This is a genomic window from Deefgea piscis (assembly GCF_013284055.1).
Lineage (GTDB): Bacteria > Pseudomonadota > Gammaproteobacteria > Burkholderiales > Chitinibacteraceae > Deefgea > Deefgea piscis.
The window spans coordinates 226,458-457,143 of sequence record NZ_CP054143.1 but is presented as its reverse complement, the minus strand read 5'-3'; the positions used below and the strand labels follow the sequence as shown (position 1 = coordinate 457,143).

Below are 230,686 nucleotides of genomic sequence, written 5' to 3'. Positions count from 1 at the left end.
ACCTTCCATAAAAATCCAAGTCATCAATCGAGTTTGTTGGCTAATTTAACCAGTACCTATGTTTCACAAATTACCGTGGCAGGCAAAACATTTAAATTAGTCGCAAGTCCAGTGTTTGCTAAAGACGGCGTGACACGATTAGGCTCGGTTGTTGAATGGATTGATCGTACGCAAGAAGTTGCGGTTGAGCTTGAGGTGGGTAGCTTGGTTGACGCAGCGGTGAATGGTGATTTCACACGGCGTATTGATCCTGCTGGCAAAGAAGGCTTTATGCTGAAATTGGCCGAAGGGATGAATCAGTTAGTTGAATCTAATGAGGCGGGTTTAAGCGATGTAGCGCGCGTCTTGGGGGCTTTAGCCCAGGGCGATTTAACGCAAAAAATTACCGCTGAATATCGTGGCTTATTAGGACAGTTGAAAGAAGACTGCAACACCACCAGTGAGCGTTTGGCTGAAATTGTGGCCAATATCAAAGAGGCGGCTTCCACCATTAATGTGGCATCGCAAGAAATCGCCGCAGGGAATAGCAATTTGTCGAGCCGGACTGAGCAACAGGCCGCAAGCTTGGAGGAAACGGCCTCGAGTATGGAAGAGCTGACAAGCACTGTTAAACAGAATGCTGAAAATGCCCGTCAAGCGAATCAATTGGCCATCGGTGCTTCTGATATTGCAGTGAAAGGCGGCGATGTGGTTGGCCAAGTGGTGTCAACCATGGCGGATATTAATGATTCGGCGAAAAAGATTGTCGACATTATTTCGGTGATTGATGGCATTGCGTTCCAAACCAATATTTTGGCACTGAATGCCGCAGTTGAGGCCGCGCGAGCTGGCGAGCAAGGGCGTGGTTTTGCGGTGGTTGCCTCCGAAGTGCGTAATCTGGCTCAGCGCTCGGCTGGTGCTGCCAAAGAAATTAAAACTTTGATTGGCGACTCGGTACTTAAGGTAGAAGCGGGCTCTAAATTGGTGGATCAAGCTGGGCATACGATGCAAGATGTGGTCGGTGCGGTGCGTCGCGTGACAGATATTATGAGTGAAATCTCGGCAGCTTCTAGCGAGCAAAGTGCGGGTATTGAGCAGGTCAACCAAGCTATTACGCATATGGATGAAAATACCCAGCAAAATGCCGCTTTAGTTGAAGAGGCAGCCGCTGCGGCAGAAAGTCTTGAAGAGCAGGCAAGTAACTTAACGCAAACCGTGGCTATTTTTAAGTTAGGTGCTGAGCAAATGTCTCATCGTCCTGCTGCGGTTCGATCTCCTAAAGTCGTTCATTCCGCACCATCAGCACCCATGGTGAAACCAAGTAGTAAGGCGCCTGTGCGTACTGTACCGTCTCAGTTGGGAGGAGACGATGGCAATTGGGAAGAGTTTTAATTAAGTAAAAATGACGGAGCAAGCCAAAGAGGATTCACTTCTTTGGCTTGACGTCGATTTCAGGCCTTAGTAATCGAGGGCTGATTGTCTCTTGTATTTAGTGTGCCCAGAGTGATGTACCGCAATGGTTCAGAATGATTCTTACTACTTTCTATTATTCATTTTGTCTAGAATATTTTGATGGTATTTACGTCTAGGCATTGATTCTCAATGGCTTTGATCATATACGTAGGTTTAATTATGGTTTCAAATTCGCCGCTTAGTGATCCCCATGAATTTAGTTATTCCACTGCAGACTTTAACAAAGTCGTACAGTTGATTTATCAGCGTGCTGGTATTCGGCTTAATGATAGTAAGCAGCAGATGGTGTATAGCCGTCTAGCTCGGCGCTTACGCGCGTTGAATATGACTTCATTTTCTCAGTATTTAACTCAATTAGAAAAAGATGCTGATTCAGAAGAATGGCAGCAATTTACTAATTCTCTGACGACGAATTTAACTTCGTTTTTTCGAGAATCTTATCATTTTGATATGCTGGCCCAGCAAATGAAAAAAAGCGCAGCAAAGCCATTTCGTATTTGGTGTTCTGCCGCGTCGACTGGAGAAGAGCCTTATTCTTTGGCGATGACTGCGATTGAGGCCTATCAAAGCAATCACCCAAACGTTGAAATTGTCGCTTCGGATTTAGATACGCAAGTTTTAGCCACAGGGGCCACAGGGATTTATACCTTAGATAAATTAGAAAAATTATCCATGGAGCGAAAACGAGCCTTTTTTTTAAAAGGTAAAGGTAGCGACTCAGGCAAGGTCAGAGCCAAAAAAATATTGCGTGAATTACTCGAATTTCAGCAAATTAATTTGTTAAATGACAGCTGGCCATTGCAAGGGCGTTTTGATGCAATTTTTTGTCGAAATGTGATGATTTATTTTGACCGGCCAACGCAAAAAGTCATTCTAGAAAAAATGGGGCATTTGTTAAAACCAGAAGGTCATCTATATGTTGGCCATTCTGAAAATCTACAATTTTTATCTGATTATTATGCTTCTTGTGGAAAAACAACGTATCGCTTAACAGAGCATGCGATTTCACAATGGGGACACCGCTAATGTCAACTCACCTTTATGAAGAGGTTTTGGCACCCACACTGTATTTTGATAAAAATTTTGATATTGAAGCGGCCAAGATATTACCCGGTGAATATTATGTTACTGGCCGTGATATGTTGCTGGTGACAGTGCTGGGGTCTTGTGTTGCCGCTTGTATTCGTGATCCGGTAACGGGGATTGGCGGCATGAATCATTTTATGCTGCCAGAGTCGGCCGAGTCGATGGCGACGGTGAATGGTTTATCCACTCGTTACGGCACGTATGCCATGGAAGTATTAATCAATCAATTGCTCAAACAAGGCGCAAAGAAAACGCGCTTAGAAGCAAAGGTGTTTGGCGGTGGTAATGTGTTACGTGGCTTTACTGTTTCTAATGTGGGGCTGAAAAACTCAGAGTTTGTAAAAAGCTTTTTATCGTTAGAGCGAATTCCAATTGTTGCTGAAGATTTGTTGGATATCTATCCGCGCAAAGTTTATTTTTTTGCGCAAACTGGACGCGTTTTAATTCGGAAATTAAAAGAAGTTCATAACAATACGATTGTTGAGCGAGAAAAAAGCTATGGCGCTCGTTTGACGCATATTGATGAGGGTGGCGATATTGAGTTGTTTACTTAAGCCTTAAATCATTATTTTTCTTGCATCGTTGTCTCGCATCCAAGTACTTTATGCGCTTGCTGGTTACTTGAGCGCATAGCATAAAACTTGTACGAGTACTGAACTCAATGCGCTAGGGAGGCCGTAATGGGGCAAAAAATCAAAGTAATTGTCGTTGATGATTCTGCATTGATGCGAAGTCTACTGAAAGAAGTGATTGATACTGCGCCAGATATGGAATGTGTTGCAGCAGCTCCTGATCCACTGATTGCCCGAGAAAAAATTAGGGAACTCAATCCAGATGTTATTACACTGGACGTAGAAATGCCGAAAATGGATGGTTTAGATTTTTTGGCTCGTTTAATGCGCTTAAAACCAACGCCGGTACTGATGATTTCTTCATTGACTGAAAAGGGCTCTGAAGTGGCATTACGGGCACTTGAGTTAGGTGCTGTTGATATTATCGCCAAGCCAAAATTAAATATTGCGCAGGGTATTCAAGATTACGCAGAAGAAATTAGAGAGAAAATTCGCATGGCCGCAAAGGCGAAAGTAAGTGCATTATCTCAGCCGCATATGGCGGTGAATTACACTGCAGATGCGGTCTTGCCCAAGACGGTAAGGCCGCTGATGAAGTCAGAAAAATTAATTATTGTTGGCGCTTCAACCGGTGGAACGGAAGCATTAAAAGAGTTTCTCGTGCCGATGCCACCTGATGCGCCGGGGATCTTGATTGCACAGCATATGCCTGAGATGTTTACCAAGTCTTTTGCCAATCGTTTAGACACGCTGTGCCGAATTACGGTAAAAGAAGCGGAGCATGGCGAACGTATTTTGCCGGGGCATGCCTATATTGCGCCAGGGCACTCGCATCTTTTGCTTGGCATATCCGGCGCAAATTATGTCTGTGAGCTGTCTCAAGCGCCGCCGGTGAATCGGCATCGACCTTCGGTAGACGTATTATTTAGATCTGCCGCGAATGTTGCTGGGCGGAATTCAATCGGCGTTATTTTGACCGGAATGGGTAAAGATGGTGCGGTTGGTATGTTAGAAATGCGGGAAGCTGGCGCGCATAACTTTGCTCAAGATGAAGCCAGTTGCGTGGTCTTTGGCATGCCCAAAGAAGCCATTGCCGTGGGCGGTGTGAATGAAATTGTTAGTTTGAAAGATATGGCGCAAAAAGTATTGTCATGGTTGGCGAGCAATGGTGGCAGAGCGCTTAGGATTTAAAAAGGAAGGACATGGCTTTACCGGTATTAATTGTAGAAGATGATGATGCCCTGCGAGAGGCATTGCTTGATACGCTTGAATTGGGAGGATATCCAGCATTGGCTGCCGAAGATGGTTTGGCGGCTTTAGAGTTATTAAAAATACATCGGGTCGGTATGGTCATTTCCGACGTGCAAATGCAGCCGATGGATGGCGATACCCTTCTGAAAGAAATCAAAGCGCAATATCCTTGGTTACCTGTGATGTTGATGACGGCTTACGGCGTCATCGATCGTGCAGTCTCTGCGCTGCATGCCGGCGCTTGCCATTACTTACCCAAGCCCTTTGAACCGGATTTATTGTTGGCGCAAGTGGAAAAATATCGCCTGCCTGATATGGAAGGGGATGATGTGTTGGCCGATGCGCCAGCGATGCGCCAGTTAATGGCCATTGCACGGCGAGCGGCGATGGCCGATGCCTCGATTATGTTGACCGGGGAATCGGGTGTCGGTAAAGAAGTCATGGCGCGGTATATTCATCGCCACAGCCCTCGGGCGAATAAACCATTTGTGGCGATTAATTGCGCCGCAATTCCAGAGCAATTACTTGAATCAACCTTGTTTGGTCATGAAAAGGGCGCTTTTACTGGGGCAGCAAGTCATCACATTGGTAAGTTCGAGCAGGCGCAAGGCGGCACTTTATTACTCGACGAAGTGACAGAGATGCCGTTGGCATTGCAGGCCAAATTACTGCGGGTGTTGCAAGAGCGAGAATTGGAGCGAGTTGGTGGCGTGAAATCGATTAGTTTGAATATTCGTATCTTGGCAACCAGCAATCGTGATTTAAGCCTGGAGGTCAAAGCTGGGCGTTTTCGCGAAGATTTATTCTATCGTTTGAATGTATTTCCTTTGCGTATTCCAGCGCTACGCGAGCGCTTGGAAGACTTAATCCCTTTGGCACGATCTATGCTTTCTACGTATTCAGTTGCCTACCAGCGCCGCTTGCCTAATTTGACGCCAGCTGCAGAGCAAGCGCTTAAAGCACATCGCTGGTTAGGGAATATTCGTGAGTTAGATAATGTGATTCAGCGTGCTTTAATTTTAGCGCCAGGGGATGAAATTGCCGTCGAGCATTTGTATTTGCCATCGGATGCGGCAAATTCTGCCGCTAGTTTGAGCGATTGCCAAACTGTCGAAGTCAATGCTGCCTCTGGCAATATTAAAGACATGGAAAAAAATCTAATTCTTGAAGCATTGAAGTCAACGCAAGGGGTGAGGAAAGCCGCTGCAGAGAAACTGGGGATGAGCGAGCGAACTTTGCGCTATAAATTGGCACAATACCGTGAACAAGACGGAAATTTACCGATTTGATGCGACAAGGCGCAGTATTTGCTTGCCGCCATCGCCATGCGCCCCTACAATTTTGCCAAGAAGGATAGGTAGTTATGAGCGTGCAAGGAATAGATCAGGTTCTCGGCGAATTAAGGTCGATGTCTGCTTTAGCATCTGGTCAGCCAGTAGCGAAGGCAACTGAAGCAGGGGCGCCTGATTTTGCCGAGTTACTAAAACAATCCATCGACCAAGTGAACCAAGTCTCGCAAGGCGCACAAGCTCAACAAGCGGCTTTTCAGTCGGGCGATTCGGACGCGAATTTACAAGATGTGATGGTTTCATTGCAAAAAGCCAGTTTGAGTTTTCAAACCATGGTGCAAGTGCGCAATAAGTTAGTGACTGCCTATCAAGAAGTGATGAATATGCAGGTATAAACCTGACACCTTGAAAATCGGTAAGGTATGGCAGAAGCGGGCGTCGCGACAGATAACACCATAGTTAGGGCAGGAAATTTCGGTGGGCTGCGTCAGCGCTTCAGCGAGATGCCTGCTGGGCGTAAAATGTTGGCCATGGTGATGGTGGCCATTATTGTTGCGGCAGTTGTGGGGTCGTTGCTTTGGTCACGCGAACCAGCTTATCGCATCTTATTTACCAATTTGCCGGATAAAGACGGTGGCGCAGTCATCCAGTCTTTGCAGCAGCTCAATATTCCCTACAAACTCGATGCTGGAATGATTTCAGTTCCCGCAGAAAAAATCTACGATGTCCGGCTTAAACTCGCCGCACAAGGCCTGCCTAAAGCAGCCAATACTGGTTTTGAGTTAATCGACAATCAGAAATTTGGTGTTTCTCAGTTTACCGAGCAAGTCAATTATCAACGAGCGATCGAAGGTGAGTTAGTTCGCTCGATTGAGAGTATTTCTTCAGTTGAAAAAGCCCGTGTGCATTTGGCAACGCCAAAGCAAACGGTATTTTTGCGCGACCAGCAAAAGCCATCGGCATCGATTGTGCTCACTTTGCATCCTGGCCGCGTGCTCGATGGCGGCCAAGTCGCCGGCATTATCCATTTAGTGTCATCGAGTATTCCCGGTATGCCGGTGACCAATGTGACGGTGGTCGATCAAGACGGCAATTTATTATCGCGTTCCGCAGACCTGAATAAGGGCACCTTAGATCAGCGTCAGCTGCAGTATGTGAATACCGTTGAAAGAGGTTTTGTTGAGCGGTTGGAAACGATTTTGGCGCCGATTGTCGGTAAAGGGAATGTTCGTGCCGAGGTAACGGCGCAGCTCGACTTCTCTGAAATCGAACAAACCTCAGAAACGTATCGCCCGAACTCACCGCCCAATGCCGCCGCAATTCGTAGCTTGCAATCTTTGGAGCAAGCCGGTAAATCGAGCGAAGAGATGGCGATGGGCGTACCGGGGGCATTGTCTAATCAGCCGCCAGGCGCTGCATTAGCGCCGATTACGGCGCCGATTGCCTCTGGTGCCAGCGCGATATTGCCAGCAACGCAAAGTAATTCGCGCAAAGAGGCGACCACTAATTTTGAAGTGGATAAAACCATCCAACATGTGAAGCAGTCGGTTGGCTCGATTAAGCGACTTTCTGCTGCTGTGGTGCTCAATTACAAGGCAGGCAAAGATAAAGACGGCAAGTTGTCGTATGTGCCGTTCACACCGCAAGAAATGCTGCAGATTAATAATCTAGTGCGAGAAGCGATTGGGTATAACAAAGAGCGTGGTGACTCGGTGAATGTGGTGAATGCCGCTTTTGCTGAATCCATTCCTTTGGAAGAAAAACCATTGCAAGATCGCGCTTTAAGCTATGTGCAAAGCAATGGCCCAGACGTCTTAAAAGCGGTTGTGATTTTAGTGGCCGTTATTTATTTACTCTTCTTTATCGTTCGACCGCTGATGAAAGACATCACGCGTTCTCGCGAAGAGGCCCGCATCACCGAGCTTGATTTGGGGGATATGCCTGTCGGTGAGCACTTCTCGCCAGACTCGAAAGGGCAGGGTAGTGAGAGCGAAGACGATCAGCAGAAAATGTCTGCCTTTGCTGACCTACTGCAACAAGCCAAAGAATTGGCCAAAAATGATCCGCGAATGGTGGCAACGATTTTGCGTGAATGGATGGCGGTTAATACCGATAAATCTGATCCGAATAAAATGACTTAGGGGTGCATCTAGATGGCAGCCAATATGAATGAAGACGGCGTTAATCGTGGTGCCTTATTACTGATGTCTTTAGGTGAGGATTGTGCGGTTGAAATCTTTAAGTTTTTAGGGCCTAAAGAAGTCCAAAAACTCGGTTTTGCCATGGCCAATATGAACGCGGTAAAGCGCGAAGATATGGACAAAGTGTTGGGGGATTTCATTGCCTCAACGCAAAACCGCGCTAATTTGGGCGCTGCCGACGAATATATTCGTTCGGTATTAACCAAGGCGCTCGGCACCGACAAAGCGGCCAATTTGCTCGACCGTATCTTGCAAGGCAATGACAATAACGGCATTGAATCTTTAAAATGGATGGATGCGGTTGCGGTTGCTGAGTTGATTAAAAACGAGCACCCACAGATTATTGCCACCATTATGGTGCACCTAGAGCCAGATCAGTCCTCTGAAATTATGGGGCATTTTGTTGAGCGTTTACGCAATGATGTTTTACTGCGGATTGCTACCTTAGAGGGCGTACAGCCTGCCGCATTAAAAGAACTCAATGATGTCTTAACGCAGCTGTTGTCTGGCTCAGACAAGCTGAAAAAAAGCGCCATGGGCGGCGTGCAAATGGCGGCCGATATGCTCAACTTTATGGGCAGCGCAGTCGAAACCTCGGCGGTTGCCAATATTCGCGAATACGATCCTGAACTGGCACAAAAAATCCAAGATAAAATGTTTACCTTCGATAATGTATTGGATATTGATGACCGCGGTATCCAGCTCTTGATGCGTGAAATTCAGTCTGATTCTTTGGTGGTCGCGCTCAAAGGCACCAGCCAAGCATTACGCGAAAAAATATTTAAAAATATGTCGCAACGTGCGGCAGAAATGTTGCGTGAAGATCTGGAAGCAAAAGGGCCGGTTAAGCTCTCTGAGGTTGAAGGCGAGCAAAAAGAAATTCTTAAAATCGTACGTCGTCTGGCCGATGAAGGACAAATTGTATTGGGCGGCGGCGGTGGCGAGGGCTTAGTTGAATAAGGAACACCATGTCAGGACCCCATCGTCGCGTGATTCCACGCGAAGAGCTATCTGAGTTTCAGCGCTGGCAATTTAATTCACTCCTTGATACGCCAAAGGCCGTTCCTCCCCTTCTTGCTGTTGAAACTCCCGAGGTCATTGATGAGCCGACACCGGAGCAGGATGCCGCGCCGGAATTAGCGCCGGAGCCTGTCTTACCGCTTGAGCCGAGCTTGCCGCTACCGACCGCCGAAGAAATTGAAGCCATTCAGCAGCAAGCTCAGCATGAAGGATTTCAAGCGGGCTTAGAGGCCGGCCGTTTGGCGGCCGAGGCTGAAACGCAGCAATTGCTGACTCTATTAGGGCATATCACCGAAACCTTGGCGCAGGGCGAAGCGCAATTGGCCGAATCGGTCCTTGATTTGGCTTTGCTGGCGGCAAGACAAATGATTTGTGACGAATTACAAAATCACCCCAAGCAACTATTGGCGCCAATCCGTGAGGCTTTGGCGATGATGCCAACGGCGACCAATCCATCGCGCTTATTTTTGTCGCCCGAAGACTTTGAACTACTGCACTCATCGCTACAAATCGAATTGCCTGACGACGTTTGGCGTTTGGTCGCAGATCCTAGTTTATTGAGTGGCAGCTGTAAAATTGAAACGCCGGCTACCCAGTTGTCTTTTTCTTTGGCATCACGCTGGGAAAATATTTTGAGGGTATTAAGACGTAGCGATCGAGCTGATTTAGCTTGGGGGCAATACCCCGCAGAAGAAACACAGGCGGCACCTGCAACCTTGCATGTCGAAACGCCATCGCCAGTTACAACGGATGTTGAATCCGCCGCGGTCATCGATGCATTGTCTCCGCCATCGCCATCGCCGCCGTTGGCGCCTGCAGCCGACGCTGAGCGCGCTTAGTCTATGAGTGCGCCAATTCAATTAATTCAAAGCTATCTCAATGATTGTGGTTCGGCCATTACTGCGATTCGGCCATGGCAGCCGCGCGGGCGTTTAACGCGCGTTTCGGGCATGGTGCTAGAAGCGGTCGGCTTACGGCTGCCCATTGGCGCGTCGTGCCAAGTGATGACGCCCAATGGCCATTCAGTGGAAGCGGTGGTGGTGGGCTTTCAAGAAAGCCGGCTGTTTTTAATGCCGATTGCTGAAGTGTATGGTGTTGAGCCGGGTGCGGCAGTGATTCCACTGGAGGATTTTTCTGCGTGGGAGCCCGAATTTGGCAAGCCCAGAGCGGCGCAGCGGCGCGTTGAAGATCATGGTCGGCAAGTGCCTGTGGGGTGGGGATTACTCAATCGAATTTTAGATGGTTTGGGGCGGCCACTCGATGGCAAGGGCCCGCTGCAGTTTGATAGCTATCAGCCCTTATTTGCCCGCCCGTATAACCCTATGGATAGAGAGCCGGTCAAGCAAGTGATGGATGTTGGCGTACGCGCCATCAATGCCATGCTGACGGTTGGGCGTGGACAACGCTTGGGTTTATTTGCCGGTTCTGGGGTGGGTAAATCGGTGCTGCTCGGCATGATGGCGCGTTACACCAAGGCCGATGTGGTGGTGGTGGGCTTAATTGGCGAGCGTGGCCGAGAAGTTAAAGATTTTATTGAAAACATTTTGGGCGACGAAGGCCGTGCGCGCAGTGTGGTGGTCGCCGCGCCTGCCGATACGCCGCCGCTGCTGCGTTTGTATGGCGCCGCCTACGCGACCAGCATTGCCGAGTATTTTCGCGATCAAGGGCAAAATGTGCTGTTGATTATGGATTCTTTAACGCGCTATGCGATGGCGCAGCGGGAAATCGCCTTGGCCATTGGCGAGCCACCCGCCACCAAAGGTTATCCACCTTCGGTATTTGCGCGTTTACCGCAATTGGTGGAGCGGGCTGGTAATGGTCGGGAGGGCGGCGGCTCAATTACGGCTTTTTATACCGTCTTGTCAGAAGGCGATGATCAGCAAGATCCCATCGCTGACAATGCCCGCGCGATTTTAGATGGTCACTTTGTTTTATCACGGCAATTGGCAGAGTCTGGTCACTACCCGGCCATTGATATCGAGGCCTCTATTTCACGGGTAATGCACGATATTATTAGCCAGCCTGAATTTGACTTAGTGCGTAAATTTAAGCACTTGTATGCACGCTATCAGCGTAGCCGCGATTTAATCAGTGTTGGTGCGTATGTGCCGGGGTCCGACCCGGTGCTCGATGAGGCGATACGCCGGCATCCCGGTTTTGAAGCTTTTTTGCAACAAGGGATTCATGAACAAGAAAGCTACGAAGGCGCTAGAGTGAAGTTGGCGCAATTGTTTGGGATGTAATTGAGTGGCTCAATTTCGTTTTGCATTTTTATTGCAGCTGGCAATCGATCAGCGTGAAGACGCGGCACGCTTAATGCAAGCGGCGCAAGCGGCGTGGTTATTGGCGCGCAGTAAGCTCGAACAAGTGGATGGCTTTCGAAATGAATACCGCGCTCGCTTGGCCAATAGCGCGCAAACTGGCATGTCGATTGGGCAGTGGCGAGATTATCAATTATTTTTAGCCAAATTGGATGGCGCAGCCGATCAGCAAATCTTTGAAGTAGAGCGTTTAGCGCTGGAATATGAACGGCATAAAAATGACTGGCAAAGCTGCGAGCGCAAAGTAAAAGCATTTGAGGCTTTACGCGATCGGCACAATCAAGCTGAACTCCGCAAAGAAGGGCAGCAAGAGCAAAAACTGCTCGATGAATTTAATAGTCGTTTAGGACGATATTAGCCGCGCGGCATTAACAGAAATAACAAAGCCCCACATTGGGGCTTTTGTCATTGCTGGTGTCCTCGACAGGAATCGAACCTGTATCTAGCGCTTAGGAGGCACTGGTACTATCCGTTGTACTACGAGGACTACGGCGGCGATTGTACCGCAAGGGCGGTGCTTCTGCCAGCAGTGATCGGAGGCTGGATATTGGGTTTGAATCGATCAAGCCAATGGCAACCGACCGGAGCCGATCTGACTCGTAGGTTGTGATGCTGTTGCCACGGCTGTGGCTAAATAATTGACTACCTTGCTGCAAAATGACATTAATCAACGCTACGGGGAGATTGTTGCCCTAGGCTATACGTCAATAGTGCCAGCGCATTCGTTCAGGAGAAATTCATGTCACGCAGTACAAAAATTGTCGCAACCTTAGGCCCATCGTCCAATGATGTCACGATCTTGGAAAAACTGATCGTGGCTGGAGTGAATATGGTCCGATTGAATTTCTCGCATGGCACAGCACAAGATCATTTAGATCGTGCTGCCTTAGTGCGTGAAATCGCCAAAAAACTCAATCGCCCGATTGCCATTATGGTGGATTTGCAAGGCCCTAAAATTCGTGTCGGTAAGTTTGAAAAAAATAAAATTGAATTAAAAAATGGTGCCAAATTTATCCTTGATGCGGAATGCGCGCTGGGCAATCAAAACACCGTTGGCTTAGATTATAAAGAGCTGCCAAACGATGTGGAAAGCGGGGTGGTCTTGCTGCTTGATGACGGCAAAGTCAAACTGCAAGTGGATCATGTCGAAGGCGCAAAGGTATTCACTACCGTACTCGTCGGTGGCACGCTCTCGAACAATAAAGGCATTAATCGTCAAGGCGGTGGTTTAACCGCACCAGCGTTAACTGCCAAAGATATGGAAGACATTAAAGTTGCGGCTAAGTTACACGCCGATTATGTCGCGGTTTCCTTCCCAAAAAGTGGTGCCGATATGTATATGGCCCGCACCTTACTTAAAGCCGCGGGCAGTAAGGCATTGCTGATTGCTAAAATTGAACGCACTGAAGCCATTGGCAATTTAGAAGACATTTTGACTGCGTCGGACGGCATTATGGTGGCGCGTGGTGATTTGGCGGTTGAAGTGGGGGATGCGGCAGTTCCTGCACTACAAAAACGCATGATTAAAGCCGCCCGCGCGATGAATAAGCTCACCATTACGGCAACGCAAATGATGGAGTCGATGATTTCTAGCCCAGTGCCAACGCGCGCCGAAGTGTCTGACGTGGCCAATGCGGTATTAGATGGCACCGATGCGGTGATGTTGTCGGCCGAAACGGCGTCGGGTAGTTATCCGGTAGAAACCGTTGAGTCGATGGCTCGGGTGTGTGTTGAGGCCGAAAAATCACAAGATTATAAAGTCAGCAATGCGGCCATTTTGGATGGTGAGTACTCTCGAGTTGACCAAACTATTTCAATGGCGGCTTTATTTGCGTCCAATCATTTGAATGTCAAAGTCATTGCCGCTTTGACGCAATCTGGTTCGTCAGCATTGTGGATGTCACGCGTGATTAGTGGTGTGCCAATTTATGCCTTAACGCCAGAAGCCGAAACCTACAATCGCTTGTCATTGTTCCGTGATGTAGAGCCGGTGATGCTGTCGCATGACAATACCGATCGTGAATCTTTATTGGTGCGCGCCGAGGTAGAAATGCTACGCCGTGGCATTGTGCAAATCGGTGATTTGATTGCGTTTACTTTTGGTGATGTGGTCGGTATGGGCGGTGGCACCAACTGCCTAAAAATCGTTAAAGCCGGTGAAATTAAGCATCGCTAACTGCTGTAGTCTGCAATCGTGATGGTCAGAGGCGCACCGAGGTGCGCCTCTTTTTATTGATTTTATTGTCTTGAAACGCGAATCACGCCCGGGACATCCTTTAGCCGCACAAAGACTTTTTGTAGTTGCTCGTTGTCGCGGATTTCAATCGTAAATCGCATTTGTGAGCGGGCATCTTTGTTTTGCGTATGTACCGCCGTCACATTGATTTTGTCTCTAACCATCACGTCGGATAAGTCGCGCAACATACTCGCTCGCTCCAGCGTTTCAACCAAAATATCCACTGAAAACACATGCCCCGCTGATTGCCCCCAATCGGCTTTAATCAGTCGCTCTGGCGCTTCAGTCGCTAGCCGTTTGAGTGCACTGCAATCGGTACGATGAATCGAAATCCCACGCCCCTTGGTCACAAAGCCCATCACATGATCGGGCGGTACCGGTTTGCAGCAACGCGCCAGCATCGTCATTAATTTATCGATGCCTTCGATTAAAATACCTTCGCCACTTTGATTGGCGCGGGCGGTTTTAACCATCAGCTCAGGCGTTTGGTCGGCGACTTCTTGCGGTGCCAGTGACTCGGTAAAGGCCATCGCTAATGCGCGCAAAGAGCATTCACCTTGGCCTAGCGCGGCAAACACATCCTCGATTTGCTTATAACCGAGTTTTTGGGCGATCAGCTCTTGGCTAATATTACTTGCCCCAGCGCGAGACGCCTCTTTATCAAATAAAGTATGTCCGGCTTCGATGGCAATATCCAGATGCTGCTGCCGTATCCAGTGCCGAATTTTTTGGCTGGCACGATGGCTTTTCACATAACCTTGATGCAACCAATCTAAGCTTGGCCCACCTTCTTTGGCGGCTAGAATCTCCACGCGTTGGCCATTTTCCAGCGGCGTGCCCAGCGGCACAATCGCGCCATTGACTTTGGCACCACGGCAGCGATGGCCTAAATCGGTATGCAAATGATATGCAAAGTCGACCGCCGTACTGCCTTTAGGCAGTGAAATAACGCGACCCGCTGGCGTAAGGACATAAATCGTATCGTCGAATAATTCTGCCTTAAACGCATCCGAAAAATCACTTTCATTGGCTAAATCTTCGCGCCAATCGAGCAATTGGCGTAGCCAAGCAATTTTTTCTTCATAGCGTGAATCGCCTTTGCCGCCTTCTTTGTAACGCCAGTGCGCCGCAACGCCAAATTCCGCGTGTTCGTGCATATCGAAGGTGCGAATTTGCACCTCAACCGCTTTATCTGCAGGGCCAATTACCGCGGTATGTAAAGAGCGATAAAAATTGCCTTTGGGCTGGGCGATATAGTCGTCAAACTCACCGGGAATCGGCTGCCATAGATTATGCACAATGCCGAGTACCGTATAACAATCTTTAACATCATCTACCAGTACGCGAACGGCGCGAATATCATACAGCTCAGAAAAATCGAGCTTTTTCTTTTGCATCTTTTTCCAGATGCTGTAGATGTGTTTTGGCCGCCCCATTAAGTCAACATGCGTTACACCTGCGAGTGCCAATTCGCTCCGCAGTTTACTGATCACGTCGCCAATAAAATGCTCACGATCAACCCGGCGCTCATCGAGTAATTTGGCGATTTTTTTATAGGTATCAGTATGCAAATAGCGGAAACCTAAATCTTCGAGCTCCCATTTAATTTGCCAAACGCCTAAGCGATTGGCCAATGGTGCGAATAAATCTAAGGTTTCGCGGGCAATAATTCGGCGTTGTTCTTCGTTTACATTGGCCAAGCTATGCATGGTTTGCGTGCGCCAAGCGAGCTTAATTAGCACTGCGCGAATGTCTTCGACCATCGCTAGTAGCATTTTGCGCTGCGCTTCAACTTGCTGCGCGTAGTCCGCGGCCTTGCCGTGTTGTGGCTGCGCCAATTGGCGCAATTGCCTGACCTTGATAATCCCTTCCACCAAGGCGGTGACGATGCTGCCAAAGCGCTTATTAATTTGCTCGGTGGCGTTGCTAAGTTTATCGGGCGCACAAAATAGCAACGCGGCGATGACCGCATTGGCATCCATGCGTAAATCGGCAACGATGGACGCGCTGGCCACGGCATGAATAAACAAAGAAGTTTGTGTATCCGGATTGACTGAGCCTTGATACAGTTCAGCCGCCCAGTCTAATGCTTCACGTAAACGGATAATATCCTGCGGTGGAAAACGCTCAGAAAGTGCAATTAACCAACGGTCGGGATCGGCAGCTTCGGCAATCGATTGGGCTAGAGGACGAGTAACGGCAACCATAATTTTCTACAACGTAAACGAATCATTGAATTTTGCGGCAATAATACAGTCTGTCATAGCTAAATCATTGGAAAAATAACCGAATGCCTCGAAAATACCTCCGCCGCTGGCTTCCTGACCATGCGGCGATGCTAGACAATCGCTTTTTACGGCGTTTTGCCCCTTGGTTTGAGCATCCCAATTTATTCCATCTGAATCGAAAATCTGTCGCTGGCGGCTTAGCCATCGGCATGATTGGTGGCCTGATTCCAGGGCCATTGCAAGTGATTACCTCGTCAATGCTGGCCCTGTTCTTTCGAGTGAATTTGCCGGTGGCGATTTTGGGCACGTTTTATACCAATCCACTGACGATAGGGCCGCTGTATTGGTTGGCCTATCGCTTGGGGATTTGGGTGACCGGCGGTACGAGTGTGCTGAAAATGGCCGCAATGCCATCATGGAGTGCACTGTCTTGGAGTGATTGGCTGCCTGCGATGTGGACTTGGGTGCAAGCCTTGGGCACGCCACTTTTGATTGGCCTACCGTTGTTGGCGGCGATCTTGGCATTGTGCTGCTATGTCGGGGTGCATCTGTTGTGGCGGTTATGGATTTATTGGAGCTTGCATCAGCGGCGTAAGCAGCGTTTGAAATAAAGCGTTGGCGGTGAGGTTTGGGTATATTTCTGTGGGCTTTATTGGGTAAAGCCCACAGATGAATACCTCAATATTTACTGGCAGCGGCTGCGCTGAGTTCGTCTTGCAGACGTTGCAAAAAGTTTAAACGCTCTTGTGAAATTGTGCCTTCGGCAATCGCGGCATGAATGGCACAGCCGGGCTCTTGGCGGTGGCGACAATTGTGAAAGCGGCACTGTCCAAGGTGGCGCGCCATGTCGGGCATTAAGCGGGGTAAGTCTTCCACCCCAATATGTGCCAAACCAAAAGATTGCAAACCGGGTGAGTCGATGAGCTCAGAAGTGGCATTCAGTTTATACAGCTGAGCGTGCGTGGTGGTGTGTTTACCCGAATCGAGCGCGGTGGAGATTTCTTTTACGCGGGCATTGGCTTCTGGAATCAAGGCATTGGTAATGGTGGATTTCCCCATCCCCGATTGCCCCACCAGTACTGATACTTGACCTTCTAGCCAAGGCGTCAGCGGGCTTAAATCTTGTTTGGCGGAAATCTCAACCACGGGGTAGCCCAAGCCCGTGTAATACGCCAAACGTTCTCTGGCGGCATCAGCCACTGGCAAATCGCACTTATTCAGGCAAATTACTGGGCGTATGCCTTCGGCTTCGGCGGCAATGAGGGCGCGGCTAATCAGCTCATCGGAAAAGCTCGGCTCAGTGGCGACAACAATCACAATCTGCGTCACATTGGCGGCAATCATTTTGCTGCGCCAAGCATCAGAGCGATAGAGCAGGGTTTTACGCTGCAAGGCTTTATTGATCACGGCTTGCTCGAGATTGAGCACGTCGATATCAACTTGATCACCACAGGCATAATCGGTTTTTTTGCCTCGGGTTGAGGCGGAAAGACGGCGGCCATCGGCAAGTTCTACGATGTAAACCTTGCCGTAGCTAGTCACAATGCGGGCTGTTTCGGTCATGAGGCCTTTGGAAGTGCATCTACGCTCGCGGCGCAGATAAAATCATTACGAGTTAAGCCGTTGGCTGAATGGGTATTCCATATCAGTTTACAACGGCTAAAACTCAGTTGGATATCGGGGTGATGGTTATGCTGGTGGGCAATAAACGCCACCGCATTGGTAAACGCCATCGTTTCATAAAAACTGCGAAAGCGAAACGTTTTTTCAAGGCTGTCATTCACGACAAACCAATCGTCTAGCTCGGTACACAGCATTTCAACGGCCAGCGCATCAAGTTTGGGCGCAGCTTGAATACAAGATTCGGTATTTAACGACATCGCAGAGCTCCAGTGTTGGTTTTCTCTGTTGTAGTCCAAGCCATTGCATAAGCCCAAACCTAATTACACTGCCAGTCGTTGCAAGGCAGCAATACGTAAACTGGCTGGCGGATGGCTGTCATAAAACAAGCTATGCCAAGGATCTGGTGTCAGTGTTGCGGCATTGTCGCGATACAATTTAACCAAGGCATTGACTAAATCTGCGCTTGAGCTTTGACTGGCCGCAAAGGCATCTGCTTCATATTCATGCCGGCGCGACATCATCGAGCTCAGCGGTGAAAACAAAAAAGTAAACACCGGCAGCACCATAAAAAACAGCAATAAAGCCGCCGCAGTGGATGGCGTGGCTACACCCAAACCTTGGTAAAACCACAACTGGGTTTTGAGCTGACCCAACAGCCATAAAAAGCCCAGCATCAGTGCAAAAGTCCAGACGATGCGTTTCACAATATGGCGATGCTTAAAGTGACCTAATTCATGCGCCAAAACGGCTTCGATTTCTGACGGCGATAAATGCTTCAGTAGCGTATCAAAAAACACGATGCGTTTGGATTTACCCAAGCCAGTAAAGTAGGCGTTGCCATGCGATGAGCGCTTGCTGCCATCCATCACAAATAAGCCATTCGATTGAAAGCCGCAGCGCGTGAGTAGGGCAGTGATCCGCGCTTTCACTTCGCCGTCTTCCATCGGAATGAATTTATTAAATAGCGGCGCGATAAAGGTTGGAAACACCCACATCAGCGTCAGCGAAAATCCCAACCAGGTTATCCAAACCCACAGCCACCAATATTCACCCATCGCGCCCATCAGCCACAAGACCGCCGCAATTAATGGCAGGCCAATCACGGCACCGATCAGCGTGGTTTTGGCCAGGTCGGTGATAAACAGCTTGGCGCTCATTTGGTTAAAACCAAAGCGCGATTCGATGACAAAGGTCGAGACCAAAGAAAACGGCAACGACAAGATGCTACTGACCACCGCTAAACTAGCAATCAGCGCAATGCCGTGGCCGAGGCTATCGGGAGTAAACCACTGTGCGGTGAGATTGGATAACCACGCAATACCGCCGCCCAAAGTAAACGCTGCCAAGATCATGGCATCAAAAATAGTGGTGAGCATGCCAAACCGAGTTTTAGCGATGGTATACGCCGCCGCTCTTTGATGTGAGGCGAGGGTAATTTGCTCGGCGAATTCAGTAGGCACCACCTTGCTATGTCGTTTTACATGGTTGACATGACGCAGTGCTAACCAAAGCTGTAATAAAACACTCGCCATCAGGGCAAACAAGAAAAGTAGTGAAAATTGTGTAGCGCTAAAAAGGTCAGTCATGAAGTAAAATGATGTTTTTTCTCGGGAATTGCTCAGTATGCCACAAGACCAGAACCGACTCATCTGGGTCGACATGGAAATGACGGGTTTGGAGCCTGAAACCGACCGTGTCATCGAAATTGCCGTGGTCATTACCGACAATGATTTAAATATCGTCGCCGAAGGCCCTGTTTTTGTGATTCACCAAGACGACGCCTTGCTCGACTCAATGGATGAATGGTGTGTTAAAACCCACGGTAATTCGGGATTAACCGCCAAAGTAAAAGCATCAACCACCACCGAAGCGCAAGCTGAAGCGCAATTGATTGAATTTATTTCGCAATACGTGCCCAAAGGTGTATCGCCATTGTGTGGTAACTCAGTGCATCAAGATCGGCGCTTTTTGGTGAAATACCTGCCGCAATTAGAAAGCTGGTTCCATTATCGCAATCTAGATGTTTCGACACTGAAAGAGCTCTGCAAACGTTGGCAACCGCAAATTGCCAAAGGCTTTAAAAAGCGTGGCGCGCATACCGCTTTGGCCGATATTGTCGAATCGATTGATGAGTTGAAATATTACCGCGAGCATTTTATTCAAGCGCCAGCAGTAGAAGAAGTGTCTTAATGGGCTGTGGGCAAAACATCGCTCAGCACTTAGCGCCAGTACACGCTGGCATTCACCATGGGCTATAGGCCTATTTTTGAAGACTCGATTGGGCCCGCATCATGTTTAGTTCTGAAATTGAAACTTTGGCGAGCGAATTAGGGCAATTACTCTTGGCGCGTGGTGAAACGGTAGCAACGGCCGAATCGTGCACCGGTGGTTTGATTGCGGGCGCGATGACCGAAATTGCCGGATCAAGTGCCTGGTTTGAGCGCGGCTATATTACCTATGCCAATCAAGCCAAAGTCAGCCTGCTTGATGTGCCAGCAGCGTTTATTGATGGGCTCGGTGCGGTGAGTGAGCCGGTGGTGGCGGCGATGGCGCAAGGCGCTGCTGATGGTGCGGCGGCGCGTTGGGCGGTGGCCGTTTCTGGGGTGGCAGGGCCAACCGGTGGCAGTGTTGACAAACCCGTTGGCACCGTTTGGTTTGCCTTTGCAACGCCAGAAGGGATTCATACCGAAAAGCAGGTATTTGCTGGTAACCGTTCAGCAGTAAGGATGGCAACGGTATACCATGCTTTATTGCGTTTAGTTGCCTTAGTAAAACAAGCCACATAAAGCGAGTGCAGCATTAGTTTTAGCAGGAGAGCTGACAATGACGACCATTGTTGTAGTAAAAAAAGACGGGCATTGCGCCATTGCCGCTGATAGCCAGTCGACTTTTGGTGACACGCGTTTAGCCGCGATGGACGATGCGCGCTGGAATAAGATTTTTCAATATGACGATAATTATTTCGCCATTTGCGGTAGCGCCGCACACGATTTGGTTTTGCAATCGGCATTAAAAAAAATCAAAAAGCTTGATTTTTCTAATCGCGCCGCCATTTTTGAATCATTCCGCAAATTACATCGCAAATTAAAAGACGATTTTTTTCTAAAAACCGACGAAGAAGACGACGACGCGTATGAATCGAGCCAGATGACGGTGTTGATTGTGAATCGATACGGTATTTTTGGCGTGTATAGCTTGCGCGAAGTGTATGAATTTGAGCGTTTTTGGGCCAGCGGCAGTGGCCGAGATTATGCCATTGGCGCAATGCACGCGGTGTATTCGCAACTGAGCGCCAGTGAAATCGCCAAAGTGGGCGTTGAAACGGGCTGTATGTTTGACGTGGCCTCGAGCTTGCCAATGACGCTGTACTCGGTCGAAATGAAGGCCTAACAGCCAGATAGACAACCGTGGCCAGGCAGAAATACGCTCTAGTGCACAGACGATGTGCAGACGTTGTTGTGAGGCGTTGCTATTGTCGTTACGGCGCATTCGCATGAAATCGTGAGGGCAGTTGGCTCCCACTGGTTTTTTCAAGCCTGTTGCTTGGCAATCGCGTTGATCGCCTGTGGTGTTGATTGTTGGCCTTTACCTTATGAATGAATAAAGAGAATCGAATGAAAGATATTTTAGAGCGTTTCCTGTTTGATAAAGCCCCAGTACGCGGTGAATTAGTGCAACTTGATGCCACCTACAAAGAAGTGCTCGCGCGGCATCAATACCCGCTGGTGCTGCAACGAATTATTGGTGAATTGATGGCGGCCAGCGCCTTGCTGTCGGCGATGCTCAAATTTGACGGCACTTTGATTATGCAAATGCATGGTACTGGTGCCGTGCAATTGATCGTGATTGAATTCACATCCGATCGCACCATGCGTGCTACTGCACGCTGGGACGCTGACAAAATCCAAACTTTTGGTCCAGGCACTTCCTTGGCTGAATTACTCGGACGGGGTCGCTTTATGATTACGCTCGATCCAACCGTGGGCGAGGCGTATCAAGGCGTGGTGGGTATGGAGCGTGGCCAGTCTGTGGCGCAAATTATCGAGCACTATATGAGCGCGTCTGAGCAGCTAGAAACGCGGTTGTGGTTGGCGTGCAGCGATGCCAAAAGCGACAACAAAATGGCCGCAGGCATGATGCTGCAAAAAATGCCGGCGGAAGCGGACGAAACCCAATCGTATGAACATTTGGTGACGCTGGCAGAAACCGTTAAGCCAGAAGAGCTGCTGGAACTACCGGCGCGTGAAGTGCTGTATCGTTTATTTCATGAAGACAGCGTGCGCGTATTTGAACCCACTACGCCTCGTTTTGCCTGCTCTTGCTCGCGTCACCGCGTTGCCGGCATGATTAAATTGATGGAACGCGATGAAGTGGATGAAGTCTTAGCCGAGCGCGGTAATGTGCATATCGTGTGTGATTTCTGCGGTAAAGAATACGAGTTTGACGCCGTGGATATCGGTGCACTCTATGCCGATAGCCCAGCTACCGGCTCCGTGCAATAAGGGTATTGCTCGCAGAACTTGGTTGATTATGGTCTAGCGGTGAATACCACTGGTTTTTTGGGTTAGGTAGGGTTGGTTTTAAGTGCCTGCGGCACGGTTTTTTACAGTCGCAGTCCGCGACGGGGACCCTCTTTCTTTGACTCGCCAAAGAAAGAGGGGGAAAGAAAGGCGACCCGAGCGCGCCCAGCTCCGCTGTGCCCTCGATCGATCGTGAGCCAAACGATAAAACTGTTTGTCTCCCTCCTCACTCGGTGCGCTTGAACGGGTTTTTAAGCCCCAGACCGACGAGCGCGGCACAGCATCAACACCAAAACAACGCCTGCATTTTGCTGTTTAAATGGCTGGCGATATGGCGGGTTTTACCATCGTATCAATGAATAAGCCCAAGCGATGCTGCTGCATCACTTGGGCTTTTTGTTGGGGCGAGAGTACGGCTTTTAAACCACGCTCACCTTAGCTGCTCCCACTTGCAAGGAGCCAATCACTGCCGCTTGAGCAAAGCCTTGTGCTTGAAATAAAGCCATGACTGCGTCGGCCGCGTCGGCGGAGCAGGCCACTAATAAGCCACCGGAGGTTTGTGCATCGGCCATGATGCGCTGCTGCCAATCGGCAACGCTGGCGGCAAATTCAGCATCGGGGCCAAAGCTGGCTAAATTGCGCTCAATGGCGCCAGGGCCGATGCCTTGCTGGGCAAAACCAACGGCCGCCGACAATAGCGGTAAATCATCGGCACAAATTTGCGCGGTGAGTTGAGCGCCACGGCAAACTTCTAATACATGGCCGAGTAGACCAAAGCCGGTGACGTCGGTTAGCGCGTGCACACCAGCAAGTTTGGCTAAATCACTGCCGACTTTATTCAGCTGAGTCGTGGTATCAATCAGCTGTTGATAGCCCGCAGCATCGAGCAGCCCTTTTTTCATGGCGGTCCCCAAAATACCGATGCCCAAGGGCTTGCCTAAAATCAGCACATCGCCAGCTTGGGCGTCACTGTTTTTTTTCAGCTGTTTGGGGTGTACCAAGCCCATGGCGACCAAACCATAAATCGGCTCTGGCGCATCAATCGAGTGTCCGCCAGCAATCGGGATGCCAGCAGCGGCGCAAACGGCAGCGCCGCCGGCCAAGATTTGTTGGATATCTTCAATCGGCAACACATTAACCGGCATGCCGACAATCGCTAACGCCATAATCGGCGTGCCGCCCATGGCATAAATATCCGAGATGGCATTGGTGGCGGCGATACGGCCAAAATCAAAAGCATCATCCACAATCGGCATAAAAAAATCCGTGGTTGCGACTAATGCTTGCTCGTCGTTGAGCCAATACACTGCGGCATCATCGGCGGTTTCGGTGCCGACCAACAGTTTGGGAAACATCGCCGCAGTGGGGAGTTTTGACAGCATTTCAGATAATACCGCCGGCGCAATTTTGCAGCCGCAACCACCACCGTGCGATAAAGTTGTTAATTTTGTGCTCATTACCACCCCTAAATCAGAAACCAATGGCCCAAGATAGCAGCCCTGTCGTGCTTTGGCGAGAGGGCATCGGGATGAATTTAGCCACGGCTGCCGTGTAGGTGGGATAATCCACCGATTGAGTGGATAAGGTGAAAAGACGTGAAAAAAATGTTATCGACCTTGGCCGATCTAAACCATTTTGACGAAGTGATCGACGTTCGCACGCCGCTAGAGTTTGCCATCGACCATATTCCCGGCGCAATTAATGCGCCTGTGCTGAGTAATGAAGAGCGGGTGATTGTAGGTACGCTGTATAAGCAAGACCCATTTGCGGCGACCAAACTCGGCGCGGGTCTGGTCGCCAGTAATATTGGTCTGCACCTTGCCACCACGTTTAAAGACAAGCCCAGAAACTGGAAGCCATTGATTTATTGCTGGCGCGGCGGCAAACGCTCGGGGTCTATGGCGACGTGTTTAAATTTAATCGGCTGGAAAGCCGGCCAATTGCAAGGCGGTTATAAAACCTATCGCACGGATGTGTTGCTCAAACTGGCGGCGCTGCCTGCCGCATCGCGCTTTATCGTTTTGGCTGGGCGTACCGGTTGCGGCAAAACGCGGCTTTTAACGGCCTTAGCCCAAGCGGGCGCGCAGACGCTGGATTTGGAAGGGCTGGCTCAGCATCGTGGCTCAGTGCTCGGCGCGAGCCCAAGCAGCGCGCAGCCGTCACAAAAATTGTTTGATAGCCTATTAACGCGCCAGCTGGCGCAGTTTGATCCGAGTCGTCCGGTGTTTGTTGAGGCGGAAAGCAAACGCATTGGCTTAGTCCATTTGCCTGCCAGCTTGATGTTGGCGATTCGCGCTGCCGATTGCATTCAGATTGAAGCGAGCGATGACGATCGAATTCGATTCTTGTGCGACGACTACCGCCATTTGTTTAACGACCCTGCCAACTTTAAAAGCAAACTCGCCCGATTGGTCGAAATGCACGGCAAAGCTGTTTTGGCGCATTGGAATGCGCTGATCGACGCAGGGAAAGACATCGAGCTATCTAGCGAACTGATTCATAAACATTACGACCCTGCGTATAAACGCAGTAGCCAACATAATTACCTCAGAATGGACCAAGCTCGCACATTAACCATTGACCCATCAGGCGATTTAAGCCACAGCGCCCAACAATTGCTGCACGAGCTTGGCGAGTGCCATTGAGCGTTATTTGCGCTGATGCAAGTGCGGTTCCAACTCACTGGCGCGGTTAGGCGGGGATTTAAGCCTTACAAAAAAGCGGCAATCCCAGCCTGAACATCGCTTCATTCAAGGAAATGCCACACTGTCGTGTGGCTTTTTTATGGTTTACTTGTTATTACAGTGACATTTGCCGCTATGATTGATTTTTTATTGAACTTGGCGCGAGCGATGCGAGTTTTACTGGCTTTAGGTTTGGCATTATTGAATGCTGCTGCGCTCGCTGCGACGCCTGCGGTGCAGCAGGCTAAGTCCGCAGCGCCAGCTTATCAATTGAGAGCCGAGCAGCTGGGTCTGGTGGTGAATAAAAACGATCCGCTGTCTCTGGAGATTGCCGACTATTACGCTACTCAGCATCATTTAGCACCAGAGCAAATTCTCGAAATCAGCCTGCCGACAGATCGGGTGTGGATTACGGAGGGCGAACTAGAGCAAGTTAAAGCGCAAATCGACGCTTATTTTTCGCCAAAAATTCAAGCGCTGGCGCTGGCGTGGAGCAAGCCGTATCGTGTGAACTGCATCGGGATGACCTATGGGATTACGCTGGGCTACGTTGAAGGCATATGCAGTAATCTGGGCAAGCCAACGCCAGAATCACCGTATTTTAATCATCCCAGCACGCAACCTTTTACCGATTTGGGCATCCGCCCCAGCATGATGCTGGCGGCAAACGATTTGTCGAGTGCTAAAAAATTGATTGAGCGTGGGGTGCAAGCTTGGGGTAATCAGCCTAAAGCGACGGCGTATTTTTTAACGACAACGGATCAAGCCCGCAGCTCGCGCGCGGCCTTGTTTCCACCGAGTCAAATCATTAAAAAACCTGCCATTAAAATCGAAAATATCAAGGCCAATACGCTGAAAGATAAAAGCGATATTTTGATTTACCAAACGGGTTTGGCGAATGTGGCAGATTTAGAAACACTGCGTTTTGTTCCCGGCGCGCTGGCCGATCATTTAACATCCTACGGCGGCATGCTGACCGATAGCGGGCAAATGAGTAGTATGAAATGGCTAGAAAGCGGGGCAACAGCCAGCTACGGCACGGTGAGCGAGCCGTATAGCTACCCACAAAAATTCCCGCATCCGCAAGTTTTGTTGGGACATTATTTATTCGGTGCCACGGCAGTCGAAGCCTACTGGAAAAGCGTTGCATGGCCCGCGCAAGGGGTGTTTATTGGCGATCCACTGGCCGCGCCGTATCGGAGTTTGAGCCCGTTTAAGTAATGGATTCTGTGCTGATTTTATGCGGTATTTCCCGCTAAGCCTTGGCAGTAAATAGCCAGAGGCTAATACCTAAGTTTTTTAGGCAGTATTCAGATTTGGTGTTGATGCTGTGCCGCGCTCGTCGAGTTGGGGCTTAAAATCCCGTTTAAGCGCACCGAGTGAGGAGGGAGACAAACAGTTTTATCGTTTGGCTCACGACAATCGAGGGCACAGCGGAGCTGGGCGCGCTCGGGTCGCCTTCTTTTGCTTACTTTTCTTGGCGAAGCAAGAAAAGTGAGTCCCCGTCGCGGACTGCGACTGTAAAACAAGGTGCCGCAGGCACTTAAAAAACGATCAACACGTAATCTGAACATCGCCGTTTTTTAGCGCACAAGCTCGTAGGAGTTTGCGCGCCATCAGCGATGGATTGTCCGCGCATCGAAGCATTGATCAATCCATCTCAGGCCCGTTTAAACACGACTAACTGAGCGGCTTGATCGACATAATCGCCAAAAATGTTGCAGGGCCATTGTCGGTGGAAGAGGGCGCTTTGTAGCAGCCCAATGCGCCGAGAAAATGCACCGCCATCGCAGTCAGCTCCCACGCCATCGCTTCATCGCCAATTTCAAACACATGATCCAAACCAAACAGCGCAATGCCCGTTAGGTCTTCGAGCTCTTTGAGTTTGGCGGCGCGCTCACGCAGTGCCGGCAAGACGGTTTCATTACTCCACGCCCATTTCCATGAATTGCCTTGGGCGGAATAACTGCCAATGTTAATCACGTCGGCTTCGGCCTCAAGTTGATCAGCCGCGTCAAAAAACTGCAGTTTTCCTGTTGCCTGATCAAACCACCAGCGCCCAGCGCCATTACCTAAGCCATAGCTTTCACTCAATGCCACTTGCTTTTGCTCGAGCTCGGCAAAGGTGCTGTCCATAAAGGCGTAAAACTCATCATCGGTCATGCTCACTACGATTTTCCTTATTCAGTTTGAATGCGCATTTTACTGTGCTTTCAAGCCAAGGTCGCGTTCATGCTGCGTTGTTCTCATTTGCGGCTCGCTAGCGGATTAAATCCAGTGACGAGGGCTGTGCCGAGCAAAATGATTAGCGCGCCAATTAGCGTGTTGCTACCGATGTGTTCACCCAAAAACAGCGTGCCCCACAAGATGCCAAAGACTGGAATTAAAAAGGTGACCGTTAGCGTTGATGCTGCGCCAATTTCACGTACGAGGCGAAAATACAGTAAGTACGCCGCACCGGTACACAAGATCGCCAGCCCGGCGATGGCCAACCAAACTACAGGTGTGGGCGTGCTGATGGGCTGGCTAGTGGCAAACAATGGCAACAAAAATAAACTTGCGCCCCACATACTGCCGTGGGCCACTTGAAACGAAGGAATATGGCTGGCTTTGAGTTTGGTATACGCGCTGGCGATGCCGTAGCACAAGGTCGCAGATAAACACGTTGCAATGCCCAGCGCGGCCCCCGTTTGGCTGACAACCCGATCAAATCCCACCAATATGGCCACGCCCAAAATACCAATCAACAGCCCTAAGCACACTTTGAAAGTCGGCATTTTTCGGATGATCAACGCCATGATCACCGCCCCCCAGATTGGCGCAGTGGCATTGAGGATCGACATCATCGAGGCATTGAGCGTGCGGGCGGCAAAACCGTAGGCTAAAAACGGCAAGGCGGTATTAAAAATGCCCAAAATCAGATATTCGCGCCAGTGTTGCCACGCAAACCCTTGCTTGAGTGCTTGCGCTACCAAGGCTAAAAACACCGCGGCCAAGCCAATGCGCGCACTAATGGTCCAAATTGGACCGAGGCTGGGCACGGCTAAACGCAAAAACAAAAAAGACGCACCCCAAATCGCGGCGAGTAAAGTCAAACGGCAGGCGTTGGCAAAATTCATTTTCAGCTCGAATAAAGTCGAGATGCCATTGTGCATCGCCGCCCTGATGCTTGGCTAGAGAAAGAAATTATCGGTGATGCTTTTGATTTCGCGGCGCTAATTGGCGTTACGCTATTTGCCTTGTGTGTTGAGGTGGGGATTGTTTTTTAGTTTAAATAGGGCGGCATTGATGTCAATTTCACTCTCTGAAAAACAATACGCGGTATTTTGATGGGTTTGGATATGGAGATATTTTTTCTGTGTGAGCTTGCTGTTTTTTCGCGATAGATATTGGCTAATTAAACTAGCAAATAGCACCGCAAAAAAACCGCCAAGGTAGTGGTTTTCTTGGTAGTGATTTTTGATGGCTTTTTCTTGGGTTGATTCAGCATCAATCCAGTATTTATTGATCTCTCGGTTGTTAAAATGAATGCCACCAATTTCAATTGTTTCTTCATTCATGCTGACACGCCTTGGCTTGGTTTTTGAAAAATGCAACTTGCTGTTTTATTTTTATGCCAGCTTAGTCGTATCACGGTGAATTAAACATCATGTTTTCTCGATGGGTATATCAGTTTTTGCAGAAGCCTGGCTGTTGGTGAGAATTTAGGGTTTGGGCTGCAATGTCGAGTGCAACATGGCAATAATCTTTTTGTCTTTGTCTTCAAAATTCCCGCAAGCCGCAACTTGGGATGGTCCTGCATCGGAGAATGCCATCATGACTCGCTCTGCCCAGCCGCCACGAAATGCAAACCAATCCATTGAGGCGAGGACTTGGCCAGTTAATTTATCGCTGATGGTGGTGCGAGTTTGGTAAAAATATGCCGAATCCTGCCTTGGGCCTTCGAGTAGCAAGTAGCGTGCTTTGGGGCTTATTTTCTCAATCACTTGCACCTGACCGGATACGGGATCAATTTCTGCGCGCTGAAACATCCAAGGTGCATCAGTGTAGGCGTAGCCGCCTTCGACATACTGATAGCCATAATAAGACGGGGAGCTTTCCAATACACTGCGTGCGATACCGATTCCCTCTACATCGGCAATGGACTTCAAGACCACCACGTCACCTTGCTGATTGCACTTTGCTTTCAAAATGATGCGGCCAGCAATCGCATCAATGAATGGCAGAGTCACTAAGAGTAGGAGAAGCGCCAGCGCGGCCATACGTGGCAAGTGATGATAGGCCCATTTAATGGCCACTTTTGCCAGCCAAATATAGCCAATCAGCAAGATTAATAAACCAAGACCACCCATAAAATCCCCCAATCAAATCGCTCGGTAAGTGCAATAAACATAGCGTAATCGCATTAGGGTAGCCTTGGGTGATGCAAATGGCCGTGAGTATTTAACTGTAGTTCAATTTGGGATTGCGCTGCAGTTAAATACCCTGAGTCTTAATTATGCAGTGCGATGCTTAGGTGTGGTGCGCGGTGATTGATGTGGTATCCGCGTGCGCAAACCCTACGGATTTGCACACCCTACATCGAAGCACGTAGGGGGCTGATGAGCGAAGCGAATCGCACCGTGGTTGCGGCGACTTCGGCTTCTTCGGCGTAATTCGCTGCGCTCATTGGGGCCCTACGGGAGTGAGGTTTACGAGTTAATTGTCATGCCGACAATGGTTGAGGTTTATTTAATGCGGGTGCAAAATTTTGTAATGCTTTGACATTTTAATGAGAAAGGGTGCAAGGCAATATTATTTCGAGGAATCCATAGAAATCTGAATTCATTTTGATTTGAATACGGATCACGTGGTTTTATAAAGCCTATTGGCCCTGGAACTGGTTGTAATCCAGTGTAATGCCTATCTTTGTACTGAATTAGTCCAATTGCACCTTCGCGAATGGATTTATACTTATTTAATTCTAATGAAACTAACCTGAAAAAAATCATAGGATTTGAAATTTTTACGCAATATTTTCCAAATGTGTCGGATAAATTTTCTGGTTGAAAAGACTTTGTAGTGCAAATAACGTAGGCATCAGATAATTTTTGAGTATTGTTACAATTGCTTATTGTTATGTTTGAGCATCCTTCTCCGATAGATATTCCACTACGTGAGGCCATCTCAATAAATGCTAGGTCATTGCTGCCGCCAGCTATATGACCAGATTGGTATGTTTGAGTTGCTTCATGTGAGTCACCTTGTGATGGATCTTCATATTTACGACAGCTTTCAAGAGTGCTTATCCAAATGTTTCCATTGCATAATTCATCAGCCTGCCATTCTTCTGGAAAAAAACGGTAAACAGCACCATTAAAATTATCAAGCGAAATTAACCTATCTATTGGATTTTGATTGTCAGTCGCATTTGGATGGGATCTACGCTCTTTTTTTAATCTACTTTTTTTGCCCATTTATCTTCCATTTTATTTGCAGGTTGTGTCGAAATATTCTACCTAGGCTTTTGAACATCACTGCACGAAGGAAGATTTGAGCACAGCGATACCCATCAATTCAAAGCGATGGGTATCGCCAAAATACGGCTCAACCCATCCTTTACCCCAACGCCTTCGTCACAATCTCAAACGTATCACTCGACAATCCTTGCGTTCCGCGAATCCGTTCTAGCTCTTGCTGCATTAACTCGCGGCGGCCGGCGTCGACTTTGGTCCAGCGATTAAAGCAGCTGGCAAGGCGGGCGGCGATTTGTGGGTTGATGGCGTCCAATTGGATAATGTGGTCGGCAGCAAAGGCGTAGCCGTAGCCATCCGCAGCGTGAAAGTGCGGTGGGTTGGCCAGACAAAAGGCGGTAATGAGTGAGCGCACTTTGTTCGGGTTTTTGATTGAAAACGCTGGATGCTCAGTGAGCTGCTGCACGCGCGAAAGCGCGCCGGGGCGGCGGCTGGTGGCTTGTAGCGTAAACCATTTGTCCATCACCAGCGCATCGGTGCTCCAGTGTGCGGCAAAGTCAGCCAGCTGGGCGTCACCGCCGTCGCGATTGACTAGCGCTTTGAGTGCCGCAAGGCGATCGGTCATATTGTCGGCGCGCTGGTATTGGCGGGCGAGTACCGACGCAATCATCGGCTCATCGAGTTCAGCCAGATAATCCAAGCAGATATTTTTTAAGCTGCGCCCTGCGACTTGTTCGCCTTCGTAAACGTAAGGCGTGGCGTCGTTCAGCCGTTGGTAGACGGCGAGCAGTTCTTGGCGTAATTCACGGGCGATTTGTTGTTTGATGCTGCGGCAAACGTCGTATAACCGCACCGGGTCAACGTCGGACAATTGCTCAAACAAATAGTTTTCGCGTGGCAATTCCAGCATTAAGGCCACCAGTGCTGGGTCGAGTTTATCGCTGGTGAGTAGTTTTTGGTAGGCGGCAATAAAGGCCGCTGGTGCTGCGACTTTTTCGCCTTGGCCGGCGGCAGCGTATTGCGCTTTGAGTAGTTGCACGGCAAAGGTGTTGGCCGCTTCCCAGCGCGCAAAGGCATCGCTGTCATTGGCCATTAAAAACACCAAATCGTCATCGCTATAGGCAAAATTCAAATGCACTGGCGCTGAAAAATCGCGCAATAACGACGGTACCGGCAGGCACGGCACGTTGATAAAGGTAAAGCTTTGCAGCGCTTCGCGGATTTCTAACACGCGGGTGGTGTTGCCAGCGACCGCTTCGCCTTGCAATTGCAGCGGTAGATCTTGGCCACGGCGATCAATTAAGCCAACGGCCAACGGCAAATGAAACGGCAGTTTGTGTTCTTGCCCGGGCGTGGCTGGGCAATGCTGCGCTACGGTGAGCGTATAGGTTTGTGCGGCGGCGTCGTAATCGGCGTTCACCGACAAGATTGGCGTTCCGGCTTGGCTATACCAGCGCTCGAATTGATCAAGGTTCACGCCATTGGCGTCGCTCATTGCTCGGCGGAAATCGTCGCAAGTAACGGCTTGGCCATCATGGCGTTTAAAATACAAATCCATGCCACGGCGAAATCCGGCCGTGCCGAGCAAGGTGGCGTACATGCGTACCACTTCGCTGCCTTTTTCGTAAATCGTCCACGTATAAAAATTATTAATTTCTAGGTATTCATCGGGGCGAATTGGGTGCGCTTGCGGGCCAGCATCTTCAGCAAATTGCGTTTCCCGCAGTGCGCGCACATTGGAAATACGCTGCACGGCACGGCTACCGATATCGCTAGAGAATTCTTGATCGCGATATACGGTGAGGCCTTCTTTAAGGCTGAGCTGAAACCAGTCGCGGCAGGTCACGCGATTGCCGGTCCAGTTGTGGAAATATTCATGCGCCACTACTGAATCAATACCGTCAAAATCAATATCAGTGGCGGTGTCGGGCTTGGCCAAAACGAACTTGGTATTAAAGATATTCAAGCCCTTGTTTTCCATCGCGCCCATATTAAAGTCGCTGACGGCGACAATCATATAGGTATCGAGATCGTATTCCAGCCCAAAGCGCGCTTCATCCCACGCCATGGCTTTTTGCGCGGCGGCCAGCGCGTGGTGGCATTTATCTAAATTGCCCGGTTCTACATAAATTTCGATTTGAATCGTGCGCTGACTCGGCGTGGTATGGCTGCCCGACAGCGACACCAATTTGCCGGCGACCAAGGCAAATAAATACGCTGGCTTTTTAAATGGATCGACCCATTTCACCCAATGGCGATTTTTGTCTAAAGCACCGCTGCCCACGCGATTACCGTTTGATAGCAACACCGGAAACTTGGTTTTATCGGCAATGATGGTGGTGGTGAATTTCGCCATTACGTCAGGGCGATCTAAGTAATAAGTGATTTTGCGAAAGCCTTCGGCCTCGCATTGGGTAAAGAAATTACCGTTGGATTGATATAAACCCATCAGGCTGGTGTTGTCGCTAGGTAGCAAACGCGTCACGATTTCTAAAATGCCATCATCCGGCATTTGGGGAATGCTGAGGCTGCAATCGTCGAGCTGATAATCGCTCGCAGTGAGCGGAACGCCATCGAGTTTGATGCTCTCGAGTGTCAGTGCTTCACCATCCAAAACCAGCGGCGTATCGGCGCTCACACCCTGATTGCGTTTAATAATCAGGCGAGATGTTACTTTGGCATGGGTATCGCTCAGCTCAAAAGTTAAATCAACGCGGTCAATTAAATAGCTCGGGGGGGTATAGTCGAGACGACGAATCGCTTGGCGGCTGCTCATAGTGGGCGGCTCTTTTTGGGGATGGCAGAAAGTCGCAAGCTTAAACCGAGATTGCTCTGCAAACAATCGGCAATAGTGCGGTTGTGCGAGTTCGCCTCATTGGGCGTCGGTAGCAAAAGCGATGTCAGGTAAAGCTGACAAGTTGCTGATCTTAGGTATATTCCGAAAAAGTTCGATCTTAGACAAAAACAGTCATTCAGCTTATAAGTGCCGACTGGTATTATGACCAAATATTTTGCCGTCATTACGGAATCACACCACGATGTATATTTACGACGAATACGACCAGCAGATTGTGGACCAGCGCGTAGCGCAGTATCGCGATCAAACGCAACGCTTCTTAGCCGGTGAGCTAACCGAAGAGCAATTTCGCCCATTGCGCTTGCAAAACGGCCTTTATATTCAAAGGCATGCGCCGATGTTACGCGTGGCCATTCCTTATGGTCATGTGACTAGCCGCCAAGTTCGCAAGCTGGCAGAAATCGCCCGTAAATATGATAAAGATTATGCGCATTTCACCACACGCCAAAACATCCAATACAACTGGCCTGCGCTGGAAAACGTGCCGGACATCTTGGCTGAACTGGCTACAGTGCAAATGCACGCGATTCAAACTTCGGGCAACTGTATCCGAAATACCACGACCGATCAGTTTGCCGGTGTGGCGCATGATGAGATTGTTGACCCACGCCCTTGGTGTGAAATCATCCGTCAATGGTCGACGTTTCACCCTGAATTTGCCCACTTACCGCGTAAATTTAAAATCGCCGTCAATGGTTCAGTCGAAGATCGCGCCGCCGTGTTGGTACACGATGTGGGTATCAATGTGGTGAAAAACGCCGCTGGCGAGGTCGGATTTGAGATCTACGTTGGTGGTGGTTTAGGCCGCACGCCGATCGTCGGTAGCTTGATTAAGCCTTGGCTTGAGCCAGAACATTTGCTGTCGTATTTGGATGCCGTCTTGCGCGTATATAACCGCTACGGTCGCCGCGATAATAAATACAAAGCGCGGATTAAGATTTTGGTGAAAGCGATGACACCAGAAGCATTTGGCGCCAAAGTCGATCAAGAATGGGCATTTACCAAAAACGGCCCAATGACATTAACGCCGGACGAAATCGCGCGTAATCACAAGTTCTTTACTGCGCCAGCATACATTGCCTTTAGTGGTGACGATGCCGCATTCACCCAGCAAAAACTCGACAGCAAAGGCTTTAGCCGTTGGGTTGAGCGCAATGTGTTTGCCCATAAACAAGCGGGCTACGCCGCCGTGACCTTGAGTTTGAAACCCAATGGCGTAGCGCCAGGGGATGCGACCTCCGCGCAGCTGGCTGCCGTTGCTGATTTGGCCGACCAATATAGCTTTGGTGAATTGCGTGTGTCGCATCAGCAAAACTTGATCTTGGCCGATGTGAAGCAGTCTGATTTGTTTGCCTTGTGGGAAGCGGCCAAAGCGATTGGTTTTGCCACGCCAAATATTGGTTTGTTAACCGACGTGATTTGCTGCCCGGGTGGCGATTTCTGTTCATTGGCGAACGCCAAGTCGATCCCGATTGCGCTAGCGATTCAAGATCGGTTTGATAACCTCGATTATCTGCATGATTTGGGCGAAATCGACATGAATATGTCGGGCTGTATGAACGCTTGCGGTCATCACCATATCGGCAATATCGGCATTTTGGGCGTCGATAAAAACGGTTCGGAATGGTACCAAGTTTCGCTTGGTGGCCGTCAAGGCAAGGATGCCAGCTTGGCCAAGGTGCTTGGCCCATCGTTTGCGCAAGATGAAATGCCGGATGTAATCGAAAAAATCATCAATGTGTTTGTCGCCAATCGCAATGGCGAAGAGTCGTTTATCGACTTGTTTGATCGCATTGGCGCTGAGCCATTTAAAGCCAAAGTGTATGAAGGCAAACCCAATCGTCGGGAGAAAGCAGATGCTTGATCAAAATCCTCAAGTCATTATTGACCGTGAAGTGGTTGCAAATCGTTGGGTTCGCGTTGTTGCCAATGAAGAGGGCGTGGTATCTGTCCCTAGCGAAGGCGCGGTGCTGCTTCCATACCAATACTGGCTATCTAAGCAAGAAGAACTCACATTGCGTGCTGCTGCTGGTCATGCGGTGGCCGTGTGTTTTGCACCCGATGACGAGCCAGAAAGCCTGCCAGTTGATGCCAATCATTTTGCGATGATTGCGTGTGATTTTCCGGCGTTTACCGATGGCCGTGGTTTTTCGATTGGCCGTCTGCTGCGCGAGCGGCATGGCTTTACCGGAGAATTGCGCGCAGTGGGTGATGTGTTTAAAGATACCATCAATTATTTGTCGCGCTGTGGCTTTACCGCGTTTGACGTGCGTAGCGACAAAGACATTGTCGATGCTGCCAAGGGTTTGGATGATTTTACTGAGTCTTATCAATCCAGCGTGGCGCAACCCTTACCGCTATTTCGCCGCCGAGCTGTCGCCGCTTAAAAAATTGGTGTAAATCGAAACGGATATAAACATACCCCAAGGCAAAACCTTGGGGTATTTTGTTTTAGGGTAGATAAAAAATAGCCTAGCTGAATATACCTAGTGTGGATGGCCGACTACTGATTTCATAAAACCGTCATCAAACTGGCGTGATGTTGTCATATTTAGACTTTAAAGTAGCGCTTTTTTTACCACTAAGGCGATTGCAGCGAATGTCTAAGTCTAATAATTTTAATGATGAAAACTCTAATACGTCAGAGAACCCAACATTTGATTCGGTGCTTGAACAGCGATTGATCAATCGCCGTCGTTTTTTGGGCATGAGCTTATCGGGCGCAGCGGCTTTAGGCGGGATGGGCTTAGGTTTGGTTGGCTGCTCTTCAGGTGAAATTTTGCCGCCGCCAGTATCGCCTAGCACAACCCCAAGTGGCAGCCCTGTGCCGAGCCCAACGCCAACGGCCACACCGCCAGTGGCAGTCAATCCGATTATGGCCAGCTTGGGCTTTACCGCCGTTGGCAAAAGCTTATTAGATAAAGTGGTGATTCCAGCGGGGTATAGCTACCAAGTGATTTATGCCTTGGGCGACCCGCTGACGGCCAGCACCCCGGCGTATAAAAATGATGGTAGCGATAGCGATTATGAAAATCGTGCCGGTGATCATCACGATGGAATGGAGTATTTTGGTTTAGATGCGGCCGGCAAACCGTCGAGCTCTGGCATTGAGCGCGGCCTGTTGGCGATGAACCATGAAGCCACCACCGATGAAAAAGGGTCGTCGTTCTTTTTGCATGCCAATGGCGGCACCGGCGCTTTGCCACGCCCAGCGGCCGAAGTGGATAAAGAAGTGGCGATTCACGGCTTGTCAGTGGTTGAAGTGAAAGCAAGCAATAAAAAATGGGCGACAGTGCCAAGTTCGGCATTTAATCGCCGCGTGACGCCGCTCACTGAAGTTGAAATGAGCGGCCCTGCGCGCGGCAGTGCTTTATTGAAAACCAAGTATTCGACAACTGGGACTAAAACTCGCGGCACCATTAATAATTGCGGTACCGGCAAAACCCCGTGGGGAACGTATTTGTCGGGCGAAGAAAACTGGTCAGGTTATTTCTTCCGTGTTGCAGCCGATGATACCAATCGCAATAATGATAAGAGCGTAACGTCATTAAAACGGTATGGCCGTAAAGCGGGTGATCCATCACGTCATGGCTGGGAAACTGCAGGTAGCGATGATCAATATGCGCGTTGGAATATCAGTAAAATCGGCGGCTCCGCCGATGGTTCAGACGACTATCGCAATGAGATGAATGGTCAAGGCTACATCATTGAGATGGACGCGTACGACAAAACCAAACCACTGAAAAAACGCAGCGCTTTAGGTCGCTTTGCCCATGAAAGCGCGGCGTTTGGCCTGCCAGTTGCCGGTAAGCCGCTGACGGTGTATTTGGGTGACGATTCGCGTAACGAATACATGTATAAGTTTGTCTCCAAAGCACTGTGGGTAGCCGCGGATGCCAATCCTGCCGATCGGATGGCGACCGGTGATAAATACCTGAATGAGGGCACTTTGTATGTGGCCAAATTTAATGCTGATGGTTCGGGTCAATGGATTGAGCTATCGATGAGTAATGCGGCGATCGCCGGCTTTGCGACGTACTCATTTGCTGATTTGGCCGATATTTGTGTTAATACCCGTTTGGCCGGTGATGCCGTGGGCGCCACCAAAATGGATCGACCTGAGTGGGGCGGTGTTAACCCGGTGACGGGCGAGTACTACCAAACACTGACTAATAATAGCAATCGCCGTATCGATCCAGCATCAAGCTCGCAATTGACCCCTGATAGCGCTAATCCACGTTATTACGAAGATAACGATGGCAATAAAGGCAAGGGCAATCCAAATGGCCACATTTTGCGTATGAAAGAAGGCGCAGCTGTTGGTAGTTTTGTTTGGGATGTGTACTTATTTGGCGCAGAAGCCGATGCCGATAAAGCGATGGTGAATTTATCGAACCTGACCGATGACCAAGACTTTTCATCGCCTGATGGTTTGGCATTTAGCCAAAACACCGGTATTTGCTGGATTCAAACCGATGATGGCGCCTACACCGACGTGAGTAATTGCATGATGTTGGCGGCGATTGCCGGTAAGGTGGGCGATGGCGCAGCGAAAACATTGAGCTACACCAAGGCTGATACCAGCGTAATGAATGTGGTCACGCAAGTCGGCGCCAAACCAGCTGCGGATAAACTCAAACGCTTCTTGGTTGGCCCGAAAGATTGCGAAATCACTGGTTTATGCGAAACCCCCGATGGCAAGGCGATTTTTATTAATATCCAACACCCAGGTGAAGGCACCAAGATGGCCGATGTGGCTGACCCAACGAAGTACACCAGTCAATGGCCAAGCAATGCCGGCTACGGCGCGGGTAAACGCCCACGTTCGGCAACGATTGTGATTACCAAAGACGATGGTGGTCGCATCGGTTCGTAACATGGCCGAATTGATCAATTGATCATGAGTTCTTAAACTCGCTAAAAACAATACCCCAAGGCGATCTTGGGGTATTGTCTTTTGTGGCTTTAAGGTAGTGAGTAAGCGGTCTATACCCTGTGTATATAACCGTATTTAGAGTGTAGCTTGAGGCGCGACGACTAAGCTTTTACTCATTGCCAGCACGCGAACAGCAAAGCCCAGCTCTTGATACAGAGCGATGGCTTGCTGATTGAATTCAAATACATTCAGACGAATTTCAGCGCAGTGCTGCGCTGTTGCCCACTGCTCAACGTGATGCATTAATTGCGTGCCAATACCGCGCCCACGATAGACTTCGCTGACACAGACTGTCGCGATACGACAAAACGATTGCGGTTGCAGCATGCTGGCTGTTTCTTGGCCGATTTGTGCGCTGATAAAACCAATAATGCTCGATTCATGCTCGAGTTCGGCCACAAAGCAAGCGCCTTCGGCAATTGCGGCATGCCAATGCGCGGCATCACGATCAAGCTCATTCACGGCGGCAAATAGTTGTGGGAAGCGCGCATGGTGCAGCTGATTAATCTCATTGCCCAGTTGGCAGATGCAGATTAAGTCGGCTGGCGTTGCGCGGCGATAAATGAGGTGGTTGTGCATGGCAATGTCACGCTGAGCAAGGTCGGCCATGATTATGTCATGGCCGTATCTGGCTTAAGTGGGGTTTGTGTTTTTTGTCAGTAAATTAACGAAATTTTGTCAATTTATGCGTGGGGTGTCTCAGTGAGTGGCAGCGGCAAATTTAAATTTACTCAGGCATGTGCCCAGCTTATGGGTGAGCCGCTGCAGATCTTCGCTGACGGATTTACTGGCGTTAACGCGGTCAATACTGTCTTCAAGCGTGGCGAATAGATTGTGCAAATTTTGCTGTTGTTGGCTGAGCATTTCAATTTGCTGGCTGATTTGTTCGGTAATTTGATGGGTCGCTGTGCTGGTTTGATCGGCGCTATGTGAAATATTCTGGATCATGCTGGTGCTGGTTTGCATTAAGCTTAATCCGGTTTTTGAGCTATTTAAGATGCCCATCATCGCTGAACTACTATCGTCAATTAACACCGCAAGACTTTGAATGATGCTGCTAATTTCGGTTGTGGCATCACTGGTGCGATAGGCTAATTTTCTGACTTCATCAGCGACCACTGCAAATCCGCGTCCTTGTTCACCGGCTCTGGCCGCTTCAATCGCAGCATTTAGCGCCAATAAATTGGTTTGATCTGAAATCTCGCGAATGACGCCAATAATGGTTTGAATTTGCTGCCCAGCTTGGCCAAGCTGGCTTACTTTATTGTCGGCTTCTTGGGCTTTGTTGGTAATAGACTCCATTTCTTGCTGGCTACTGAGTACGGCGGCTAAGCCTTGCGTGGCTAAAGTACTGGTTTGGTCAACTTGGCCTAAAATGTCGCGGGATAAAGTTTGTACTTGAATGGAGGTTGCGCTCAGTTGTTGAGTGACCTCTGTGACTTCTGCCGCTCGCGTTGAGCGGGTTTGATTGGCGAGCAGAATATTGTCGCTCAGTGTGGTGATTTCTTGGGATGATTGGGTGATTTTTTGGCTGACGTGCTGAATGTCACGCAGTAATTCGGTTAATCGATCCGCTAAATTATTCAGATTGGCCAGCACACTGTTCGCTAATTTACCGGACCAAGTTTGTCGCTGTGGGATGTTTAAATTCCCCTCAGACATCGCTTGCGTGAGTAGCATTGCCGCGCCGGGCTCGCCGCCAATACGGTTTTTCATTTCTTGCATCAGCCAAGCGAGCACTGCAAACATGACGATGAGGCCGATCATACCTAAAGCTAATACGGTCGTTGTGGCTTGTTGAGAGCCAGATAATAGGGCTTGTGCTGTTTGCGTGGCATAAGCATTGCCTTGTAGTACGACAGAATCAATTGCTTGGCGATGTGCTTCGTAGGCGGGCTTGAGTGCTTGCAATGCAGTCCCCGTCGCGGCATTGTCTGAGGATTTAGCCGCCGGAATTAATTGTTGCTCGATGATATTCCAGAAATGCTCGCCGCTTGATTTGGCTTTGCCGAGTAAGTTATTTTTTAATTCGGCATCGAGATCGCTGTTTTGCCAGTATTCATTTCTGGCATCGTAATCGGCTTTGAGTTTATTTAATAATTGAATAATGGCTGGCCGTTCAGTGGCGGTGGCTTGTACTAGTTGATAGCTGGCTAATTGTGCTTCAACGACATACAGCGGGGGCGGTAAAATATCGGCAATGAGATCTTTCCCTTGCCCCATTTTTGCTGAGTCGTTGGCGATGGTATTGAGCGATAAATAAGCTTGAATGCTTAATGCAATGACAATGCAAAGCGACAAAGATAAAATTAGCAATAAGAATTTACGTAAACTTAGCATTTTAATCATGTCATATTTCCAAAAATTGTATTCAGAATGTGGCTCTAATTAAGCTGTATATTATTGTGTTTAAAAACGCTCAATAATTTGTTTTAAAACATCTTCTTGGTAGGGGTGTAATTCGCTGGCGTCTTCCATTTCGGCTAATAAAACCGGGTTGTTAAATTTTGTTCGCGCTTCTTCGTAATAGGGGATTTGTACTCGGCGATAAAAATCAACAAATTCATCAAAATCCAGTACATGGCAGTAATTGCGATAGCGGCCACGTGCTTTGATTTTGCCAAGGCTAATAAAAGACAATAAATACGTACTGCCCTTGGTGCCAAGGAACTCAGTGAGCGGCGTTGATGATGGATAGTTCGGGGGCTCGCAAACAAATTTATGAATGATTTTAAAATCAAAGTCTCGCTGATCAGCATCGTGGCGCCAGATGACATAGCCTGCATCCGCGTGTGGGATGATTTTTCCACAGCAGTCACAAATCCATTCTTGTAGCGGTTTGAGCATGGTGTGCCCCAGTGTTGTTTTGCTACAAGTTTAGTTAAATTTAATAGGAAGGCTAGATGAGGAGATGCTTTCTTTAAACGAAAGGCAACAAAAAACCCACTTCATTGCTGAAGTGGGTTCTGTGTTTGGTGCCCGGGGCCGGACTCGAACCGGCACACCTTTCGGCGGGGGATTTTGAGTCCCCTGCGTCTACCAATTCCGCCACCCGGGCAGGTGTCTGGTAACGAGCCGACATAATAGCCAAGCTTTTTAAGTTTGGCAAGCGTTTTAGTGGTTTTTTATTCTTGTTCGGCTTTTTTTAGTGCTAAAGCGCGTTCGTAGAGCGCATTTCTTGGTGCGCCGGTAATGGCTTGTGCCAGGGCAACTGCTTGTTTTACCGGTAATTCTGCAACCAATGGCACCAAAACTTGGTCATGCGCTGCGGCTTCGTCTTTTTCGGCTGGCGGTGCCGCATTCACGACGACGACAGATTCTCCTTTTTGCTGATTGGGATCGTTTTTTATCCACTCGGCCAGTTCTGCGAGTGGCCCGCGACGAATTGTTTCAAACGTTTTGGTTAATTCACGACATAATACGGCCTCGCGCTCAGCACCGAAGATGCTGCTCATATCGGCGACACATTCAGCGATGCGATGCGGGGCTTCATAAAATACGGTGATATACGGTGAATCTTTCAGCCGTGTTAATTCATCACAGCGTTGTTTGGTTTTGGGTGGTAAAAAGCCATAAAACAAACTGTGCGCACAGCTAAAACCACTGGCCGATAGGGCGGTGGTTAAGGCCGATGCACCAGGAATAGGGATGACTTTAAAGCCTGCTGCATGCACACTGGCGGCCAATACCGCGCCAGGGTCAGATACCGCTGGCGTACCTGCATCAGAAACTTGCGCTACGATTTCACCGGCAGCCAAGCGCGCAATGAGTTTTTCGGCCATGGCCCGCTCATTGTGTTCACGCACCGAAATCATCGGTGTAGTAATGCCATATTGTTTCAGTAGTTGACCCGTGACTCGGGTATCTTCGGCTGCAATCACATCGGCAGCGTTTAAAACCGCGATGGCCCGGGCTGTCATATCACCCCAGTTTCCGATTGGGGTGGCAACCACATATAATGAAGACTTACTGACATGGATATCAGGGTTATGCACGCCAAATTTCTCCTTGCCCATTTAAAGGCGGCTGTGTCGTGGTTTCGCGATACTGCGATCTTAGGGCTCATACTATACGGGGCGCTGGCCTTTACGACCACTACCATCCAAGCACAAGAAACGGATTTTACTGCCGAGCCGGTGCAGTCAACAGGCTTTATTGCGCTGATTTTGCCTAGCAAAGCCAAACCATTTAAGTCGGTCAGCGATACGATTCGTGCCGGCGTGTTGGCGGCTGAGCGGGTGCATGGCGGCGCAGAGATTCCTTTGGTGCGTGCTTATCCAACGGACGAGAAAGAAGAAAACGTCGTTTTGGCTTATTTACAGGCTCAACAAGATGGCGCACAAGCGGTGATTGGTCCTTTAACCAAATCGGCGATTAATTATTTGTCCGATAGCACTTTGCTCACCGTTCCGGTATTGGCGCTTAATAGTTTTGATGAAACGACGTTGCAGCAGCCCAATTTATATAGCTTTAGTTTGTCGGTTGAGGCTGAGGCAGCGCAAGTGGCGCAGTTGATTCAAAAAAATCAATTAATGCGGCCAGTGGTATTGCAAGTGGGAGACGCCTTAAGTCAAAGAATGGCGCAAGGCTTTATCCAAGAATGGAAAAAAGCCACTGGCAATGAGGTGCAGCTGATTACCGTTGCCGATGCTCGCCATGATGGCGCGCAGTTGCGTGAGCAAATTTCGCAGCTGGGTGCGGATGTGATTTTTTTGGCGATGGATGGCAAGTCGGCGCGATATATTCGCCCCTATCTGGGCAACGATATGGCGATCTATGCCACCAGCCAAGTGGATTCGGGTCGCCTAGGACGTACTGCGCTGGTAGACTTGATTGGAATTCGTTACGTCGACATGCCCTGGTTGGGTATGCCGCAGCGTGAAGGCTATGATCTATATAACCGAACCCGTTCCAATGCGTATGATTTAGAACGTTTATTTGCTTTTGGCGTTGATGCTTGGCGTATTGCCAGTGTTTTAGCCAAAGATACGCAGCCAACATTCAATATCGATGGGGTGACAGGCCAGCTCACGATGAGCCCCGATCGCGTGGTGGTGCGCGACATGATGTTGCGTACGATGACGCTAGAAAAACAATGAATTCTCTCGGGCAAGCGGCTGAACAAACCGCGCTTGAGTATTTACAGCAGCAGGGTTTACGGCTGATTGCACGCAATTGGTCGTGTAAACTCGGAGAGATTGATTTAATTATGCAAGACGGGCGAACCTTGGTTTTTATTGAAGTTCGCTCGCGACGTAATTCCCGTTTTGGTGGTGCGGCTGGCAGTATTAATTCAGCCAAGCAAGGCAAATTACTGCGAGCGGCACAATGCTATTTACAGTCGATGGCATCGTTGCCTATCTGTCGTTTTGATGCCATCTGTATTGATAACGAACACTTGCAATGGCTAAAAGATTGTATCCAAGCGGATTAGCCCCATATTGTCCCCAACCACGTGATAACACGTGAGCCCTTGAGTGGCACGTTTAAAAAAGGAAACCTCATGGATTTGATCCAGCGTGTGCAGCAACACTTTGTAGAAAGTATCGAAGCCAAACAATTATCAATGGGCGCTTTGTCGCCAGCGATTGCGATTGCCGCCGAGAAAATCGTGCAATCATTGATTGCCGACGGCAAAATTTTGGCCTGCGGTAATGGTGGATCAGCCGCCGATGCTCAGCATTTCGCTGCCGAAATGGTCGGCCGTTTTGAGCGTGAGCGTCCTGGTTTGCCGGCGATTGCCTTGACGACCGATTCATCGGCGCTGACGGCCATTGCCAATGACTATGATTTTGATTTGGTTTTTTCTAAACAAGTGCATGCGCTTGGCCGTGCTGGTGATATTTTGCTGGCGATTTCGACCTCGGGTAATTCAGCCAATGTGATCTCGGCGATTCATGCCGCGCATGATCGCAATATGGTGGTCTTGGCCTTTACCGGCCGCGATGGTGGGCAGATTGCCGATTTATTGACAGGTGATGATGTGCATTTATGTGTGCCTCACCCACGCACTGCGCGGATTCAAGAAGTCCATATCACGGCGATTCACGCCTTGTGTGATGCCGTTGACTTTATGCTCTTAGGGGGCGATTAATGAAAGGGCGCATCACGGCCGCGATTTTGGTCGCTAGTTTGGGTTTGTCGGCATGCGTGCCTTTGGTCGTCGTGAGTGGGATTGCAGTTGGCGCTTGGATTGGCTCAGACCCGCGTAAAACGGTGATGATTAAAGACGATGCAGATTTATCGGCTAATATCAGTGCCAAAATCATTGATCGCTGGAAAGAGCTCGCGCATGTGAATGTCGACACCTTTAATGGTGCGGTATTGCTCGTTGGGGAGTTGCCAAGTGCCGCGGCGCAGCAAGAAGCCACGACGATCGCTAAAAGCTTTCCTAAAACGCGTAAAGTCTATAACGAAACCGTGGTTGCGCCACCATCGAGCGCGATGGATCGCTTAAATGATAGCCAGCTCACCGCTAGGGTAAAAAGTGCTGTGATGTTGCAAGTGCCGGATGGTGCGAGCGTACATGTGCAAATTGTCACAGAACGCAAAGTGGTTTATTTATTGGGCTTGGCATCACCGCAAATTGCCAACCAAATCGCCAATATTGCCGCTTCGGTTTCAGGGGTGGCGCAGGTGGTGAAATTAATCGAGCCTAGCTTAGGCACAACGCCATAAATTGATTGATGGTTTTGCTTAAATCAACAGCGCTCACATGAGCGCTGTTTTTGTTTGAATTATTTAAATAAAGCCGCTTGTTGCTTGAGTAAATCTTGCAGCACCCCTTGCATAATCAGCTGTTGTGCTGGCGCGGTGGGGTGTAATTGATCGGCTTGAAATAGCGCATTATTGTTAATAATCGGCGCTAATAAAAAAGGCGTGAAACTCAGCTGAAACTCTTTAGCGAGTTTTTGATAACTCGCCGTAAACGCACTGGTATATTGTGGGCCAAAATTCGGTGGAATTTGCATGCCCACCAAATGCACCGCAGTGCCCTTGCTTTGTGCGCTGCGAATGATTTTAGCTAGATTATTTTGCATGGTTTGCGTGGGTAGACCGCGTAAACCATCGTTCGCGCCAAGGGCCAAAATCAGTAATTGCGCAGGGTATTGATTTTGGATCGCAGCAAAGCGCGTTAGCCCACCAGCCGTGGTTTCTCCTGATACACTGGCGTTGATAATCTGAACGCTTTTACCGCGCCGCTGTAATTCGGTTTGCAGCAACCGTGGCCAAGCTTGTTCGGCTTTTAGGCCATATCCGGCAGAAAGACTATCACCAAAGACCAAAATAGTTGGCGTCTTGGCGGCAAATACCCCTGGGCTGGCGATGAAGAAGGCAGCAAGTAGCCAGCGGTATGGCTTGGCCTTGCAAGATTTGGCACTGCACTTTGTGAGCATGGCGCATGCTTGACTGATTAACCATTTCAAACGGATTACTAGATTCATGACGATTCCTTTGCCTGTCGATACATCGGCGATCTTGCAAGTACAGCAATTGACTAAAACCGTTGCCAGTGGCAAATCGACGCTGACTATTTTGCACGATTTAAGCTTGAGTGTCGCTCATGGCGCTAGTTTAGCCATTGTCGGCAGCTCGGGCTCTGGCAAATCGACTTTATTGGGCTTGCTGGCGGGTTTAGATGTGGCCAGTTCAGGGGAAATCTACTTGGCCGGCAACGCTTTAAGTAGCTTGAGTGAAGATGGTCGGGCCTTATTACGCGCTAAAACGGCGGGGTTTGTGTTTCAGTCTTTTCAGCTTTTGCCGGATTTAACCGCCTTAGAAAATGTCATGTTGCCGCTTGAGCTCAGTGATCGGGCGGATGCGCGTTCGGTTGCTGAGCAATGGCTGACTAAAGTCGGTTTAAGCGAGCGTATGCAGCATACGCCGCGGCAACTCTCGGGTGGCGAGCAGCAGCGTGTGGCGCTGGCGCGGGCTTTTGCCCCGGGGCCCGCGATTTTATTTGCCGATGAGCCCACCGGCAGTTTGGATTCGGCCACGGGGCTGGTGATTGCCGATTTATTATTTACGCTCAATCGCGAAGCGGGCACCACGCTGGTGCTGGTGACGCATGATGAAACATTGGCCGCGCGCTGCCAATCTCAGCTGCGTTTAGCCGCTGGCCGAGTGGTCATTGCCGAAGGTTTAGCAGCATGAAGTGGTCGATGAATTGGATTTTATTTCGCCGCAGTTTAGCCGCTGGCGAGTTTCGAACTTTGCTATTGGCGCTCACCATCGCCATCGCCGCTTTAAGTAGTGTGGGATCAATCACTGAGCGGGTGCAGCATTTATTGCTGGGGCAAGCGAACGAGACTTTGGGCGCTGATTTGGTGTTGCGCTCAGACCATGAGATTGCCGCGCCACTGAGTAATGCCGCGCAAGTTCAGGGTTTGCGTGTGGCCAAGACCGCTACCTTTCCTTCTATGGTCGGCGTTCATCAGCAGGACAGCGCGCCGCTTGTCAGCGGTGACCAACATGCCGCCGCATCGTCAATTGCGGCCGAAACCGAGCCGGCAGCGCTGACTTTGGCCTCGGTGAAGGCCGTTAGTGATTTATATCCTTTACGTGGCGATTTGCGTTTACAAGATGGCACGCGTACCACTGCGCCGCAGCTTGGGCAGGCGCTGATTGATCAACGTCTACAGTCCATGCTGGGTATTGAAGTCGGCGCCATATTAGATGTGGGTTTGCTGCAGTTACGGGTGGTCGGTATCTTGGGGCAAGAGCCGGATGCGGCATTTGATTTCTCGAGTTTACAACCACGCTTGATGATGAATGACGCCGATTTAGCGGCCAGTGGTTTATTGGGTTTTGGCAGTCGGGTGAAATACCGCTTAATGCTGGCTGGCGATGCCCCGGCGTTGGCTGAGTGGCGTTTGCAAGCCATGCCCCAATTAGAGCGTGGGCAAAAGCTAGAAAGCGTCAGCGACGCCCGGCCCGAGCTGAAAGACGCCTTAGATCGAGCCAGTCGATTTTTAAAATTAGCCGCGTTATTAGCGGCTTGTTTGGCGGCGGTGGCGATGATTTTGGCTGCCCGCCGCTTTGCATTACGCCATTACGATATGGTGGCTTTGCTGCGCACCTTTGGCGCAACGCGTCGCCAAGTGCAGCAGATTTTATTGGTGCAATTGGCTTTAGTCGCGGCAATGGCCGCGCTGGTGGGCGGCGTATTGGGCTGGTTGTCGCAAAGCGCTTTAGTGGCCTTATTAAAGTCGAGTTTACCCGCGCCTTTGCCCGCAGGCAGTAGTTTGCCGTGGTTATTGGCGAGTGTGTTGGGTTTGGTGTTATTGATCGGTTGTGCTGGGCCGATGTTAATGGCGCTGGCGCAAACGCCGCCGCTGCGCGTATTACGCCGCGAGATTGAGCCCAGTGCCCGTGTTGGTCTGCAATGGCTGGTGACGGCTGGTTTGATGCTGGGCTTACTGTATTGGATTGCCAATGACATTCAGCTGGCGCTCATGGTCGGGGCAGGCGTGGTCGTGGCGCTGGCTTTGGCAGGGGGGTTAGGGCTGCTATTGCTACGTGGTTTACAGCGGATATTGCCAGGCGCAACGGTGAAAATTGCTTTGCGCCAATTGCAGCGCCAACGTGTGTTGGTGGCAGCCCAATTGGGGGCTTTATCGCTGGGCTTGATGGGGATTGCGCTATTAACCGTGGTGCAAAGTGATTTATTAAGCGCTTGGCAGCGGCAAATTCCAGCTAATGCGCCAAACCATTTTGCGATCAATATTCAGCCTGAACAAGCCAGCGCCGTGGCCCAGCAATTTACCGAGCAAGGTTTAGCTGCGCCGACTTTATTGCCGATGATCCGTGGGCGTTGGGTGGCGCTCAATCAGCAAGCGGTAGAGCCTGAGCGTTAAAGCGAAGCGCGTGCGCAGCGTTTGGCCGAGCGTGAATTTAATCTAAGCGTGGCGCCAAGCTCGGTGCGCGAACAAGGCAAAATTGTGGCTGGTCAGCCGTTACAAGCGAATATTCCGGCGTGGTCAGTTGAGGAAGGTTTAGCAAAAACCTTGGGTATTGCCGTCGGCGATACGCTCACCTTTGATATTGGCGGTATACCCATTAGTGCACCTGTTGCTAATTTACGTCAGGTAGCTTGGGAATCGTTCCAAGTGAATTTTTTTGTTATGGGCAGTGCCAGCTTACTGCAAGCGCAGACTGGCAGCTGGATTAGTAGTTTTTATTTGCCGCCCAATCAAACGCAATGGATCGCCAACTGGGTGCGTGCCATGCCTAATATCACCGTGATTGATGTGGGGCAGGTGCTCAATGAAGTGCAAAGAGTCATTACCCTAGCCAGTTCAGTACTGCGATTGGTGTTGATTTTATGCGTGTTGGCGGGCTTAACCGTGTTGATTGCCGCCTTAGACACCACAGAGAGCGAACGGCGGCGTGAAGCGGCGATTATGCGTGCTTTAGGGGCAACGTCAAAGCGGCTCGCCGCCGTGTGGTGGGTGGAAAGTCTATTGCTCGGCGCCGTGGCCGGCTTGATTGCGGGCGTGTGCGCCAGTGTGCTGGGTTGGAGTTTGGCCACGCAACTACTGAATATCCCGATGGCGCTTAATCTGTTATTGCCGTTATATACCTTACTACTGGGCATGCTTTTGGCAGCATTAACCGTGTGGCGACGCTTGCGCCTTTTTGCGCAAACCACACCGATGATGTTACTTAAAGATTAAACCGCTGCATTGTTTGCGCCAACGCAAAACCGTGTAAGTTTGAGTGGTGCATGCTGTGATGAAATAGGGTATTGAAATGAGGTGGGGTAATGCTGATTTTGGATCAAGGACCCGTGGTTCGGCTGTGCCAAACTTATCTGGGTGGCACACCGCATCAGGTTGAAAAAGTCACCGGCTTTTATGCCGATGTGTATATGGTCACCGTAGGGTCAGTACGGTCCGTATTGAAGTATTACCGTTTGCCGGGGCAGGCGCAGCTAGAAGCCGCCGGCTTGGATTTTTTGCGGCAGTATAGCCATGGGATCAAGATTCCAGAGGTGATTGCGCTGCATACCCCGGGTGATATCGGTGAAGCACTGATTATGACCTATGTTTCTGGGATTCCAGCCAGTCATGCGCTTGAATCGCCCGTGATGATTGATCGCTTTGCCGATGAATGCACTGATTTATTACTGAGCTGGCATTCAGTTACTCGGCCGACTGGTTTTAGCGGTCTAGATGGTTATCAGTACGCTGATTTTGCCAGCAGCTATCAAGCCTTTTTGCAGCAGCGGATTCATTGGCTGAAAAGCAACTGGGCCGCGCAGCGTTTGGGCGTGCATTTGCGCGAAAGGCTGATTGCGCTGGCGGAGCAATTTGACGCCTTACCGCCGGCCGCGATCGGTTTACCCACGTTGATTCACGATGATTGCCATGCGGCTAATTTTTTAGTGGATCCGGAAACCCACCGTTTATGCGGCGTAATCGATCCGTGTCATGCGCGATTTGCGCATAAAGAATTGGATTTATTTCACTTGTCGGATGTGCGGCCGGATTTTAAATTATTGCCAACCTATCTCGCCAAATCACCACAAGATGCGGGCTTACGCACCCGATTGGCGTATTTCAGTTTATTTGACGACATCAAACATGCCGCAGCAACGCATTGGGATGATGAAGAATGGCTATGGCGCAAAGTGGATAAACTCGACGTTTTGATGACACAAATTCCGCATTTAGTTTGAGCGAGTGGATTGAAATAAAAAAGGCCGGTTCACGATGAACCGGCCTTTTTTATGCTTATTTCAAATCGAAAAATCGTTTTTAATTACTTAGAAAGCAAACGTCAACAGCCCCTAATAATTCATTGCAATTATTGCGATTTATTCGTCATCGTCCTCATTTAAACGCACCAATAAAACCGGAATCGTCGTGCGGTGTAATAAGCTTTCGGCCATGCTGCCAAAGATTAAATGCATAAATCCCGAGTAGCCATGCGTACCCATCACAATCAAATCGGCATGCACCAGCGCCGCCGCTTTAAGTAGCGCATCAGCAGCATTGCCGCCGCGTTGCTCAATCAGGCGATTGCTACACGCAATGCCTTGGTTTTGCGCTTGCAGGCTTAGGCGATCGAGCATGGCTTGAATTTCGCCTTCAACGCGATCGCGTTGCTCGTCATAGCTAGGCAAATCAAGGCCGGGCATCACGCTGCTGGCAATGGTGGCGCGCGAAATATCGCTCACATGCAGCAAAATTAGTTCGCTTTTTGCCAGTTGGGCCAAGGCTAAAGCATGATCAAATGCCGCGGCAGCGGTGTCGCTATTGTCAATGGGAACCACAATTTTTTGATACATATCGCGCTCCAAAAAATGCTAAATGGGCCAGCAAAAAGGGCTGGCATGGTCGTTTTATTTTGCCAGAAAACGGGTGCAGCAAACCAACTGCGTCAGCGCTGCTTGATGCGATTCATTGTACAGAGAATGCCCGCTCACAGCGATAAAACCCGCAGGGCTGGCTTATGGATAAGGAGCGTTTAAGACCGCCAAAAATTCATCGCCATATTTGTCGAGTTTACGATCGCCAACACCCGAAATGCGCGATAGCTCGTAATGATCGCGTGGATGTAATCGAATCATTTCTTTGAGCGTAGCGTCACCAAACACCACATATGCTGGCACGTCTTGATCGTCGGCGAGTTGTTTTCTGAGTCGGCGCAATGCTTGCCAGAGCGCCAATTCTTGCGGATTGGCAAAGTCGCTGTCTTTGTCGGTGTAATTAAATTTCTCGGTGCGGGCGCGTAAATACAGCGCGGTTTCGCCTTTTAAATACGGCCGAGCAAGATCAGTCAGTTGCAAGCCGCCGTGACCTTCGGGCGCCAGTTGTAATGCGCCGCGCACGATGAGTTGGCGAAACACAGCGCGCCAGCTCGATTCGTCTACGTCTTTGCCAATGCCAAAGGTGCTGAGTTTATCGTGCAAAAATTCTTTAACCTTGGGCGTGGTTTTACCGCGTAATACATCGACCAAATGGGCCACACCAAAGCGATTGCCAGTGCGATACACGCAAGACAGGGCTTTTTGCGCCGCCGCGCTCATTTCGACTAATTTAGGTGGATTTAAACAATTATCGCAATTACCGCATGGGGTAATGGTTTCGCCAAAATAGGCGAGCAAGGTTTGCCGTCGGCAATCGGTGGATTCAACCAGGCCGAGCATGGCGTCGAGTTTACGGCGCTCGATGTGTTTTTGTTCATCGCTGCTACCGCCTTGCTCTATCATTTGCGCTAGCAAAATAACGTCGTTTAAGCCATACGCCAGCCAAGTATTGGCGGGTAAGCCATCGCGGCCGGCACGGCCGGTTTCTTGGTAGTAGTTTTCTATGCTTTTAGGCATATCCAAATGCGCGACAAAGCGCACATCGGGCTTATTAATCCCCATCCCAAAAGCGATGGTAGCCACCATAACCACGCCTTCTTCACGTAGAAAGATCTGTTGATTTTTGGCGCGCACACTGGCGTCGAGCCCGGCGTGATACGGCAGCGCGCGGATTTCTTTTTCTCGAAGCCAAGCGGCAGTGTCTTCGACTTTTTTGCGCGATAGACAATACACAATGCCAGAATCTCGCTCGTGTTCCCGACGCAAAAAAGTCAGCAATTGATCGCGGGCGGTTTTTTTCTCGACAATGGCATAGCGCAAATTGGGGCGATCAAAGCTGGAAATATATTGCGCCGCGCCTTCAAGGCGTAAGCGCATGACCATCTCGGTTCGCGTGGCATGATCGGCCGTAGCCGTCAGTGCAATGCGTGGCACTTGCGGAAAGTCATCGGCCAACACCGATAAGGCCAGATACTCGGGGCGGAAATCATGGCCCCACTGCGAAACGCAATGCGCTTCATCAATCGCAAATAGGGCGATATGCGCTTGGCGCAGCAAAGATTGAAAGCGGATCGTCGTGAGTCGCTCCGGCGCAACATACAGCAGCTTGAGCTCGCCCGCGACAAAAGCGCGCTCAACTTCACGTGCCGCATTGGCATCCAGTGTTGAGTTTAAAAAAGCCGCCGCCACGCCCAATTCTTTGAGCGCATCGACTTGGTCTTGCATCAGCGCAATCAGCGGCGAGACCACCACCGCGCAACCGTCTCGTACTAAGGCGGGGATTTGATAGCACAGCGATTTACCGCCCCCCGTGGGCATGAGGACGAGCGCATCACCACCGGCGCAAATATGGTCGACGACTTCACCCTGTTGGCCACGAAAAGCGTGATAACCAAAGGTGTGTTCAAGAATGTGCAGCGGAGTATTAGGCATATGGGCGTGAATTGTACTCTTTTCTCTCGTAATAGATGGTTTTTACCCCCTGAGTGCTGGGCTGCTTTGGCTGAGTTGCGTAACATTTACATTATTAGGAAATGCTCATAAAGCAAATCGCTTATAAAAAGTCCAAAAGACTTCGAGGAGGTAATATGCCGCAACGGCTAGTTCGTCTTTTACGCCGCATTATGGTGGCTTTAATGTTGCTGAGCGTGGTGTTGCTTATGTGGCAACATTGGGGGATGACGCGCGTTATTCGCTTTGATGCCGAGAACGATGCGGGGATTTTTTTCCCGATTGATGACCGTCCGCTTGGCGGTAAAACGGTGTCTAGCGTGACACGGCAGGGCGACGCAATGCTGCTCTCTTGTGCGCTTGATGCTCAAGCCTATGCTTGGCCGTTTTGTGAGGCCAGCGTGCGGATTGCGATTGCGCCAGATGGCATAGATTTATCTGGGCTGGATGAAATGCATCTTGATTTAGGGCTGAGCTCGCCCAAAGGGCGAAAAATCAGGATTTATTTACGTAATTACGAGCCTGAATTTTCTACTTTAAGCGAGCCATTGTCGCTCAAGGTGAATGAGGTTGAAGTCGATGTACCGGAAAATGGGCAATTAACCATTCCATTGCGCTATTTCCGTGTGGCGTCATGGTGGTTGGTGGATCAAAAAATCCCTTTTGTGCATAGCGATATGAAATTAAATAATGTCTCGCATCTGGAGATTATTACCCCCAATGCCGTGGTGACAGGGGAGTATAAAATTGCGATCAAGGCGATTGAGTTTCGCGGTAAATGGCTGAATTTAACCCAGCTATTGGCCGGTATTGTGATCGTTTGGCTGGTGTTTGGCATGGCATGGTTGTTTTTGGAGTTGGTTATTTATCGTCAGCAAATTCATGCCAAACGTTTGCAAATGACTGAATTAAAAAACATTAATCGTGCATTAGAAATCCAAGCTGAAACCTTGAGTTATCAAGTTCGTTTTGATTCGCTGACAGGCGCACTCAATCGCGAAGGCTTGCGCGATTTTCTATTGCAGCAATGGCAGGGCGACAGCCCAAATGAAGCGGGAATGAGCTTGTTATTTGCCGATTTAGATTTCTTTAAACGCATCAATGATGATTTTGGCCATGCGATGGGTGACGCCGTATTGCAGCAATTTACGCAAGTGCTGCGTCAAGAAATTCGGCAAAGCGACGCATTGGTGCGCTGGGGTGGCGAAGAATTTTTAATCGTTTGCCCACGTACACCACTCGATGCGGCTGCACGGTTGGCGGATAAATTAAGGCAAAGTATTGCGCAAGTGGCGTGGCCCAATGGCATTCAACTGACGTGCTCTTGCGGTGTCGCAACGCGCAATGAGGGCGAAGCATTTAGTGCTTTGATTGAGCGTGCGGATGCGGCTTTATATCGAGCAAAAGCAGCAGGGCGTAATCGTGTTGAAGTCGGGTGAGATTGATTGATGGGTGTGTCGATCTAGGTTTTATAAAAAATTTCCTAGATCGATCTACCCAGTTTGATTACTTGTTGATCAGATTGGGTATTGATGGTTTTAAGTGCCTGCGGCAAAGCATCAACACCAAATCCGTACATTGCCTTTAATTAATGGGTATATCGACCTAAGTTTTATAAATAATGACCTAGATTGATATACCCTTATTGATTACAAGCCTGCTTCAACTAACATTTCCCGCGTGAGCAAGAAGACAAAGCCGTCACCGGATTCGGTGCTTAACCATACAAATGGCAGCGTTGGGAATTGCGCTTCGAGCTCGTCGCGGTTATGACCGATTTCAACAACTAATACACCGCGTGGATTTAAGTGCTTGGTCGCTTGAGCTAAGATTTCGCGAGTGATATCGAGGCCATCTTCACCGCTACCTAAGGCCATTTCTGGCTCGTGCAGATATTCTGGTGGCAATTCGGCCACGCTATGCGCGTCGACATACGGTGGATTGGAGATAATCAAGTCGTAGCGTTCATCTGGGATCGCTTCGAATAAATTTGAGTCGAGCAAATCAACCCGATCACCCAAGCCGTATTCAAGGACGTTGATTTCAGCGACATCGAGCGCATCAGGCGAGAGATCAATCGCATCAATGGCCGCATCAGGGAAGGCGTGCGCCATTAAGATCGCCAAGCAAGCCGAGCCGGTGCACAAATCAAGCGCGCGGTGAACTAATTCTGGGTGCTCGACATAGGGCTCTAAGCCATCGTTAAATAAAATCTCGGCGATAAATGAGCGCGGCACAATCACGCGTTCATCAACATAAAATTTAAACTCGCCCAAATACGCTTCTTTGGTTAAATACGCTGCGGGCTTACGCGTAACCACGCGTTCTTGAATCACATCGAGCACTTGCGCGATTTCTTCTGGCAATAAATGCGCGTCAAACACCGGCTCGAGACGGTCAACCGGTAATTTGAGCGTGGCTAAAATCAAATAAGCTGCTTCGTCCCACGCTTCAGTGGTGCCGTGACCATAAAATAACTCAGCGGTATTAAAACGGCTGACGGCAAAGCGGTGCAGATCACGCACGGTGCGTAAATGTTCACGGGCGATATCGTACATACGTTGGGCTCCAAAGTGGGGTAGTGACAGTGTGCTAGGGTCTGTTGGCATTTGGTTTTCCGCCGCGCTGGAGCGATTTTCGCGGCGAATCAAGGCGTAGTAAGCGATGCATAGTCATTCTATGTGAGCTTGCTACAACGCAGAGTCACCGCGAAAAGCGCCCAGCCCGCAGGGTTTGGCGGATTTTGGCCTGATGTTGCGTTACAAAGCGCTGGCGTAGAATGACTACGCTGCGCGCTTCGTGCCTTGCCTCAGGCCAAAATCCGCATAAACGCGGCTGGCAAACCAAGCGTCAACAGACCCTAGTTTACTGTGATTGGCTTAGCTTGCCGTCATTTCAACAGAATAATTTGATCTAGCCCGTATTCGCGCAATGATTGCGCGTGCGCGATTGGTGTGCCTTGGCTGGCCGACGATGAATGGAAATCAGCGTTAAATGCTTGGTTTTATGCTGGATTTTATTGCTGATCGGCGCCATTGGCTGCAGACGAAGGTAGGCATATGGGCTCGCTTGGTGTAAAGTGCTGCCTTTAGTTTTGTCGCGTGTATTGGAGTGTAATGAGTATCACATTTGCATCATTAGGCTTGGCGCCTGAAGTATTAAAGGCGGTCGTTGCACAAGGCTATGAAACTCCCACTGCGATTCAAGCTGAAGCGATCCCGGTTATTTTGGCCGGTAAAGACGTGTTAGGTGCCGCGCAAACCGGTACCGGTAAAACGGCCGCGTTTACTTTGCCCATTTTGACGCGAATTATCCGTCACGCCAATCACAGTGCTTCTCCGGCACGGCACCCGATCCGCGCTTTGATTCTCACGCCAACGCGTGAGTTGGCCGATCAGGTCTACGCCAATGTGGCCACTTACAGCAAGGGCACGGGTTTGCGTAGCCATGTGGTGTATGGCGGTGTGGATGTGAAGGCGCAACAACCGGCGCTGCGTGAAGGGATCGAAGTCTTGGTCGCCACGCCCGGTCGTTTGCTCGATCATATCCAGCAAAAATCAATTAATTTATCGCAAGTTGAAATTTTGGTCCTAGACGAAGCCGATCGCATGCTCGATATGGGTTTCATTTTGGATATTCAAAATATTTTCAATTTGTGTACCAATCGCAAGCAAACGCTGTTGTTCTCGGCGACTTTTGCGCCAGAAATTATCAAGCTGTCTAAGCAATTTATGCATGAGCCAGTGAAAATTGAAATTTCACGCCAAAACTCAGCCAATGAATCGGTCAAACAAGAATTGCATCCGGTTGAAACTGGCCGCAAACGTGCTTTGTTGGCGCATTTGATTCGTGTGCATCAAATGACGCAAGTGATTGTGTTTTGCCGTACCAAAATCGGTGCCGATCAAGTGGCACGTGATTTGAAACGCGCTGGCTTTAATTGCGAAGCGATTCATGGCGATCGCGATCAACGCGCGCGCACTGAAGCGCTGACTAAATTTAAAGCCGGTGAAACACAAGTGCTCGTTGCCACCGACGTGGCCGCGCGCGGTTTGGATATTTCTGATTTGCCGTATGTGGTGAATTACGAATTGCCGACCAACGCCGAAGATTACGTGCATCGTATTGGCCGTACCGGTCGTGCTGGTGCCACTGGTGTGGCGATTTCACTGGTTGCGCCCGAAGAAGGCAAGGCTTACGAAGGCATCAAAAAGCTACTCAATCGCGAAATGCCGTTGATTCCAGTGCATGGCTTCTCGCCAGGTACGATTCAAGTGATCGACGAGCGTCCAGCGCGGGCAGAGCGCCGTCATCATGTTGATCCAACCACCGATAAGGGCGTAAAAGAATATCAACGCATGCCATCGCGCGCGCAGCGTGATGCCAGCGAAGTGCCCGCTTTCCCGAGTAATTTGCCTAAATTACCCAAGCGTGCACCACAAGTTGCAGCGTTGTTCTTGCCGAAAAAACACGGTTAATTACCGATTAAATGCGAAAGGGCCGAAAGGCCCTTTTTTTTGCTCGCAATCGGCTGATTTAACACTGGCTTACCAGATATAACCCAGCCCCACTCCGGCATAAAACTCACCGCGATGTTGCACAATCGGGCTGTTTTGGATGTTTTTATCGTACAGCTCGTAATTGACTGCGGCCATGCCGATCCAGCTTTTATTAAATCGGTAGCTGCTAATGATGGCCAGCATCGGAGAGACGGTACTGCCAGTATCCCAGCTTGGGCGGCTACTACTCGCTTCTTGCACCGAAACGCCACCAAAATAATAATTGGCCATCTTGCTACTGCGCACCATGACACCCATACCGGGCATGATGAGTAGATTGTCACGAACAATTGGGAAATCTGTCCAAAATAGCGCTTCTTGCCCCTTACTATTGCCAGTGATATCGCTCGATACGCGCATACTCAGTAGCGCAAAGGGCAGGGCGTAATTGAGGCCTACACCGGCTTCAAGCTGGCCTTTACGTTTGAGCATGCCAGCGAATGCAGCATTGTCTTTTGGGTCTAGATTGCCAAAACGAACCCGACCATAGGCGTACAGCCCAAGCTTATTTTCTTTATAAAAATAATAGCGGGCTCGATCACCCAGATACATGAGCTGTTCACCAAAATAAATCAGCCCTGGTATCGCATACCCTGCTGCATCTTGTGCTTGATAGCGTGCTTGTCCACCGAGCACTACGCCGCCGACAATCAGTCCGCTGGGAATCGGGCTCTGTGGATTGTCACTGGCTAAAAAATCCAAAGAACCAAAGTCAATTTCAGCTTGAGCAGGTATTGCGCTCAAAGCCATTACTGATAATGCTAAGCGGGCAATACATCGGTTTAATGTAGCACAGGGCATAAGATACTCAGGGCGATAGTGATTCGGTTTAAGCGGCAATAAGGCGAACAGCTAAAGGCTGGCCACCTTCGGCAATGGGGAATAGACGATCGATGTTGGGGTGTTTCCCGGGAAAAGCCTGTGCATCGGCGGTATGTTCGGCATAGAGGCGTAGGCCTTTTTGCGCGGCAATATCGCTGATGGCGCCAAATTCTTGATACAAGGCATGGTACAACCGCACGCTACCGGCTTGGCCGGGGCGATTTTCAATGCGGGCGATCACGGTTTCACCATCGAGTAACTCAATGGCCGATAAGTGATCAATGCTTGGCATTAAGGCCAGTTGTTCAGCAAAAGTCATTTTTTTTATCCTAGTCGTCAACCGAATTGAAGATTGCGACGTTATATCACACAGAACATGCTGCATAGTGCAGTTTGCTGGTTTGGAGAAATAAAATGCATACCTCAATGAAAGCTTTGTTATTAGCTGCGACTGTTTTTGCCACTTCGATGGCTTTCGCTGCCACGCCAACTTGCCCACAAATGCCAAAAGGCGATATCACTAAGGCTGAGCATCAAAAAATGTCGGATGCCCGCTTTGAGCAAATGGATGCCAATAAAGATGGTATCGTGACCGTGGCTGAACGCCGTACCGCACGTGAAGCGATGCGCGCCAATTGTTCAAGTAACAAAGGTCACCGCGGAATGGCGCATGGCTCGATGCCAGCTCATGCGTCGATGCCAGCACACGCTTCGATGCCAATGCATCACCATTAAGCGCATCATTCACGCGCAAAAAACGCCAAGTTCAGCTTGGCGTTTTTTTATGGGCTTTGTAAAAAACGGCGGGTTAACTTTGCGCGTCAGGCCCCCAAATTTGGCTGAGCGGCATGGCGCCAGCGATAATGCGGCTATCAATGACTTTTAGAATTCTAAATTCAGCCAGTTGACCATTACGGCGGATGGCTTGCGGATAGAGCTGATCATCACGATCAAACAGCGCCAGTATTTGCGGTGCGGCGGCACCAATCGCTTGCTCAATCACTACGCCACATTCGCCATTGTTGAGCAACACCACTGAGCCCGGTGGATAGCTACCGATCGTTTGGCTAAATAAATTCACCAATTTTTGGTCCAGACTACCGCCAGCACTATTGAGCGAGGTTTGTAAGGCTACGTCGGCCGATTGACTGGTGCGATAGGTGCTATTCGAAAGTAGCGCGCAATAGCGATCGGCCAGACCAATCAAACGGGCAGCGAATAACACCGCATCACCTGCGAGCTGCTGCGGATAGCCCGAGCCATCAGGCGCTTCATGGTGCTGTAAGACGCAATCGAGCCACATCGAGTCGGCCACGCCTAAGTTGCGTAGCGCTTCGCGACCTTGCGCTGGGTGCAGTTTGATTTGGCTGAGCTGTTCAGGCGTTAGGGCGCTGCTTTGCTGGGATAATTCATTTTGCAGTGCATACATGCCGATATTCATCGTCAGCGCTGCGGCGATAAAATGCCAGCGTTCAGTCTCGCTATGCCCCAAGTTTTTAAGCGCTAAATTGACAACAATGGCAACATTGATCGGATGGCGCACGGTATAAGGGCCATTCAGATCAAGCTGTATCATGGCTAACGCCACATTGCTATTTTGTTCGCAAGCGGCCAATAGATGCGTGATCACTGCGTTGATTTGCGCAATAAAACTCGCTTGATTGGGCGTTTGCGCTAAACATGGCGCAAGCAGCTGACGTGCAGTCAAGATATGCTGCGCGGTAGAAAGTAAGGCAGAGGTCATACACCATCATCAATTAGGACAATGGTGTTAGTTTAGCTGATTCTATTCTTGCAAGATAGTTTAAGCTTGATGAAAGTGTTGGTGGTTTACTCTGCTTCGTCGATCCACGTCATTTGAATCGCCTCAAGGATTTTTTCGCCACAATGCTGCGGATCATCGTTAAAGCCATCCAGTGCCAGCACCCAGTCGCGTAAATCAGTGAAACGAATGGTGCTTGGATCGGTATCAGGGAATTTTTCGCTCAATTGAATTGCGATTTCGCGGCTATCGGTCCATTTCATAATTTGCTCCTTGGGTATGGCTGGCTAGGCTTTTATTTTAGATGGCTAGATGGTGATACCCTGGCCGATTAGTGATGCTCACGCGCATGGTTGATGGTGTATTTAGGCAATTCAACCACCAATTCAGTCTCTGCTACTTCGGCTTGGCACGACAAGCGTGAGCAAGATTCTAAGCCCCAGGCTTTATCCAGTTGGTCTTCTTCGAGCTCATCGGCTTCGTTCAGGCTATTAAAACCTTCGCGAATTAACACGTGGCAAGTGGTACAGGCGCAGGATTTTTCGCAAGCGTGTTCGATTTCGATATCGTTCGCCAGTAGTGCATCACAAATCGTGGTGCCGGGCTCGACTTCGAGTACCGCCCCTTCCGGGCAAAGCGTCGGGTGGGGTAAAACAACGATTTGAGTCATGGTCAATCCTTCATTAAAACAGCGCAATCCTTGCGGCTGGTTTTGGCAATAGCAAAAACGATTATTGAGCGCAGCGCGCTGTGTCGTTAAATATCAGTAATTTTGTGGCCGCTTAAGCCGCGTTTCACTGCCGCATTCATGCGGCGGCTGGCAAACTCATCGCTGGCGGCATTCAGTTGCTCGGTGCCGGCAATTAAGGCGTTGGCATCGTCGCCAGCAATCAGCGTTTGTAAGTGGGCCAGTGCTGCATCAATCGGCGCACGCTCACTTGAATTGAGTAAATGACCATCAGTTTCAAGTGCAATCAATACCGCGGCGACAATGCTGCTGGCTTCAACACGCGCTTCGGCGAGCTTTCTGGCTTGTAAATCCACATTGGCATGCGTCATTGATTCGGTGAGCATGCGGCTGATTTCATTGTCGGTCAGACCGTAAGAAGGTTTGACTGCGATACTCGCTTCAATGCCGCTCGATTGCTCACGCGCAGACACCGACAGCAAACCATCGGCATCCACTTGGAAAGTCACGCGAATGCGCGCCGCACCGGCAACCATCGCTGGAATGCCGCGCAGCTCAAACCGCGCCAAGCTACGGCAATCGCTCACCAATTCGCGCTCGCCTTGCAATACATGAATCGCCATCGCAGTTTGGCCGTCTTTAAAGGTGGTGAATTCTTGTGCGCGGGCGGTTGGAATGGTGCTATTGCGCGGAATGATTTTTTCGACCAAACCACCCATGGTTTCTAGCCCCAAAGACAGTGGAATCACATCCAGCAGCAACCAATCGTCATCCCCTTTATTGCCCGCCAAGACATCGGCTTGAATTGCCGCGCCAATGGCAACGACTTTATCTGGGTCCAGATTGGTCAGTGGCTCTTGGCCAAATAAATCACGCACCGCTTTGCGTACATGCGGCATCCGCGTTGCGCCGCCGACTAACACCACGCCTTTTACGCTGGCAAAATCGAGCTTGGCGTCGCGCAGGGCTTTCTTTACCGGCAACAGCGTTTTGCTGATTTGGTGGGCGGTCATTTTATGAAATAGTTCAGCGCTCAGCGTTAAATCCACCACCTGCCCATCGGATAAAACGGCGGTAATTTGAGTGCTGGTGTGATCAGTCAGCGCTTCTTTGGCTTCGCGGGCGCGCGTCAGCAGCAGGCGGGTATCGTGTGGATTGGGGCCGTGAATGCCGGCTTGCTCTAAAATCCAGCAATAAATTCGGTGGTCAAAATCGTCGCCACCAAGTTGCGAATCGCCCGAAGTGGCGCGCACTTCAAACACGCCGCGCGTGAGTTCGAGCACCGACACGTCAAATGTGCCGCCACCCAAATCGTAAATCACATAGGTGCCTTCAGACGCATTGTCCAAGCCATAGGCAATTGCCGCGGCGGTAGGTTCATTTAAGAGCCGCAAAACATTGATGCCAGCAAGGGTCGCGGCGTCTTTGGTCGCTTGGCGCTGCGCGTCATCAAAATACGCTGGAACAGTAATTACTGCGCCGACGAGTTCGCCGCCGAGGCTCTCAGTTGCGCGCGCTTTGAGGTTTTTGAGGATTTCACTCGACACTTCCACCGGGCTTTTAATGCCCGCGCGAGTGACGATTTTCAACATGCCTGGCTCGTCAACAAAGCGATACGGCGTGGCTAAATCGGCGATGTCATTGATGCCACGGCCCATAAAGCGTTTTACCGACAGCAGCGTATTGCTGGGGTCGACATTTTGCTGCGCTTGCGCCGCATGGCCAACCAGTATTTGCCCAGATTGGCTGTAATGCACCACCGACGGTAGTAGCGTGCGACCATCATGATCGGGCAGGCAGACCGCGCTGCCGCTTTTAACTGTTGCGACTAATGAATTGGTCGTACCCAAGTCGATGCCCACCGCAAGACGGTGTTGATGCGGCGCGGCTGAAAGGCCGGGTTCGGAGATTTGCAACAAAGCCATTGGCTTAAATCCTAAAAATCTAATCGATTAACATGCTTTAAGGTATATGCCTGAAGCTATTTATATGTAATGGCTTCAGGAATATACCCTGATGTAGGGCGGGTCATACCCCGCTAAACTGGCTGAAAATAAATTGAGCGCTAGCGTGTGGCTGGTAATGCCAGCAAGCTCGCCTAGCGATTAATACAAAATCGCTTCAATCGCATCGCCAATTTCTTGGTCGAGCTTTTCCATAAAGCGTAATTTTCTCACGCTCAGCGCAGCGTGGATATAGTCTTTTTGCCCATCGATTTGCATGGCCAATTTGTCTTCAAGGGCTTGCATTTCGGCACGCATCTCGCTGGCTAGGTTTTCCAGTGCGCTTAAATTTTGGCTGGCTTTAGCCTCCGCAATGCTTTCACGCCATTCCATTTGCGCCATCAGAAAATCCATCGGCATCGCAGTATTGGTTTCTTCTTGCGTATCGATGTCGGCCAATTTGAGTAAATAGCGCGCTCGAGCCAGGCCTGATTTCAAGGTCTGATAGGCTTCGTTGATGTGCGTGGTCGCTTGCAAACTTTGGCGGCGTTCTGTATCGCTAGCCGTTGCAAAACGATCCGGATGAAACTGAGCTACGGCTTCGCGATAACGGGTATCGAGCAGTTTGGTGTCGATTGCAAAGGCAACGGGCAGATCAAACAGGGCGAAATGGGATTGATTGAAGTTAATCATTGGGGATATAGGGAGTTGGGAGTGGGGAAGGGTAAAAACGTACTTTGTTGCGGATACGCTTGATCAGTATGTTAATAAGAATGGGAGGGGGTTTACGACTCCCCACTCGCCAGTCCCCAATCTCTGGTTCTTTGCTTATACACCAAAGCTTTCGCCACAGCCGCACTCGTTTTTAACGTTGGGATTATTAAATTTAAACCCTTCGTTCAGTCCTTCCTTGGTGTAATCCAATTCAGTACCGTCTAGATAAGCGAGTGATTTGGCGTCGGTGTAAATCTTGGCGCCATGGCTTTCAAAGACCAAATCCGTATCGCTTTCAGCGTCAACAAATTCGAGCTTATAGGCCATGCCTGAACAGCCCGAGGTTTTGACTGCCAGACGAATCCCAAGGCCTTTACCGCGTTTTTTAATAAAGTTTGCGACGTGATTTGCAGCCGCTTCGCTCAATGTCAGTGCCATGATTTGCTCCATATTGGGAGTTGGGCGTGGTGATTAGGCCTTGCTACTGCCCTAATCTAATTCCCGACTCACAGATGTTTTTGCTTGTAGTCTTCTACTGCGGCCTTGATTGCGTCTTCAGCCAAGATCGAGCAATGGATTTTAACTGGAGGCAAAGCCAACTCTTCAGCGATTTGGGTATTTTTGATCGCCAAGGCTTGGTCTAGCGTTTTGCCTTTAACCCATTCAGTCACCAGTGACGATGATGCAATGGCTGAGCCACAGCCGTAGGTTTTGAATTTTGCGTCTTCAATCAGGCCATCGGCACCGACTTTGATCTGCAACTTCATCACATCGCCACACGCTGGCGCGCCGACCATACCGGTACCAACAGTGTCGTCGCCTTTTTCAAAAGCGCCCACATTGCGTGGATTTTCGTAATGATCGAGTACTTGTTCGCTGTATGCCATTTTATGTGCCTCTTTGCTAAATCAAAAATTCCCCAGCTGCGTTACTTAGGCTTGCCGTACTCAATGTACTGTCTGCGCCTGAAGTGCCTTGCTGGAAAATTTTTGAATATTTAAATAATTTCCAGAATCAAACCACCTTTTTCGGGCGGATCGGTTGTTATGTCTGCTCAATTTATCCGTGCAAATTGGCGTGGATCGTTGTGCCAGACAAGGCGCGATGTCGCGCCGTTTACTTCTGTAAACAAGCGGCAGCGCAACGCAGTTTGGCGCAACGAGCCGCAGTCAATTTTTAGTGGGCGGCCCATTCGATGGTCGAAATATCGATGCCTTCTTTATACATATCCCACAATGGCGACAACGCACGCAGCTTGTCGATCTTGCCTTTGATCAATTCAATCGCAAAGTCGATTTCAGCTTCGGTGGTGAAGCGGCCAATGGTGAAGCGAATCGAGCTGTGCGCCAATTCGTCCGAGCGGCCCAAGGCGCGCAAGACGTACGATGGCTCAAGCGAAGCAGAGGTACAGGCCGAGCCTGATGATACCGCCAAGTCTTTGAGCGCCATAATCAGTGATTCGCCTTCGACATAATTGAAACTCACGTTCAAGTTATGCGGTACGCGTTGATTCATGTCGCCATTCAAATGCGTTTCTTCAATTTCTTTGAGGCCATTCCACAAACGATCACGCAGTGCGCCGATGCGTTGGTTTTCTGTCGCCATGTCTTCCCGCGCAATGCGGAATGCTTCACCCATGCCAACGATTTGATGCGTTGCCAAGGTGCCTGAGCGGAAACCGCGTTCATGGCCGCCACCGTGCATTTGTGCTTCTAGACGAATACGCGGTTTACGGCGAACGTAGAGTGCACCCATGCCTTTCGGGCCGTAGGTTTTGTGCGCCGAGAAGCTCATCAAATCGACTTTCAAAGTCGATAAATCAAGGTCGATTTTACCGGTAGCTTGGGCGCTATCGACGTGAAAGACGATACCGCGTTCGCGGCAGATTTCGCCAATGGTCGCGATGTCTTGAATCACACCGATTTCGTTATTGACTGACATCACCGAAATCAAAATCGTATCTGGGCGGATCGCAGCTTTGAGCGCGTCTAAATCGAGTAGACCGTTGTCTTGTACGTCGAGATAAGTCGCTTCAAAACCTTCGCGCTCAAGTTCACGCACTGTGTCTAGCGTGGCTTTGTGTTCGGTTTTTACTGTGATGATGTGTTGACCCTTGGCTTTATAAAAGTGCGCTGCACCTTTAAGTGCCAAGTTAATCGATTCTGTCGCACCGGAGGTCCAAACGATTTCTTTGGGATCGCAATTGACCAAAGCCGCTACTTGTTCCCGCGCTTCTTCGACGGCGGCTTCAGCTTCCCAGCCAAAGGGATGCGAGCGACTTGCTGGGTTGCCAAACATTTCGGTCAGATAAGGAATCATCTTTGCCGCAACGCGTGGATCAACTGGCGTTGTCGCCGAGTAATCAAGATAGATCGGATGTGACAGATTCATAGGTCTTGCTCCAATTTCAAAATCGATGGGGTTGGCCCCGTGTAGTCTTTGTCCGCTCAGTGGCTAGCGGTATTGCTGGCGCGCTTGTCTTGTAAAACACCGGTTTTATCACTGCAGCGCTTTAATTTGTCGTTTTGTTTCTCGATTAAATCACCCAAGGTCACCCCAGATAAATAATCGTAAATGGTGCTGCTTAAATCGCTCCACAAATCGTGGGTCATACAGCGGCCTTCGTCGCGACAGTTTTCTTTGCCACCGCATTGTGTGGCATCGATCGGCTCGTCAACGGCTTGAATGATCTCGGCGACATTGATTTTGGCGGCTGGACGAGCAAGGCAATAACCGCCACCCGGACCACGCACGCTCTCAACCAATTCGCGGCGACGTAATTTACCGAATAATTGTTCTAAATAAGACAGTGAGATATGTTGCCGTTCGCTAATTCCAGCGAGCGTAACAGGACCACCGGCTTGGCGTAGTGCCAGATCAAGCATCGCGGTAACGGCGAAGCGGCCTTTGGTGGTCAAGCGCATGAGGTTTCTCTGCTGATTTATCTTGTTTTGATGGTATCAAATCCCGACTATTTTAGTCAAGTAAAAGCCCGACTAAAATAGTCGGGATTAAACTTGACTTTCGAGCGCATTTTATTGCCTGTTAGCAGGTCTTTGATTTCACTTGAAAAATACGCTTTAGCCGTGTTTTTGTCGTTAAATCGAGCCACTTAATCTGTATTTAATCGACAATTTGATTCAGATGCTTGGGATCAAATTGATCCACGCTGGCTCTTTCTTGGCTGCAGTCTACGCCGAGTTGTTCTAAGCGCTGTAACACCATTTCTAGGCGTTGATCGGTGGTGACTGAATGATCAAGTAGTGCATGAATCGCTTTGACCATCGGATCATTCATATCACTGCCGACACCGTAAGCTGAAAACCCCAATTGTTCGGCTTTTTCGGCGCGTTGTTGATCCAGCGATTTGTCGACCATGCGCGCTAAATTGGCCACCATCGTCGCGCCCGCTGGCACGTCTTTAATCACCACGGCATTGGGGCCGATTTTGGCATCGTCGCCGATTTCAATTGGGCCAATGATTTTGGCGCCGGCGCCAATCACCACGCCTTTACCGAGCGTCGGGTGGCGTTTACCGGGTTTGGAGGCCAAACCTAAACCGCCTAAGGTAATCCCTTGGTAGAGCGAGCAATCATCGCCAATGATGGCGTGCTCGCCAATCACCGTGCCCATGCCGTGATCGATAAAGACCCGACGACCAATGGTTGCGCCCGGATGGATCTCGATACCCGTCAAAAAGCGTGAAGTGTGCGACACGATACGCCCAAGCAGTTTCCAATCGCGACGCCATAAGCTATTGGCGATTAAATGCAAAGTGAGCGCATGAAATCCCGGGTAACACGTAATCACTTCGAGTGTTGAACGGGCAGCAGGATCGCGGTCAAAAACCACGCGGATATTTTCACGCAAACGCTCAAGCATGGGATTGATTTCAATGGGAGCTGAAAAGCTGACTATTTTACTCGGTTTTATACCCTACAGCGAGTGCTCTACAGCCCTTATTGCCAATCGCTGTCGATTGCTGCTTTGTGGAGTAGGGCACGGCAGGACGCGGGATTGAGTTTTTAATGCGGCACGGCTTGAGCTTGGTTAGCTAAGATTGAGCGACACTGAATGAAGTCGCTGAGTGACTTGTGATTTTGAATTGGATGAATCCGTAATCTGTGTATTTTCGATGCTGAATACAGCAGACCCCGTTCAGATTAAATATTTGCTGTCACCTAATGAAAAAATAAATTAAGTTTTTGAAATTATTTCCGATAGCTTTTGTACCGATTGGGCATGATTTGGGCGCTAATTAAGGTGTAGGGCAGCTTTCAGCTTTGGGTGCCGCGCACACAAAAGGATAATGATTATGATTTCGAGAACGGCCGTAATATTTGAGTCGATTGAGGTTCCCAGATATACAGGTGATGGCTCACAAAAATCAAAAGAAATTTTAGCTTTATTAGATGCGAATGGGCAATTCACCCTTGGCCCTCGCCAAATCAACCCTGAACCAATCGTCCCTGCTGATGTGCAGCAAGCCAATCAGCAGCTGTATGACGGAGCAGAAACGATGAAGCGCGCCTTAGAGCGCGTCGATTACGATATGCGTAAACAAAGGCCCGACATAATGACCGATGTGGGGTTTCATTACGGTGGCTACGTGCTTCCACTGCCCGAGTTTTATTCTGCAACGCACGCAGATGGCACAACCTATTTAACCGACAAGCGCATTGTTGACAAAGGTTATGAAGCGCGCGGCTATGATTTTGCGACTAGCTCGGCTTGGGATTTTACCGTAGAAAACGGCAAGTTTCACGCGTTTAGCAAATCAGTCACGAAGGGGCAATACGATTTTGTCACGCAAGGTGATTCGGGAGGTGGAACGAGTGGCTGGGGTGGCTCAGGCATGGTGCAGGCAGTGAGCCAAGAACAATTGGCAGTGATTGAAAAAACGCTGAATGAAAATAAAGAGCTGCTCAAGGGTGTCACCGAACTACTTAACGGCATACAGGGCAGCCATGATGACGTGCCAAATGCACCCCAACTGTCATTGAAAGAATTGATTAGAAAAGCGGAACTATTCGCCGGACAAGCAGCTGGACAAATTCCGTTCAAAGCTTCTACAGACTTTAATCGAGCAGAAAAATCTGTCTTTTATCGGCGAGCAGCTCACGAAATGGACGCTAGCTTACAAACAGCCCAAAACATAAATACACGTGCATGACTATTTTCATGTTTTTACGTAAAAATTTTTATTATGCTCTTCTCATCTTATATAAATGCGTACCTCTGCTTTAAAAACTGCAGTGATAATCGCCATCTTTTTTTCGAGCACAGCACACGCCGTTACAATTTATAAATTAGACAATAACAACAACGGAACACGTGAATCGCGGGCAACGGGTATTAAAAATGCCAATCAAGTCGTGGGCTACCCAATATACCAACGAAGCTTCTATTTCACCCGCCAATCATGGTATATGCCGCTAGCTGTTATTTAATGGCAGCTACCAGCATATACATTTACATCTTTGCTTCGGTGCTGATTCGGTGTGGATGGTTTTAAGTGCGAGTGGCACCGCATCAACACCAAATCGGCGCACGATCATCTTATTCAATTTTGCCAAAATAACCGCCCCAAGCTTGCAGCACGATGTATTGCTTGACGATGGCGCCGCCCATTAAGCCGTGGCCATCCATGGTGGCGATGTTTTGCCATTGTTTGGGCAGTTTGATGCGGTGTTCGTTAGCGCTGAGGTTAAACGCGATTAACATTTTTTCGCCATTGCCGCTGCGCTCAAACAGCAAAATCGGTTCAGGCGCGGGCAAAAAGGTGATGTCGCCGAGTACTAATAATCGATTTTTCCGTCGCCAAGCAAAAAACCGCCGAGTGAAATTTAAAATTGAATCGCGCGGTTTATCCTGCACATCAACACTGAGCGCTTGTTGCTCAGGCGAGATTGGCAACCACGGCGTAGTGCCGCTAAAGCCAGCAAATGGCGCGTCAATATGCCAAGGCATTGGGGTGCGGCAACCATCGCGACCTTTAAACTCGGGCCAAAATGTTTTGCCATATGGATCTTGCAATAATTCAAATGGAATGTCGCCCTCGGGCAGACCCAGCTCGTCGCCTTGATATAAGCACACCGAACCGCGCAAGCTGCCTTGCAAGGCAATCATCAGTTTAGAAAAGGGCGCGCCGGCGCGGCCTTTGCCCCAGCGCGTCGCCACGCGGGGTACATCGTGATTGCCCAGTGACCAACACGTCCAGCCGGGGTTGGCCAGTGCGGCAAATTGGCTTTCCATGATTTCTACGCGCTGGCGAATATGCGCGGCGCTAAAGGTTTCGGTGAGTAAATCAAAGCTATACGCTTGATGGAATTTGTCACCGCCCTCGGTATATTCAGCAATGCGTTTGGGCGAATCATCGTCACCAATCTCCCCGATGCTGGTGGCGCGATAGCGATTGAGTCGTTTGCGGATTTTTTTTAAAAAAGCCAGATTTTCCGGTTGCGATTTATCGTATAAATGCTGCTGCATGCCATAAGGATTGCTCGCCGCAACGCTGGTGGTGTCGGCAACCCGCGCCGGCGGGTTGTTTCGTAGTTGCGCATCATGAAAATGAAAAATACATGCATCAAAACGAAAACCATCTACGCCGCGTAGCAACCAAAATTCCAGCTCAGCGAGCAGTGCTTTTTGTACCGCTTTGCAATGAAAATTCAAATCCGGCTGGCTGCTTAAAAAATTGTGCAAATAATATTGGCAGCGACGGCTGTCCCATTGCCAAGCGCTGCCACCAAACACCGACAACCAATTATTCGGCGGCGTGCCGTCCGGTTGTGGATCAGCCCAAACATACCAATCGGCTTTGGCATTGTTTCGTGAACTGCGACTCTCAATAAACCAAGCATGTTGATCAGAGGTATGCGATAGCACTTGGTCGATGATGATTTTAAGCTTGGCTTTGTGCGCGGCTTTAATCAGCGCATCAAAATCGGCTAAGTCGCCAAATAGCGGATCAACCGCGCAATAATCGCTGACATCGTAGCCAAAATCGGCCATTGGCGATTTAAAAAACGGCGAGATCCACAAGGCATCGACATTGAGTGATTGTAAATACGGTAAGCGCTGCAAAATGCCGCGTAAATCACCAACGCCATCATTATTGCTATCCATAAAGCTACGTGGATAGATTTGATAAATCACCGCACCGCGCCACCAATCAGATTTTTTCATCACAGGTATTCCTTACTGGGGTCAATGTGTCGGCAATATAGGACTATGTTTCTTTTCGTCTTGCGTAAGTTATTAGCAAACACATAAGATCGATAGGCCCTGCTAACTCAGCAGTTAGTCTTAGGTTTGACTATAAACAATCATTGCGCAAGCTACCGCCGATCGAGGTTTCGATGATTTCAGTTGATTTAGCCCGCGTTGCTGCCGTTTGTTCTGGTCAGGATGCTGATCCATTTTCTTTCTTGGGTATGCATCTGGTTGACGGTACGGTGCAAGTGAGAGCTTGGCTACCAACGGCGAGGCATTGTAGTTTAATCGAAAGTAAAACCGGTAAAAAGCTGGCCGATTTTGACTGTATCGATGAGCGCGGTTTTTTTGCCGTGGTGGTGCCACGCCGAGTGCATTGCTTTGCTTATCATTTGCGCGTGCAATGGCAAGAAGGCCCGCTCGAGATTGAAGACCCATATCGCTTTGCGCCGATTTTAGGCGAAATGGATCTGTGGTTATTGGCCGAAGGCAATCAATTGCGTCCTTACGAGCGATTGGGAACGCATTTTTGTTCGCAAGATGGCGTTGCTGGCGTGAGTTTTGCGGTGTGGGCGCCCAATGCGCGGCGGGTGGCGGTGGTAGGCGATTTTAATTGCTGGGATGGTCGGCGCCATGCCATGCGCTTACGCAAAGAATGCGGCGTTTGGGAGATTTTCTTGCCGCAAGTCACCGCAGGGCAAGCTTATAAATATCAAATTACCGATCAGCAAGATCAGCTTGAGTGTAAGGCCGACCCGTATGCTTTTTCTGCGGAATTACGCCCAGCCACAGCATCGCGAGTGGCGCAATTGCCGGCATGGATTGAAGGTACGGCAAGCCGTAAAGCCGCCAATGCACTCAATGCCCCGATCTCAATTTATGAAGTGCATTTGGGCTCTTGGCGGCGCCGCCCAGAAGACAACAATCGCTGGCTCACTTATCGTGAACTGGCGACTGAATTACTCGCCTATGTGCTCGATATGGGCTTTACCCATATTGAACTATTGCCGATTAGCGAGCATCCATTTGATGGTTCATGGGGGTATCAGCCGCTAGGTCTTTATGCGCCAACCTCCCGATATGGTACCCCTGATGATTTTCGCTTTATGGTGGCCACATTCCAAGCCGCTGGCATTGGGGTGATTTTAGATTGGGTGCCGGGGCATTTTCCGGCGGATGCACATGGTTTGGCACAATTTGATGGCACGCCGTTGTACGAGCACAGCGATCCGCGGGAGGGCTTTCATCCGGATTGGAATACGCTGATTTACAATTTTGGCCGCAATGAAGTACGCAATTTTTTGATTGGTAATGCGCTGTATTGGCTGGAACGCTATGGCATTGATGGGCTGCGGGTGGATGCGGTGGCCTCGATGCTGTACCGCGATTATTCGCGTAAAGACGGTGAATGGATTCCCAATCAATTTGGTGGCCGAGAAAACCTTGAAGCGATTGATTTTATCCGCCGGATGAATGAAGTCGTTGGCGTTGAGCGCCCGTCTGCCGTGACTTTGGCCGAGGAATCAACGTCATTTCCTGCGGTATCGCGCCCGCCAGCGATGGGCGGTTTGGGTTTTCATTACAAATGGAATATGGGTTGGATGAACGACACGCTGTCGTACATGCAAGAAGACCCAATTAACCGCCAATATCATCATCACAAAATGACTTTTGGTTTGGTATACGCCTTTTCGGAAAACTTTGTCTTGCCTTTGTCACACGACGAAGTGGTGCATGGCAAGGGCTCGCTATTGAGCAAAATGCCCGGGGATGACAGGCAAAAATTTGCCAACCTGCGCGCGTATTACGCTTTTATGTGGGGCCATCCGGGCAAAAAATTACTGTTTATGGGTTGCGAGCTGGCGCAAGTGGCCGAGTGGCAACACGAAACCAGTTTGGATTGGCATTTGCTCGACGCCGAACACGGCCATCATCGCGGCGTGCAGCAATTGGTGAAGGATTTAAACCGCACTTATCGCAGCCAAGCTGCTTTGTATCAGCTCGATTTTGAACCGCGCGGCTTTGAGTGGATTGCGCATGATGAGGGCGAGCAGTCGATTTTTAGCTTTATTCGCCACGGCGATGTGGCCGATGAATTTGTGGTGGTGGTGAGTAATTTCACGCCAGTGCCTAGACATGGCTATCGGCTCGGTGTGCCCAAAGCGGGCTTTTATCAAGAAATACTCAATAGCGATTCCTATTTTTATGGTGGTAGTAATCTGGGAAATGTCTTGCTACTGAGTGAGGGTATTTCAGCGCACGGCAGGGCAAATTCGGTTTGTATGACCATACCCCCACTAGCAACGCTATATTTACGCTGGAGTGAAACCGCATGCTAAGCAAGGGGACGCCCTATCCCTTGGGGGCGACATTTGATGGTGATGGGGTTAATTTTGCCTTGTTTAGCGAAAACGCCAGCGCGGTGAGCTTGTGTTTATTTGATGACACCGGACTCGTTGAAACCGCCAGTTTGCCCATTGAGCATTGCAGTCATGGTATTTGGCATGGTTATTTGCCCGATGCTCAACCTGGATTGGTGTATGGCTATCGCGTGAGCGGTCCTTATCGCCCAGCCGAAGGGCAGCGGTTTAATCCACATAAAGTGCTGCTTGATCCCTATGCCAAAGACATCGTCGGTCAATGGGCTGATAGTCCTTTGTACTTTGGGTATCAGCCTGCTCACCCTGAATTAGCGAGCGTTGATGACAATACCGCCGTGGCTTTGAAGGGGAGAGTGATTCATGAGGCCTATGATTGGGGCGACGATGAAGCACCCAATACCGATTGGTCAAAAACAATCATTTACGAAGCGCATGTGCGCGGTTTGACGCAATTGCACCCAGAGATTCCGGCCGAGATTCGCGGCTCATACGCCGCCATTGGCCATCCAGCGATGCTGGCGCATTTTAAACAGCTCGGCATTAGCGCGATTGAATTGCTGCCGGTGCATTGGCATTTGGATGAGCCGCGCTTGATGCAGCTCGGTCTGCAAAATTACTGGGGTTATAACAGCATTAATTTTTTTAGCCCTGAGGCCAGTTATTGGTCGCAGCGCGCAGGCACCACGCCATTGTCGGAATTTCGCGATATGGTCAAAGCCTTGCATTCAGCGGGCATCGAAGTGATTTTAGACGTGGTGTTTAATCATACCGCCGAGCAAGACCATATGGGCCCCACGCTGTCTTTTCGCGGCATTGATAACGCCAATTACTACGTGCTCAACCGTAGCAACGCCGCGCATTACGAAAACTGGAGCGGTTGCGGCAATGTGCTGAATGTCTCGCATCCACGGGTATTGCAATTGGTGATGGATAGCCTGCGCTACTGGGTGAACGAATGCCATGTTGATGGTTTTCGTTTTGATTTAGCGCCGATTATGGGGCGATTAGACGGGCACTTTACGGCTAATGCGCCATTTTTTGCCGCCATTGCCCAAGATCCGCAATTATCCACGGTAAAAATGATTGCCGAACCTTGGGATATTGGGCCGGGCGGTTATCAAGTGGGGCATTTTCCGCAAGGATGGGCCGAATGGAATGATCAATACCGTGATGCCATGCGTAAGTTTTGGCTGCATGATGGGGTGAACCGTGCTTTGTTTGCGCGGCGTTTTGCGGCATCGAGCGATCTCTTTCATAAGCAGCGCCGTAGTCCTAAATCATCGATTAACTTTGTTAGCGCGCATGATGGTTTTAATTTACGCGACTTGGTGTCGTATAACCACAAGCATAATTTGGCCAATAAAGAACATAACCGCGATGGCCATAGCCACAATTACAGCTGGAATTGCGGTTTGGAAGGCCCTAGCGAAGATCCGGGGATTTTGTTACTCAGGATGCGGGCAACCAAGGCGATTTTAGCCACTTTATTACTCAGCCAAGGCACGCCGATGCTGCTCGCCGGGGACGAAATCGGCCACACTCAGCAGGGCAATAATAATGCGTATTGTCAAAATAACGCGATTTCTTGGTTAGATTGGTCGCAAGCCGATCACAAACTGACAGATTATGTCGCCGAACTGATTAAAATTCGTCGAGAATGCTCGGTGTTGCAAAATAGCCGTTGGTGGACGGGTCAGCCCGATGAAGATGATATTCAAGATGTGGTTTGGCTCAATCCATCAGGGCAACCGTTGCAAGCGCATGATTGGGAAGACGCAGCAGGGCGCGCGTTGATGGTGTGTTTAGCCAAAAATCTATTGGTGTTGATGAATGCGTCAGCGCATCAGATTCATTTTCATTTGCCGGTCGGCATTTGGAGTATGCGATTGGCGAGTACTGGTGATCCACAATCAGATTTTAGCGGCAAAGACTGCCGCGTTGCGGCGCGTAGCGTCACGATTTTACAAAGAGATTTAAGCCGTAATCAAGGCGATTAAAGAGGATCGAATGAGTGTTTTAACCGTAGCAAGCCAGCCTTATGCTGGTCAACGTCCTGGTACTTCAGGTTTACGTAAAAAAGTAACGGTATTTCAGCAAGCGCATTACTTAGAAAACTTCGTACAAGCGATCTTTGATGTGGTGCCCGAATTAAACGGCGCCACGCTGGTGCTGGGCGGCGATGGTCGTTTTTATAATCGCGTTGCAGTGCAGACCATTTTAAAAATGGCCGCCGCCAATGGCGTTGCCAAGGTGTTGGTGGGGCAAGCAGGTTTGCTCTCAACGCCAGCAGTGAGCTGCATTATTCGCAAATATGCTGCAGTTGGCGGCATCGTTTTATCGGCTTCGCACAATCCAGGCGGGCCCGATGGCGATTTTGGTATCAAATACAACGTCAATAATGGCGGGCCAGCACCCGAAAAAATCACCGAAGCAATTTATACCCGCACGACAACCATCAACCAATACAAGACGTATACAGCTGCAGATCTTGATATTGATGTAGTTGGTGAATATACCCTTGGCAATATGCAGGTGGTAGTGCTCGATTCCGTTGCCGATTACGCCGAATTGATGGCCGATTTGTTTGATTTTGACGCGATTCGCGCTTGGTTTGCTGCTGGACATCAGATGCGATTTGACGCGATGTCCGCCGCGTCTGGCCCGTACGCCAAACGCATTCTTGAGGATTTGCTCGGCGCACCGCAAGGCACCGTGGTGAATGGCATTCCGCTTCCCGATTTTGGTGGTTTACATCCGGACCCCAATCCAGTGTATGCCGATGATTTGGTGGCGCATTTATTTGGCGAGCGCGGTAGCGTTGTGTCTGATTTTGGCGCCGCCAGTGATGGCGATGCTGATCGCAATATGATTTTAGGCCGGCATTTTATTGTCACCCCGTCCGATAGTTTGGCGGTGATGGCGGCCAATGCCGAGAAAATTAAAGGCTATACGCGGGGTATTGCCGGCGTAGCGCGCTCAATGCCTACGTCGTGCGCGGTGGATGCCGTCGCTAAAAAACGCGGTATTGCTTGCTTTGAAACACCAACTGGCTGGAAGTTTTTTGGCAATTTGCTTGATGCTGGCCAAGTGACTTTGTGCGGCGAAGAAAGCTATGGCACGGGCTCAGATCATGTGCGCGAAAAAGACGGCGTGTGGGCGGTGCTGTTTTGGCTCAATTTGCTCGCCGTGACTGGGCAGTCGGTTCAAACCATTGTGCAGCAGCATTGGCAAGAATATGGCCGGCATTTTTATTCGCGGCATGATTACGAAGCGCTCGATACGCTAGCAGCGAACGACTTGATGGCGCATTTACGCCGTCAGTTGCCGACTTTGGCGGGGCAAACCCTTGGTGAATTTACGGTGCAGCTGGCCGATGATTTTGCTTATGACGACCCGATTGATGGTTCACGCAGCGAGCAGCAAGGCATTCGCGTGGTGATGACCGATGGCAGCCGTGTGGTGTTTCGCTTGTCGGGCACCGGCACGGATGGCGCAACGCTACGTGTTTACCTCGAAAAATTCGTCTCCGATCCTGCTGGGCATACCGTGCCAACGCAAACCGCTTTGGCGGGATTAATTGCCATTGCCGAGCAATTGGCGCAAATCAAAGCGCGCACAGGCCGCGAGGCGGCAACCGTTGTGACTTAAACGGACTCGTTTTACGGACTGATGCTTCAAGTGCCTGCAATGGCAGGTACTTGAAACTGCGCAGCGCCTCAATAACACGGAGCAAGACCCATGGAAATGCAATTGATAGATAAAGCCACTTTAGCGCGTCAATTACCTAGCCGTGCGGTGGCGCTGGTGTTGGCGGGCGGGCGCGGTTCTCGGCTTAAGCAATTGACCGATCATCGCGCCAAGCCCGGGGTGTATTTTGGCGGTAAGTTTCGCATTATTGATTTTGCTTTATCTAATTGCATTAATTCGGGCGTGCGCCGAATTGGCGTGATTACGCAATATAAATCGCATTCTTTAATGCGACATTTACAGCGCGGCTGGTCTTTTTTACGCAATGAAATGAATGAATTTGTTGATGTGCTGCCCGCGCAGCAGCGGGTGGACGAAGCGCATTGGTATCGTGGAACGGCTGATGCGATTTATCAAAACTTAGATATTTTGCGCACCTATCGTTCCGAATACGTGGTGATTTTGGCGGGTGATCACATTTATAAAATGGATTACTCACGGATGCTGGTCGACCATGTATTGCTTGGCGCTGAAGTCACCGTCGCTTGTATCGAAGTGCCACGCGCCGAGGCAAGTGCGTTTGGCGTGATGGCGGTTGATGAGTCGCGAAAAATCATCGATTTTATCGAAAAACCCGAATCGCCACCCGCCATGCCGGGTAATGACAATGTCTCTTTGGCCTCAATGGGCGTGTATATCTTTAATACCCGTTATTTAGAGCGCTTACTTGAAGAAGATATTGTTTTGGCTGGTTCTAGCCATGATTTTGGCAAAGATTTAATTCCCAAAAGTGTTTTAGAGGGCAAGGCTTTTGCGCATCCGTTTAGTTTGTCGTGCGTGATGACCGAGTCCAGCGGTGAGCCGTACTGGCGCGATGTCGGTACCGTGGATGCGTATTGGGCGGCCAATTTAGATTTGGCCTCCGTCACGCCAGAACTCGATGTGTATGACACCGATTGGCCAATCTGGACGCTGCAAGAGCAATTGCCGCCCGCCAAATTTGTGCAAGATCGCAATGGTAGCCACGGCATGACGCTCAATTCTTTGGTTTCGGGCGGTTGTATTGTTTCGGGCTCGCTGGTGATTAATTCGGTGCTGTTTTCACAAGTGCGAATTCATTCATTTTGCACCATTGATTCAACGGTGATTTTGCCGCAAGTGGTGATCGGCCGCGGTTCGCGCATTCGGCGCTGCATTATTGACCGTGCATGCGAAATTCCCGAAAACACCATTATTGGTGAAAACGCCGAAGACGATGAGCGCCGCTTTCATCGCACCGAAACCGGCGTTGTTTTGGTGACGCGGGATATGCTGGTCAAGTTGGCATCATCCGCAGCGCAACAATCATAAGGATGAGCGAAATGCGAGTACTCCACGTCTGTGCCGAAATGTTTCCATTACTCAAAACCGGTGGTTTGGCGGATGTCTCGGGGGCATTGCCATTGGCTTTAGCGCCTTTGGCTTGCGATGTTCGCGTTTTATTGCCGGGTTTCCCTTCGATATTGGCCGGATTAACGGCAGTGAGTGATGTCGCCACATTGGAGACGTTTGCTGGCAAGATCGGTTTGAAATTTGGCCGCACGCCAGATGATATTGGCGTGTATGTCATCGATGCACCGCATTTATACGCGCGCGGTGGTAATCCATATCAAGATGGCAACCATCATCCATATGCCGATAATCATCTGCGGTTTGCGCTCTTGGGTTGGGTGGCGACGCGTATTGCTGAAGGCATCGATACCTATTGGCGACCGGCCATTGTGCACGCGCATGACTGGCACGCCGGTTTAGTGCCGGCGTATTTGGCCGCAGCTGGGCGTCCGGCTACGAGCGTATTTACGATTCATAATTTAGCCTATCAGGGGATTTTTCCGGCTCATCAATTTGCGCAGCTTGAATTACCCGCGCATTTTTTTGCATTAAATGGGCTGGAATTTCATGGACAAATTTCGTTTATGAAAGCGGGGATTTATTACGCCGACCGAATCACCACGGTATCGCCAACGTATGCCCAAGAAATTAGCACGCCTGAGCAAGGTTGTGGCTTAGATGGCTTATTGCGTGCGCGGCAAGACGTATTGTCGGGCATTTTAAATGGCGTTGATGAAGCCGTGTGGCACCCAGAGAGCGACGCCTTGATTGCCGCGAACTATAGCGTGGATAAATTAACCGGCAAAGCCAAATGTAAAGCGGCATTACAAGCGCTGATGGGTTTAGAGCACGCCACAGAAAAACCGTTATTTGCCGTCGTTAGCCGTTTAACCGAGCAAAAAGGTTTGCACTTGGTGTTGGCCGCGCTCAAGGAAATCACCGATCGCGGCGGTCAGTTTGTGTTGCTGGGTAGTGGCGACGCTGCAATGGAAGCGGCTTTTGTCGCTGCTGCCGCCGACAATCCCCAGCAAGTGGCGGTAAAAATCGGCTACGACGAAGCGTTTTCGCATCAAATCATGGCCGGTAGTGATGTGATGATGGTGCCTAGTCGCTTTGAGCCTTGTGGTTTAACGCAGCTCTACGGCTTGAAATATGGCGCGCTACCTTTGGTGCGCCGTGTGGGTGGCTTGAGCGACACGGTGATTGATTGTTCTTTAGAAAACCTACAAGACGGTATTGCCACCGGCGCGGTATTTAATGGCTTCTCTAAAGAAGAACTCACCCAGGGTATTCGGCGTATTTTTGCTTTGTGGGCCAGACCTAAAGATTGGAAGGCGGTGCGGCAAGAAGCAATGCGCACTGACTTTGGCTGGCATAGTGCAGCCATGCAATACCATGATTTATACCGTAGCTTAGGCGCTTAGCTGGCGCGCAATCGCTGATTATTTGTGCGCTTAAGGCGATATTGAAATCGTTTTCGTTTGGGAGTTCGACCATGAGTTTGCCTTTCCAATATGACTCGACGGCTTTGTATGATGCCGAAAGCATGAAAAAAGCCATTGCCAATAAATTAATGTACTCCATTGGCAAAGACCCGCGTGCCGCGCAGCCCAAAGACTGGATGGAGGCAACGTTTTTAGCGGTGCGCGATCAAATGGTCGAGCGCTGGATGGAAACGACCCGAGCGCAATATTCGCAAGACTTAAAGCGGGTGTATTACTTATCGATGGAGTTTTTGATTGGTCGCGCCTTATCTAATGCCTTATTGGCGCTGGATATGGAAGACGTGGTGCGCACTGCGCTCGATGATATGGGCGTTGATTACGATGAATTAGTCGGTTTAGAGCCCGATGCGGCGTTGGGCAATGGTGGTTTAGGGCGTTTGGCGGCGTGTTTTTTAGATTCGATGGCGACCTTGGGTATTCCGGGTATGGGCTACGGCATACGCTATCAATTTGGTATGTTTAAGCAGCGCATTATTGAAGGCCGCCAAGTTGAAGTACCGGATACTTGGTTGGGATCGGTCAATATTGTCGATTTCCCTCGTGATGAAGTGTGTTACCGCGTGCGTTTTGGTGGTCGACTCGAGCAAGAAGGTAGCAGTGTGCGCTGGCTTGATAGCCAGCACGATGTTTTGGCGGTGGCGCACGATATTATTATTCCGGGGTTTGCCACTAAATCGACCAATACTTTGCGGCTGTGGACGGCGCGCTCTACGCGTGAAATTAATTTATCTAAGTTTAATCAGGGCGATTATTTCTCGGCGGTGGAAGAAAAAAATCTCTCTGAAAACGTCTCACGAGTGTTATATCCCGATGATTCTACCTTGGTCGGTAAAGAATTGCGTTTACGGCAAGAGTATTTTTTTGTTGCGGCGAGTTTGCAAGATATTATTCATCGCTATTTAAGCACCCATGAAAATTTGGATCATTTAGCTGATAAAGTCGCGATTCATTTAAATGATACTCATCCGGTGTTGGCGATTCCGGAGTTAATGCGCTTATTAATTGATGATTATCATTATGAATGGCGTGAAGCATGGGCGATTACCGGTAAAGTATTTAGCTATACCAATCACACTTTAATGTCTGAGGCGTTAGAGACTTGGGATGTGAATATGCTGGGGCGATTATTGCCTCGGCATTTAAAAATTATTTTTGATTTAAATGAGGCTTTTTTAAAAGAAGTCGCTTTAATGATCCCGAATGATTTTGACTTTTTACGTCGCGTGTCGTTAATCGACGAGCATGGCGAGAGAAAAGTCAGGATGGCGTATTTGGCGGTGATTGCCAGCCATCAAGTGAATGGTGTGTCGGCATTGCACTCCGCGCTGATGGTTGAATCGATTTTTGCTGATTTTGCGCGCTTGTATCCAGATCGATTTACCAATGTGACCAATGGCGTGACACCGCGCCGTTGGCTGGCTTTGGCCAACCCTGAATTATCGCATTTAATCGATAAAGCCATAGGCCAAACTTGGCGCGCTAATTTAAATGAATTAGTTGAGCTCAAAACACACGCTGATTTTCCTCTGTTTGTGGCTGAGTTTCGCGCGGCTAAATTAGCCAATAAAAAACGTTTAGCCATGTATGTGGCGCGTACTTTAGGCGGTGTGATTAATCCAAACGCTTTATTTGATGTACAAGTAAAACGAATCCATGAATACAAGCGGCAATTACTCAATGTATTGCATGTGATTACGCGATATAACCAAATCTTGGCTGAGCCAGATAAAAAATGGCAACCGCGCGTGGTGATTTTTGCTGGTAAAGCAGCGTCGGCCTACCATATGGCCAAATTGATCATTCAACTCATTAATGATGTTGGGATTAAAATTAATAATGATGAGCGCATTGGTGATCGATTAAAGGTGGTGTTTTTACCCAATTACAGCGTGAGTTTGGCCGAAATTATTATTCCTGCCGCCGATTTATCTGAGCAAATCTCCACCGCCGGTACCGAAGCTTCTGGCACTGGCAATATGAAATTTGCCCTTAATGGTGCATTAACCATTGGTACATTGGATGGTGCCAATGTGGAAATGCAAGAGGCGATTGGCGGCGATAATATGTTTATTTTTGGCAATACCAGCGAAGAAGTCAGCGCATTACGCCGTGATGGCTACAATCCGCGCAGTATTTATGAAAACAATAAAGCGCTACGCGATACGCTTAATATGTTGGCGTCGGGATTTTTTAGCCCGAGCGAGCCAGAGCGCTATCGGGTGATTTTTGATACCTTGGTCAATTGGGGCGATCATTATCAATTATTGGCTGATTTTGAAGCCTATGTCGCCATGCAGGCCAAAGTGGATGCGCTATTTGCGAAACCCGATCTTTGGGCGCGAAAAGCCATTTTAAATGTGGCGGCAATGGGGCATTTCTCATCGGATCGAACGATTCAAGAATACGCCGATCGGATTTGGCATACGCAGGCGGTCAAGCTTTAAGCACTCATAAGCTGTTTTATGACAAAGTCAGGTAAGGCTGACAGCCAACTTTTGCTTTATGCCTTACAAAACGCGTTAAACTGGGCGGCCGCAAGGTCGCCTTTTTTATGGATCAATATCATGTCAGTAGATCGCCATTTAATCGAAGAAACGCTCTCTAGCCAGCCCTTATTTAAAGGCAAATTGCTCAACGCTTTTTGCGATACCGTGCGTTTGCCCGATGGCAGCACGGCAACGCGTGAATATATTAAGCACCCAGGCGCGGTGATGGTGATTCCACAGCTAGCCGATGGCCGATTATTGCTTGAGCGGCAATTTCGTTATCCATTAGATCGGGTGTTTATCGAGTTTCCGGCCGGTAAACTCGACGCTGGCGAAGATCCTTTGGCTTGCGCGCAGCGCGAATTATTCGAAGAAACCGGTTATAGCGCCGCGTCTTGGGAATATCTGGGGGTGATTCACCCAATTATTTCGTATACCGACGAAGAAATTAAATTGTATTTGGCGCGAGACTTAACCGCCGGAGAGCGTCAGCTCGATGATGGTGAATTTTTAGAAAGCATTACGATGAGTATGCCTGAGCTGATCGCTGGCGTACTCGATGGCAGCATTACCGATGCTAAAACCATTGCTGGCGTATTTTGGGCGCAGCAAAAAGGTTTGGTATAGGGGTATTTCTCTGTGGCTTATTTTTGATAAAGTCTAAACAGGTATACCCGTTAATAAAGTTTCAATTGCTTGTTGCTGGTTTGAAATGCCTGCGGCACGGTTGTCACATCAGCTTGCAGCAGTGCCAATGCGATTAGCAATGCCTATGTATACGCTGAGTCTAGGTTGATCGAGTCATTCGCTTGATAAAAAAAACGCCGTTCACAATTTCAGTGAACGGCGTTTTTTGTGGGTATTACTGCGTTGCTGATTGCTTATTTGCTGTTGTCGATGACGATTTGGCCATTAAATTTCACTTGGCCACGGAAGAAGTAATCAACGCAGGCTTGATAATCACCCGGATTGGCCAGGCTAAACGGCGTTTGGTAAGTGGCTAATTGGCATGACCATGCTACGCCGCCCGGATTATTCGGGTTGTAATTCCAGCCTTTATCCAAATAAGTTTTGGTGGCTGCTGCCGAGCCATCGGTAAAGCCTTTTGAATTGCCACACGTGAGCTGCTCACCGGTAATGTCGATGCCAAGTTCTTTGGTGAACTCTTTATACGCCGCAATCCGATTGAGCGATTGCGAGACTTCGCTGCCTTTACCGCATTCAATGCCACCGTTAATGATGTAGGTGGTGGCACCAAAGCCCGGTTTCATATTGTTGGCTGCGTCCACTTGATTGGGCACCCAAGTGCCGTCAATCACCCAAGTCATCGGTGGTTTTGGTGACTGTGGATACACCGCAAACCAAATCGCTGAGGCAAAATTGAGCGAAGTATCGGCAACCAATTCGGGTTTATCGAGTAAAACATTCACATCGCCATACAGTGATTTACTGAATGGGCCGTAGTTGTAATTCCACGAGAGTTGCTTGGAGCCACGACCAAAATAGCTCAGGTTTTGGCCTTGGGCATTTTTGCTGCAAGGGTAGAAAATCGAGAAAATCGAGCTACCGGCACCGTTAAAGCAGTCTTGATAACCGCCTGTGCCGTTGCCTTCGACCATGCCTTGCTCACGCAAGAACCATAAACCTTGGCGGAAGGTCGGGATCGCGACGTTTTGCTCGAGTGTGGCTAACACGGCATTATTTTGCTCAGGATAACCGCGCGCAACGGCAGGCGTGAGTGAAGGCCAGTTGGCGCCAGTTTCTTGTGCAAAGTGAGCAAACGAGGTGGCCAGCAGTTTTTTACAAATCAAATCAGAATCACGGCCATCGGTATACGTTGCGCAATAGGCTGGGAATTTAGCCACGCCTTTGAGCAGGCTATCGTAGGTGTATTTCACATTGCGAACGGGGAAGAAATAATCAAATTTCGCCAAGCTCAATACCCGTTCAACGCGTTTAACGTTGTCCGGATTGCTCGCTGCGCCTGGGCTAACAGCATTCACAATATTGTCGGGGCGAACTTGTAGCGCTGCGCGAATTCGATCGATGGTTTGGCTGTCAGATCCGGCTTGGGCGTACAAAGCACGCTCAGCGGCGCTAAATTGTTCTGCGCTTGGATAGCCTGCTGGTGCGGCAACATAGCTAATTTGCGGCTTGTAGGCGGCCACTGGGCTGCTGGTCGGCGTTGCCGTTGGTACTGAACTTGGCGTTGCTGTCGGTGTTGCTGTCGGTGTTGCAGTTGGTGTTGCAGTTGGTGTTGCAGTCGGTGTTGCAGTTGGTGTTGCAGTCGGCGTTGCGGTTGGTGTCGCCGTTGGTTTTACCGTCGGTGTCGGCGTCGCGCCGTTGCAGCTGCCTAAGTTTTTCCATGGACCCCATTGGTCGGTGGTCGATGGGATCGTGCCTTGTACCCACCATTTGGCTTCAAAAGTGATGTTGTTATATACCACGCGCTGTCCACCTTGATAGGCGGTGGCGCTATTCCACGTTGTGCTGCAATTACTTGGTGTCGTGGGGGCGGTGGTCGGTGTTGCCGTGGGCGCAATGCTTGGCGTTGGTGTTGGCGCAGGTGTTTGGGTCGCCGTCGGTGAGGCGGTCGGGCTAGGGCTAGGTTGGGCCGTCGGTGCGGTGCTGCTATTGGCCGCTACTTTCCATAGCGTGGCGGTGGTATCCGGCGTCCAGCCGGCGCCAACGTAAGCGGTGTGCGTAACGAGGGCGCTGTAATTAAGTCCTTTGTAACTGACGATGGTACCTGCATTGTAAGTACTGCCTTCGCTCCATGCCGGTGTAGCATGGGCATAAGCACTGATCATCATGGCGGGGATTGCCGCCAACATCCAACGATTCATTTCTGACATACCGTCTCCATCCTTTTATTGCACTTCGATCGGTGACGCCGCCGAGTGCTGTTTTTAAATTACAAAAATCATCGAAGAGCAGCATTCGTTCAGTGGCAAGTTCACGATGCCAGCAAACGATTGCTGTTTGACTCGATTTTTGTAAGCAAAAACATATTAATATTCTGGGGATGAAAATGACTAGTGAATTGATAAAAGTGTCAGTAATGTATTGATTTAATACGAAATATTTCTACAATTGAAAGTTTTTGCGTGGTTATTCAAAAGTATGACTAAAGGAAAGTAATGTGATTTAGCAAGCCTACGTTTAAGGCTTGGCATTAAGCCAATCATTGCCAAAGTTCACCAAGACTACGCCAATAATAATCAAGGCTGCGCCGAGTAAGCGTGGCCAGCTTAAATCTTTCATCGGCATGGCAAACCAGCCAAATCGATCAAACAGCATTGAGGCAATAATTTGCCCAGTGATAATGAGCGACAACATCGTCGCTGCGCCGAGTTTAGGCGCAATCAACGTCGTGCCAAAAACAAAGACCGCGCCCAGTAAGCCCCCCAGCAGCATCCACGGCTCGGCTTTCGGTAGTTGCGCCAGTGCGCTGATTTTTTGCCCCGTCGCCAGACTGATGCAAAGTAGGGCCAGCGTACCCACCGAGAAAGACACTAAGGCTGCCAGCAAAGTACTGTGCCCGATTACGGATTTGAGTTGGTTATTAATGGCCGCCTGCAGTGGAATAATCAGGCCAATGCTAAGGGCGAATAAGCTATAAAGATAAGTCATGACAACTCCAAAAAAGGCTAGCGACAGCGAGTAGCGGCCATGGTAATCAATTAAATTGATTGCCTCTAGCCGGAAACTGATTTAATTTGCGCGCCATGCGCCAAATCGTTGCGCCAAAGTGGGTTTGCATCGTGGTCTGCTGGTCATCGATGTACTCGCTATTACGCTAAAGGATTGGTCAGCCAACTTGGGGGTGAGTCGCGATCTCTGGCGCTCAAACTGAATCGATTTTAAATACGCAACGCAGTATTTTTGCGTTGTCGTGGCATGCAAAGGGCAGTAAAAATGCAACATATTAATCCGAATGATCTTTATCTCTGGCTGCAAGACTCAAACCGTGCAGCGCCTCATTTATTGGACGTTCGCGAACCATGGGAAGTGGCTTTATGCCAAATTAGCGGCAGTCAAAATGTGCCGATGAATCACATTCCAAGTGAACAAACGCGTTTAGATCCGGACGCCACTTACGTGGTGATTTGCCATCACGGCGTGCGTAGTTATCAAGTGGCTGGATTTTTGGAACGGCAAGGTTTTGAAAATATGATTAATTTAGACGGTGGCATTGCGGCGTGGGCCAATGATGTTGAGCCGAATATGGCGCGTTATTAAGAGCGGGGACATCGATTCGTTCCTTGCCGAAAAACGGAAGGCTTATAGCGAAGGCAGCATAGATCTAAACCGCAGTAGAACCAAGCGCAGCAGAGGCAATGATGGATTTAACCCGAATCGGTATTTTTTTTGAATTGCTCGAGCGAGAGCTGGCTGGGCAGCCTGATTTGCATGCCGATTTAATGGCGGTGGTGCAATTTGAGCCGCAAATATTGTTGCCTTGGCTGCCGGTCATTGATATGGCTGAGCATAAATTGGGTGATTTAAATACCGTGGTGAAGTGGATTACCTGCCCGCATTTAGAGCTCAATGGCATGTCGCCGGCATCACTGGTGGGATCCGCCGATGGCGTTGAGCGCGTGAGCCAATTACTGGCGCAATATGCCCCCTTGCCGCCATGGCGCAATCCGCAGGGTTCGGATCAAACTGAACCTCAAGCTTAAAAAAATGCCGCTAGGGCGAAATACAGTTCACTTAACGACAAACCCTGAAAACCTGACGCAGAGGCGCGGAGGAAAATCAGGGTTTTTCAGTTGATTTTCTCTGTACCTTTGCGTCAAAAGCGATACCTGCAATGAAATCGAGGAAAAAAAATGCCGTTCACTTGGCTTAAGTGAACGGCATTACCGCTAGGGCGGCATTTTTTTGCGGCGTTGTTTAATGGCTATAGCCTTCAGGCTCAGGCTTGGCTTTGTGAAAGGTAATGGTTTGCACTGGAATAATCGACGGTGGCGGCGATTTTAAAATATGCGGTTTCATTTTGCCCATCACATGCATTTCGCACGGTTTGCAATCAAACACCAGCGTATAGCTTTCTTTGTCGTTGGCTAATGTCATCGGCTCGGCCTTGATTTGACCTTTGACACCAATCACGCCTTTGGCTTGTTTCGGGCAGAGTTCAAACGAAAACCGCAGACAATGCTTGGTAATCATTAACGGCACTTCGCCGGCTTCTTCGTGCGCTTCATACGCGGCGGCGATCAGTTTTACGCCGTGCTGTTGATAAAACTCGCGCGCTTTCTTGTTATATACATTACCCAAAAACGACAGCGTTTCATCAGGATAAATCGCCGGTGGTTCAACTGGCACTTTACGTTCTTGCTTGGGCCAAGCGGCAACGCGAGCGATTTCCAATTGCTCAACTGCTTCGCGGCGTAGCGCATTAATTGCCGAGGCGGCGACATGCCAAGGCTGGCTCAAGTTCAGCGATACGTCTTCCGCATAAAACATCGTATTGCCGAGTTTACCAAGGCCGCCAATCAAACCGCTCCACGCTTTGTCGGCATTCTGGGAAATCTCGAGCGCCATCGGCGCGTCAACGGTCACGGTACAGCCATCGGCATCGGTGATGGTGAGGGCAAGGCCAGTCGCAGTTTCAGACAAATTAAGCCATACACCGATTTTGCGTTCAGCGGATTTTTTATTCAGTATCTGCTCCCAAGCATGATCCCGATTGCGGTTCATGCCAATACCTGCCTTGAGGCCAGCAAGCTCGCTCATGGCCTCATTGGGGAAGACGCGGAAAGTGTCAGGGAGTGGGGAGTGGGGAGTGGCGGATTGAATGGCCTCAACGATATTGGCTTGCACGCCGACCACTTCGCGCTTTTTCATATAATTCAGGCCATCGCCGTTCGCTAGCGGCTCATTCGGGTCGATCAGTGCAATTTCAAAGAACTTGTCAGTAACGCGAGTGATCGTTCCCACCGGCAGGCCAACGTATTTGGGCGAATCAAATGCGCCGATATCGGTTTTACGTTCCGTTGCGAAATAATCGGTATGGCCACGGTGGAAGGTTTTATCGACATTTGGCGTAAAGAAAATCTTGCTGCGACCACTCGATGCCGGTGCGAGGTCAGGACGTTGTTCCAAAATGGCATCAAGGTGCTGGCGATAATGCGCGGTGATGTTTTTAACGTATTGCGCATCTTTATAACGGCCTTCGATTTTGAACGAGCGCACACCGGCGTCGACCAGTAGCGCCAAATTATCGGTTTGATCATTGTCTTTCATCGACAGCAAATGCTTATCAAACGCCACCACTTGGCCTTTATGATCGGTCAGCGTGTAGGGCAGGCGGCAAGCTTGCGAGCAATCGCCGCGATTGGCGCTGCGATTGGTCGCCGCGTGGCTGATATTGCATTGCCCAGAAAACGCCACGCACAGCGCGCCGTGGATAAAGTATTCAATCGTCGCCGTGTCGCCAATGGCCGCGCTGATTTCGCGGATTTGCTTTACGCCCAATTCACGCGCCAATACGATCTGCGAAAATCCTACGTCGGACAAAAACTTGGCCTTGGCCGGATTACGAATATCGCATTGCGTACTGGCGTGCAGCTGGATCGGCGGAATGTCGAGTTTGAGTACGCCCATGTCTTGCACAATCAGCGCATCCACACCGGCTTCATACAGCTGAATAATTTGCTGACGCGCGGGTTCAAGTTCGTTGTCGTGCAAGATGGTATTGAGCGTAACAAACACGCGCGAATGATAACGATGCGCGAATTGCACCAAGGCACTGATGTCTTCAATCGGATTGCTGGCATTATGCCGCGCGCCAAAGCTTGGGCCGCCGATATACACCGCATCTGCGCCGTGCAAGATCGCTTCTCGCGCAATTTCGGCAGTTTTGGCAGGGGCAAGTAATTCAAGTTGGTGCGGCAAAAGCATAATGCAATCCAGAGCAAGTCAGGCGAAGGGGCAGAAGTATAACGTATTCAAAGGCTTAGCGGTGTGATTGGCTAGGCTGATTTTGTGGTGGTTGGCGTGTGGATTGACGAGTGTTGTTGGGCTTACTCAATTCATTGTTTATTTTGGTTTTGTTTGTAAGTGTGACTGTCATATAAGGTAAAGTCCGTATATTGTGTGCAGCCTTGCTGGGGTTTGGGTTTTTGATATGCCAATGAATAAGAAGTCGGTTGGGGCGGTGGGTTTGGTGTTAATGAGTTTGCCAACGTATGCGCTGGATCCTCGGCAATTTGGGATGGTGGCCGATGATACCAGCCGTACTTCATTGCGTATTCGCCAGCAACAGATTGAATCGCCTCGTGGTCCACAAAATTTTGAAATCGTTGATAAGCAGAGCGTGAGCGTGCGGCATGCGCAGTATTTTGATCTTGCGGGACAACTGGCGTATGTGGCGGTGCAATTACCGTATGTTACGGTTGATCAATCGTTTACCAATAGCCGCCGCGCGCCGGCCGAGGCCGATGGTATTGGTGATGTAATGTTGGGCTTTGGTGTGGGCCTTTATCGCCGGCCAGCTTTAGATCGCGAGGCGGTTAAACAATTTGATCGCAACGGCTTAAGTAGCGCCTGCGGCATGCAAATTAATATTCCAACGGCCGCGTATGAAAAACACCAATCGGCCAATATCACCGCCAATCGCTGGATGCTGCTGCCCGAATGCCAACTGGCTTGGACGATGAATCAATGGGTTTTGGAGGGCGTGGCAGGACTATCTTGGTATGGCGACAATACAGAGTATAAAACCGGTCGGTTTGAGCAAAAAAACGTATATCAACTGAAAACTATGGCGAGTTTCAGCCCGATTCCTGAGATGTGGCTGGCGGCGACGTTGGAATACCAAACGGGTGGCATGGTGACGCGTGGCGGTAAAACGGAGAACGATCAAATCAATAATTGGCTGGCTGGCGGCGCGATTAATTTTCGTCTGCCAGGGCGCAATAGCGTACGGCTAGTGGGCGAATGGCCGGTGCGCACTGCGCAAGGTACAAGCAAAGAGCGAGAAATTTCGCTGGTGCTGTCGCACACATGGTAAATCGGATCTAAATCAGATTGAAATCTGACTGGCAGCAAATAAAAAACGCAGCGACCAAGGATTTGGCGCTGCGTTTTTGTATGGGTATATCAATCTAGCCCACGACTAGTATTACTGCTTGTGATATACCTCGGCACCGGTTTTCACGAACTCGATCGATTTGGTCTCCATGCCTTTTTTGAGGGCTTCGATTTCGCTGATGCCTTGTTTGGCGGCGAATTCGCGTACGTCTTGGGTGATTTTCATCGAGCAGAAATGCGGGCCACACATTGAGCAGAAATGTGCGACTTTAGCGCTGTCTTTTGGCAGTGTTTCATCATGAAACTCACGCGCGCGGTCTGGATCAAGGCCGAGATTGAACTGATCTTCCCAACGGAATTCAAAACGTGCTTTAGAGAGTGCATTGTCGCGAATTTGCGCGCCCGGATGACCTTTGGCCAAATCGGCGGCGTGCGCTGCCAATTTGTAAGTGATGATGCCTTCTTTCACGTCGGCTTTGTTTGGCAAGCCTAAATGCTCTTTTGGCGTTACGTAGCACAGCATCGCGCAGCCGTACCAGCCAATTTGCGCCGCACCAATCGCAGACGTAATATGGTCGTAGCCCGGTGCAATGTCGGTGGTCAATGGGCCAAGCGTGTAGAACGGTGCTTCATGGCACCAATCCAACTCTTTATCCATATTCTCTTTAATCAATTGCATTGGCACATGGCCAGGGCCTTCGATCATCACTTGCACGTCGTGTTTCCACGCGATTTGCGTCAATTCGCCAAGTGTTTTCAATTCGCCCAATTGCGCTTCATCGTTGGCATCCCAGATTGAGCCAGGGCGCAAGCCATCGCCCAAACTGAAGGCGACGTCGTATTCCTTCATGATTTGGCAGATGTCTTCAAAGTGCGTGTACAAGAAATTTTCTTGGTGATGCGCCAAGCACCATTTGGCCATAATCGAGCCGCCGCGCGACACAATGCCGGTCATGCGGTTCGCCGTCATCGGTACGTATTGCAACAATACGCCAGCGTGAATCGTGAAGTAATCCACGCCTTGCTCAGCTTGCTCAATCAAGGTGTCGCGGAATAATTCCCAAGTCAGATCTTCAGCCTTGCCGTTGACTTTTTCCAGTGCTTGGTAGATTGGTACGGTACCGATTGGCACTGGCGAATTACGCAAAATCCATTCACGCGTTTCGTGGATGTTTTTGCCGGTCGACAAATCCATAATGGTGTCGGCACCCCAGCGGATGCCCCAAGTCATTTTGTCGACTTCTTCGGTGATCGAAGACGTTACCGCAGAATTACCGATATTGCCGTTAATTTTCACCAAAAAGTTGCGGCCAATAATCATTGGCTCTGATTCTGGGTGATTGATGTTGTTCGGGATAATGGCGCGGCCACAGGCGATTTCACTGCGCACGAATTCTGGCGTAATTACGTCGGGCATATTCGCGCCGTAGTTTTCGCCTTTGTGCTGACGATTCATCATCGCCAACATTTTGTCGCCAGTTGGGCTGTCCGTTTTTAGGCTTTCTAGGTAGGCAGCACGATTCATGTTTTCGCGAATCGCGACGTATTCCATTTCTGGGGTGATGATGCCTTGGCGCGCGTAATGCATTTGCGAGACGTTTTTGCCGGCGATGGCTTTGCGTGGTTTGCGTTGCAATTCAAAGCGTAAAACATCAAGGCTCTTGTCGGCTTCGCGCATGCGGCCGTATTCGCTGGTGAGTTCAGGCAACACTTCGGTGTCGTTACGCTCGGCAATCCACGCCGCACGAATTGGCTCTAAGCCTTTGCGCACGTCGATTTTAGCCGCAGGATCAGTGTAAGGGCCAGAACAGTCATAGACGAAAATCGGTGGGTTTTTTTCGACCGCGCCGCTGATACTCATTTGCAATGGGGTATCGGCTTGGCTGATTTCGCGCATTGGCACTTGAATGTCAGCGCGTGAGCCTGGTACATAGATTTTGCGAGAATTAGGTAGTGGCTTGATGGCGGCTTCGTCGACGACGGCCGAATCGGCGGAAAATTCTGCTTTTGCGTTCATGGTGTTCTCCTGTGCACTGATTCAAACTCAGATGAGTGATTCAGTCGCGCTCGCTGGCGCGTGATTTAAAAAGACGGCATAGGAGTGAGGGCGCAAAAAGTCAGCGACTCGCTTTCCTACGCCGGTATTAACCGGGTCAGGTTCCAAGGGTATATCTCATCCGATTTGCTGACGTTGCTTCTGGTGACTTTGGCCAAAAATGGCTTTATCAGCAGAAAAGTCGCTTAAATCGGAACCCCTAGCGATTCATGAATGTGAAATTAAAAGAGTTGTGGGATAATTGCAAGACAAATTGAATAATCTAATCGCCGTAGTCGGCTTGTCTTGAGGTGAAGCAAACATGGATTGGGAAAACGCACGTTATCTTTTAGTTGAGCAGCAAATTCGCCCGTGGAATGTGTTGAATCCTGTGATTCTTGAGCGCATTCTCAATACGCGCCGTGAAGACTTTGTGCCGGCGGATAAAAAAGAACTGGCTTTTGTTGACGCTGAGTTGCCATTGGCAAATGGCCAGCTGATGCTTGCTCCTAAGGTTGAAGCGCGTTTATTGCAAGAAATAGACTTAAAACCCTCCGATAAATTGCTGATTGCTGGCCCTGGCGCAGCTTACTTGGTGGCCTTGGCTGCAGGTTTGTGCGCGAACGTGGTGGCAGTGGACGCAGATGTTGAATACGTGGCATTTATTAATGCGCAACTGAAAGCGGCTGGCATTAAAAACGCCCGCGCCGAAGTTGGTGATGCCTTAGCAGCCAATGGCCAAGCGCCATTTGACGCGATTATCGCCACTGCTTCGTTCGCTCAAGCGCCAGCCAGCTTGTTGGCACAACTAGCTAATAATGGCCGTTTGCTGGCGATTATTGGTGAAGAACCGATGATGTATGCCACTTTATATCGCCAAGCAGGCGCAGTGCTCGAGCAAAAACAAGTCTTTGATTACAACTTACCTAGAATGCGCGTCACGATACCTGCGTTTGAATTTTGATAGTTTGTATGGTTTAAATCAAAAAGCCAGCGTAAATGCTGGCTTTTTGCTTACAAAAAATAAAAATTGACCGTCATCGATTATAATGGCCGGCATTTTTCGATGTTTTAAACTTTTTTAATCTTTTTACAGAAAACACGCCAATGACTGTTGCACACTCCAGCGAGCCATCCAATCGCAAGCCAGAAACAGAAGACGAAATTTCTTTGCTCGATTTGCTACTGGTACTGACCAAGCACAAAAAACTGATTATTGGTCTACCGATTTTGGCTGCAGTGATTGCAGCAGCGGTGGCGTTTAGTTTGCCCAATGAGTACACCGCAACACTTAAAATTGCACCGTCGAAAAATGCGGCTGTTTACAATTGGGTCTTAACTAACGATCAAGTGAAAGAAACAATCGCTAAAGAAATGAAGCTGGCAGAGCACTTTGATACTAAAGGCCGACAAGCAACGCGTAATGCAATGGGTAATGCAGTTAAAGTCACTTTAAACGCCAAAGATGGTTTTTTAGATATTAATGTGACCGATCAAAATCCAGAATTTGCCGCTTTATTGGCCAACAAAATGGGTTTAGCGCTGCAGAACAATTTATACAGTATGCGATTATTGGAATCATCAAAACAGCGTTATGAATTAGAAACTCGCCGTGAAATGGCGCAAAAAAATAAAAATAAATACGATGCCGAGATGAAACAGGCCGATTTGGCGGCAATGATTAACCAATTGTCAGCAGCAGATCGTTATGGCATTACCAGCTTAGCCGCGATTCAAGCTGAATCGACGTTGCAAGGTGGTGTCAGCGATATGATGCAAAACGAACTAGTGCGCATGCAAGATCAGCTTTCGAGCTTGCAGCGCCTAGTGGTTGACAGCATGAAAAAACAAGCCAATGCCAACAATACCGGCTTATGGATTGCCGCAGTAGGGGCTTTGCAGCAGCAAGCGTATTGGGATGCTTTAATCGAGCGACTTGATCGCCGCATTGAATTATTAAAAAAACAAGAGCGCGATGAATTAAAAATGACAGCAGCTGAAGTTCCCGATGAAAAATCAGGGCCTAAGCGTGCTTTAATTGTATTATTGTCCGCATTTGCCGCGCTGTTCTTAAGTATTTTATGGGCATTTATTGCAGAAGCCATCGCTAAATCAAGAGAAAATAGCCAGTCATTGGCTTTGTTAAGCAAAATTGGCGCAGCTTGGAAAGCTAAATAAATAATTGCTCAATGTGGCATGTATGTTAATGCCTGTGATTACAGATGAAATTTCGTTATAAAAATTAATAACTTATTTATATTTGTTTCGAGTGGCTTATATAAATTTGCATGAAAGGTAGAGATTTAATGACTATTTTAGTGACTGGCGCAGCTGGGTTTATCGGTGGTAATTTTGTTTTGGATTGGCTCGCTGGCTGTGACGAGATGGTGATTAACGTCGATAAACTGACGTATGCCGGTAATCTCGATACCCTTAAAGGGTTAGAGGGCGATATCCGTCATGTGTTTGTTCGTGCTGATATTGGTGATCGGGACGTTGTTGGCAAATTACTTGCTGAATACCAACCCCGCGCAGTGATTAACTTTGCCGCCGAATCGCACGTTGATCGCTCAATCACGGGGCCGGGTGAATTTATTCAAACCAATGTCGTTGGCACTTTTAATTTATTAGAAAGCGTGCGCGGTTATTGGGCTGATTTAGCCGCGGAGCAAAAAGCGGCTTTTCGCTTTTTGCATGTGTCGACTGACGAAGTTTACGGTACGCTGGCTGCCGATGATCCGGCGTTTAGCGAAACCAAAGCGTTTGAACCCAATAGCCCGTATTCGGCCAGCAAAGCGGCGTCAGATCATTTGGTTCGCGCTTGGCACCACACTTATGGCTTGCCGGTATTAACTACCAATTGCTCGAATAATTATGGCCCGTATCATTTCCCAGAAAAACTGATTCCGCTGGTAATTCTGAATGCACTGGCTGGTAAGCCTTTGCCGATTTATGGTGATGGCCAGCAAATTCGCGATTGGTTGTATGTGAAAGATCACTGCTCAGCGATTCGCCGCGTACTTGAAGCGGGCAAAGTTGGTGAGACCTACAACGTTGGAGGCTGGAATGAAAAGGCCAATCTCGATGTGGTAAAAACCATTTGTACTTTGCTCGATGAATTACAGCCCAAAGCCGACGGCAAAGCGTATATTGAGCAAATCACCTATGTAACCGATCGCCCTGGGCATGATCGTCGTTACGCGATTGATGCGCACAAACTCGAGCGTGAATTAGGCTGGAAACCGGCGGAGACTTTTGAATCGGGCATCCGTAAAACCGTAGAGTGGTATTTAGCGAATCAAGATTGGGTGAGTAATGTCACTAGCGGCGCATATCGTGAGTGGGTATCGACCCAATACGGGGCTTAAGCATGGCTTTGCAAGCAATACCTAAGATATTGGTTACGGGTAAAAACGGCCAAGTGGGCTTTGAGCTGCAACGTAGCCTTGCCGTGCTCGGTGAGGTGATTGCGGTGGATCGCGATGATTGCGATTTATCCAATCCCGATGCGATCCGTGACTTAGTGCAACGCATTTGCCCCGATATCATCGTCAATCCTGCCGCGCATACTGCGGTGGACAAGGCCGAATCTGAAGTTGAGCTGGCAACATTACTCAATACCACCGCACCGCAGGTCTTTGCTGAAGAAGCAGCCAAGCTCGGCGCCTTGCTGGTGCATTATTCAACCGATTATGTATTTGATGGTCGTAAAAACGGTGCGTATTTGGAGGACGACGTAACAAATCCGCAATCGGTTTACGGCAAAACCAAACTGGCCGGTGAAGACGCGATTCGCGCCAGCGGCTGCCGGCATTTGATTTTCCGCACGAGCTGGGTGTTTGGCGCGCATGGCGCAAATTTCTTGAAAACAATGCTGCGATTGATGCAGCAGCGCGATGCGCTGAGTGTGGTGGCCGATCAAATCGGCGCACCAACGTCGGCAAGCTTATTGGCTGATGTGACCGCTCAGATTATTTCGCAATATCTGCGTAGTAACAATCAAGCTGAATTTAATTTTGGTACTTACCATGTAGTGGCAGCAGGTGAAACCAGTTGGCATGGGTATGCATCGCTAGTTAATGATATTGCTGGGCAGCAAGGCTATACCTTGAAGGTTGCTAGTGACGCAATCAAAGCAATTCCCGCTAGTGACTATCCAGTTCCTGCACCACGCCCAGCTAATTCACGATTGAACACCCAAAAATTGCAAAGCACTTTTGGTTTATTGTTACCCGATTGGCAAGTTGGCGTGCAGCAAGTGATGACGCTGATTAAGCAGCCTTAATTTTATTTAAATTTAAAGAACATTAGGAATTTTTATGGCAAGCCGTAAAGGTATTATTTTAGCCGGTGGTTCGGGGACTCGACTATATCCAGCCACGATCGCCGTATCGAAGCAATTGCTACCAATTTACGATAAACCGATGATTTATTACCCGCTGAGCACGCTATTGCTCGCGGGAATTCGCGATATTTTAATTATCTCTACCCCACAAGACACTCCACGCTTTGAGCAATTGCTCGGCGACGGTAGCCAGTGGGGGATTAAATTGCAATACGCCGTACAGCCAAGCCCCGATGGCCTAGCGCAAGCGTTTATTATCGGTGAAGAATTTATTGGCCAAGATAATGTCGCACTGGTGTTGGGCGATAATATTTTTTATGGCCATGAATTTGCTGATTTATTAAAAACTGCAGCTGATAAAGAAAACGGCGCCAGCGTTTTTGCTTATCACGTCAATGATCCAGAACGCTATGGCGTAGTGGATTTTGATGCGAGTGGTAAAGCACTTTCTATCGAAGAAAAACCACTGAAACCAAAATCCAATTACGCGGTAACAGGATTATATTTCTACGACAATAGCGTCATTGAAATCGCCAAAAATATTAAACCCTCGCCACGTGGTGAATTAGAAATTACCGATGTCAATAGCGTGTATTTAGCGCAAGGTCAATTAGACGTAAAAACAATGGGCCGCGGCTATGCTTGGCTAGATACCGGCACGCATGAATCGATGCTCGAAGCCAGTCAATTCATCCAAACCATCGAAGCGCGTCAAGGCTTAAAAGTCTGTTGCCCAGAAGAAATTGCTTATCGCCAAGGCTGGATTGATGCTGGGCAAGTTGAGCAATTGGCACAACCATTGAAAAAAAATGCCTACGGGCAATATTTGTTACGCATGATTAAAGACGTTATTGTCTAAAAGGAATTGTGATTAAGGGGGGGTAGGGAAAAGACCATTTTATCTTGGCTTAAATCCTATTCCTCATTCCTTATTCCCAGAATTATGAATATCATTGATACCCAAATTGCCGACGTTAAAATCATTGAGCCACAAGTATTTGGTGATGAACGTGGATTTTTTTATGAAAGCTTTAATCAAGCCAAGTTTGAAGCCGCGATCGGACGTCAAGTTAACTTCGTTCAGGACAATCACTCTAAATCAAGTAAAGGCGTATTGCGCGGCTTGCATTATCAAATTCAGCATCCACAAGGCAAATTAGTTCGCTGTACACAAGGCGAAGTATTTGATGTGGCGGTCGATTTGCGTAAATCGTCACCGACCTTTGGTCAGTGGGTTGGCGTAACGTTATCAGAAGAAAATAAACGCCAACTCTGGATCCCCGAAGGCTTTGCCCATGGATTTATGGTGGTGAGTGAAACCGCAGAGTTCTTATATAAAACGACGGATTATTGGTATAAAGAGTTTGAGCGAAGCATTATTTGGAATGACCCGCGAATTGGTATTGAATGGGGTGAGTTAAATAATCCTAATTTATCAGCAAAAGATCAGCTTGCTGTCACTTTAGATATGGCCGAGATTTTTGATGCAAATTAAATTGATTCAATTGCAAAAACATGGTGATGAGCGTGGTGCTTTGGTGGCATTGGAAGAAAATAAAAATATTCCTTTTCCAATTAAACGTGTTTATTACTTGTTTGGCACAAAAGAAAATGTACGTCGTGGCTTTCATGCTCATAAAAAGTTAAAGCAGGTTGCCATTGCTGTTAGAGGGTCTTGTCGATTTCTGTTAGATGATGGCAAAGAAAAAATTGACCTTTTATTAGATAACGCAGCGCAGGGGTTGCTAATAGAGTCATTTATGTGGCGAGAAATGTATGACTTTAGTGAAGATTGTGTGCTAATGGTTTTGGCTGATGATTTTTATGATGAAAGTGATTATGTTCGCAGTTATGAAGAATTTATTCAGATCTCTAGTTTATGATACATATATTAAGTGACGTACAAACCACCTTAATTGGAAAGAATACGAATATTTGGCAGTTTTGTGTTGTGCTTTCTGGCGCAGCAGTTGGTGATGATTGCAATATTAATGCCCACTGCTTTATTGAAAATGATGTGCGAATTGGTAATCGAGTAACCGTTAAATCTGGCGTCTATCTTTGGGATGGTACAATAATAGAAGATGATGTGTTTATCGGTCCGAACGTCACATTTTCCAATGATAAATATCCACGTTCAAAGCAATATCCTGGTCAGTTTTATGGTGCTACAGTAAAAAAAGGTGCATCAATTGGTGCTGGTGCAGTTATTTTGCCTGGCATTGTGATTGGTGAAAATGCAATGATTGGTGCAGGAGCTGTCGTTACTAAAGACGTTGCTGCAAATACAGTAGTTGCCGGTGTTCCTGCACGTTTACTTATATCCAAATAGAAAATATATATGATTCCATTTTTAGATTTAAAAGCCATTAATTTAGCGCATCGTGATGAATTAATTAATGCATTTACTCGCGTACTTGATTCAGGTTGGTATGTATTAGGTAATGAAGTCAAGCAGTTTGAAGCTTCATTTGCAGATTACTGCAATGCAAATCATTGTGTGGGCGTGAGTAATGGTCTGGATGCTCTGCATTTGATTTTACGTGCTTACGATATTGGTGCTGGTGATGAAGTCATTGTTCCTTCTAATACCTATATTGCTACCTGGTTAGCTGCCACGTATGCAGGTGCAACGCCCGTACCAGTTGAGCCATGCATAGATACCTATAATATTGATCCAAGTTTAATTGAGGCTGCAATAACCCCGCGTACCAAGGCGATTATTGCTGTGCATTTATATGGGCAGCCAGCTGATATGGATCCAATTATGGCGATTGCCGAAAAACACGGTATAAAAGTTATTGAGGATGCTGCGCAGGCCCATGGGGCTTTATATAAAGGTCGTAAAGTAGGTGGCCTTGGTCATGCGGCTGGATTTAGTTTTTATCCAGGTAAAAATTTAGGTGCGATTGGTGATGCCGGCGCGGTAACAACAAATGATGCTGAGTTAGCCGATAAAGTTCGAGTATTAGTCAATTATGGTTCAAAAGTGAAATACCATAATGAAGTACAAGGCTTTAATTGCCGATTAGATGAATTGCAGGCCGCATTATTGACTGTGAAGCTGCCGCATTTGGATGATGAAACTCAACGTCGTAAAGCCATAGCAAAACAATACACTGAAGCGTTGCAAGGATTGGAAGTAGTTTTACCGCAAGTTATGGCTGCAGCAGAGTCTGTTTGGCATTTATATGTGATACGTTGCAAAAATCGTGATAAGTTGCAACAGATGCTTGCAGAAAGAGGAGTATCTACAATGATACATTATCCCATTCCTCCGCACCAACAAAAAGCTTATTCCGAATTTAATCATTATAATCTACCCATTTCTGAAAAAATTCATCAGCAGATATTAAGCTTGCCAATTTCACCCACAATGACAGATGAAGATGTTTTAGATGTTATATCTATTCTGCGCGAAGTGCAAATTTAAGCTTCGATTTTAGTTTCTTTTGGAAATAAAATATCATGCTTAATGCATTCTTGATCTTTGTAGCCGTCATTAGCGTGGTGCGAATGTCATTAGATATAAAGAAAATAGGTGTGGAGCTGTTGTTCTACCCTTTTTCTTGGTTGTTGTTGTTTACAATAGCTTATTTCGCTGTGCCTGCGATTGTGGTCGAAAAAATTTCATATTTTTATGGATGGTACTTTAATGATGATGTTATATTTATTAGTAAGTTAGCATCGCTTTATTTTTCTATTCTTGTATTTATTTTCTATTTATTATGCTTTCCTCGAGGTGGCAAGATAAATATAAATCCTATAATGTTTAGTAATTTACGTAGAATAGTTATATGTTTAAGTGTTTTTATAATTGCATATTTATTATTTGTAGCAAAAACTTATGGCTTAAGTTCTTTCGCAACACTGATGGCTGATGGTTATCAGGGCGATCAATCAATTAGTGAGGATGCAAGACTAAAAACGGTAGCATATATTTCTATCCCATTGATCGTTATCTTGGTTTTGCATGCACATACTACGCTAGCAATAAGTATAGCCATGTTAATTGCATTTATCGATATGAGTCAAGGTGGTAGAACTGCTGCATTAATTCCAATTGTTGCTGTTTATATATCATTTTGTTATGTGAATAAAAAGACATATTTAGGTATAGCTCTAGTTTCAAGTGTATTGCTATATAGTGTTGGTATATTTTTTAGGCCAAGTGAAATAACTGCACTCGGTGAAATTCCCCCTTATATATCAGCTATGGGTGAATTTCGTGAGACTTTTTTAACATTGCCATATATTTTAAATAAAGATATTTCAGGTGATTTATTGAATGTGCCTATTTCTTTTTTATTTAATTTTGTTGGCCCATTTCGTTTTTTTTTGATGGATGTTTTTTTGAATCCTGGTGCTGTGCTTGCTAACCATATTGGCCGAGGTTATGGATTAGGGCTCAATTTTTTGACTGAGGCTTTCTATTATTTTGGATATCTAGGTGTTTTTTTAACACCCCTGATTCTTGTCGGGTTTGTGTCTTTTTACTCATTAATAATTGAACGATTGTCTGGTGTGCTTAGGGTTATTCTAATTGTAATTTTTATCTTGGTTGGACGGCTTATTTTGAGGGAAGGTTTTTTTCTTAATGTTGGTCTTTTGTGTTATTTGATATTTTGGTTGGCTTTTATCCCATTTTTGGGTTGTAAAATTAAATATATTTTGAGTAAATGATTGTGTGTTTTTTTTCTATTGTTGTTCCTGTCTATAATAAAGAACTCCATCTGATAAAGTGCATTTCGAGTTTAATTGATCAGACATACCAAGATTTTGAAGTGATTTTTGTTGACGATGGTTCTAAAGATGGATCAGCTGAGTTAATCCGTTTGACGAGTGACTGCAGAATAAAACTTATTCAAAAAGAAAATGGTGGGGTTTCTTCTGCACGGAATCTCGGTATTTTATGCGCATCAGGAAAATATATATGTTTTCTTGATGCAGATGATTTTTACTCTCCAAATTTTTTGCATGAAGTTAGCTATCTTATAGAAAAAAACAAGAATGGTGTTTTTTTTGCAACAGCTTATTATTCAAAATCTAATGGTAGGTTAAGACGGTCTTTGTCTCCAAAAATGGTTCTAAACGGAAGTGAAATTATTCAGGATTTTTATTTTAACTGGGCATTGGGGGCTTTTTTCTGTGCATCTTCTGCAGTTGTAGCTCGTGATTTTCTGCTGGCAGAAAATATTCGGTTTCCAGAGGGGGAGAGTAATGGTGAAGATCAGGATTTTTGGTTCCAACTGGCAGAGAAAACAAATATTATATTTTTGAATAAGCCATTGTCTACTTATGTCAGAGGTATTAATGATAGTTTAACTTCATCGGCTGTTATCTTGGAGAAGTTGCCATATATTAAAAGATTGGAGGAAAGAATTAATCTGGGTGATGTTGGTATACAAAATGTAAACTCTGCAAAAATGATCATAAACCGAATTAGACTTGAGTTATCTGTTAATCATGCTTTCTTTGGATCAAAGGTCCAAGCTATTAAAGTGTTTACAAAAGGTGGGGGTACTAAGGGTTGTGCTAAGTTGAAAAGTTTAGTTGTTCTGGGGCTTCTATGCCCAAGATTGGTTTTTAATATGTATCGAAAATTTAAACGAGCATTAAAGTGACGTTTGGAAATATTATATGGGGTGGTGGTGAGAAGGTAGTTCAGGTCCTTCTGTCTTTAGTTTTTACTGGATTAACTGCGCGTTATTTTGGTGTCAATCTATTTGGTGCATACCAGTTTGCCTTATCTATTTTACTGATTGCTATTAGCATGACATGGCTTTGTCCTGCTGAGATATTTTATTCAAAACTAGACACTCATGGCAAGCTACCACGAGCAATTGTCACTACATCAATTTTGTATCGATTGTTGATATCAGGCATAATTTTTTTTATTGCACTAATATATATATTCAATTTTGTAAATGATGATGATAAAAAGATATTTATTATCATTTTACTTTGTTCACTTTTATATTCAGAGCCTGCTGGTATTTTTAGAATGCTACTTGAGACGCAGGGGTTGTTTCAAGTGGCGGCCAAAATTCGGCTACTAGCATTGACTTTAAAAATAGCAGTAGCGTATGTAGTTATTTCAACTTCTGCGCACCCACTGTTTATTTTAGCAGCTATATTGCTTGAATCGATGTTTACATCATTTATGTGCTGCTATTTGTATCTAAAGCATAATCCAGTATATAGATTTAGAGTTGCTGATTTTGATTTCGACATAGCAAAGCTTTTCTTTCAGGAAGGGATAAAAGTTTGGCCCGGGTTGGTTGCGATGAGTTTTTTCTTACGTACTGACCGGTTAATTTTAGAGGCTAGATTGGACGGTGCCTTATATGGTAATTATGTTGCAGCGATGAGTGTACTCGAGCAATTGACATCGATTTCAGTGATGTTGTGTGCAACTCTAGCTCCAGTTTTAATCTACCGCGCAGACTCTCTTGATATTAAAAAGAATTTGATTAAATTTTTGGCTGTTAGTACATCTTTTGCAGTGATTTGTATTTTATTTTCATTATTGTTTTCAGGTGTTTTTATTAAAATGGTTTATGGTCAAAAATATATATTTGCAGAGCAAATGTTGAGGTATATGTCGATTAGTATTTTGTTTGTTTATTTAGATTCTGTGCTGTCAACTGTTTTGGTTAAAAATAAAAAGTATACCTTGATTTCAATTAAATGGATTTTAAGTCTTTGCGTTTGTTTTGTTGTTGTTTATTTCAATGAAGGTTGGAAGTCAGGTGTTTATGGTTATGCATTAGGTTGGTGTTTTTCTGTTGTATTCTCCCTCGTAGTAGTGTTAAGACTGCTGCGTTCGACATATCGAATTGTTAATTAATTACATCAAATAAAAGTCATGCAATGTTAAAAAAAATATCTGGTATATTTAAAGCTAATAAATTCTTATTTTTTATTTATGAGTATTTTTTTCAAAGAAAAATTAATAATTATTTTGGAGTTGACTATAGCTGTCGTGCTTTGTTTGTTTATAGTACGTATCATTTCAAGAGAGGGGCGTATATTGGGCACTCTAATTATCAGGAATCGATGGTTATAGCAAAAGTTTTAGATTCATTAGGCTATATTGTGGATGTTGTAAATAATAATTCTGAACAAATAATTGATTATGATCAGTATGATTTAATTATTGGTGAGGGCTTGCCATTATATAATGCAATTAGATTAGGAACGAGGGCACGTAAAATTTATTACGCCACCGGATCCCATCCATGGCAATGCACAGAAGCCTCGTTACGCAAATTGCTTGAGTTTTATCGTCGCCACAATATATTTTGTGATGAGTCATTGCGATTACAGGATTATCGTTGGGGTTTGGCTGCTTCATCGGCTGATGCGGTTATTTGTATTGGCAATCAACATACACTGTCTACTTTTGAAGCCAGGGGTGTGTCGCGTATTTATCCATTGAAGCCTACTTTTCATCAAAATTTTGAATACATTCCTGATTTAGAGCCGAATGATATATCTTCAAAGCGCAGAACTGCGCTCTGGTTTGGTAGTTATGGGCTTCTGCACAAGGGACTTGATATTACACTTGAAGCCTTTCGACAAAGACCTGATTGGAATCTAATTGTTTGCGGGCGTACTGACGTGGAAACTCAATTAATTTCAGCACTGGATATTAAGGAATATAAAAATATTGAAGTTCGTGGGTTTGTTAATGTTGCTGGGGACGATTTTCAAGAGATAGCAAGCCGAGCCTTGTATGTTATTTTGCCATCTAGTTCTGAGGGTATTGCAACATCGGTTATTACCTGTATGGGTCGATCTGGAATGATTCCATTAGTTACAAAAGAGTGTGGGGTTGATCTAGAGCATATGGGAGTCGAAATTAAAGGACAAACAGTAGAAGATATTCTCGATGTATTAGATTTGTGTGATCTATTAAGTACTGAAGAAATAACTGTAATGGCAAAAAATGCGCATCGAACTGCAAACAATGAATATACCTTAGTTAATTTTCAAGATCACTTCAAGAAAGCCCTTGTTGAATCTTTGGGACAGCATGTATGAGTAGTTTAGTTAGTATTTTGGTGCCATGCTTCAATCATTCATCTTTTTTGATAGAATCATTAGAGTCATTTCGCATCCAGACGTATTCGAATTTAGAATTGCACATCATTGACGATGGCTCTACTGATGATTCATCAGTATTGATTCGATCGTGGGTCAATAAAAACTCAACTCGATTTGTAAAGTGTACTTTTGAAAAAACTGTAAATAAAGGTGTTGTAAATACACTTAATTCTCTTTTGGAAAAATCTGATGGTCAATTTATTGTTATTTGTGCTAGCGATGACATATTGACCCCTGATAGTGTAGCTGTACGACTTGCTAAGTTTGATGAAGATGATTCAGTTGATGTTGTATTTGGAAGAGCAGATGTAATCAATAATGAAGGAGTATCTTATTTTGATGATGCTGCAAAAATTCTATATAAGGCAAATGTGGAAAACTTTAAGTCTACTAAACTAATTTCAGAGTTGTTTTATAGATGGAGTTTGCCTGGTCCTGTCTCAATGTATAGAAAAAGTTCACTGTTGTTTGTCGGTAGTTTTGATTCGAAATATCAAGTAGAGGATAGAAGTCTGTTTTTGCGCATGGTGATGCAACATTCTAAGTACTTGTATGTAGATCAATGTGTTGCTAGTTATCGTCGCCATGATGGTGCATATACAGTTAATCCGCAATCAAGGCGGCGTGTACAGTTAGATATCGCTCAATGTCATGTTGATTATGCGAATCAATTCTCTGGGTTGCGCTATCTTTATCTTAAGTCGTTTGTTCTAGATGTTTTAGTTCTGAAATATTCTAACTACGTTTCAATGTTTATGTTACTTGGGATAAAGGGACTAAGAAAATTGATTGTACTTTTATGCTTGTTTTTTTATTCTTATATATGATTGGTTTTTAAATGCAACGAAAGCATAAAAAAATTGCAGTATTGCTCGCAACCTATAATGGTCAGCTACATCTTCAGCAGCAGTTGGATTCAATATTAACTCAAGTAGGAGTAGATGTTAATATTTATATTAGTGATGATGGATCTTCTGATCGTACTCTCGATATTATATCGAGTATAGAAGACGATAGAATTGTTGTAATGCCTTCAATTCGATCAGGCGCTGCGGGAGCTAATTTTTTTCGTTTACTTCGAGATGTTTTATTTTTTAATTTTGATTATGTAGCTTTTTCTGATCAAGATGACCTTTGGTTGGAAGATAAACTACTTCGTGCGATTAGTAATATTGAATCGAAAAATGTAAATATTTATTCAAGTAATGTTACTGCATTTTGGAGTGATGGCCGTGAAATACTGATTAATAAAGCGCAGTTGCAACGACAATGGGATAACTATTTTGAGGCAGCAGGACCAGGCTGTACTTATGTGATGACGGCTGCAGCAGCAAATCAATTGAAAGAGTTACTTAGCAAAAATCATGAGCAAATGAAAGGTATTGAGTTGCATGATTGGTTTATTTATGCATGGGCTCGACATAATGGCTTGAATTGGTATATTGATCCTAAACCAAGTATGCATTATAGGCAGCATTCAAATAATGTTTTTGGTGTGAACAACGGTTTTTTAGCAGCTAAATCTAGATTTAGTAAATTAGCAGGTGGGTGGTATTTAGAGCAAATTATGCTAATTGCAAATGCAATTAATTCGCTCGATGTCCCTCCTGTCCAATGGATTAAGAATCCTTCACTATTAAATAAGCTTAAATTGATTTTTTCAATTTCTAGCTGTCGAAGACGTATTCGTGATCGTTTGGGTTTTATCGTCTTTATTTTGATGTTGCGTAAAAATGGCAAATAAAATTTTAATCACAGGTGCTAATGGTTTCGTTGGTAGTTCCTTAGTGCTTGTTTTAATTAAAAAAAATATAGAATATCGTGCAGTTGCTCGGCGTACAAATGTGGGGACTGTTGCTGCTGGCAATATTGATGCACATACGCAGTGGTCCGAAGCATTACTGGATATCGATGTGATTGTGCATACTGCTGCTCGTGCTCATATTTTAAACGATAATGTGCTTGATCCTTTGTCTGAGTTTCGTAAAGTCAATGTCGATGGTACTTTAAATTTAGCAAGACAAGCATTAGCAGCGGGTGTGCGTCGTTTTATTTTTATAAGCTCAATAGGCGTTAATGGAAATCAGTCTTCACAACCATTTTTAGAAGATGATCAACCTAATCCGGTAGAACCATACGCACTTTCCAAACTAGAGGCAGAGATTGGATTGAGGGATTTGCTTGTAGGTAGTTCGATGGAATTGGTTATTATTCGTCCTCCGTTGGTATACGGCGCGAATGCGCCAGGCAATTTTGGTCGATTAATTCAAGCTGTCGCAAAAGGTATTCCATTACCACTAGGTGCAATTCATAATCAGCGCAGTTTGGTGGCATTAGATAATTTAGTTGATTTGATTGTGACATGCATTGATCATCCTGCGGCAGCAAACCAGATTTTTTTAGCAGGTGATGGTGAGGATTTATCAACGACCGAACTTTTGCAAAAAATGGCTAAAGCTTTGGGGGTTTCTTCACGCTTGATTCCGATTCCAATGTGGTGCTTACAATTCGGGGCTAGATTATTGGGTAAGCAGGCGATGGCGCAGCGTTTATGTGGCTCATTACAGGTTGATATTTCAAAAGCCCAAAATGTATTGGGCTGGAGGCCACCATTGACTGTGGATCAGGCGTTACAAAAAACTGCGGATGATTTTTTAAAGCGTAATGCTTAATTTTTTAACGAACTGCTTTTAGGTCTTTTATGTTGAAGCGCTGTTTTGATTTTTTACTGGCTTTAATGGTTAGCTTGTTTTTTATTTTACCTATTATTGTTGTCGCCATACTGGTTCGACTAACTTCGAAAGGCCCTGCTTTATATTGGTCTGATCGGGTAGGGATAAATAATCGCATTTTCAAAATGCCTAAATTTCGCTCTATGCGTATTGACACACCCGCAGTTGCCACACATTTATTGGCTGATCCCAAGGCATGTTTAACGCCGATTGGTGGTTTTTTGCGTAAATCAAGTCTGGACGAGCTACCACAGTTGTGGAGTATTTTAGTCGGTGATATGAGCTTTGTTGGGCCACGGCCTGCATTATTTAATCAAGATGATTTAATTCAATTACGCACTGAAAAAGGTGTTGATCGTATTCGCCCTGGCCTCACCGGTTGGGCGCAAATTAATGGTCGCGATGAATTACCGATCCCGGTGAAGGTCGGCTTTGATGTTGAGTATTTACAGCGGCGCTCATTTGTATTTGATTTAAAAATCCTACTGCTGACCTTTTTAAAAGTCATTCGCCGTGATGGGATTACGCATTGAATTTTAATTATATAATTCTGTATCATTTATTGGCTGGTCTGGCTCAAAAAATCAGGTAAGTTATGTTAAATAAAGCAATTGCATTACCTAGAACAACTAAAAGCCTATTGATTTTAGCGCTTGATTTTATGTTATTACCCGTGGCGCTTTGGGTGGCAATTGCGCTACGTTTAGATGATTGGCAGTACCCAAATCAATTTGCCTGGTGGGTGTTTTTCTTGCCTTCTATCATTGCTGCGCCGATTTTTATTCGCTTTGGTCTGTATCGAGCAGTGATTCGTTATATCGAGGATAAGGCGGTTTTAACCATTGCCACTGCGGTGAGTTTGGCGCTATTGGGCTTTGTAACCGCGATTCAGTTATTGCAAATTACCGGTATTCCGCGTGGTTCTTTAGTGATTTTTTGGCTGTTGGCGATGGCGATTATTATTGCCAGTCGTTTTGCTGCGCGGAGTATTTTACGCAAATTAGCGCCACTATCCAAAGATCGTAAAACGGTATTGATTTACGGTGCTGGTAGCGCAGGGCGGCAATTGGCGGTGGCTTTGCGCACTGGGCAAGAGTACGAGCCGATTGGTTTTGTTGACGATTCATTTGCTCAGCAAGGGCTGCAAATTGGCGGGCTTAAAGTATTTAGCAACGAACAAATGCTCGCCCAAATTATGCTGAGTCGGGTCGATCAAGTGTTATTGGCCATACCTTCTGCGCCGCGCTCTCGCCAAATCGAGATCGTGAATCAGCTTGAGCCCTTAGCGGTCGAAGTGCGGATTTTACCGGGGATGGCTGATTTAGTTAGTGGCGAAGTGCGCTTGGCTGATGCGCGCGAAGTGGGTGTTGATGAGCTACTTGGTCGTGAACCCGTTCCGCCAAACAAAGAATTACTCGCTCGCAATATTAGCGGTAAATCGGTGATGGTCACCGGCGCAGGCGGCTCGATCGGTTCTGAGCTTTGTCGGCAGATTATTAAAAATCAACCGACGCATTTGGTGTTGTACGAGCTTTCCGAATTTGCCTTGTACACCATTGAGCAAGAGCTGAGCCAAATCATTCGTGAACATGCCTTGCCGATCGAGCTGCACCCTGTGTTGGGTTCGGTACAAAATGGCTTACGCCTTGCGGCGATTATGGCGCGCTATGGGGTGCAAACGGTGTATCACGCCGCAGCGTATAAACACGTGCCCTTGGTTGAATTTAATATTACCGAGGGGATTTTAAATAATGCCTTTGGTACTCGCGCAGCAGCGGCGGCGGCGATTGATGCTGGCGTTGAATCCTTTGTCCTTATTTCAACGGATAAAGCAGTTCGCCCGACTAATGTTATGGGCGCGAGTAAACGGATGGCTGAATTAGCCTTACAAGCTTATGCGCTAGATCCTTCGGTAACAACGCGGTTTAGTATGGTGCGCTTTGGCAATGTACTGGGCTCGAGTGGTTCCGTGGTGCCTTTATTCCGTAAACAAATTATGGCCGGTGGCCCTGTTAAAGTGACTCATCCCGAAATTAATCGCTTCTTTATGACGATTCCCGAAGCATCGCAATTGGTGATTCAAGCTGGCGCCATGGGCGGTAGTGGCGAAGTGTTTGTGCTGGATATGGGGCAACCGGTGCGGATTGTGGATTTAGCGCGGCGCATGATTCATCTGACTGGCTTTACAGTTAAAGATGATGCTAACCCTGCGGGCGATATCGCGATTGAGTTTTCTGGCTTACGCCCTGGCGAAAAGCTGTATGAAGAGCTACTGATTGGCGACAACGTGAGTGGTACCGAGCACGCTCGGATTATGAAAGCCAATGAGCAATGCCTAACGCTCGATGAGTTAGAGCAAGTGATTGCCGATCTAAGTATTGCTTGTGTGGGTAATGATTCCGCGCAAATTATTGGTATTTTACAGCGCTGCGTCTCGGGCTTTAAACCCGACCAAGCGGTGCGTGATCATTTGCATTAATTTCGTCGTCGTCGCTCATGCTAAGTGGCGTCTTGTAGGGTTGGCTTTCGCCGACTTGTTCGTCGCCTGAAGGCGACCCTAAGTAGCTGATATATTCGCTTGCAGCGTTTGATTGCATTTGTTTTGGTATATCAAGCTAAGCCTTTATTTTTAAGGTCTGGCTTGATATACCTTTATGTTTACACTAGCACCACATCAAACTGCTCTTGCGTATACGCAGTTTCTACCTGCAAATAAATCGGTTTTTTGATGAAGTCGGCCAGTTGTGCGAGGTTGGCTGATTCTTCGTCAAGAAACATATCGACCACCGATTGCGCGGCGAGGATGCGGTATTCTTTGGCGTTAAATTGCCGCGCTTCGCGCAAAATCTCGCGCAAAATTTCGTAGCATATGGTTTGGGCGGTTTTGATTTCGCCGCGCCCTTGGCAGGTGGGGCAGGGCTCGCAGAGCACGTGGGCCAGCGATTCGCGAGTGCGTTTGCGGGTGATTTCCACTAAGCCCAGGCTAGTGAAGTTAGAGACGGTGATTTTGGTGCGGTCTTTTTCTAGTGCTTTATTCAGTTCGCTCAGCACGGCGGTTTTGTGTTCTTCATTATCCATGTCGATAAAATCAACGATGATAATGCCGCCTAAATTCCTGAGCCGCAGCTGGCGAGCGATGACTTGCGTGGCTTCGAGATTGGTTTTGAAAATGGTATCGTCAAATGAGCGGGTGCCGACAAAGCCACCGGTGTTGACGTCGACTGTCGTCATGGCTTCGGTTTGATCAATGATCAGGTAGCCGCCAAATTTGAGATTAACGCGGCGGCTCATGGCGCGCTCGATTTCGGCTTCGACGCCGTGCAGCTCGAACAAGGGGCGATCGCCCGAATACAGTTGAATGCGCGGTAATACGTCGGACACAAAACGGCCGGCAAATTCAGTCATTTTGGCGAAGTTTTCGCGGCTATCGACCCAAACGCTATCGGTTTCGGTGGTGACCATATCGCGCAGTGCGCGCAATTGCAGCGATAAATCTTGAAATAACAACGAGCGAGCTGGCAGGGTGATCGAATTTTTTTTGATGTCGGCCCAAATCAAGCTGAGGTATTCAATATCGGCGCGCAGCTCGTCGTCCGAGGCGTGATCGGCGCTGGTGCGAATAATGTAGCCGCGATGATTGTCGGGCAGTAGGCTTTCCATCCGATCCCGCAAGCGGTCACGTTCTTGGTCGTTGCCGATGCGTTGTGAAATGCCAATGTGGGTGTCTTGCGGTAAAAATACTAAAAACCGGCCAGCAATGCTGATTTGCGTCGAAAGCCGTGCGCCTTTGCTACCGATCGGGTCTTTAACCACTTGCACCATAATGGCTTGGCCTTCATGGATCAGTCGCTCAATGCGCTGTACTTCACTCGGATTTTGTCTTTGCTCGATGACGTCGGCAATGTGCAAAAACGCGGCGCGCTCAAGGCCGATTTCGATAAAGGCGCTTTGCATGCCGGGTAAAACGCGCTTGACCATGCCCAAATAAATATTGCCGACCAAGCCGCGATGCGCGGCGCGTTCGATATGAATGTCGTGAACTACACCTTCATCAATGCTAGCGACGCGGGTTTCTTGCGGGGTGATATTGACGAGGATTTGTTCTTTCATAGTCGGGTTGGCACGCTAGCAGGAAAGGTGGATCGGGAAATGCTGGCCAAATGGCTGGGCATGATGTTTAGATTTATTCTTACACGCTTCGCAGTGCAAGGGGGTATTTGATCGATGGATTTGCATTGGCTCTTGTGTTATCCGGCTTTTTTCTTGGTCTGCTCACAAAGTGCTAAAGCCATGCTGGAGAGCTCATGCCAAACTTCACCATCGCCAATGCCTTTAATCAAGCTGTCGATGCGCGCGGCCTGTTGTAGTGCATTGGTCAGTTGTCGGCGGTTCACGCGGGCGGCGGCGGCTTCGATGAGTTTTTGTTTATTGCCCCACAGGCGTAAGTCTTTGATCAGTTGGGCGGTGGGTATATTGCGCGCTCGGCCTTGGGCAAAACGATAGAGATTACGTGTTTCTTCGGTGAGCGCCCACAGTACCAGTACTGCCGATTCGCCCTCGGCCTTGAGCCCGCTCAGCATATGCACCATGCGCTCGGCGTCGCCCACCAGCAGCGCTTCGCCCAATTGAAACACATCGTAGCGCGCCACATTGGCTACCGCCGCCGTCAGATCATCCAGCGTTAATAGGCCAGCCGGGTGCAGTAGTGCGAGTTTTTGGATTTCTTGCAATGCGGCTAATAAATTACCTTCCACCCGATCAACCAACCACGCCATCGCCTCGGCGCTGAGGCTTTGTTGTTGGGCGGCGAGGCGTTTGCTAATCCATTGCGGTAAGGCGCTGCGCTCGATGAGCTTGGCCTCGATGACTTCACCGGCTTTGGCCAGCGCCGACATCCATTTGCTATTGAGCGCGGTTTTATCGAGCCGAGGCAGGGTGATAATAGTCAGTGTATCGCTGGGTAGCTTGCTGGCAAAGGCTTCTAGCGCTTTACCCCCTTCGGTGCCGGGTTTGCCATTGGGAATGCGTAATTCTAAAATCCGCAACTCAGCAAATAAAGACAGCGATTGCCCGGCAGAAATCAGCTGCTCCCATTGAAATTGCGCCGCATTTTCCACGGTAAGCACTTCGCGCTCGCTATAGCCTTGCTGCCGCGCGATGTCTCTGAGCGTTTGCACCGCTTCTAGGCTCAATAGCGCTTCGTCGCCATGAATAATATACAGCGGGGCGAGTTTGCGTTTGGCTGCGGCGGCTAAGTCTTCGCTACGCATTATGGTTGTGTAGGCGCAATCGCTGATGCTGCCGATGTTGCTGAAGCAGCCGATGCCGCAGCCGCTGCCGCTTTATTGACGCCTTTGGCGGCGGCATTAATACGGCGAATGATTTGCAGCGAAGAATCACGCTGCATTTCGGTAATCAATTTACCTTCTTCGCTTTCATTGGCGAGAATGTCGTTTTCATCCCACTGCAAGGTACGGCTTAGCGAGATATTACCGTCTTCGATTAATGGCTGTTTGTCCAGCGTAGCGGTAAAGCGAACGCGGTAAAACACGCGGTATTGCACCACTTGGCCTTTGCTATTGACGCTTAAAATTTGTTTGTCGCTGCTTTCGTTAACGATATTGACCGCCACTTGCGCGTCGCTAGTCACCAATTTAACGTTGTCTTGCACGATGATCGCTTTGCGTAGCTCTTGCGCTGCGCTGCCGCCACCGCTGACTTGTATGGTTTTAAAGTTCAGTTGTGCGGCAGGCCCTTGTCCGCGTAAATGAAAGCCGCAGGCCATTAGGCTAAGGCAGAGCCCAAGAAGGACGAGGGTTTTCAAACGTAAGGGCATACTGTACTCCAAAATAATTACGGCTTAATGCCAGCGGCTTGATATGGGCTGCGGGCATTGAGTCGGTGAATTGACGGGGGCGGATAAGTTTTTTACTGGCTTGTTCACACAACGGTTCAGTCGATTTGATACGCCTAGCATATCGGTCCTATCGGGTCGTTACTCATGCTCGCTGATTCGCCACCCAATTCAGCGAAATCCCGTAGGAGCTCTCTGGTCCGTGATGGTTTGCCAAATGCACTGCTACGTTTGACCTTGCCGTATTCGATCAATGGCAAGGTCAAACGCCTGACTCGCTAAATGCTAACGTGCCGTGTTAGACCACAATACTGACCAATTTATTTGGCACCACAATCACTTTCTTGGGCGTGCCCGTCAAGTGTTTTTGCACTGCTTCATCGGCCAATGCGGCAGCTTCAATCGTGTCTTTGCTAGCGTCTTTGGCGACAAAAATCTCGCCGCGAACTTTGCCGTTTACTTGCACCATCATTTTAATTTCGTCTTGCGTTAGCGCGTCCAGAGCGGGCTCTGGCCATGCTGCATGCGCGATTTCACCGGCAAAGTTAAGTTCTAACCACAAGGTATGCGCAATATGTGGCGCAGCAGGGTAGATTGCGCGTAGCAAAATACCAAAGCATTCGCGCATCACTGCGGCATTGCTCTCGGGATATGCATCGAGCGCATTGAGCATTTTCATTACGCCGGACACGATGGTGTTGTATTGCAGGCGTTCGTAGTCGTTATTGATTTGCTTGAGCGTGTTGTGGATTTCAAAACGCAAGGTTTTGTCCGCTTTGCTCAGCGCACTGCTATCAAGGGTATTGCTTGCTGATTGAATTGCATCAGCATGTTTAACGCTATACCCCCATAGACGACGCAGGTAGCGATACGCGCCTTCTACGCCGCTATCTGACCATGCTGCGCTTTGCTCTGGTGGGCCAGCAAACATCGTGAATAGGCGCGCGGTATCGGCACCAAATTTTTCGATAATGTCTTTTGGTTCAACGACGTTGTTTTTCGATTTCGACATTTTTTCAATGCCACCCATCACCACGGGCAGGCCGTCTTCGACGCAAATGGCTGAAATCGGGCGACCTTTTTCGTCGTGTTGTACTTCAACTTCAGCCGGATAGAACCAGCGTTTTTTGCCCGAAGCTTCTTCGCGATAATAACAATCGCGCAGCAACATGCCTTGTGTAAACAAGTTTTTGAATGGCTCATCGAAGTTGATCAAACCTTCATCGCGCATCGCTTTGGTCCAAAAACGGGCGTACAGCAAATGCAATACCGCGTGCTCAATGCCGCCGATGTATTGATCCATGCCGCCAGCCGCATCTGAACCAGCGCCCATCCAGTATTGGGTACCATCGCCGACCATGGCTGCGGTGTTTTTTGGGTCGCAATAGCGCATGAAATACCAGCTCGAATCGACGAAAGTATCCATGGTGTCGGTTTCGCGCTGCGCGGCTGTGCCGCATTTCGGGCAGTCGACATTTAAAAAGTCAGCACGTTGTTTTAACGGATTGCCTGAGCCATCTGGGATGCAGTCAGTTGGTAGCACAACGGGCAGTTGCTCGTACGGTACTGGTACATCGCCGCAGCATGGGCAGTGGATGATTGGGATTGGTGTGCCCCAATAACGCTGACGGCTAATCCCCCAGTCACGTAAACGCCAAGTGGTTTTTTTCTCGCCGGCGTCTTGCGCTGCTAAATCAGCAGCAACCGCATCAACGGCCGCTTTAAAGCTCAGGCCATCGTATTTACCCGAGTTGATCGTTACACCACGCGTTTTGTCGCCATACGATTCTGCCCAAGCATCCGTACTGAAGTTTTCGCCTTCAATCGCAATGACTTGTTTGATTGGTAAGTCGTATTTTTTGGCAAAACCAAAGTCGCGTTCGTCGTGCGCTGGCACGGCCATCACTGCGCCATCGCCGTAGCCCATCAACACGTAATTGCCGATCCACACTTCAACTTGCTCGCCAGTGAGCGGATGCGTCACAAACAGGCCCGTGGCTTTACCGAGTTTTTCTTGGCTAGCGATTTCAGCTTCGGAAACGCCGCCTTGTTTGCATTCTTCAATAAACGCCAGCAATTCTGGTTTCAGCTCAGCAGCGCGGGTGGCGATGGGGTGTTCTGCGGCGACTGCACAGAACGTTACGCCCATAATCGTGTCAGCACGGGTGGTGAAAACAAATAGCTTGCCGTCTTGCACTAAATTGCCGTTGGCATCTTTAATGTCGTGATTAAACGCAAAGCGCACGCCTTCGGATTTACCAATCCAATTGCGCTGCATCGCGCGAACCATGTCGGGCCAGCCAGTCAGCTGATCGATGTCACCGAGCAATTCTTCGGCGTATTGCGTGATGCCAAAGTAGTAGCCCGGGATTTCGCGTTTTTCGACCAAAGCGCCAGAGCGCCAGCCGCGGCCATCAACGACTTGTTCGTTCGCCAACACGGTTTGATCAATCGGATCCCAGTTCACCACTTGGGTTTTTTTGTAGGCAACGCCTTTTTCCAGCATTTTTAAGAAGAACCATTGATTCCACTTATAGTATTCAGGGTCGCAAGTGGCGATTTCACGCGACCAGTCAAATGACAAACCCAGCGGTTTCATTTGCGACTTCATGTCGGCGATATTGGCGTAGGTCCATTCGGCTGGCGATTTGTTGTAGGCAATGGCTGCGTTTTCTGCTGGCAAGCCAAATGCATCCCAACCCATTGGCATCAAAACATTAAAGCCTTTCATCCGTAGGTGGCGCGCCAGCATGTCGTTGATGGTGTAGTTACGCACATGGCCCATATGCAATTTGCCTGATGGGTAAGGCAGCATTGAGCAGGCGTAATACTTAGGGCGGCTGGCGTCTTCAGTAACCTCAAACGCGCGTGCATCTTCCCAGTGCTGTTGGGCGGCGGCTTCGACTTCAATCGGTGAATACTGTTCTTGCATGAATGGACCTGCGGATGGCTGACAACAATCCGACGATTATACCCGAGTGCGTGTTTTAAAACTGCTGCGTCGGGGTTGAACTCTGACGATTTCGGTAACGAGCTGCAGTAAATTGGCTTGCCTTACGCTAAATAATGACAAATATTGAATGCTATTTTATTGATTCAAGAAAGAAATTGCCAGCTTAGTGATCAGGGCTTATTAGCGCAACGAATCCAATGTTAATCATAGCGGGAGTAAAACATGCAAATAAAACGGGGCTTTACCTTGGTCGAAATGGCCATTGTTTTGGTGATTATTGGTTTGATTTTGGGGGCAGCGTTTAAAGGCAAAGACTTGATTGATAGCGCCAAGGTGAAAAATATGGCGGCGCAAGTTAATAAAATGCAAACCGCGTTTAATGCGTATTTTGATAAATACGGCGCGTATCCGGGCGATGGTTGTCCGGGAACTGGCACTGCGCCAGCACTGGGCAATGGCGTGAGTAACTGTGTTGCCGGTACTCGCAATGGTTTACTCAATGATGCGACCGAAGCCAGTGATGCGCTGATTTTGTTGCAAAACACCAATATGCTGACTGCGGCAGATTTAAATAGTGTTTTTGGTGTGCCGTGGCAGATCTCAGTCGCTGGTGCGGCTAGCGGCAATTATGCGGCCAATACCAACTATATGGAGCCAGGCACCGGCGCAGTGGACTTGCGCTTTGTGTGTGCGCTAGATCGTTTGCTGGATGACGGCATTCCTAGTTCGGGCGTGATGCGCAGCTCAGCCACAGCAGGCGCCGTGACGGCCACAGGCACCAGCTACGATGCGACATCTGACTGTTGGCAAGGCGCGACACAGGTCACAATGGGCGTGCGGATTTTGCCTTAATACTGCGTGTGGGATGGCTGAGCGCGTTACCACCGATTTGTAACTATGGCGCAATCCGCTATCGCGACGAGAGGGTAATTCTGTCTTTTGCTTCAATCGTTTTTTGTCGGCTCGTATTCAAGCTAGGCGCATGGCTTGGATCGTCGGCTGAAGCCGACCCTACAAAATCGTTGGCTTTCTGAGCGAAAAACATCAGCAAATAAGGCTAGGTGAGTGAGCTCATCTTTAGCGCGATAAGGGTGCGTGGCTGGCCTTATAGCCTGGGCATCAATGACTAAGCCGATTCGTTTTTTAGCGCTTCGCGCAATAGGGCGATGGTGACTGGGCGTTGTTTGGATAAAGACAGGGCGTTAATGCTGTCGATTTGCCGATACAGATTGGGCAGATCGCGCTCGGCATGGCGCATTAAATAATCAACTAGCTCTTCGCTCAATTCAAAACCCAGACTGCGCGCGTGGCGTTGCAGTGCCGCAGCTTTGTCGGTATCTGATAGCGTTTTGAGTTGATAAATCAAACCCCAGCCCAAGCGGGTGGTTAAGTCGTCGCGCAGCGGCAGCAACATCGGCGGCAAGTGGCCGCTGACTAAAATTCGGCCATTGCCTTCACGCAGCGTATTGTAATGATCAAATAAAACGATTTGCTGCTCGGCGTCGAGGTTTTCGACATTATCAACAATCAATGCCGCATCGCTTGGCAAGGTTTGCGGCAGCATGTCGCGTTTGGCATTCACTAAATAGACAGTATGTGCGTCGATAAGCCGCTCTTTGGCTGCTGCGAGCAGATAGCTTTTACCTGCGCCTTGTTCACCCCAAATATAAATTGCGCGAACAGTACGATCGCCGCTGGCCCATTGGCTGAGTTGAAATAGCAGTTCGGCATTTTCGCCGCGCACAAAATCATCAAAACTTTTCGGTTGTGGCAGGTGCAGATCAAGGACGAGCTGATTCATTCAGGGCGACCTGGTGGGTTTGGGAGGAAATTTATGCGTTGAAAACGCATTCTTCCTGTGAATGGGGGCAGGCGAAGTGTCAATTTTGATATAAAATGCGTGGTTTAGCTGATGTGCTCTCTATTCTAACGCACACGACGGGTGTTTTGACAGTCAATGAGTTAACTCATTACCAAGCTACCCGCGCTCAGCCCAGATCACTCCAGTACGAGGCCTTAATCCATGTCCAAACAAAGTCTGAGTTACCGCGATGCCGGTGTTGATATCGACGCTGGTGACCAGCTCGTTGAAAACATCAAACCGTTTGCTAAACGTACGATGCGCCCAGAAGTTCTCGGCGGTATCGGTGGTTTTGGCGCGCTGGTTGAAATCAGCAAAAAATTCCAAGAGCCAGTGTTGGTGTCGGGCACCGATGGTGTGGGCACTAAACTCAAACTCGCATTCGAACTGAATCGTCACGATACCGTGGGTATCGATTTGGTTGGTATGAGCGTGAATGATATTTTGGTGCAAGGCGCTGAGCCGTTGTTTTTCCTTGATTATTTTGCTTGCGGCAAGTTGGACGTGGCCAGCGCAACTGAAGTCATCAAAGGCATTGCAGCCGGTTGCGAGCAAGCAGGTTGCGCTTTAACAGGCGGCGAAACTGCTGAAATGCCAGGCATGTATCCAGTTGGCGAATACGACTTGGCTGGTTTTGCCGTTGGCGTTGTGGAAAAAAGCAAAATCATCGACGGCACGACGATTGCCGCTGGCGACGTGGTGTTGGGCTTGGCCTCTAACGGCGCGCACTCAAATGGTTATTCGCTGATCCGCAAAATCTTGCATCTAGCTGATGCTGATTACGCCGCTGAATTTGATGGTGGCAAGAGCTTGGGTGACGTGGTGATGGCACCAACGCGCATCTATGTGAAACCATTATTGAAACTGATGGCTCAAATGACAGTCAAAGGCATGGCGCACATCACCGGTGGCGGCATTACTGAAAACGTGCCGCGCGTATTGCCAGCCAATGTCGTTGCGCAAATCGATGCGGCGAGCTGGACGATGCCAAAATTATTCCAGTGGTTGCAAAAAGAAGGCAATGTTGCGCCACAAGAAATGTACAAAACCTTTAACTGTGGCGTGGGCATGGTGGTGATTATGTCTGCGGCAGACGCAGCTGCGGCAACGGCTTTACTTGAAGCTGAAGGTGAAACGGTTTACCAATTGGGAACCGTGCGTGCACGTGTCGGTGAAGAGCATCAAACTCAAGTGGCATAAGTTACCGCGCAGCTGATCGCGAATGGGTAGGCAAGCATCAATATGGATTGCCTGCCTTTTTTGCGAGGTGCTAGGCGAGACCAAGGTCGGTCTCGCTTTTTTATTTTTTAATCCACAACATTACGTTTAGTGGGTATACGAATGTAGTCTTTTCTGTGTCTGGTTTGCATTCATATACGTCACTCATTAGTTAGAATTTATGCCAAAAAATATTGTTATTTTAATTTCAGGCCGTGGCAGCAATATGCAGTCGATTGTTAACGCACAGATTGCCGGCGCGCAGATTGCGGCGGTGATTTCTAATCGGCCAGATGCTGCTGGATTGGCATGGGCGGCTGAGCGTGGCATTACCACGGCCGTGCTCGATCATAAAGCCTTTGTGGGGCGCGACGCGTTTGATGCCGCATTGCAAAACTTGATTGACGGCTTTGCGCCGGATTTGGTGGTGTTGGCTGGATTTATGCGGATTTTAACCGCGGATTTTGTGAATCATTACGCCAATCGTTTAATTAATGTGCATCCTTCTTTATTGCCGGCGTTTATTGGCGTCAATACCCATCAACGGGCAATTGATGAAGGCGTTAAATTAGCCGGTTGTACCGTGCATTTTGTAACGGCCGAGCTCGATAGCGGGCCGATTATTGCGCAAGCAGCCGTGCCGGTATTACTAGACGATAGTGCCGATAGTTTGGCGCAGCGGATTTTGCAGCAAGAGCATCAGCTGTATCCCAAAGTGGTGCAATGGTTTGTCGCAGGTCAGCTTGAAGTGCAAGGTTCGCGAGTTCGAGTGAGCACGGCCAATAATGCTGCGGCCTTTTTGCAAGCGCCGGGTGGCTAAGGGATGAAAATTTGGCGCTATCTGCTGGGATTTGCTTTGCTGGCTTCGGTTTTGCTGCATTTGAGCGTGCTGCTGGCTGGGCCGATTTATGATTGGTGGACGCAGCCTGAGTTTGAGCAAACTGCGCTGAGAAAAACTGAGCGTAAATTGGCCGAACAAAGCTTAGACGAGAGCGATAAACCGGCTGAGTTGGCGAATGTGAAAGCCGTGGATCAGCAGCAAGTATTTTTCGCGCCAGCGACTGAACCTAGCGTTAAACCGATTGCAACGAAAGTTGCCAGCGCGCAGCCAAAGCCGCGACTCAAGACGGCATCAAAACCGGCTGAGCTGGTCGCTTCCGAAGTCGTTGTTGCCTCTGCCGTGGCGAGCGCAAAAATGCCAGTGAGTGTCGATGGCGATGATAGTTTAAGCGTGAATGTCGCCAGTGCGGTTGTGGAAAATAATCTAGTGAGTGGGTTAGCCAGTCAGCCGGCGGTGGCAGTCACTGCGGCGTCTGAGCCAGCGAGTAAGGTAGCGAATAAAGCCTCGCGGGTGATGGCGCAGCTCAATCGTGAAGCCAATAAGCGCTTTCCAAAAGTGGTGGATATTGGTTACTACTGGACCGTGTTTGATGCGCGAATGCATTGGAAGATCGACAAAGATCAGTATGTCTTGCGCTTACAAGCCAATCCAGTCGGGAAAAAACTTGAGTATTTGAGCGAAGGTAAAATCAGCGCCAAAAATGGTGTCACGCCAGTGCGGTTTGCTGATTTGAGTCTGGGGCCAAGCGTGCCTAAAAATTCGGTTGATTTTGATTGGGCCACGCAGACTGCTGTTGTGGGCCCGCCGAACGCGCTAAAAACCGAGCCTTTAGAGGCGGGCGATCAAGATTTATTATCTGCGGCTTTGCATTTGGCGTTGATGGGCAGCCGACAAGCCAGTTATGGCATGTCGTTGTTTAGTGGTAAAAAACGCTACCCTGATGTGGTATTTGAGCTTAAAGGCGAGGCCACATTGACGTTGGGCACCACTAAAGTGGATGCGGTCTTGATGCGCGCACAATGGAGTGATCGCCAAGTTGATTTTTGGTTGGCACCGGAATGGAATAATCTGCCGGTGAAAATGTCGGTCAATTTAGGCAAAGATGGTAGTTTTGAAATTTTGGCCAAGGAAGTGACGTTGGATGGGCGTAAAGTGCTAGAGTGGATTAGCCCGCAAAATCAACAGCAGCGCCGACCTTAATGTCGATGATCAGTAATGAATGAGCGCTCATTTGAGTGTGAAACGTATTTAATAAAGAGAGTAAATCATGACCCCTATTCAGCTTTCCGCTACTTTGGATGTGCTTAACGCCGCGCTGGGTTTTAATGCGCCTGCTGATGCAGTGGTTTCACGCCATTTTCGTGAAAATAAAAATCTAGGTCCTAAAGATCGTGCCGTAGTGGCGGAAACGGTATTTGGTGTATTGCGCCATTTGCCACAGCTCGATTGGTTAGCCGGTGGTGATGCGGGTAGCAAATTGCCGAGTACACGTGATTTATTGTTAGCGTTTTTTACTCGGATTAAGCATTTAAATCTGCGTGAGTTGCCAGCCGTATTTGGTGATAATGATAAAGAACGTGCCGCTGGTATGAAGGGTATGTCGCTGCGTGATGCACCACTTCACGTACGTGCAGCATTACCCCAGTGGGCGATTGATGCATTGCTGGCGTCTGGTAAAACCGAAGACGAAGTCTTGGCCTTAGGTCAGTCGATGTTGCAAGCTGCACCGCTTGATTTACGGGTGAATGGCATTAAAGCCAAACGCGATGCAGTGGCAGCAGAATTAAAAGCGGCTGGCGATATTAATACCACGCCAACACCCTATTCGCCGTGGGGCTTACGTGTTGAAGGCAAGCCAGCGATTAATAAATACAAAGCCTTTATGGAAGGCCGCGTTGAAGTGCAAGACGAAGGTAGTCAGTTGTTGGGCCTACTTTGTGGTGCCAAACGTGGTCAAATGGTGGCGGATTTTTGTGCTGGTGCTGGTGGCAAAACATTATTGCTGGGCGCAATGATGCAAAATACCGGCCGCTTGTATGCGTTTGATGTGTCTGAAAAACGTTTGTCAAATCTGAAACCACGCTTGTCGCGCTCTGGTTTATCGAATGTGCACCCACAATTGATTTCGAGTGAGTCGGATCAAAAAATTAAGCGTTTGGCTGGCAAAATGGACGTGGTTTTGGTGGATGCACCGTGTTCAGGGATGGGTACTTTGCGCCGTAATCCTGACCTAAAAGCGCGTCAAACGGCTGAGGGCGTGTTGGAGTTAAATGCCAAACAAAGCAGTATTTTGAAATCAGCTGCGCGCATGGTCAAACAAGGTGGTCGTCTGGTGTATGCCACTTGCAGCTTCTTGCCGAGTGAAAATGAAGCGATTGTGGCTGAGTTTTTAGCCAATCACGCCGATTTTAAATTGCTCGATGCACGTGAAATCTTGAAAAAAGAGCGCGTTGAGATTGAATTGCCAAATGAGTATTTGCAATTGACACCACAGCAGCATCACACCGATGCCTTTTTTGCTGCGGTAATGACGCGGGTTGTGCCGGCTGCGGTTGCGGCGGTTGAATCTGAGGAAGTGGCTGAATAAGCATTGCTGTTACCCAATAAAAAAGACCCGTGAAGGGTCTTTTTTATTGTCTGAGCTTTTATTATCTGAACAGTAACTTATTTTACGACGCGTAATTGCGGCTTGCCCGTTGGGCGAGGAGGCGGATCTTTGGGCTCTTCAGATGATTCAGGTGCACTTTCTGGTTCGCCGTCGGCATCGGCAAAATCACCTTCATATTCAAAGCCCATTCCTTCGCCATTTTCACGTGAGAAAATAGAAATCACTGCGCCGACAGGAATTGCGATATCGCGAGATACGCCATTAAATCGGGCCGAGAATTGAATAAAGTCATTGGCCAGCTCTAAATTGCGGCAAGCGTTATAGCTAATATTAAGGACGATTTCGCCGTTTTTAACGTATTCCATCGGCACTTGCATTTTGCCGCGAACAGCGACCACCAAATAAGGTGTAAAGCCTTGATCGGTACACCATTCATGAATCGCGCGTAATAGATAAGGTTTGGTTGAAACAGTTTGCATAAGATTCTCCGTGAGAATGGGGTGTGAGGTGGGGCTTGCGCCTCACACCTCTTCACAGCATTACTTGCGCATTGCTTTTTCGTTGGCCGTTAATGAGTCAATAAATGCTTCGCGGCTAAATAAACGCTCAGCATATTTCATCACTGGGGCTAAACCTTTGGTCACTTCAATACCATAGTGTTCAAAGCGCCATAGCAACGGCGCGATCGCGACGTCGAGCATCGAGAATTCGTCACCCAAAATGAATTTTTGCTTGGTAAACAGTGGTGCGATTTGCGTTAAATTATCGCGAATCGTGGCACGAGCCAGTTCAAGTGCTTTTTTAGTTGAGCTGCTGTCTTCGAGCGTTTTAACGTGAATAAATAATTCACGTTCCAAATTAAATAGCATCAAGCGAGCGCGAGCACGCATTACTGGATCTGCTGGCATTAATTGTGGGTGTGGGAAACGCTCATCAATATATTCATTGATAATGTTTGATTCATACAATTGCAGTTCACGCTCAACTAAGACCGGAACTTCATTGTACGGGTTCATGATGGCTAAATCTTCGGGCTTGCTGTGGATATCGACATCGAGAATCTCGAAATCCATTCCTTTTTCAAATAGTACAATGCGGCAGCGGTGACTAAATGGGCATGAGGTGCCAGAATATAATTTCATCATGATGATGCCTATCAACTTTTAAGAATGAATGGGATTTTACTATTTTTGCAGCGCAATATCTAGGTATAGTGCCATAAGTGCTTGTTATTAAACAAATAAATGGCAATAAAAAAGGGCGGTTAGTCCGCCCTTTAAATCGATTTATCTGCTTAGTGAATGTCTTTCCAATACTCTTTTTTCAGCAAGTAAGTCAGTGGCACTAAGATAAATAGCAAGAACAGCACGACCGCGTAGCCGATTTGTTCACGTTTAACTTGTGCAGGTTCTGACATATATGTCATGAAATTCACCAAATCACCAACACGCTGGTCAAATTCTTTGTTGTCATAGCCGCCACTTTCAGTGCCTCGGGTTAAGAGACCTGGCTGGGCCAGCTTGAGTGTATGAACTTCATGCGCACCTTCTTTTTTGACTTCAAGAATTTGCTGACCTTGCAATTGCCAAAGTACGTTTGGCATGCCGACTTTATCAAATACCGTGTTATTCCAGCCGGTAGGGCGGGTGTCATCACGGTAAAAGCCACGTAAATAGGTATACAGCCAATCAGAGCCACGTGAACGCGCAATCAAAGACAGGTCTGGCGGTGTGGCACCGAACCAAGCTTTGCCTTCTTTGGCATCCATCGCCACTTTCATTGGGTTACCAATTTTGTCAGTGGTGAACATCAGATTTTTTTCGATCTGCTCTTTGCTTAAGCCAATGTCTTCGAGGCGGTTATAGCGCATTGCTACGGCGCCATGGCAGCTTAAACAGTAGTTAACAAAAGTTTGTGCACCACGTTGCAAGCTTTCGGCATTACGCAAGTCAATCGGCGCTTTGTCTAGTGCAACAGCACCACCTGCTGCTTGGCTATTGATTGAAACTGCCGCAAGTAAGGCAAACAGTAAATGATTAATAATTTTTTTCATGCTCCCCGCCTTATCTCATTGTTACGCGGTCAGGAACCGGTTTTGTTTTATCGATCTTGGTATACCAAGGCATCAATATGAAGAACAGGAAATAAACTATCGTCAGTATTTGTGACAATAGCGTGCCCATGTCCGTTGGTGCTTGGGTACCCAGATAACCCAGTCCTAAGAAGGAAATAATAAACAAGGTTAATGCTGCTTTATAAATCGGGCCGCGGTAGCGAACTGATTTAACCGGTGAGCGATCAAGCCAAGGTAGCGCACCGATGATTAAGGTTGCCGCCCCCATTGCTAATACGCCCCATACTTGCATGCCAAAGAATGATGGTACAGCACGCAAAATGGCGTAGAACGGTGTGAAGTACCATACCGGCGCAATGTGTGCTGGTGTTTTCAAGGCATCTGCAGGGTCAAAGTTTGGGTGCTCTAAGAAGAAACCGCCCATCTCTGGTTGGAAGAACAAGATCGCAGTAAACACCACCAAGAACACAGAAACACCAAAAATGTCTTTCACTGTGTAGTAAGGATGGAATGGAATGCCATCCAGTGGAATACCAGTTTTAGGATCTTTGTTTTTCTTGATTTCAATGCCGTCTGGGTTGTTTGAACCTACTTCGTGCAATGCGACTAAGTGAGCGACAACCAAGGCAAGAAGAACCAGAGGAACTGCAATGACGTGCAAAGCAAAGAATCGGTTCAAAGTGGCATCAGAAACCACGAAGTCACCACGAATCAATTCTGCCAAGTCTGGCCCAATCACTGGTACAGATGCAAACAAGTTAACAATAACCTGAGCACCCCAGAATGACATTTGACCCCAAGGCAATAAGTAGCCCAAGAATGCTTCAGCCATCAGGCACAAGAAAATCATCGTGCCGAAAATCCAGATCAATTCACGTGGTTTTTGGTATGAACCATAAATCAGGCCACGGAACATATGCAGATAGACGACAACGAAGAACATCGATGCGCCGGTTGAATGCATATAGCGAATCACCCAGCCGCCAGCGACATCACGCATGATGTATTCAACCGATGCAAAGGCGACAGAAATATTGGTACCCGGAATTAAATTGCCATCCGGTTTGTAGTTCATGGTGAGGAAAATGCCGGTGACGATTTGGATAACCAAAACCATCATGGCTAATGAACCAAAAAAGTACCAAAAGTTAAAGTTTTTTGGTGCGTAGTACTCAGAAATATGGGCTTTCCAAGTTGATGTGAGCGGAAAACGCTCATCAACCCAGCCGAGTACTTTTTCGGGCACTTGATCTAGTTTGCTCATGTCTTCTCCCTTTATTAAGCTTCACCAACCAACAGGCGAGTGTCGGATAGGTATTTGTGTTCTGGGATAATTAAGTTAGTTGGCGCAGGAACTCCTAAGAATACGCGGCCAGCCAGATCGAACTTAGAACCATGACATGGGCAATAGAAACCACCGACCCAATCCGCGCCAAGATCTGCCGGAGCCAGATCGGGACGGAAAGTGGGTGAACAGCCCAAATGCGTACAGACGCCGACCGCAACCCAGATTTCTGGCTTGATCGAGCGTGTTGCATTATGGCAATACTGTGGTTGGTGATCGACGATGGACGTCGGATCGGCCAATTTTGGATCATTTTTGGGTAAGAGTGCCAGCATCTCTGGGGTGCGTTTTACCACCCAAACTGGTTTGCCACGCCATTCAATCGTGATCTTTTGTCCCGGCTCTAATTTGCTAATGTCGACTTCGACCGATGCTCCTGCCGCTTTGGCCCGTTCTGATGGGAAAAAGCTGGCAATAAACGGTGCTGCGACCCCTGCGACTGCTGCGCCACCTGCAGCACTGGTCGCAATCAGCAAAAATCGTCTTTTACTATTATCTACTTGTTGGTCACTCATAACCCAATCCCTGATTGACTGAACGCAATATCTTTTAAAGTAGTAAATTCTACCTGAAAGAAGCTTGGAACTTAAAGCAGCTTCACTCGTCTGACGCTGCATTTTTACAAAAAGTCAGCGTTTTGTAGCGATTTTGGCATAAAGCGCTAATTCTTCAGCCAGTTTGTCGGCTAAAGCTTGGGTGATTTCTTGCACTGTTTCTTGCTTGCTGCCAGGATTGCTGATTTGGAAAACGCGTACATTGACGCGCCAACCTTGTTCAGTTTGAGTCAGAATGTATTGCATTCTGGCTTCAGTAGGGATGCTGGTATTGCTCATCGGCATCATCATTTCCACTCTTTGATTGCCTCTGCTGCGGATTTTCATCCCCTTGTCGGTACGATATTTAATGATGTCTTCGAGGATGGCTTTGCTGCTGCGCGATGGAATAATGATGCTGGTGCTAGGCTGATTTTTGCTTACAGATGAAGTGTTGTTGGTATTTGAATTTGCTTGTTCAGAAGGCGAAATTGTGGTGCAAGCACTGATAATGCTCGCAACCAGTAAGATACTTAGCGTGTGAATTGAACGCCAAATTTGCAAGTTGTAAGCGAGTTTCATACTGGGTTATCCAAATCAAGATGGGTGTGTTGTAGTCCAAAGTGCTGTGCTAAGTGTTGTCCTAGCGCCGCGATGCCGTAACGTTCTGTTGCGTGATGGCCTGCCGCAATAAAACCGACGCCGCTTTCTTTGGCAAGGTGAGTTACAAACTCAGAGGCTTCTCCGGTGATGAAGCAATCTACATCCAAGTTGGCGACATCGTGGAAATAACCTTGTGCGCCTCCGGTGCACCAAGCAACTTGACGCACGATTTGATCGGCAGGACCAATGCTGAGTGGTTGACGATTTAAGGTAACGGCAATGTGTCGCGTAAAAGTATCAAAAGACATCGGTACGGGTAATTCGCCGAGCCAAACTAAATTTTGATCACCGCAGCGCCCTGTGGGTATAAGACCCAGCTGTTTGGCTAACTGAGCGTTATTTCCGAGTTCGGGATGGGCATCTAAGGGCAAATGGTAGCCGAATAAGTTGAGGTCGGCGCCAAGTAAGGCGGCAATGCGCTGTTTTTTAGTGCGTACAATGGGTAAGGCTTCGCTTTTCCAAAAAAATCCATGATGCACGAGCAGCGCATCGGCATTGAGTGCGATGGCCGCATCAATGAGCGCTTGCGATGCGGTTACGCCAGTGACGATATGCTGAATTTGATTGCGGCCTTCGACTTGCAGTCCATTGGGTGCATAATCCTTAAATTGCGCAACAGACAATAGTTGGGCAAGGTAAGCTTCTAATTCTTGACGTTGTATAGGCATAAAAGATCTACGAGATATGAAAAAACTTTGGTTGATTTTCGCACAAACGACCACGATCGGTTTAGCCATCTGGTTTTTGTTTTCGGTATTAAGCCCACCGCCAGCGCCACCAGCGGTGGTGACGGTGAAAGAGGTGCCTGCTCAAGCGCCAGTTTCGAGTGAGCTTTCTTATCGTGGGGCTGCTAAGCGAGCTAAGGCGGCGGTGGTTAATATTTACACCTCCAAGGAAGTCAAATCAGGGCGACGCGCCTTATTTAATGATCCAGTACTAAAACGCTTTTTTGGTGAGCGTGACGGTGAAGACGGCACCAAAGCATCGAGTTTGGGTTCAGGGGTTTTAGTCTCGCCGCAAGGTTATATTGTGACCAATAACCATGTGGTGGAATCGGCCGCAGAAATCGAAGTGGCATTGGCTGATGGTCGCACTGCGAGCGCTAAATTAATTGGCAGTGATCCTGAGACTGATTTGGCGGTGATTAAAATCGATTTGGACCAATTGTCTGCCATTGATTTTGCTAATGTCGATCAAGCCGAAATTGGCGATGTTGTGCTGGCCATTGGTAATCCATTTGGGGTTGGTCAAACGGTGACGATGGGCATTATTTCTGCTTTAGGCCGTAGTGAATTGGGAATTAACACCTTTGAAAACTTCATTCAAACCGATGCCGCAATTAATCCCGGTAATTCGGGTGGGGCTTTGGTGGATGTGCATGGCAATTTACTGGGGATTAACACCGCCATTTTCTCTAAAACTGGTGGCTCATTAGGGATTGGTTTTGCGATTCCAGCCAATATTGTGAAGCAGGTGATGGATGCCATTATTAAAGATGGTAGTGTTACTCGTGGTTGGTTAGGGATTGAGGTGCAAGATGTGACGCCTGATTTGGCCGCGTCGCTTAAACTTGATTCGAGCAAAGGGGCTTTAATTGCAGGGGTCGTTCGTAATGGTCCAGCCGCCGCGGCTGGAATTCGTCCAGGGGATGTTTTGCTTAATATTGATGGTAAAGAAGTGACCAATTCAGCACAAATGTTGAATTTAATCGCCGCATTGCCGCCTGAGCAAGCAACGCCGATTACCGTTATACGCCAGGGCGAGCCCTTAACTTTAAATGCCGAAATTGGTATGCGGCCTAAATTTAGTCGCCGCTGATTGTATTGACCCATAAAAAAAGCACCGCTCGACGTGGTGCTTTTTTTATGGCTTACGCTGACGACGTCATTGTAAGTGATGCTCTTTTGCGGGGTGAGGTTGTTTTGGCCTATTTGTGTTGTCTTATCCTTGCAACAGCAGCATCTCGGCGGCAGCCAAATTGTCTTGTTCCCCAAGCAGTACCAGTACATCGCCATTATTGAGCTGGAAATTCGCATCCGGTTGAATCGGTGGCATGTTGCGGCGGCGAATACTGCGAATTTCGACTTGAAATTGTTCGAGTTTGAGTTCGCCAATGGTGTAGCCAATGGCGTGCGCATTTTGTGTGAGTTGCAAGGTGTGTAGCCGTGGATAGCTACGATCACCTTCATCGGCATCTTCATTGAGACCACGATAAAACCCGCGAATCAATTGGTAGCGTGCTTCACGAACTTCACGAATTCGGCGAATCACTTTATTGAGTGGCACCCCCAAGAGCATCATGGTGTGCGATGCCAGCATCAAACTGCCTTCCATGATTTCGGCAACGACTTCGGCGGCACCGGCATTTTTAAGTAAATCAATATCGCTATCGTCTTGCGTGCGCACAATGACAGGGATTTCTGGGCGAATTTGATGCGCTAACTCAAGAATTTTCATTGCAGAGTGCGTATCGGCATAGGTCACAATGATGGCGCGTGCACGCATCAGACCGGCGGCGAGTAATACTTCGCGTTTGGCGGCGTCACCAAAAACCACCGATTCACCCGCAGCAGCGGCTTCACGCACCTTTTCTGGATCTAAGTCAAGGGCGAAAAAGTGGATGTCTTCTTGCGTCAAAATACGCGCTAAAGATTGGCCGCTACGGCCAAAGCCACACAAAATAACATGACCATTGGCAGCCATACTACGCACGGCAATATTGTGCAAATTGGCGGCGAGATTCATCCATTCAGAACTGGCTAGGCGCAGTACTAGTTTGTCTGAATGCTGGATTAAAAACGGGGTAATGAGCATCGACAAAATAACGCCAGCGGTTGTCGCTTGTAGCACATTGCTAGGCACTAGGCCGCCTTGGGCGGTGAGGGCCAGTAAAACAAAAGCAAACTCCCCCCCTTGACCGAGTGCAAATCCAGTTCGCAATGAAGTGCCTGCGGTATTGCCAAAAAGCCGCGCTAAACCGGCAATAATGGCGATTTTAATGGGACCTAATAGCAATAAACTGGTCAGTACGAGGCCCCATTCTGAAATCAAAATGCTGAAGTTTAAATTCATCCCCACGGTGACGAAAAATAAGCCGAGTAATAAATCGCGGAAAGGGCGAATATCGTCCTCCACTTGATAGCGATACTCGGTTTCAGCAATCAACATGCCGGCTAAAAAAGCCCCTAAAGCCAGTGACAGCCCCGCTTGCTCTGTCAGCCATGCCGTACCGAGCGTGACCAATAAAATATTGATCATAAATAGCTCGCTGGCATGCTGTTTGGCGACCAAGTTAAACCAAGGGCGCATGATTTTTTGCCCTAGAGAGAGCAATACTGCCAAGACAAAAACAATTTTAATTGCGGCTAAAAATAGCGAAAACAGCAATTGGTCAACTTGGAAGTTGAACCACGGGATGGTGATGCTGCCATCGGGCAGGCTTAGGGCTGGGATGATGATGAGGAAAGGAACAACGGCTAAATCTTGGAATAATAAAATCCCAATTGCATTTTGCCCGTGTGGCGCATTGAGCTCGCTGCGATCACTGAGTAATTTCGAAACCATCGCGGTGGAAGACATGGCCGCGGCACCGCCAAGTACTAAACCCGCTTTCCAATCTAGTCCAGCAAAGAGCACTGCTGCCGCAGTGCAGACCAAAACGGCAGTGACTTGCGCTGCGCCTAAGCCAAATACAATCCGGCGCATGGCATTGAGTTTGGCAAGGTTAAATTCCAGCCCGAGGGTAAACATCAAAAAAACAATGCCGTATTCTGCTAAATGGCTGGCCTCATCACTGGATTGAATAAAACCCAGCGCATACGGACCAATTAACATCCCGACTAATAAATAACCCAGCATGGCCGGTAACTTGAGTTTGCGGCAGAGCACAACCGTAATAACGGCCGCAGCAAGCAGAACTAGAAAGGATTGTAAATTAATCGGCATAGGGTTCATTAGAGTTGGATGCTATTTGATTATAACTGAGCTGGCCCTATTACTGACGTACTGATTATTCACAGCCTACTGTTATCTAATGATGAGGTCTTTTATACTGCGGCATTGTTTATGCGCTAGGTGTGTTGCTCTGTGATGAATGCCATAGAATCAAAAGATGCTTGGTCGGCCTGTGATGTGGCGCGACGAGTGATGCAAATTGAAGCAGCTGCAATTTTGGCCGTGTCGACGCGTTTGGATGCCCGGTTTGATCAGGCTTGCCAGCTCGCGCTGAATTGTCGAGGGCGAATTGTGGTGATGGGGATGGGAAAGTCGGGTCATGTTGCGCGTAAAATAGCTGCGACTATGGCCAGTACCGGCAGCCCAGCTTTCTTTGTTCATCCCGGCGAAGCAGCGCATGGCGATTTGGGGATGATTACCTCGGCGGATGTGGTTTTGGCTTTATCCAATTCGGGTGAGAGTGACGAATTGGTTGCATTGCTACCGAGTTTGAAGCGCTTAGGTATCCCGCTCATTGCGATGACCGGCAATGTGAACTCGACTTTAAGCCAAGAGTCGAGCGTGCATTTGGATGTGGCGGTCAGCGAAGAGGCTTGCCCATTAAATTTGGCGCCAACAGCCAGCACCACAGTGGCTTTAGCGCTTGGTGATGCATTGGCTGTGGCTTTACTTGAGGCGCGTGGCTTTAAGGCTGAAGATTTTGCTTTATCGCATCCCGGTGGCACTTTAGGACGACGTTTATTAGTCCATGTACGTGATTTAATGCACCAAGGCGAGCGTCTACCGGTGGTAGGGCAAGATTTACCGCTGCGCGATGCTTTGCTGGAAATTAGCCGTAAGGGCTTGGGGATGACGGCAGTGGTTGATGCGGCGGGATTATTGGTTGGTGTGTATACCGATGGTGATTTGCGGCGCACTTTAGATTTGGATATTGATATTCGTACCACACCGGTGAGTGCCGTGATGACGGCAAATCCTGCTACTATTGAGGCTTCGCGCCTGGCCGCAGAGGCGGTTCAGTTGATGGAATCACGACGAATTAATGGTTTATTGGTTCAGGATCAAGGCCGATTAGTTGGGGCATTGAATATGCATGACTTGCTACGAGCCCGAGTTGTTTAGCTGGGTATGGCGCTGTGTGTTATTAAGTATCTGGTCTAGCACTCCATACCTGTAAGTTTATAACTAAAAAATTTTAATAGAAGGGAAGCTGAATGCTTGAGCAAGCAAAAAAAGTTCGCGTGATGATTTTTGACGTTGACGGGGTCATGACGGATGGGCGTTTGTATTACACCGATGCTGGCGAAGAGTTAAAGGCATTCCATTCATTGGATGGGCATGGCTTAAAAATGTTGCAGCAAAGTGGCGTTCAGCTGGCCATTATCACTGGGCGCACTTCAACCTTGCTCACACATCGAACCAAAAATTTGGGTATTGATTTGGTCTATCAAGGTGCACACGATAAGTTGGCCACTTTTGAGCAGCTACTGTTAGATACCGGCGTTACGGCGCAAGAATGTGGCTATATGGGCGACGATGTGATTGATTTACCCATTATGCGCCGCGTGCCATTTGCTGTTGCGGTACCGAATTCGCCGACGATTGTTCGCCAGCACGCGCATTACATCACCGGTAGCCAAGGTGGTTCGGGCGCGGTACGTGAAGTGTGTGATTTAATTATGCAATCGCAAAACACCTATGATGCTGCGATGGCGCCATATTTGCGCTAGGGGATTGGTTTGCGTAGTTTAACAACCTGGGTTTTACCCTTGCTTTTATTGCTCTTGGTCGGTAGTTTAATTTGGGCTTTAAGTCGCGTTGCCACTAATCTAACAGTCCCACAGCGTTTGGATTTAAATGCGCCCGATTTAATTGCGGATGAGGGCGTATTGCGGCGTTATGACGAAGCCGGTGTAAAGCGTTCACAGTTGCTCGCAAGTCGAGTCACGCATGTGCCGCTGCAAGACACCATGCTGTATGAAAAACCGGTGTTAACCCAAACGGAGGCCAGTAAGCCGACGATTGTGGTGATTGGTACGCGGGCCAAATCGATCCATAAGGGCTCTGAAACTTGGTTTTATGATGCGACTCAATTGCGTCGCGCGCCTTTTGAAGGCAACCCCGAGTTAATTATCAATGGCCGTGATATTTGGATTGATGGTCAAGCTGAACTCGCCAAATCAGATCAGTTTGTCACCGCCGATATGGGCAAAAATCATGCCGAAGCGGTGGGTTTTATCGCCAATAATAAATTGCAAACTTTAGAACTTAAATCACAAGTAAAGATGACCTATGTCCCGACTCCTCGTCCTGCCGCTGTTCGCCCTGCTCATTAATTCACACGCATTGGCAGAAACGGCTGATCGTGAAAAACCAATGAATATCACCGCAGACAATTGTGTTGCGGATCAAAAAAATTCACAAACAGTCTGTACTGGTAATGTGATTGCCACGCAAGGCACGATGAATATGCGTGCCGATAAAGTGACCATGAGCGAAGACGCTTTTGGTAAGCAATACGCCAAAGGTGAAGGTCGTCCGGTGCGCTTTAAGCAAAAACTCGATAGCGGCGAAATGCTCGACGCTGAGTCACTGCGTTTTGATTACGACGGTGCGAAAGGCGAAATGATATTAATCGATAAAGCTTGGGTTAAAAAAGGCCAAGATATCGTTATGGGCGACATCATTAACTACAATCTCAATACTGAGTTTTATCAGGCACAAAGTAAGCCGGGTAATCGAGTGAACATTACTATCAACCCGAAAAAGAAAGACGCCGCCAAATGAGTGTGTTGAAAGCGCAGCATTTACAAAAATCCTATAAGAAACGCACCGTAGTGCGTGACGTTTCTTTAGAAGTCGCCAGTGGTGAAGTGGTCGGTTTATTGGGCCCTAATGGCGCTGGTAAAACCACCAGTTTTTACATGATTGTTGGTTTAGTGAAAATGGATGCTGGACGCATTGAGCTCGATGGCGTGGATGTCAGTCAGCAGCCCATTCATAAGCGCGCTCGGCTCGGTTTAGGCTATTTGCCACAAGAAGCGTCGATTTTTCGCAAAATGACCGTCGCTGAGAATATTAAAGCGGTGCTTGAACTGCATTACAGCAGTAAAGAAGAAATTGAATCGCGCTTAGACGAGTTGCTGCATGATTTACATATCGCGCATTTGCGTGAAAGTGGCGCAATGAGTCTTTCTGGTGGTGAGCGCCGCCGCGTTGAAATTGCCCGCGCACTCGCGTCTAATCCACAATTTGTTTTGCTGGACGAGCCATTTGCAGGGGTTGATCCGATTGCGGTCATTGATATTCAGCGCATTATCGGGTTCTTAAAAGGGCGCGGCATTGGGGTATTGATTACTGACCATAATGTTCGCGAAACCTTAGGGATTTGCGATCGTGCCTATATTATTTCTGAGGGTGCCGTCATGGCTGCTGGTAAGCCCGATGAAATCGTTAATAATGAAGATGTTCGCCAAGTTTATCTGGGCGAGCACTTTAAAATGTAGTGTTTTTGCCAACTAGGTTATTCCCTTCATGAAGCAAACCTTGCAGTTGCGGATGTCGCAACAGCTCAATTTGACACCGCAGCTTCAGCAATCGATTAAGCTCTTGCAGTTGTCTACGCTTGATTTCCAACAAGAAATAGAGCAATTTTTAGCCGAAAATCCAATGCTTGAACGCGAAGATGGCGTGCAAGATGCGGGTGAAGAAGCTGAAAAACCAGAGGTCAGTGAGATCGTTGAGGATGGCGATAGCTTGCGCTGGGATGAGGTGCGCAGCAACGCCTCGTTTGATGAAGGGGATGAAAATGACCCCGCTTTGCGGGTGGCGAAGCTGTATTCGTTGCGTGATTATTTGTTAGCGCAAACTGGCTGCTTACCCTTGTCTGCTCGTGATAATGCATTGATTTCATTACTGATTGATGCGCTAGATGATGACGGAATGTTGAGTCAGAGCTTGGAAGAAATTTACGCGCAGCTACCAGAGAGCTTGGTGTTAGAGCTTGAGTTGGAGCCAGAAGAATTACAAATTGCGCTACAACATTTACAGCAACTAGAACCACTCGGTGTCGGCGCACGTGATTTGCCCGAGTCGTTAACATTGCAATTGCGAGTCTTGCCAGAAAGCACCATTCGAAATATTGCCATTCGATTGGTGAATGAAGGCCTCGATTTATTGGCGCAACGGGATTACACTAGACTTAAACGTCAACTGCAGTGCGATGAAGTGGCACTCAAAGAAGCGCAAATATTAATTCGGCGTTTAACGCCAAGACCGGGTGCCAATTGGTCAGCAGAGACGATACGCTACGTGCTCCCTGATGTGATTGTGACCAAGGTGCGTGGGCAATGGCAGGTACGCTTAAATAGTGCGGCCCAGCCCAAGCTAAGAGTCAATGAATTGTATGCAAAGTTACTACAAGGCGACTCAGCAGCAGCACTCAGTGGTAAGCTACAAGAAGCACGTTGGCTGATTAAAAGTGTTGAGCAACGAGGCAGTACGATTTTACGTGTCGCAGAAGCAATCGTAATGCGACAAAAAGCATTTTTTGAGTATGGTGAAGTGGCAATGCGGCCTTTAGTGCTGCGCGATATTGCCGATGAGCTTGAATTGCATGAATCGACGATTTCTCGAGTAACAACGCAAAAATACATGCTGACTCCGCGCGGTGTTTTTGAATACAAATATTTTTTTGGCAGTCATGTTGAAAGTGAAAGCGGTGGTGAAAACTCAGCAACATCGATTAAGGCTTTGATCAAACAACTGGTACAGCAAGAAAATCAGCACAAGCCATTATCCGATAGTGCTATAACTGAAGAACTCGCACGGCAAGGTGTTGTGGTTGCGCGGCGCACCGTTGCTAAGTACAGGGAGGCATTAATGATTCCTCCCGTTAATCTGCGCAAGTGCTTATAAAAGCACTGCCTTATAAAAGCATGAAGAACCGAAGGAGTAGTATATGAACCTCAACATTAGTGGTCATCATCTGGAAGTTACACCAGCGATTCGTGAATACGTTTCAGGTAAAATTGAACGCACGACCCGTCATTTTGATAATGTGATTGATGTTTTAGTCATTTTGTCAGTGGATAAGCTGGAACATAAGGCCGAGGCGACAATCAATGTCGTTGGTAAAGATCTGCATGTTGAGTCTATCGATAGCGATATGTATGCAGCCATCGATAGCATGGTCGATAAACTAGATCGCCAGATTATTAAATACAAAGAAAAATTATCTGGTCATCGTAATGATGCCCTGAAGCATCAAGTGGTAATCGAAGAATAATCCGTTGCACAAGCAACACAACGGGAACGCCGCGAGTCGTTCCCGTTTTTGTTTATCGGACTGCAAGTTACAATAGCAGCTCCTTTAAGGACATAAGTTTGAACATGAGCCTAATTAGCAAAATACTTCCAGTCGCCAATGTTTTTTTAGATTTGGATGTGGGTAGCAAAAAACGCGTTTTTGAACATGTGGGTATTCTGTTCGAAAACAGCCATGGGATTGCGCGCAGCGTAATTTTTGACAGCCTATTTGCCCGTGAAAAGCTCGGCTCAACGGGTTTGGGTCAAGGCGTCGCCATTCCGCATGGTCGGATTAAAGGCTTAAAAGAAGCAGTAGGGGCCTTTGTGCGCTTGAGTGCGCCCATTCAGTTTGATGCGCCGGATAGCAAACCCGTGTCATTAATTTTTGTGCTCTTAGTGCCAGCCAATGCCACTGATTTACATTTGCAGATTTTGTCAGAATTAGCCCAGCTGTTTTCTGATAAGCAATTACGTGAAGAATTAATGACCTTGCCCGATCCTGAAGCGGTGTGGCAGCGGATTTCGACATGGGAGCCCTATGCTCCCGACTTCTCCTGATTGATTTGAGCCCTCAGCCTAGATCTGAGGGTTTATTTTTTGCCCGATGCCAATTTCGTTTTTGACCCATACTGGCATAAAATCACTGCTTTTTAAGCCATAGCGAGGCCGCATGCCGCAGATCACCGCTCGACAATTATTTATTGATAACGCCGAAAAACTGCGTCTGACTTGGGTTGCTGGGCAGTCGGGGGCAAATAATTTATTGTCCAATGATGCATCAGAGCAAAAGCCATCGCTATCCTTGGTTGGGCATTTGAACTTTGTGCATCCCAATCGCATCCAAGTGCTAGGGATTGCTGAGGTCGCATATCTCAATGGTTTATCCACGGAAGTGCAGCACTCAAGCCTGAATCAGCTATTTGCCAATGATATGTCGGCGATGATTGTCGCCAATGGGCAAGTGGTACCTGATTCTTTGCGGGAAGCGGCTGAGCGTCACCATGTTCCCTTACTCACTAGTCCGGAGCAATCTCCTTATTTAATGGAGGTATTGCGCTACTATTTAAGTAAAGCATTGGCTGTATCAACACACCTACACGGGGTATTTTTGGACGTGTTGGAAGTGGGGGTGTTGCTGACTGGTGAGTCATCGATGGGTAAATCCGAGCTGGCGCTTGAGCTGATTTCTCGTGGCCACGGCTTGGTGGCTGATGATGTGGTTGAGGTGTATCGCACTAATCCGGAAACCTTAGAAGGACGCTGTCCACCGATGCTGCGCGACTTTTTAGAAGTGCGCGGGATTGGGGTGTTAAATATCAGAACCATCTTTGGTGAAACGGCAGTTAGGCCGAAAAAAACCCTGAAATTGATTGTGCATTTGGCCAAGGCCGGCGGTGAAAATGTCGCGCCGGTTGATCGCTTGCAAATGCAGGCAGCAACGCAGGCAATTTTGGATGTGCCAGTCAGAAAACTAGTCATTCCAGTGGCCGCCGGTCGCAATTTGGCGGTACTGGTCGAGTCGGCAGTGCGAAATTATATTTTACAATTACGCGGGATTGATTCCACGCGTGAATTTATCGAGCGTCACCAGAAATTTATGGAGATGGGGGAGTAATGGTAAATAGCCAACATCAACAATTGGTCTTGTTATCGGGCTTATCCGGCGCGGGAAAAAGCGTCGCTTTAAAAGCATTGGAAGATTTGGGCTTTTATTGCTTAGATAATTTGCCCGCACCGCTTTTGCCGCAGGCGGTGTCGATGCTCGATTTGGATGGCTACCCAAAAATCGCCATCGGGATTGACGCTCGTAGCGCACATAATTTAGCCACCTTTCCTGATCATTTAGCCGCGTTGATGGATTTGGGGTTGGATGTGCGGATGTTGTTTTTAGAAGCCAATAACGAAGTTTTGGTGAAGCGTTATTCTGAAAGTCGGCGTAGTCATCCGCTATCTTTGGGCGAATTAACGGTGAGCGAATCGGTGGTGGTTGAGCGCGAAATGCTGGAAAACATTCGTGAAATGTCGCATGTCATCGATACTTCCGGTTTATCGGCAGCGCAATTACGCACGTGGGTGCGGGAATTTATCGCGACCGATCGAGCCAAATTAATGCTGATTTTTGAGTCGTTTGGCTTTAAGCATGGCTTACCGCTGGATGCAGATTTTGTTTTTGACGCACGTTGTTTACCCAATCCATTTTATGATCCTGCGCTACGCTCTTTAACGGGAATGGATCAGCCGGTGGCTGATTTCTTAATGCGGCAAGCCAGTGTTGGCAATTATTTGACACATATTTTGGGCTTTTTAGAGCGCTGGCTGCCTGAATTTGAGCGCGATCAGCGTAGTTATGTCACGGTGGCCATTGGTTGCACCGGCGGTCAGCATCGTTCGGTGTATTTGGCTGAAGAGCTACGTCGACATTTTTCACGCAATCGTCAAGTGTTGGTGCGGCATCGTGAACAACATCAGCGCAGCTAAATCATGGCGAGATTGGCTGAGCTTATTGCGCTCAGGCGATTATGTGGTGATTGGTGTTTTTTTAGTGCTGTGGGGGGTGATCACCCCTTTATGTTGGTCACAAGCCGGAGCGACACGCGTTAAGATTTTTCAAGATGGCCAACTGTACGCCGAATTAGACTTAGCCGCAGCACGCACTTTAGCTATTGATGGCCCGCTCGGAAAAACCACCATCGAGGTGGCTGCAGGGCGTGCGCGGATCGCCAGCGACCCAAGCCCACGTCAATATTGTGTGCGTGCAGGTTGGCTGACCCAAGTGGGGCAAAGTGCAATTTGCTTGCCCAATCGCACCAGTATTGAACTCGTTGGTCCTCGTCCTGCCAGTTATGACAGTCTCAGCTACTAAAATTACTTTAAATGTCAGTACCACTGATGAGCAGATTGCCCGCTTTGCCGCGTGCGCCATTGTGTTGGCGGTGATTGAATCGGGGATTCCATCGCCCATACCGGGCTTTAAACCGGGGCTAGCCAATATCGTCACCTTGATCGCTTTGCAGCGTTTGGGCTGGTCTGCTGCGGCGTGGGTGTCGATGTTGCGCATTTTAGGGGCAAGTCTGGTCTTGGGTGGGGTATTTTCACCGGGTTTTGCTTTAAGTTTGGCGGGTGGGGTTGCCAGTGTGCTGGCCTTGGGGCTGGTGCAATATTTGCCGCAACGGTATTTTGGCTTGGTGACTTGGTCACTGTGTTCGGCTTTAGCGCATTTAGTCGGCCAGTTGTTGATTGCGCGTTTATGGTTAATTCCGCATAACGGCATTTTTGTTTTAATTCCTTTACTGTTGGCAATGGCCATTATTTTTGGCGTGGTAAATGGCTTGATTGCGACTCATTTATTGCGAACTAACCCTGCTGTGGATACGACACAATGAAGACAATTACGCTGGCTTTTACTGGCGCATCCGGTTTGCCCTATGGATTACGCACGCTAGAGTGCTTGCTATCGGCCGGTTGTAATGTGCGTTTGGTGTATACCCAAGTGGCGCAAATTGTCGCCAAACAAGAGCTTGATTTAACTTGGCCTAGCCGTGCTGCCGATTTGGCAGAGTTACTGCGCGCGCAGTATGGTGTGACTGCACAGCAGTTACAGGTTTATGGTCAGCAAGAATGGTTTGCGCCGATGGCTTCGGGGAGTAATCCTGGGGATGGTATGGTGGTGGTGCCGTGTACCATGGGGGCTTTGTCGGCGATTGCCAATGGCGCGTCAGATAATCTATTAGAACGTGCGGCCGATGTGATGATTAAAGAGCGTAAAACGCTGATTGTTGTGCCGCGCGAAACGCCATTTTCAGCGATACATCTTGAGCATATGCTGAAATTATCACGCCTTGGCGTGGTGATTTTGCCGCCCAATCCCGGTTTTTATCATCACCCACAAACCATAGAAGATTTAGTTGATTTTGTCGTGGCGCGGATTTTAGATCAGTTGGCGGTACCGCATCAACTTATGCAGCGCTGGGGCGAGTCCTGAATTGAATGCCGTGATCACACCGCATTCAATCCGCATGCTGCAACGAGGCTAGGTATTACTCTCTAGCCTTCGATTATAAAGTCTTAGCTTGCTATACCTGTTTGAAGTGCCCGTACGCTGATTCGTCTAAAAAATGCAAACAGTGAGATCGCGGCAAAGGAGAGGGCAATGACCAGCGCCAACCAATAGCCCGCCGGACCTTGTGGGCTAAATGGACCGACCCCAAATGTCAGCGCGTAACCGAGCGGAATACCAATTACCCAAAAAGCCGTTAAGTGGATAATCAACGGCATACGCGTTGATTTATAGCCGCGCAAGACACCCGCCACCACAATCTGGGTGGCATCCGAAAACTGGAAAAATCCCGACAACAATAGCAATTTGGCCGCGAGCAAAATCACTGCCGGATCGCTGGTATACCAAGCCGCAATCGTGCCGCGAAAGAGAATAATCATGCAGCCAGAAATAATCGCCAAGATAAAGCCCAGGTAAATCCCAGTTTCACCAATAAAGCGTGCCAGTTTAAAATCGCCTGCGCCAACGGCCTGCCCAACGCGAACGGTGAGCGCGGTGCTAATGGCCAATGGAATCATAAAAGTCAGCGAAGAAAAATTCAGTGCAATTTGATGCGATGCCACGGTGGTGGTACCCAACTTGGCCAGCATCAGGGCAATCAAACTAAACGCACTTGATTCAACAAAAAACATAATGCCGATTGGAATGGCCAACTTAGCCAATTGTTTTTGCGTCTGTAGACGTAGACCTTCGATATGACGAAACGGGTGCGTGTCTCGATAAATCGGCGAGACGCGAATCCAGATAATCCACATGATGGCGCTAAACCACATACACATCGCGGTAGCCCAAGCGCAGCCAACAGCGCCCAATTCCGGAAAGCCCCAGTGGCCATAAATTAACACGTAGTTGGCGGGGATATTGAGCAGCAGCGCAATAATCGAAATCACCATCATCGGCTTGGTTTGATTTAAGCACGAGCTATAGCCATACAAAACGCGCGCAATCGCTACCGCCGGAAACCCCCATGAAATCACCGCCAAAAAGCGACTACCTTTTTCGGCGACGTCAGGCGCTAAACCAATCTGAGAAAAAATCGGCAGCAAACTATGCGCGATCAACATCATGATCAGGGCGATAAACAGCCCTTGATATAAAGCTTGTTGCGTTAACGACGGGATTTCATGCCAAGCTTTGGCGCCGACTTTTTGCGACGCCATTGGGCTAATGGCAATCAATAAGCCAAACATGGTGACAATCATCACGCTCCAAATCGACGTGCCGACTGAAACTGCGGCCAAGTCTCCAGCCGATAAGTGGCCAGCCATGACGGCATCGACAAAGCCGGTGCCAGTTTGAGCGAGTTGGCCGATCATAATCGGCCATGCGAGAATCCAGGTGGCTTTAACGTCTTGCAAACGGGGCATTGCTATCCTTTGGGAATGGGGCGTGCAGGCTCATAAATGGCCAATAAATCAGGAAAGCGGCGTTGAAACAATAAGGCTTCAGTGCAAAGCAAATCCAAAATCAATAAACTACCATCGGGTAAATTATGCGTTGGTAGGTGTAAGCTTTGGGCCGCGGCAAACGCCCGAATTAAGGAATGCGGGCCGGTATAGGGCGCGGCGCGAAGCTGTAAGCAGTGGTGCTCGCGATACCTGTCAAAGTTAAGGCGGCGGTTTTTGCGTAATCCCGTTGGTGCTGGGAGGCTTATCGTTGTTGCTTCTAAACAATCATACATGGGCAAGCTCCTAAGAAACTCGCCGGTGATTCTGTTTATTCGATTGAATCACCGACGCTTTAGCGGCATTTCGAACGCGCCCCGCAATTTGTCGATTAATTGGCGCAAAAAACAAAAAACCCACGTGCAGTGGGTTTTGCACGCTTTAGCGAGTATTTATAAAGCGCCCGCAAGCTGGGTTTCAAATCGGCGCTAAGGTCATTCTGCACTTGGCATGTTGTTTCGGTCAAGTACGGGTAAAGCCTTATTTAGGGGGCTTTGCTATCAATCAATAAAGTGATTGGGCCGTCATTGATTAAAGCCACTTGCATATCAGCACCAAATCGCCCGGTTGCCACTGGCTTGGTCAGCTTGAGGCTGAGCTGGCGAACAAATTCATCAAACAATGGCTGACTGATTGGCCCCGGCGCTGCCTCGCCCCAGCTGGGTCGATTGCCTTTTTTGACATTGCCAAACAGCGTAAATTGGCTGACCGCCAAAACATCCGCCCCCACATCGAGGATGGATAAATTCATCACGCCGTTTTCATCATTAAATAGCCGTAAATTGGCGATTTTATTCACTAGCCATTGGATATCAGCAGCTCCATCCTCATGCGTAACACCAACCAGCAGTAATAAACCGGCATTGATTTGGCCGATGGTTTCGTGGCCAACATCGACTTGAGCTTGTTTGACTCTTTGAATTAAAACGCGCACTGGAGTCCTCTTGGGTCGCAAAAAGCCTAATTTTAACGCCGATTGGCGGGGCATGCTGCACTGTGAAGGTACGTTTGGAAACATTTAAATTGGATAAAAGCGCGCTTAATTGGCTTTGCTGGCTAGTCAGGCATACGGAATTTCACTAATATCTAAGACTCGAATTAATTAATTGTTGTCGCTAAAGGATGTAATCATGAAACGGGTGGGTCTAGTCGGTTGGCGCGGTATGGTGGGTTCGGTTCTGATGCAACGCATGCAAGAAGAAAAAGATTTCGATGTGATCGATCCGGTTTTCTTCACAACGTCGCAAGCAGGCCAAGCTGCACCTAATTTTGGTAAAGACGCTGGCACCTTGCAAGACGCCAACGATATTGCCCAATTGGCCGCAATGGACGTGATTATTTCTTGCCAAGGCGGCGACTACACCACCGAAGTTTTCCCAAAACTGCGTGCTAGCGGTTGGCAAGGCTACTGGATTGATGCCGCTTCAACCTTGCGGATGGAAGACAATGCCGTCATCGTGCTCGATCCGGTGAATGACGACGTGATCCAAGGCGCTTTGGCCCGTGGCGTAAAAAACTACATCGGCGGCAACTGTACCAACTCGATCATGTTGATGGGTATGGGCGGTTTGTTTAAAGCCGGTTTGGTCGACTGGGTTTCGTCAATGACGTATCAAGCGGCATCCGGCGGCGGCGCGAACCACATGCGTGAATTGCTTAAAGGCATGGGCGTGGTATACAACGCCGTAGCCGATGAGTTGGCAACGCCAGCTTCAGCGATTTTAGACATCGACAAAAAAGTCGCACACACCATTTCAAACGACGTACCCACTGAATTTTTTGGTGCGCCACTCGCTGGTGGTTTGATCCCGTGGATCGACAAGCAACTCGACAACGGCCAATCCAAAGAAGAATGGAAAGGCCAAGCCGAAGTGAACAAAATCCTCGGCTCTGACGCCACAATTCCAGTCGATGGTTTGTGTGTACGGATTGGTGCGATGCGTTGCCATAGCTTGGCATTAACCATCAAACTGAAAAAAGATCTGCCACTGGCTGAAATCGAATCCATCATCAAATCGGGTAACGATTGGGTGAAATGGGTACCGAACGATCGCGAAGTGACCGTAAAAGAGCTGATCCCAGCGCAAATCACGGGCAAGCTCGATATCGGTGTTGGCCGTGTGCGTAAACTGAATATGGGCCCTGAATACATCAGCGCATTTGTGATTGGTGACCAATTACTTTGGGGCGCCGCTGAGCCACTGCGCCGCATGTTGCGGATTTTGCTGGCGAAATAAGGTTTAGCTTTTTAAGATAACGGCGCGCAGAGCGCCGTTTTTTTATGGCAAGTCGGATGAATGTACGGGTTGTTTGCGGCGCAGTGGTTAGAAGTACTTTGCGCGACCGAATTGCCAATCCATGGAATGAGTATTGAGTGATGAATGTATTGAGTTTAATTGGCATGTCCGCCGCGCTATGCACCACCATCGCTTTTGTGCCGCAAGTCTGGCAGGTTTGGCGTAGTCGTTCGGCGAAAGATATTTCCTTAGGTATGTATTTGATTTTTGTTACCGGGGTGAGTTTATGGCTGGTGTATGGCTTTATGCTCGGCGATTGGCCGTTGATTTTGGCTAACTCGGTGACCTTGTTATTGGCGGGGGCGGTACTGCTGATGAAGCTTTACTTTGAACATAAAGCGAAAAAATAAGTCGTCGTGTGTTTGCTTGCTTGTTAGGGCCAGGGTAAATCAAACGAAATTACAGGTAAAAAAAGCGCAGAAAGCGCTTTTTTTATTGCTTTGGATAGGCCAATAGCCCGCGCTCTACGATTAGGTATTGCTCTCTAGAACATTTAAATCAAAATCGAGAGAGCAATACCTATGAGTTAGCTAGGGAAGTGCCCACCTAATGCTTGATGTAAACTCACCCGATTACTCAGGCGCTCACTTTGTACACGCAGTAGATTGGCTTCGGCGCTCGCTAGATTAAATTGCTGTTGCAATACGCTATAGCGATCTGCTTTGCCGACTTTGAGTTGCACCATTGCGAGTTCGACTGCCTTTTTAAATTGCACCGTTTGGGTTTGCAGTGCAGTTTGCCGTTGTAATAGTACTCGCTCGTTCGACAATGCACCTTCAACTTCATTTAACGCCATCATCGCCGTTTTACTGTATTGGGCCATGGCTTCGAGTTGCTTGGCATTTTTCGCTTCAACTTGTGCTTCCAACAAGCCACCAGTGAAAATTGGCGCCAGCAATTGGCCCGTTAAAGCCCAAAGGGGGTTTTTGAGGCTAGGGTCTAGTTGAATCACCGACTCCTCGATATACGCCACGCCACCCGTGAGCTTTAAAGAAGGCAGGCGAGCGCGTTTGGCAACTTCAACATCTTGAAACGCCGCCCGAAAGCGCTGCTCTGCTGCCAATACATCAGGACGGCGCGTCATCAACTCGGACGGAATGCCCGCTGGTAGCGTCATTGCTGCTGTTGGCAATTGATTGGCCGCAGTGACTTCCGCGGCGGGGTAACGTCCAAGTAAAACTTCTAAGCTACGCTGTGCTTGATTTAATACTTGTTGGTTGGCAGCGAATTGGTTGCGATACAGCGCGACATTGGCTTGGTTGAGCGCAATATCTTGCCCAGTGCTACGGCCGACTTGTTGGCTTTTCTGCGTTAACTGCAGTTGTTGCTCGGCGTAACCGAGCATTTTTTTCGATATTGCCAACTGCTGCTGCGCTTCACTGGTTGAGATCCAAGCACGAGTCACCGCCGCGGCGATGGCTTGTTGGCTATAGAGCAAATCCAGCTCGCTGGCTTTAAAGCGTGAGTCACTGGCGGCTTGTTGGCTAGCTAGGCGGCCCCATAAATCAATTTCCCAGCTGGCAACTAAACCAAAACCACTGGTACTCATATTTGAGGTGGGTAAAGCCGATTGGCCCGTTTGCGCAGCAAAGCCTAAGCTTGGCAGCAGTGGGGCGCCCGCCGCTTTGAGCGCCGCACGCGATTGCTCAAGACGTGCGGCGGCGATACGCAAATCGTTGTTATAGCTTTGCGATTCGGCGATCAACGCTTTGAGCGTGGCATCCGGTGTAAATCCCAAGGTTTCGGCGTCAAACTGGCCGGCGCTTTGTGCGTATTTCCACTGCTTGGCGAGTGTCGTTTTGCCGAGTGCCAAAGGCATTAACTCATGCTGGTTTGGCGGCGAGCTAACCGCACAACCGAGCAAGAGCCCCGTCGTGCTAAGGGCGGCGAGTGAGGTCTTCAAATTAAACATTCACCCTCCTAGTGTAATTTCAGCACAAGATAATTGACGATAGACTGTGCACGAATCATCACCATTCGCAATAAATGCAGTGGGGCGAGTTTTTCGGTATAAATTGCACCGCCACCACGCGCGCCCATTGCAATGTGCGGCAGGGTTTCACCTTCTTTGGCGATGGGTTGCAGTTTTACGGCGTATTTCTGCGCTAAAGGCGCGTGAACGATTTCAGATGGGCTATTTGGAATCGTGCCTGACTGAAGGATTTGACCTTGGCTGGTGGCCCAAACAATCGAATCGACCTTGGCGGAAATTAGCTCGCCTGGCAGTGTTTTGAGCGCGATTTCTGCTTTGTCGCCTGGTTTTACAAAGCGTAGCTCGTTTTGCGCGAAGAAGGCCAAAATACGTTGTTCGTGTTCAACAAAACTCATGGCGGGTCGGAATGGCATTGCCGCTAAGAAATTACCTGGGCGTACCGCCACATTCACCGCATAACCATCTGCAGGCGCGCGAATAATGGTTGAATCCAAATCGTATTGCGCCGCTTCAAGCTGGGCTTTAATTTGTGCCACGCTGGCAATATCAGGGCCAACTACGCCTTCGAGTTTGGTTTGCACCTTCGCTTCGGCCGTTTTGGCACTGGCAACGTTTGACTCGGCCTTTTTCACTTCGGTGACAAAGTTTTCTACGTCGTATTGATTGCCAGCCTCCGCTTTGGCCAATTCTTGCGATTGGGCTAAGCGTTTTTTCATTAAATCTAAATGGGCTTGTGCGGCCAAAGTATTGCTCTTGGCGCTATCTAAATCTTGCCACAAAGTTTTGGCCGATGCGGTGGCATCAGCGAGCTTGGCTTGCAGCTCTTTCACTTTGAGTCGATATGGCGTGTTGTCGATTTCAAGCAATACATCCCCTTTTTTAATCAAGGTATTGCCTTCAACCGCAACGCGAGTCACTGTGCCTTGTACTCGTGGCACAATTTCAGCCACATAATTAATCACGCGTACATCGCTTGACGACGGCGTAACAACGTTAATCGTGAAAATAATGGTCGCGGCCAACACAATCGCGCCAGTGGCCGAGCCCACTTGGCTTTTGATATTCCAAGGAAACAGCTTGAGTTTGATAAAAATCAGCCAAATGATGGCGCAGTAGCCGCCAATAATCAGTTCAAGCATCTTTATTTCCTTCGGCTTTTTGTTCGATGGTGGTTGGCGTTTGCTGGTTTAAAATCAGCTCGCGCTTTTGGTTTAAGCCATCCATTTTTTGTTTGAGTATGGTGAGTTCTTCATCAACCACGGCCAAATCTAGTGATTTATCTGCATGATGTTCGGCATGTTTAAAGAAGTCGTCATGCTTGTCTGTGCCATAGGCAATTTTGTACGCGGTGGGTTTGGCGAACGCCCACAACCAAGCCAATGGCCACAATAAACCACCAAATACCAAAGACAGCAGGCATAAAACTTGGATGGCATGTTTTTGTGGGTGATGATTTTTTTCTGCAATTACTTCGGGTAAGACGTGGACTTTCCAAAATAAATAAATTGCCGCCACCGGAACGGCGACGATAACCACCCAGACCATGACATCGGCAATTGATTCTTCCATTCCTGGAGCAAAAGCAAGTGCTGGCATTGATGTAAGGCAGGCGGCGATAGTGAATAGATAGCCTTGTGGCGTCATGATGGCTTTCCTAGATAAAACTATTGTTCTGGGTGGTAACGACGAATTACAAAATTCAAGGCATGCTGAAGTAGCAAATGCTATTTTTGATCTTATTCTTTCATTTTGCGAATGGATAGTATCAATAGTTATTAAGCCTGCATAAGTATTTTTACGTAGTTTTTATGCAAAAAATTACAATTTATTGCTAATTTTTTCGGCGTGTGTTTTGTGTGTGTAAGCTATTTGCTGGCGCGCATTCGGCGGCAATGATCCTCGTAGGATGTTATTTGCCGCCAAATGGCTGGATGGTGCGGGGTGGGGTGGGGTTGAACTACATGGCGCCGTATAAAGGTCCGCCGCCGCCTTCGGGTGGTACCCAGTGAATATTTTGCTGTGGGTCTTTGATGTCACAAGTTTTACAATGCAAGCAATTTTGCGCGTTGATTTGCAAGGCCGGAGCGTCGTGGTGTTGAATAATTTCATACACGCCAGCAGGGCAGTAATGGCTTTCTGGTGAGCCATACTGAGCCAGATTAACGGTAATCGGGATTAAGGTATCGCGTAATTGTAAATGGCTGGGTTGATCGTGATCGTGCGAGACATTGGCCAGCATTAAAGAATCGAGCTTATTGAATGTCAGTACGCCATCGGGTTTGGGGTAATGAATCGCTGCAACGCTGTTAAGGCGTTTGAGCGTGGTATTGTCTGGGGTGCTATGGCGTAATGTCCAAGGGGTATTGATCCCTAACTTAGATAGCCAAAGCTCTGCACCGGCATACATCGTACCCGCCAAAGTACCGAGTTTAGAGATCGCTGGCTTGATATTGCGCACTTGTTGTAGTTCTTGCCAAATACTTGATTGTGCAAAAGCGGTATTAAAAGCAATCAGTTCATCGCGCTGCCGATCGTTGGCAATGGCCTCTACGATAGCTGGGGCGGCTAACATGCCTGACAGCATCGCATTATGCGTGCCTTTAATGCGCGGGAAATTGAGTAATCCCGCTGAGCAGCCAAGCAAAATCCCGCCAGGGAAGGTCATTTTGGGTAAGGATTGCAGCCCACCTTCGGCAATCGCACGCGCGCCGTAAGCAATGCGTTTGGCGCCAGCGAAAGTGCCACGAATTTTTGGATGGGTTTTAAAGCGTTGTAATTCTTCGAACGGTGATAGCGTTGGGTTTTGGTAATTCAAATGCACCACATAACCAATGGCCACTTGATGCTCGGGCAAATGATAAATAAACGCGCCACCGCTGGTGCTGTTGTCGAGTGGCCAACCTTGGGCGTGTTGCACTAAGCCGAGGTGATGGTGTTCGGGTTTAACTTGCCATACTTCTTTGACGCCAAGACCAAAATGCTGCGGATCGGCGTCTTTACGTAAAGCAAATTTGTTTTCTAAATCGCCAGCGAGTGAGCCGCGCGCGCCTTCGCAAAACAGCGTGTATTTAGCGTGAATTGCCATGCCGAGCGCGTAATCGGCTTTATGTTGACCTAATTTATTGATGCCCATATCGCCAACGGCCACGCCCATGACGGCGCCTGCGTCGTCGTACAATACTTCGGCGGCGGCAAAGCCGGGATAAATTTCAACGCCAAGGTTTTCAGCTTCGCTGGCAAGCCAAGCGCAGACTTCGCCCAGCTTAACGATAAAACAGCCATCGTTGTGTAATTGAGGTGGCAGTAAGATTTGTGGAATCTTAATGCCGGTATCTTCATCGAGTAAAAAGAATTCGTCTTGGCTGACTGCGGTCGCCAATTGCGGCGCGCGGTGTTGCCAATCGGGAATCAGCTGATTGAGCGCAACCGGATCAATCACCGCGCCAGACAAGATATGCGCGCCCACTTGCGCGCCTTTTTCCAAAATACAGACTGAAATTTCGGGGTTGAGCTGCTTTATCGCAATGGCCGAGCTTAAACCCGCTGGGCCTGCACCAATAATCAGCACATCGTATTCCATGACGTCGCGTTCTTGCATCTCAATCTCGCTTCTATATCTGTAAAATCGAATATGTTTATAATAATAATGTGTTTTACATATAGTTTACCGCCGAATACAATCTTCTGCAAAATGGCAATTGTTCTATAATCGCGCGCGTTGATGGTAGTCAATTCGCAGCCTGCAGGAAGCACCATGAAAATTTTAGTCAGCATTAAACGGGTCGTTGATTATCAAATCCGGCCACGGCCAACCCAAGACGGTTTGGATGTCGAGCTTAGCAATGTCAAAATGAGCATCAATCCTTTTGACGAAAATGCCGTCGAAGGCGCGGTTCGCTTGAAAGAAGCCGGTGTAGCCAGCGAAGTGGTGGTGGTGGCAGTTGGCACTGCCGCCAATCAAGATGTATTACGTCACGCTTTGGCAATGGGCGCGGATCGAGCCATTTTGATCGAGACCCCGAGTGTGGTGCAGCCTTTAACCGCCGCTAAATACTTACAAGCCATCGCGCAGCGTGAAACGCCTGATTTGGTGCTCACCGGTAAACAAGCGATTGATGATGACGCGGCTGAAACCGCGCAAATGTTGGCTGGCTTATTAAATTGGTCGCAAGCGACATTTGCTTCAAATATCCAGCTCGCTGACGGCCGCGCTACCGTGGTGCGTGAGATCGATGGTGGTCAGGAAACTGTGTCGTTGCAATTGCCTGCGGTGATTTCCGTTGATCTTCGCCTGAATGAACCTCGATTTATTAAACTGCCCGCTTTGATGATGGCGAAGAAAAAACCGATTGAGACTGTGCCTGCTGCCGATTTTGCCGTCAGCGCACCAGTGTTAACGGTATTACAGATTGCTGAACCGCCAGCACGTAAGCCGGGGAAAATTTTAAATAATGTGACCGAGTTGGTCGCTGCATTGCGAGCAGAGAAGGTGTTGCCATGAGCGTTTTAGTGATTGCTGAATTAGACAGCCACGGTATTAAAGCCGCTACCCGCTCGGCGATTCGCGCTGCGAGCCAATTGGGCGAAGAAGTCCATTTATTGGTGACGGGCAATGATGTGGCAGGTATTGCTAGCGAGGCCACAAAGATTGAGGGCCTGAGCAAGGTACTGCATGCGGATGGGCCGGCGTATGCTCATGGCTTGGCAGAAAACCTCACTCCTTTATTGGTGCAACTCGCCGCCAATTATTCAGCATTAATCGCTGCAGCCACCAGCTTTGGTAAAAATGTATTGCCACGCGCTGCGGCATTGCTTGATGTGGCGATGGTGTCTGAAGTCATTCAAATTATTAATGCCACGACCTTTGTGCGGCCGATGTACGCTGGCAACATCAATGCCACCGTTGTTGCCCCAGCCGGTTTACGGATTTTGACGATTCGTCCAACGGTGTTTGAAGCCGTTGCCGCGACCGGTGGTGCTGCGGCACTGGAAACATTAACGGCAACCGGCGAGACCGGACAAACCACGTGGGTAAGCCGCGATTTGGTTGAGCTTGATCGCCCAGAGCTGGCAACAGCGCGAGTGGTAATTAGCGGTGGTCGTTCACTTGGTAGTGCCGAAGGCTTTAAAGCAACACTCACGCCGTTGGCTGATGTACTCGGCGCGGCCATTGGTGCCACTCGTGCCGCGGTGGATGCTGGCATGGCCCCTAATGATAGCCAAGTTGGTCAAACCGGTACCGTGGTTGCGCCTGAGCTGTATATGGCTTTTGGCGTTTCGGGCGCAGCGCAGCACGTGGGCGGGATTAAGGACAGTAAGGTCATTGTGGCGGTAAATATCGACGCGGATGCACCGATTTTCCAGGTGGCCGATTATGGTTTAGTTGCTGATCTATTTACCGTGATTCCTGAATTAGAAGCAGCGTTGAAAGCTTAATAATTTGAACCAGCGCAGAGATCAATAGCACATAAATCGGCCCAGTTTGTTAGCCCGTTGCTGCTTTTTGCTGTGCCTTTGCGTCTTGGTGGTGAGTGTTTTTGAAGGAAGTTAAATGTCTAAGTTTGCCCATGAAACAGTGCTAAGTGTTCGTCACTGGAATGATACTTTATTTAGCTTTACCACAACGCGCGATGAATCGCTGCGTTTTGAAAATGGCCAATTTGTGATGATTGGTTTGGAAGTGGATGGCAAGCCATTGATGCGTGCTTATTCAATTGCCAGTGCCAATTACGAAGAAGAGCTCGAATTTTTCAGTATTAAAGTGCAAAACGGCCCATTAACTTCGCGCCTGCAGCATTTAAAAGAAGGCGATAAATTATTAGTCAGCCGCAAACCAACCGGCACCTTGGTATTGTCAGACTTAAAACCGGGTAAACATTTGTATTACCTCAGTACTGGTACCGGTTTAGCGCCTTTCATGAGCTTGATTAAAGATCCTGAAGCGTATGAAAAATTCGATAAAATTATTTTGATTCATGGTGTTCGCACGGTGAGCGAATTAGCCTATGCGGATTATATTGAGCATGAATTGCCAAATAATGAATTTTTTGGTGAAGAAGTGCGCAATAAATTAATTTATTACCCAACTGTGACGCGTGAGCCATTTCGCAATCAAGGCCGTCTCACCGATTTAATTACTTCAGGTAAATTATTTGAAGATATCGGTTTGCCACCGCTTAATCCTGAAACCGACCGCGCAATGCTGTGTGGTAGCCCAGCGATGCTAGAAGACACTTGTAATCTATTAGACTCATTGGGCTTTAAAGTGTCTAAACGAATCGGTGAGCCGGGTGATTATGTGATTGAGCGTGCATTCGTTGAAAAATAATGTGTAGATTGGCGGGCTTTTTTTGATTGCAAGCTTTGCATAAGTCTTCTCTCTGGCTAGACTATATTGTACATACAGTCATCAACGTTTTTGGAGTAGGTCTATGCAAGTGAATGTACGCTTTGATAATAACCGCGCCATCTTAGCTTTGAATGGCAATTTTACGTTTGAATTTCATCGTGAGTTTAAACACGCAACGACCTCGGCTTTACAGCATCCTGGCCTCTCTGATATCGAGATCGATTTTTCGGCAGTGGATTATATGGATTCAGCCGCCTTGGGGATGTTGCTGTTACTCAATGAGCGTGCAGCAGGCAAGAAAATTACGTTGGTCAATTGTAAAGGCACCGTGAAGTCAGTGCTCGATATTGCGAACTTTGGCAAAATTTTCGAAATTCGTTAAGTCATTCAATGCCGCCATGCTGCAAAAAAGCCCGAGGAGAAAATCCTCGGGCTTTTTTATTGCATATCACTTTAGTGTCTGCAGCCTAAAGCGCGCTATTGCGTGTGTGGGTTTTGCGTCGCGCTGGAATTAGGCGCTATGCTCATCGATTCCCAGCTCTTGGATTTTTCTGGTGAGGGTATTGCGTCCCCAGCCAAGTAATTCTGAGGCTTCTATTCGTTTACCCCCAGTTTGAGCTAAGGCTTGCTCAATCACGGTGCGCTCAAAGTCCTGCATCATGCTGTCTAAAATTCGGCTGTCACCGCGTTGCAAGCGGTGTTGCACTTCTGCAGCTAAGGACGACTGCCAGTCGCCAACGAGTTGATTGGTCACTTGCGGTGCAGCACGCAATTCTGGGGGTAAGTCATTGCTTTCAACGCATTGCCCCGGTGCCATCACGCTAATCCAATGGCAGATGTTTTCGAGTTGCCGCACATTACCCGGAAAATGATATTGAGTTAGCTGCTGCATCGCGGCGTCGCTCAGGCGTTTGATTTCCACGCCGAGGTTTTGTGCCGACTGCGAGAGAAAATGCTTCGCCAATAGCGGAATGTCTTGCTTACGTTCGCGCAGTGCCGGTAAGCGCAAACGAATCACATTGAGTCGATGATAAAGGTCCTCGCGAAATAATTTTTCTTTGACCCTATCCTCAAGATCTTGATGTGTTGCGGCAATGACCCGAACATTGGCCTTAATCGGTTGATGACCACCAACGCGGTAGAAAAAACCATCCGACAGCACCCGTAATAAACGAGTTTGTAAATCAAACGGCATGTCACCAATTTCATCAAGAAATAGCGTGCCGCCTTCGGCTTGTTCAAAGCGGCCAATGCGTTTAGCGTCGGCCCCAGTAAATGCACCACGCTCGTGACCGAATAATTCAGACTCTAATAAATCTTTAGGGATGGCCGCGCTATTGATGGCGACAAATGTTTTGCTAGCGCGCGGGCTATGTCGATGTAGTGCGCGGGCAACAAGTTCTTTACCACTGCCAGATTCACCGGTAATCATCACCGTCGCGGCCGAGTGCGAGAGGCGGCCAATGGCGCGAAACACGTCTTGCATGGCTGGCGCTTGGCCAAGCATTTCAGGGACTGCAGAGCCCGTTTCGTGGTTTGGGCTGAGCGTTTCACTCTCTTGCATGGCGCGGCGAATGAGCGCAATCGCTTGGTCGACATCAAATGGTTTAGCTAAATATTCAAATGCTCCGCCTTGAAAGGCCGAAACGGCACTATCCAAATCGGAATGCGCGGTCATGATAATCACCGGAATATCGGGCCATTCGCGTGTCATCATCTCTAAAAAACTGAGCCCCGATTCGCCGGGCATACGGATATCACACACCACTGCTTGTGGGCGCTCGGTTTGTAAGCGAAGCAGCGCCTCGGTAGCAGAAGCAAAGGTGGTATGGGTAATTTGCTCGCGACTGAGTGCTTTTTCAAACACCCAGCGAATCGATTTGTCGTCGTCAATCACCCAAACTGGTTTCATGATGTGCTTCCTGTGTCTTGCCATGCGTTAAGGGGTAAGAAAAGGCTAAATGTGGTGTGTCCTGCTCGGCTTTCAAATTCAATCACGCCGTGATGCTGAGCAATATAGGTATGTGCTAAATGTAAGCCGATACCGGTGCCGCCGGGACGGCCAGAAACCAGCGGATAAAATAGCGTTTCTTTCAAATGCTCAGGGATGCCGGGGCCGTTATCACTAATGTCGATACGTAAGGCCAAAGGGTAGCGTTGGCGATTGAGTGTGACTTGACGGGCAATGCGGGTGCGTAAGATCACTTCACCAATATTGGACATGGCTTGGATGGCATTGCGCACAATATTGAGCACGGATTGAATTAATTGCTCTTTATCGGCAATTAAAGTTGGAATACTGGTGTCGTAATCGCGTTTTACCGCCAAGCCATTGGGCGTTTCTGCCAAAACAAGGCTACGTACACGCTCTAACACCTCATGAATATTCAACTCTTTGAGCTGCGGTAAACGATGTGGCGTGAGGAGGCGATCAAGTAAGCTTTGTAGGCGAGAGACTTCATCGACAATCACATCGGTATATTCTTTGAGCTGCGGGTCGGGTAATTCATGCGCCAATAGTTGGGCTGCGCCACGAATGCCGCCCAGTGGGTTTTTAATTTCATGCGCCAAATTACGAATTAATTCGCGATTGGCTTGTTGCTGTGCTTGTAATCGCTCTTCATTAATAATGCGGCGTTGTTGATCAATGCGCCGTATTTCTAGCAATACTGCCGCCGCGGTTGATTCAATAGGGGTGACATCGAGCGTGACATACATTTCGCCCTCAATACCAAACACCACTAATTCGTGCTCAGTGATTGAAATGCGTTTTTCTAATGCCGTTTGTGCGGCAAAAACTAAAGGTGAGTTCTCACCAAAACAATGGATTAACGATTGTTGTTCGTGTGGCTTTACATTAAATAAACTATTCGCTGCCGGATTAGCGTAGCGAATATAACCGTCCTGATCGACCGCTAAGACGGCCGCATCGAGATAATCGAGGCCAGCAAAAGTAGGGTGGCTCATATGCGGCTCCATCGGATAGCAGCTGATTTAAAAAAGACGAATTGTCGCGCAGAGATTGATGACCTAAAGCAAAATTTAGGCCAGCTTTTTAGCATGTTCAGCGGCTAAAACGATTCATCTTTGCACAATATTGGTGCTGCTACGCCTTTTATGGCGCATTAGCGCACTCGGGTTAGCTCGGCTTGAAGTGCGGAGACGTTCTTTTCGTGCATCACAATGGCTTCGCGTAGGCGACCAATGCGTTCTAGATACAGTTTAGGATTGGCTTGCTCAACTGCGGAGCGATTGGCATCGGCATCTTGCAAATTCTTTTTAGCTTTGCTCAATAGCTCGCGCTCACTGCTCAGCTCTTCTTCTAAAATTAATTTACGATTACTATCGCGACTTTTTTGGGTTGCCGCATCCACTTTAGGGAAATTCACCGGAGAAGGAATCGCGACTCGAGGCGATTTAACGCTCTCGTTATTTCGCCGAACTGGGTTGGCTACCGGTTGCGATTCACTCATGATGCGTACCGCACCTTTAATGGGTGAATTAGTAAATGTCACATTGCCATTACTATCTACATATTTGTAGATATCAGCATGTGCCATATTGCAGAGAAATAGAAGGCCAATCAGTCGTTTTGAGTGCATATCAGAAAGGTATCACAGGCCTGCGCTTTGTGCCTAATCAGCGGGCGGTGAAATGTAATACAAATGAATTTAATTGTTGGTTTTATCCGAATGTCCTAAGGTTTTATCGGGCGCAATCAAATCTCTAATCCTTTGCTTTAAAATTTTAGCCTCAGGAAAACCGTTTTCAATTTTTCTATCCCAGACTAAAACCTCATCGCAATGGATTAAAAATACGCCACCCGTGCCCGGTTGTAATGCCACTTCGCCTAATTCAAAAGCAAAAGTTGAGAGTAACTCTTGGGCTAGCCATGCACTGCGCAGTAACCAACTGCATTGAGTGCAATAGTGTATGGTGATTCGCGGTTTTTTGAGTGAGCTCATGATGATCAGATGAAGGTGAAGTTGCTATTTTGCCTACAATTAGGCAATCCGCAAATATAATTTTAGGCCACACTGCTGTCCGTTATTGTAGATGTATCAGCTTGTATGCAATTGCGACCCTTGGCTTTAGCCAAATACATCGTATTGTCGGCGCGCGAGAGTAAATCATCTAACGATTGATCATGCGCAACTAGGCTGGACAAGCCGATACTCACTGTCGTGGTGAGTTGTAGATTGTCTGCCTGAGAAAATGCGTTGCTGGCAATGGCGTACCTTATTTTTTCGGCAACAATTTTAGCTTGCTCCAGCGTGGTTTCAGGTAGTAAAACCACAAACTCTTCGCCACCCCAGCGAGCGACTAAATCGGTGGCACGGGTATTGAGCATACATAATTGTGCGATTTGTTTTAATATCTGATCACCAAATAAATGCCCGTATTGATCATTAATTTTTTTAAAGTGATCCACGTCGATCATCATTAAGCTCAGATTTTTTTGATAGCGCAAAGCATTTAAAAAACTCGCGTGAGCTTTGGATTGCCACTCCCTACGATTACTTAGTTGGGTGAGCTCGTCCGTCGTGGCAAGAATGCTTAATTCATGATTGAGTTGCGCGAGTGTTTCAGTTCGTGACTTCACCTCTTGCTCTAAATAAGCTTGGTTATGCATAATTTGTGTTTGCGTTTGTGCTAAATATTGTAAAGCTAATGTAATAGAAAACACAAAGATTTGGATTTGTAATAATGAAATAATAATATTTTGTGTGTTTACAAATCCATAGCCTTTTGCGGTTAAACCGATGCACATTAATGTAATGAGTAGTAGTGAGACATTGGTTGCCGCCATTTTGAAACGCACTGCAATATACAGCATGAGTGGTAGTAATAAAATTAAGGTTCGATCTAGAATGAAATAATTGATAATGATTGGGATCGGGATAATGATGAGAAAGTAAATTGATTTTAATAGCTCTTTAATTAAAGTGCCTGATTTCAGATAGGGGTAGAGCGGGACAAATAAAATAAGCCCTGAGGAATCTGCCAGCATTAAAATCATGCCGCGAATTAAGATGGAGTCTAAGTTTATTGGGATTAAGCCCGCTGAAGTTTGCAATGCGATAAATAATGGCATGGTCACAGCAACAGGAATAAAGCAGACTCGGAGCCAGATCTTAGGTAATACCGTGGGTTGTCGCCACATGGTGTTGCCGTATTGGCTGGCTAGGGCTTGATAGGCGCGTGCTGCTAAATAGGATTGCAATGTGTCAATCCCAGCAAAAATACCGCCGCTGATTAAAATGCTGGCCACTTGATGTTGCCAGTGGCCATGAAATAAATACGGTGTATTGATGGCAAAGCTGCCAACGTAAACGATGACAAGGCCAATGCGGCCTAATTGCAAAACGGTAAATAAGCCAATCCCTGCGGCCAGCCAAATTAAGCCCATATTGCCAGGATTGATTGTCCCGAGTTGAATGGATAACACACCAGCAAATAAGTAGCTGACCAAAAATAGGCCAGCAGTCATGGTTTTTGTATGAGCGTTCATTTTTATCGGTATGGTATGTTTTGTATAAGTATAGATATGAGTTTGCGTCAGCGTGTATTAAAGTTGTGGGTATAGTAAGTCATATATTGTTGTTTTGATGCTGTGTGGCGAAGCAATGGCAATAAAAATGCCGCTCACTTGCTCTTAAGTGAACGGCACGAGGCCACTGAGGTCCGGTTTTTTCTTAGCCGTATTAAATTGAGGAAGCGATTGGTGCGAGTTAATTTCGGCTTGGGCTAATTCTAAAAATTCGTCCCATTGGTTGGCTACTTTGCGGGCCAAACCAGCGATTAAAGATCGCCTGAGCTTCACCTGAGGTCTCCATATCGACGAGCGCATTATTCACTGCAATTTGTAGTGTTTTTTCGTCTTTGGGCATAGCGACACCAAAGGTTTTCGTATCCAACGCAAAATCACTCACCTCAAATTGACTACGCTGTGCTGCAGGAATTTGCGCCAATGTGGCGGTCATCACTGGCCCGTCACCCAACATTCCGTCGACAACCCCCGCCAATACCGCCTTTAACATTTCTGGTTTATCTTCAAATTCAGCGAGTTTAGTATCGGGGAAGGACTTGCGCATTAATTTGACCGAGCTGGATGCCGAAGTCAGCGCAATTTGGCTGCCTGCTAAATCTCTTTCAGATTTAAAGCGCCCTTTTTTGGCCAGAATGCGCGTATCAGTTACAAAATAACCGGTACTAAAAGCGACTTCTTTCTCGCGCTCCGCGCTCCGCGCTAAATCCGCGATGACAATATCCGCTTTACCTTCTTTAACCCAAGGAATACGATCGTCTGACTCTAAGGTTTTAAACACAGGCTTCACCTTCAAGCGCTTGGCAATTCCCAAGGCAAAGTCAATGTCATACCCTTTGAGGGCGCGGGTTTTAACATCGAGTTGTGAGAATGGCGGCGAAGAGTCTTTTACGCCAATGACAATTTGGCCACTTTTTTGAATAGCTTCTAGTGATGCCGCTTGAGCCAATTGAAAGACAAGAACGGCTGCCAAAGCCGTGCCAATTTTGAACATAGTAATCCCTTGGTTTAAATAAATAATGCGTGGTTCTATTACAACTGCGATATCGAATTTAATTTGTGCAGTCACAGATCAAACTGATTTTTAACATCAACATTGCTCTGCAGATCACTTCAATACGTCCACTCGCGGCGGCCTGATAAGGCGATCTACCTGCGGTTAAAATATCAGTGAATAGCGTAAGCGTTAGTAGTACAGCTGATGGTGGCAGTGGCGCGAGATCTTATTTGGATAGGAGCGCAAAGCCTTTACCACGACACACTGGCAAAACGCGCTGTATGCGCATCTAGAAAATCTGCTGCTGCACGCTGATCAGCAAACGTTTGCGGCACGAATACATGCGCTTCGTGCAATAGCCGAGCAAATCTGCGTCGTCGGTCAACGCCATTTTCTTACCCAACAAAACCATCCATTCACCCGCAATATTTAATATTTGCGCATGTCGTTTTGGCTCTTGGCTGCGGATTTGCGCAGCGTATACAGATTAATGCCATTAAATTTCATTGTCATAATTTAGGGCTTTAATTTATAAACGAGCGGATCTACATCAGGTCGCCCAGCATCTTGCCTTGCTACTGCTTACTTGGCGAATTTAATTCAGGAATCTGACTATTTTTCTTCATCAAACCAACACAATCATGCAGAGGTTGTTGCTTTACGAGGCATAGGAATTGTCAGAGGTATTGCTCGCTAAGCTTTACAAAAAAAGAGCTCAAGCAAAATACATCAATACCGTAGGTATGGCGTAAGCCATTAATTTAGATTAAAAATTTAAATCAACTCACCCTGTTGTATTGATGAGCGATTAGTAAGATTTTATAGAAAGCAATGGAAATAATACACACAATTATGTAAAAAAATGTAATATTTGAGTCATTATTTGGCGCGATAAAACAACCCAATTTTATATTTTTACGTCTAATAGAGTAAGGACACCATGCTTAAACATCTTCTCGCCGCAACACTCGCAGCTACTTTTGCCCTGCACGCCAATGCCGAAAGCTACACACTGGAGTTGGGTCAAGCTCACATCAACCGTGATCTGCCATCGGCTTCTGGCCTGAATTATCGCAATGGTTTTTTCTATGCGGTGGGTGATGATGCTCAATGGCTGTTTGAACTCGATAAGAATTTCTATATCACTGATAAACAGTTGATTAAGGAGTATCCAATCGACCCAGTTACGGGCCGGATCAATAAAAAAGTAAAACCTGACTTTGAAGCCTTAGCGCAATTTCGCCAAGGCAAACAAACTTGGAGCTTAACGCTAGGCTCGGGCAGTAAATCAAATCGCGAGGTGGGCTTTTTGCTTTCTAGCGATCGCATTAGCAAACATGAGCGTAGCCTGACTAGCTTATACACGCAGCTGAAAACGGCAGCGGGTATTGCAGAACTCAATATTGAAGGCGTGGCACTGGGCAACGGCAAAGCGTACATCTTCAACCGTGGCAATGGTGGCGGCAATCTGATTTTTGCTGTGAAGCAGCATGAGTTGATTGAATATATGTTCAATAAACTAGAAACCTTCAGCAAAGTAGACACTTTCAAAGTGACTTTGCCAGTCGTGGCGAACTTTGAAGCGGGCCTGTCTGGCGGCGACTTCTGGGCGAAAAATAACAGTTTGGTTTACACCGCCTCAGTGGAAGCCACTGGCGACTCATACAACGATGGCCAAATTTTGGGTAGCTTCATTGGTGTCATTCCATTGGAAAAACTGAAAGACGGTGTGGTACTTAATTTGACGCCAACGTCAGTACCCTTGCTCGACCAAGGCGGTCGCGTTGTGATTACCAAAGCGGAATCTTTGGCGATCATTAGTAGCGAAGAAGACGAAATCAAAGGCGCAATCGCCAGTGATAACGATGATGGTACCAGTGAATTTTTCTATTTCGAGCTAGAAAAGAATGATTAATTGAGGCTAATCCTCAATCGCGACAAAAACCCAATGCCGTTCACTTAAGTCAAGTGAGCGGCATTTTTTTATCCGGTCTTGCGCGCAAAAAAACCTTTCTTTGTGGCTAGTGCGGCAGCGATAGCCGCCGGTGGCGCGGTTGAACCCTTGCCTTACGATCGTTAGCCATAAAAAAACCCGCATCAGCGAGGCTGAGTGCGGGTTTTGCTTCAATTTTTGGGGCGGAGCTATCCGCCCTAAAAATTACAATGAGTAGTACATATCAAATTCAACTGGATGCACGTTCATGCGTGAACGATTTACGTCGTTCATTTTGAGTTCGATGTAAGAGTCGATCCACTCATTGGTGAATACGCCACCACGAGTCAAGAATTCACGGTCTGCATCGAGTGCGGCCAAAGCTTCGTCCAGTGAAGAGCAAACTGTAGGGATCAATTTGTCTTCTTCTGGTGGCAAATCGTACAAGTTTTTGTCCGCTGGATCGCCTGGGTGAATCTTGTTTTGGATACCATCCAAGCCTGCCATCATCAATGCAGCAAAGCACAAGTATGGGTTTGCCAATGGATCTGGGAAGCGCGCTTCGATACGACGGCCTTTTTCAGACGCAACGTGAGGAATACGGATCGATGCAGAGCGGTTTTTAGCCGAGTAAGCCAATTTAACCGGTGCTTCGTAATGCGGTACCAAACGTTTGTACGAGTTCGTGCCTGGGTTGGTGATCGCGTTCAATGCTTTAGCGTGCTTGATGATACCGCCGATGTAGAACAGGGCAGTTTCAGACAAACCAGCGTATTCATTGCCAGCAAACAAGTTTTTGCCGTCTTTCCAGATTGATTGGTGAACGTGCATGCCTGAACCGTTGTCGCCAACGATTGGTTTTGGCATAAACGTTGCTGTTTTGCCGTATTGGTTGGCAACGTTGTGCACCACGTATTTCAGGATTTGAGTCCAGTCAGCGCGTTGTGTCAAAGTTGAGAATTTAGTACCAATCTCATTTTGACCTGCGTTTGAAACTTCGTGATGGAACACTTCAACTGGCACGCCCATTTCTTCCAAGATCAACACCATAGAGGCGCGGATGTCTTGATGGCTGTCTACTGGAGGTACTGGGAAGTAGCCGCCTTTAACGCGTGGACGGTGACCTAAGTTGCCGCCTTGAACTTCGTCAGCAGTCGCCCAAGCGCCTTCGTCTGAACCGATTTTTACGAACGAGCCTGACATATCCGTGTTCCAACGGATGCTGTCAAAAATAAAGAATTCTGGTTCTGGACCAAAGTAAGCAGTGTCGCCGATACCGGTAGTTTTCAAATAAGCTTCAGCGCGACGGGCCAATGAACGTGGATCACGGTCATAACCTTTGCCGGTTGCTGGCTCGATCACATCGCAAGTCATGATCAGCGTTGGCTCATCAAAGAATGGATCGATATTGGCTGTTGCAGGATCTGGCAACAACAGCATGTCGGAAGCTTGAATGCCTTTCCAGCCGGCGATCGATGAACCATCGAAAGCGTGACCCGCTTCGAACCATTCTTCATCAACGACGTGAGAAGGAACAGTTACGTGGTGCTCTTTACCGATGGTGTCGGTGAAGCGCAAGTCAACGAAACGAATGTCGTTTTCTTTAATAAGCTTGAGAACGTCGGCTACCGCCATGTTGTCGCTCCTGTAGGACGAGTATGAACAAAAATTAAAAGTGGGATAAAACGGCATTAAATGCTGTTGCAGTGATTACAAGCACAAAGTGTGCCAAGCAAAATCTTACATGCAATCTATTGTGCCACATCTTTTTGCTGTCGCGGACTTACTTTTGTGTATTTTTTTAGTGCGCGCACTGGTTTGCTGCACTGATTTGGTGCGTCAATAAATGTAGCTGTAACGTAAGACATGCCGCTAAAATAGACCACTCGATGAATGTATAAAAAAGGGGATTTTGATGAGCCAAAATAATGAAATTTTGCAAAATGCGCGTTCTCGTGCCATGAGCCAAGGGTTACCTTACGCTGGCATCGTCACCCCTAGCGAAGCGTGGACTTTATTGCAAAGTCTACCCAGTGTGCAGTTGGTTGATGTTCGCACGCATGCCGAGTGGCAGTTTGTGGGCGTGGTGCCTGGCGCCGAGATGATCGAATGGAAAACTTATCCGACGATGGCAAATAATCCAAACTTTTTGGTGCAACTCAAAGCCGCAGTTGATCCAGAAGCGGTGGTGCTATTTTTATGCCGCTCGGGGGCGCGCTCGCATGAGGCTGCGGTACTGGCCGCCGAGCATGGTTACACTGCGGCAATGAATATTTTAGAAGGTTTTGAAGGCGACAAAGACGCGCAGAGTCATCGCGGGAGTAAAAATGGTTGGCAGGCGGCGGGTCTACCTTGGACACAGGGTTAATTTTGCGCGGTAGCGGCGCCTGAGTTTGTAAGCTCGCGACAGTGAGGCGTATACGCCGTATTGGCCAATGGTTTTATAGGCAGGCGCTCAAATCACAGACCGTGCATCCAGTATGGCAGACGTAGCAGCGATGCCATTTTTTTGCTTAACACTGACACCTCACTTTTTAATGGGTTCTGCACCATGATTCACCCGACGTATGTTGTGATTGGTCATCCGATTGCGCACTCCAAATCCCCACAAATTCATGCTGCATTTGCCGCTCAGTTTGCAGATCATCCCGCCGTAAGTCGCTTTGTCTATCAGCAGTTACTCGCGCCCTTAGATGGTTTTTCGGCAACGGTGAAAGCCTTTGCGGATGCGGGTGGCCGTGGGGCGAATGTGACAGTACCGTTTAAAGAAGAAGCTTTTCGTTGGGTCGGCGAGCAACTGACTGAGCGCGCTGCTGCTGCCGGTGCGGTCAATACCTTGGTGCGACAAGTCAACGGCGCTTGGCAAGGGGACAACACCGATGGCGCGGGATTAGTCGCCGATCTTTTGCGTCATATTGATTTGCGTGGGCAACGAATCTTATTGCTCGGCGCCGGTGGCGCGGCACGCGGCGCATTGTTACCGCTATTACAGCAACAACCGAAATCGCTGTCGGTTGCCAATCGAACGCAAAGTAAAGCGCAACGGTTATTAGATGAAGTGGCTGCGCCTTGGCTGCATGCTCAGGATGTATCGCTGCCGCTGCAGGCGCTGGGCTTTGATGATTTACTTGATGAAGTGGTCGTCGCCGATGGTTCGCAATTTGACGTTGTGATCAATGCCACGTCCGCGAGCTTAAATGGCGAGCGCTTACCAATTGGCGATGCGATTTTTTCGTCTAAAGCCTTGGCCTACGACATGATGTATAGCAAGGGCGAAACGCCATTTTTGGCGCAAGCGCGCTTAGCGGGCGTACACACTCGTGTCGACGGTTTGGGGATGCTCGTTGGGCAAGCGGCAGAGGCGTTTGAGTTGTGGACGGGTTTACGGCCGAATGTTGCGCCGGTATTGCAATGGATGCGCGAACAAATTTAAGGCAATACTTAGATTTTGTGTTGCTGCTATGCCGCGCTCGTCGATCTAGGGTTTAAAAATCCATCCAAGTGCACTGCGTGCGAAGTGAGACAAACCACTTTATCGTTTGGCTCACCACAATCGAAGGCATCGGGGAACGATGCGCGCCTGGGGTGCCTTTCTTTTCCTCTTGTTCTTTGGCGAGTCAAAAGAAACAAAGAAACAGGGCCACCAGCCCGGACTGCAACTGTAAACAACCGTGCCGCAGGCACTTAAAATCATCAATACTGAATCTGAATAACACCAAATTTAATGCTGTATATGAATGTAGCTGTTTATTAACAATACCTACATTCATATACCTATAGGTAAAGAATGAAAAAAACGGGGATTCTCGGCTGGCTTGGGCGCGGTTTGGCGGCGTTGCTGATTTTGGTTTTATTATGGAATGTGTGGATGTTTTTGCATATTTTGGCGTGGCGCTGGGTGAATCCTAGCGATAGCGCATTTATGCAAACACAGTTGGAACGGCTACAGGCCGAAAACCCAGCGGCGCAGCTTGAGTTTGAATGGGTCGATTATGAGCAAATTTCGCCGCATTTAAAGCGCGCCTTAGTGGCGGCAGAAGACGCTAAATTTTTGGATCACGAAGGTTTTGATTGGGAAGGCCTGCAAACGGCGTGGGAAAAAAATATTAAAAAAGGCCGCATTGTTGCTGGTGGTTCGACCATTACGCAGCAGCTGGCAAAAAATTTATTTTTATCTGGCAGTCGCAATCCACTGCGTAAAGTGGAAGAAGCGGTACTCACGGTGATGATTGAAGCTTTGCTCGATAAGCGGCGAATTTTTGAGATTTATCTGAATGTGATCGAGTGGGGGGATGGTGTTTTTGGCGCGCAAGCGGCTGCACAGCATTATTATCGGATCGACGCGAAAAAATTATCTGCCGCGCAATCCGCGAAACTCGCCTCAATGGTGACCAATCCACGCTATTTTGACCAAAATCGTAAAGATCGGCGTTTACTGCGGAAAGCGGCGATTATCCAACGGCGTATGCCGTATGCCGAAATTCCATAAATGCCGCGTTTGAGCCACAGACCGTAGCGATTGCACACGTCGAGTTTGCTAGAGCACAGGCAGAGCATGCAATATGTAGTATGCAGGTTGATTTGCGGTTAACGCGGGCAATTGCCTTTGTCCTATTGGGCTGACTGAGTGCTTTAATTGAAGTTTGTGGTGAATACCGACAGTTCGCAGCTGATCTCACTGGCAGCGTTCATTAAAGAAAGCGTTAGCGCGATCGCTTTCCGTCATGATGGCTCGCCGTACTGCGTTAGTTTTATTATTAATGTATAGGCTTGAACAGCAATAATTTAATAGTTTGTGCGAATATACCCCCGAGGTGAGTGCTATTTTTGTGAAAGTAAATTCTGTGAATCTTGCCTCTATCGCGGTCTTGCATCCTCGTCTGCTTCAATGGCGTAGCTTGGGCTGGCGATACACTATGATTGCACTTGCGGATGCCGCATGGTGTACGCTCATCACGTCTGGTCATTTCGTCGCCGCCGTTTGCCGTTATGACGATACAGCCAGGAGCGGCCAATGCGCAGCTTAGCCACGGCGCTTGAGATGTCGGGCCTGACTGATGTGGGGCGTTTGCGTTCACACAATGAAGATACGATTCGCATCGATGCCGAATTGGGTTTTTTAGTTTTGGCCGATGGCATGGGTGGTTACAACGCCGGAGAAGTGGCCAGTAGCATTGCCGTTGAGGTCATGCATGAAGTGATGCAGGCGCAATTGGCCATGATCGCGCTACACAATAAAAATTCGCAAAATCTATCGGCAATTGCCGCTGAAATGCTCACCATCGCGATCGATCGTTCAAACGCGATGATTTTTCAAACCGGTGAAAAACATCCGCAATGCGCTGGCATGGGAACGACCTTAGTTAGTGGTTTATTTTTTGATAATCGGGTGGCGATTGCGCATGTCGGTGACTCGCGGGCTTATCGATTTCGGCAGCAGCAGTTGCAGCAGTTGTCGCACGATCATTCCTTGTTGCAAGAGCAGATCGATGCGGGCTTAATCAGTGCTGCAGATGCGCGCCATGCGCCGCATAAAAATCTAGTCACGCGTGCGGTTGGGGTGGCCCCTGAGGTGCAGGCTGAGATTCATGATTTTGCGGTTGAAATCGATGATCTGTATTTATTTTGCTCTGATGGCTTGAGCGATATGCTGACCGATGACGTGATCGCTTTGCAAATGGCCGCCCCCGAGTGCAATTTAAATTTAATGGCCAGTACCTTGGTTGAATTAGCCAATGCCCATGGTGGTAAAGATAATATTTCAGTGATTTTGGTAAAAGTTAATCGGGATTTTTCCGCGCAAACTGGCTTATTAAAAAAAGTAGGTGATTGGTTAAGTTAGTCGTTTATTTACAGCACTCCTTGATTTAGGATTTGGAAGGTTTTATGCGTGGCGCTCAGTTTTATGGCAAGGCGAGGCCACGATGCAAGACAATGATGGTTTCACGACTTAGTTTGACAGGCAGCATACTGCACTGGGTTTACTGCATTGGAAGTTTGGATTTATGGCTAAATTAGTATTAAGTTTTGAAGGTAAACCGGTCAAAGAATTCAATTTAAGCGCCCAGCGCACTTTAATTGGGCGTCGATCAAATAATGCAATCCATATTGATCATTTAGCCGTTTCTGGTGTGCATGCAGTGCTCGAATGCATTGGAGATCATTATTTTATTGAAGATCAACAAAGCACCAATGGCACATCGGTGAATGGTAAAAAAATTAAACGCCATGCTTTAAATCATGGCGATGAAATTAAAATTGCCAAATATCGTTTGCAATTTATCAGTGATCGCCAACTACCGCGGCAACAATCTGCGTTGATCGAACCAACTCAATCGATACCCAAGCAGGCAGTGATTCGTGTACTCACTGGCGCGAATGCTGGGCGTGAATTATTGCTCAATAAAGAGCGTAATACCTTGGGTAAAGTAGGGCAGCAAGTGGCGGTCATTTCTCGCCGAGAGCAGGGTTTTTTTATTGCCCATAGCGAAGGGCAACAACGCCCTGTGGTGAATGGGCGGCCACTTGAGGTGGCAGAGCTGCGATTAAACGAAGAAGATTTAATTGAGATTTTAGGCATTCGAATGGCGTTTTTCTTTCGGTAAATTATGACTTCATTGCGTGTACTCGGTTGTAGTGGTGGTATTGGTGGCGCCCACCACACCACCGCTTTTTTATTGAATCAAACCATTTTGCTGGATGCCGGCACTGGCGTGGCTGAGTTAAGTAGCGCAGAATTATTGCAAATTGAACACGTTTTTCTCACGCATGCTCATTTAGATCACATCGCCTATTTGCCCTTATTGCTCGACGCCACTTTGGGGGCACGGACGCGTCCAGTGATTGTGCATGCTTGTGCCGCGACGATTCAAACGCTGAAAACGCATATTTTTAATTGGCTAATTTGGCCCGACTTTAGTGTGATTCCATCGGCTGAGCAGCCCTTGCTGCAATATGTGCCGATTGAAGTGGGGCAAACGCATTGCATTGATGATTTGGCCATCACGGCATTGCCCGCCGAGCACACGGTTGCGGCATTGGCGTTTCAAGTGAGCAATTTAACGGCATCGCTGGTGTTGAGTGGCGATACCATTGGTGGGGCCGCATTTTGGCAGGCGGTGAATCAGATTAGCGAATTAAAGCTGCTGATTATTGAAACTGCATTTGCCGAATCCAATGCCAAACTCGCGCAATTGGCCAAACACCTTTGCCCGAGTACTTTGGCCCGCGAGTTAAAATCAGCGCCAGCCGGCGTTGAGGTGTTAATTACCCATTTAAAACCCAGCGAAGATGAGCAAACCATGGCGCAGATCTTGGCATTGTTGCCCACAACTGCGGTACGGCGCTTAATTCAGGGGGAAATTATTCAGTTTTAGCGCCGTTGGCAGGGGAAGCTAATCCATTGTCCCAGAGGCCACAAAATGGACGCGCTCAAAATCAGCGCCGCGACTTAAAATACTGACTAAGCGAATTCGCGTTTTACGGTAGCCATCCCATAATTCGAGCAATCGACCTTGGCGAAACCAACCGGTAGGCAGTAGCAAGGAGTTGGGCACTTTTAAGGCCACTAGCGCCGGCACTAATAGCACCGACATATAATCAGTTTGCCCAAAGCGCGCCGCATCTTGGGCGCGAATGGATGCCGCTTGTGGCACACCGGGTAGCAATTGCACGCCGATGGTGAGTTGTTGGTCTTGTTCAGAAATCCAACGAATCTGCCCCATCAAATACTGCTGCTGGTCTTGAATAATCAATAGTTGTTGTAAGGCAATGCGCTCGTCGCCTGCTGGCGCTTCTAAACGTAAACCAGTGGCGGTTTCATCAATCACCTGCCAAGGCTGGGTACGAATTACCGGTGCCGATTGCGAAGACGCACTCGTTTGGCCAAATAAACGAATTTGCATTAACTCTTCGCTGCTGATTTGTGTTTCAGCTTGCGGTGGTGGCGTAAAGCGGCCTATTGCCATCCATTGGTGTAAATTGCTCAGCCCAAAACCGATTTGAGCGGTTTTTTGGCTTGCCCGACGTGGTAAACAGCGCTCAACGGGATGCTCACACCATTGACGATATAAATCGGTGAGTAGTGTTTCTGCGGCCAGCAGGCTGAGTGTCGTGCCTAAGCCGATTTTTTCTGGCATTTCGCCACGGCGGAGTAATTTAATGCGTTTACTTAGCGCTTGAGCCAATTGCAAGGTGCTGATGGCCATTTCGCTGTCTTTACTCGGCCGATCACGGCGCTCTGGCGCAGCGGGGTGTTCAAAATCAATGGTGAAAGCTGGGCGATTCGGTAGCGTTTCGGCAATATGCTCTAAGGCGCAGCGGCTAGAAAAAACTTCTAAACAAGCTGAAATCCACATTAAATTGCGCAAATTGTATTGAAACGGATTCGCTGCCGACAGTAATAAACTATGGATAAAGATATTTTCTGGCGTGGTGACGCCGCCAATTGTAATTAAACTATCTTTGGCTTTTTGCTGCGCGACCCCCAAGCGCTGTGCTTGGGTGTAATGACTAAATTGCTGCGCCCATTGCGCTGCTGGAATCACACGGTGCACCAAAATATAACAAATATTGACTTGTAAGCTGTAATACAAAGTACGCTCAGCCAGTAAAGTCATATATTCGGTGACATCACTTTGGCCGGCAATGGCCGCTTGCCAAATCGATGCATAGCTATGCTCTAAGTCTTGCCATAGCGTGAGCGCCTCTTGCCACGATTGATGCTCGATCTCGGTCAGTGGCAGCGCTTTTTGGGTATAACGATTTAAAAAACCATCTTGTAATACATGGATGGTTTCGCGAAATTGCTCAATAATTTTTAGGCGATCTAAAGCCGCAATTTGGCTGTGATTGAGCGCCATGATGGCTGAGCGGATTTCGGCATGCGCCACTGGCACATTAATTAAAGGCAGTAATTTCAGCCAATCTCTGGCGCTTCTGGCGTCTTGAAATGGTGGCGTGGCGATTGCTGCATCTATGGCAGTGGGGCGTGGGATATTCATACAACGATGTGCATTAATTGTTGTTTTAATTGTGCCAGTTGATCAGTGCTGACCATCGGCTCAGCTTGGCGTTGTACTTGCGCCCAGATTGGCGCGGGGAAGTGCGGGTCATTTTCCCAGCGTGGAATAATATGCCAATGCACATGCGGCACCATATTACCTAAGCTGGCTAAATTAATTTTATGCGGATTTAAGCATTGCCGAACGATGCGTTCGACTTCCCAAACGAGGTTCATTAGCTGAGTTCGCTCAGACGGCGTTAAATCGGTCATTTCAACCCGATGCGCGTTTAAAATCACGCGGCATAGTCCCGGATAGCCGGCCTCATCGGCCAAAATAATTCGTGCAAAATCATTTTGCCACATTAACTCGCCACCTTCGGTGGTACACAGTAGACAGTTGGCCTGCATGAGCAATCCTCTACGCAATCGAACTGATCGTTGCAAAAAATAGAAGTTAAAAAAGAGGGCGCCGAAATATCGCGCCCTCTTGCTAGGGTCTGTTGACGTTTGCTTATCCGCGCAAACGCGGTTGGCAAACCAAACGTCAACAGACCCGATATGGGTTACCTAGTTTGTAACGCAGTATTGGACCAAACGTCAACAGACCCTAGAGTAACACGCGCTCAATACCACCTTGGCTGGCTTGTTTGACATAGTCAGGCATCCAGTTCGGGCCAAGCACGTTTTTAGCGATTTCAATGACAATGTAATCAGCCGTGGTATCTGCATCATTATCATATCGGCTTAAACCTTGCAGGCATGACGGACATGAAGTCAGAATCTTCACTTTGGCTTTCGTGTCATTGGCATCGCTACGCAGTTTAGCCGCGCCTTTTTCCATCTCTTCTTGCTTACGGAAGCGCACTTGCGTCGAGATGTCTGGGCGAGCGACCGCAAACGTGCCGGACTCACCACAGCAACGATCATTGAGATCAACACGTTGTCCCATCAATTCATTAGCGACATCGATGCCTTTATAGGTTTTCATCGGTGTATGGCATGGCTCGTGATACATATACTGGGTACCACTCACACCCTCAAGTTTGACGCCTTTTTCAAGCAAATACTCATGAATATCGAGCAGGCGGCAACCGGGGAAAATATCTTCAAAGCGATATTTTTGCAGCTGATCCATACACGTACCACACGACACCACCACGGTTTTAATGTCGAGATAATTCAAGGTGGTAGCCAGCCGATGAAATAACACGCGGTTATCCATCGTAATTTTGTCACCCTTGTCTTGTTGACCGCTCGAGGTTTGTGGGTACCCACAGCAGAGGTAGCCCGGTGGCAACACCGTGGTTGCGCCCACATGCCACAGCATGGCTTGTGTGGCTAAACCGACTTGGCTAAATAAGCGCTCTGAGCCGCAACCTGGGAAGTAAAACACCGCTTCAGTGTCTTCATTCAGGCGTTTTGGATCGCGGATTACTGGCACCACATTGCTGTCTTCAACATCGAGTAAAGCGCGGGCGGTTTTTTTCGGTAAGCCGCCGGGCATCGGTTTATTCACAAAGTGAATGACCTGTGCTTTGAGCGATGCCGTGCCGAGCGTCGCTGGTGGTGCTTTGGTGACGTTTTTAATTAAGCCAAAGCGTTTGGCCAGCGTGTGCGCCAAGCGTTGGCCTTTATAGCCCCAGCCGATCATGACAGTGCGCATCAATTTGATGGTGGCCGGGTCTTTCATCGTCAAGAATGCCATGCCCAGCGCCGAGCCGGGATTGAATTTCTTTTTGCCTTCTTTGCGTAAGAAATTACGCATGGCAATGGTCACGTCACCAAAGTCGATTTTAACTGGACATGGATTCACACAGCGATGGCAAACGGTGCAATGGTCGGCCACGTCACCGAGTTCTTCAAAATGCTTGAGCGAAATACCGCGCCGCGTTTGTTCTTCGTACAAGAAGGCTTCAGTGAGCAAACCCGTGGCTAAGATTTTATTGCGTGGGCTATAGAGTAAATTCGCCCGCGGTACATGCGTTGAGCAGACCGGTTTACATTTACCGCAGCGCAAACAGTCTTTGACCATATTGCTGATATTGCCGATGTCTGACTGCTCTAAAATCAGCGATTCAGTGCCCAGCAGGCTAAACGATGGCGTATACGCGTCGCGCAAATCCGCGCCGGGCATGAGCTTGCCTTTGTTAAAGTGCCCGTTTGGATCGATACGTTGCTTGTAGGCTTCAAACGGTGCCAGCTCTTCGCGCGTTAAGAATTCATACTTGGTAATGCCGATACCGTGCTCGCCAGAAATAACCCCGTTGAGCTCACGCGCTACGCGCATAATGCGGGCAACGGCATGATGTGCGCGTTGCAGCATTTCGTAATCGTCAGAATTCACTGGGATATTGGTATGCACATTGCCGTCACCGGCGTGCATATGCAGCGCAATCCAGGTGCGGCTTTTGAGTACTTTTTGCTGAATCGCGTGAATCGCATCCAGAATTAATTTGTCGGTGCGCCCGCCAAACAGCGTTTCTAAATCAGTGAGTAATTCACGCTTGTATGAAATTCGCAGCACTGAGTCGCGCAGGGCATGAAATACACTTTGCGGTAATTCATCCGGATCGAGGATTTTTTCTAGCGGCATCATTGGGAATGCGGTTTGATACAGTTCAAACGCATCATCCAAATTGCGACCGACCCATTGCCAGTGAATGCGTGAGCGCTCAATAAATGCCAGCGCCGATTCACGGCGATCGCCAATGAGCACATCGTGGCTGACTGGCGCATCGCTGGTATCAAACGGCAGGCGTCCTTGCTGGAAAAACGCCGTCAGTTTGTCGAGTAACTCGAGCTTATTGTGAATCGACAATTCAATATTGATGCGCTCAATCGCGTCGGAATAGTCGCCCAAACGTGGTAGTGGAATCACCACGTCTTCATTGATTTTAAAGGCGTTGGTGTGCTTGGCAATGGCGGCCGTGCGGGCGCGATCGAGCCAGAATTTTTTGCGTTGCTCAGGTAACACCGCAACAAACCCTTCGCCGCCACGCGCGTTGGCGAGCTGCACCACATGGCTGGTGGCTTCGCCGAGTGCGCGCTCATCGTCCGACACAATATCGGCGATCAACACCATTTTGGGGCGGCCTTTACTCTTGGCCTTGGTGGCATAACCCACGGCGCGCACATAGCGCCAATCTAAATGCTCTAAACCCGCCAGTTGAACCGTTGGATGGGCATCTAGATAATTTTTAATCTCAACAATCGACGGTACTGCGCGGCTTACTTCACCAAAAAACTCTAAGCACACGGTGCGAACATGATTGGGCATGCGGTGTAAAACAAAGCGCGCACTGGTGATTAAGCCATCACAACCTTCTTTTTGAATCCCCGGTAGACCCGATAAAAACTTATCGGTCACATCTTTACCTAGGCCTTCTTTTCTAAATTTGGCCCCTGGGATTACCAAGGTTTCTTCGCCGATTTTGGTTTTGCCATCGGGTTTAAACTTGCTGATGCAAAACGTCGCTTGCGGCGCATCGTGGATTTTGCCCAGATTGTGATCCATCCGCTCGATGAACAACCAATTGCCATCGGGGTCGACCATTTTCCAGCTCACCAGATTGTCGAGCGCTGTGCCCCACAACACGGCTTTTTTACCGCCGGCATTCATCGCCACATTGCCGCCGATACAAGAAGCATCGGCTGAAGTTGGATCGACTGCAAACACTAAACCGGCTTCTTCCGCCGCTTCCATCACGCGGCGGGTGACAACGCCTGCGCCGCAATGAATGGTGGAAACGTCGTGATTCACGCCAGCAATGCGCATCGTCTCTACGCCTTGATGGCGATCGAGTTTTTCGGTGTTAATCACCGCAGAGAGTGGCGTGAGTGGCACTGCGCCGCCGGTATAACCGGTGCCGCCGCCACGTGGGATCACGGTTAACCCGAGCTCAATACAGGCCGCGACCAAGGGGGCCATTTCGGCTTCGGTATCTGGGCACAGCACCACAAATGGATATTCAACGCGCCAATCGGTGGCGTCCGTCACATGGCTAACGCGCGCTAAACCATCAAATTGGATATTGTCGCGCCGGGTGTGGGCGGCCATTTTTTTAAGCGTTTTTTTCCGCAAAATGGCAACGTCACGAAATTCGCGTTCAAACGCATCCACGGCTTGCCGTGTGCGAGCGAGTAAAATATTCACTCGCTCATTACTTTGGCGGCGCTTTTCAATTTCGTGCAAACGATGATGCATCGCTTCAACCAACAGTTGTAAGCGTTTATTGTTTTCCAGCAAATCGTCTTGGACGTAAGGATTGCGTTTCACGACCCAAATATCACCTAATACTTCAAAGAGCATCCGTGCCGATCGGCCGGTTTTACGCTCTTGCCGTAATTCATCCAGTACCCGCCATGCATCTTCACCCATTAGGCGAATGACAATTTCACGATCGGAAAAAGAAGTGTAGTTGTAGGGAATTTCGCGCAAACGTTCAGGCGAGGTCACGTGGCTCACGGCGGTGGGATCCATCATGAAGGGCGTCTCCGGCAGGCAATTACGGCTAAAGGGTGAATTTTAACGGAAAAATGCACGATGAAAGGCGCAAATTTAATGTGGGTATCGTAAAAAACCGTAATTGACTGACACTAAGCTGGTTTTTTGCTGGTTTTACCTTGGTTTTTACGCGTTTTGTTTGTTGCTGACTTGTAATCATCACTTAATCGATGCATTCATGAGCATCACGCGCAATGCGTCTACCGTCGCCCCGGTGGCACTAGGAGCGGTTGACGACCTTAAATGGTGAGGCCACTGCCGCGTGCTGATTTTAGGTAAATGGCAGCTCCATCGTCTCGAGTTCTGCTTGATGAATTTCATTGCGTAATTGCAGCCGTAAATGCTGGTGTTGATCTTGATGGCGCAGGGCGGATTCGGGATCGTGTTTGACGGTGTAACTTTGCGCTAGGGCAGCATGAATGCTGGCTTGCTGATGACGAATCCCTAAATGACTGGCGGTATATAGCGCCGAATGCAATGTTTCAATGGCTAAATCAACGTCACCTTTGGCGGTTTGGCATTGGCCTAAAACCAGCATGGTATTGGCTTCGCTCCATTGATGGTGATGCAGGCGATTGATTTTGAGTGCCACCATCAAGCTAATCGTGGCGCGATCCAGATCGCCACGTAAGAATTGAATCAAGCCAATATTCATATAAATCTCACCCTCATTGCGATAGCTTTGATCGGCTTTCACTAAGGGCAGGGCACTTTTTAAGTTGCGATAGGCTTCGTCTAGCTGCCCGCAACCGATTAAATCTGCCGCAATATTAATTAAAATACTGGCATGTAAATGATGGTCTTCATGGCTGGCGAGCTCTTGCGCTTTGCGGTGGTGGGTTAGCGCCGTTTGGTAGTGTTCATGGGCGTAATACAGTTGCCCTAAACCAATATGCGCTTGGACGCGAGATTCAAGGGAGATGGCCTCGTCGGGTAAGGTGAGGCAGCGATTCCAACTATCACGAGCTAGATGATAGGCACCAAGGGTATATTGAACACGAGCATATAGATTAAGGCGTGCACCCTCATACCTAGCAATATTTTCGAGATTGGCGAGTGTATTTAATTCAGCTAAATCGCGTAATGATTCAGGGTACTGACCAAAGTTAAAATACGCCTGCGCGCATAAAAACAGTGCATGCGCACTGGGTAAGGCCGCGTTTAATTTTGCCGCAATGGTTTTGGCATTTAAGGCCAGTTGTAAGGCCTCGGCACTTTGGGTATGGACTAATTTTTGCGCACGATTCAGGCTACGTTCAAGTTCAACAAGGGTCATCATTGATATCGCATTAGGCGGAATCAGCAGCATACCATTGTTATATTTATTATTTACACGCCTATCAGTTTGTTGTCAGCAAAATGGCACGGCAATCCTCGGGTGTTAAGTCAGTTTTCTCGCCAAGTTGTAAGCGATTGTGGCGTATCAGTTGTTCGGCAACGCGATCGGCGGCCTCAGCAGCGTCGATTTGATAGTCGCTCAATCGTGTCGGCAAACCCATGGCAATAAAAAATTGCTCAGTCGCGGCAATCGCTTGCTGCGCGACGCTGATATCGTCACCGTGAAGCTGCCAAACGCGGCGTCCCATTTGCGTTAATTTGGCTTGTTTGGCGGCAAAACGATAGCGCCACAGCGCCGGCAAAATAATCGCCAAGGTGCGCGCATGATCAAGGCCATACAAAATCGTTAACTCATGGCCCATGGCATGCGTGGCCCAATCTTGGGCTTGGCCAACGCCGACTAAGCCAAACAAGGCTTGGTTGGCAGCCCACATCATATTGGCGCGGGCGGCATAATCATTGGGATCATTCAAGGTAATCGGGCCGACTTCGATTAGCGTTTGCAAGATGCCTTCGGCCAAACGATCTTGAACTCGCGCATCGCATGGATAAGTCAGGTATTGCTCGGTGGTGTGCACAAAGGCATCGACAATGCCATTACCGATTTGTTGGGGCGGTAACGACAGCGTGCAGCTTGGATCAAGAATGGCAAAGCTGGGGAACACTAAAGGGTTTTTAAACGAGAGTTTGTCATTGGTTTCACGGCGTGAAATCACCGCAGCAAAATTACTTTCTGATCCGGTGGCGGGGAGCGTTAATACCACGCCAATCGGTAATGCGCTCAGTAGTGGGGTGCGATTGCCAACGATCAGCCAGCAATCGCCAGTATGCGGGATGGCTGCGGCAATAAATTTAGCGCCATCGATGACCGAACCACCGCCGACGGCCAAGATATAGTCGAGTTGCTGCTCACGGCCAAAACGCACGGCTTGCATTAAGGTTTCGTATTCAGGATTGGCTTCAATGCCAGAAAAAGCTTGCCAGTGATGATCTTTAAGCGCGGTGCAAACTTGGTCATACACGCCGTTGCGATGAATGCTGCCGCCGCCGTAGAGCAATAAAACACGCGCTTGCGGGGGAATTAATGTGCTGATTTTGGCGATACTGTCGTGACCAAATTCGATACGACAGGGATTATGAAAGCTAAAGTTTTGCATTGTTCGCCACCAAAAAGTCAGTCAATAGACCCAGTATATCGCGGTGTGGTGGCGCAATGCCTTACTGTGTTTGATTTGTTTATGCTGGCACAAAGATTGACGGGGTCGTTGGATTACTTTGCAGTAATTGTTGCTCAAGTTGCGCTAGCCGCGCAAATAGCTGTGGGTCGAGCAATCGGTGGAAATTTTCTTGATAAAGCCGATGATGATATTCCGCTTCGGGGGCTTGGCCCATTTCACGAAATAGTCCGGCTAAAAATTGATGAATTAAAAAAATCTTATGCCCGCAACCCATGCGTTTTGACATATCGAGTGCACTCATAAAGCTGGCCACGGCAGCAGACTGTTGCCCTTGTGCTTGCTGGGTACGACCATGGACGATGTGCCAGCTAATCTCACCCCAAGCCCAAAAATGCACGATATGACGCCCTTCTTGGATATAGGCATTGGCCTCTTGGTATTCACCTCTGGCTAAAGCCAGTAGTGACTTATAGGAGAATACCTCACCAAGATATTCTAAATGCTGAATGGTACGGGTAATGGCTTCGGCTTTATTGAGTACCACTTGCGCCGCAGTAAAATCCGCTAGCGCGTATAAATCAGCCACTAAATTAATACACAGTCGAGCTTGCAATTCATGATCGGTCTGCGCGTTAATCCAATATTCGGCTTGGCGATGGTGGCGCAGTGCGTCGGCAAAGCGGCTACAGGCGAAATAGATTTGCCCTAAACCAATATGCGCATTAATCCGTGTTTCATTGGCAAACTGGGCATTGCCCAAATCAAGACAATCAGACCAATAATCAATCGCTGTGCTGTATTCGCCAAGGGTGTAGTGCGCGACGCCCAAATGATGCAATAGATCACCGCGCTCGGCTTCTAAATCATTGGCTTCGGCGATGACTAAAGCGGGCAGTAGGGCATGACAGCCTTCATGGATTTGGCCAAAAGCAAACAACATGCTCATCTGTTGATGAGAGGCGGCAATCTGCAGACGCGGGGCGCAGCCCATTTTTGCCAGCTGAGCCGCTTCTGTTGCCAGTGCTAATGAAGTGTTGGGCTCGCTATACGTAAGCTGCTTACTGCGCTCAAGTAAGGCTAAAACTTGGGTTTCAGATGAATTCATTTTACTGCGCCTGCATAATGCGGACTTCGAGCTTACGCGCTACGCGAGGGGCTATCAATATATTTAGCACGAACGGTAGTTAACTGTCACTTTCAAGTAAGCGAGTTTGTCCGCGACAGAGTTGATGCAGTTGATTGAGCGTGGTTTCCCGCAAATGGCGAGGTAGCGTTAAGCTTAAAATGACTTCGGTGTGGGTAAAATCGCTGTTGCTAATGTCAATGTTGTGTTGTTGCAAGTAGTGGCGAACTTTATTTTCTTCGGCAAACGGCAGCGCCACTTGCAATAGATCCATTGGCACGGTTTCGATATATTCAGCGGCCAATAAAGGGCGCGCAATGGCATCGGTGTAGGCCCGAGTTAAGCCACCGGCCCCGAGCTTAATGCCGCCAAAGTAACGAATCACCACCGCCAAAACACCATCTAAATGCTTATGTTGCAAGACTTGCATCATCGGCCGCGCGGCAGTACCCGATGGCTCACCATCGTCTGACATTCCCGATTCACCACCAGCGAGTAAGGCCCAGCAAACATGCCGAGCTTCGGGGTGTTGTTGTTTAAAGTCGGCCACCAAATCTAAAGCTTGGGCGCGATTACTCACCGGAATGACATAACCGATAAAACGACTTTTTTTAATAATGATTTCTGCGTCAACCGCATTGGCTAGTGTGGTGCTCATGCCTGCATTTTACGCGCCATCATAGATAAGTCGATCTGTAAAAGTGGGCTTGCCGCCATCGACTTTGCCCGCATGCCGCGTGAGCGTCGCAGCTTTTTGTTTGATCTAGCCCCAATGGCATGGCTTTTTAATCGATTGATTGGGGGGGCAACGCAAAAAAGCGTATTAATCGAGCTGCACTGCGCAGCCCCATGGTGTAGCCTTATTGTTTTTTAATGGTGTGGAGTTGCGCTGTGATTAAAAGCATTATTTCTGATATGGATGGCGTAATTTATCGCGGCAAGCAAATGATTCCGGGGGCAGATACCTTTGTACAGAAATTGCTTTCGGCCAATGTACCGTTTTTGTTTTTGACCAACAATGCGTCACAAACGCCGCTCGATTTGAAACTTAAAGTGGAAAGCTTAGGCATTCATGGCCTAACTGAAGACAATTTTATTACCAGCGCAATGGCCACTGCGATGTTTTTACGTAGCCAAAAAGAAGGCGCCAAAGTGTATGTGATTGGCGGTGGCGGCTTGATTAATGAGTTGTATAACGTTGGGTTTTCGATGTCCGAATCCAATCCCGATTATGTGGTGGTGGCCAAATCGACCACGTTTAGTTTTGAGCAACTGAAAAAAGCCGTGCACTTTATCGACCATGGCGCCAAATTTATTGGCACCAATCCCGATATGATTGACCCGGTTGAGGGCGGTTACGAGCCAGCAGCTGGCACGATTTTGGCGGCGATTTCGGCAGCCACCGGCAAAAAACCGTATATCGTCGGCAAGCCAAATTCATTAATGATGATGATCGCCAGTCGTAAATTGGGCGTTCATCCCGAAGAATGCTTGATGGTCGGCGACCGGATGGACACCGATATTGTGGGCGGACTTGAAGCTGGTATGAAAACCGCGCTGGTGCTGTCTGGCGTGACTAAGCTCGACATGCTCAATGAATTCCCATATCGCCCCGATTATGTGTTTAACGACGTGGGCGAAATTGAATTTGCTCAGTTGTAATTGCTGCTGGTTTAATCCGCCGTTGAATGCAGGCTAGCTCGATGCTGATAACGCCCGCGATAAGTCCATGTCGCGGGCGGGGCTTTGCAACCAAACCTTAACAGACCCTAGGCAGCTATTTTTTGCTGCTGGCGCGATGACTGCATATTGCCGGGCTTTAAGCGGCGTAGCGCTTGACCATCGGCATTAAAGACATGAAACGCATTACTTGGCGCGCTAATGCTGATTGGCGTACCGAGTTTGACTTCGCGTTCGCCATCGCCGCGAACCACGATATCGACGCCATTGGCCAGCGTGAGATACAGATAATTGGCTTCACCTAAATGTTCCACCAAATTAACGACCCCAACTAGGGGTATGCCGCTGTGAGCCTCTTCAATTAAATGCTCTGCGCGTATACCTACTGTGACCGCATCGCCTACTTGTGCGCTGTCATTGGCAACGAGTGCGATAATGTCGATGCCACCCGCCAAAGTAATCGATAAACCTTCGGGCAAAATGGCTTGCACTACGCCTTTGAGTAAATTCATCTTGGGCGAACCAATAAATCCGGCGACAAATAAATTGGCGGGTTGCTGGTAGAGTTCAAGCGGCGTACCGGCTTGCTGAATATGGCCGCCTTCCATGACGACAATTTTGTCACCGAGTGTCATCGCTTCGATTTGATCGTGGGTCACGTAAATCATTGTGGCGTTTAAATCGCGGTGCAATTTGGCGATTTCCAGTCGCGTTTGTACCCGTAATGCGGCGTCAAGATTGGATAGCGGTTCGTCAAACAAAAATAATTTCGGCTCACGCACAATTGCCCGACCAATTGCCACACGCTGGCGCTGGCCGCCGGAAAGTTCGCGCGGTAGGCGCTCAAGCAAATGATCAATTTTTAAAATCTTGGCGGCATTTTTAATCCGCACGTCGATTTGCGCTTGGTTTTCTCCGGCGATTTTGAGGCCAAACGCCATGTTTTTGTACACGCTCATATGTGGATACAAGGCATAGCTTTGGAACACCATCGCGATGCCACGCTCGGCCGGTGTCAGATCATTGACCACGGTGTCACCAATGGCGAGTTCTCCGCCGGTAATGGATTCCAAACCGCAGATCATCCGCAGCAGCGTCGATTTACCGCAGCCCGACGGGCCGACCAGCACCACGAACTCGCCGTGCTGTACATCTAGATTGATACCATCCAATACTTTGGCCTTGCCGTCGTAGGATTTAGAAAGATTATTTAGTGTTACGTTGGCCATAAGGCACCTCTTGAAAACAATGATTTAGGTCGCGTGATCGTGTTAAAAACATCCACCACAGCGGCACAGAGACACAGAGGAAATAACTGGCTCGCTGCCGTGTTCTGGGCTAGCAAATTGCTTGGTTTGTTTATCGTTCTCGATGATGCAAGTTCGGGTTACTCCTTTCAGTCTTGTCCACAGGGCACTTTAGAAGCCGCATTAGCGTTTTTCTCTGTGTCTCCGTGCCTCTGTGGTGAAGGGGTTTTTACCCACCTATTTCACCGCCCAGCGTTAAGAACTTCAAAAATCGCCATGCGTTTTTCTCTGTGTCTCTGCGCCTCTGTGGTGCAAGATTTTTTACCCAACTTATTTCACCGCCCCCGAAGTCAGGCCACGAATCAGTTGGCGTGAGAAGATGCTGTATAAAATCAGCACCGGAATCACTGCCAGGCTGAGTGCGGCCAAGACGGAATTCCAGTCGGTGACGTATTGACCAATAAATTGCTGCACACCGAGCGTGACGGTTTGCGTTTCTTCACCGGGCGCTAAAATCAGCGGGAACCATAAATCGTTCCACACCGGAATCATGGTAAACACCGCGACCGTGGCCACGGCAGGGCGGATTAGTGGCAAGATCACTTGGAAGAAAATCTTAAATTCGCCAACACCATCACAGCGCGCGGCTTCTTTAAGTTCCTTTGGAATTTGCGCGATAAACTCGCTCAAAATCATCACCGCCAGCGGCAAGCCTTGCGCGGTGTAGACCAGCACCAAGGCGGTTAGGGTGTTGATCAGATTGAGCTGCACGATGAGCTCCAAAATCGACACTGTGCCCAAGCGAATCGGCACCATAATCCCGATCATCATATAAATCGCCAGCATACGATTGCCACGGAATTTGTATTCCGACAGCGCCCAAGCCGCCATTGCGCCAAACAGCAAAATCAACGCAAGTGAGGCCAGCGTGACGGTCAGGCTATTGCCGAAATACAGCATGAAATGCGATTTAGCGATGACCTTTTCAAAGCCACCTAAAAAAAACGTTTCAGCGGTGGGAAAAGCCAGCGGATTATCAAAAATCGCCGCTTTGGTTTTAAAGGCGTTAATTAAAATTAAAACAATCGGAAACAAAGCCAGCAGCGTGTAGCCACCCAGCATGCAATGCACGCCAAAGGCGGAGAGTGGTTTGTATATCTTTCGTGTCATAAAAATTCCTAATGACGAGATTAAAATGAGATTGCAACAAATAACGACCACAGAGACACAGAGGCACGGAGAAATTCAAAATCTAAACAGCGCCTTTATAGAGATAGGGCTGGGGCTGGTTTTCCTCTGCGTCTCTGTGCCTCTGTGGTTCATGTTTCACATCACAACTCGTAACGCGTCAGCTTGCGCTGCACGAAGTAAAAGTAAGCGCCGACGCCACAGAGGATGACGAGGAACATCAGCGTTGCCACTGCCGCGCCCATGGTTGGGCTGCCGATTTGGCTTTGGTAGCCAAAGAAGGTGCGGTAAAACAAAGTCCCTAAAATATCGGTACTGTAGTTCGGCCCAGCAATCGCGCCTTTCACCGAGTAAATCAAATCAAAGGCATTAAAGTTGCCGACATAAGTCAGAATCGTCACCAGCCCTAGCGTGGGCAAAATCAGCGGCAGTTTGATTTCCCAGAAAATACGCCAAGCAGACGCGCCTTCCACGTGGGCGGCTTCGACAATGTCTTCGGGCACGGCCAGTAGCGCGGCGTAAATCAGCATCATTGGGATGCCAACGAATTGCCAAACCGAAATTAATGCGAGGGTAATTAGCGCCGAGCCTTCTTCACCGAGCCATGGCTGGAAATACTCCCCCAGTCCGACCGCATTGAGCATTGATTCTGAAACGCCCCACAATGGCGACAAAATCAGCTGCCAAATAAAACCAATAATCACCACCGACAGCAGCGTGGGGAGGAAAATAAAAGTTCGGTATTGCCGCGCGAACTTGAGCCCTTTGAGTGACAACAGCGTGGCTAAGATCAAGCCAATTGGGTTTTGAATCAGTAAATGAATCAAAAAAAACTTAAAGTTATTGCCCATTGCATTCCAAAACGCGCTTGACCAAGCGGGATCGGTGAGAATGGTCAGGTAATTACTCAATCCCGAAAAATGGCTGGCACCGGTGTCGTTGGTGGCGTAAAAACCAAGACGCAAAGTGTCGAGTAAAGGTAAGGCGCTAAAGACCGAATAAATCAGTACCGCAGGCGCAAGAAATAAAACGATATGCCAGCGTTTCATCACAACTCCAAAAATAAAAAAGGCCGTAAATCAATGCCGTGAAATGGCGGTGGTGGTGTTTTGGTGGGTTGTCGCTTACGCTCCGTAACCCACCCTACGAGCCGAATCAATCAGTACCGCAGGCGCAAGAAATAAAACGATATGCCAGCGTTTCATCACAACTCCAAAAATAAAAAAAGGTCGTAAATCAATGCCGTGAAATGGCGGTGGTGGTATTTTGGTGGGTTGTCGCTTACGCTCCGTAACCCACCCTACGAGCCGAATCAATCAGTACCGCAGGCGCAAGAAATAAAACGATATGCCAGCGCTGCATCGCAACTCCAAAAAATCAAAAAAGACGGGTCAAGCACAGGGGATGTATTGGATGGGTTGTCGCCCCGCTCAATAACCCCGCCTACGAAAAAAAAGCCGGCGGCAAGCCGCCAGCTAAACTCACGCTGGGGTGAGGGCAGATCAATTATTTTTGCTGCGGGGCATACCATTTTGCAAAACCAGTTTGGATTTGCGCTGCGGCGTCTTTCGGTGCCATTTTGCCGTTGAGCACTTGCGAGCTGACGTTCCACAATTCATTTTCCATCGCTGGCGTGCCACGGTTCATGATTTGCGCGTTTAGGCGAATGGTGGATTTGCAGGTTTTGCGCCAATCGAGCATTTGTTTGGCCACTGGGTCTTGTACCGAAATCAGATGATTCGATAGTGAGAAAAAGCCGGTGACTTTATTGGTGTAAAGGTCGGCAAATTCTTGTGAACCAAGCCAAGCCAAGAATTTATACGCATCGGCTTTGTTTTTGGCTTTTGGGTTTACGCCCATACCAATATCGGTGTGATCCGAGATATAGCATTGGTCACCCGCTTTGGCGACTGGCGGTGGGAAGGCGCCAAAGTCTAGGCCTTCTTTATTAAAGTAAGCGATGTCCCAGCTACCTGCTGGATACACACCGGCTTTGCCCATGGCGAACAAGTTTTGGCTATCGGCATAGGTTTGGGCTGAAGCACCTTTGCCCATCAGCGGGCCCATTTTGCTCAGTTGTTCCCAAGCAGCAACAAATTGTGGGTCAGTGAATTTGGCTTTACCAGCGATTAAGGCTTTGCGGCCTTCTTCGCCTTTCCAGTTATTGGCGCCGACGTTGGTCAATACCGTTTGGTTTGATTCCCACTGATCAGCCGTGCCTAAAGCGATTGGCGTTTTGCCTGCGGCTTTGATTTTTTCCATCGCGGCAAAAAACTCAGCTTGCGTTTTGGGTACTGGCAAGTTCAGATCTTTAAAGATTTTTTTATTGTAAAAATACCCATGAATGACCGAGGCCATTGGCATACAGTACGTCGCTTTGCCATCATCGGTTTGCCATGCCACTTTGGCAGAGGCGGGGAAGTTTTCCATGCCGGCTTTGCCGTCGAGTTTTTCAAGCTGACCTTTTTTAAATAAATCCAGTGATTTATCAAATGGACGGCAAGTGATTAAATCGCCAGCAGTAGCACCGGTAAGGCGGGCGGTTAAGCTTGAATCGTATTCAGTGGGAGCCGTTGGCGTAAATTTAACTTGAATGCCTGGGTTCTTTTTTTGAAACGCTGGAATTAACACTTCTTCCCAGAGGGCTTTATCATCGACTCGCCATGATTCGATATTCACGGTACCTGCTTGGGCGGTTCCTGCTGCCAATAAAGTCGCTAGTAAGAGATGACGTGTGTTCAGAGTGCGCATGCGATTAAATCCTCGTGTGGTGTATGCCGTGATCTATTTGTCTCGGTGGCGCTAAATTAGCATCGAGTAATTTGTGACACTAGCGACGGGGATTTTTCGCAAAATTATGCTGATGTTGTTGAATTTGTTGAGTTACATGACATTGGCTTGTGATTTGTGCGTTACAAAAAATCACAGGAAAATTGCCAAAAAACGGCAAAATGCTGACAAAGCCTGCATTATCCTATGTAATCCCCTTGTTTGCGCTGATTGCATATCGGCATAAAAAGAAATGTTTTATTACGCTTTTCCTTGGAAGCTTACGATATAGTCGACTTAATTCATGGAGAATTGCGACAGGTGTTTGAATCAATAGTGAAAATCATAAAATACCCTGCGATCAGTCTGATTTTGTTGCTGCTCAGTAGTGCACTACACGCCGCTGAACCGCTGGATGTTTTGCATTGGTGGACTTCGCCCAATGAGCGGCGGGCGGCAGATTTTTTGCGGCAAAAAATGGCGGAAGAAAATATTGAATGGCGTGACTCGGCGATTCCGGGGGGCGCAGGCGTTGGCGCGATGAAGGTGCTCAAAAGCCGCGTGTTATCGGGCAAGCCGCCAGCGGTGTCGCAGTTGATCGGTCCGGCGATTAATGAATGGGCTGAACTAGGCCTGATTTTAGAATTAGACAGTGCGGCGGTACGTTGGCAAAGCCAGTTATTTCCCACGGTGTGGAATCTGGTCGAGCATCGGCAACATACGGTGGCGGTGCCGCTGGGGATTCATCGCATTAATACCTTGCTGTATAACAAAAAAATATTTGATCGCTTGGGATTAAAACCGCCGCGTGATTTTAACGATTTTCGCCGGATTGCTTTAATATTGCAGGCCGCTGGGATTACGCCTTTGGCGCAAAGCAGTGAAGCTTGGCAAGTGGCCACTTTATTTGAAACGCTGGTGCTGGCCGAGGGCGACGTATCGTTTTATCGTGATTTATTTGTGCATAAAAATCCACAAGCATATTTAGACCCGCGCTTTGCTCAGGCTTTAAATCGTTTACGCGAATGGAAAACCTATACGCATAAAACCACGGGCGATCTGCCGTGGACTGAGGTGGCCAAGCAATTTGCCAGCGGGCAAGCGGCGATGTTGGTGATGGGCGACTGGATGAAAGGCGAGCTGGTGGCGCAAGGTTTGGTCTTGGACGTTGATTTTGCCTGTAGCGTTGTGCCCAAGACCGAGGACGTTCATCTCTATAGCATTGATACTTTGGTGATGTTTGCTGGGGATTATGCCAAGCAAGTGAATCAAGAGCGCTTTGCACAATTGATGGTGTCACCGGCGGTGCAAATCGGTTACAACCGAATTAAAGGCTCGATACCGGTGCGAAGGGATATCGATATCAGCAGTATGGATCGTTGTAGTAAGGCTTCATGGCGCGCTTTTTCCCGTGGGGTGGCATTTCAAGCACCAAGCTTGGTGCACCGAATGGCGGCCGATGAAACCTTTAAAGATGTGGTAGTGGCACAGATTCAAACTTTTTATTTAGATGACAAGATTTCAGTTGCCGAAACGCAGCAGCGCTTAGCGGCGATGGTGAAAGCGCTTAATCGCAAAGATGAGTAATCGGCGCTGCGGATACCGCCGCGCGTGGGATCGCTCGATGCAAAAGGACAGGGAATGAGCCGTAAGATTTTAATTGTGGATGATGATTTAAAAACCCGCACATTGCTCAAAGCGTATTTGGAGCGCAATCAATATGATGTGCGTCTTGCCCCCGATGGCGAAACATTTTTGAGCGAATTTGAGCGTTATAAAGACGAGCTCAGTTTGGTGATTTTAGATGTAATGCTGCCAGACACCGATGGCTTTGCTTTATGCCAAACCGTGCGAAAAAATAGCAATGTGCCCATTATTATGCTGACCGCCAGCTCGGACGAGACGGATCGAATTGTCGGCCTTGAATTGGGCGCCGATGATTATATTGCTAAGCCATATAACCCCCGTGAATTACTGGCGCGCATCAAAGCCATTCATCGCCGTACCGGTATTGAGACGGGCTCTGGGACTGGGCGTTACTATCGTTTTGTTGGTTTTACGCTCGATACGGTTGAGCGTAATTTAATGTCGCCCGATGGGGATGTCGTGAAGCTCACCGGCTTGGATTTTCAGTTATTGAAAATGTTTTTAGAGCACCCGGGGCAGATTTTGGATCGCAGCCAATTGGCCGAAGAAACACGTGGCCGTGATGCTGGGCCGCTGGATCGCTCGCTTGATGTGCAAGTGAGCCGTTTACGGCAACGTTTAGAAGACGATGGTAAGCACCCCAATTTGATTAAAACCGTGCGCGGCGCGGGTTATGTGCTCTCGGCCGAGGTGACCATTAGTCATGTTTAAAGGGCGGTGGCAATGGTTGCGTGAATTGGCGCGACGCGCCCGTTTAATGAGCATGCCACGTTGGTTAGAGCATATTTTGCCATCGCGATTATTGCCGCGTTTATTGTGGGTGATGGCCGTTGGGGTGTTGGCGTCGCAATTAATTGGCAATGCAATTTGGGCGAATTATTTGCAAAATAAGTCCGAGCAAGAGGTCAGCGCGGCGGCCGACCATATTGCGCTCGGCGCGGTGAGTGCGGTGCATTTTTTTCAAAGTTTACCGCCCAATTATCGGCCGCTAGTAATTCAGCAATTACGCGAAATGGGCGGGACGCGGTTTTTTGTAACGGTTAATGATAGCCCGATCCCTGTGCATGGTATTGCCGTGCAGCCTTTATCCAATCAGGTTTTGCAGGTTATACGTCAAATATTTGAACAAAAACTACCGCAGTTAACTGATTTGCGTTTGGCCTTTGCTTGGCCGAATCAATTGGCGGTTTCTAGCGATGGCATGACTGTTTCGCAATTACCCGATCACTGGATTAAAAACACCTTGTTGATGGCGCCGCGCCCAGCGCCGGTGTTGGTGATTCAAACTGAAATTGAGCCCGGACATTGGCTGTATTTGGCCACCTTAATGCCCGATCCTTATTTTTTGGATAATAGCGATCCAATGCCGCCTGAGCGTTGGCTATTGCAATTGATTACTTTATTTACGGTATTACTTTTGACTTGGGTGGTGGTGCGCTGGATTACGCGGCCATTAGCCGCGCTATCGGAAGCGGCCGAAGCGTTTGGTAAGGGCGAGTCGCCGCCGTTACCGGCCGAAGGTAGCGAAGAATTTATTCGTACTGCCCATGCCTTTGGCGCGATGCGCGAGCGGATTCAACGTTATTTAGAAGACCGTGAAAAACTTTTTGCCGCGATATCACATGATTTACGTACGCCGATCACGCGGCTGAAATTACGCACCGAAATGCTCGACGATGAAGCGGTCAGGTTGGAGTTTCATGAAGACCTCGACGAGCTCGATATGATGGTCAAAGGCGCTTTGCAAAGCGTTAAAGACAGCGATATTCATGAAAATCGCACCCGAATTCGTCTTGATGCGCTGCTTGGACGGATGGTTAGAGATTCGCGCATGGCCGGGCATGAAATTGCCTATAGCCGCTGCGGTTTATGGGTGATGGTTAAGCCGTTGGCGCTCAAACGCGCCTTAAGTAATTTGATCGACAACGCGCTGTTTTACGGGGAGCGGGTTGAGATCTCGGTACTGGAAGGCGTGGGCAAGGTGGTGATTGTGGTGCGCGATCATGGACCTGGCGTTCCCGATGAGGCGTTGGCGACGTTGTTTGATCCTTATGTTCGGCTAGATCATGGTCGGCAGCATAATCATCAAGGGCATGGTCTGGGCCTAGGGATTGCACGCAATATTATTCAGGCCCACGGTGGCGTTTTAGAGTTGAGTAATCATCCACAAGGCGGCTTGCAAGCCATGGTGACGCTACCGCAGGATTGATAAAGCTGTCACCAATCTGATACTACCTGAACTCTCTTGTATGTACTAATCTGATCTTAGTCGATTTAAATACAAGAGAGATCATGATGAGCAGATGGATTAGGCAATCGGGATATTGGTTTTTGAGTCTCTGTTTATTGTCAGCGGCACCAGTACGCGCAGCAGTGGTTGATGAGATTACGTGGTTGCTACTTGATTTGCCGCCTTGGATGATATTGGTCGATGGCAAGCCCACCGAAGGGATGTCGGATATCCGACGTCGCATGGTTTTTGACCGTATGCCAGAGTATAAGCAAACGTTTGTGGTGGCGCCCACGATCAGAATCAAGGCCATTATGGAAGAAGAAAATCCCAAAGCCTGCTTTGCCTTAAGTCTGATTACGCCTGCGCATGAAAAGCGATTTTATGCTGCGCCGATTGAGCAGGTTTTGCCGCACTCTGTCATCGTGAGGGACGAGATCATTGCGAAAATTCCACGTACTAAAGAGGGTAAGGTGGATTTTGCTGCGCTGGTGAATAGCCCTAGTTTGCGTGGTTTGATCAACAAAGGCCGCAGCTATTCTGATGATATTGATGAAAAAGTGGCAAAACGTGCTGCAAACTCAGGGTTGTCGTATGTCACTTCAATCAAGGGTAATTCCAATGCATTTAAAATGCTGTCCCAAGGGCGTGCGGATTACACCGTTGAATATGAAGAATTGTGGATGTACGCCAAGCGCAATACGGCAGATTTAAGTTCCGCCAAACTGAAGGCGCTACCGATTGATAATGCCAAGTTGTTAACTGGTGGCATCGTGTGCCCACGCACGGCATGGGGCCGAGATGCCATCATAAAAATTCGTAACATCACGAGCCAGCTTGCTTCAAATCCTGAATTTCAGAATAGAACCAATCGCTGGCAATCTCCTGAAACGTTATCAACTTACAAGGTGGCGCTGGACCAGTTTTATAAGGAAATGGGCAAGCCACTCAATTTGAAGGAACTGCCACCTATTCTGATCGGGCGTCAGCCTAAATGGGAGAATAATATTTGACCAACTTTAGCGCTCAATTGCGCTATTAAATGCCACTTACACGGCTAAATGAAAATCATTGCGCAATAAATTTCTATGGATTTAACCAAGCAAAGGCAGTGCTTCAAGTACAATCGGGCTCTGACTGATTTTTCCGAGTTTGCGCCGTGTTTGAATTTTCTCAGCCGTTTGATGTTGCCCAGTTAAAGCGTGTATTTGCCGAGCAAGGCGTGGTGATTTTGCGCGGGTTTGCTGCACCTGAGCAGGTGGCCGAGATTCGCGCTGAGGCGATGGCTGCGTTAGATAAGCGCGAAGCACCATTTGAATTAGAAGCAAGCTTGGCGTATCCCGGTGCGCCCGAATCGGTTGCCGCGCAAGGTGGTCAGACGATTCGACGTTTACGCGGTATGGTGGCGCGCTCGCCTATTTTTAGGCAATGGGCGACGCATCCACGCTTGTTGGCGTTATTGCGACCGTTGTTGGGCGAGCGGATTACCTTAACGCAGGTGCACCACAATAGCTTGATGACCAAGCAACCTAGCTTTAGCAGCGATACGTTATGGCATCGTGATTTACGCTATTGGCGTTTTAGTCGGCCGCAGTTGGTGTCTTGCTGGTTGGCTTTGGGCGATGAAAATCCAGAAAACGGCGGCTTGGGATTTATTCCCGCATCACATAATTTGACCTTGCCCGAAACTGCTTTTGATTCGCGAGAATTTTTGCTTGCTGATCATCCAGTGGCTGCGCCGTGGATTGCTAAAGCGCAGTTTCCGCGCCTTAGTGCGGGCGATGTGGTGTTATTTGATGCGCGTACTTTTCATGCCGCGAGTCGCAATAGCACCGAAAAAACCAAGTATTCTTTAGTGATGAGCTACCATGCCAGTGACAATTTGCCACTAGAAAATAGTCGATCTGCGACTGAGCCCGGCGTAGATTGCTAGTTATTTTTCAAGGAGATTCAGATGCCTGTTAGTCCAGAGCAGTTCTCGTCACTGATTCAGTTAGTGAGTCAATTGCAGCCGATGCCGGCGTATCAAGCGGCCAAAGAGCTGGAAATGCTCAAGCCCGAAATGACCGATGCGCAGCGTCATGCCTATGAGCAAGCTTTGGGTGAAGCGCAGCGCCAGCGCAAAGAAATTGAAAAAGCCAATGCCGCAGCTACTGAAGACGCGTTTGATCAAGACGAAGATTAAACCGAATTGGTGCTGCTGCAGTTTAAACGTGCTCAGTGACTTGAATGTTTTGCTATAAAAGTAAGCCAGTAATCTGGTTTGGAAGTCTGAATTTTTAGTGCTGCTCAATAAGGTATATACAGCTAGGCTTTAAAAAATAATCTGTCTAGCGATATACCTTTGTTTTTTTGCTTTTAGCTGGTTCTGGAAACACATTGATATCGCGGTCGCGATCGGCAGCGGTTTGGTGAACTGAAAAAGGGTAGAGTTGCAGTACTTTTTTCACGTATTGCTGTGTTTCTGGATAAGGCGGAATCCCACGGTAGTGATCTACTTTTCCTTCCCCTGCATTGTAACTGGCGGCCACTAAGGCGATATTGCCTTGGTAGCGATCGAGTAGCCAGCGCAAATAGCGCACCCCACCTTTTACATTTTGGCTGGTATTAAAGACATCTTTGACATTAAACCGCGCGGCCGTTTCGGGAATCAGCTGCATCACGCCCATCGCCGATTTGGGCGAAACCGCGCTGCTATTGAGGCCCGATTCAACTTTGGCGATGCTCAGTGCAAATGATGGATCAACGCCGTGCCAAGTGGCGACTTTGCTAATGATATTGGCAACAACTTGTTGGTTGGCATTCATTTTGGCGTTCTGGATCGGTAATTTACTCATGACCGGCTCCACATCCGCTTCAACGCAGCGCGGTAAACGATGGCCCGTGATGCGAATGGTTTCGAGCATTTTTTGTGCTTCTTGGTGGCCTTGTTCGGCAGCGATAGATAATAAGCTAGCGGCGGCGACTCGGTCTTCAGGCACGCCAAAGCCAAAAGCATACAACATGGCTAAACGATATTGTGCTTCGGTAATGCCTAAACGCGCCGCATAGCAATATGTGACTGCCGCAGCCCATGGATTACGCGTTTCTTGTTGTGTAGCTTTTGCTAGTCTGGCTTGCCATTGTTCTTCGTTATCATTGCCAGAGGCCACTGACAATGCCAAGGTTATGCTGAATATTGTTGTCAGCATGGCGGTTTTCCTAATGGTTGACGTTAGGGATTCAGCATAGTCTCAATCAGATTGTGCGAGTTATAACGTCTGATTAAAGGCTTTAAGTAAAAAGGATATTTGAATGACAGTTCACGTGCGACTGATGACCGGCCACAATGGCACTCAGCTTGGTATTTTAGCGTTATCAGCGCCAGAGCGGATTAATGCGCAAAATTTAAGCATGGTGCGGCAAATATGTGCAGCGCTAAATGATTGGCGTGATCAAGCGCAAATTGTGGCGGTGGTCATGATTGGCGCCGGTGAGCGTGGGTTTTGTGCCGGTGGTGATTTGAAAGCCTTGCATGCTGCGATGACCCAGCCCGGTGAATTGGCGCAAGGCGATGCTTTTTTTGCTGAAGAATACTTATTGTGCCAAATGATTCGTGACTATGCCAAACCGGTGATGGCGTGGGGGCATGGCATTGTAATGGGCGGGGGCTGGGGCTTATTTGCTGCCGCGAGTCATAAAGTGGTTACTGAACGCAGTAAATTGGCGATGCCAGAAACGGCGATTGGTTTGTTTCCGGATGTGGCAGCGAGTCGCTGGCTGAACGAGCTGGCAGGTTTTGGTCCTTTTTTAGCTTTGTCTGGCGTGGCAATCAATGCCAGCGATGCGCTGTATTGCGGTGCCGCGCAATGGGCCTTGCCCGAATCAAGTCGGCATCAAGTTTTAATGGATTTAAGCGCTTTAGCTTGGCAGGGGCAGCCTGAATTAGATCGGGCCTTATTGAGTGCATATTTAACGCAGGCGGCACAACAAGTCGCGCTCATCCTGCCTGAAGGCAATTTACCAGCGCATCAAGAGCTGTTGCATGCTTGTGCGAGCGGTAGTTTGAGCGATGCTTTACACCACATGAGTTACTTTTCGACTTTGGATGATGCTTGGCTCGCTGCCGCGGCACTACGAGTGCAACGCGCGTCACCCACGTCGTTGTGGTTAGCGTGGACTTTGCAAAAACGCTGTGCGGCATTGTCGTTTGTGCAGACAGTGCAATTAGAAACCGAGGTCAGTGCGGCTTGTTTACGCTATGGTGACTTTGCCGCCGGCATTTATGCCACATTATTTGATCGCAACCATTCCCCCGTTTGGCAACAAAGTCAGGCCAATCAATTGGAAGTCTCTAATTTGGCCCAAGCGTTTCCGATGTTATGTAATTGATTATTTGTATAATCGATGTGAAAGTTTGAAACTTTTTGTCTTTGCCGCCCTCTTAGCAGGTGATACAGTATCGACACCGATCAATCAGGAGATTCAAAATGCAATCTTTTAATACCAACACCACGACGTATGGCAATAGCGCCTTGTCGGCAGAACGCAATCAAGTTCTGCGTAATACCTACTTTTTATTAGCTTTGACGATGTTGCCAACTGCCGCTGGCGCCTTGCTCGGTATGTCTATGCAGTTTCGTATGAGCGGCTTTTTAGGTTTTGGCTTATTTATGTTAGTGAGCTTCGGGGCGTTTTATGCCATCGAAAAAACCAAAGAAAGCAGTGCTGGCGTGTTTATTTTGTTGGGCTGGACTGGCTTTATGGGCTTGTGGCTCAGCCAAATTTTGCAAATGGCAATGAAATTTAGCAATGGTCCAGAAATGATCGGCATGGCTGCAATTGGCACCGGCGCGATTTTCTTTACCTTGGCGACCATCGCAACAGTGACAAAAAAAGACTTTTCCTTTATGGGTAAATTCTTGTTTATCGGCATGGTGATTGTTTTGTTGGCGGCAGTCGCCAATATTTTCTTTGCGATTCCTGCTTTGTCATTGACGATTTCTGCTGCCGTAATCATGATTTTTTCGGCGTATATTTTGTACGATGTGAGCCGTATCGTGAATGGTGGTGAAACCAATTACATCAGCGCCACATTGAGCTTGTACCTGAATGTGTACAATATTTTTGTTAATTTGCTCAGTATCATTATGGCGTTCACTGGCAATAGCCGTGATTAATCCACGCGTAATGCGTTTAAAAACGTCACCTTAGGGTGGCGTTTTTTTATCCTTAAAAATTGGATTTTTGCGGCTATTTGCCGATATAAACCGCAAGCAAAGACAATGAGCATGTCGGAAATTTTCTGATTTAAGCTTGAATCTTGAATGTGTGGTTGAGTTGAGATATTGATTACGCTTTTTTTATGGCCAAGCGTCGCTGGAGTTACTGATGCAAATTAATCCGTCATTGATTTTCAAAACCTTGATTCGCAATGATGTCGATGAGCAAAGCAAAGTGAAAACCAAGCCAATTTGGCAGCAAGAGACGCTGAGCAAAATGTCGGCATGGCCAGAATCGATGAGCCGTTCGCGTAAAGATGCGGCCAAACAAAGAATCGCTGAGCTAAAAATGCAGCTCGATATGATGATGAAATTTGCTGTGGTTGGTAAAGGTAATCCGGCTGCGGCGATTCGTTTGGCTAAAGAATTGGCTGCCGCCGTTCGCGCCTATGGCGGCGCAGGCGCAGGGGTGGGCGATGTCAGCCAGGGTTTGGCTTTGGCTGGTAGTGAGGGGCAGGGCGCGGAAAAAGCCGCAGAAACCACCGTTGAAAAACCCACCGCAGATTTAGCAACGCAAAGTACTGCGCAGGCCGATGCATTAGCCAAAGCAGTATTGTCGCAAGTGACTGCGCAAGCGAACTTGGCGAGCAGCAGCAAGGGCGGAGTGACAGGGGAAGATCAGCAGTTTTTGCATGAAGCTAAAGTGCTCTTGGGTCGAATTAAGGTGTTAATTGGCCTAGAAACTAAAACCGCTGAAGACGAAAAAAAAGCCCGCGCGGCGATTCGTGACGCTGAAGGTGCGCTAGAAGAGGCGCCAGGGGATTTAGCGCAATCGAATTTGGCAACGGGCTATACCGCTGGAGGTGAGGGGGTGGTGGATACTGCGTCGTCGTTGTCGGTGAGCGCTTAGGACTTATAAGCCACGGCGCTCGATCAGTGCTTGCGCCAAGGTACCGGGGTCAACATGTTCCAGTTCGCCACCAACAGGGAGTCCGCGGGCAATCCGACTGACTTTTAGACCACGCGCTCGCAGCATTTCAGCGACATAATGCGCGGTGGCTTCGCCTTCGGTGGTGAAGTTGGTCGCCAAAATCACTTCAGTCACTTGGCCATCACTGGCGCGCTCAAGTAATTGTTTGAGTGCAATATCGTGTGGGCCTATGCCATCGAGCGGGCTTAAACGGCCCATTAAGACAAAATACAAACCTTCATAACTGCGTGTTTGCTCAATCGACATTAAGTCGGTTGGCATTTCAATCACACATAATTGCGCATGATTGCGTTGTTCATCCAAGCAAATGTCGCAGGTATCGGCCTCGGTAAAGGTATTGCAATGGCGACAATGCTTGAGGGTGCCCAAGGCATTTTCGAGTGCATGGGCCAAGTCCGACGCGCCGACTTGATCGCGCTGTACTAAATGAAACGCCATTCGTGCCGCCGATTTGGGGCCAACGCCGGGTAACACGCGCAATGCATCTATCAGATTTTGTAATGAGGCAGGAATAGGCATAGGTATTGCTCTGGTGGCGTTTGTGGTTGGTGCCTAAATAGCAATACCACGGGTGTTGTTATGGCGTGGATAACTGTTTGTTGGTATTAGTAAGGCGCTATCTCGTAGAGATAACGCCTTGGGCGCTGCATCGTATCACGAGTAAAGATCGCCATTGCTCACGGCTTGCGCGCGACGCTATGGCGATGTGAGCCCATTAAAATGGCATTTTAAAGCCAGGTGGCAATTGCATGCCGGCGGTGAAACCGCCCATTTTGGCTTGGCTAGTGGCTTCTACTTTACGCAGCGCATCATTAAATGCGGCAGCGATTAAATCTTCGAGCATGTCTTTGTCGTCAGACAATAGGCTGTCGTCAATGGCAACGCGGCGAACAACGTTGCTGCAGGTCATCGTGATTTTAACCATGCCAGCGCCCGATTGACCTTCAACTTCTACGTTGGCCAATTCGTCTTGGGCTTTTTTCATATTCTCTTGCATTTGCTGCGCTTGTTTCATCAAGCCAGCCATTCCGCCTTTACCACCAAACATAAGATTTCCTTTTTAATCATGAAGAGAAAAGCTGCCAGCGAAAAGATGGGGCGATTTGCTCGCTGCTTATCTTGGTTTCGCTGGCTGATTTTTTTTAAATGGGTTTGATTGAGTCCAATGCAATACTTGCGCCAAATTCTTTCACCATGGTTTGCACGAAAGGGTCGTTATTGATTGCCGCAACGGCTTGATCTTGGCGCTCTTGCTTTTCACGGTAATGAATATCGGCAGGCGTTTCAGTTTGAACTTCGCCAATTTGTACATTGAGGGCGATATCGCGACCAAAATGCTCGCTCAGTGCGCTGCGTAATTTTTCTTGATAATCACGCGTTGCCACACTGCGATGCACTTCTTCAACTTTAATATTGAACTGTATGTCGCTGTAGCTTAGTAGCTCCGAGTGCTGCGCGAGCATACCTGCCTGACCCAATTTGAGGTGCACCACCAGCGCACGCCAATCACCATTAAACTGAGCTGGCTTGACAGGCGCACTGGCGCGAGCGGGCATCGACATGGCCGCAGGCGCGGCATCTTGCTGCCAAGGTGGTGATTCATTGCGAGCTGGGGCGCTGGCAGGATTGCTCGGCGCTAGATTGTTTGCGACCGTATTTGGTGCTTGATTTGTTGAGGCCTGATTCGTTGGCGCTGGCGTACTCGGTACCGCGGGTGGCTGATTATTGGCTGGTAATGCCGTATGGCCTGCGCTACTTGGCGCAAACGCCAGCATCCGCAAAATCGTCATGGTAAAACCGGCGTATTCATCCGGTGCTAGCGGTAAATCACGTCGTCCATGCAGCGCAATTTGGTAATACAGCTGGATGTCTTCGGGTGAAATGACTTGCGCCGCGGCGACAATTTGCTCGCGCAGCGGTAAATCATCCGCCAGCGCATTGGGTACAGCTTGCACCAGTGCAATCTGTTGTAATAAAGCGGCTAATTCATGCAAAGCGGCCTCATACGAGAGACCCCGCTCGGCAATGGCATCGGCGGTTTTGAGTAGCGTGCTACCGTCTTTGGCCACCAGTGCCGTGAGCAAATCAAATAAATAACTTTGATCAACCGCGCCGAGCATGGCGCGTACGCCAGCTTCTTCAACTTTACCTGCGCCATAGGCGATGGCTTGGTCAAGCAAAGATAAGCCGTCACGCATGGAACCACTGGCCGCATGACCAATCAGATTGAGTGCAAGTGCTTCGTATTCAATTTGTTCAGCTTGTAATACCGTATTCAAATGGCCAGTGACCTGCTGCGGCGTCATTTGCCGTAATGAAAACTGCAAACAACGGCTCAGTACCGTAATCGGCACTTTTTGCGGATCGGTGGTGGCCAGAATAAATTTGACGTGGCTGGGCGGCTCTTCCAGTGTTTTCAGCATGGCGTTGAATGCCGACTTGGAGAGCATGTGCACTTCGTCGATAATGTAAACTTTGAAACGGCCAGCGGTCGGTGCATACTGCGCGTTGTCCAAGACTTCGCGAATATTATCGATACCGGTATTGGACGCCGCGTCGATTTCAAGTAGATCGACAAAACGCCCCGCATCAATTTGCGTACACGCTGAGCAAACGCCGCAAGGCTCAGACGTAATGCCGGTTTCGCAATTGAGCGCTTTGGCCATAATCCGGGCGATCGTGGTTTTACCCACACCACGGGTGCCGGTGAGCAAATAGGCATGATGCAAGCGCTCAGAGGCAAACGCATTTGCCAGCGCTTTAATCACGTGTTCTTGCCCGACCAATTGGGCAAAAGTTTTTGGTCGCCACTTACGGGCTAGTACTTGATAGCTCATAGCGACATTCTAACAGATGCGATAGATGAAATGACGATGAATCCGCCTGAAGCATTACCAGAAAGCCACGATCCTAAGCCTGAAGCGCCGATAGAGCCGCCACTTGAGGCGTGTTGCAGTAGTGGCTGCTATCCCTGTATTTTTGATGTGTATACCGAAGAGCTGCAGCAATATCGGTTGGATTTAGCCGCGTGGCAAGCGCGGCAAAGCGGCGCTACTGCAGCGCCTGAGTCGATTTAAATATCCCCAACTGAACTTCGTTTTGACATCAGCCCGCATAGCTTGGGCACAAAGCGCGGTTTTTTTTATGAGTTGATAGGAATCTCACGTTGAAAAAATGGATCACTTTGCTGGCCTTGGCCATGAACAGTAGCTGGGCGGCGCAAACGCAGACATTACCGGTTGGCGTGAGCAATGCTTTAAAAGCGGCAAAAATTCCCGCGGATGCGATTTCGATTGCGATGCTGCCGCTCGATGGCGCAGGGCAAGCGCAATTTTATCGGGCGGATGTGCCATCCAATCCAGCCTCAACGATGAAATTAATCACTACCTATGCTGGCTTAGAGTTATTAGGGCCAGCATGGCAATGGCGTACTGAGTTGCGTGCCAATGCTTTACCGAATAAACAGGGCGTCTTAGAAGGCCCCGTGTATTTAAAAGGCTCGGGAGATCCGAAGCTGACGCTCGAGCGAATGTGGTTATTGGTGCGCGATTTAAAAGCGGCGGGCGTCGAGGATATTCGCGGTGATGTTGTGCTAGATCGTAGTGCTTTTGTGATTGATGAAAAAGAGCCGGCGTTTGACGATGATGGCGAGGCCAGTGATCGGCCGTTTATGGTTAAACCCGATGCGCTACTGACTAACTTTAAGTCTATTCGCTTACGCATTCGCAGTGATGGCGAACGGGCTCGAGTGTCGGCTGAGCCCGATTGGCCAGAAGTGCGCTTGAGTAATCAATTGGCGATTGCGGCTGGCGGCAGTTGTGATGCGTGGCAAAAACGTGTGCAATTTCGAACTGGGCAAGCCACGCCACAATTAATGTTGCAATTGGTGGGTGAAGTACCTGCTGGGTGTATTGGCGACAAATATATGTCGGTATTTGATGCGCCGACCTATACCTATCAGTTGTTTCGTAATTTATGGTTAGAAGCCGGTGGCAAAATCAGCGGCAAAATGCAGCTGGGTGTTACACCTAGCTCGAGCGTGTTGTTGGCCAGTAGCCAATCTGATTCGCTCACCAATACCATTCGCGATATTAATAAATACAGTAACAATATGATGGCGCGGCAATTGTATTTAACGCTGGGTGCCGTGCAAGGCTTGCCGCAAGACGGCGCACATAGTGCGGTGCGCGCCAATGCGGTCATTGCTCGTTGGTTGCAAAGTAAGGGGTTCAATTACCAAGAATTGGTGCTGGAAAATGGCGCTGGTTTATCACGTAAAGAGCAAATCAGCGCCCGACATTTGGCTGAACTACTGAAAGACGCGTGGCAGTCGCCATTGGCGGCTGAATTTATCGCCTCATTACCGATTGTTGGTCTTGATGGCACGATGAAAAAACGCCTAAAAGATGAGTCTAGCGCCGGGCAAGGGCATATTAAAACCGGCACCCTCAAAGACGTGCGTGCCGTAGCGGGCTATATCCGCGATGCACAAGGCAAAACGTGGGCGGTGGTGGCGATGATTAATCATAACAACGCACCCGCAGGCATGGCCGCACTCGATGAATTACTGCAATCAGTACGTAAAACCTCCGCGCTAAATTAAACCTCAGCCAGCATGCGCGAGTGGTGTTTGGCATCAGGCGCCGATGTTCCCACTATTTTTGTCGTCAACGATGCCGCAATTGAGGTTTGAAACGCTGTTTTAAGCCTCAATTGCGGCAAAAATACAGGTATTTTTGCAGTCCAGCGCCCAATTGATAAAGAGCTTGGGAAGGAAGTATTAAATGCTGGTAAAATGCCGCGTTTTCCCGCACACCATTGGACAATTCGATATGGATAAGATTCTCATTCTTGATTTCGGCTCACAAGTTACGCAGCTGATTGCCCGTCGTGTGCGCGAAGCGCATGTGTATTGCGAACTGCATTCTTTTGACGTGTCGATCGACTTTATTAAAGAATTTAATCCCAAGGGCATTATTTTGTCCGGCGGTCCTAACTCGGTTTACGAGTCAGATTACCAAGCTGACCCAGCATTGTTTGAGCTTGGCATTCCGGTGATGGGTATTTGCTACGGCATGCAATGGATGGCGCAAAGCTTGGGCGGTAAAGTTGAAGCCGGCACGGTGCGCGAATTTGGCTTTGCTGAAATCGAAGTTAACCCAGCTAACCCATTATTTAAAGATTTGTCGGACCGCGTTCACGGCGACAAAACTTGCCTTGAAGTTTGGATGAGCCACGGCGACAAAGTGACTGCCATGCCAGCAGGCTTTGAAGTCATCGCCAGCAACGCGTCTTGCCCAATCGCGGCAATGGCCGATACCACGCGTAATTTCTACGCGGTGCAATATCACCCAGAAGTCACCCATACGCTCAAAGGCCGCGAAATGATTAATCATTTCGTATTGGATATTTGCGCGTCTGAACCAAGCTGGACAATGCCGAACTACATCGACCAAGCCGTGGCAAAAATTCGCGAACAAGTCGGCACGGATGAAGTGATCTTGGGCTTGTCGGGCGGCGTGGATTCATCGGTTGCCGCGGCATTGATTCACCGCGCGATTGGCGATCAACTGACTTGCGTGTTTGTAGATAACGGCTTGTTGCGCTTGAACGAAGGCAAACAAGTGATGGAAACTTTCGCTGAGCACCTTGGTGTTCGCGTAATCCACGTTGATGCCACTGCACAGTTTATGGGCCATCTCGCTGGTGTTTCTGATCCAGAAGCCAAGCGTAAAATCATCGGTCGTGAATTCGTTGAAGTATTCCAAGCCGAATCAGCCAAATTGCCAAGCGCTAAATGGTTAGCCCAAGGCACGATTTATCCCGATGTGATCGAATCGGCTGGCGCTAAAACCGGTAAAGCGCACGCAATTAAGAGTCACCACAATGTGGGCGGTTTGCCAGAAACCATGAAACTCTCTTTGCTTGAGCCATTGCGTGAATTATTTAAAGACGAAGTGCGTGAACTCGGTGTTGCCTTGGGTCTTGCTCCAGAATTGGTTTACCGTCATCCATTCCCAGGCCCCGGCCTTGGTGTGCGTATCTTGGGTGAAGTAAAGCAAGAATATTGCGAACTACTCAAACGTGCCGACGCGATCTTTATCGAAGAATTGCGCGCCGCCCAAGATGAGAAAAGCGGTAAAAACTGGTACCAACTTACCAGCCAAGCGTTTGTGGTGTTCTTGCCAGTGAAATCAGTTGGCGTAATGGGCGATGGCCGCACTTACGATTACGTAGTGGCACTGCGTGCCGTTGTGACCAGCGACTTTATGACCGCCAAATGGGCTGAATTGCCATACGATTTGTTGGGTAAAGTGTCTAACCGCATTATCAACGAAGTCCGCGGCATCAACCGCGTAGTTTACGATGTATCCGGCAAACCACCAGCAACGATTGAGTGGGAATGATCCCGCGTCTGGCAACGCCCGGCACTAAGTAGCAGCAAACACCCCTCAAGCCCGCGTAAATGCGGGCTTTTTCACGTTTTAGTTTGGTATTGACTGGCAAGATTTAGCACCACCAAGCATTAGTTTTTCATGGCACGGCTAATGGTATTCTTTTTTTTCAAGGCCATGATCCGCTGCCAATACCATGCCAAGTCTTTTTGTTATTCATGGTATCGAAATTGCTGGACCCCTTTGTTTATAAGGCTTCCAGCGAGCAAAAAGCAGGCTTTTTGATCATGGTATTTTCAACCTTAAATTGAATGAAACCATGCTCACTGATACCAAGATTCGCAGCCTCAAGCCACAAGACAAAATCTACAAGGTCAACGACCGCGACGGTCTTTATGTGGCGGTCACACCAGCCGGATCGATCTCGTTCCGTTACAACTATTCAGTCAATGGCCGACAGGAAACCATCACTTTCGGACGCTATGGCGTCGGGGGGATCACATTGGCAGAAGCCCGAGAGCAGTTGGGCGAGGCGAAAAAGCTAGTTGCAGCAGGTAAGTCGCCAGCCAAAGAAAAAGCGCGAAGCAAAGCCCGAGTCAAAGATGCTGAGACATTCGGTGCATGGGCGGAAAAATGGCTGCGTGGCTACCAGATGGCGGACTCCACCCGCGATATGCGCCGAGCAGTGTATGAGCGTGAGCTAAAGCCTAAGTTCGGCAATCAGAAGTTGGCAGAAATCACCCACGAGGATTTGCGGGCGCTGACTGACTCCATTGTTGAGCGTGGCGCGCCAGCTACGGCGGTACATGCGCGTGAGGTCGTTATGCAGGTTTTTCGGTGGGCAATTGAGCGAGGTCAGAAGGTGGAAAATCCTGCTGATCTGGTGCGGCCAAGTGCTATTGCTACGTTTGAGCCACGCGACCGAGCATTAACTCCCGACGAAATCGGCTTGATGTATCAATACATCGAACGTATCGGTACGACACCATCGATCAGAGCTGCGGCCAAGCTGCTGTTGCTAACAATGGTGAGGAAAAGCGAACTGACTAATGCAACGTGGAGCGAGATTAATTTTAGTGAAGCGCTTTGGACGATTCCCAAAGCGCGAATGAAACGGCGCAATCCGCATCTGGTTTTCCTGTCCAAGCAAGCACTGGATATTTTCATTGCCCTGAAAACTTTCGCGGGAGGCTCTGATTATATTTTGCCATCGCGGTATGACTCAGATACGCCAATGAGCAGCGCAACGCTGAATCAGGTACTGTCGCTGACGTACAAACTGGCACAGAAGGAAGGAAAGCCGCTTGCCAAATTTGGCCCGCACGATCTGCGGAGAACCGCGAGTACCCTGCTACATGAAGCGGGGTATAACACTGACTGGATCGAAAAATGCCTAGCGCATGAACAGCGGGGCGTGAGAGCGGTTTACAACAAGGCCGAGTACCGGGAACAGCGTACGGCCATGTTGCAAGATTGGGCAAACATTATTGATGAATACGTTGTTACTCATCGATTTGCATAATAATTAACGTATTTAGCTTAAGCTGGTGTTTTTTATAAAGCATGCGGATTGTTTGATTAAGCAGGTGCATTAGTTGTTTTTGATTCTTATGTTTTGTGATGTTTATAAGTAATAAGTGTGATTATAGTTGTTGTTATTTATTGAAATTGGTGTACTTAAGGCAATTAATTTTTTTAAAAGGTTGGTTAATTGTAAATGAATATTTCAGATTTTAAGTCTCTCGTTGATGCAAAAATTGATAGATTATCTAGTGCGAAGGTGGATTTTTCAGAGGCTGAACTAAAACAACAAATTTTGAATTGCATCCCATTCACCCAGAGGTATGAAGCATTATTAATCGTTAGACAGCTTGAAACTGATTTTGCATTGCGATGGCTGTGTGATGCTGAACCAGTGCAACTATACGCCGATGTTATCAGGGCACTTAAGGCAGTACGTTTAGATGAAGGATGTTCACCTTCTAATCAAATTGATTGGGAGCGCGTGGTGGAGCTTGGGCTTAAATATGCCAAAGTTTTTGATTATGACGATCCTCTCGATCAACGATGGAGCTCTAACTCCCGTCTTTCGCAATTTTCTTATGCCATCAGGAGGCTGCGTGAACTCGGGTATCGCATTGAATTGCCGCAGTCTGGAGAAATTGTTATTCCAGATTCTGATAGAAATCGCATTAAGTCTGAGGTTTCTAGGTTAGCAAAGGAATTGGGTAGAAGTTTAGCGTTTAGTATTGTTGACTGTATTGGTAAAACATATAGTGGGGTTACAGGAAGATATCATGTTGGGCGAACTGGGAAAACAGTAGAGCTGAATGCCAAGCCAGAGATGCCTTTAGCTTATTTATATCACCTTGGGCTACGCTATTTTTCCTGTGAGCCAGCGCCTTCGGTAGGCATAGATGAACTTGATCTATTAATTGAACTTGCTACTTGTGCACTTACTCTTGAAGATATTGGCATCTCATTATTAGAATTACAATTTGCGAGAATCCAAGATTTGCCAGATTTGACGAAAAAATCTGCTCTTTATGATGCTGCTTTTACTTTAACTCAAGCGAAACCTATAGATGCAGAAGCTTATATTTTCTGGTTACTAAAACATCCGAAACTTGCACAGCTAAATAATAAGAAAACTGGACGGACTGCAGTGCAAGTACTTGCGCTTGCTAAATTGCTGCTGCAAATTATTAAACATAGAGTTTTTCATGATTTTATTGGAATTGAGTCAATTCTTGATCCAATGAGGCTGGCTTTTGCTACTGGTCTTGATGTTAATTCAGCTAGGTCTTTTTTGCGCGAAGTTTTTGCTCATGAGCATGGAGCAAATCAGAAACTTAGTTTTCCTCCTCGTGATACTAATATTGACGCCGCTTTTCGACCATTGTTAGTTGCGCAGGACAAGCTATTTTTGCAACCGGGGCCTATCGCAGCACGTGCAGTGATTAATGCATCCTTAGATTGGTGTCGTAAACAATGGCCAACAAAAATGTTTGACGATGAAGTCGTTGGTCCTTTGTTTGAAGAGTTCGTTCGTGACATTTTTACCAAAAAAGGAATCGAAATTTTTTATGGACAGTATGAGATCGATGGGGAAGATGGAGAGTGTGACGCTGTACTGGAAACTAAGGACGTAATTATTTTCTTTGAGTTAAAGTCGAAAATGTTAACCCGTAAAGCTAGATCGGGGGATGATATAACAGCTCTTGCTGATTTAGGGCAGGCTATCGTACGTCCACAGGCTCAAGCGATGAGACATCATGCATTTTTAACTGAATATGGATCATTAACTTTAAGGTGCGGAAAAGTACAGCATGTAATTAATAAGTTGGATCGAGAAGTCTTTAAAATTTCAATTACTCGAGGTGACCTACATAGCTTGCATGATCGCCCTTATCTTCAGCATTTATTGCGTACGGGGTGTGGCGTGACTTTTGAAACGAAAGATGTTTCAAGACAGAACGAGCTTGCTCAATTGCATAATTATTTTGATCGGTTTAAAGCGGCAGCTGTTCGTGCTGGGGAGATGGATTTCACTAAGCCATTTCCTTTTTCAAATTCATGGAGCCTCTCAGTTTTTCATTTAATGCTTTTGTTGGAGCGATCAAATAATGCGGAGGATTTTGCTAAGGAACTTCAGCGTAACAGAAGGGTATTCACGCCGCTACGAGACTTCTACCAAGAATATGCATTTATGCTTGACCTAGAAGCCTCGCGGGATAATTTAGTTACTACTCCACAATGAGTTAATAACAATTCGTATGTTGATTTTTGATGAAGTGTTGATCAAGCGGCCACAACTATAGGTACAAAGCAGGGGCGCAGAGGGTGAGCGCCCGATAATTTACGCTCTGCAATCCAGCCTTCGATTTCAGCTAAATCCCATGCCACATTGCGACTGGTGAGTACGATACGGCGCGGGAACTCCCCGCGCTGTTCCATGTTAAAAATCGTGCGCTCAGACAGTGGGATGATTTCCAATAGCCGCTTGCGGTTGATCAGTTTATTTGTTGCCATCATTGTTTCCTAATCTTACAAGTAATCCAGTCCATAACCACACTCATCGCACTCAGAAGCCGCATCGCCAAATTTCAGCGTGGTATCTGGCGGTTCGATCCAGATACCTTTTTCACCGCACTCTGGGCAAACTAGTACCACCTTTTTCATTGGCCGTCCGTCACGAAACGGCGGTACATCAAGTGCATCCATTGGCGGAGAGCCAAAGGGAATGTCAAATTCTTCGATATGATCCATAGCCATTTCGTATTACTCCGAGTCAATATTGCGAAAATTCAATTCATCGATGACAAGCTGTGCAATCAGGTACAAGCCACCACACAGGACAAAAAACCAAGATATTGCTGACCATGAAATTGGAGCACTTAAAAGCTGGCAAGCCATCACATACAGGGCCACGCCACACAATCCGCCAAGCGATCCATCCAACATAAACCAGCGGTGAAATTGCGAAATTGTCATTTTCTTCATGGTGTATTTCTCCTCTAAATAGTCGGTTTCAAACTCGGTCAACTTGCAGCAGCACAAGAATCTCGGTTTGGTTCAGGTCTTTGCCTTCGCCAAGTGGCAGGCTAAAAAATGGCAGGTGTGATTTTTCGGTGGTGGATTTGGCGCTGGTTAAGCCGCCGATCACATACACTTCACCGGGCTTGGCCAGGAGGTTTGTTTTGATTTCGCGCTTAATCAGCGTGGGCGATGCACTAACGCCAGTTTTGGTAGCCGCAAAGTTTGATATTTGCTGGGTAATTGCCAGATCAACAATTTCATCGCGGATATTCGGCGCAACATCGAGAATGACCCCTGATGATTTGTATTCAACAGATTGAATGGGGTTGCCGTTCTTATCTAACACGGCAGCGCCTAATACTGGCACATCATCACCGGACATAAAGCGTGCCGCTGCCGCATCCTTCACACGCACATGTGGCCGCGAAATGACTTTGAAGCGGGTATCGGTTGATACCAGTGATGCCACTAAATCCAAGCTGCCCGTTGCCAGTGTCATGACATTGCCTGTGGCCGCTGCAGGCGACATACCCAGCGATACTTTTAGCTTGCCATCAAACAACTTGAGCAATGCGCCGACGCCCCACGAATCTGTATCAGTCGTCGAGAACTCATAAACCACCGCTGAAATTTGAACCTGTGCTTCTGGTAAATCGATTTGCTGAATTAGGCCGCGCAATTGGCTGACTTCTTGTGCAGGGCCGCTAAAGATTAATAGATCGTGATGCTTATTGATTTGCGAGTACGCCGAATTGCCACCGTCCTGAATTGGCGCTTGACCCGGGCTGGCCGTGGTTGATGCTTGCACTGCTCGCTGAAAGGTAAATCGACCTTTCTGAAAAAGGCTGGATAACAAGTCAGAAAAATAAGTGATGTCGCGGAATTTTGGGCGATACACAAAGACTTCATTCGGTTCAACAGGCGTGGCCGCTTTAGTGCTCAAGCGCAAATAATCCATGCCATTCTGAGTTTCGACTTCAAGGCCAGACATGGCCAACACACTGAGGAACAAGGCTCGGTATTGCTTCGGCTCTTTCGCATCAAACGACACCGTCACTTTGTCGGCAATTTGCTGCGCTTTGGGATCAATGACGAAATTCTTGTGTTCAATTTCGGTGTAATACAGCTTGACCAACTCAAGGACTGGCAACGCATCAAAGAACAGCCGTGACTTAGGCGGCTGATCTGCAGCCAACACCATCGATGTGAAAAACAGCAAAATCAATGCAAGGCGTTTCATTGCTTGGACTCCGTGACAGTCGGCAATGCCGCACCAAATGGCGTAGTTTCAAGTTCGCTACCCGACCAGAAGGCAACCATTTCGCCATCGACATAGCCCGATGTAGTTAGGCCATCAATAGCAAAGCTGGTCGCTTTGATCGTCCGAAAATGTTTCCCATCGTGCAGGCTGACCAGCAAAGTGCCATCCGGCTTTTGCAAATATCCCGTCAAGCGCCAGCGTGACATACCTTCGGACTGACTTTGCGCCTTGCCGCCGCTGCTTTGATTTTGCTGAGTCACAGCAGGCAATGCCTTCGCTGACTCTTCTGCCCCCGGTGTTACAGGCTCCGGGTGAAAGAATTTCCACATGTTGTAAAAGCCAACTGCGAAAACAATGATCGTGCCGATGACCAAAGCCCACAGACGCCAATCTTTGAGCAGGTTTTGGCGATCATCAATTTGATGTTCTTTCCCTGTTCCTCCGGTGTATGACGAATACAGCGGAAAAATGGCTTTGTCGTATTTTTTGGGGAACGTGTTCACCCGAGTTTTAGCGTTGAGCTTGTAACCCTCATAGACCTCGACTCGGTAGGCTTTGCTCAAACCGAGAGATTTGAGTTTGACGGTGCGAAAGGTCATTTCAACGACCACGCGCAAAATGCGGTGCAAGTCGGTAATATCCTGAACCATCAATACGAGGTCACAGCAAACCTTCGTAACCGGGCTGACGTAATGACGATGCTCGCGGAAAAATATCTTATGCTCTTGGGCGATCTTGCAATCGCAGCCCCAAAAACGCCAAGCCTCGTCAATACAAACTAAATCACCCGGCTGTACCGTGGTTTCGGCCTCTGTTCCGTGGCAGAAAAATTCCGGGCTTGATACCGTGTCATTAGAAACGTGAACAACATGGCCCAGCTTTTCCAGTTCATCGCCGTGCTTTTCATGTAAGTAAGCGCGGATTGCATCGCTATCAATATCCGCCACGTTGGTAATCACGCGCCGACCACGGCGCACTGCTTCAAGAATTACGCTGCTCACGCATTCATAAGATTTACCCGACCCCATCAGGCCAGTGTATGCATTAATTGGCATGATTTACCCGATGACCGGAATACGGCGAATTAGAAAGCGAGTGACATAGGCAGCGATCACCATTTGTATGCCAGCGGCAATTTCAAACGCATCCAGATACCACCACACTGTTGGCGCTACACCGCCAAATGCAGAATTCAGCCCATCAACGCCGGGAAGCAAATCAATCAGGTTTTCAGCCATCAGTTGCACCAGATAAAACACCGCGAACGCGACGACGAACTTCACAATCAGCGTGCGAAAAACCCAACCAATCACGGCGTTGAATGCCGACAGCAAAATGCCAAACATGATTTACCTCACGCAGCCAAGACGATGAAAAGAGCGGCCAAAGCCCACATCAACAGTGCTGCCGATGACATCACTTCTTTGTGCTGCTCGAACAGTTGGCAATGGGCGTCAAACGAGCCTGAAAATGGGTGACCCATCAGCGAAAAATTGAACTCGCCAGTCGGGCATTGAGCGCTATGACTTGGTACTTGAAATCCTTTCAATGGCTCAAGCGCATCATTGATTGGTGCAAAAATTTCTTTGCCTGTTGGTGTCTGTTCCAGCTCTGGTGATCCTATGACCGGATCAGGCCCCAAATCAATTTTAGTTGCACCCGCTGGCGGATTAATGGGCTGCGTGCCGGGATTCGTTACGGCAGTCACGGGTGGAATCGGTAATTGCGGTGTAGATTTAGGATTCATTGCTGGCGATACAAAATCGCGCACTTTTGGATATGAATTGGGATTCTTTACGCGCCAGTCTTCAACATCACCTTCGGTAATCGGATCAGCTGCGTCATAAGGCAAACCACGATAATCAGGTTGTAATGCCGCATTACGCCAAAGCGCATTGGCTGCTGCCGCCAACTGCTGCGGATGAACTTGAGTGTCTAATGCAGCTTCTGGCAATCTGTTGATTGCATCAGCCGGGGTAAGTCCTGTGCCTGTCCCTGGAATAGCTGGGAGAGGTTTAAAATCGTAAGCAACACATTCTTTATCGCGTAACCACTTTCCCTTTGGACAAGCGTTGTGCGCGGGAGGACTGGCAACGTACTCGACGGTCAAGCTAGATGCTGTCGTTAATTCATCACCCGTTTGGCTTGGCTGACGATATACGGCATTAAAGGCGCATTTGTAGATGATGCTGCTTGTTTTGGAGCAAGAGACATCGCGGTAGCCTTTGTATGCAGCGTTATTTTCTGGTGAAAAACGAATTGAAATTGCTTGTTGGCCAACGGCTTCTGGATCAGCACCAATGACCGCAGGGCCGACTTGCGTATAAGCGCGCCAGTAAGGGCCATTCAGGGGCAAGCCTGTTGAATTGTCGATTGGCACAAACTCAGTCATTGAGCCAACTTCAATCGTGCCGTCTGGTTTCCAAAACCATGAAATCACTTTGTCGATTAAAAATGGGAGAGCAACGCTAGCAACCACTGAAATTCCTGCTGCAGCCAAAATCACAGGCCATGTTGCCCCGGCAACAACCCCGCCAGCGATGGTCACTACTGCTGCACTGACACCATTCACTGTTGCGCCATAACGCGGATCATTAGCGGCCACATAGTTGTAATTTGGATCGTTCGCTGCACGCCCCGGGGTAATTCGCTTAGTGGCTTTTTGAGCGACCAATTCGCCAACTGCCCGGCCCATATTGGGGTTGTATGCAGGAACGGCAGCGGCCATAACTCGGAAGCTCAACATCAGTAGAAATAAAACCAGCATCAAATTTTTCACGATTGAAATCCACGGATAAAAGCCCAGCCGCATAACGCACCAAGACAAAACATTGCTAGATACCAGCACTCTGCAGCCATACTGCCCCCCCATGAGTCCAACCCGCTTTCTATTGAAAATTACTTCACCCAAGAGAAAACGGGCGGGAAACCCCGCCCAAATCGATTACGCGCCTTTCACTTTTTTCAAAATGAATTCAGCAGCTTTAATGGCCAAATACACGCCAAGAATGACGGCAGACACGGACAGCAAACCTGTTTTCACATCATCGAAATTCACGGCTGCAACAAGGCCGTTTACGTCAGTAATCGGCGCTGCGGCAGCGAAAGCGCCTGCAGATGCAAAAGTAGTTGCGGAAACGGCTGCAATTTTTTTCATCAAGTTCATGGTCATACTCCTAGTTAAAAACGGGAAAGCGCCCGTTACGCTCTTTTCACTAAATTGACGATGGAACCCATCGCAATTCCGAGAAGCCATACCGCCAGCACCGTACAAAGGCCAAATGAAAAATACTGGCCTGCCGTTACTGTCGAAAACGCTTGGTTTGCAGCCTCAAATTGGGCTGCATTTGCTGGATCAATGACATATGCCTGTACAATCTTCGCGGTTTGCCCTGCAGGGCAAGGAACACGAGTCGGCGTACCCGGCATGCATACGATCACATTGACGACTTGCCCGAGTGCCATGCTTATCCCCCAAGCCGTAAAGGTGGACTGGAATTGCGCCCATTAGATTTAAAATTGCATAATTGCAGTGGCACTAATAACTGCTGTTTTTTTTCAGATGCATCGAAATGAAGCGGAGAAGAAAGAGATTGTTGCTCTAATGAATCGACCTGATTTTCTAATCTACAGTTATTTAAAATATTCCGAGGAAGGTCAAAAGCAGAGCCACCACCAAAAACTATTTCCCATTCACGTTCTCGTGTAATGATTGAATCACCTGTTTCTACGTCAATTAAACCTTTTACTTTTTGTACTGGTTCACGATATTTATTTAATCCATTGTCTTTCTTCAATAAAACTTTGCGATCAATTTGCATTATTCTTGTGAATTCAGCCCAGTTATTTGATTCAGCCGCATTCGCAGCAGTAGAAAATTCATCACTAGTCAATCCTTCAATACGTTTTAATTCTCGCCAAACTCCGACAGGTGCAGTTCCAATAAATTGAAACTGGCGAAATCCGTGGCAGCTTGCCCACGCTTTTACACGAAAAGCTGAATTAACAACGTCAATACCAGAATCAAAATCTTTATATAATAATCCTTGCGAATCGGTCATTCCTTGGCCATTCACGTTCTTGCATATGTATTTTATTAAATATCCAGCTGCACTACCTTTATTAAAATCGATGTCTTTTACTGTGAATCTGTGCTTCCAAGCCATAGGTTCGTGCTTATCCATCTTTCGAAAATATTTGCGAAATAATCTAACCGTGCGAGCACGTTTCTCTTGTGCGACAAAAAGAAGTAAATGCCAATGTGGACAACCATCATGATGCGGTTCGCAAACACGGATACCGAACAATTCAATATTGTTGTCAGATAGTGCGGCTCGCAAACGTGACCATACTTTACAAAGATAAGCTTGAGCATCGCGGGGACTGGAACCGTCATAATTCGGATTGTCAAATGAGTGCTTGCCTGTTTTATCAAGCTTTTGGGCGTGAAATTTTGAAGGGCATGTAACTGTTAGAAATAAACCAACATAACCCAAAGTTCGGGCGATTTCTTCTAAGCCAGCCGTACGACACATTAATTCGGCGATCTTTTGTTCTGGGCCAGCAACAATATCTGCTAGCGTTAATTCTTCGCCAAGATCATTCACAGCAAGGGTATTTTCAAGTATTTGCAAGTTGCGCTGGCATTGCGATTGGTAGCGCTGCAACTGTTCATTGGAGACATAGCATGCAGCGGATTTGTTAACCATTCCTAAACGAATGCACTCGTGCTCAAGTGCTCGGAATTGGTTGACTTTCAAATTTCGCTTCCACACTTGAGGATCACAAAGCCGCTGAACGGCTCCATCAAGATGCTTTGCCTTTACCTGTGCGGCATACTTATCAGTAGCATGATTAATGACGATAGCTGCTGATGTTTCTTCTGACTTTCCTGCCACTTTGCTCAGCTTTAGCGTCAGGCATTTAATGCCAATTTGATCAAATTCGTTAATGCCACATAACCCGGCTAAAAACTTAAAATCACCACTGCCATTCGGTGATGAAGTTAATGCCCCTCCGGATAAGCCAATTCTTGCTTTGCCATAGACCTGCATCATTTCATCGGCACGAATTTTTGCTAATTTCCGTAATTCATCTTCATCGGCTGACAAATCTGGTGAGAATGGGATTTGCTGCCACTTTGTAGCTTGCTCCCGCAACCATGTGTTTGCAAAACGCAGCCCTACACCATCATTACCGCGTAACGCTTTCCATTTTTGGTGCAACCCTTGATGAAGCGAGGTATGTATCTTCGCCAAAATGCCATCAACAAATGCCAATTCACTCGCGATTTGGCGCTGACGGACTGCCTCAGGACTAAATGACAGGTTTGGGCTGCGGGACTTCATGGCGATTAATCTTCGATCGCAGAATAGAGATTCACAACAGGTTTGCGAGTTACTTTTTCGCCTGTTTCTTTGTCTAAATATTGAAAACTTTTTGCGCGATACCCACCGCAGCTAACAAGAATTTCAACGGTATCGCCGGATTGGCCAAGACGTTTTTTTGAGCGAACTTCAACAGAGTGTGGTGGGGTGTATTGATCAACGGCAGGTAGCGTAATTTCAGAATAGGTGTACTCATCAGCGCGACGCACAGAATTTACACGGCCATATAGCAGGGCTTGATTTGGCTTCAGATTCAACTTTTGATCAGCAGCTACGCTCATTTCTAATTCCTTTTAGTAAGAGAAGGTCAACATCGGAAAATTTTGTTCACTGAGTTCATCGCTTTACCTTGGCCGTCCCGTCCTCGCAGGCTGCGGGCGGGCGGCAAGTCACGCGTTGAACTGTAAAAATTGCAGCTGTAACTGTGCAAATCATGGTTTGTCGCACATAATTCACCTACAGCCCAAGACGTATGTTCTTATTTAGATCATTTGTCTTGTTTGGATCATATCTACGAGGCTACAGCTATGTCAAGCACAATTGAAGACCGAATGATTTTGATACTTAAGGAGGAGGGAGAGCCGCATGGATATTGGTCAGCCCTTGAGAAAAAGACGGGAATAAGTTCACAACGCTGGAGAAAGACAGTAAACAGACTTCAACGCCCAACCACCGACATGCTTGAGGTTATAGCGAAGCTATATCCGAAGTATGCGTTTTGGTTAGTAACAGGTACTACCGATGCACTTAATGGTCACATTGCCCCAATAAATTCGCTCATGTTTCCTGAGCGTCTCTATGCAGAGCAAGACTCAGCCAATGCTTACTTTCGGCTCTCTATTGAATTGGCAGAATTATTGGCAAAAACGGGTGAGGTAGAAATCGAAGATGATAAAAAACGCATGAGCGCCTATGAGCGTGCATTAGTTTTTACGCAGTACCATGGAAGTTGGCTTGTTGATGTTGCTTACGAAATAGCAAAATCAAATAAATATGAAGAACTGAAAGAAATATTATCGAAGAGGGAAGTAGAAAGAAGCCTTGTTTTGGCAAATTATTTGAATAATTCTAAAGAAGGTAAAGCCAATAACACCAAAAAAGATGCCATGCTAGTTCGTGATAGTAGAACAGCACATCAATCGGTAAATGAACTTTTTTGGAGAAGTTCTGAATTAGAATGAAGCTTTAGGGGAGCAACATAAGTGCTGAGATATGTTGCATTTTCCCTTGAATAAATTAGTAAGAGTTAATAATCGAACTACGGCAAAAAGTGTGAACAAGATGTGCTCTTGATGCATTCGCTTTTGTTGACCAATAAATTTTTCCAACAATTGAAATGCCGCGATAATCCCAAAACCCCAAATGGCACTTAGTCCCCATCCTAATGCAAAATTGAATTCAAATTTTACATTTAATAAAAATGGCAACGCATATAAAATAATAGCTGCAAGCCCTCCAAATACAAAAGCCCCAAAACTCCCTGAAAATGAAGACTCATCATCAGTTGAGCCATAAACTACATCACCTTGGCAGCCTTGACACACTTTTGCGCCATGTAAAAACTCATAGTGGCACAACCCACAGGTCAATCATGGATAAAAACAGTTACTGCCGATGAAATCATTGACGAAAAAAGCTACTTTTGGGCTGTGGAGCGCGATACGCAATCGGTTCGTGGCTATGCGTTTTACAGCCAAGACATCAAGGGGAAAAACTGCCTTAGCAGCAAGCCCGGCTTTGCTATGCATGTAGTTGGCAATAACAAACTGAGGAAGGTTCTGCGTGAGCGAACCGACCATATTACCATTGAAATCCCCTCAGATTTTGAACTTAGATGGAAGCGTCGTAAGCGTGGTTGATGATTCACGACAAGACCAATTCTGAATCATCAACCACAAAATACGGATACCCGAAGTCTTTTACTATCATTATTAATATTATTTAATCTTTGAAGTTAAAGTTACTTCTCAATTTCTCGGTGTAGCTTCTAATGATGGCACTGCAAGTGTCGCGATAATTGTATATTTCTTTTCTGTATTTATTACGAATGTCGAATTCTTTCCCAAGTCTAATTGATTTCATTACTCTACTTAAGTCATCTTTGTCAACAATAAGAAGTTTTCCTTCATTCTTAGCGACGGCTCTTTGTCGCTCGATTTCGTCTTCGGCTTCTTTCTTTACTATACTTTCAACTTGTAATAACTCTGCTTCATAATTTGTCGCTAAGACGTCGAAGTCTGGAGCGGGACAGGCTAATTTTTCTTTGTTTTCATTTAAATGCTCCTCGATTTTCTTATGATATTCAAGAGGAATGTACTTGTTGTTTTTGGCTGAAGCTTCTATTACTTCCTTAAGAATAGAAGCTGGGTCAATTAAAGCGTTCTTGGCGTTCTTAATAAACTGAGAGCCATTTTTTTCTTCATACATAGCTGCAGACAATTTTTGATATGCGCGCAACTCAGCAAATGCCAATAGTAAACTTAAATCTGAGAATACAATCTTCCATCGTGCACTATCAAGATTATCCAGCTCATCATTTAATTGAGATTTTACTAATGATGCCTGACTCATTGCGTCCACTTTTCGAATCTGAGCATCTTTGAGGTTTGATATACTACTTTTAAGCTCTAGGGCAAGCTGATTGAGCGTCGACTTTTGTCGATCGAATTTTGATGAAAGATCATCTTTTTTAAATTGTAGTTCTGCCAATACACTTTCTTTCTTCTCAATGTCGATTTGTAATCTAGCATTGTCCTCCTGTAATTTTTGGTTCTGAAAAACAGGAATAACCGTGTAGAAATATCCAAAGCAAGCCAATGCAAGAGTGCCAATTTGAGCAATCGCGCTCCCTCTGTTGATAAAGGTATCAATCCAATGTGATTTTCTTTGATCCGTAAATTTTTTGGAATTACGTACTTTGACGCTTTTAAAGCGCCTTAGATTGTTTTTATATGGTGATTTATTTTTCATAGTTTAAGAGATGAACCATGATTAGCAATGAAATACTGTGATGAAATGCGAAGGATCACAGGAAGAAAGCTGAGGTTGTCCTACGGCCAAGAAGTCTGCCGCTGGGGCGCTACCGTTATCCCGCAACCTCGTCGCCATGATAGCACCAAAAGCAAAAGCCCCGAATGCGGGGCTTTGTGGAATTCACATATACCGATTGATTCGACTATTCGATCTTTCTACGCGAGCGCGGCGTTGTAAACGTGCCGATATCCGTACTGGTTGCGGCATGATCCACACCCATTTCTTATATCAATTTACTCATTTTCATTTATAGGTTTAGCAAACCAAGTCCAACCACAAAGGAAACAGCATGGCAGACGGAAGCGCAACTGAGTACATTGGAGCAATTTTCGGCGGAATTAGCTTGTTAATCTCTACCGCCAGCGCCTATTACGCAAAAAAAGCTTACACCATTGCAGAAGAGACCAAAACAACAGATCTACGCATTGAACTTAGAAAATCGGGGTGGAATCCGTCCATATCTCAAATGAACTTGACCAGCTTCTAAGTGACGCCATCGAATCACGAATGGGCATCCACCGTATTTTCATTTTTCATATCTAATCACCAATCAGTTCAATTTAAAAGTACGCACGGTAATAATACTTGCATTGAGTGCTTGCAACTGACGACAGGTAGGATTCATGTGAAGCAGGAGACTACTTGTTGTATCTTTCAGACAAGTCATGGTTTAGTGCCGACTGACGTGTTGCAGCGCAGCCTTTGGAATTTACAAGCTAAGACCTTGGGACGCTGTCCCAAACCCTGCTCTAGCTTGCGAGGCGGCGTAGTCAGGGGGCAAAACCAGCCCCCTAACTCCACCTGAAGCTTAGGGTCGTTACGTGAGCATCAAGGGGCTTTCGCGGCATAAAACGTGGCAAAAATCCGCCACATTTATTCCACGTCCCCTTGACCCTCCCTACACTGATATATCCTGAAGCCATTTTTTTTGAAGCAAGATGTATAGATATTCTTGTTTTACATTGTGCCACTTATTAAGTAGTCTGGCTTTAGTTAGGTAGGGCAATGCCCAGTTGGGGAGTGGAATCCACTGTTTAGTCGAAATTTTTCGGTCCTTATAGTAATAAATGACTGCGCCAAACTTTGTTGCCGAGATTATTCGAATACCTGCTGCGCGATTTCTATCCTCGACCCAAGAAAAATAAATTTCAGTTCCGCTCTTCGACTTTAAGAATGTCAATAATTCTTGGTCAATTTCTTGATAGGTAAGCATAGCCTTTTGCAATACAGCAGTTCGGGATCCTTGTATTGCAGCTAAATAATTTACTGCTCCGACTGCACGATGAACACCGTTGGTGACACTAATAAAGTTCCCATAGGCATGAAGTCTTAGTTCTTGTGTGCTCGATTCGGCGGGGAACCAATTATCTTCGAGAGGGGCGGAAAAATAGTCAAAGACTTGATTTGTCCATCCAGCACCAGTGACTCCATCTTTCTTTCCATCTAAAGATGGATAGAGGAGATTCCTCCAACTTGTACTCGCGTTTGCGAAATTCAAATGTGTAAACGATCCAATCGCCCAGATTGGAATATCTGCGCACAGTTTTTTTTCCACGTTGGAACCTACCAACATCCAGAGAATTTCAAAGATGTCATTCTCATGAACTGGCGATTTATCTAGAAGAGGGTCAGTCGAATTTTCTACTAAATTTCTGATTTTTTCGATTGGGCTTGCTTGATGCTTAGTGGGTATATCCATAATAAAACACTTTTTAATTGTTTAAATTTTTTCGTAAATTAATTTGGATTTTTGTCTAAATTCAATTAAAAAACAACCGAAGTTATTTTTTAATTGTTTAGGCATGCCAAGTAATCAACGTCGCTATAACTCGATATATTTGTTCCATTTCCGAAAGAACCAATTCTTGCAAATCTTAAAAGACCGAAGTTATTTTTTAGGCAAGCCTCAATAGATGCCCTATGGGATTTGGCTGCGATAGACTCAGCCGCTGAAGTTTTGATCTTGTCGTGAAAGTCAGTGAACCCTTGCGTAATAGTACGTGGCACCATGCTCTCTCTTTTGTCTATGGATATTTTTGGATGTTGGGGTGGGGAGGCTACATTTCAAGACAATGGTTTAAAACTTACAGTGTGAGTTTTTTATGGTGTGTGGGTTTTATGTGCCTGAGCCTGAGGCTAACCCGCTAAGATATTTAGCTAAGCATGGTATTTTTCTTGGTATTAAGCTAGTGGCTCAGTGGTATCTATATGATCTACTTGGTTATATATGCGCCATTTATCATCGAGTGGGAGTGAGCCCTTTTTACAGGTATTGATTGGCAACTACAGGTAAATATTGGCACTGAAATGCTAAAAGCCCGCGATGCGGGCTTTTTCTTTATGCTGCAATTTTTTCGCAGGCCGCCCGGGCTTTTTGGGCAAAAACAGAGTCTCGGTCGGCTGTAAGATAAAGCTGATTCATTGCGCGGGTCATACCGACGTAGAGTACACGGGCTTGTTCGGACTCTTCGCTTTTTTGATGGGGTAGACTGCCTAAACCTGCAATCGCAACCACGGGAAATTCGAGTCCTTTGCTGGCATGCAAAGTGAGTACCGATACGCCGTTGGCGGCTTCGGTTGATCCAGTTTGAACTGGAATCTGGCAGCGTTTGAAATGTTCACGAATGGCATCGAGTTGATAGTTAAAATAAGCCAACACGGCCATATCGCGCCATTCAATGCCTTGTTCTTGGCATTGCTGCAATTTTCTTGCAATGGTTTCAAGTTCAGCATTAAAGGTTGGTAACTGAATAAATTCAGGTGCTATATCGCGTCGCCCTGCGGTTTGTGGCAGAACCAAGGGTACGCCATCCTCTTCTGCGTCCTGCGCCGAGAGTAAGTCGCGCGCAAATTCATAGGCAACGCCGAGCACTTCGGCGCTATTGCGATAATTCAATTTCAAAATGGTGGTGCGGCCACGCGCCTGAATGCCGACGCTGGAAAACGTAAATTGGCGTTTGCTCGATTTCTGGTAAATATCCTGTGCGCTGTCGTACAGCATCAGCAAGGCGTTGCTTGCGGGGTCGACCATTTGCACTACTAGACGTAGCCATTCGGGTTTGAAATCATGCCCTTCATCAATCAAAAGGGCAGAGTATTGCCCTGCAGGAACCTCATTGCGGTTTACCCCATCAATTACCCCTTGAATGGTTTCTTCCCAATATTCTGTGCTATTGGGTTTGGCATTGGATTTGGGTAATAAATAGGTTCGCGCCATTTCCCCGCACCAGCTATGAAACGTTTGCACGGTAACTTGTTGTGATAAGCCTTTATGTTCCATCCAGCCTTTAAGTTTTAGCGACAATCCCTTGTTGAAACAAAGAATCAACACGGGTTTGTTCGCACTTTTGGCGAGATATTCTGCACGGTAGCCCAGAATCATCGTCTTGCCTGAACCAGCTACACCATGAATCACCCGATGCCCTTCACCCAAACTGCGTGCCAATTGCTCCTGCTGCACATCCATCACGCGAATTAGATCGGGAATCGCCATTGCTTCTGGAGTTGTGTTACTCGGTGCTGCATCAAACAAGCCGCCTTGGCGGCAGACAATACGCACGTCTGGAAATAGGTGCCAACGAATCCGATCAATTTGCGGTAGGGTAAGCTGGCAGGGAAAGGGCTGTAAAAACATATCCCACAGCCGTTTTTGGAATGCTTCTGCACCTGCTGATTCGGTCATTTCATCCTGACAAATGACTAGATGCTCGGGAAGTACATCGGCCAAGTTGGCTTCGTTAAAGTCTTTACGTGTGATATTGGCCAACACCACGCCGTGGCCGTAGGGCATGGCTAATTTACCGGCGTAACGACTGATTGCTGGGTGGATTAAGAGGGGATCTTTTTTGAGCATATCAATGGTGACATTGATAAAGTCTCGTGCCTTAAGCAGTGGATTAACTTCTTTGATTAGCTTGCCATTGAAGTTGCATTCCACGAGATTGGGATTGATCGTCAAAATACTCGTTAGCTTCCAGTCTTTGACTTCAAGCGCTAAAACGCCGCGCAGTGGATTGAGGATCAAAAAGTCAGGGCGTCGTCGTTTTACGCCAACCGTCACGTCATACCAGCAGAGGTAATCATCTTCGAGTAAAGCTTCAAGACGGCGGGCAAAGCGCTTTTCACCGGACGTCATTCGGGACAGGCAGGTGTTTAAGCTGGGGATAAGCGTTGCCATACAAGATTTCCTAAGTGCTAATGATTGCTGATTTATGCGTATTGCTTGATAACAAGCATTGCCGTAAGGTAGGCCGCAAATAGTTTACATGGTTAATCAGCAAATGCCTCTTGCACTGCATGAATAACCCGATCACCAATGTTCGGTTTTTCGGCAAGGATTGGATACCTCTTGCAAAGTTGGTTAGACAGCGCGTTCCCATTCTGTCGAATGCTGCGAATGATGCTGTCCAGCTCATTATCTGGCGCTTCTAAAAATTGCTTGATGGCGCTGCGGGCTTGATCGTTTGCTTTCAAAAAATGGGCTTCTTTGCGCATTTCTTGCGTTAGCGTGGTGTCGATGATTTTGGCAAGATATTCGGCGTGCACGGTCAGGTCGGGGTAGCGCCATGCGGGTAGTGCATCGTCATAAGCGCTGAAATAAAGATTGTATTCAACGCCATCCTCGGCGATGACAGGTTCGCCAAAATAGTATTGATCGGCATATTTACGCATCAAGCGGCGCGAAAAACGCTCAAGCACTTTGTCGTACGCGGCGCGTGCCTGCGTGCTATCTGCGATGGTCGCTGAGACGGGCAGAATAATCGGCGCGGGAACAAGCCCATCGCGGCGCAAAATATCATTAATTAAAAAACGCGATATCCGGCCATTACCATCTGCCATCGGGTGAATATAGACAAAGCCGAAAGAAGCGACTGCGGCCCGCACGATAGATGATGTGCCTTGGCTGCGTTCGAGAAAATGGGCAAGCCCAGACAGTAGGGCGTTTGTTTGCTCCCAATGCGGGGCGATGTAATCAACGACTGCTTGATAGTGAGCTGAATGCCCAACGTAAACTGGGGAGCGGCGCAGGCCGTAGCGCAGTGCCATCTCACCTAAAATGCCGCGTTGTAATAGGCTCAAGGTATCAGCAGTAAATGGATTGGCGTGTTGCCCGCATTCGTTTTCCATAACAGCTGCAAAGCGGCGGATGCGGTCTTCTTTCTCTTGTTCGCGTTCAATCAGAAAACTGGCGCGGCTTTCTTTGACGGTTAGCCAGACTGTACTGCGTAAAATCAGATCAACGCCGAAGTCTGACTCCAGCTCGGCCAGTTTGGCTGGCAAATCATAAGTCTCAGTGGCTTGAATGGCGGCGGTTCGTCGAATGATGGGGCAGTAATCACGATTGCCCGGCAGATTGTCACGAACTCGCCAGCGTGGGCAATTGATCGGTGTGCCGACTAGATATAGCTCGGGGTCAAGTGCATCAATGTAGTTGCCTCGCGTCAGATTCGGCGCAGCCAGCTTGTCATCCAATAACCATTCGTACAAGAAACAGGCGCGGCGGGCATAACTTCCCGTTGGCTCTCGCGCAATCCATTGTTCCAGCTCTTGCTTGGCCAAAACTTGAGAAAAAAGCCGAGCTAGAAATTCCAGATGGATGCCTTCATATTTGAAAGCAAACGCCAGTTGCTCACTAAACGTGTCAAGAGGGCGGTATGATTCTGGATATACTTCAAAACGTATGTCACCGTCACTTGACGTGGAGCGGTTACGCCCAATTTCACTCTGTACGGCCAGTGGGTGTACTGCATGCACGTTGTAGGTCAGCGATAGCCATTGATACCCGATCTCAGCCATAAAATCGATTACTCCGCCATAAAAACAGTTATAAACTGAAGTTTTTTAATAAAAACGATTATAGCAGACGGGTTGGGGGTTGGCAGGCTAAGTTGCTTGGCTTGCACTGAGGTGTGCTAGAGGGGCGAAAACGCTATGAACTGATCATGGTATTTTTCATGGTCTTATTTTTTTACTTTTTAGATTTGTTCAATAAATCATGAGCTTATACTTCTTGTTAATGATTGAGTGGGAATAATTTGCGAGATAGTTTTTAAAATTCAAAAGCCCTGTTTTTTAACAGGGCTTTTTTGTGCCTGAATATTATTTTTTGAGCATTTCTATGTGGCATTATTTTTGATGGCTTAGGGGTTACACCTTTGCTTGGGCGTGTGGGGGCTGATAACGTGGTGATTGCCAGATGATTGAACGTGTTGGCTAGGTAGAGATTAATGAAGCCATGAGTTAATTGATAATTGATGTATATGCCGCTAAGGCTTATTTTAAAAGGGATATGTATATATACCTATGTATTTTAACAATAAACAAACTGAGTTAAATGCCATTGTCGTGATGCAGTTGATCGATGTTTGGCGTCTGCCTATAAATACCGATTGCATTTGCCGCTGGCACTGTCATGATCGGGAGACTTTTTGAATTTTCTGAGATTGAATCATGCCCGCCACTGCTTACCAACAGCTTGTCACGATATTTACCCGACTGTATCGCTATGAACATCTTGCCGCGATGGTGGGGTGGGATCAGGCGGTGATGATGCCGCCGGAGGGCAATGAGGCACGGGGCGCCGCGATGGCCGAATTGGATGTATTGATGCATCGCACCTTAACCGATGCGACCTTGGCCGAGTTGTTGGCTGCCGCGAGCCGCGAGCCACTCAGTGACGCCGAGCAGGCCAGTTTACGAGAAATGCAGCGGCAATGGCAGTTAGCCAATTTGCTGCCCGCCAGTTTGATTGAGGCCAAAGCCTTGGCCGGATCAAAATGCTCGCACGCGTGGCGAACGCAAAGAGCGAATAACGATTGGGATGGTTTTTTGGCCAATTTTCGGTCGGTGGTGAGTTTAGCGCGCGAAGAGGGGATTTTATTAAGCCATCAAACGGGCTTGTCGCCGTATGAATCATTGCTGAATAAATACGAGCCGGGCATGACTTGCGCTGAGCTGGATCGTATTTTTGCCGACGTAAAAAGTTGGCTACCCGAGCTGATTCAACAAGCCATGGCCAAACAAGCGACTGAAACCCGTATCACGGCGACGGGGCCATTTGCCATTGAGGCGCAGCGCGCTTTGGGCGTGGAGGTGATGGCGCTATTGGGTTTTAACTTTGCCGCCGGGCGTTTAGATGTGTCGCATCATCCGTTTTGTGGTGGCGTGGCCGAGGATGTGCGGATCACGACGCGTTATACCGAGGCGGATTTTAGCCAAAGCTTGATGGGCATTGTGCACGAAACTGGGCATGCGCGTTACGAGCAAAACCTACCGCACGCCACACGCCATTTGCCGGTGGGTCGAGCAAGGTCGATGGGAATTCATGAAAGCCAAAGCTTAGCATTTGAAATGCAGTTGGGGCGTAATCCGGCCTTTTTGGCCTTGATTACGCCGTTGATTGAGCAGCATTTGGGGCCGCAAGCGGCATTTACCGCGGCCAATTTGGCGCAAATCTACACCCAAGTTCAGCCCGATTTTATTCGAGTGGATGCCGATGAGCTGACTTACCCAGCGCATGTGATTTTGCGCTATGAAATTGAGCGCGCTTTGATTAATGGTGAAATCGAGCCCGATGATGTGCCGGCATTGTGGGATCAAAAAATGCAGGCGTATTTGGGCGTAGATACCACGGGTAATTTTAAAAACGGCTGTATGCAAGACATCCATTGGACCGATGGCAGCTTTGGTTATTTCCCGAGCTACACCTTAGGGGCGATGTATGCCGCGCAGTACTTTGCCACATTACGACGCCTCTATCCGGATTTAGATCAGCGCATCGCCGAAGGCGATTTAGCACCGATTTTCACTTGGCTTAATACCCATATTTGGCAGCAGGCTAGCCATCTGAATACTGACGAATTAATCCGCAGCGCAACCGGAGAGTCACTCAATCCGCGTTATTTCCGTCAGCATTTGGCGCAGCGCTATTTGGCTTAAGCGGGTTTAGGCTAGCAACGTGGCTTGCCGTTAAATCAAAGCAATGCCACGTTTAATCAGTTAACAGCACGCTCAATGCGTGCTTTTTTGCGTTATGTATTTATGCGATATGGGGGTATATGCGTGGCATTGATTATTCAAAAGCTTGTTGTGGCGATACCTCGGATCGCGACGAAGTTAAACCGCTAAAGCAACACGCATTAGCTGCTAGAGGACGGAGCAGGTGCTGATGGTGGGCCGGGTTGAAGATACCGATCTAATGCGGTTTGTAATGCGATGAGCGTGATGGGTTTACTTAAAAAATCATCCATCCCCGCTTGCTGGCAGCGCAGAATGTCTTCTTTAAACACATTGGCCGTGAGTGCCACAATGGGCAAGTGCTGGCCAGGTTGCTCTGTGGCACGAATGCGCTCGGTGGCGGCGTAGCCATCCATATTGGGCATTTGGCAATCCATCAACACCAGATCGTAATTTTGGGCGGCGACTGCGGCGACGCCGAGTGCCCCATCGTTGGCAATATCGACACGATAGTTGAGTTTTTCTAGCATTTTAACCACCACCTGCTGGTTCACAGGGTTGTCTTCAACGACCAAAATATGCTGTTTTTTGGTGGCGAGCTGTTCGCCAATTTGATGTATCGTCACTAAAGCTTGCTCTGGCGCATTGTGCTGATTGAGCACTAATTCAATCGCGCTATATAAAGTTTTGCTGCGTATGGGTTTACTTAAAAAAGCCGCGTAACCAGCGGCTTTGGCCGATTCGGCTTGCCCAATTGTGCTGTTGCTGGTGAGTAAAATCAGCGGCAAGTTGTGCTGCAAAGGCAGAGCATGAATATCGGTGGCGAGTTGCTGACTGCGATGGGAGTCTAAATTTTTACTGATCAGCGCAATGTCAAAAGCGTGTGTGGCTTTGCTTAAAGCGGCTAAGGTATCAAAGCTATTACTAATCATGGTCACGATGAAGCCCATTTCACTTAATTGCTGGCTCAGTCGCTCACGGCTCGCGGGTAAATCATCAACAATGAGGGCGTGTTTATTGTGAAGCGCGATGTTTTGCGGGTTAATTTCTTCGTTATTGTGGGCTTCGAGGGTGATTTCAAACCAAAATGTTGAGCCTTTATTAGGTTGGCTAATAACATCAATCTGCCCTTGCATTGCCTCGACGAGTCTTCGGCAAATGGATAAACCCAGTCCTGTGCCACCAAAGCGGCGCGTGGTTGAGGCATCGGCTTGCACAAAGGGTTGAAATAAAGTTTTGATTTCTGCCGCGCCAATCCCAATACCATTGTCTTTAACTTCAATATGTAGGCGGTGAAAAGGAGGGGCTAATGGCGTACTGCGCATGCGTAAAACAATTTCACCTTGATGAGAGAATTTGATTGCATTGTTAAATAAATTAAGCAAAATCTGCCGTAATCGGCTCGGGTCACCGTTGAGTTTTTTGGGTACCGATGAATCAATAATGCCAATCATTTCTATGGATTTTTCACGTGCTTTTTGCGACATTAAATCAATCGTATCTTCAACTAAATAGCGAAAATCAAAATCAATTTTCTCTAAGGTGAGTTTGCCGGCCTCAATTTTTGAAAAATCCAAGATGTCATTAATTTGGATTAATAAAGATTGGCCGCCAATGTCGATTGATCGTAGGAATTCTTTTTGTTCTAAACTTAATGGTGTATGAGCAAGTAATTCAGAAAATCCAAGAATGGCATTCAAAGGCGTTCTAATTTCATGGCTCATATTGGCCAGAAATTCACTTTTTGCTTCATTGGCCTGTACTGCGGTTTCTTTGGCGAGGGTTAAAGCGATCTCGCTTTGAGTTAACTCTTTTGTTTGGCGTTCTAGTGTTGCAATAGCCACGGCAGTGGTGCTCATTGCTACTTGCAGTGATTGGGCTAATTGGCCGATCTCATCGGCTTGCTGTGCTTCGTGCCAAGTCATGTTGCGATTTTTGTCCCATTGTTTGACATGACGTTCAATAGTCTCTAGTCGTTGTAAAATGTTTTTTCTAAATAAATAATAACTAAGACCACTAATTAATAATATGCCTAAAAGACAGGCGATCGAAAACTGAAGGGTAATGATGTTGATTTCTTTTTGTGCTTGCTCGGTGTTGAGTTGAATGAAAATAAAAGCTTGATTTTTTTCTATGTCGATTGATTTGCTAAGTAACAGTGGCTTGATAATTAGATGTTGAAATTGCTCTGGGGTGAATAGGTTGTATGATTTTTTTAAGTCGGCATGCTCAATTAACTGTTTTTTTAATTGTTCATTATCAATGTCGTTGATATTTTTTCCGATCAGATTTTGTTTGGTTGCTGCAATTATTTTATTGCTGCCACTATCAACAATAATGATGATCTCAACACCTTCTTCTGCGCCGAGCGCTGTAATAATTCGCGCTAGTTCACCTTGCCGTGTAATGCTCTCAGCAACATAATTGATGGTGTTGGCCATCAACTCACCACGTTCTTCTATTTTTGATTTTAATTGATCTTTTGATGTTTTATAAATAACAGTGATGGCGAGTGTTGCCAATAAAATACTCGCAAAAGCCAAAGGGAATAGTAGTTTAAAGTTTAATGATCTATGCCATTTTTCTTTAATTAATTGAATCATTTTGTTTCAGGTCGACTTAAAGGCGAAATGATTTTTTGGGTTTGGTCGCTGCCTTTGATTTGCTGATTTTGTCTTAATATTGTATCTGTGCGGAGTATAACTTCATCCAGTTTGCCATTATGTTTAAAATAAGCGGCTTGTTCTGCCATGCTGACCATTTTTATTCCATCATTTAATGCCTGTTTAAATTCATCTGCAGTGATTCCTTCGCGGGCCGCCATGATGGCGTAGGCTTGATCGGGATTGCTTAAGCTGTATTGATACGCGGCTTCAAATGCCGCAATAAATTGTTTGACGGCAGCTGGGTGTTGTTGAATGAATTGTTCATCAATTGCAATGACATCGAGTACTTCACCTGAAATGGCTTTGGTATCAAATAAGGTATGAAAATCTGGATTGGCTAATAACTTAATACTGGTCGGCGGGTAGGTCACAATGGCATCGAGCTCGCCTGCTTGTAGCGCTTCTGCGAGGGATTGTTGGTTTAATGACTGTAAATTAAGATCATTTAAAGTTAGGCCATTTTTTTCTAAAGCCCGCGCGAGAACATAGACGCCAAGCGAAGATAGTTCTAGGCCGACGTTTTTCCCTTTTAGACTCTGGATATCAGGAATATTGTGGTTGGCAATAATCAGATCAGCACCATCGGAATAATCACTAATACTGACGATTTGCAGTGATCTATCGGTGTTTTCTCTTGATTGTAAAACTTCAATCACGGTCGTGCCTAAGGCATCAATTTGGCCACGTTCAAAAGCGCGACGCGCATCGGATAAAGAGTTAAATTCGATTAATTTAACGTCAAAGCCGATGTTTTTATATAGGCCCAGTTCTTGCGCCAAGTAAATAAATTCGTAACCTGGCCATGCATTAATGCCAACGCGGAGTGTGGGGGGCGCTTTGCTCACACAGCTAGTCAAAAAAACCATGCAGCTGATTAAAAATAAAATTTTTAGCAGTATTTTTTTGCAGCTCATTACCGCGCCTCTAAACCCATAGATTGATTGATTGATTGATTCAGACTAGGATGATAGGCGTAAAGTTACAAGACAATTACCTAGTGCTTTTTGTTTTGCTAATACTGTGGCTTGGCTCGATCAGAAGCCGCTGACTGCGCGCTGCTGGGTTATCATGGCGGTATGACTGATGAAACTTTACTCCCCCCTTATATTGGCATTGATGCGCGCAGCATTGTTGTCGTGAATTCGCCTGCTGAAGCATTAATCGCTAGCCGTGAGTTGGCTGCGGCCGATGTGCTAGGCTTTGATACCGAATCAAAACCGGTTTTTATGAAAGGGCAAGTTTCGCAAGGCCCGCATTTAATTCAACTGGCCACACAGGATAAGGTGTTTTTATTTCCGATTCGGCGTGGTGAAGCTTATCCCGCATTGCAAGCCATTTTGGAATCAACATCGATTTTAAAAGTGGGTTTTGGCTTGGGCGACGATCAGCAACGCTTGTTCGCCAAGTTAGGGATTACCACCCAGCATGTGCTGGACTTGGCGCGGGCGCTACGCACTGATTCGCGCAGTGATGTTGGCGCTAAAACGGCGGTGGCGCAGTTTTTTGGCCAAAAATTACAAAAATCGAAAAAAATCTCGACGTCCAATTGGGCCTTATTGCCACTGACGGATAAGCAAAAACAATACGCCGCCGATGATGCTCACGTGGCGCTTAAAATTTATCGCGCCTGGCAGGCGCAGCGCGATCCGCTGTGAGTTAGCTTTGTCGCACGGCCACGGATTTATTTTTTACCTAGGTATGCATCGAGCGCGCTTTTTAAATCAGGGTATTTAAAGCTATACCCAGCTGCAATTAGCCGCTGAGGGACTACGCGTTGCCCGCGGGTAAATAGTGCACCCATTTCTCCGGCTAAAGTATTAATCAGCCAAGCTGGGGTAAAGAGCCATGTCGGGCGATGTAGCGCTTGGCCAACTGCTGTGGCAAATTGCGCTTGCGTGGGGGCCTGCGGCGCGGTGAGGTTGTAAGCGCCGCTAAAACTTAAATCGCTGATTGCCCGTGAAATCACCGCCAGCACATCATCACGATGTACCCAACTCATCACTTGCTCACCATTGCCGATTTTGCCGCCCAAACCCCAGTAATACGGCAAAACCAGTTTGGGTAAGGCCCCGCCTGAGTCTTGTTGTGAGCAAAACACCAAACCTAAACGTAGGCAAACCACGCGCAGCCCGAGTGCTTGGGCTTTGTTTGCTGAGGCTTCCCACTGCTGGCAGAGTTCGGACATAAATTCCGCCTGCGGTGGCGCGCTTTCATCGAGCGCTTCGTCGCCACGGCAGCCGTAATAACCAATCGCCGAGCCATTGATAAGCACCGCCGGCCGAGTTTGCGCTTGGGCCAACCAAGTTATTAAGTGCTCGGTGGTCCCCACACGACTATCTAGCAGCAGCTGCTTACGGGCTGTAGACCAGCGTGGGCCGACCACAGGGCTCCCTGCTAAATTAATGACGGCATCAAAAACACAGCTCGGACTGAGTGTTTGCCAGTCGGAAAAAGCGCTCACTTGTCCTTGAAACTGGGCGATTGCCGCCTGCGGGTGGCGGCTGTACAGCGTAATTTGATCGCCTGCAGCCAGCCGCTCTTTCACCAAGGCACTGCCAATAAAGCCAGTACCACCTGTAATCAGTAGACGTTGTGACATGCTGTAAATCCTTTTCTTTCCGTTCTACGATTAAAGCACGCTGCGGGCGGCCGCTTGCGGTATTTTTGTAATGCGTCGCAAGAAGGATGCAGCTGTGTTACGGTTTATATCTTTAGCAAGGCTTTCGTTATGTTTTCATGTGGCGTTGATTTTGGCGTTAGGTGAATCTAGCTTGGTTTTTTCTTGTTGATCCCTAGGAGTTATCACGATGAGTATTTTTGATAAAGCAAAATCCCTACTTGATACCGCAGAGCAGTCGATGAGTGCCGCTGCCGAGCAGGCGGCATTAAAAGTATCTGAATTAGCCGATAAAGCCGGCGATCTGGCCGATCAAGCCGTACACAGTGCTGAAGAGCTCGGCGATAAGGCCAAAATCGCCGCCGATCAGGCTTGGGATAGTAGCAAGCAAGCCGCGACCGACTTAGCGCACAAAGCCGGCGGGCTCTCGGATGAGGTTTCAGCAAAAGCGGCTGAGTTAGGGGCTAAAGCCGCGCAAGCGACTGAGCAAGCTTTAGATGCCAGCAAACAAAAAGCCAGTGAGTTAGGCGCTAAAGTCAGCGATGCTGCTGGCCATGTGGCGGATAAAGCCAGTGGCTGGGTGGATAAAACCGCCGATGTAGCAGAAAAAGATTTACAGCAAGCTAGCGTAAAAAATGTGCTTGGGCATGATAGTGTGAAGCCGGAATAAATCTTGCGCTATGAGACCAAAAAAAACCGAGCTTGCTCGGTTTTTTCTTTTTTACGCGTGAGGATTGCTCGTGCAGTCCGGTGAGCCGCACGTTGACGCAGGGAATGATTCTATAGAACTTTCCCTTATTTAGGTTTTGCTAAACAGTCTTTTTGATTTTATTTATTACCCTTACACTCGCGCTCAATTATTTGCTGCTCTTTGAGGCGTAGTCCATGAAAATTCGTCATCCAGATTTAAGCGACAGCCCAGAAAATCGACTTCATCAAGAGATCGGTTTGCCCCCACTTGACACGGCCATCGGCAGCGAGCGCCGCTTGTGGCAAAGCAAGCGCTTAGCCGGTTTAACCTTGCTGATTGCAATGGCGGTTAGCGTTTATATCGCTCAGCATCTGATGCAAGGGCAATCGGCGGTGCTAGGCAATCAATTGCTACTGGCGGCACAGCAAGTGATTAGCTCGCCGCAGTTTTGGGCTGCAGTTGCAGTGGGCTTTGCCGCGCAAGCAATCGATGGCGCATTAGGTATGGCGTATGGCATTAGCTCGAATACTTTTTTGATTGGCGTTGGCGCCAGTCCGGCAGCGGCATCGGCCGCGGTGCATGTGGCGGAAGTGTTTACCACCGGTTTTTCCGGCTTATCACATTTAAAATTTGGCAATGTGGATAAGGCGCTATTTCGGCGTTTGGTGATTCCGGGTGTGGTGGGCGGGGTGGCGGGCGCTTATTTGTTGACCAGTATTGATGGGCATTTGATTAAGCCCTATATCGCGGCTTATTTATTGCTGATGGGTTTGTATATTTTGCGTAAAGCATGGTTGGCAACGCACCCGAAGCCGCATTCTAGTGAAATTAAGCACGTGAGTCCTTTGGCGCTGTTGGGTGGTTTTGTTGACGCCGTTGGCGGTGGCGGTTGGGGCCCAGTAGTGACGTCGACCTTGGTCGGGCGCGGAAATGATCCACGCAAAACCATTGGTACGGTGAATGCGGCAGAATTTTTTATCGCGTTTTCTACGGCGGGGGCTTTTTTGTTGTGGGCCGAAATGGAGCATTGGTTATTGGTCGCCGGCTTAATTGTTGGCGGATTATTTGCCGCGCCGTTTGCCGCATGGCTGTGCCACAAATTAAATGCGCGCACTTTATTGTGGTTGGTTGGAACATTGATTTCAGTATTAAGCGTATTTAATTTGTTTGTGGCGCTGCGTTAATCCAGATATTGGGTATTGCGATCTAATTAATACTAGATCAGGGGCGGCAGGCAATACCCTGTGATGTGTAATTCTCCATTGTCATCATCCTTGGCGAGAGTAGACTCATAGCACTCTTTTTGTCTTGGTTTGATGATGCCCAACGCCGCCCGTAAAGAATTTGCCATGCTGATCACCTTAATGCTGGTGATGTTTACTGCCATTGCTGACTTTATGATTATGATGCCGCTGGCGTCGTATTTGATGGCGGAGTTTCAGATCAATACCGCTCACTTTGGTCTATTGGTTTCGTCGTATTCTTTAGCTGCAGGTTGCTCGGCATTACTGGCGTCCTCGCAAGCCGACCGCTTTGATCGCCGCCACGCTTTATTGTTTTGTTACGGCGGATTAATGCTGGCGACTTTGGCGTGCGCGCTGAGTGATTCCTACGTCACCTTGCTGTTGGCGCGGGTATTGGCGGGGATCTTTGGTGGCGTTTTGGGCTCGATTTCACTGGCCATTGTTGGCGATTTAATTCCGCCTGAGCGCCGTGGCCGCGCCATGAGCTGGGTGATGCTGGGCTTTTCATTGTCGGCAGTCGCGGGGGTGCCATTGGGTTTATGGCTGGCAGCGCATAGCGGCTGGCGATTGCCATTTTTGGTCTTAACCGGTATTTGCGCCATGGTGGCCTTGGCGATTATTCGTTATATCCCATCGGTACG

General features: G+C 48.0%; 214 protein-coding genes, 2 tRNA genes, 2 pseudogenes and 1 riboswitch (2 of these 219 only partly in view). Of the genes and pseudogenes, 117 read left to right on the top strand and 101 right to left on the bottom strand.

From position 1 onward, the window contains the following. The 11 genes from HQN60_RS16420 to fliJ all read left to right on the top strand — a co-directional run. Positions 1-1,371 carry the end of a methyl-accepting chemotaxis protein gene (locus tag HQN60_RS16420; RefSeq protein ID WP_373281538.1) on the top strand. Its footprint begins 1,404 nt before the window's first position, so only the last 1,371 of its 2,775 coding nucleotides appear in the window; its start codon lies beyond the left edge, outside the window; the stop codon is at positions 1,369-1,371. 210 nt (positions 1,372-1,581) lie between these two features. Next, positions 1,582-2,478: a CheR family methyltransferase gene (locus tag HQN60_RS02240; RefSeq protein WP_254456665.1), complete on the top strand. Its 897-nt coding sequence runs from the start codon at positions 1,582-1,584 to the stop codon at positions 2,476-2,478. Further along, positions 2,478-3,092, top strand: a complete 615-nt coding sequence (gene cheD, locus HQN60_RS02235) for a chemoreceptor glutamine deamidase CheD (protein WP_173532160.1) — start codon at positions 2,478-2,480, stop codon at positions 3,090-3,092. The genes HQN60_RS02240 and cheD overlap by 1 nt, the downstream gene beginning before the upstream one ends. A 126-nt stretch (positions 3,093-3,218) precedes the next feature. Next, the gene (locus tag HQN60_RS02230) at positions 3,219-4,301 is read left to right on the top strand and encodes a protein-glutamate methylesterase/protein-glutamine glutaminase (protein ID WP_173532159.1); all 1,083 of its coding nucleotides are present in this window, start codon (positions 3,219-3,221) and stop codon (positions 4,299-4,301) included. A gap of 11 nt (positions 4,302-4,312) precedes the next feature. Beyond that, complete coding sequence (locus tag HQN60_RS02225; RefSeq protein WP_173532158.1) at positions 4,313-5,650, top strand: sigma-54-dependent transcriptional regulator; 1,338 nt, start codon at positions 4,313-4,315, stop codon at positions 5,648-5,650. Positions 5,651-5,724: 74 nt separating this feature from the next. Beyond that, a complete protein-coding gene (fliE, locus tag HQN60_RS02220) occupies positions 5,725-6,045 on the top strand; it encodes a flagellar hook-basal body complex protein FliE (protein ID WP_173532157.1) in 321 nt (106 codons plus the stop codon). 27 nt (positions 6,046-6,072) lie between these two features. Continuing rightward, positions 6,073-7,791 carry a flagellar basal-body MS-ring/collar protein FliF gene (gene fliF, locus HQN60_RS02215; RefSeq protein ID WP_173532156.1) on the top strand — a complete coding sequence of 573 codons (1,719 nt, stop codon included), beginning with the start codon at positions 6,073-6,075 and terminating at the stop codon, positions 7,789-7,791. Between the two features lie 12 nt (positions 7,792-7,803). Next, positions 7,804-8,811 carry a flagellar motor switch protein FliG gene (gene fliG, locus HQN60_RS02210; protein ID WP_254456664.1) on the top strand — a complete coding sequence of 336 codons (1,008 nt, stop codon included), beginning with the start codon at positions 7,804-7,806 and terminating at the stop codon, positions 8,809-8,811. 8 nt (positions 8,812-8,819) lie between these two features. Then, entirely contained in the window at positions 8,820-9,710 is an 891-nt protein-coding gene (locus HQN60_RS02205; RefSeq protein WP_173532155.1) for a flagellar assembly protein FliH, read from the top strand. Positions 9,711-9,713: 3 nt separating this feature from the next. After that, positions 9,714-11,114: a flagellar protein export ATPase FliI gene (gene fliI / locus HQN60_RS02200; RefSeq protein WP_173532154.1), complete on the top strand. Its 1,401-nt coding sequence runs from the start codon at positions 9,714-9,716 to the stop codon at positions 11,112-11,114. Between the two features lie 4 nt (positions 11,115-11,118). Then, entirely contained in the window at positions 11,119-11,550 is a 432-nt protein-coding gene (gene fliJ, locus HQN60_RS02195; protein WP_173532153.1) for a flagellar export protein FliJ, read from the top strand. A 54-nt stretch (positions 11,551-11,604) separates the two neighbouring features. Here the strand turns inward: fliJ and HQN60_RS02190 are convergent. After that, a tRNA-Arg gene (locus tag HQN60_RS02190) sits at positions 11,605-11,679 on the bottom strand. A gap of 252 nt (positions 11,680-11,931) precedes the next feature. Here HQN60_RS02190 and pyk point away from each other — a divergent pair. Then, a complete protein-coding gene (gene pyk, locus HQN60_RS02185) occupies positions 11,932-13,368 on the top strand; it encodes a pyruvate kinase (RefSeq protein WP_173532152.1) in 1,437 nt (478 codons plus the stop codon). A gap of 62 nt (positions 13,369-13,430) precedes the next feature. On the opposite strand, the gene HQN60_RS02180 is transcribed toward pyk, so the two are convergent. Continuing rightward, positions 13,431-15,635 (bottom strand): RelA/SpoT family protein, encoded by a 2,205-nt coding sequence (locus HQN60_RS02180; RefSeq protein WP_173532151.1) that lies wholly within the window; start codon positions 15,633-15,635, stop codon positions 13,431-13,433. 83 nt (positions 15,636-15,718) lie between these two features. Here HQN60_RS02180 and HQN60_RS02175 point away from each other — a divergent pair, with 83 nt between their 5' ends. Continuing rightward, the gene (locus HQN60_RS02175; protein ID WP_173532150.1) at positions 15,719-16,267 is read left to right on the top strand and encodes a DUF2062 domain-containing protein; all 549 of its coding nucleotides are present in this window, start codon (positions 15,719-15,721) and stop codon (positions 16,265-16,267) included. Positions 16,268-16,334: 67 nt separating this feature from the next. Here HQN60_RS02175 and rsgA read toward each other — a convergent pair whose 3' ends face one another. The 3 genes from rsgA to HQN60_RS02160 all read right to left on the bottom strand — a co-directional run bounded on the left by rsgA (position 16,335) and on the right by HQN60_RS02160 (position 18,865). Continuing rightward, entirely contained in the window at positions 16,335-17,219 is an 885-nt protein-coding gene (gene rsgA, locus HQN60_RS02170; RefSeq protein ID WP_173532149.1) for a ribosome small subunit-dependent GTPase A, read from the bottom strand. Next, complete coding sequence (locus tag HQN60_RS02165) at positions 17,216-17,536, bottom strand: 4a-hydroxytetrahydrobiopterin dehydratase (protein ID WP_173532148.1); 321 nt, start codon at positions 17,534-17,536, stop codon at positions 17,216-17,218. Before HQN60_RS02165 ends, rsgA begins: the two co-directional genes overlap by 4 nt. A gap of 63 nt (positions 17,537-17,599) precedes the next feature. Next, positions 17,600-18,865 (bottom strand): M48 family metallopeptidase, encoded by a 1,266-nt coding sequence (locus tag HQN60_RS02160; protein WP_173532147.1) that lies wholly within the window; start codon positions 18,863-18,865, stop codon positions 17,600-17,602. A 37-nt stretch (positions 18,866-18,902) separates the two neighbouring features. Between HQN60_RS02160 and orn the strand changes: the two genes are divergently transcribed. From orn to hslO, 4 genes are all read left to right on the top strand, one after another. Continuing rightward, positions 18,903-19,469: an oligoribonuclease gene (gene orn, locus HQN60_RS02155; RefSeq protein WP_173532146.1), complete on the top strand. Its 567-nt coding sequence runs from the start codon at positions 18,903-18,905 to the stop codon at positions 19,467-19,469. 101 nt (positions 19,470-19,570) lie between these two features. Continuing rightward, entirely contained in the window at positions 19,571-20,065 is a 495-nt protein-coding gene (locus tag HQN60_RS02150) for a CinA family protein (protein WP_173532145.1), read from the top strand. 37 nt (positions 20,066-20,102) lie between these two features. Then, positions 20,103-20,669, top strand: a complete 567-nt coding sequence (locus tag HQN60_RS02145) for an Ntn hydrolase family protein (protein ID WP_173532144.1) — start codon at positions 20,103-20,105, stop codon at positions 20,667-20,669. A gap of 224 nt (positions 20,670-20,893) precedes the next feature. Beyond that, the gene (gene hslO, locus HQN60_RS02140; protein WP_173532143.1) at positions 20,894-21,781 is read left to right on the top strand and encodes an Hsp33 family molecular chaperone HslO; all 888 of its coding nucleotides are present in this window, start codon (positions 20,894-20,896) and stop codon (positions 21,779-21,781) included. Positions 21,782-22,218: 437 nt separating this feature from the next. Here the strand turns inward: hslO and selD are convergent, their stop codons facing one another. Beyond that, positions 22,219-23,256, bottom strand: coding sequence for a selenide, water dikinase SelD (gene selD, locus HQN60_RS02135; protein WP_173532142.1), 1,038 nt, complete (start codon positions 23,254-23,256; stop codon positions 22,219-22,221). 147 nt (positions 23,257-23,403) lie between these two features. Between selD and mnmH the strand changes: the two genes are divergently transcribed. Further along, on the top strand, positions 23,404-24,444 hold the full coding sequence (gene mnmH / locus HQN60_RS02130; protein ID WP_173534564.1) for a tRNA 2-selenouridine(34) synthase MnmH: 1,041 nt from the start codon (positions 23,404-23,406) through the stop codon (positions 24,442-24,444). A 207-nt stretch (positions 24,445-24,651) separates the two neighbouring features. Next, on the top strand, positions 24,652-25,704 hold the full coding sequence (locus tag HQN60_RS02125) for a TIGR03790 family protein (protein ID WP_173532141.1): 1,053 nt from the start codon (positions 24,652-24,654) through the stop codon (positions 25,702-25,704). A 459-nt stretch (positions 25,705-26,163) separates the two neighbouring features. On the opposite strand, the gene HQN60_RS02120 is transcribed toward HQN60_RS02125, so the two are convergent. From HQN60_RS02120 to pepN, 6 genes are all read right to left on the bottom strand, one after another. Beyond that, a complete protein-coding gene (locus HQN60_RS02120; protein ID WP_173534563.1) occupies positions 26,164-26,646 on the bottom strand; it encodes a DUF6882 domain-containing protein in 483 nt (160 codons plus the stop codon). An 83-nt stretch (positions 26,647-26,729) separates the two neighbouring features. Beyond that, complete coding sequence (locus HQN60_RS02115; protein ID WP_173532140.1) at positions 26,730-27,602, bottom strand: DMT family transporter; 873 nt, start codon at positions 27,600-27,602, stop codon at positions 26,730-26,732. Between the two features lie 111 nt (positions 27,603-27,713). Continuing rightward, positions 27,714-28,043 (bottom strand): hypothetical protein, encoded by a 330-nt coding sequence (locus tag HQN60_RS02110; RefSeq protein ID WP_173532139.1) that lies wholly within the window; start codon positions 28,041-28,043, stop codon positions 27,714-27,716. A gap of 144 nt (positions 28,044-28,187) precedes the next feature. Then, positions 28,188-28,835, bottom strand: coding sequence for a hypothetical protein (locus tag HQN60_RS02105; protein WP_173532138.1), 648 nt, complete (start codon positions 28,833-28,835; stop codon positions 28,188-28,190). A 375-nt stretch (positions 28,836-29,210) separates the two neighbouring features. Next, positions 29,211-29,939, bottom strand: coding sequence for a hypothetical protein (locus tag HQN60_RS02100; RefSeq protein WP_173532137.1), 729 nt, complete (start codon positions 29,937-29,939; stop codon positions 29,211-29,213). Between the two features lie 142 nt (positions 29,940-30,081). Then, a complete protein-coding gene (pepN, locus tag HQN60_RS02095) occupies positions 30,082-32,712 on the bottom strand; it encodes an aminopeptidase N (RefSeq protein WP_173532136.1) in 2,631 nt (876 codons plus the stop codon). 262 nt (positions 32,713-32,974) lie between these two features. On the opposite strand from pepN, the gene HQN60_RS02090 reads away from it, so the two are divergent. From HQN60_RS02090 to HQN60_RS02080, 3 genes are all read left to right on the top strand, one after another. Beyond that, positions 32,975-34,657 (top strand): nitrite/sulfite reductase, encoded by a 1,683-nt coding sequence (locus HQN60_RS02090; protein WP_173532135.1) that lies wholly within the window; start codon positions 32,975-32,977, stop codon positions 34,655-34,657. Then, positions 34,650-35,180 carry a DUF934 domain-containing protein gene (locus tag HQN60_RS02085; protein ID WP_173532134.1) on the top strand — a complete coding sequence of 177 codons (531 nt, stop codon included), beginning with the start codon at positions 34,650-34,652 and terminating at the stop codon, positions 35,178-35,180. The genes HQN60_RS02090 and HQN60_RS02085 overlap by 8 nt, the downstream gene beginning before the upstream one ends. Positions 35,181-35,392: 212 nt before the next feature. After that, the gene (locus HQN60_RS02080) at positions 35,393-37,669 is read left to right on the top strand and encodes a PhoX family protein (protein ID WP_173532133.1); all 2,277 of its coding nucleotides are present in this window, start codon (positions 35,393-35,395) and stop codon (positions 37,667-37,669) included. Positions 37,670-37,804: 135 nt separating this feature from the next. Here the strand turns inward: HQN60_RS02080 and HQN60_RS02075 are convergent, their stop codons facing one another. The 5 genes from HQN60_RS02075 to rsmI all read right to left on the bottom strand — a co-directional run bounded on the left by HQN60_RS02075 (position 37,805) and on the right by rsmI (position 41,649). Next, the gene (locus HQN60_RS02075) at positions 37,805-38,338 is read right to left on the bottom strand and encodes a GNAT family N-acetyltransferase (RefSeq protein WP_173532132.1); all 534 of its coding nucleotides are present in this window, start codon (positions 38,336-38,338) and stop codon (positions 37,805-37,807) included. 90 nt (positions 38,339-38,428) lie between these two features. Beyond that, positions 38,429-40,078, bottom strand: a complete 1,650-nt coding sequence (locus HQN60_RS15990; protein ID WP_217390196.1) for a methyl-accepting chemotaxis protein — start codon at positions 40,076-40,078, stop codon at positions 38,429-38,431. Positions 40,079-40,138: 60 nt separating this feature from the next. Further along, positions 40,139-40,576 carry a hypothetical protein gene (locus HQN60_RS02065; RefSeq protein WP_173532131.1) on the bottom strand — a complete coding sequence of 146 codons (438 nt, stop codon included), beginning with the start codon at positions 40,574-40,576 and terminating at the stop codon, positions 40,139-40,141. A 126-nt stretch (positions 40,577-40,702) separates the two neighbouring features. Next, positions 40,703-40,787: transfer RNA gene (locus HQN60_RS02060), tRNA-Leu, on the bottom strand. A 67-nt stretch (positions 40,788-40,854) separates the two neighbouring features. After that, on the bottom strand, positions 40,855-41,649 hold the full coding sequence (gene rsmI, locus HQN60_RS02055; RefSeq protein ID WP_247646340.1) for a 16S rRNA (cytidine(1402)-2'-O)-methyltransferase: 795 nt from the start codon (positions 41,647-41,649) through the stop codon (positions 40,855-40,857). A gap of 69 nt (positions 41,650-41,718) precedes the next feature. Here rsmI and HQN60_RS02050 point away from each other — a divergent pair, with 69 nt between their 5' ends. The 4 genes from HQN60_RS02050 to HQN60_RS02035 all read left to right on the top strand — a co-directional run bounded on the left by HQN60_RS02050 (position 41,719) and on the right by HQN60_RS02035 (position 44,407). Then, positions 41,719-42,828 (top strand): penicillin-binding protein activator, encoded by a 1,110-nt coding sequence (locus HQN60_RS02050; protein ID WP_173532129.1) that lies wholly within the window; start codon positions 41,719-41,721, stop codon positions 42,826-42,828. Then, entirely contained in the window at positions 42,825-43,163 is a 339-nt protein-coding gene (locus tag HQN60_RS02045; RefSeq protein WP_173532128.1) for a YraN family protein, read from the top strand. The genes HQN60_RS02050 and HQN60_RS02045 overlap by 4 nt, the downstream gene beginning before the upstream one ends. 69 nt (positions 43,164-43,232) lie before the next feature. Next, entirely contained in the window at positions 43,233-43,823 is a 591-nt protein-coding gene (locus tag HQN60_RS02040; protein WP_173532127.1) for a phosphoheptose isomerase, read from the top strand. Next, positions 43,823-44,407, top strand: coding sequence for a BON domain-containing protein (locus HQN60_RS02035; protein ID WP_173532126.1), 585 nt, complete (start codon positions 43,823-43,825; stop codon positions 44,405-44,407). The genes HQN60_RS02040 and HQN60_RS02035 overlap by 1 nt, the downstream gene beginning before the upstream one ends. Before the next feature lie 59 nt (positions 44,408-44,466). Here HQN60_RS02035 and HQN60_RS02030 read toward each other — a convergent pair whose 3' ends face one another. Then, positions 44,467-45,174 (bottom strand): arylesterase, encoded by a 708-nt coding sequence (locus HQN60_RS02030; RefSeq protein WP_254456663.1) that lies wholly within the window; start codon positions 45,172-45,174, stop codon positions 44,467-44,469. Here HQN60_RS02030 and HQN60_RS02025 point away from each other — a divergent pair. From HQN60_RS02025 to HQN60_RS02010, 4 genes are all read left to right on the top strand, one after another. Next, positions 45,173-45,883: an ABC transporter ATP-binding protein gene (locus HQN60_RS02025; RefSeq protein WP_173532125.1), complete on the top strand. Its 711-nt coding sequence runs from the start codon at positions 45,173-45,175 to the stop codon at positions 45,881-45,883. The two genes, HQN60_RS02030 and HQN60_RS02025, sit on opposite strands and share 2 nt — an antisense overlap. Before the next feature lie 8 nt (positions 45,884-45,891). Continuing rightward, a complete protein-coding gene (locus tag HQN60_RS02020) occupies positions 45,892-47,586 on the top strand; it encodes an ABC transporter permease (protein ID WP_173532124.1) in 1,695 nt (564 codons plus the stop codon). A 21-nt stretch (positions 47,587-47,607) separates the two neighbouring features. After that, positions 47,608-48,405, top strand: a complete 798-nt coding sequence (locus tag HQN60_RS02015; RefSeq protein WP_173532123.1) for an ABC transporter permease — start codon at positions 47,608-47,610, stop codon at positions 48,403-48,405. A gap of 89 nt (positions 48,406-48,494) precedes the next feature. Continuing rightward, positions 48,495-49,409 (top strand): phosphotransferase, encoded by a 915-nt coding sequence (locus HQN60_RS02010; protein ID WP_173532122.1) that lies wholly within the window; start codon positions 48,495-48,497, stop codon positions 49,407-49,409. A 138-nt stretch (positions 49,410-49,547) separates the two neighbouring features. On the opposite strand, the gene HQN60_RS02005 is transcribed toward HQN60_RS02010, so the two are convergent. After that, on the bottom strand, positions 49,548-50,021 hold the full coding sequence (locus HQN60_RS02005) for a universal stress protein (RefSeq protein ID WP_173532121.1): 474 nt from the start codon (positions 50,019-50,021) through the stop codon (positions 49,548-49,550). Positions 50,022-50,183: 162 nt separating this feature from the next. After that, positions 50,184-51,974 carry a DNA helicase RecQ gene (gene recQ, locus HQN60_RS02000; protein WP_173532120.1) on the bottom strand — a complete coding sequence of 597 codons (1,791 nt, stop codon included), beginning with the start codon at positions 51,972-51,974 and terminating at the stop codon, positions 50,184-50,186. Between the two features lie 155 nt (positions 51,975-52,129). Between recQ and HQN60_RS01995 the strand changes: the two genes are divergently transcribed. Next, on the top strand, positions 52,130-53,431 hold the full coding sequence (locus HQN60_RS01995) for a GGDEF domain-containing protein (RefSeq protein WP_173532119.1): 1,302 nt from the start codon (positions 52,130-52,132) through the stop codon (positions 53,429-53,431). A gap of 210 nt (positions 53,432-53,641) precedes the next feature. On the opposite strand, the gene prmB is transcribed toward HQN60_RS01995, so the two are convergent. Next, the gene (gene prmB, locus HQN60_RS01990) at positions 53,642-54,550 is read right to left on the bottom strand and encodes a 50S ribosomal protein L3 N(5)-glutamine methyltransferase (RefSeq protein WP_173532118.1); all 909 of its coding nucleotides are present in this window, start codon (positions 54,548-54,550) and stop codon (positions 53,642-53,644) included. A 558-nt stretch (positions 54,551-55,108) separates the two neighbouring features. Here prmB and HQN60_RS01985 point away from each other — a divergent pair. After that, complete coding sequence (locus HQN60_RS01985; RefSeq protein ID WP_173532117.1) at positions 55,109-56,470, top strand: DEAD/DEAH box helicase; 1,362 nt, start codon at positions 55,109-55,111, stop codon at positions 56,468-56,470. A gap of 69 nt (positions 56,471-56,539) precedes the next feature. Here HQN60_RS01985 and HQN60_RS01980 read toward each other — a convergent pair whose 3' ends face one another. Further along, entirely contained in the window at positions 56,540-57,301 is a 762-nt protein-coding gene (locus tag HQN60_RS01980) for a MipA/OmpV family protein (RefSeq protein ID WP_173532116.1), read from the bottom strand. Positions 57,302-57,380: 79 nt separating this feature from the next. Beyond that, entirely contained in the window at positions 57,381-57,692 is a 312-nt protein-coding gene (locus HQN60_RS01975; RefSeq protein WP_173532115.1) for a DUF2322 family protein, read from the bottom strand. Positions 57,693-57,787: 95 nt separating this feature from the next. On the opposite strand from HQN60_RS01975, the gene HQN60_RS01970 reads away from it, so the two are divergent. Then, complete coding sequence (locus HQN60_RS01970) at positions 57,788-58,108, top strand: hypothetical protein (RefSeq protein ID WP_173532114.1); 321 nt, start codon at positions 57,788-57,790, stop codon at positions 58,106-58,108. Positions 58,109-58,181: 73 nt separating this feature from the next. Here the strand turns inward: HQN60_RS01970 and HQN60_RS01965 are convergent, their stop codons facing one another. The 10 genes from HQN60_RS01965 to cysE all read right to left on the bottom strand — a co-directional run bounded on the left by HQN60_RS01965 (position 58,182) and on the right by cysE (position 66,362). Beyond that, positions 58,182-59,117, bottom strand: a complete 936-nt coding sequence (locus tag HQN60_RS01965; protein WP_173532113.1) for an HD-GYP domain-containing protein — start codon at positions 59,115-59,117, stop codon at positions 58,182-58,184. 86 nt (positions 59,118-59,203) lie between these two features. Next, positions 59,204-59,398, bottom strand: a complete 195-nt coding sequence (gene iscX / locus HQN60_RS01960) for a Fe-S cluster assembly protein IscX (RefSeq protein ID WP_173532112.1) — start codon at positions 59,396-59,398, stop codon at positions 59,204-59,206. A gap of 68 nt (positions 59,399-59,466) precedes the next feature. Beyond that, positions 59,467-59,805, bottom strand: coding sequence for an ISC system 2Fe-2S type ferredoxin (gene fdx / locus HQN60_RS01955; RefSeq protein WP_173532111.1), 339 nt, complete (start codon positions 59,803-59,805; stop codon positions 59,467-59,469). Positions 59,806-59,891: 86 nt separating this feature from the next. After that, on the bottom strand, positions 59,892-61,748 hold the full coding sequence (hscA, locus tag HQN60_RS01950; RefSeq protein WP_173532110.1) for a Fe-S protein assembly chaperone HscA: 1,857 nt from the start codon (positions 61,746-61,748) through the stop codon (positions 59,892-59,894). 180 nt (positions 61,749-61,928) lie between these two features. Further along, a complete protein-coding gene (gene hscB, locus HQN60_RS01945; RefSeq protein ID WP_173532109.1) occupies positions 61,929-62,459 on the bottom strand; it encodes a Fe-S protein assembly co-chaperone HscB in 531 nt (176 codons plus the stop codon). Between the two features lie 135 nt (positions 62,460-62,594). Continuing rightward, a complete protein-coding gene (gene iscA, locus HQN60_RS01940; RefSeq protein WP_173532108.1) occupies positions 62,595-62,918 on the bottom strand; it encodes an iron-sulfur cluster assembly protein IscA in 324 nt (107 codons plus the stop codon). Between the two features lie 68 nt (positions 62,919-62,986). Next, positions 62,987-63,367, bottom strand: a complete 381-nt coding sequence (gene iscU, locus HQN60_RS01935) for a Fe-S cluster assembly scaffold IscU (protein ID WP_173532107.1) — start codon at positions 63,365-63,367, stop codon at positions 62,987-62,989. 289 nt (positions 63,368-63,656) lie between these two features. Beyond that, complete coding sequence (locus HQN60_RS01930; RefSeq protein WP_173532106.1) at positions 63,657-64,871, bottom strand: IscS subfamily cysteine desulfurase; 1,215 nt, start codon at positions 64,869-64,871, stop codon at positions 63,657-63,659. Positions 64,872-64,927: 56 nt separating this feature from the next. Then, positions 64,928-65,404, bottom strand: a complete 477-nt coding sequence (gene iscR / locus HQN60_RS01925; RefSeq protein ID WP_173532105.1) for a Fe-S cluster assembly transcriptional regulator IscR — start codon at positions 65,402-65,404, stop codon at positions 64,928-64,930. Positions 65,405-65,603: 199 nt separating this feature from the next. After that, complete coding sequence (gene cysE, locus HQN60_RS01920; RefSeq protein ID WP_173532104.1) at positions 65,604-66,362, bottom strand: serine O-acetyltransferase; 759 nt, start codon at positions 66,360-66,362, stop codon at positions 65,604-65,606. A 427-nt stretch (positions 66,363-66,789) separates the two neighbouring features. Between cysE and HQN60_RS01915 the strand changes: the two genes are divergently transcribed. Next, positions 66,790-67,653 carry a hypothetical protein gene (locus HQN60_RS01915; RefSeq protein WP_173532103.1) on the top strand — a complete coding sequence of 288 codons (864 nt, stop codon included), beginning with the start codon at positions 66,790-66,792 and terminating at the stop codon, positions 67,651-67,653. 386 nt (positions 67,654-68,039) lie between these two features. On the opposite strand, the gene HQN60_RS01910 is transcribed toward HQN60_RS01915, so the two are convergent. Continuing rightward, the gene (locus HQN60_RS01910; protein WP_173532102.1) at positions 68,040-69,668 is read right to left on the bottom strand and encodes an alpha-glucosidase; all 1,629 of its coding nucleotides are present in this window, start codon (positions 69,666-69,668) and stop codon (positions 68,040-68,042) included. A 173-nt stretch (positions 69,669-69,841) separates the two neighbouring features. Here HQN60_RS01910 and glgB point away from each other — a divergent pair, with 173 nt between their 5' ends. From glgB to HQN60_RS01875, 7 genes are all read left to right on the top strand, one after another. After that, positions 69,842-72,034 carry a 1,4-alpha-glucan branching protein GlgB gene (glgB, locus tag HQN60_RS01905; protein ID WP_173532101.1) on the top strand — a complete coding sequence of 731 codons (2,193 nt, stop codon included), beginning with the start codon at positions 69,842-69,844 and terminating at the stop codon, positions 72,032-72,034. Continuing rightward, positions 72,028-74,073 carry a glycogen debranching protein GlgX gene (glgX, locus tag HQN60_RS01900; RefSeq protein WP_173532100.1) on the top strand — a complete coding sequence of 682 codons (2,046 nt, stop codon included), beginning with the start codon at positions 72,028-72,030 and terminating at the stop codon, positions 74,071-74,073. Before glgB ends, glgX begins: the two co-directional genes overlap by 7 nt. Before the next feature lie 10 nt (positions 74,074-74,083). Continuing rightward, positions 74,084-75,724: an alpha-D-glucose phosphate-specific phosphoglucomutase gene (locus HQN60_RS01895; protein ID WP_173532099.1), complete on the top strand. Its 1,641-nt coding sequence runs from the start codon at positions 74,084-74,086 to the stop codon at positions 75,722-75,724. A gap of 90 nt (positions 75,725-75,814) precedes the next feature. Next, positions 75,815-77,113, top strand: a complete 1,299-nt coding sequence (glgC, locus tag HQN60_RS01890; RefSeq protein WP_173532098.1) for a glucose-1-phosphate adenylyltransferase — start codon at positions 75,815-75,817, stop codon at positions 77,111-77,113. 11 nt (positions 77,114-77,124) lie between these two features. Continuing rightward, on the top strand, positions 77,125-78,558 hold the full coding sequence (gene glgA, locus HQN60_RS01885) for a glycogen synthase GlgA (RefSeq protein WP_173532097.1): 1,434 nt from the start codon (positions 77,125-77,127) through the stop codon (positions 78,556-78,558). Between the two features lie 71 nt (positions 78,559-78,629). After that, complete coding sequence (locus HQN60_RS01880; RefSeq protein ID WP_173532096.1) at positions 78,630-81,083, top strand: glycogen/starch/alpha-glucan phosphorylase; 2,454 nt, start codon at positions 78,630-78,632, stop codon at positions 81,081-81,083. A gap of 120 nt (positions 81,084-81,203) precedes the next feature. Beyond that, positions 81,204-81,752, top strand: coding sequence for an NUDIX domain-containing protein (locus HQN60_RS01875; protein WP_173532095.1), 549 nt, complete (start codon positions 81,204-81,206; stop codon positions 81,750-81,752). Positions 81,753-82,006: 254 nt separating this feature from the next. Here the strand turns inward: HQN60_RS01875 and HQN60_RS01870 are convergent, their stop codons facing one another. Then, positions 82,007-83,980, bottom strand: a complete 1,974-nt coding sequence (locus HQN60_RS01870) for a glycoside hydrolase family 19 protein (RefSeq protein WP_217390194.1) — start codon at positions 83,978-83,980, stop codon at positions 82,007-82,009. Between the two features lie 307 nt (positions 83,981-84,287). Further along, the gene (locus HQN60_RS01865) at positions 84,288-84,758 is read right to left on the bottom strand and encodes a DMT family transporter (protein ID WP_173532094.1); all 471 of its coding nucleotides are present in this window, start codon (positions 84,756-84,758) and stop codon (positions 84,288-84,290) included. 285 nt (positions 84,759-85,043) lie between these two features. Here HQN60_RS01865 and HQN60_RS01860 point away from each other — a divergent pair, with 285 nt between their 5' ends. Beyond that, a complete protein-coding gene (locus HQN60_RS01860) occupies positions 85,044-85,367 on the top strand; it encodes a rhodanese-like domain-containing protein (RefSeq protein ID WP_173532093.1) in 324 nt (107 codons plus the stop codon). A gap of 98 nt (positions 85,368-85,465) precedes the next feature. Beyond that, the gene (locus HQN60_RS01855; protein ID WP_173532092.1) at positions 85,466-85,810 is read left to right on the top strand and encodes an antitoxin Xre/MbcA/ParS toxin-binding domain-containing protein; all 345 of its coding nucleotides are present in this window, start codon (positions 85,466-85,468) and stop codon (positions 85,808-85,810) included. Positions 85,811-86,024: 214 nt separating this feature from the next. Here HQN60_RS01855 and HQN60_RS01850 read toward each other — a convergent pair whose 3' ends face one another. Next, positions 86,025-88,034 (bottom strand): peptidase U32 family protein, encoded by a 2,010-nt coding sequence (locus HQN60_RS01850; RefSeq protein WP_308419418.1) that lies wholly within the window; start codon positions 88,032-88,034, stop codon positions 86,025-86,027. A gap of 232 nt (positions 88,035-88,266) precedes the next feature. On the opposite strand from HQN60_RS01850, the gene HQN60_RS01845 reads away from it, so the two are divergent. Next, entirely contained in the window at positions 88,267-89,145 is an 879-nt protein-coding gene (locus HQN60_RS01845) for a transporter (RefSeq protein ID WP_173532091.1), read from the top strand. A 111-nt stretch (positions 89,146-89,256) separates the two neighbouring features. Here HQN60_RS01845 and thiC read toward each other — a convergent pair whose 3' ends face one another. Beyond that, complete coding sequence (gene thiC / locus HQN60_RS01840) at positions 89,257-91,182, bottom strand: phosphomethylpyrimidine synthase ThiC (RefSeq protein WP_173532090.1); 1,926 nt, start codon at positions 91,180-91,182, stop codon at positions 89,257-89,259. 96 nt (positions 91,183-91,278) lie between these two features. After that, positions 91,279-91,432, bottom strand: a riboswitch (TPP riboswitch). 90 nt (positions 91,433-91,522) lie between these two features. Here thiC and HQN60_RS01835 point away from each other — a divergent pair. The 18 genes from HQN60_RS01835 (at position 91,523) to HQN60_RS01750 (ending at position 108,865) form a co-directional block, all read left to right on the top strand. Continuing rightward, on the top strand, positions 91,523-92,164 hold the full coding sequence (locus HQN60_RS01835; RefSeq protein ID WP_173532089.1) for a protein-L-isoaspartate O-methyltransferase family protein: 642 nt from the start codon (positions 91,523-91,525) through the stop codon (positions 92,162-92,164). A 143-nt stretch (positions 92,165-92,307) separates the two neighbouring features. Next, positions 92,308-93,378: a Wzz/FepE/Etk N-terminal domain-containing protein gene (locus HQN60_RS01830; RefSeq protein ID WP_173532088.1), complete on the top strand. Its 1,071-nt coding sequence runs from the start codon at positions 92,308-92,310 to the stop codon at positions 93,376-93,378. 128 nt (positions 93,379-93,506) lie between these two features. Next, positions 93,507-94,568: a dTDP-glucose 4,6-dehydratase gene (gene rfbB / locus HQN60_RS01825; RefSeq protein ID WP_173532087.1), complete on the top strand. Its 1,062-nt coding sequence runs from the start codon at positions 93,507-93,509 to the stop codon at positions 94,566-94,568. Between the two features lie 2 nt (positions 94,569-94,570). Then, positions 94,571-95,485: a dTDP-4-dehydrorhamnose reductase gene (rfbD, locus tag HQN60_RS01820; RefSeq protein ID WP_173532086.1), complete on the top strand. Its 915-nt coding sequence runs from the start codon at positions 94,571-94,573 to the stop codon at positions 95,483-95,485. A 34-nt stretch (positions 95,486-95,519) separates the two neighbouring features. After that, a complete protein-coding gene (gene rfbA / locus HQN60_RS01815; RefSeq protein ID WP_173532085.1) occupies positions 95,520-96,404 on the top strand; it encodes a glucose-1-phosphate thymidylyltransferase RfbA in 885 nt (294 codons plus the stop codon). Positions 96,405-96,488: 84 nt separating this feature from the next. Beyond that, entirely contained in the window at positions 96,489-97,040 is a 552-nt protein-coding gene (gene rfbC / locus HQN60_RS01810) for a dTDP-4-dehydrorhamnose 3,5-epimerase (RefSeq protein ID WP_173532084.1), read from the top strand. After that, entirely contained in the window at positions 97,030-97,428 is a 399-nt protein-coding gene (locus HQN60_RS01805; RefSeq protein WP_173532083.1) for a sugar 3,4-ketoisomerase, read from the top strand. Before rfbC ends, HQN60_RS01805 begins: the two co-directional genes overlap by 11 nt. Further along, positions 97,425-97,877, top strand: coding sequence for an acyltransferase (locus HQN60_RS01800; RefSeq protein WP_173532082.1), 453 nt, complete (start codon positions 97,425-97,427; stop codon positions 97,875-97,877). The genes HQN60_RS01805 and HQN60_RS01800 overlap by 4 nt, the downstream gene beginning before the upstream one ends. Positions 97,878-97,886: 9 nt before the next feature. Further along, positions 97,887-98,978, top strand: coding sequence for a DegT/DnrJ/EryC1/StrS family aminotransferase (locus HQN60_RS01795; protein WP_173532081.1), 1,092 nt, complete (start codon positions 97,887-97,889; stop codon positions 98,976-98,978). 35 nt (positions 98,979-99,013) lie between these two features. Next, the gene (locus tag HQN60_RS01790; RefSeq protein WP_173532080.1) at positions 99,014-100,228 is read left to right on the top strand and encodes a hypothetical protein; all 1,215 of its coding nucleotides are present in this window, start codon (positions 99,014-99,016) and stop codon (positions 100,226-100,228) included. Continuing rightward, on the top strand, positions 100,225-101,169 hold the full coding sequence (locus HQN60_RS01785; protein WP_173532079.1) for a glycosyltransferase family 2 protein: 945 nt from the start codon (positions 100,225-100,227) through the stop codon (positions 101,167-101,169). The genes HQN60_RS01790 and HQN60_RS01785 overlap by 4 nt, the downstream gene beginning before the upstream one ends. Further along, complete coding sequence (locus tag HQN60_RS01780) at positions 101,166-102,395, top strand: MATE family efflux transporter (protein WP_173532078.1); 1,230 nt, start codon at positions 101,166-101,168, stop codon at positions 102,393-102,395. The genes HQN60_RS01785 and HQN60_RS01780 overlap by 4 nt, the downstream gene beginning before the upstream one ends. A 23-nt stretch (positions 102,396-102,418) precedes the next feature. Next, the gene (locus HQN60_RS01775; protein WP_173532077.1) at positions 102,419-103,591 is read left to right on the top strand and encodes a glycosyltransferase; all 1,173 of its coding nucleotides are present in this window, start codon (positions 102,419-102,421) and stop codon (positions 103,589-103,591) included. Then, positions 103,588-104,481 (top strand): glycosyltransferase, encoded by an 894-nt coding sequence (locus HQN60_RS01770; protein WP_173532076.1) that lies wholly within the window; start codon positions 103,588-103,590, stop codon positions 104,479-104,481. The genes HQN60_RS01775 and HQN60_RS01770 overlap by 4 nt, the downstream gene beginning before the upstream one ends. A gap of 11 nt (positions 104,482-104,492) precedes the next feature. After that, complete coding sequence (locus HQN60_RS01765) at positions 104,493-105,398, top strand: glycosyltransferase (protein ID WP_173532075.1); 906 nt, start codon at positions 104,493-104,495, stop codon at positions 105,396-105,398. Continuing rightward, positions 105,388-106,326, top strand: a complete 939-nt coding sequence (locus tag HQN60_RS01760; RefSeq protein WP_173532074.1) for a UDP-glucose 4-epimerase family protein — start codon at positions 105,388-105,390, stop codon at positions 106,324-106,326. The genes HQN60_RS01765 and HQN60_RS01760 overlap by 11 nt, the downstream gene beginning before the upstream one ends. Before the next feature lie 29 nt (positions 106,327-106,355). Continuing rightward, positions 106,356-106,919 (top strand): sugar transferase, encoded by a 564-nt coding sequence (locus HQN60_RS01755; protein WP_308419416.1) that lies wholly within the window; start codon positions 106,356-106,358, stop codon positions 106,917-106,919. A gap of 62 nt (positions 106,920-106,981) precedes the next feature. Further along, positions 106,982-108,865: a polysaccharide biosynthesis protein gene (locus HQN60_RS01750; protein ID WP_173532073.1), complete on the top strand. Its 1,884-nt coding sequence runs from the start codon at positions 106,982-106,984 to the stop codon at positions 108,863-108,865. A gap of 179 nt (positions 108,866-109,044) precedes the next feature. Here the strand turns inward: HQN60_RS01750 and rng are convergent, their stop codons facing one another. The 4 genes from rng to leuS all read right to left on the bottom strand — a co-directional run bounded on the left by rng (position 109,045) and on the right by leuS (position 115,172). Continuing rightward, positions 109,045-110,496, bottom strand: coding sequence for a ribonuclease G (rng, locus tag HQN60_RS01745; RefSeq protein WP_173532072.1), 1,452 nt, complete (start codon positions 110,494-110,496; stop codon positions 109,045-109,047). Between the two features lie 137 nt (positions 110,497-110,633). Beyond that, the gene (gene holA, locus HQN60_RS01740; protein ID WP_173532071.1) at positions 110,634-111,656 is read right to left on the bottom strand and encodes a DNA polymerase III subunit delta; all 1,023 of its coding nucleotides are present in this window, start codon (positions 111,654-111,656) and stop codon (positions 110,634-110,636) included. Beyond that, entirely contained in the window at positions 111,656-112,222 is a 567-nt protein-coding gene (locus HQN60_RS01735; protein WP_173532070.1) for an LPS-assembly lipoprotein LptE, read from the bottom strand. The genes holA and HQN60_RS01735 overlap by 1 nt, the downstream gene beginning before the upstream one ends. 316 nt (positions 112,223-112,538) lie before the next feature. Then, on the bottom strand, positions 112,539-115,172 hold the full coding sequence (leuS, locus tag HQN60_RS01730) for a leucine--tRNA ligase (RefSeq protein WP_173532069.1): 2,634 nt from the start codon (positions 115,170-115,172) through the stop codon (positions 112,539-112,541). A 243-nt stretch (positions 115,173-115,415) separates the two neighbouring features. Here leuS and HQN60_RS01725 point away from each other — a divergent pair, with 243 nt between their 5' ends. After that, complete coding sequence (locus HQN60_RS01725; RefSeq protein WP_173532068.1) at positions 115,416-116,045, top strand: type II secretion system protein; 630 nt, start codon at positions 115,416-115,418, stop codon at positions 116,043-116,045. Positions 116,046-116,319: 274 nt separating this feature from the next. Here HQN60_RS01725 and hda read toward each other — a convergent pair whose 3' ends face one another. After that, positions 116,320-116,994 (bottom strand): DnaA regulatory inactivator Hda, encoded by a 675-nt coding sequence (hda, locus tag HQN60_RS01720; RefSeq protein WP_173532067.1) that lies wholly within the window; start codon positions 116,992-116,994, stop codon positions 116,320-116,322. 222 nt (positions 116,995-117,216) lie between these two features. Between hda and purM the strand changes: the two genes are divergently transcribed. The 4 genes from purM to HQN60_RS01700 all read left to right on the top strand — a co-directional run bounded on the left by purM (position 117,217) and on the right by HQN60_RS01700 (position 121,700). Next, positions 117,217-118,254 (top strand): phosphoribosylformylglycinamidine cyclo-ligase, encoded by a 1,038-nt coding sequence (gene purM, locus HQN60_RS01715; RefSeq protein ID WP_173532066.1) that lies wholly within the window; start codon positions 117,217-117,219, stop codon positions 118,252-118,254. 199 nt (positions 118,255-118,453) lie between these two features. Then, the gene (gene purN / locus HQN60_RS01710) at positions 118,454-119,092 is read left to right on the top strand and encodes a phosphoribosylglycinamide formyltransferase (RefSeq protein WP_173532065.1); all 639 of its coding nucleotides are present in this window, start codon (positions 118,454-118,456) and stop codon (positions 119,090-119,092) included. Between the two features lie 3 nt (positions 119,093-119,095). Next, positions 119,096-120,313 carry a DUF3108 domain-containing protein gene (locus HQN60_RS01705; protein ID WP_173532064.1) on the top strand — a complete coding sequence of 406 codons (1,218 nt, stop codon included), beginning with the start codon at positions 119,096-119,098 and terminating at the stop codon, positions 120,311-120,313. A gap of 67 nt (positions 120,314-120,380) precedes the next feature. Beyond that, a complete protein-coding gene (locus HQN60_RS01700; RefSeq protein ID WP_173532063.1) occupies positions 120,381-121,700 on the top strand; it encodes an RsmB/NOP family class I SAM-dependent RNA methyltransferase in 1,320 nt (439 codons plus the stop codon). Between the two features lie 77 nt (positions 121,701-121,777). On the opposite strand, the gene HQN60_RS01695 is transcribed toward HQN60_RS01700, so the two are convergent. The 7 genes and pseudogenes from HQN60_RS01695 to HQN60_RS01665 form a co-directional block, all read right to left on the bottom strand. Further along, positions 121,778-122,200, bottom strand: coding sequence for a ClpXP protease specificity-enhancing factor (locus tag HQN60_RS01695; RefSeq protein WP_173532062.1), 423 nt, complete (start codon positions 122,198-122,200; stop codon positions 121,778-121,780). A 60-nt stretch (positions 122,201-122,260) separates the two neighbouring features. After that, a complete protein-coding gene (locus tag HQN60_RS01690; protein ID WP_173532061.1) occupies positions 122,261-122,866 on the bottom strand; it encodes a glutathione S-transferase N-terminal domain-containing protein in 606 nt (201 codons plus the stop codon). A 149-nt stretch (positions 122,867-123,015) separates the two neighbouring features. Further along, the gene (locus HQN60_RS01685) at positions 123,016-123,774 is read right to left on the bottom strand and encodes a cytochrome c1 (RefSeq protein WP_173532060.1); all 759 of its coding nucleotides are present in this window, start codon (positions 123,772-123,774) and stop codon (positions 123,016-123,018) included. A gap of 16 nt (positions 123,775-123,790) precedes the next feature. Beyond that, a pseudogene (locus HQN60_RS01680) lies at positions 123,791-125,059 on the bottom strand (cytochrome b); the annotation flags it as partial. A gap of 14 nt (positions 125,060-125,073) precedes the next feature. Then, positions 125,074-125,655: a ubiquinol-cytochrome c reductase iron-sulfur subunit gene (petA, locus tag HQN60_RS01675; RefSeq protein WP_173532058.1), complete on the bottom strand. Its 582-nt coding sequence runs from the start codon at positions 125,653-125,655 to the stop codon at positions 125,074-125,076. A 114-nt stretch (positions 125,656-125,769) separates the two neighbouring features. After that, positions 125,770-126,255: a hypothetical protein gene (locus HQN60_RS01670; RefSeq protein ID WP_173532057.1), complete on the bottom strand. Its 486-nt coding sequence runs from the start codon at positions 126,253-126,255 to the stop codon at positions 125,770-125,772. Then, the gene (locus HQN60_RS01665; RefSeq protein WP_308419415.1) at positions 126,252-127,004 is read right to left on the bottom strand and encodes a Nif3-like dinuclear metal center hexameric protein; all 753 of its coding nucleotides are present in this window, start codon (positions 127,002-127,004) and stop codon (positions 126,252-126,254) included. The genes HQN60_RS01670 and HQN60_RS01665 overlap by 4 nt, the downstream gene beginning before the upstream one ends. A gap of 16 nt (positions 127,005-127,020) precedes the next feature. On the opposite strand from HQN60_RS01665, the gene HQN60_RS01660 reads away from it, so the two are divergent. After that, complete coding sequence (locus HQN60_RS01660) at positions 127,021-128,154, top strand: trypsin-like peptidase domain-containing protein (RefSeq protein WP_173532056.1); 1,134 nt, start codon at positions 127,021-127,023, stop codon at positions 128,152-128,154. A 123-nt stretch (positions 128,155-128,277) separates the two neighbouring features. Here HQN60_RS01660 and HQN60_RS01655 read toward each other — a convergent pair whose 3' ends face one another. Continuing rightward, positions 128,278-130,281 (bottom strand): monovalent cation:proton antiporter family protein, encoded by a 2,004-nt coding sequence (locus tag HQN60_RS01655; protein WP_173532055.1) that lies wholly within the window; start codon positions 130,279-130,281, stop codon positions 128,278-128,280. A gap of 144 nt (positions 130,282-130,425) precedes the next feature. Here HQN60_RS01655 and HQN60_RS01650 point away from each other — a divergent pair, with 144 nt between their 5' ends. The 13 genes from HQN60_RS01650 (at position 130,426) to HQN60_RS01590 (ending at position 139,579) form a co-directional block, all read left to right on the top strand. Continuing rightward, positions 130,426-131,412: a KpsF/GutQ family sugar-phosphate isomerase gene (locus HQN60_RS01650; protein WP_173532054.1), complete on the top strand. Its 987-nt coding sequence runs from the start codon at positions 130,426-130,428 to the stop codon at positions 131,410-131,412. 92 nt (positions 131,413-131,504) lie between these two features. After that, entirely contained in the window at positions 131,505-132,020 is a 516-nt protein-coding gene (locus HQN60_RS01645; protein ID WP_173532053.1) for a KdsC family phosphatase, read from the top strand. A gap of 9 nt (positions 132,021-132,029) precedes the next feature. Further along, positions 132,030-132,626, top strand: a complete 597-nt coding sequence (gene lptC / locus HQN60_RS01640; RefSeq protein WP_173532052.1) for an LPS export ABC transporter periplasmic protein LptC — start codon at positions 132,030-132,032, stop codon at positions 132,624-132,626. Next, positions 132,583-133,077, top strand: a complete 495-nt coding sequence (gene lptA / locus HQN60_RS01635; RefSeq protein ID WP_173532051.1) for a lipopolysaccharide transport periplasmic protein LptA — start codon at positions 132,583-132,585, stop codon at positions 133,075-133,077. Before lptC ends, lptA begins: the two co-directional genes overlap by 44 nt. Further along, positions 133,074-133,796 (top strand): LPS export ABC transporter ATP-binding protein, encoded by a 723-nt coding sequence (lptB, locus tag HQN60_RS01630; protein WP_173532050.1) that lies wholly within the window; start codon positions 133,074-133,076, stop codon positions 133,794-133,796. The genes lptA and lptB overlap by 4 nt, the downstream gene beginning before the upstream one ends. Positions 133,797-133,824: 28 nt before the next feature. Then, positions 133,825-135,207: an RNA polymerase factor sigma-54 gene (locus HQN60_RS01625; RefSeq protein WP_173532049.1), complete on the top strand. Its 1,383-nt coding sequence runs from the start codon at positions 133,825-133,827 to the stop codon at positions 135,205-135,207. Positions 135,208-135,250: 43 nt separating this feature from the next. After that, on the top strand, positions 135,251-135,577 hold the full coding sequence (gene hpf, locus HQN60_RS01620; protein WP_173532048.1) for a ribosome hibernation-promoting factor, HPF/YfiA family: 327 nt from the start codon (positions 135,251-135,253) through the stop codon (positions 135,575-135,577). Between the two features lie 104 nt (positions 135,578-135,681). After that, entirely contained in the window at positions 135,682-136,155 is a 474-nt protein-coding gene (gene ptsN / locus HQN60_RS01615) for a PTS IIA-like nitrogen regulatory protein PtsN (RefSeq protein ID WP_173534556.1), read from the top strand. A gap of 112 nt (positions 136,156-136,267) precedes the next feature. Next, positions 136,268-137,212 (top strand): HPr(Ser) kinase/phosphatase, encoded by a 945-nt coding sequence (hprK, locus tag HQN60_RS01610; protein ID WP_173532047.1) that lies wholly within the window; start codon positions 136,268-136,270, stop codon positions 137,210-137,212. Continuing rightward, the gene (gene rapZ, locus HQN60_RS01605) at positions 137,212-138,075 is read left to right on the top strand and encodes an RNase adapter RapZ (protein WP_173532046.1); all 864 of its coding nucleotides are present in this window, start codon (positions 137,212-137,214) and stop codon (positions 138,073-138,075) included. Before hprK ends, rapZ begins: the two co-directional genes overlap by 1 nt. Then, entirely contained in the window at positions 138,053-138,460 is a 408-nt protein-coding gene (locus HQN60_RS01600; RefSeq protein WP_254456662.1) for a NusG domain II-containing protein, read from the top strand. Before rapZ ends, HQN60_RS01600 begins: the two co-directional genes overlap by 23 nt. Next, a complete protein-coding gene (locus tag HQN60_RS01595) occupies positions 138,441-138,980 on the top strand; it encodes a Gx transporter family protein (protein WP_173532045.1) in 540 nt (179 codons plus the stop codon). The genes HQN60_RS01600 and HQN60_RS01595 overlap by 20 nt, the downstream gene beginning before the upstream one ends. Next, on the top strand, positions 138,977-139,579 hold the full coding sequence (locus tag HQN60_RS01590; RefSeq protein WP_173532044.1) for a flavin prenyltransferase UbiX: 603 nt from the start codon (positions 138,977-138,979) through the stop codon (positions 139,577-139,579). The genes HQN60_RS01595 and HQN60_RS01590 overlap by 4 nt, the downstream gene beginning before the upstream one ends. Positions 139,580-139,662: 83 nt before the next feature. Here the strand turns inward: HQN60_RS01590 and HQN60_RS01585 are convergent, their stop codons facing one another. The 3 genes from HQN60_RS01585 to dtd all read right to left on the bottom strand — a co-directional run bounded on the left by HQN60_RS01585 (position 139,663) and on the right by dtd (position 142,033). After that, positions 139,663-141,021 (bottom strand): MATE family efflux transporter, encoded by a 1,359-nt coding sequence (locus HQN60_RS01585; RefSeq protein ID WP_173532043.1) that lies wholly within the window; start codon positions 141,019-141,021, stop codon positions 139,663-139,665. Between the two features lie 2 nt (positions 141,022-141,023). Further along, positions 141,024-141,335: a hypothetical protein gene (locus HQN60_RS01580; protein ID WP_173532042.1), complete on the bottom strand. Its 312-nt coding sequence runs from the start codon at positions 141,333-141,335 to the stop codon at positions 141,024-141,026. A gap of 248 nt (positions 141,336-141,583) precedes the next feature. Continuing rightward, the gene (gene dtd / locus HQN60_RS01575; RefSeq protein WP_173532041.1) at positions 141,584-142,033 is read right to left on the bottom strand and encodes a D-aminoacyl-tRNA deacylase; all 450 of its coding nucleotides are present in this window, start codon (positions 142,031-142,033) and stop codon (positions 141,584-141,586) included. 196 nt (positions 142,034-142,229) lie between these two features. On the opposite strand from dtd, the gene asd reads away from it, so the two are divergent. Together asd and HQN60_RS01565 are read left to right on the top strand one after the other, a co-directional pair. Next, positions 142,230-143,336 carry an aspartate-semialdehyde dehydrogenase gene (asd, locus tag HQN60_RS01570; protein ID WP_173532040.1) on the top strand — a complete coding sequence of 369 codons (1,107 nt, stop codon included), beginning with the start codon at positions 142,230-142,232 and terminating at the stop codon, positions 143,334-143,336. Between the two features lie 140 nt (positions 143,337-143,476). Beyond that, positions 143,477-143,746 (top strand): SemiSWEET transporter, encoded by a 270-nt coding sequence (locus tag HQN60_RS01565; RefSeq protein ID WP_173532039.1) that lies wholly within the window; start codon positions 143,477-143,479, stop codon positions 143,744-143,746. Between the two features lie 176 nt (positions 143,747-143,922). On the opposite strand, the gene HQN60_RS01560 is transcribed toward HQN60_RS01565, so the two are convergent. The 4 genes from HQN60_RS01560 to HQN60_RS01545 all read right to left on the bottom strand — a co-directional run bounded on the left by HQN60_RS01560 (position 143,923) and on the right by HQN60_RS01545 (position 148,927). Next, positions 143,923-145,308 carry a TolC family protein gene (locus HQN60_RS01560; protein WP_173532038.1) on the bottom strand — a complete coding sequence of 462 codons (1,386 nt, stop codon included), beginning with the start codon at positions 145,306-145,308 and terminating at the stop codon, positions 143,923-143,925. A gap of 8 nt (positions 145,309-145,316) precedes the next feature. Then, positions 145,317-146,468, bottom strand: a complete 1,152-nt coding sequence (locus tag HQN60_RS01555; RefSeq protein WP_173532037.1) for an HlyD family secretion protein — start codon at positions 146,466-146,468, stop codon at positions 145,317-145,319. Beyond that, a complete protein-coding gene (locus HQN60_RS01550; RefSeq protein ID WP_173532036.1) occupies positions 146,461-146,973 on the bottom strand; it encodes a DUF3302 domain-containing protein in 513 nt (170 codons plus the stop codon). The genes HQN60_RS01555 and HQN60_RS01550 overlap by 8 nt, the downstream gene beginning before the upstream one ends. A gap of 313 nt (positions 146,974-147,286) precedes the next feature. Continuing rightward, entirely contained in the window at positions 147,287-148,927 is a 1,641-nt protein-coding gene (locus HQN60_RS01545) for an electron transfer flavoprotein-ubiquinone oxidoreductase (RefSeq protein WP_173532035.1), read from the bottom strand. Positions 148,928-149,083: 156 nt separating this feature from the next. On the opposite strand from HQN60_RS01545, the gene HQN60_RS01540 reads away from it, so the two are divergent. The 4 genes from HQN60_RS01540 (at position 149,084) to HQN60_RS01525 (ending at position 152,060) form a co-directional block, all read left to right on the top strand. Continuing rightward, positions 149,084-149,830: an electron transfer flavoprotein subunit beta/FixA family protein gene (locus HQN60_RS01540; protein ID WP_173532034.1), complete on the top strand. Its 747-nt coding sequence runs from the start codon at positions 149,084-149,086 to the stop codon at positions 149,828-149,830. Then, complete coding sequence (locus HQN60_RS01535; RefSeq protein ID WP_173532033.1) at positions 149,827-150,765, top strand: FAD-binding protein; 939 nt, start codon at positions 149,827-149,829, stop codon at positions 150,763-150,765. The genes HQN60_RS01540 and HQN60_RS01535 overlap by 4 nt, the downstream gene beginning before the upstream one ends. A 115-nt stretch (positions 150,766-150,880) precedes the next feature. Beyond that, positions 150,881-151,657, top strand: a complete 777-nt coding sequence (locus HQN60_RS01530; RefSeq protein ID WP_173532032.1) for a ferredoxin--NADP reductase — start codon at positions 150,881-150,883, stop codon at positions 151,655-151,657. Positions 151,658-151,760: 103 nt separating this feature from the next. Continuing rightward, positions 151,761-152,060 carry an STAS domain-containing protein gene (locus HQN60_RS01525; protein WP_173532031.1) on the top strand — a complete coding sequence of 100 codons (300 nt, stop codon included), beginning with the start codon at positions 151,761-151,763 and terminating at the stop codon, positions 152,058-152,060. Between the two features lie 129 nt (positions 152,061-152,189). Here the strand turns inward: HQN60_RS01525 and ntrC are convergent, their stop codons facing one another. The 7 genes and pseudogenes from ntrC to HQN60_RS01495 form a co-directional block, all read right to left on the bottom strand. Further along, positions 152,190-153,590 carry a nitrogen regulation protein NR(I) gene (ntrC, locus tag HQN60_RS01520; protein ID WP_173532030.1) on the bottom strand — a complete coding sequence of 467 codons (1,401 nt, stop codon included), beginning with the start codon at positions 153,588-153,590 and terminating at the stop codon, positions 152,190-152,192. After that, positions 153,587-154,645: a nitrogen regulation protein NR(II) gene (gene glnL, locus HQN60_RS01515; RefSeq protein ID WP_173532029.1), complete on the bottom strand. Its 1,059-nt coding sequence runs from the start codon at positions 154,643-154,645 to the stop codon at positions 153,587-153,589. Before glnL ends, ntrC begins: the two co-directional genes overlap by 4 nt. Before the next feature lie 158 nt (positions 154,646-154,803). Beyond that, complete coding sequence (locus tag HQN60_RS01510) at positions 154,804-155,151, bottom strand: hypothetical protein (protein ID WP_254456661.1); 348 nt, start codon at positions 155,149-155,151, stop codon at positions 154,804-154,806. A 12-nt stretch (positions 155,152-155,163) separates the two neighbouring features. Beyond that, a pseudogene (locus HQN60_RS16415) lies at positions 155,164-155,238 on the bottom strand (DUF4124 domain-containing protein); the annotation flags it as partial. 111 nt (positions 155,239-155,349) lie between these two features. After that, a complete protein-coding gene (locus HQN60_RS01505; RefSeq protein ID WP_173532027.1) occupies positions 155,350-155,643 on the bottom strand; it encodes an Rdx family protein in 294 nt (97 codons plus the stop codon). 62 nt (positions 155,644-155,705) lie between these two features. Then, positions 155,706-157,190 (bottom strand): sensor domain-containing diguanylate cyclase, encoded by a 1,485-nt coding sequence (locus HQN60_RS01500; RefSeq protein ID WP_173532026.1) that lies wholly within the window; start codon positions 157,188-157,190, stop codon positions 155,706-155,708. 220 nt (positions 157,191-157,410) lie between these two features. Then, positions 157,411-158,220, bottom strand: a complete 810-nt coding sequence (locus tag HQN60_RS01495; RefSeq protein WP_173532025.1) for a transporter substrate-binding domain-containing protein — start codon at positions 158,218-158,220, stop codon at positions 157,411-157,413. A gap of 943 nt (positions 158,221-159,163) precedes the next feature. On the opposite strand from HQN60_RS01495, the gene HQN60_RS01490 reads away from it, so the two are divergent. Further along, positions 159,164-160,138 carry a DUF6929 family protein gene (locus HQN60_RS01490; RefSeq protein WP_173532024.1) on the top strand — a complete coding sequence of 325 codons (975 nt, stop codon included), beginning with the start codon at positions 159,164-159,166 and terminating at the stop codon, positions 160,136-160,138. A 243-nt stretch (positions 160,139-160,381) separates the two neighbouring features. Here the strand turns inward: HQN60_RS01490 and glnA are convergent, their stop codons facing one another. Next, positions 160,382-161,791 carry a type I glutamate--ammonia ligase gene (gene glnA, locus HQN60_RS01485; RefSeq protein ID WP_173532023.1) on the bottom strand — a complete coding sequence of 470 codons (1,410 nt, stop codon included), beginning with the start codon at positions 161,789-161,791 and terminating at the stop codon, positions 160,382-160,384. Between the two features lie 280 nt (positions 161,792-162,071). Here glnA and HQN60_RS01480 point away from each other — a divergent pair, with 280 nt between their 5' ends. The 6 genes from HQN60_RS01480 (at position 162,072) to HQN60_RS01455 (ending at position 167,532) form a co-directional block, all read left to right on the top strand. Beyond that, positions 162,072-162,524 carry a rhodanese-like domain-containing protein gene (locus HQN60_RS01480; RefSeq protein WP_173532022.1) on the top strand — a complete coding sequence of 151 codons (453 nt, stop codon included), beginning with the start codon at positions 162,072-162,074 and terminating at the stop codon, positions 162,522-162,524. Positions 162,525-162,707: 183 nt separating this feature from the next. Continuing rightward, positions 162,708-163,589 (top strand): shikimate dehydrogenase, encoded by an 882-nt coding sequence (aroE, locus tag HQN60_RS01475; RefSeq protein WP_173532021.1) that lies wholly within the window; start codon positions 162,708-162,710, stop codon positions 163,587-163,589. A 354-nt stretch (positions 163,590-163,943) separates the two neighbouring features. Then, a complete protein-coding gene (gene mtgA, locus HQN60_RS01470) occupies positions 163,944-164,645 on the top strand; it encodes a monofunctional biosynthetic peptidoglycan transglycosylase (RefSeq protein ID WP_173532020.1) in 702 nt (233 codons plus the stop codon). Positions 164,646-165,170: 525 nt separating this feature from the next. Beyond that, entirely contained in the window at positions 165,171-165,998 is an 828-nt protein-coding gene (locus tag HQN60_RS01465) for a Stp1/IreP family PP2C-type Ser/Thr phosphatase (protein ID WP_173532019.1), read from the top strand. A 163-nt stretch (positions 165,999-166,161) separates the two neighbouring features. Further along, the gene (locus HQN60_RS01460) at positions 166,162-166,761 is read left to right on the top strand and encodes an FHA domain-containing protein (protein WP_173532018.1); all 600 of its coding nucleotides are present in this window, start codon (positions 166,162-166,164) and stop codon (positions 166,759-166,761) included. A 3-nt stretch (positions 166,762-166,764) separates the two neighbouring features. After that, a complete protein-coding gene (locus HQN60_RS01455) occupies positions 166,765-167,532 on the top strand; it encodes an MBL fold metallo-hydrolase (RefSeq protein ID WP_173532017.1) in 768 nt (255 codons plus the stop codon). A gap of 18 nt (positions 167,533-167,550) precedes the next feature. Here HQN60_RS01455 and HQN60_RS01450 read toward each other — a convergent pair whose 3' ends face one another. The 7 genes from HQN60_RS01450 to HQN60_RS01420 all read right to left on the bottom strand — a co-directional run bounded on the left by HQN60_RS01450 (position 167,551) and on the right by HQN60_RS01420 (position 177,961). Next, positions 167,551-169,158: a cyclic-di-GMP receptor FimW-related protein gene (locus HQN60_RS01450; protein ID WP_173532016.1), complete on the bottom strand. Its 1,608-nt coding sequence runs from the start codon at positions 169,156-169,158 to the stop codon at positions 167,551-167,553. Then, positions 169,155-169,568: an HIT family protein gene (locus HQN60_RS01445; protein ID WP_173532015.1), complete on the bottom strand. Its 414-nt coding sequence runs from the start codon at positions 169,566-169,568 to the stop codon at positions 169,155-169,157. The genes HQN60_RS01450 and HQN60_RS01445 overlap by 4 nt, the downstream gene beginning before the upstream one ends. A 199-nt stretch (positions 169,569-169,767) precedes the next feature. After that, positions 169,768-173,643, bottom strand: a complete 3,876-nt coding sequence (locus HQN60_RS01440; protein ID WP_254456660.1) for a DUF3683 domain-containing protein — start codon at positions 173,641-173,643, stop codon at positions 169,768-169,770. 292 nt (positions 173,644-173,935) lie between these two features. Continuing rightward, a complete protein-coding gene (locus HQN60_RS01435; RefSeq protein ID WP_173532014.1) occupies positions 173,936-174,943 on the bottom strand; it encodes a tetratricopeptide repeat protein in 1,008 nt (335 codons plus the stop codon). Between the two features lie 61 nt (positions 174,944-175,004). Further along, positions 175,005-176,159: an iron-containing alcohol dehydrogenase gene (locus tag HQN60_RS01430; protein WP_173532013.1), complete on the bottom strand. Its 1,155-nt coding sequence runs from the start codon at positions 176,157-176,159 to the stop codon at positions 175,005-175,007. Positions 176,160-176,238: 79 nt separating this feature from the next. Next, positions 176,239-177,285 (bottom strand): tetratricopeptide repeat protein, encoded by a 1,047-nt coding sequence (locus HQN60_RS01425; protein WP_173532012.1) that lies wholly within the window; start codon positions 177,283-177,285, stop codon positions 176,239-176,241. A gap of 79 nt (positions 177,286-177,364) precedes the next feature. Beyond that, positions 177,365-177,961 carry an IMPACT family protein gene (locus tag HQN60_RS01420; protein WP_173532011.1) on the bottom strand — a complete coding sequence of 199 codons (597 nt, stop codon included), beginning with the start codon at positions 177,959-177,961 and terminating at the stop codon, positions 177,365-177,367. A 233-nt stretch (positions 177,962-178,194) separates the two neighbouring features. Here HQN60_RS01420 and HQN60_RS01415 point away from each other — a divergent pair, with 233 nt between their 5' ends. Then, a complete protein-coding gene (locus tag HQN60_RS01415) occupies positions 178,195-178,965 on the top strand; it encodes an HAD-IIA family hydrolase (protein ID WP_254456659.1) in 771 nt (256 codons plus the stop codon). A gap of 107 nt (positions 178,966-179,072) precedes the next feature. On the opposite strand, the gene HQN60_RS01410 is transcribed toward HQN60_RS01415, so the two are convergent. From HQN60_RS01410 to HQN60_RS01395, 4 genes are all read right to left on the bottom strand, one after another. Next, positions 179,073-180,212, bottom strand: a complete 1,140-nt coding sequence (locus HQN60_RS01410; protein ID WP_173532010.1) for an ABC transporter ATP-binding protein — start codon at positions 180,210-180,212, stop codon at positions 179,073-179,075. A 348-nt stretch (positions 180,213-180,560) separates the two neighbouring features. Further along, on the bottom strand, positions 180,561-181,400 hold the full coding sequence (locus HQN60_RS01405) for a carbohydrate ABC transporter permease (protein ID WP_173532009.1): 840 nt from the start codon (positions 181,398-181,400) through the stop codon (positions 180,561-180,563). A gap of 161 nt (positions 181,401-181,561) precedes the next feature. Further along, positions 181,562-182,467: a carbohydrate ABC transporter permease gene (locus tag HQN60_RS01400; protein WP_173532008.1), complete on the bottom strand. Its 906-nt coding sequence runs from the start codon at positions 182,465-182,467 to the stop codon at positions 181,562-181,564. A 457-nt stretch (positions 182,468-182,924) separates the two neighbouring features. Next, positions 182,925-184,169, bottom strand: a complete 1,245-nt coding sequence (locus tag HQN60_RS01395) for an extracellular solute-binding protein (RefSeq protein ID WP_173532007.1) — start codon at positions 184,167-184,169, stop codon at positions 182,925-182,927. A gap of 354 nt (positions 184,170-184,523) precedes the next feature. Between HQN60_RS01395 and HQN60_RS01390 the strand changes: the two genes are divergently transcribed. From HQN60_RS01390 to HQN60_RS01365, 6 genes are all read left to right on the top strand, one after another. Then, the gene (locus HQN60_RS01390) at positions 184,524-185,774 is read left to right on the top strand and encodes an ABC transporter substrate-binding protein (RefSeq protein WP_254456658.1); all 1,251 of its coding nucleotides are present in this window, start codon (positions 184,524-184,526) and stop codon (positions 185,772-185,774) included. A gap of 54 nt (positions 185,775-185,828) precedes the next feature. Beyond that, positions 185,829-186,545, top strand: coding sequence for a response regulator (locus tag HQN60_RS01385; RefSeq protein ID WP_173532006.1), 717 nt, complete (start codon positions 185,829-185,831; stop codon positions 186,543-186,545). Then, positions 186,538-188,043 carry an ATP-binding protein gene (locus HQN60_RS01380; RefSeq protein WP_173532005.1) on the top strand — a complete coding sequence of 502 codons (1,506 nt, stop codon included), beginning with the start codon at positions 186,538-186,540 and terminating at the stop codon, positions 188,041-188,043. Before HQN60_RS01385 ends, HQN60_RS01380 begins: the two co-directional genes overlap by 8 nt. An 83-nt stretch (positions 188,044-188,126) precedes the next feature. Further along, entirely contained in the window at positions 188,127-189,077 is a 951-nt protein-coding gene (locus HQN60_RS01375) for a TIGR02285 family protein (protein WP_173532004.1), read from the top strand. Between the two features lie 146 nt (positions 189,078-189,223). Then, positions 189,224-189,997, top strand: a complete 774-nt coding sequence (locus tag HQN60_RS01370) for a phytanoyl-CoA dioxygenase family protein (RefSeq protein ID WP_173532003.1) — start codon at positions 189,224-189,226, stop codon at positions 189,995-189,997. 21 nt (positions 189,998-190,018) lie between these two features. After that, positions 190,019-190,249 (top strand): hypothetical protein, encoded by a 231-nt coding sequence (locus tag HQN60_RS01365; protein WP_173532002.1) that lies wholly within the window; start codon positions 190,019-190,021, stop codon positions 190,247-190,249. A gap of 145 nt (positions 190,250-190,394) precedes the next feature. Here the strand turns inward: HQN60_RS01365 and HQN60_RS01360 are convergent, their stop codons facing one another. Further along, a complete protein-coding gene (locus HQN60_RS01360; RefSeq protein ID WP_173532001.1) occupies positions 190,395-191,255 on the bottom strand; it encodes a transglycosylase SLT domain-containing protein in 861 nt (286 codons plus the stop codon). Between the two features lie 103 nt (positions 191,256-191,358). Here HQN60_RS01360 and HQN60_RS01355 point away from each other — a divergent pair, with 103 nt between their 5' ends. From HQN60_RS01355 to HQN60_RS01345, 3 genes are all read left to right on the top strand, one after another. Beyond that, positions 191,359-192,435 (top strand): enoyl-CoA hydratase/isomerase family protein, encoded by a 1,077-nt coding sequence (locus tag HQN60_RS01355; protein WP_173532000.1) that lies wholly within the window; start codon positions 191,359-191,361, stop codon positions 192,433-192,435. Positions 192,436-192,533: 98 nt separating this feature from the next. Next, entirely contained in the window at positions 192,534-193,223 is a 690-nt protein-coding gene (locus tag HQN60_RS01350; protein ID WP_173531999.1) for a Bax inhibitor-1/YccA family protein, read from the top strand. Between the two features lie 211 nt (positions 193,224-193,434). Beyond that, the gene (locus HQN60_RS01345) at positions 193,435-194,175 is read left to right on the top strand and encodes a hypothetical protein (RefSeq protein ID WP_173531998.1); all 741 of its coding nucleotides are present in this window, start codon (positions 193,435-193,437) and stop codon (positions 194,173-194,175) included. Positions 194,176-194,178: 3 nt separating this feature from the next. On the opposite strand, the gene recR is transcribed toward HQN60_RS01345, so the two are convergent. The 3 genes from recR to dnaX form a co-directional block, all read right to left on the bottom strand. Next, the gene (recR, locus tag HQN60_RS01340; RefSeq protein ID WP_173531997.1) at positions 194,179-194,775 is read right to left on the bottom strand and encodes a recombination mediator RecR; all 597 of its coding nucleotides are present in this window, start codon (positions 194,773-194,775) and stop codon (positions 194,179-194,181) included. 196 nt (positions 194,776-194,971) lie between these two features. Continuing rightward, the gene (locus tag HQN60_RS01335; protein WP_173531996.1) at positions 194,972-195,304 is read right to left on the bottom strand and encodes a YbaB/EbfC family nucleoid-associated protein; all 333 of its coding nucleotides are present in this window, start codon (positions 195,302-195,304) and stop codon (positions 194,972-194,974) included. A 94-nt stretch (positions 195,305-195,398) separates the two neighbouring features. Next, the gene (gene dnaX / locus HQN60_RS01330; RefSeq protein ID WP_173531995.1) at positions 195,399-197,093 is read right to left on the bottom strand and encodes a DNA polymerase III subunit gamma/tau; all 1,695 of its coding nucleotides are present in this window, start codon (positions 197,091-197,093) and stop codon (positions 195,399-195,401) included. A gap of 30 nt (positions 197,094-197,123) precedes the next feature. On the opposite strand from dnaX, the gene HQN60_RS01325 reads away from it, so the two are divergent. The 5 genes from HQN60_RS01325 (at position 197,124) to HQN60_RS01305 (ending at position 204,411) form a co-directional block, all read left to right on the top strand. Beyond that, positions 197,124-197,333: an oxidoreductase-like domain-containing protein gene (locus HQN60_RS01325; RefSeq protein ID WP_254456657.1), complete on the top strand. Its 210-nt coding sequence runs from the start codon at positions 197,124-197,126 to the stop codon at positions 197,331-197,333. A gap of 89 nt (positions 197,334-197,422) precedes the next feature. Further along, complete coding sequence (dacB, locus tag HQN60_RS01320; RefSeq protein ID WP_173531994.1) at positions 197,423-198,859, top strand: D-alanyl-D-alanine carboxypeptidase/D-alanyl-D-alanine endopeptidase; 1,437 nt, start codon at positions 197,423-197,425, stop codon at positions 198,857-198,859. 229 nt (positions 198,860-199,088) lie between these two features. After that, the gene (gene guaA / locus HQN60_RS01315) at positions 199,089-200,663 is read left to right on the top strand and encodes a glutamine-hydrolyzing GMP synthase (protein WP_173531993.1); all 1,575 of its coding nucleotides are present in this window, start codon (positions 199,089-199,091) and stop codon (positions 200,661-200,663) included. A gap of 307 nt (positions 200,664-200,970) precedes the next feature. Then, entirely contained in the window at positions 200,971-202,173 is a 1,203-nt protein-coding gene (locus tag HQN60_RS01310; RefSeq protein WP_173531992.1) for a tyrosine-type recombinase/integrase, read from the top strand. Positions 202,174-202,368: 195 nt separating this feature from the next. After that, on the top strand, positions 202,369-204,411 hold the full coding sequence (locus HQN60_RS01305; RefSeq protein ID WP_173531991.1) for a hypothetical protein: 2,043 nt from the start codon (positions 202,369-202,371) through the stop codon (positions 204,409-204,411). A 41-nt stretch (positions 204,412-204,452) separates the two neighbouring features. On the opposite strand, the gene HQN60_RS01300 is transcribed toward HQN60_RS01305, so the two are convergent. From HQN60_RS01300 to HQN60_RS01250, 11 genes are all read right to left on the bottom strand, one after another. After that, complete coding sequence (locus HQN60_RS01300; protein ID WP_173531990.1) at positions 204,453-204,686, bottom strand: helix-turn-helix transcriptional regulator; 234 nt, start codon at positions 204,684-204,686, stop codon at positions 204,453-204,455. Positions 204,687-204,698: 12 nt separating this feature from the next. Further along, complete coding sequence (locus HQN60_RS01295; RefSeq protein WP_173531989.1) at positions 204,699-204,926, bottom strand: hypothetical protein; 228 nt, start codon at positions 204,924-204,926, stop codon at positions 204,699-204,701. A 6-nt stretch (positions 204,927-204,932) separates the two neighbouring features. Beyond that, the gene (locus HQN60_RS01290) at positions 204,933-205,154 is read right to left on the bottom strand and encodes a hypothetical protein (RefSeq protein WP_173531988.1); all 222 of its coding nucleotides are present in this window, start codon (positions 205,152-205,154) and stop codon (positions 204,933-204,935) included. Positions 205,155-205,182: 28 nt separating this feature from the next. After that, positions 205,183-206,430 (bottom strand): type II secretion system protein GspD, encoded by a 1,248-nt coding sequence (locus HQN60_RS01285; RefSeq protein WP_173531987.1) that lies wholly within the window; start codon positions 206,428-206,430, stop codon positions 205,183-205,185. Next, positions 206,427-207,506, bottom strand: coding sequence for a zonular occludens toxin domain-containing protein (locus HQN60_RS01280; RefSeq protein WP_173531986.1), 1,080 nt, complete (start codon positions 207,504-207,506; stop codon positions 206,427-206,429). The genes HQN60_RS01285 and HQN60_RS01280 overlap by 4 nt, the downstream gene beginning before the upstream one ends. Positions 207,507-207,509: 3 nt before the next feature. Beyond that, complete coding sequence (locus HQN60_RS01275; protein ID WP_173531985.1) at positions 207,510-207,797, bottom strand: DUF2523 family protein; 288 nt, start codon at positions 207,795-207,797, stop codon at positions 207,510-207,512. Positions 207,798-207,805: 8 nt separating this feature from the next. Further along, positions 207,806-209,230 (bottom strand): hypothetical protein, encoded by a 1,425-nt coding sequence (locus HQN60_RS01270; RefSeq protein ID WP_173531984.1) that lies wholly within the window; start codon positions 209,228-209,230, stop codon positions 207,806-207,808. Between the two features lie 165 nt (positions 209,231-209,395). Then, positions 209,396-209,617 (bottom strand): hypothetical protein, encoded by a 222-nt coding sequence (locus HQN60_RS01265; protein WP_173531983.1) that lies wholly within the window; start codon positions 209,615-209,617, stop codon positions 209,396-209,398. A 35-nt stretch (positions 209,618-209,652) separates the two neighbouring features. Beyond that, positions 209,653-209,916: a hypothetical protein gene (locus HQN60_RS01260; RefSeq protein WP_173531982.1), complete on the bottom strand. Its 264-nt coding sequence runs from the start codon at positions 209,914-209,916 to the stop codon at positions 209,653-209,655. 2 nt (positions 209,917-209,918) lie between these two features. Next, entirely contained in the window at positions 209,919-211,799 is a 1,881-nt protein-coding gene (locus tag HQN60_RS01255; protein WP_173531981.1) for a replication endonuclease, read from the bottom strand. A gap of 5 nt (positions 211,800-211,804) precedes the next feature. Further along, positions 211,805-212,119 carry a hypothetical protein gene (locus HQN60_RS01250; RefSeq protein WP_173531980.1) on the bottom strand — a complete coding sequence of 105 codons (315 nt, stop codon included), beginning with the start codon at positions 212,117-212,119 and terminating at the stop codon, positions 211,805-211,807. Positions 212,120-212,365: 246 nt separating this feature from the next. Between HQN60_RS01250 and HQN60_RS01245 the strand changes: the two genes are divergently transcribed. Further along, positions 212,366-213,019, top strand: coding sequence for a hypothetical protein (locus HQN60_RS01245; RefSeq protein WP_173531979.1), 654 nt, complete (start codon positions 212,366-212,368; stop codon positions 213,017-213,019). Here HQN60_RS01245 and HQN60_RS01240 read toward each other — a convergent pair. After that, entirely contained in the window at positions 213,011-213,415 is a 405-nt protein-coding gene (locus HQN60_RS01240; RefSeq protein ID WP_173531978.1) for a hypothetical protein, read from the bottom strand. The genes HQN60_RS01245 and HQN60_RS01240 overlap by 9 nt on opposite strands. On the opposite strand from HQN60_RS01240, the gene HQN60_RS01235 reads away from it, so the two are divergent. Beyond that, a complete protein-coding gene (locus HQN60_RS01235) occupies positions 213,407-213,697 on the top strand; it encodes a hypothetical protein (protein ID WP_173531977.1) in 291 nt (96 codons plus the stop codon). The two genes, HQN60_RS01240 and HQN60_RS01235, sit on opposite strands and share 9 nt — an antisense overlap. An 82-nt stretch (positions 213,698-213,779) precedes the next feature. On the opposite strand, the gene HQN60_RS01230 is transcribed toward HQN60_RS01235, so the two are convergent. After that, a complete protein-coding gene (locus HQN60_RS01230) occupies positions 213,780-214,808 on the bottom strand; it encodes a hypothetical protein (RefSeq protein WP_173531976.1) in 1,029 nt (342 codons plus the stop codon). A gap of 352 nt (positions 214,809-215,160) precedes the next feature. Here HQN60_RS01230 and HQN60_RS01225 point away from each other — a divergent pair, with 352 nt between their 5' ends. After that, positions 215,161-215,358, top strand: coding sequence for a hypothetical protein (locus tag HQN60_RS01225; RefSeq protein WP_173531975.1), 198 nt, complete (start codon positions 215,161-215,163; stop codon positions 215,356-215,358). Positions 215,359-215,769: 411 nt separating this feature from the next. Here the strand turns inward: HQN60_RS01225 and HQN60_RS01220 are convergent, their stop codons facing one another. From HQN60_RS01220 to HQN60_RS01210, 3 genes are all read right to left on the bottom strand, one after another. After that, complete coding sequence (locus HQN60_RS01220) at positions 215,770-216,570, bottom strand: hypothetical protein (RefSeq protein WP_173531974.1); 801 nt, start codon at positions 216,568-216,570, stop codon at positions 215,770-215,772. Positions 216,571-217,209: 639 nt separating this feature from the next. Further along, on the bottom strand, positions 217,210-219,048 hold the full coding sequence (locus HQN60_RS01215) for a DEAD/DEAH box helicase (RefSeq protein ID WP_173531973.1): 1,839 nt from the start codon (positions 219,046-219,048) through the stop codon (positions 217,210-217,212). A gap of 92 nt (positions 219,049-219,140) precedes the next feature. After that, the gene (locus HQN60_RS01210; RefSeq protein WP_173531972.1) at positions 219,141-220,667 is read right to left on the bottom strand and encodes a Fic family protein; all 1,527 of its coding nucleotides are present in this window, start codon (positions 220,665-220,667) and stop codon (positions 219,141-219,143) included. Between the two features lie 654 nt (positions 220,668-221,321). On the opposite strand from HQN60_RS01210, the gene HQN60_RS01205 reads away from it, so the two are divergent. Beyond that, the gene (locus HQN60_RS01205) at positions 221,322-222,809 is read left to right on the top strand and encodes a carboxypeptidase M32 (RefSeq protein WP_173531971.1); all 1,488 of its coding nucleotides are present in this window, start codon (positions 221,322-221,324) and stop codon (positions 222,807-222,809) included. Between the two features lie 200 nt (positions 222,810-223,009). Here the strand turns inward: HQN60_RS01205 and HQN60_RS01200 are convergent, their stop codons facing one another. Both HQN60_RS01200 and HQN60_RS01195 read right to left on the bottom strand, forming a co-directional pair. Continuing rightward, positions 223,010-225,430: a hybrid sensor histidine kinase/response regulator gene (locus HQN60_RS01200; protein ID WP_173531970.1), complete on the bottom strand. Its 2,421-nt coding sequence runs from the start codon at positions 225,428-225,430 to the stop codon at positions 223,010-223,012. After that, on the bottom strand, positions 225,427-226,338 hold the full coding sequence (locus tag HQN60_RS01195; protein ID WP_173531969.1) for an ABC transporter substrate-binding protein: 912 nt from the start codon (positions 226,336-226,338) through the stop codon (positions 225,427-225,429). Before HQN60_RS01195 ends, HQN60_RS01200 begins: the two co-directional genes overlap by 4 nt. 231 nt (positions 226,339-226,569) lie before the next feature. Between HQN60_RS01195 and HQN60_RS01190 the strand changes: the two genes are divergently transcribed. Next, positions 226,570-227,148, top strand: coding sequence for a 3'-5' exonuclease (locus tag HQN60_RS01190; RefSeq protein WP_173531968.1), 579 nt, complete (start codon positions 226,570-226,572; stop codon positions 227,146-227,148). A gap of 26 nt (positions 227,149-227,174) precedes the next feature. Here HQN60_RS01190 and HQN60_RS01185 read toward each other — a convergent pair whose 3' ends face one another. Then, positions 227,175-228,092, bottom strand: a complete 918-nt coding sequence (locus HQN60_RS01185) for a TIGR01777 family oxidoreductase (RefSeq protein WP_173531967.1) — start codon at positions 228,090-228,092, stop codon at positions 227,175-227,177. 208 nt (positions 228,093-228,300) lie between these two features. Between HQN60_RS01185 and HQN60_RS01180 the strand changes: the two genes are divergently transcribed. Further along, positions 228,301-228,780 (top strand): hypothetical protein, encoded by a 480-nt coding sequence (locus HQN60_RS01180; RefSeq protein WP_173531966.1) that lies wholly within the window; start codon positions 228,301-228,303, stop codon positions 228,778-228,780. 215 nt (positions 228,781-228,995) lie between these two features. Then, positions 228,996-229,985 carry a sulfite exporter TauE/SafE family protein gene (locus HQN60_RS01175; RefSeq protein ID WP_173531965.1) on the top strand — a complete coding sequence of 330 codons (990 nt, stop codon included), beginning with the start codon at positions 228,996-228,998 and terminating at the stop codon, positions 229,983-229,985. A gap of 32 nt (positions 229,986-230,017) precedes the next feature. Here HQN60_RS01175 and HQN60_RS16300 read toward each other — a convergent pair whose 3' ends face one another. Next, positions 230,018-230,152, bottom strand: coding sequence for a hypothetical protein (locus HQN60_RS16300; protein ID WP_256435135.1), 135 nt, complete (start codon positions 230,150-230,152; stop codon positions 230,018-230,020). Between HQN60_RS16300 and HQN60_RS01170 the strand changes: the two genes are divergently transcribed. After that, positions 230,151-230,686 carry the start of an MFS transporter gene (locus HQN60_RS01170; RefSeq protein WP_173531964.1) on the top strand. The gene runs 634 nt beyond the window's last position, so only the first 536 of its 1,170 coding nucleotides appear in the window; its start codon is at positions 230,151-230,153; the stop codon falls past the right edge of the window. The genes HQN60_RS16300 and HQN60_RS01170 overlap by 2 nt on opposite strands.

Bases quoted from the DNA above. Each gene is read 5' to 3' on its own strand.
- HQN60_RS01975 (WP_173532115.1), bottom strand. From the start codon at position 57,692: ATGACTTTTGCTGAACAACTGGCCTTAATGCCAAGCATTGATCACTTA.
- HQN60_RS01915 (WP_173532103.1), top strand. From the start codon at position 66,790: ATGATTATGATTTCGAGAACGGCCGTAATATTTGAGTCGATTGAGGTT.
- HQN60_RS01445 (WP_173532015.1), bottom strand. From the start codon at position 169,568: ATGCAGGCCAACTGTCTACTGTGTACCACCGAAGGTGGCGAGTTAATG.
- HQN60_RS01480 (WP_173532022.1), top strand. From the start codon at position 162,072: ATGAGCCAAAATAATGAAATTTTGCAAAATGCGCGTTCTCGTGCCATG.
- HQN60_RS01785 (WP_173532079.1), top strand. From the start codon at position 100,225: ATGATTGTGTGTTTTTTTTCTATTGTTGTTCCTGTCTATAATAAAGAA.
- HQN60_RS02080 (WP_173532133.1), top strand. From the start codon at position 35,393: ATGTCTAAGTCTAATAATTTTAATGATGAAAACTCTAATACGTCAGAG.
- HQN60_RS01995 (WP_173532119.1), top strand. From the start codon at position 52,130: ATGCCGCAACGGCTAGTTCGTCTTTTACGCCGCATTATGGTGGCTTTA.
- rfbB (WP_173532087.1), top strand. From the start codon at position 93,507: ATGACTATTTTAGTGACTGGCGCAGCTGGGTTTATCGGTGGTAATTTT.
- prmB (WP_173532118.1), bottom strand. From the start codon at position 54,550: ATGTACGATATCGCCCGTGAACATTTACGCACCGTGCGTGATCTGCAC.
- HQN60_RS02240 (WP_254456665.1), top strand. From the start codon at position 1,582: ATGGCTTTGATCATATACGTAGGTTTAATTATGGTTTCAAATTCGCCG.
- HQN60_RS01725 (WP_173532068.1), top strand. From the start codon at position 115,416: ATGCAAATAAAACGGGGCTTTACCTTGGTCGAAATGGCCATTGTTTTG.
- glnA (WP_173532023.1), bottom strand. From the start codon at position 161,791: ATGGCGGTAGCCGACGTTCTCAAGCTTATTAAAGAAAACGACATTCGT.
- HQN60_RS01860 (WP_173532093.1), top strand. From the start codon at position 85,044: ATGCAACATATTAATCCGAATGATCTTTATCTCTGGCTGCAAGACTCA.
- HQN60_RS01250 (WP_173531980.1), bottom strand. From the start codon at position 212,119: ATGAGCGTAGCTGCTGATCAAAAGTTGAATCTGAAGCCAAATCAAGCC.
- glgC (WP_173532098.1), top strand. From the start codon at position 75,815: ATGGAAATGCAATTGATAGATAAAGCCACTTTAGCGCGTCAATTACCT.
- HQN60_RS01875 (WP_173532095.1), top strand. From the start codon at position 81,204: ATGTCAGTAGATCGCCATTTAATCGAAGAAACGCTCTCTAGCCAGCCC.
- HQN60_RS01790 (WP_173532080.1), top strand. From the start codon at position 99,014: ATGCTTAATGCATTCTTGATCTTTGTAGCCGTCATTAGCGTGGTGCGA.
- HQN60_RS01800 (WP_173532082.1), top strand. From the start codon at position 97,425: ATGATACATATATTAAGTGACGTACAAACCACCTTAATTGGAAAGAAT.
- HQN60_RS01670 (WP_173532057.1), bottom strand. From the start codon at position 126,255: ATGAAACTCGCTTACAACTTGCAAATTTGGCGTTCAATTCACACGCTA.
- HQN60_RS02125 (WP_173532141.1), top strand. From the start codon at position 24,652: ATGCGAGTTTTACTGGCTTTAGGTTTGGCATTATTGAATGCTGCTGCG.
- HQN60_RS01275 (WP_173531985.1), bottom strand. From the start codon at position 207,797: ATGTTTGGCATTTTGCTGTCGGCATTCAACGCCGTGATTGGTTGGGTT.
- HQN60_RS02205 (WP_173532155.1), top strand. From the start codon at position 8,820: ATGTCAGGACCCCATCGTCGCGTGATTCCACGCGAAGAGCTATCTGAG.
- HQN60_RS01335 (WP_173531996.1), bottom strand. From the start codon at position 195,304: ATGTTTGGTGGTAAAGGCGGAATGGCTGGCTTGATGAAACAAGCGCAG.
- HQN60_RS01835 (WP_173532089.1), top strand. From the start codon at position 91,523: ATGGATTGGGAAAACGCACGTTATCTTTTAGTTGAGCAGCAAATTCGC.
- HQN60_RS01255 (WP_173531981.1), bottom strand. From the start codon at position 211,799: ATGAAGTCCCGCAGCCCAAACCTGTCATTTAGTCCTGAGGCAGTCCGT.
- HQN60_RS01700 (WP_173532063.1), top strand. From the start codon at position 120,381: ATGACCCCTATTCAGCTTTCCGCTACTTTGGATGTGCTTAACGCCGCG.
- HQN60_RS01755 (WP_308419416.1), top strand. From the start codon at position 106,356: ATGTTGAAGCGCTGTTTTGATTTTTTACTGGCTTTAATGGTTAGCTTG.
- HQN60_RS01220 (WP_173531974.1), bottom strand. From the start codon at position 216,570: ATGGATATACCCACTAAGCATCAAGCAAGCCCAATCGAAAAAATCAGA.
- HQN60_RS02025 (WP_173532125.1), top strand. From the start codon at position 45,173: ATGACGATTCCTTTGCCTGTCGATACATCGGCGATCTTGCAAGTACAG.
- HQN60_RS02120 (WP_173534563.1), bottom strand. From the start codon at position 26,646: ATGACCGATGATGAGTTTTACGCCTTTATGGACAGCACCTTTGCCGAG.
- purN (WP_173532065.1), top strand. From the start codon at position 118,454: ATGCCAAAAAATATTGTTATTTTAATTTCAGGCCGTGGCAGCAATATG.
- HQN60_RS01180 (WP_173531966.1), top strand. From the start codon at position 228,301: ATGAGTATTTTTGATAAAGCAAAATCCCTACTTGATACCGCAGAGCAG.
- HQN60_RS01300 (WP_173531990.1), bottom strand. From the start codon at position 204,686: ATGATGGCAACAAATAAACTGATCAACCGCAAGCGGCTATTGGAAATC.
- HQN60_RS01200 (WP_173531970.1), bottom strand. From the start codon at position 225,430: ATGATTCAATTAATTAAAGAAAAATGGCATAGATCATTAAACTTTAAA.
- HQN60_RS01310 (WP_173531992.1), top strand. From the start codon at position 200,971: ATGCTCACTGATACCAAGATTCGCAGCCTCAAGCCACAAGACAAAATC.
- HQN60_RS01395 (WP_173532007.1), bottom strand. From the start codon at position 184,169: ATGCGCACTCTGAACACACGTCATCTCTTACTAGCGACTTTATTGGCA.
- fliG (WP_254456664.1), top strand. From the start codon at position 7,804: ATGGCAGCCAATATGAATGAAGACGGCGTTAATCGTGGTGCCTTATTA.
- HQN60_RS01850 (WP_308419418.1), bottom strand. From the start codon at position 88,034: ATGCTTTTGCCGCACCAACTTGAATTACTTGCCCCTGCCAAAACTGCC.
- HQN60_RS01550 (WP_173532036.1), bottom strand. From the start codon at position 146,973: ATGACGCCACAAGGCTATCTATTCACTATCGCCGCCTGCCTTACATCA.
- petA (WP_173532058.1), bottom strand. From the start codon at position 125,655: ATGAGTGACCAACAAGTAGATAATAGTAAAAGACGATTTTTGCTGATT.
- HQN60_RS01230 (WP_173531976.1), bottom strand. From the start codon at position 214,808: ATGAAAAATAAATCACCATATAAAAACAATCTAAGGCGCTTTAAAAGC.
- hda (WP_173532067.1), bottom strand. From the start codon at position 116,994: ATGAATCAGCTCGTCCTTGATCTGCACCTGCCACAACCGAAAAGTTTT.
- HQN60_RS01555 (WP_173532037.1), bottom strand. From the start codon at position 146,468: ATGCTTGAACTGATTATTGGCGGCTACTGCGCCATCATTTGGCTGATT.
- HQN60_RS02065 (WP_173532131.1), bottom strand. From the start codon at position 40,576: ATGCTCAAACCGCTACAAGAATGGATTTGTGACTGCTGTGGAAAAATC.
- hscA (WP_173532110.1), bottom strand. From the start codon at position 61,748: ATGGCTTTGTTGCAAATCTCCGAACCCGGCCTTTCAGCCGCGCCGCAT.
- HQN60_RS01690 (WP_173532061.1), bottom strand. From the start codon at position 122,866: ATGATGAAATTATATTCTGGCACCTCATGCCCATTTAGTCACCGCTGC.
- HQN60_RS01535 (WP_173532033.1), top strand. From the start codon at position 149,827: ATGAGCGTTTTAGTGATTGCTGAATTAGACAGCCACGGTATTAAAGCC.
- HQN60_RS01655 (WP_173532055.1), bottom strand. From the start codon at position 130,281: ATGCCGATTAATTTACAATCCTTTCTAGTTCTGCTTGCTGCGGCCGTT.
- HQN60_RS01425 (WP_173532012.1), bottom strand. From the start codon at position 177,285: ATGAATTCATCTGAAACCCAAGTTTTAGCCTTACTTGAGCGCAGTAAG.
- HQN60_RS02090 (WP_173532135.1), top strand. From the start codon at position 32,975: ATGTATATTTACGACGAATACGACCAGCAGATTGTGGACCAGCGCGTA.
- HQN60_RS01205 (WP_173531971.1), top strand. From the start codon at position 221,322: ATGCCCGCCACTGCTTACCAACAGCTTGTCACGATATTTACCCGACTG.
- HQN60_RS01410 (WP_173532010.1), bottom strand. From the start codon at position 180,212: ATGGCCAACGTAACACTAAATAATCTTTCTAAATCCTACGACGGCAAG.
- HQN60_RS01495 (WP_173532025.1), bottom strand. From the start codon at position 158,220: ATGTTCAAAATTGGCACGGCTTTGGCAGCCGTTCTTGTCTTTCAATTG.
- HQN60_RS01175 (WP_173531965.1), top strand. From the start codon at position 228,996: ATGAAAATTCGTCATCCAGATTTAAGCGACAGCCCAGAAAATCGACTT.
- HQN60_RS01325 (WP_254456657.1), top strand. From the start codon at position 197,124: ATGACGATGAATCCGCCTGAAGCATTACCAGAAAGCCACGATCCTAAG.
- HQN60_RS02175 (WP_173532150.1), top strand. From the start codon at position 15,719: ATGCCTCGAAAATACCTCCGCCGCTGGCTTCCTGACCATGCGGCGATG.
- asd (WP_173532040.1), top strand. From the start codon at position 142,230: ATGAAACGGGTGGGTCTAGTCGGTTGGCGCGGTATGGTGGGTTCGGTT.
- rfbC (WP_173532084.1), top strand. From the start codon at position 96,489: ATGAATATCATTGATACCCAAATTGCCGACGTTAAAATCATTGAGCCA.
- HQN60_RS01365 (WP_173532002.1), top strand. From the start codon at position 190,019: ATGCCTGTTAGTCCAGAGCAGTTCTCGTCACTGATTCAGTTAGTGAGT.
- HQN60_RS02030 (WP_254456663.1), bottom strand. From the start codon at position 45,174: ATGAATCTAGTAATCCGTTTGAAATGGTTAATCAGTCAAGCATGCGCC.
- HQN60_RS01500 (WP_173532026.1), bottom strand. From the start codon at position 157,190: ATGAACGCTCATACAAAAACCATGACTGCTGGCCTATTTTTGGTCAGC.
- HQN60_RS01460 (WP_173532018.1), top strand. From the start codon at position 166,162: ATGGCTAAATTAGTATTAAGTTTTGAAGGTAAACCGGTCAAAGAATTC.
- iscA (WP_173532108.1), bottom strand. From the start codon at position 62,918: ATGGCACTGACATTGAGCGAAGCGGCTGCAAATCACGTCGCAAACTTT.
- HQN60_RS01590 (WP_173532044.1), top strand. From the start codon at position 138,977: ATGAAGACAATTACGCTGGCTTTTACTGGCGCATCCGGTTTGCCCTAT.
- HQN60_RS02230 (WP_173532159.1), top strand. From the start codon at position 3,219: ATGGGGCAAAAAATCAAAGTAATTGTCGTTGATGATTCTGCATTGATG.
- HQN60_RS01225 (WP_173531975.1), top strand. From the start codon at position 215,161: ATGGCAGACGGAAGCGCAACTGAGTACATTGGAGCAATTTTCGGCGGA.
- rfbD (WP_173532086.1), top strand. From the start codon at position 94,571: ATGGCTTTGCAAGCAATACCTAAGATATTGGTTACGGGTAAAAACGGC.
- HQN60_RS01565 (WP_173532039.1), top strand. From the start codon at position 143,477: ATGAATGTATTGAGTTTAATTGGCATGTCCGCCGCGCTATGCACCACC.
- HQN60_RS01855 (WP_173532092.1), top strand. From the start codon at position 85,466: ATGATGGATTTAACCCGAATCGGTATTTTTTTTGAATTGCTCGAGCGA.
- HQN60_RS01290 (WP_173531988.1), bottom strand. From the start codon at position 205,154: ATGAAGAAAATGACAATTTCGCAATTTCACCGCTGGTTTATGTTGGAT.
- recR (WP_173531997.1), bottom strand. From the start codon at position 194,775: ATGCCTATTCCTGCCTCATTACAAAATCTGATAGATGCATTGCGCGTG.
- pyk (WP_173532152.1), top strand. From the start codon at position 11,932: ATGTCACGCAGTACAAAAATTGTCGCAACCTTAGGCCCATCGTCCAAT.
- HQN60_RS01305 (WP_173531991.1), top strand. From the start codon at position 202,369: ATGAATATTTCAGATTTTAAGTCTCTCGTTGATGCAAAAATTGATAGA.
- glgX (WP_173532100.1), top strand. From the start codon at position 72,028: ATGCTAAGCAAGGGGACGCCCTATCCCTTGGGGGCGACATTTGATGGT.
- HQN60_RS02145 (WP_173532144.1), top strand. From the start codon at position 20,103: ATGACGACCATTGTTGTAGTAAAAAAAGACGGGCATTGCGCCATTGCC.
- HQN60_RS01775 (WP_173532077.1), top strand. From the start codon at position 102,419: ATGTTAAAAAAAATATCTGGTATATTTAAAGCTAATAAATTCTTATTT.
- HQN60_RS01530 (WP_173532032.1), top strand. From the start codon at position 150,881: ATGTCTAAGTTTGCCCATGAAACAGTGCTAAGTGTTCGTCACTGGAAT.
- HQN60_RS01525 (WP_173532031.1), top strand. From the start codon at position 151,761: ATGCAAGTGAATGTACGCTTTGATAATAACCGCGCCATCTTAGCTTTG.
- lptB (WP_173532050.1), top strand. From the start codon at position 133,074: ATGAGTGTGTTGAAAGCGCAGCATTTACAAAAATCCTATAAGAAACGC.
- HQN60_RS01870 (WP_217390194.1), bottom strand. From the start codon at position 83,980: ATGTCAGAAATGAATCGTTGGATGTTGGCGGCAATCCCCGCCATGATG.
- HQN60_RS01985 (WP_173532117.1), top strand. From the start codon at position 55,109: ATGAGTATCACATTTGCATCATTAGGCTTGGCGCCTGAAGTATTAAAG.
- rng (WP_173532072.1), bottom strand. From the start codon at position 110,496: ATGAAAGAACAAATCCTCGTCAATATCACCCCGCAAGAAACCCGCGTC.
- rfbA (WP_173532085.1), top strand. From the start codon at position 95,520: ATGGCAAGCCGTAAAGGTATTATTTTAGCCGGTGGTTCGGGGACTCGA.
- HQN60_RS01770 (WP_173532076.1), top strand. From the start codon at position 103,588: ATGAGTAGTTTAGTTAGTATTTTGGTGCCATGCTTCAATCATTCATCT.
- rsgA (WP_173532149.1), bottom strand. From the start codon at position 17,219: ATGACCGAAACAGCCCGCATTGTGACTAGCTACGGCAAGGTTTACATC.
- HQN60_RS01430 (WP_173532013.1), bottom strand. From the start codon at position 176,159: ATGCAAAACTTTAGCTTTCATAATCCCTGTCGTATCGAATTTGGTCAC.
- HQN60_RS02085 (WP_173532134.1), top strand. From the start codon at position 34,650: ATGCTTGATCAAAATCCTCAAGTCATTATTGACCGTGAAGTGGTTGCA.
- HQN60_RS01865 (WP_173532094.1), bottom strand. From the start codon at position 84,758: ATGACTTATCTTTATAGCTTATTCGCCCTTAGCATTGGCCTGATTATT.
- HQN60_RS02110 (WP_173532139.1), bottom strand. From the start codon at position 28,043: ATGAATGAAGAAACAATTGAAATTGGTGGCATTCATTTTAACAACCGA.
- HQN60_RS01350 (WP_173531999.1), top strand. From the start codon at position 192,534: ATGCAATCTTTTAATACCAACACCACGACGTATGGCAATAGCGCCTTG.
- HQN60_RS01420 (WP_173532011.1), bottom strand. From the start codon at position 177,961: ATGAGCACCACACTAGCCAATGCGGTTGACGCAGAAATCATTATTAAA.
- HQN60_RS01440 (WP_254456660.1), bottom strand. From the start codon at position 173,643: ATGATGGATCCCACCGCCGTGAGCCACGTGACCTCGCCTGAACGTTTG.
- HQN60_RS01930 (WP_173532106.1), bottom strand. From the start codon at position 64,871: ATGAATCTGTCACATCCGATCTATCTTGATTACTCGGCGACAACGCCA.
- HQN60_RS02115 (WP_173532140.1), bottom strand. From the start codon at position 27,602: ATGAATTTTGCCAACGCCTGCCGTTTGACTTTACTCGCCGCGATTTGG.
- cheD (WP_173532160.1), top strand. From the start codon at position 2,478: ATGTCAACTCACCTTTATGAAGAGGTTTTGGCACCCACACTGTATTTT.
- HQN60_RS15990 (WP_217390196.1), bottom strand. From the start codon at position 40,078: ATGATTAAAATGCTAAGTTTACGTAAATTCTTATTGCTAATTTTATCT.
- HQN60_RS02150 (WP_173532145.1), top strand. From the start codon at position 19,571: ATGTTTAGTTCTGAAATTGAAACTTTGGCGAGCGAATTAGGGCAATTA.
- HQN60_RS01375 (WP_173532004.1), top strand. From the start codon at position 188,127: ATGATGAGCAGATGGATTAGGCAATCGGGATATTGGTTTTTGAGTCTC.
- HQN60_RS01210 (WP_173531972.1), bottom strand. From the start codon at position 220,667: ATGGCTGAGATCGGGTATCAATGGCTATCGCTGACCTACAACGTGCAT.
- HQN60_RS01285 (WP_173531987.1), bottom strand. From the start codon at position 206,430: ATGAAACGCCTTGCATTGATTTTGCTGTTTTTCACATCGATGGTGTTG.
- HQN60_RS02075 (WP_173532132.1), bottom strand. From the start codon at position 38,338: ATGGCCGACCTTGCTCAGCGTGACATTGCCATGCACAACCACCTCATT.
- HQN60_RS01750 (WP_173532073.1), top strand. From the start codon at position 106,982: ATGTTAAATAAAGCAATTGCATTACCTAGAACAACTAAAAGCCTATTG.
- HQN60_RS01705 (WP_173532064.1), top strand. From the start codon at position 119,096: ATGAAAATTTGGCGCTATCTGCTGGGATTTGCTTTGCTGGCTTCGGTT.
- HQN60_RS01830 (WP_173532088.1), top strand. From the start codon at position 92,308: ATGACTGTTGCACACTCCAGCGAGCCATCCAATCGCAAGCCAGAAACA.
- HQN60_RS02165 (WP_173532148.1), bottom strand. From the start codon at position 17,536: ATGTCGTTAAATACCGAATCTTGTATTCAAGCTGCGCCCAAACTTGAT.
- HQN60_RS01215 (WP_173531973.1), bottom strand. From the start codon at position 219,048: ATGGCAACGCTTATCCCCAGCTTAAACACCTGCCTGTCCCGAATGACG.
- HQN60_RS01545 (WP_173532035.1), bottom strand. From the start codon at position 148,927: ATGCAAGAACGCGACGTCATGGAATACGATGTGCTGATTATTGGTGCA.
- cysE (WP_173532104.1), bottom strand. From the start codon at position 66,362: ATGCTTGAGCGTTTGCGTGAAAATATCCGCGTGGTTTTTGACCGCGAT.
- HQN60_RS02005 (WP_173532121.1), bottom strand. From the start codon at position 50,021: ATGTATCAAAAAATTGTGGTTCCCATTGACAATAGCGACACCGCTGCC.
- fliF (WP_173532156.1), top strand. From the start codon at position 6,073: ATGGCAGAAGCGGGCGTCGCGACAGATAACACCATAGTTAGGGCAGGA.
- HQN60_RS01625 (WP_173532049.1), top strand. From the start codon at position 133,825: ATGAAGCAAACCTTGCAGTTGCGGATGTCGCAACAGCTCAATTTGACA.
- HQN60_RS01505 (WP_173532027.1), bottom strand. From the start codon at position 155,643: ATGAGCTCACTCAAAAAACCGCGAATCACCATACACTATTGCACTCAA.
- hscB (WP_173532109.1), bottom strand. From the start codon at position 62,459: ATGATTAACTTCAATCAATCCCATTTCGCCCTGTTTGATCTGCCCGTT.
- fdx (WP_173532111.1), bottom strand. From the start codon at position 59,805: ATGACTCAAATCGTTGTTTTACCCCACCCGACGCTTTGCCCGGAAGGG.
- orn (WP_173532146.1), top strand. From the start codon at position 18,903: ATGCCACAAGACCAGAACCGACTCATCTGGGTCGACATGGAAATGACG.
- HQN60_RS01980 (WP_173532116.1), bottom strand. From the start codon at position 57,301: ATGGCTTTGAGCGCAATACCTGCTCAAGCTGAAATTGACTTTGGTTCT.
- HQN60_RS01435 (WP_173532014.1), bottom strand. From the start codon at position 174,943: ATGATGACCCTTGTTGAACTTGAACGTAGCCTGAATCGTGCGCAAAAA.
- HQN60_RS16300 (WP_256435135.1), bottom strand. From the start codon at position 230,152: ATGGCAAATTCTTTACGGGCGGCGTTGGGCATCATCAAACCAAGACAA.
- HQN60_RS01355 (WP_173532000.1), top strand. From the start codon at position 191,359: ATGACAGTTCACGTGCGACTGATGACCGGCCACAATGGCACTCAGCTT.
- HQN60_RS01280 (WP_173531986.1), bottom strand. From the start codon at position 207,506: ATGCCAATTAATGCATACACTGGCCTGATGGGGTCGGGTAAATCTTAT.
- HQN60_RS01540 (WP_173532034.1), top strand. From the start codon at position 149,084: ATGAAAATTTTAGTCAGCATTAAACGGGTCGTTGATTATCAAATCCGG.
- rapZ (WP_173532046.1), top strand. From the start codon at position 137,212: ATGGTAAATAGCCAACATCAACAATTGGTCTTGTTATCGGGCTTATCC.
- HQN60_RS01560 (WP_173532038.1), bottom strand. From the start codon at position 145,308: ATGTTTAATTTGAAGACCTCACTCGCCGCCCTTAGCACGACGGGGCTC.
- HQN60_RS02035 (WP_173532126.1), top strand. From the start codon at position 43,823: ATGAAAGGGCGCATCACGGCCGCGATTTTGGTCGCTAGTTTGGGTTTG.
- HQN60_RS02180 (WP_173532151.1), bottom strand. From the start codon at position 15,635: ATGGTTGCCGTTACTCGTCCTCTAGCCCAATCGATTGCCGAAGCTGCC.
- HQN60_RS01380 (WP_173532005.1), top strand. From the start codon at position 186,538: ATGTTTAAAGGGCGGTGGCAATGGTTGCGTGAATTGGCGCGACGCGCC.
- HQN60_RS02105 (WP_173532138.1), bottom strand. From the start codon at position 28,835: ATGGGTGGTCTTGGTTTATTAATCTTGCTGATTGGCTATATTTGGCTG.
- HQN60_RS02160 (WP_173532147.1), bottom strand. From the start codon at position 18,865: ATGACTGACCTTTTTAGCGCTACACAATTTTCACTACTTTTCTTGTTT.
- HQN60_RS01585 (WP_173532043.1), bottom strand. From the start codon at position 141,021: ATGCCCCGTTTGCAAGACGTTAAAGCCACCTGGATTCTCGCATGGCCG.
- hpf (WP_173532048.1), top strand. From the start codon at position 135,251: ATGAACCTCAACATTAGTGGTCATCATCTGGAAGTTACACCAGCGATT.
- glgB (WP_173532101.1), top strand. From the start codon at position 69,842: ATGATTTCAGTTGATTTAGCCCGCGTTGCTGCCGTTTGTTCTGGTCAG.
- HQN60_RS01450 (WP_173532016.1), bottom strand. From the start codon at position 169,158: ATGAATATCCCACGCCCCACTGCCATAGATGCAGCAATCGCCACGCCA.
- HQN60_RS01595 (WP_173532045.1), top strand. From the start codon at position 138,441: ATGACAGTCTCAGCTACTAAAATTACTTTAAATGTCAGTACCACTGAT.
- HQN60_RS01645 (WP_173532053.1), top strand. From the start codon at position 131,505: ATGCTTGAGCAAGCAAAAAAAGTTCGCGTGATGATTTTTGACGTTGAC.
- HQN60_RS01910 (WP_173532102.1), bottom strand. From the start codon at position 69,668: ATGAAAAAATCTGATTGGTGGCGCGGTGCGGTGATTTATCAAATCTAT.
- HQN60_RS01795 (WP_173532081.1), top strand. From the start codon at position 97,887: ATGATTCCATTTTTAGATTTAAAAGCCATTAATTTAGCGCATCGTGAT.
- HQN60_RS01965 (WP_173532113.1), bottom strand. From the start codon at position 59,117: ATGACCTCTGCCTTACTTTCTACCGCGCAGCATATCTTGACTGCACGT.
- glnL (WP_173532029.1), bottom strand. From the start codon at position 154,645: ATGAGCCACCCTACTTTTGCTGGCCTCGATTATCTCGATGCGGCCGTC.
- recQ (WP_173532120.1), bottom strand. From the start codon at position 51,974: ATGCCTAATACTCCGCTGCACATTCTTGAACACACCTTTGGTTATCAC.
- HQN60_RS01665 (WP_308419415.1), bottom strand. From the start codon at position 127,004: ATGCCTATACAACGTCAAGAATTAGAAGCTTACCTTGCCCAACTATTG.
- mnmH (WP_173534564.1), top strand. From the start codon at position 23,404: ATGTTATCGACCTTGGCCGATCTAAACCATTTTGACGAAGTGATCGAC.
- leuS (WP_173532069.1), bottom strand. From the start codon at position 115,172: ATGCAAGAACAGTATTCACCGATTGAAGTCGAAGCCGCCGCCCAACAG.
- HQN60_RS01685 (WP_173532060.1), bottom strand. From the start codon at position 123,774: ATGAAAAAAATTATTAATCATTTACTGTTTGCCTTACTTGCGGCAGTT.
- HQN60_RS01490 (WP_173532024.1), top strand. From the start codon at position 159,164: ATGCTTAAACATCTTCTCGCCGCAACACTCGCAGCTACTTTTGCCCTG.
- HQN60_RS01845 (WP_173532091.1), top strand. From the start codon at position 88,267: ATGAATAAGAAGTCGGTTGGGGCGGTGGGTTTGGTGTTAATGAGTTTG.
- HQN60_RS02020 (WP_173532124.1), top strand. From the start codon at position 45,892: ATGAATTGGATTTTATTTCGCCGCAGTTTAGCCGCTGGCGAGTTTCGA.
- HQN60_RS01295 (WP_173531989.1), bottom strand. From the start codon at position 204,926: ATGGCTATGGATCATATCGAAGAATTTGACATTCCCTTTGGCTCTCCG.
- HQN60_RS02045 (WP_173532128.1), top strand. From the start codon at position 42,825: ATGAATTCTCTCGGGCAAGCGGCTGAACAAACCGCGCTTGAGTATTTA.
- ntrC (WP_173532030.1), bottom strand. From the start codon at position 153,590: ATGAAACCAGTTTGGGTGATTGACGACGACAAATCGATTCGCTGGGTG.
- HQN60_RS01405 (WP_173532009.1), bottom strand. From the start codon at position 181,400: ATGACACGAAAGATATACAAACCACTCTCCGCCTTTGGCGTGCATTGC.
- HQN60_RS01660 (WP_173532056.1), top strand. From the start codon at position 127,021: ATGAAAAAACTTTGGTTGATTTTCGCACAAACGACCACGATCGGTTTA.
- HQN60_RS01895 (WP_173532099.1), top strand. From the start codon at position 74,084: ATGAGTGTTTTAACCGTAGCAAGCCAGCCTTATGCTGGTCAACGTCCT.
- ptsN (WP_173534556.1), top strand. From the start codon at position 135,682: ATGAGCCTAATTAGCAAAATACTTCCAGTCGCCAATGTTTTTTTAGAT.
- HQN60_RS01735 (WP_173532070.1), bottom strand. From the start codon at position 112,222: ATGCCCTTACGTTTGAAAACCCTCGTCCTTCTTGGGCTCTGCCTTAGC.
- iscX (WP_173532112.1), bottom strand. From the start codon at position 59,398: ATGAAATGGACCGATAGCCGCGAAATCGCAATTCAATTGAGCGAAAAA.
- HQN60_RS02010 (WP_173532122.1), top strand. From the start codon at position 48,495: ATGCTGATTTTGGATCAAGGACCCGTGGTTCGGCTGTGCCAAACTTAT.
- HQN60_RS01190 (WP_173531968.1), top strand. From the start codon at position 226,570: ATGACTGATGAAACTTTACTCCCCCCTTATATTGGCATTGATGCGCGC.
- fliI (WP_173532154.1), top strand. From the start codon at position 9,714: ATGAGTGCGCCAATTCAATTAATTCAAAGCTATCTCAATGATTGTGGT.
- HQN60_RS01385 (WP_173532006.1), top strand. From the start codon at position 185,829: ATGAGCCGTAAGATTTTAATTGTGGATGATGATTTAAAAACCCGCACA.
- HQN60_RS02100 (WP_173532137.1), bottom strand. From the start codon at position 29,939: ATGGGCAAAAAAAGTAGATTAAAAAAAGAGCGTAGATCCCATCCAAAT.
- HQN60_RS01650 (WP_173532054.1), top strand. From the start codon at position 130,426: ATGAATGCCATAGAATCAAAAGATGCTTGGTCGGCCTGTGATGTGGCG.
- HQN60_RS01400 (WP_173532008.1), bottom strand. From the start codon at position 182,467: ATGAAACGCTGGCATATCGTTTTATTTCTTGCGCCTGCGGTACTGATT.
- pepN (WP_173532136.1), bottom strand. From the start codon at position 32,712: ATGAGCAGCCGCCAAGCGATTCGTCGTCTCGACTATACCCCCCCGAGC.
- HQN60_RS02040 (WP_173532127.1), top strand. From the start codon at position 43,233: ATGGATTTGATCCAGCGTGTGCAGCAACACTTTGTAGAAAGTATCGAA.
- HQN60_RS01265 (WP_173531983.1), bottom strand. From the start codon at position 209,617: ATGAACTTGATGAAAAAAATTGCAGCCGTTTCCGCAACTACTTTTGCA.
- dnaX (WP_173531995.1), bottom strand. From the start codon at position 197,093: ATGAGCTATCAAGTACTAGCCCGTAAGTGGCGACCAAAAACTTTTGCC.
- iscR (WP_173532105.1), bottom strand. From the start codon at position 65,404: ATGCGCTTGACCACCAAAGGCCGCTTCGCCGTTACCGCGATGCTTGAT.
- HQN60_RS01465 (WP_173532019.1), top strand. From the start codon at position 165,171: ATGCGCAGCTTAGCCACGGCGCTTGAGATGTCGGGCCTGACTGATGTG.
- rsmI (WP_247646340.1), bottom strand. From the start codon at position 41,649: ATGACAGCCCGGGCCATCGCGGTTTTAAACGCTGCCGATGTGATTGCA.
- HQN60_RS01185 (WP_173531967.1), bottom strand. From the start codon at position 228,092: ATGTCACAACGTCTACTGATTACAGGTGGTACTGGCTTTATTGGCAGT.
- HQN60_RS01805 (WP_173532083.1), top strand. From the start codon at position 97,030: ATGCAAATTAAATTGATTCAATTGCAAAAACATGGTGATGAGCGTGGT.
- fliE (WP_173532157.1), top strand. From the start codon at position 5,725: ATGAGCGTGCAAGGAATAGATCAGGTTCTCGGCGAATTAAGGTCGATG.
- HQN60_RS01245 (WP_173531979.1), top strand. From the start codon at position 212,366: ATGTCAAGCACAATTGAAGACCGAATGATTTTGATACTTAAGGAGGAG.
- HQN60_RS01580 (WP_173532042.1), bottom strand. From the start codon at position 141,335: ATGTATGATTGTTTAGAAGCAACAACGATAAGCCTCCCAGCACCAACG.
- hslO (WP_173532143.1), top strand. From the start codon at position 20,894: ATGAAAGATATTTTAGAGCGTTTCCTGTTTGATAAAGCCCCAGTACGC.
- HQN60_RS01880 (WP_173532096.1), top strand. From the start codon at position 78,630: ATGAGTTTGCCTTTCCAATATGACTCGACGGCTTTGTATGATGCCGAA.
- glgA (WP_173532097.1), top strand. From the start codon at position 77,125: ATGCGAGTACTCCACGTCTGTGCCGAAATGTTTCCATTACTCAAAACC.
- HQN60_RS01260 (WP_173531982.1), bottom strand. From the start codon at position 209,916: ATGGCACTCGGGCAAGTCGTCAATGTGATCGTATGCATGCCGGGTACG.
- iscU (WP_173532107.1), bottom strand. From the start codon at position 63,367: ATGGCATACAGCGAACAAGTACTCGATCATTACGAAAATCCACGCAAT.
- HQN60_RS02225 (WP_173532158.1), top strand. From the start codon at position 4,313: ATGGCTTTACCGGTATTAATTGTAGAAGATGATGATGCCCTGCGAGAG.
- holA (WP_173532071.1), bottom strand. From the start codon at position 111,656: ATGCGTAGCGAAGACTTAGCCGCCGCAGCCAAACGCAAACTCGCCCCG.
- HQN60_RS01360 (WP_173532001.1), bottom strand. From the start codon at position 191,255: ATGCTGACAACAATATTCAGCATAACCTTGGCATTGTCAGTGGCCTCT.
- selD (WP_173532142.1), bottom strand. From the start codon at position 23,256: ATGAGCACAAAATTAACAACTTTATCGCACGGTGGTGGTTGCGGCTGC.
- thiC (WP_173532090.1), bottom strand. From the start codon at position 91,182: ATGAACGCAAAAGCAGAATTTTCCGCCGATTCGGCCGTCGTCGACGAA.
- mtgA (WP_173532020.1), top strand. From the start codon at position 163,944: ATGAAAAAAACGGGGATTCTCGGCTGGCTTGGGCGCGGTTTGGCGGCG.
- HQN60_RS01345 (WP_173531998.1), top strand. From the start codon at position 193,435: ATGCAAATTAATCCGTCATTGATTTTCAAAACCTTGATTCGCAATGAT.
- aroE (WP_173532021.1), top strand. From the start codon at position 162,708: ATGATTCACCCGACGTATGTTGTGATTGGTCATCCGATTGCGCACTCC.
- HQN60_RS01510 (WP_254456661.1), bottom strand. From the start codon at position 155,151: ATGAGTGAATCGCAACCGGTAGCCAACCCAGTTCGGCGAAATAACGAG.
- hprK (WP_173532047.1), top strand. From the start codon at position 136,268: ATGCCGCAGATCACCGCTCGACAATTATTTATTGATAACGCCGAAAAA.
- HQN60_RS01455 (WP_173532017.1), top strand. From the start codon at position 166,765: ATGACTTCATTGCGTGTACTCGGTTGTAGTGGTGGTATTGGTGGCGCC.
- lptA (WP_173532051.1), top strand. From the start codon at position 132,583: ATGTCCCGACTCCTCGTCCTGCCGCTGTTCGCCCTGCTCATTAATTCA.
- HQN60_RS01760 (WP_173532074.1), top strand. From the start codon at position 105,388: ATGGCAAATAAAATTTTAATCACAGGTGCTAATGGTTTCGTTGGTAGT.
- HQN60_RS01970 (WP_173532114.1), top strand. From the start codon at position 57,788: ATGCATACCTCAATGAAAGCTTTGTTATTAGCTGCGACTGTTTTTGCC.
- HQN60_RS01765 (WP_173532075.1), top strand. From the start codon at position 104,493: ATGCAACGAAAGCATAAAAAAATTGCAGTATTGCTCGCAACCTATAAT.
- guaA (WP_173531993.1), top strand. From the start codon at position 199,089: ATGGATAAGATTCTCATTCTTGATTTCGGCTCACAAGTTACGCAGCTG.
- purM (WP_173532066.1), top strand. From the start codon at position 117,217: ATGTCCAAACAAAGTCTGAGTTACCGCGATGCCGGTGTTGATATCGAC.
- HQN60_RS01695 (WP_173532062.1), bottom strand. From the start codon at position 122,200: ATGCAAACTGTTTCAACCAAACCTTATCTATTACGCGCGATTCATGAA.
- HQN60_RS02050 (WP_173532129.1), top strand. From the start codon at position 41,719: ATGCACGCCAAATTTCTCCTTGCCCATTTAAAGGCGGCTGTGTCGTGG.